Annotated in this window: 221 protein-coding genes, 3 tRNA genes, 5 pseudogenes, 2 riboswitches and 2 other annotated features (2 of these 233 only partly in view); of the genes and pseudogenes, 47 read left to right on the plus strand and 182 right to left on the minus strand. The window is 37.9% G+C overall.

The annotated features are described in order from the left end of the window. A protein-coding gene (gene trhO / locus ACFX4N_RS02410) for an oxygen-dependent tRNA uridine(34) hydroxylase TrhO (protein WP_055990891.1) crosses the window boundary here: on the minus strand, positions 1 to 797 show its 5' portion. Its footprint begins 172 nt before the window's first position; the window shows 797 of its 969 coding nt (coding positions 1-797); its start codon is at positions 795 to 797; its stop codon lies beyond the left edge, outside the window. A 334-nt stretch (positions 798 to 1131) separates the two neighbouring features. On the opposite strand from trhO, the gene ACFX4N_RS02415 reads away from it, so the two are divergent. Beyond that, positions 1132 to 1935 (plus strand): alpha/beta fold hydrolase, encoded by an 804-nt coding sequence (locus ACFX4N_RS02415; RefSeq protein WP_301264629.1) that lies wholly within the window; start codon positions 1132 to 1134, stop codon positions 1933 to 1935. 80 nt (positions 1936 to 2015) lie between these two features. Here ACFX4N_RS02415 and ACFX4N_RS02420 read toward each other — a convergent pair whose 3' ends face one another. From ACFX4N_RS02420 to ACFX4N_RS02435, 4 genes are all read right to left on the minus strand, one after another. Then, complete coding sequence (locus ACFX4N_RS02420; protein ID WP_013057110.1) at positions 2016 to 2795, minus strand: MBL fold metallo-hydrolase; 780 nt, start codon at positions 2793 to 2795, stop codon at positions 2016 to 2018. A 184-nt stretch (positions 2796 to 2979) separates the two neighbouring features. After that, positions 2980 to 3315, minus strand: a complete 336-nt coding sequence (locus tag ACFX4N_RS02425; protein ID WP_013057109.1) for an ArsR/SmtB family transcription factor — start codon at positions 3313 to 3315, stop codon at positions 2980 to 2982. Beyond that, positions 3316 to 3744 (minus strand): SRPBCC family protein, encoded by a 429-nt coding sequence (locus ACFX4N_RS02430; RefSeq protein ID WP_097823383.1) that lies wholly within the window; start codon positions 3742 to 3744, stop codon positions 3316 to 3318. It lies immediately after the preceding gene. 188 nt (positions 3745 to 3932) lie between these two features. Further along, positions 3933 to 4952 carry an STAS domain-containing protein gene (locus ACFX4N_RS02435; RefSeq protein WP_055990897.1) on the minus strand — a complete coding sequence of 340 codons (1020 nt, stop codon included), beginning with the start codon at positions 4950 to 4952 and terminating at the stop codon, positions 3933 to 3935. A gap of 294 nt (positions 4953 to 5246) precedes the next feature. Between ACFX4N_RS02435 and ACFX4N_RS02440 the strand changes: the two genes are divergently transcribed. Beyond that, positions 5247 to 5978 (plus strand): GntR family transcriptional regulator, encoded by a 732-nt coding sequence (locus ACFX4N_RS02440; RefSeq protein ID WP_063671622.1) that lies wholly within the window; start codon positions 5247 to 5249, stop codon positions 5976 to 5978. Between the two features lie 41 nt (positions 5979 to 6019). Here ACFX4N_RS02440 and ACFX4N_RS02445 read toward each other — a convergent pair whose 3' ends face one another. The 9 genes and pseudogenes from ACFX4N_RS02445 to ACFX4N_RS02485 all read right to left on the minus strand — a co-directional run bounded on the left by ACFX4N_RS02445 (position 6020) and on the right by ACFX4N_RS02485 (position 16110). Then, entirely contained in the window at positions 6020 to 6862 is an 843-nt protein-coding gene (locus ACFX4N_RS02445; RefSeq protein WP_013057105.1) for a fructoselysine 6-kinase, read from the minus strand. A 15-nt stretch (positions 6863 to 6877) separates the two neighbouring features. Beyond that, positions 6878 to 7762, minus strand: coding sequence for a carbohydrate ABC transporter permease (locus ACFX4N_RS02450; RefSeq protein ID WP_013057104.1), 885 nt, complete (start codon positions 7760 to 7762; stop codon positions 6878 to 6880). After that, positions 7762 to 8643 (minus strand): carbohydrate ABC transporter permease, encoded by an 882-nt coding sequence (locus tag ACFX4N_RS02455; protein WP_013057103.1) that lies wholly within the window; start codon positions 8641 to 8643, stop codon positions 7762 to 7764. The genes ACFX4N_RS02450 and ACFX4N_RS02455 overlap by 1 nt, the downstream gene beginning before the upstream one ends. A gap of 15 nt (positions 8644 to 8658) precedes the next feature. Further along, positions 8659 to 9945, minus strand: coding sequence for an ABC transporter substrate-binding protein (locus ACFX4N_RS02460; RefSeq protein WP_377260799.1), 1287 nt, complete (start codon positions 9943 to 9945; stop codon positions 8659 to 8661). A 116-nt stretch (positions 9946 to 10061) separates the two neighbouring features. After that, positions 10062 to 11048, minus strand: coding sequence for an SIS domain-containing protein (locus ACFX4N_RS02465; protein ID WP_013057101.1), 987 nt, complete (start codon positions 11046 to 11048; stop codon positions 10062 to 10064). A gap of 79 nt (positions 11049 to 11127) precedes the next feature. Next, positions 11128 to 12259, minus strand: a pseudogene (locus tag ACFX4N_RS02470) (ABC transporter ATP-binding protein). Positions 12260 to 12553: 294 nt separating this feature from the next. Continuing rightward, positions 12554 to 12718, minus strand: a complete 165-nt coding sequence (locus ACFX4N_RS02475) for a hypothetical protein (RefSeq protein WP_013057098.1) — start codon at positions 12716 to 12718, stop codon at positions 12554 to 12556. Positions 12719 to 12982: 264 nt separating this feature from the next. Then, positions 12983 to 15652, minus strand: a complete 2670-nt coding sequence (locus ACFX4N_RS02480) for an MMPL family transporter (protein ID WP_377260802.1) — start codon at positions 15650 to 15652, stop codon at positions 12983 to 12985. Then, on the minus strand, positions 15649 to 16110 hold the full coding sequence (locus ACFX4N_RS02485) for a MarR family winged helix-turn-helix transcriptional regulator (protein WP_013057096.1): 462 nt from the start codon (positions 16108 to 16110) through the stop codon (positions 15649 to 15651). The genes ACFX4N_RS02480 and ACFX4N_RS02485 overlap by 4 nt, the downstream gene beginning before the upstream one ends. 256 nt (positions 16111 to 16366) lie before the next feature. Between ACFX4N_RS02485 and ACFX4N_RS02490 the strand changes: the two genes are divergently transcribed. Beyond that, positions 16367 to 17575, plus strand: coding sequence for an MFS transporter (locus ACFX4N_RS02490; RefSeq protein WP_013057095.1), 1209 nt, complete (start codon positions 16367 to 16369; stop codon positions 17573 to 17575). Positions 17576 to 17641: 66 nt separating this feature from the next. On the opposite strand, the gene ACFX4N_RS02495 is transcribed toward ACFX4N_RS02490, so the two are convergent. After that, a complete protein-coding gene (locus tag ACFX4N_RS02495) occupies positions 17642 to 19042 on the minus strand; it encodes an amino acid permease (protein ID WP_140456818.1) in 1401 nt (466 codons plus the stop codon). Between the two features lie 388 nt (positions 19043 to 19430). Between ACFX4N_RS02495 and ACFX4N_RS02500 the strand changes: the two genes are divergently transcribed. Then, entirely contained in the window at positions 19431 to 19634 is a 204-nt protein-coding gene (locus ACFX4N_RS02500) for a hypothetical protein (protein ID WP_229754606.1), read from the plus strand. Positions 19635 to 19806: 172 nt separating this feature from the next. Here the strand turns inward: ACFX4N_RS02500 and thrS are convergent, their stop codons facing one another. The 45 genes from thrS to ACFX4N_RS02725 all read right to left on the minus strand — a co-directional run bounded on the left by thrS (position 19807) and on the right by ACFX4N_RS02725 (position 65901). Further along, the gene (gene thrS, locus ACFX4N_RS02505) at positions 19807 to 21024 is read right to left on the minus strand and encodes a threonine--tRNA ligase (RefSeq protein ID WP_053487274.1); all 1218 of its coding nucleotides are present in this window, start codon (positions 21022 to 21024) and stop codon (positions 19807 to 19809) included. A gap of 53 nt (positions 21025 to 21077) precedes the next feature. Continuing rightward, positions 21078 to 21306, minus strand: a binding site (T-box leader). 39 nt (positions 21307 to 21345) lie between these two features. After that, positions 21346 to 21571: a binding site (T-box leader), on the minus strand. A gap of 403 nt (positions 21572 to 21974) precedes the next feature. Continuing rightward, on the minus strand, positions 21975 to 23717 hold the full coding sequence (locus ACFX4N_RS02510) for a sulfatase family protein (protein ID WP_192100418.1): 1743 nt from the start codon (positions 23715 to 23717) through the stop codon (positions 21975 to 21977). Positions 23718 to 23880: 163 nt separating this feature from the next. Further along, positions 23881 to 24081: a hypothetical protein gene (locus ACFX4N_RS02515; protein WP_192100419.1), complete on the minus strand. Its 201-nt coding sequence runs from the start codon at positions 24079 to 24081 to the stop codon at positions 23881 to 23883. Positions 24082 to 24223: 142 nt separating this feature from the next. Next, complete coding sequence (locus ACFX4N_RS02520; RefSeq protein ID WP_029321830.1) at positions 24224 to 24682, minus strand: cell wall hydrolase; 459 nt, start codon at positions 24680 to 24682, stop codon at positions 24224 to 24226. A 192-nt stretch (positions 24683 to 24874) separates the two neighbouring features. After that, positions 24875 to 26176, minus strand: a complete 1302-nt coding sequence (locus ACFX4N_RS02525; RefSeq protein WP_029321828.1) for a valine--pyruvate transaminase — start codon at positions 26174 to 26176, stop codon at positions 24875 to 24877. 15 nt (positions 26177 to 26191) lie between these two features. Then, a complete protein-coding gene (locus ACFX4N_RS02530) occupies positions 26192 to 27427 on the minus strand; it encodes a DUF6421 family protein (RefSeq protein ID WP_057273194.1) in 1236 nt (411 codons plus the stop codon). 27 nt (positions 27428 to 27454) lie between these two features. Beyond that, positions 27455 to 28393: a DMT family transporter gene (locus ACFX4N_RS02535; RefSeq protein ID WP_013057086.1), complete on the minus strand. Its 939-nt coding sequence runs from the start codon at positions 28391 to 28393 to the stop codon at positions 27455 to 27457. Between the two features lie 32 nt (positions 28394 to 28425). Then, positions 28426 to 28986, minus strand: a complete 561-nt coding sequence (locus tag ACFX4N_RS02540; RefSeq protein WP_028408503.1) for a hypothetical protein — start codon at positions 28984 to 28986, stop codon at positions 28426 to 28428. Positions 28987 to 29001: 15 nt separating this feature from the next. Further along, positions 29002 to 30264: an ATP-grasp domain-containing protein gene (locus tag ACFX4N_RS02545; protein WP_192100420.1), complete on the minus strand. Its 1263-nt coding sequence runs from the start codon at positions 30262 to 30264 to the stop codon at positions 29002 to 29004. Between the two features lie 498 nt (positions 30265 to 30762). Next, positions 30763 to 31968: an MFS transporter gene (locus ACFX4N_RS02550; RefSeq protein WP_192100421.1), complete on the minus strand. Its 1206-nt coding sequence runs from the start codon at positions 31966 to 31968 to the stop codon at positions 30763 to 30765. Positions 31969 to 32148: 180 nt separating this feature from the next. Then, the gene (locus ACFX4N_RS02555) at positions 32149 to 33321 is read right to left on the minus strand and encodes an iron-containing alcohol dehydrogenase (RefSeq protein WP_057273191.1); all 1173 of its coding nucleotides are present in this window, start codon (positions 33319 to 33321) and stop codon (positions 32149 to 32151) included. 190 nt (positions 33322 to 33511) lie between these two features. Continuing rightward, a complete protein-coding gene (locus tag ACFX4N_RS02560; protein ID WP_013057080.1) occupies positions 33512 to 33973 on the minus strand; it encodes a GNAT family N-acetyltransferase in 462 nt (153 codons plus the stop codon). Positions 33974 to 34012: 39 nt separating this feature from the next. Continuing rightward, positions 34013 to 34270, minus strand: a complete 258-nt coding sequence (locus tag ACFX4N_RS02565) for a SunI/YnzG family protein (protein WP_034652033.1) — start codon at positions 34268 to 34270, stop codon at positions 34013 to 34015. A gap of 68 nt (positions 34271 to 34338) precedes the next feature. Next, a complete protein-coding gene (locus tag ACFX4N_RS02570) occupies positions 34339 to 35085 on the minus strand; it encodes an MBL fold metallo-hydrolase (protein ID WP_057273190.1) in 747 nt (248 codons plus the stop codon). 238 nt (positions 35086 to 35323) lie between these two features. Continuing rightward, a complete protein-coding gene (locus ACFX4N_RS02575) occupies positions 35324 to 36805 on the minus strand; it encodes an amino acid permease (RefSeq protein WP_029321808.1) in 1482 nt (493 codons plus the stop codon). Positions 36806 to 36906: 101 nt separating this feature from the next. After that, positions 36907 to 37185, minus strand: coding sequence for a YokU family protein (locus ACFX4N_RS02580; protein ID WP_013057076.1), 279 nt, complete (start codon positions 37183 to 37185; stop codon positions 36907 to 36909). Positions 37186 to 37187: 2 nt separating this feature from the next. After that, positions 37188 to 38597: a lysine 2,3-aminomutase gene (kamA, locus tag ACFX4N_RS02585; RefSeq protein WP_013057075.1), complete on the minus strand. Its 1410-nt coding sequence runs from the start codon at positions 38595 to 38597 to the stop codon at positions 37188 to 37190. A gap of 42 nt (positions 38598 to 38639) precedes the next feature. Beyond that, positions 38640 to 39119 carry a GNAT family N-acetyltransferase gene (locus ACFX4N_RS02590; RefSeq protein ID WP_013057074.1) on the minus strand — a complete coding sequence of 160 codons (480 nt, stop codon included), beginning with the start codon at positions 39117 to 39119 and terminating at the stop codon, positions 38640 to 38642. Then, a complete protein-coding gene (locus ACFX4N_RS02595) occupies positions 39107 to 40627 on the minus strand; it encodes a M81 family metallopeptidase (RefSeq protein ID WP_057273189.1) in 1521 nt (506 codons plus the stop codon). Before ACFX4N_RS02595 ends, ACFX4N_RS02590 begins: the two co-directional genes overlap by 13 nt. Before the next feature lie 29 nt (positions 40628 to 40656). Next, positions 40657 to 42114 carry an aldehyde dehydrogenase family protein gene (locus tag ACFX4N_RS02600; RefSeq protein WP_098546795.1) on the minus strand — a complete coding sequence of 486 codons (1458 nt, stop codon included), beginning with the start codon at positions 42112 to 42114 and terminating at the stop codon, positions 40657 to 40659. A gap of 28 nt (positions 42115 to 42142) precedes the next feature. Beyond that, the gene (locus ACFX4N_RS02605) at positions 42143 to 43438 is read right to left on the minus strand and encodes an aminotransferase class III-fold pyridoxal phosphate-dependent enzyme (protein WP_013057071.1); all 1296 of its coding nucleotides are present in this window, start codon (positions 43436 to 43438) and stop codon (positions 42143 to 42145) included. Then, positions 43422 to 44807 (minus strand): aminotransferase family protein, encoded by a 1386-nt coding sequence (locus ACFX4N_RS02610; protein ID WP_057273187.1) that lies wholly within the window; start codon positions 44805 to 44807, stop codon positions 43422 to 43424. The genes ACFX4N_RS02605 and ACFX4N_RS02610 overlap by 17 nt, the downstream gene beginning before the upstream one ends. Further along, entirely contained in the window at positions 44795 to 45985 is a 1191-nt protein-coding gene (locus tag ACFX4N_RS02615) for a thiolase family protein (protein ID WP_057273186.1), read from the minus strand. Before ACFX4N_RS02615 ends, ACFX4N_RS02610 begins: the two co-directional genes overlap by 13 nt. Beyond that, positions 45985 to 46647, minus strand: a complete 663-nt coding sequence (locus ACFX4N_RS02620; protein WP_013057068.1) for a 3-oxoacid CoA-transferase subunit B — start codon at positions 46645 to 46647, stop codon at positions 45985 to 45987. The genes ACFX4N_RS02615 and ACFX4N_RS02620 overlap by 1 nt, the downstream gene beginning before the upstream one ends. A gap of 1 nt (position 46648) precedes the next feature. Beyond that, positions 46649 to 47305, minus strand: coding sequence for a CoA transferase subunit A (locus tag ACFX4N_RS02625; RefSeq protein WP_013057067.1), 657 nt, complete (start codon positions 47303 to 47305; stop codon positions 46649 to 46651). A 182-nt stretch (positions 47306 to 47487) separates the two neighbouring features. Next, positions 47488 to 47817 carry a DUF3870 domain-containing protein gene (locus ACFX4N_RS02630; RefSeq protein WP_013057066.1) on the minus strand — a complete coding sequence of 110 codons (330 nt, stop codon included), beginning with the start codon at positions 47815 to 47817 and terminating at the stop codon, positions 47488 to 47490. A gap of 214 nt (positions 47818 to 48031) precedes the next feature. Next, positions 48032 to 48280, minus strand: coding sequence for a ferredoxin (locus ACFX4N_RS02635; RefSeq protein WP_013057065.1), 249 nt, complete (start codon positions 48278 to 48280; stop codon positions 48032 to 48034). Between the two features lie 37 nt (positions 48281 to 48317). Then, a complete protein-coding gene (pdxS, locus tag ACFX4N_RS02640) occupies positions 48318 to 49202 on the minus strand; it encodes a pyridoxal 5'-phosphate synthase lyase subunit PdxS (RefSeq protein WP_029321789.1) in 885 nt (294 codons plus the stop codon). A gap of 193 nt (positions 49203 to 49395) precedes the next feature. Further along, a complete protein-coding gene (locus tag ACFX4N_RS02645; RefSeq protein WP_029321787.1) occupies positions 49396 to 50379 on the minus strand; it encodes a quinone oxidoreductase family protein in 984 nt (327 codons plus the stop codon). A 14-nt stretch (positions 50380 to 50393) separates the two neighbouring features. After that, on the minus strand, positions 50394 to 51167 hold the full coding sequence (locus ACFX4N_RS02650; RefSeq protein WP_029321785.1) for an enoyl-CoA hydratase/isomerase family protein: 774 nt from the start codon (positions 51165 to 51167) through the stop codon (positions 50394 to 50396). A gap of 29 nt (positions 51168 to 51196) precedes the next feature. Continuing rightward, entirely contained in the window at positions 51197 to 51958 is a 762-nt protein-coding gene (locus ACFX4N_RS02655) for an SDR family NAD(P)-dependent oxidoreductase (RefSeq protein ID WP_029321783.1), read from the minus strand. Positions 51959 to 51969: 11 nt separating this feature from the next. Then, a complete protein-coding gene (locus ACFX4N_RS02660) occupies positions 51970 to 53748 on the minus strand; it encodes an acyl-CoA dehydrogenase family protein (protein WP_013057060.1) in 1779 nt (592 codons plus the stop codon). Continuing rightward, positions 53736 to 54479 (minus strand): 2-phosphosulfolactate phosphatase, encoded by a 744-nt coding sequence (locus tag ACFX4N_RS02665; RefSeq protein ID WP_057273184.1) that lies wholly within the window; start codon positions 54477 to 54479, stop codon positions 53736 to 53738. Before ACFX4N_RS02665 ends, ACFX4N_RS02660 begins: the two co-directional genes overlap by 13 nt. Further along, positions 54476 to 55534 (minus strand): phosphotransferase family protein, encoded by a 1059-nt coding sequence (locus ACFX4N_RS02670; protein ID WP_057273183.1) that lies wholly within the window; start codon positions 55532 to 55534, stop codon positions 54476 to 54478. Before ACFX4N_RS02670 ends, ACFX4N_RS02665 begins: the two co-directional genes overlap by 4 nt. Before the next feature lie 25 nt (positions 55535 to 55559). Beyond that, positions 55560 to 55961, minus strand: a complete 402-nt coding sequence (locus ACFX4N_RS02675) for an acyl-CoA thioesterase (RefSeq protein WP_057273182.1) — start codon at positions 55959 to 55961, stop codon at positions 55560 to 55562. 14 nt (positions 55962 to 55975) lie between these two features. Then, on the minus strand, positions 55976 to 56758 hold the full coding sequence (locus ACFX4N_RS02680; RefSeq protein ID WP_013057056.1) for an enoyl-CoA hydratase: 783 nt from the start codon (positions 56756 to 56758) through the stop codon (positions 55976 to 55978). Continuing rightward, complete coding sequence (locus ACFX4N_RS02685) at positions 56758 to 57639, minus strand: 3-hydroxyacyl-CoA dehydrogenase family protein (protein WP_029321774.1); 882 nt, start codon at positions 57637 to 57639, stop codon at positions 56758 to 56760. The genes ACFX4N_RS02680 and ACFX4N_RS02685 overlap by 1 nt, the downstream gene beginning before the upstream one ends. Positions 57640 to 57719: 80 nt before the next feature. Continuing rightward, positions 57720 to 58286, minus strand: a complete 567-nt coding sequence (locus ACFX4N_RS02690; protein ID WP_013057054.1) for a TetR/AcrR family transcriptional regulator — start codon at positions 58284 to 58286, stop codon at positions 57720 to 57722. A 90-nt stretch (positions 58287 to 58376) separates the two neighbouring features. Beyond that, positions 58377 to 59993 (minus strand): long-chain-fatty-acid--CoA ligase, encoded by a 1617-nt coding sequence (locus ACFX4N_RS02695; protein ID WP_029321772.1) that lies wholly within the window; start codon positions 59991 to 59993, stop codon positions 58377 to 58379. A gap of 19 nt (positions 59994 to 60012) precedes the next feature. Next, positions 60013 to 60786 (minus strand): SDR family oxidoreductase, encoded by a 774-nt coding sequence (locus tag ACFX4N_RS02700; protein ID WP_013057052.1) that lies wholly within the window; start codon positions 60784 to 60786, stop codon positions 60013 to 60015. Further along, complete coding sequence (locus ACFX4N_RS02705) at positions 60764 to 62008, minus strand: acyl-CoA dehydrogenase family protein (RefSeq protein ID WP_192100422.1); 1245 nt, start codon at positions 62006 to 62008, stop codon at positions 60764 to 60766. The genes ACFX4N_RS02700 and ACFX4N_RS02705 overlap by 23 nt, the downstream gene beginning before the upstream one ends. A gap of 151 nt (positions 62009 to 62159) precedes the next feature. Further along, positions 62160 to 62423 carry a DUF1292 domain-containing protein gene (locus ACFX4N_RS02710; protein ID WP_013057050.1) on the minus strand — a complete coding sequence of 88 codons (264 nt, stop codon included), beginning with the start codon at positions 62421 to 62423 and terminating at the stop codon, positions 62160 to 62162. An 86-nt stretch (positions 62424 to 62509) separates the two neighbouring features. Then, positions 62510 to 64234, minus strand: a complete 1725-nt coding sequence (locus ACFX4N_RS02715; RefSeq protein ID WP_057273180.1) for a PAS domain-containing sensor histidine kinase — start codon at positions 64232 to 64234, stop codon at positions 62510 to 62512. 160 nt (positions 64235 to 64394) lie between these two features. Next, entirely contained in the window at positions 64395 to 64709 is a 315-nt protein-coding gene (locus ACFX4N_RS02720) for a YckD family protein (RefSeq protein ID WP_013057048.1), read from the minus strand. Positions 64710 to 64782: 73 nt separating this feature from the next. Further along, positions 64783 to 65901: an NAD(P)/FAD-dependent oxidoreductase gene (locus tag ACFX4N_RS02725; RefSeq protein ID WP_057273179.1), complete on the minus strand. Its 1119-nt coding sequence runs from the start codon at positions 65899 to 65901 to the stop codon at positions 64783 to 64785. Between the two features lie 336 nt (positions 65902 to 66237). On the opposite strand from ACFX4N_RS02725, the gene ACFX4N_RS02730 reads away from it, so the two are divergent. The 6 genes from ACFX4N_RS02730 to ACFX4N_RS02755 all read left to right on the plus strand — a co-directional run bounded on the left by ACFX4N_RS02730 (position 66238) and on the right by ACFX4N_RS02755 (position 71430). Beyond that, positions 66238 to 66750 carry a CBO0543 family protein gene (locus tag ACFX4N_RS02730; protein ID WP_057273178.1) on the plus strand — a complete coding sequence of 171 codons (513 nt, stop codon included), beginning with the start codon at positions 66238 to 66240 and terminating at the stop codon, positions 66748 to 66750. A 66-nt stretch (positions 66751 to 66816) separates the two neighbouring features. Next, positions 66817 to 66999, plus strand: a riboswitch (Lysine riboswitch). 138 nt (positions 67000 to 67137) lie between these two features. Beyond that, a complete protein-coding gene (lysA, locus tag ACFX4N_RS02735) occupies positions 67138 to 68466 on the plus strand; it encodes a diaminopimelate decarboxylase (protein ID WP_057273177.1) in 1329 nt (442 codons plus the stop codon). A 52-nt stretch (positions 68467 to 68518) separates the two neighbouring features. Next, complete coding sequence (locus ACFX4N_RS02740; protein WP_013057044.1) at positions 68519 to 69781, plus strand: dicarboxylate/amino acid:cation symporter; 1263 nt, start codon at positions 68519 to 68521, stop codon at positions 69779 to 69781. Positions 69782 to 69919: 138 nt separating this feature from the next. After that, positions 69920 to 70054 (plus strand): hypothetical protein, encoded by a 135-nt coding sequence (locus tag ACFX4N_RS02745; RefSeq protein ID WP_013057043.1) that lies wholly within the window; start codon positions 69920 to 69922, stop codon positions 70052 to 70054. 160 nt (positions 70055 to 70214) lie between these two features. Continuing rightward, positions 70215 to 70397: a hypothetical protein gene (locus ACFX4N_RS02750; protein ID WP_240530761.1), complete on the plus strand. Its 183-nt coding sequence runs from the start codon at positions 70215 to 70217 to the stop codon at positions 70395 to 70397. A gap of 121 nt (positions 70398 to 70518) precedes the next feature. After that, positions 70519 to 71430, plus strand: coding sequence for a LysR family transcriptional regulator (locus tag ACFX4N_RS02755; protein ID WP_041816562.1), 912 nt, complete (start codon positions 70519 to 70521; stop codon positions 71428 to 71430). 186 nt (positions 71431 to 71616) lie between these two features. On the opposite strand, the gene ACFX4N_RS02760 is transcribed toward ACFX4N_RS02755, so the two are convergent. The 8 genes from ACFX4N_RS02760 to ACFX4N_RS02795 form a co-directional block, all read right to left on the minus strand. Further along, positions 71617 to 72303, minus strand: a complete 687-nt coding sequence (locus tag ACFX4N_RS02760; RefSeq protein WP_035438961.1) for an O-methyltransferase — start codon at positions 72301 to 72303, stop codon at positions 71617 to 71619. A 179-nt stretch (positions 72304 to 72482) separates the two neighbouring features. Next, positions 72483 to 73202 carry a pentapeptide repeat-containing protein gene (locus tag ACFX4N_RS02765; protein ID WP_057273174.1) on the minus strand — a complete coding sequence of 240 codons (720 nt, stop codon included), beginning with the start codon at positions 73200 to 73202 and terminating at the stop codon, positions 72483 to 72485. An 18-nt stretch (positions 73203 to 73220) separates the two neighbouring features. Continuing rightward, complete coding sequence (locus ACFX4N_RS02770) at positions 73221 to 73550, minus strand: PadR family transcriptional regulator (protein WP_013057038.1); 330 nt, start codon at positions 73548 to 73550, stop codon at positions 73221 to 73223. A 157-nt stretch (positions 73551 to 73707) separates the two neighbouring features. Continuing rightward, positions 73708 to 74286: a GNAT family N-acetyltransferase gene (locus ACFX4N_RS02775; RefSeq protein ID WP_057273173.1), complete on the minus strand. Its 579-nt coding sequence runs from the start codon at positions 74284 to 74286 to the stop codon at positions 73708 to 73710. Between the two features lie 197 nt (positions 74287 to 74483). After that, positions 74484 to 74957: a hypothetical protein gene (locus ACFX4N_RS02780; RefSeq protein ID WP_013057036.1), complete on the minus strand. Its 474-nt coding sequence runs from the start codon at positions 74955 to 74957 to the stop codon at positions 74484 to 74486. Positions 74958 to 75201: 244 nt separating this feature from the next. Next, positions 75202 to 76662, minus strand: coding sequence for an aminoacyl-histidine dipeptidase (locus tag ACFX4N_RS02785; protein WP_057273172.1), 1461 nt, complete (start codon positions 76660 to 76662; stop codon positions 75202 to 75204). 194 nt (positions 76663 to 76856) lie between these two features. Beyond that, positions 76857 to 77633, minus strand: coding sequence for a 3-hydroxybutyrate dehydrogenase (locus ACFX4N_RS02790; protein WP_013057034.1), 777 nt, complete (start codon positions 77631 to 77633; stop codon positions 76857 to 76859). A gap of 19 nt (positions 77634 to 77652) precedes the next feature. After that, positions 77653 to 78933 carry a GntP family permease gene (locus ACFX4N_RS02795; RefSeq protein WP_098546808.1) on the minus strand — a complete coding sequence of 427 codons (1281 nt, stop codon included), beginning with the start codon at positions 78931 to 78933 and terminating at the stop codon, positions 77653 to 77655. 338 nt (positions 78934 to 79271) lie between these two features. Here ACFX4N_RS02795 and ACFX4N_RS02800 point away from each other — a divergent pair, with 338 nt between their 5' ends. Continuing rightward, entirely contained in the window at positions 79272 to 79871 is a 600-nt protein-coding gene (locus ACFX4N_RS02800; protein ID WP_013057032.1) for a DedA family protein, read from the plus strand. Between the two features lie 35 nt (positions 79872 to 79906). Here the strand turns inward: ACFX4N_RS02800 and ACFX4N_RS02805 are convergent. Further along, positions 79907 to 80008: pseudogene (locus tag ACFX4N_RS02805) on the minus strand (hypothetical protein); the annotation flags it as partial. A gap of 124 nt (positions 80009 to 80132) precedes the next feature. Here ACFX4N_RS02805 and ACFX4N_RS02810 point away from each other — a divergent pair. The 3 genes from ACFX4N_RS02810 (at position 80133) to ACFX4N_RS02820 (ending at position 82189) form a co-directional block, all read left to right on the plus strand. Then, entirely contained in the window at positions 80133 to 80903 is a 771-nt protein-coding gene (locus ACFX4N_RS02810) for an SDR family NAD(P)-dependent oxidoreductase (protein WP_013057031.1), read from the plus strand. 172 nt (positions 80904 to 81075) lie between these two features. Then, positions 81076 to 81216 carry a small, acid-soluble spore protein L gene (sspL, locus tag ACFX4N_RS02815; protein WP_013057030.1) on the plus strand — a complete coding sequence of 47 codons (141 nt, stop codon included), beginning with the start codon at positions 81076 to 81078 and terminating at the stop codon, positions 81214 to 81216. Between the two features lie 301 nt (positions 81217 to 81517). Beyond that, positions 81518 to 82189: an NAD(P)H-dependent oxidoreductase gene (locus tag ACFX4N_RS02820; RefSeq protein ID WP_013057029.1), complete on the plus strand. Its 672-nt coding sequence runs from the start codon at positions 81518 to 81520 to the stop codon at positions 82187 to 82189. 31 nt (positions 82190 to 82220) lie between these two features. Here the strand turns inward: ACFX4N_RS02820 and ACFX4N_RS02825 are convergent, their stop codons facing one another. The 14 genes and pseudogenes from ACFX4N_RS02825 to ACFX4N_RS02890 all read right to left on the minus strand — a co-directional run bounded on the left by ACFX4N_RS02825 (position 82221) and on the right by ACFX4N_RS02890 (position 96413). Further along, positions 82221 to 82520, minus strand: a complete 300-nt coding sequence (locus tag ACFX4N_RS02825; protein ID WP_240530760.1) for a 3-isopropylmalate dehydratase — start codon at positions 82518 to 82520, stop codon at positions 82221 to 82223. A 116-nt stretch (positions 82521 to 82636) separates the two neighbouring features. Then, positions 82637 to 82846: a spore germination protein gene (locus ACFX4N_RS02830; protein ID WP_013057027.1), complete on the minus strand. Its 210-nt coding sequence runs from the start codon at positions 82844 to 82846 to the stop codon at positions 82637 to 82639. A 164-nt stretch (positions 82847 to 83010) separates the two neighbouring features. After that, the gene (fsa, locus tag ACFX4N_RS02835; protein WP_013057026.1) at positions 83011 to 83679 is read right to left on the minus strand and encodes a fructose-6-phosphate aldolase; all 669 of its coding nucleotides are present in this window, start codon (positions 83677 to 83679) and stop codon (positions 83011 to 83013) included. 276 nt (positions 83680 to 83955) lie between these two features. Then, positions 83956 to 84696, minus strand: coding sequence for a metallophosphoesterase family protein (locus ACFX4N_RS02840; RefSeq protein WP_192100424.1), 741 nt, complete (start codon positions 84694 to 84696; stop codon positions 83956 to 83958). A gap of 307 nt (positions 84697 to 85003) precedes the next feature. Next, a pseudogene (locus ACFX4N_RS02845) lies at positions 85004 to 86602 on the minus strand (M4 family metallopeptidase); the annotation flags it as partial. Positions 86603 to 87201: 599 nt separating this feature from the next. After that, positions 87202 to 87333, minus strand: coding sequence for a YjcZ family sporulation protein (locus ACFX4N_RS02850; RefSeq protein WP_057273167.1), 132 nt, complete (start codon positions 87331 to 87333; stop codon positions 87202 to 87204). Positions 87334 to 87593: 260 nt separating this feature from the next. After that, a complete protein-coding gene (locus ACFX4N_RS02855; protein ID WP_013057022.1) occupies positions 87594 to 87806 on the minus strand; it encodes a hypothetical protein in 213 nt (70 codons plus the stop codon). 89 nt (positions 87807 to 87895) lie between these two features. Beyond that, positions 87896 to 89983: a PAS domain S-box protein gene (locus tag ACFX4N_RS02860; protein WP_192100425.1), complete on the minus strand. Its 2088-nt coding sequence runs from the start codon at positions 89981 to 89983 to the stop codon at positions 87896 to 87898. Positions 89984 to 90117: 134 nt separating this feature from the next. Next, entirely contained in the window at positions 90118 to 90384 is a 267-nt protein-coding gene (locus ACFX4N_RS02865; protein ID WP_013057021.1) for a hypothetical protein, read from the minus strand. 61 nt (positions 90385 to 90445) lie between these two features. Continuing rightward, on the minus strand, positions 90446 to 91342 hold the full coding sequence (locus ACFX4N_RS02870; RefSeq protein WP_057273165.1) for a GH25 family lysozyme: 897 nt from the start codon (positions 91340 to 91342) through the stop codon (positions 90446 to 90448). Positions 91343 to 91368: 26 nt separating this feature from the next. Then, positions 91369 to 91608 (minus strand): hypothetical protein, encoded by a 240-nt coding sequence (locus tag ACFX4N_RS02875; protein WP_013057019.1) that lies wholly within the window; start codon positions 91606 to 91608, stop codon positions 91369 to 91371. A gap of 173 nt (positions 91609 to 91781) precedes the next feature. Further along, complete coding sequence (gene fumC, locus ACFX4N_RS02880) at positions 91782 to 93161, minus strand: class II fumarate hydratase (RefSeq protein ID WP_029321725.1); 1380 nt, start codon at positions 93159 to 93161, stop codon at positions 91782 to 91784. Positions 93162 to 93384: 223 nt separating this feature from the next. Next, positions 93385 to 95736: an immune inhibitor A domain-containing protein gene (locus ACFX4N_RS02885; protein ID WP_301264341.1), complete on the minus strand. Its 2352-nt coding sequence runs from the start codon at positions 95734 to 95736 to the stop codon at positions 93385 to 93387. A 380-nt stretch (positions 95737 to 96116) separates the two neighbouring features. Beyond that, positions 96117 to 96413 carry a hypothetical protein gene (locus tag ACFX4N_RS02890; protein ID WP_013057017.1) on the minus strand — a complete coding sequence of 99 codons (297 nt, stop codon included), beginning with the start codon at positions 96411 to 96413 and terminating at the stop codon, positions 96117 to 96119. A 233-nt stretch (positions 96414 to 96646) separates the two neighbouring features. On the opposite strand from ACFX4N_RS02890, the gene ACFX4N_RS02895 reads away from it, so the two are divergent. Further along, positions 96647 to 97240, plus strand: a complete 594-nt coding sequence (locus ACFX4N_RS02895) for an exonuclease domain-containing protein (RefSeq protein WP_013057015.1) — start codon at positions 96647 to 96649, stop codon at positions 97238 to 97240. Positions 97241 to 97475: 235 nt separating this feature from the next. Here the strand turns inward: ACFX4N_RS02895 and ACFX4N_RS02900 are convergent, their stop codons facing one another. The 4 genes from ACFX4N_RS02900 to ACFX4N_RS02915 all read right to left on the minus strand — a co-directional run bounded on the left by ACFX4N_RS02900 (position 97476) and on the right by ACFX4N_RS02915 (position 100726). Beyond that, entirely contained in the window at positions 97476 to 97643 is a 168-nt protein-coding gene (locus tag ACFX4N_RS02900; protein ID WP_013057013.1) for a Fur-regulated basic protein FbpA, read from the minus strand. A 226-nt stretch (positions 97644 to 97869) separates the two neighbouring features. Then, the gene (locus ACFX4N_RS02905) at positions 97870 to 99363 is read right to left on the minus strand and encodes a sodium:solute symporter family protein (RefSeq protein WP_029321721.1); all 1494 of its coding nucleotides are present in this window, start codon (positions 99361 to 99363) and stop codon (positions 97870 to 97872) included. After that, complete coding sequence (locus ACFX4N_RS02910) at positions 99363 to 99560, minus strand: DUF3311 domain-containing protein (protein WP_029321718.1); 198 nt, start codon at positions 99558 to 99560, stop codon at positions 99363 to 99365. Before ACFX4N_RS02910 ends, ACFX4N_RS02905 begins: the two co-directional genes overlap by 1 nt. A 311-nt stretch (positions 99561 to 99871) precedes the next feature. After that, positions 99872 to 100726, minus strand: a complete 855-nt coding sequence (locus tag ACFX4N_RS02915) for an STAS domain-containing protein (RefSeq protein WP_029321717.1) — start codon at positions 100724 to 100726, stop codon at positions 99872 to 99874. Between the two features lie 234 nt (positions 100727 to 100960). On the opposite strand from ACFX4N_RS02915, the gene ACFX4N_RS02920 reads away from it, so the two are divergent. Beyond that, entirely contained in the window at positions 100961 to 101467 is a 507-nt protein-coding gene (locus ACFX4N_RS02920) for a PCYCGC motif-containing (lipo)protein (protein ID WP_013083117.1), read from the plus strand. A gap of 148 nt (positions 101468 to 101615) precedes the next feature. Here ACFX4N_RS02920 and ACFX4N_RS02925 read toward each other — a convergent pair whose 3' ends face one another. Both ACFX4N_RS02925 and ACFX4N_RS02930 read right to left on the minus strand, forming a co-directional pair. Continuing rightward, entirely contained in the window at positions 101616 to 102593 is a 978-nt protein-coding gene (locus ACFX4N_RS02925; RefSeq protein ID WP_013057008.1) for a ring-cleaving dioxygenase, read from the minus strand. A 246-nt stretch (positions 102594 to 102839) separates the two neighbouring features. Then, positions 102840 to 103400: a maltose acetyltransferase domain-containing protein gene (locus tag ACFX4N_RS02930; protein WP_064471670.1), complete on the minus strand. Its 561-nt coding sequence runs from the start codon at positions 103398 to 103400 to the stop codon at positions 102840 to 102842. Positions 103401 to 103999: 599 nt separating this feature from the next. On the opposite strand from ACFX4N_RS02930, the gene ACFX4N_RS02935 reads away from it, so the two are divergent. Together ACFX4N_RS02935 and ACFX4N_RS02940 are read left to right on the plus strand one after the other, a co-directional pair. Continuing rightward, positions 104000 to 104422, plus strand: a complete 423-nt coding sequence (locus tag ACFX4N_RS02935) for a type II toxin-antitoxin system VapC family toxin (protein ID WP_057273162.1) — start codon at positions 104000 to 104002, stop codon at positions 104420 to 104422. A 127-nt stretch (positions 104423 to 104549) separates the two neighbouring features. Then, positions 104550 to 104777, plus strand: coding sequence for a hypothetical protein (locus ACFX4N_RS02940; protein WP_078081837.1), 228 nt, complete (start codon positions 104550 to 104552; stop codon positions 104775 to 104777). Positions 104778 to 104791: 14 nt separating this feature from the next. Here the strand turns inward: ACFX4N_RS02940 and ACFX4N_RS02945 are convergent, their stop codons facing one another. The 8 genes from ACFX4N_RS02945 to ACFX4N_RS02980 form a co-directional block, all read right to left on the minus strand. Beyond that, complete coding sequence (locus tag ACFX4N_RS02945; protein WP_029321714.1) at positions 104792 to 105685, minus strand: helix-turn-helix domain-containing protein; 894 nt, start codon at positions 105683 to 105685, stop codon at positions 104792 to 104794. 166 nt (positions 105686 to 105851) lie between these two features. After that, entirely contained in the window at positions 105852 to 106019 is a 168-nt protein-coding gene (locus ACFX4N_RS02950; protein WP_155660336.1) for a hypothetical protein, read from the minus strand. Between the two features lie 487 nt (positions 106020 to 106506). Beyond that, a complete protein-coding gene (locus tag ACFX4N_RS02955; protein ID WP_080518337.1) occupies positions 106507 to 106719 on the minus strand; it encodes an HNH endonuclease in 213 nt (70 codons plus the stop codon). A gap of 273 nt (positions 106720 to 106992) precedes the next feature. Beyond that, positions 106993 to 107379 carry a hypothetical protein gene (locus ACFX4N_RS02960; RefSeq protein WP_057273161.1) on the minus strand — a complete coding sequence of 129 codons (387 nt, stop codon included), beginning with the start codon at positions 107377 to 107379 and terminating at the stop codon, positions 106993 to 106995. 5 nt (positions 107380 to 107384) lie between these two features. Then, a complete protein-coding gene (locus tag ACFX4N_RS02965) occupies positions 107385 to 107630 on the minus strand; it encodes a hypothetical protein (protein ID WP_055991187.1) in 246 nt (81 codons plus the stop codon). A gap of 524 nt (positions 107631 to 108154) precedes the next feature. Further along, entirely contained in the window at positions 108155 to 108337 is a 183-nt protein-coding gene (locus tag ACFX4N_RS02970) for a hypothetical protein (protein WP_041816561.1), read from the minus strand. A 159-nt stretch (positions 108338 to 108496) separates the two neighbouring features. Then, entirely contained in the window at positions 108497 to 108739 is a 243-nt protein-coding gene (locus ACFX4N_RS02975; protein WP_057273160.1) for a hypothetical protein, read from the minus strand. A gap of 80 nt (positions 108740 to 108819) precedes the next feature. Next, positions 108820 to 109008, minus strand: a complete 189-nt coding sequence (locus ACFX4N_RS02980) for a hypothetical protein (protein ID WP_041816559.1) — start codon at positions 109006 to 109008, stop codon at positions 108820 to 108822. 145 nt (positions 109009 to 109153) lie between these two features. On the opposite strand from ACFX4N_RS02980, the gene ACFX4N_RS02985 reads away from it, so the two are divergent. Beyond that, positions 109154 to 109651: a hypothetical protein gene (locus ACFX4N_RS02985; RefSeq protein WP_057273159.1), complete on the plus strand. Its 498-nt coding sequence runs from the start codon at positions 109154 to 109156 to the stop codon at positions 109649 to 109651. A 73-nt stretch (positions 109652 to 109724) separates the two neighbouring features. Here the strand turns inward: ACFX4N_RS02985 and ACFX4N_RS02990 are convergent, their stop codons facing one another. From ACFX4N_RS02990 to ACFX4N_RS03000, 3 genes are all read right to left on the minus strand, one after another. Beyond that, complete coding sequence (locus tag ACFX4N_RS02990) at positions 109725 to 109973, minus strand: hypothetical protein (protein ID WP_029321696.1); 249 nt, start codon at positions 109971 to 109973, stop codon at positions 109725 to 109727. Positions 109974 to 110003: 30 nt separating this feature from the next. After that, positions 110004 to 110825, minus strand: coding sequence for a tyrosine-type recombinase/integrase (locus tag ACFX4N_RS02995; protein WP_192100427.1), 822 nt, complete (start codon positions 110823 to 110825; stop codon positions 110004 to 110006). A gap of 379 nt (positions 110826 to 111204) precedes the next feature. After that, positions 111205 to 112137, minus strand: a complete 933-nt coding sequence (locus ACFX4N_RS03000) for an alpha/beta hydrolase (RefSeq protein WP_013057000.1) — start codon at positions 112135 to 112137, stop codon at positions 111205 to 111207. A 200-nt stretch (positions 112138 to 112337) separates the two neighbouring features. Here ACFX4N_RS03000 and ACFX4N_RS03005 point away from each other — a divergent pair, with 200 nt between their 5' ends. Then, on the plus strand, positions 112338 to 112613 hold the full coding sequence (locus tag ACFX4N_RS03005; protein ID WP_025752355.1) for a hypothetical protein: 276 nt from the start codon (positions 112338 to 112340) through the stop codon (positions 112611 to 112613). Positions 112614 to 112646: 33 nt separating this feature from the next. Here the strand turns inward: ACFX4N_RS03005 and ACFX4N_RS03010 are convergent, their stop codons facing one another. The 3 genes from ACFX4N_RS03010 to ACFX4N_RS03020 form a co-directional block, all read right to left on the minus strand. After that, a complete protein-coding gene (locus ACFX4N_RS03010) occupies positions 112647 to 113495 on the minus strand; it encodes a YihY/virulence factor BrkB family protein (RefSeq protein ID WP_013056998.1) in 849 nt (282 codons plus the stop codon). Positions 113496 to 113684: 189 nt separating this feature from the next. After that, positions 113685 to 113888, minus strand: a complete 204-nt coding sequence (locus ACFX4N_RS03015; protein WP_013056997.1) for an alpha/beta-type small acid-soluble spore protein — start codon at positions 113886 to 113888, stop codon at positions 113685 to 113687. Between the two features lie 127 nt (positions 113889 to 114015). Beyond that, positions 114016 to 114876: a dimethylarginine dimethylaminohydrolase family protein gene (locus ACFX4N_RS03020; protein ID WP_057273158.1), complete on the minus strand. Its 861-nt coding sequence runs from the start codon at positions 114874 to 114876 to the stop codon at positions 114016 to 114018. Positions 114877 to 115082: 206 nt separating this feature from the next. On the opposite strand from ACFX4N_RS03020, the gene ACFX4N_RS03025 reads away from it, so the two are divergent. After that, the gene (locus ACFX4N_RS03025) at positions 115083 to 117254 is read left to right on the plus strand and encodes an MMPL family transporter (RefSeq protein ID WP_377260825.1); all 2172 of its coding nucleotides are present in this window, start codon (positions 115083 to 115085) and stop codon (positions 117252 to 117254) included. Positions 117255 to 117298: 44 nt separating this feature from the next. On the opposite strand, the gene ACFX4N_RS03030 is transcribed toward ACFX4N_RS03025, so the two are convergent. Together ACFX4N_RS03030 and ACFX4N_RS03035 are read right to left on the minus strand one after the other, a co-directional pair. Beyond that, positions 117299 to 117598, minus strand: a complete 300-nt coding sequence (locus ACFX4N_RS03030; protein ID WP_013056994.1) for a YxcD family protein — start codon at positions 117596 to 117598, stop codon at positions 117299 to 117301. Then, on the minus strand, positions 117586 to 118041 hold the full coding sequence (locus ACFX4N_RS03035; RefSeq protein WP_013056993.1) for a hypothetical protein: 456 nt from the start codon (positions 118039 to 118041) through the stop codon (positions 117586 to 117588). The genes ACFX4N_RS03030 and ACFX4N_RS03035 overlap by 13 nt, the downstream gene beginning before the upstream one ends. Positions 118042 to 118446: 405 nt before the next feature. Here ACFX4N_RS03035 and ACFX4N_RS03040 point away from each other — a divergent pair, with 405 nt between their 5' ends. Continuing rightward, positions 118447 to 119052 carry an RraA family protein gene (locus tag ACFX4N_RS03040; RefSeq protein WP_057273156.1) on the plus strand — a complete coding sequence of 202 codons (606 nt, stop codon included), beginning with the start codon at positions 118447 to 118449 and terminating at the stop codon, positions 119050 to 119052. Between the two features lie 22 nt (positions 119053 to 119074). On the opposite strand, the gene ACFX4N_RS03045 is transcribed toward ACFX4N_RS03040, so the two are convergent. The 5 genes from ACFX4N_RS03045 to proC form a co-directional block, all read right to left on the minus strand. After that, a complete protein-coding gene (locus ACFX4N_RS03045; protein ID WP_013056991.1) occupies positions 119075 to 119437 on the minus strand; it encodes a VOC family protein in 363 nt (120 codons plus the stop codon). A gap of 38 nt (positions 119438 to 119475) precedes the next feature. Further along, the gene (locus ACFX4N_RS03050; protein WP_013056990.1) at positions 119476 to 119673 is read right to left on the minus strand and encodes a cold-shock protein; all 198 of its coding nucleotides are present in this window, start codon (positions 119671 to 119673) and stop codon (positions 119476 to 119478) included. A 356-nt stretch (positions 119674 to 120029) separates the two neighbouring features. Beyond that, positions 120030 to 121292 (minus strand): glutamate-5-semialdehyde dehydrogenase, encoded by a 1263-nt coding sequence (locus ACFX4N_RS03055; RefSeq protein WP_057273155.1) that lies wholly within the window; start codon positions 121290 to 121292, stop codon positions 120030 to 120032. 114 nt (positions 121293 to 121406) lie between these two features. Further along, positions 121407 to 122513, minus strand: a complete 1107-nt coding sequence (proB, locus tag ACFX4N_RS03060) for a glutamate 5-kinase (protein ID WP_013056988.1) — start codon at positions 122511 to 122513, stop codon at positions 121407 to 121409. A gap of 87 nt (positions 122514 to 122600) precedes the next feature. Next, on the minus strand, positions 122601 to 123443 hold the full coding sequence (gene proC / locus ACFX4N_RS03065; protein ID WP_013056987.1) for a pyrroline-5-carboxylate reductase: 843 nt from the start codon (positions 123441 to 123443) through the stop codon (positions 122601 to 122603). 452 nt (positions 123444 to 123895) lie between these two features. On the opposite strand from proC, the gene ACFX4N_RS03070 reads away from it, so the two are divergent. Then, on the plus strand, positions 123896 to 127456 hold the full coding sequence (locus ACFX4N_RS03070; protein WP_192100429.1) for a CheR family methyltransferase: 3561 nt from the start codon (positions 123896 to 123898) through the stop codon (positions 127454 to 127456). Here ACFX4N_RS03070 and ACFX4N_RS03075 read toward each other — a convergent pair. The 3 genes from ACFX4N_RS03075 to ACFX4N_RS03085 are packed head-to-tail and all read right to left on the minus strand — an operon-like array spanning position 127453 to position 131305. Further along, on the minus strand, positions 127453 to 128073 hold the full coding sequence (locus ACFX4N_RS03075) for a hypothetical protein (protein WP_057273153.1): 621 nt from the start codon (positions 128071 to 128073) through the stop codon (positions 127453 to 127455). The two genes, ACFX4N_RS03070 and ACFX4N_RS03075, sit on opposite strands and share 4 nt — an antisense overlap. Further along, on the minus strand, positions 128070 to 128777 hold the full coding sequence (locus tag ACFX4N_RS03080) for a cobalamin B12-binding domain-containing protein (protein WP_340643110.1): 708 nt from the start codon (positions 128775 to 128777) through the stop codon (positions 128070 to 128072). Before ACFX4N_RS03080 ends, ACFX4N_RS03075 begins: the two co-directional genes overlap by 4 nt. Further along, entirely contained in the window at positions 128771 to 131305 is a 2535-nt protein-coding gene (locus ACFX4N_RS03085; RefSeq protein ID WP_377260828.1) for an AAA domain-containing protein, read from the minus strand. The genes ACFX4N_RS03080 and ACFX4N_RS03085 overlap by 7 nt, the downstream gene beginning before the upstream one ends. A 301-nt stretch (positions 131306 to 131606) precedes the next feature. Between ACFX4N_RS03085 and ACFX4N_RS03090 the strand changes: the two genes are divergently transcribed. Continuing rightward, entirely contained in the window at positions 131607 to 132620 is a 1014-nt protein-coding gene (locus tag ACFX4N_RS03090; RefSeq protein WP_057273150.1) for a LysM peptidoglycan-binding and 3D domain-containing protein, read from the plus strand. Between the two features lie 20 nt (positions 132621 to 132640). On the opposite strand, the gene ACFX4N_RS03095 is transcribed toward ACFX4N_RS03090, so the two are convergent. The 4 genes from ACFX4N_RS03095 to ACFX4N_RS03110 all read right to left on the minus strand — a co-directional run bounded on the left by ACFX4N_RS03095 (position 132641) and on the right by ACFX4N_RS03110 (position 134814). Continuing rightward, positions 132641 to 133117 carry a GNAT family N-acetyltransferase gene (locus tag ACFX4N_RS03095; protein ID WP_057273149.1) on the minus strand — a complete coding sequence of 159 codons (477 nt, stop codon included), beginning with the start codon at positions 133115 to 133117 and terminating at the stop codon, positions 132641 to 132643. Between the two features lie 2 nt (positions 133118 to 133119). Then, positions 133120 to 133326, minus strand: coding sequence for a zinc ribbon domain-containing protein (locus tag ACFX4N_RS03100; RefSeq protein ID WP_016764047.1), 207 nt, complete (start codon positions 133324 to 133326; stop codon positions 133120 to 133122). A 165-nt stretch (positions 133327 to 133491) separates the two neighbouring features. Next, positions 133492 to 134313: an MBL fold metallo-hydrolase gene (locus ACFX4N_RS03105; protein ID WP_057273147.1), complete on the minus strand. Its 822-nt coding sequence runs from the start codon at positions 134311 to 134313 to the stop codon at positions 133492 to 133494. Between the two features lie 291 nt (positions 134314 to 134604). Then, on the minus strand, positions 134605 to 134814 hold the full coding sequence (locus tag ACFX4N_RS03110; protein ID WP_013056977.1) for a cold-shock protein: 210 nt from the start codon (positions 134812 to 134814) through the stop codon (positions 134605 to 134607). 144 nt (positions 134815 to 134958) lie between these two features. On the opposite strand from ACFX4N_RS03110, the gene ACFX4N_RS03115 reads away from it, so the two are divergent. Continuing rightward, on the plus strand, positions 134959 to 135408 hold the full coding sequence (locus ACFX4N_RS03115; protein WP_013083086.1) for a MarR family winged helix-turn-helix transcriptional regulator: 450 nt from the start codon (positions 134959 to 134961) through the stop codon (positions 135406 to 135408). A 62-nt stretch (positions 135409 to 135470) separates the two neighbouring features. Here the strand turns inward: ACFX4N_RS03115 and ACFX4N_RS03120 are convergent, their stop codons facing one another. After that, on the minus strand, positions 135471 to 135890 hold the full coding sequence (locus ACFX4N_RS03120) for an organic hydroperoxide resistance protein (RefSeq protein WP_013056975.1): 420 nt from the start codon (positions 135888 to 135890) through the stop codon (positions 135471 to 135473). Between the two features lie 156 nt (positions 135891 to 136046). Further along, complete coding sequence (locus tag ACFX4N_RS03125; protein WP_057273146.1) at positions 136047 to 137255, minus strand: DNA polymerase IV; 1209 nt, start codon at positions 137253 to 137255, stop codon at positions 136047 to 136049. A gap of 164 nt (positions 137256 to 137419) precedes the next feature. Between ACFX4N_RS03125 and ACFX4N_RS03130 the strand changes: the two genes are divergently transcribed. Continuing rightward, positions 137420 to 137998 carry a VTT domain-containing protein gene (locus ACFX4N_RS03130; RefSeq protein WP_192100433.1) on the plus strand — a complete coding sequence of 193 codons (579 nt, stop codon included), beginning with the start codon at positions 137420 to 137422 and terminating at the stop codon, positions 137996 to 137998. Positions 137999 to 138045: 47 nt separating this feature from the next. Here ACFX4N_RS03130 and ACFX4N_RS03135 read toward each other — a convergent pair whose 3' ends face one another. From ACFX4N_RS03135 to ACFX4N_RS03150, 4 genes and pseudogenes are all read right to left on the minus strand, one after another. Beyond that, a complete protein-coding gene (locus tag ACFX4N_RS03135) occupies positions 138046 to 138525 on the minus strand; it encodes an RNA polymerase sigma factor (protein ID WP_028413409.1) in 480 nt (159 codons plus the stop codon). A 16-nt stretch (positions 138526 to 138541) separates the two neighbouring features. Then, entirely contained in the window at positions 138542 to 140551 is a 2010-nt protein-coding gene (locus ACFX4N_RS03140) for a DUF6449 domain-containing protein (protein ID WP_377260832.1), read from the minus strand. Continuing rightward, positions 140526 to 141424, minus strand: a pseudogene (locus tag ACFX4N_RS03145) (ABC transporter ATP-binding protein). The gene ACFX4N_RS03140 and the pseudogene ACFX4N_RS03145 overlap by 26 nt, the downstream one beginning before the upstream one ends. Next, positions 141417 to 141806, minus strand: coding sequence for a GntR family transcriptional regulator (locus ACFX4N_RS03150; protein WP_013056969.1), 390 nt, complete (start codon positions 141804 to 141806; stop codon positions 141417 to 141419). The pseudogene ACFX4N_RS03145 and the gene ACFX4N_RS03150 overlap by 8 nt, the downstream one beginning before the upstream one ends. Before the next feature lie 344 nt (positions 141807 to 142150). Between ACFX4N_RS03150 and ACFX4N_RS03155 the strand changes: the two genes are divergently transcribed. Then, positions 142151 to 143023, plus strand: coding sequence for a selenium metabolism-associated LysR family transcriptional regulator (locus ACFX4N_RS03155; RefSeq protein WP_013083080.1), 873 nt, complete (start codon positions 142151 to 142153; stop codon positions 143021 to 143023). Positions 143024 to 143092: 69 nt separating this feature from the next. Here ACFX4N_RS03155 and ACFX4N_RS03160 read toward each other — a convergent pair whose 3' ends face one another. The 3 genes from ACFX4N_RS03160 to ACFX4N_RS03170 all read right to left on the minus strand — a co-directional run bounded on the left by ACFX4N_RS03160 (position 143093) and on the right by ACFX4N_RS03170 (position 147114). Beyond that, the gene (locus ACFX4N_RS03160; protein WP_098546827.1) at positions 143093 to 144292 is read right to left on the minus strand and encodes an MFS transporter; all 1200 of its coding nucleotides are present in this window, start codon (positions 144290 to 144292) and stop codon (positions 143093 to 143095) included. Positions 144293 to 144524: 232 nt separating this feature from the next. Continuing rightward, a complete protein-coding gene (locus ACFX4N_RS03165) occupies positions 144525 to 144902 on the minus strand; it encodes a PH domain-containing protein (RefSeq protein WP_013056966.1) in 378 nt (125 codons plus the stop codon). Positions 144903 to 144966: 64 nt separating this feature from the next. Next, positions 144967 to 147114 (minus strand): YhgE/Pip domain-containing protein, encoded by a 2148-nt coding sequence (locus tag ACFX4N_RS03170; RefSeq protein WP_057273142.1) that lies wholly within the window; start codon positions 147112 to 147114, stop codon positions 144967 to 144969. A 110-nt stretch (positions 147115 to 147224) separates the two neighbouring features. On the opposite strand from ACFX4N_RS03170, the gene ACFX4N_RS03175 reads away from it, so the two are divergent. After that, complete coding sequence (locus ACFX4N_RS03175) at positions 147225 to 148400, plus strand: alanyl-tRNA editing protein (RefSeq protein WP_377260835.1); 1176 nt, start codon at positions 147225 to 147227, stop codon at positions 148398 to 148400. A 41-nt stretch (positions 148401 to 148441) separates the two neighbouring features. On the opposite strand, the gene ACFX4N_RS03180 is transcribed toward ACFX4N_RS03175, so the two are convergent. From ACFX4N_RS03180 to recQ, 7 genes are all read right to left on the minus strand, one after another. After that, positions 148442 to 149362: a 1,4-dihydroxy-2-naphthoate polyprenyltransferase gene (locus tag ACFX4N_RS03180; protein WP_029321653.1), complete on the minus strand. Its 921-nt coding sequence runs from the start codon at positions 149360 to 149362 to the stop codon at positions 148442 to 148444. Between the two features lie 625 nt (positions 149363 to 149987). Then, positions 149988 to 152597 (minus strand): helicase-related protein, encoded by a 2610-nt coding sequence (locus ACFX4N_RS03185; protein WP_013056962.1) that lies wholly within the window; start codon positions 152595 to 152597, stop codon positions 149988 to 149990. Between the two features lie 208 nt (positions 152598 to 152805). Continuing rightward, the gene (locus ACFX4N_RS03190) at positions 152806 to 154167 is read right to left on the minus strand and encodes a purine-cytosine permease family protein (RefSeq protein ID WP_057273139.1); all 1362 of its coding nucleotides are present in this window, start codon (positions 154165 to 154167) and stop codon (positions 152806 to 152808) included. A 20-nt stretch (positions 154168 to 154187) separates the two neighbouring features. Next, a complete protein-coding gene (locus ACFX4N_RS03195; protein ID WP_098314912.1) occupies positions 154188 to 155636 on the minus strand; it encodes an aldehyde dehydrogenase family protein in 1449 nt (482 codons plus the stop codon). Positions 155637 to 155718: 82 nt separating this feature from the next. Beyond that, complete coding sequence (gene speB / locus ACFX4N_RS03200) at positions 155719 to 156702, minus strand: agmatinase (protein WP_192100436.1); 984 nt, start codon at positions 156700 to 156702, stop codon at positions 155719 to 155721. Positions 156703 to 156919: 217 nt separating this feature from the next. After that, the gene (locus ACFX4N_RS03205) at positions 156920 to 158296 is read right to left on the minus strand and encodes a sigma-54 interaction domain-containing protein (RefSeq protein ID WP_029321644.1); all 1377 of its coding nucleotides are present in this window, start codon (positions 158294 to 158296) and stop codon (positions 156920 to 156922) included. Between the two features lie 115 nt (positions 158297 to 158411). Next, a complete protein-coding gene (gene recQ / locus ACFX4N_RS03210) occupies positions 158412 to 160547 on the minus strand; it encodes a DNA helicase RecQ (protein ID WP_013056957.1) in 2136 nt (711 codons plus the stop codon). Between the two features lie 281 nt (positions 160548 to 160828). On the opposite strand from recQ, the gene ACFX4N_RS03215 reads away from it, so the two are divergent. The 6 genes from ACFX4N_RS03215 to ACFX4N_RS03240 all read left to right on the plus strand — a co-directional run bounded on the left by ACFX4N_RS03215 (position 160829) and on the right by ACFX4N_RS03240 (position 163469). Then, the gene (locus tag ACFX4N_RS03215) at positions 160829 to 161248 is read left to right on the plus strand and encodes a hypothetical protein (protein ID WP_013056956.1); all 420 of its coding nucleotides are present in this window, start codon (positions 160829 to 160831) and stop codon (positions 161246 to 161248) included. Positions 161249 to 161579: 331 nt separating this feature from the next. Next, on the plus strand, positions 161580 to 161906 hold the full coding sequence (locus ACFX4N_RS03220; protein WP_013056955.1) for a YflT domain-containing protein: 327 nt from the start codon (positions 161580 to 161582) through the stop codon (positions 161904 to 161906). Between the two features lie 118 nt (positions 161907 to 162024). Beyond that, on the plus strand, positions 162025 to 162282 hold the full coding sequence (locus ACFX4N_RS03225) for a hypothetical protein (RefSeq protein ID WP_029321637.1): 258 nt from the start codon (positions 162025 to 162027) through the stop codon (positions 162280 to 162282). A 276-nt stretch (positions 162283 to 162558) separates the two neighbouring features. Then, positions 162559 to 162894, plus strand: a complete 336-nt coding sequence (locus ACFX4N_RS03230) for a hypothetical protein (RefSeq protein WP_235567298.1) — start codon at positions 162559 to 162561, stop codon at positions 162892 to 162894. 1 nt (position 162895) lies between these two features. Continuing rightward, positions 162896 to 163108: a DUF3231 family protein gene (locus ACFX4N_RS03235; RefSeq protein ID WP_235567353.1), complete on the plus strand. Its 213-nt coding sequence runs from the start codon at positions 162896 to 162898 to the stop codon at positions 163106 to 163108. Between the two features lie 67 nt (positions 163109 to 163175). Then, positions 163176 to 163469 (plus strand): hypothetical protein, encoded by a 294-nt coding sequence (locus ACFX4N_RS03240; RefSeq protein WP_013056952.1) that lies wholly within the window; start codon positions 163176 to 163178, stop codon positions 163467 to 163469. A gap of 25 nt (positions 163470 to 163494) precedes the next feature. On the opposite strand, the gene ACFX4N_RS03245 is transcribed toward ACFX4N_RS03240, so the two are convergent. Continuing rightward, positions 163495 to 165672: an FUSC family protein gene (locus ACFX4N_RS03245; RefSeq protein WP_192100437.1), complete on the minus strand. Its 2178-nt coding sequence runs from the start codon at positions 165670 to 165672 to the stop codon at positions 163495 to 163497. Positions 165673 to 165860: 188 nt separating this feature from the next. Next, complete coding sequence (locus ACFX4N_RS03250; protein ID WP_192100438.1) at positions 165861 to 166676, minus strand: hypothetical protein; 816 nt, start codon at positions 166674 to 166676, stop codon at positions 165861 to 165863. Positions 166677 to 166854: 178 nt separating this feature from the next. Here ACFX4N_RS03250 and ACFX4N_RS03255 point away from each other — a divergent pair, with 178 nt between their 5' ends. Further along, on the plus strand, positions 166855 to 167793 hold the full coding sequence (locus tag ACFX4N_RS03255; protein WP_057273134.1) for a VanW family protein: 939 nt from the start codon (positions 166855 to 166857) through the stop codon (positions 167791 to 167793). Positions 167794 to 167832: 39 nt separating this feature from the next. Here ACFX4N_RS03255 and ACFX4N_RS03260 read toward each other — a convergent pair whose 3' ends face one another. The 13 genes from ACFX4N_RS03260 to ACFX4N_RS03320 form a co-directional block, all read right to left on the minus strand. Beyond that, positions 167833 to 169398, minus strand: a complete 1566-nt coding sequence (locus tag ACFX4N_RS03260) for a BCCT family transporter (protein ID WP_057273133.1) — start codon at positions 169396 to 169398, stop codon at positions 167833 to 167835. A 61-nt stretch (positions 169399 to 169459) separates the two neighbouring features. Then, entirely contained in the window at positions 169460 to 170659 is a 1200-nt protein-coding gene (locus tag ACFX4N_RS03265) for an iron-containing alcohol dehydrogenase (protein ID WP_328142795.1), read from the minus strand. Positions 170660 to 170688: 29 nt separating this feature from the next. Beyond that, the gene (locus tag ACFX4N_RS03270; protein ID WP_057273131.1) at positions 170689 to 171855 is read right to left on the minus strand and encodes a Zn-dependent alcohol dehydrogenase; all 1167 of its coding nucleotides are present in this window, start codon (positions 171853 to 171855) and stop codon (positions 170689 to 170691) included. A gap of 24 nt (positions 171856 to 171879) precedes the next feature. Continuing rightward, positions 171880 to 173406, minus strand: a complete 1527-nt coding sequence (locus ACFX4N_RS03275) for an aldehyde dehydrogenase family protein (RefSeq protein ID WP_192100440.1) — start codon at positions 173404 to 173406, stop codon at positions 171880 to 171882. Further along, positions 173390 to 174718 (minus strand): lyase family protein, encoded by a 1329-nt coding sequence (locus tag ACFX4N_RS03280; protein ID WP_192100441.1) that lies wholly within the window; start codon positions 174716 to 174718, stop codon positions 173390 to 173392. The genes ACFX4N_RS03275 and ACFX4N_RS03280 overlap by 17 nt, the downstream gene beginning before the upstream one ends. A 23-nt stretch (positions 174719 to 174741) precedes the next feature. Further along, positions 174742 to 176175, minus strand: coding sequence for an aldehyde dehydrogenase (gene aldA / locus ACFX4N_RS03285; protein ID WP_235567296.1), 1434 nt, complete (start codon positions 176173 to 176175; stop codon positions 174742 to 174744). 23 nt (positions 176176 to 176198) lie between these two features. Further along, the gene (locus tag ACFX4N_RS03290) at positions 176199 to 177344 is read right to left on the minus strand and encodes a mandelate racemase/muconate lactonizing enzyme family protein (RefSeq protein ID WP_192100442.1); all 1146 of its coding nucleotides are present in this window, start codon (positions 177342 to 177344) and stop codon (positions 176199 to 176201) included. Between the two features lie 209 nt (positions 177345 to 177553). After that, positions 177554 to 178489, minus strand: coding sequence for an ABC transporter substrate-binding protein (locus tag ACFX4N_RS03295; protein ID WP_057273128.1), 936 nt, complete (start codon positions 178487 to 178489; stop codon positions 177554 to 177556). A gap of 18 nt (positions 178490 to 178507) precedes the next feature. Beyond that, positions 178508 to 179854 carry a sigma-54-dependent transcriptional regulator gene (locus tag ACFX4N_RS03300; RefSeq protein WP_192100443.1) on the minus strand — a complete coding sequence of 449 codons (1347 nt, stop codon included), beginning with the start codon at positions 179852 to 179854 and terminating at the stop codon, positions 178508 to 178510. Between the two features lie 5 nt (positions 179855 to 179859). After that, positions 179860 to 181986 (minus strand): sensor histidine kinase, encoded by a 2127-nt coding sequence (locus ACFX4N_RS03305; RefSeq protein WP_192100444.1) that lies wholly within the window; start codon positions 181984 to 181986, stop codon positions 179860 to 179862. Positions 181987 to 182197: 211 nt separating this feature from the next. Then, positions 182198 to 182320: a YjcZ family sporulation protein gene (locus ACFX4N_RS03310; protein ID WP_013056948.1), complete on the minus strand. Its 123-nt coding sequence runs from the start codon at positions 182318 to 182320 to the stop codon at positions 182198 to 182200. A 188-nt stretch (positions 182321 to 182508) separates the two neighbouring features. Next, positions 182509 to 183021, minus strand: coding sequence for a GNAT family N-acetyltransferase (locus ACFX4N_RS03315; RefSeq protein ID WP_013056947.1), 513 nt, complete (start codon positions 183019 to 183021; stop codon positions 182509 to 182511). Between the two features lie 82 nt (positions 183022 to 183103). Continuing rightward, positions 183104 to 183328: a YczF family membrane protein gene (locus ACFX4N_RS03320; RefSeq protein ID WP_029321624.1), complete on the minus strand. Its 225-nt coding sequence runs from the start codon at positions 183326 to 183328 to the stop codon at positions 183104 to 183106. A 146-nt stretch (positions 183329 to 183474) separates the two neighbouring features. Here ACFX4N_RS03320 and ACFX4N_RS03325 point away from each other — a divergent pair, with 146 nt between their 5' ends. Genes ACFX4N_RS03325 through ACFX4N_RS03335 form a run of 3 tightly spaced genes read left to right on the plus strand, consistent with a single transcriptional unit; the run spans position 183475 to position 187434 of the window. Then, positions 183475 to 185097, plus strand: a complete 1623-nt coding sequence (locus ACFX4N_RS03325; protein WP_063671512.1) for a spore germination protein — start codon at positions 183475 to 183477, stop codon at positions 185095 to 185097. Further along, positions 185087 to 186310 (plus strand): Ger(x)C family spore germination protein, encoded by a 1224-nt coding sequence (locus ACFX4N_RS03330; RefSeq protein WP_192100445.1) that lies wholly within the window; start codon positions 185087 to 185089, stop codon positions 186308 to 186310. The genes ACFX4N_RS03325 and ACFX4N_RS03330 overlap by 11 nt, the downstream gene beginning before the upstream one ends. Positions 186311 to 186330: 20 nt before the next feature. Continuing rightward, the gene (locus tag ACFX4N_RS03335; protein ID WP_192100446.1) at positions 186331 to 187434 is read left to right on the plus strand and encodes a GerAB/ArcD/ProY family transporter; all 1104 of its coding nucleotides are present in this window, start codon (positions 186331 to 186333) and stop codon (positions 187432 to 187434) included. A 177-nt stretch (positions 187435 to 187611) separates the two neighbouring features. Here the strand turns inward: ACFX4N_RS03335 and ACFX4N_RS03340 are convergent, their stop codons facing one another. From ACFX4N_RS03340 to ACFX4N_RS03365, 6 genes are all read right to left on the minus strand, one after another. After that, positions 187612 to 189012, minus strand: coding sequence for a Na+/H+ antiporter NhaC family protein (locus ACFX4N_RS03340; RefSeq protein WP_043982340.1), 1401 nt, complete (start codon positions 189010 to 189012; stop codon positions 187612 to 187614). A 215-nt stretch (positions 189013 to 189227) separates the two neighbouring features. After that, positions 189228 to 189299 (minus strand) — tRNA-Gly (locus ACFX4N_RS03345). A gap of 19 nt (positions 189300 to 189318) precedes the next feature. Then, a tRNA-Leu gene (locus tag ACFX4N_RS03350) sits at positions 189319 to 189400 on the minus strand. Between the two features lie 26 nt (positions 189401 to 189426). Further along, positions 189427 to 189500: transfer RNA gene (locus ACFX4N_RS03355), tRNA-Trp, on the minus strand. Positions 189501 to 189721: 221 nt separating this feature from the next. Beyond that, positions 189722 to 191116, minus strand: a complete 1395-nt coding sequence (locus tag ACFX4N_RS03360) for a phospholipase D-like domain-containing protein (RefSeq protein WP_013056941.1) — start codon at positions 191114 to 191116, stop codon at positions 189722 to 189724. Positions 191117 to 191422: 306 nt separating this feature from the next. After that, the gene (locus ACFX4N_RS03365; RefSeq protein WP_013056940.1) at positions 191423 to 191692 is read right to left on the minus strand and encodes a hypothetical protein; all 270 of its coding nucleotides are present in this window, start codon (positions 191690 to 191692) and stop codon (positions 191423 to 191425) included. A gap of 504 nt (positions 191693 to 192196) precedes the next feature. Here ACFX4N_RS03365 and ACFX4N_RS03370 point away from each other — a divergent pair. The 3 genes from ACFX4N_RS03370 (at position 192197) to ACFX4N_RS03380 (ending at position 194793) form a co-directional block, all read left to right on the plus strand. After that, complete coding sequence (locus tag ACFX4N_RS03370; RefSeq protein ID WP_340643109.1) at positions 192197 to 193315, plus strand: GerAB/ArcD/ProY family transporter; 1119 nt, start codon at positions 192197 to 192199, stop codon at positions 193313 to 193315. A 96-nt stretch (positions 193316 to 193411) separates the two neighbouring features. Continuing rightward, the gene (locus ACFX4N_RS03375; protein WP_013056938.1) at positions 193412 to 193645 is read left to right on the plus strand and encodes a hypothetical protein; all 234 of its coding nucleotides are present in this window, start codon (positions 193412 to 193414) and stop codon (positions 193643 to 193645) included. 26 nt (positions 193646 to 193671) lie between these two features. Next, positions 193672 to 194793, plus strand: a complete 1122-nt coding sequence (locus ACFX4N_RS03380) for a GerAB/ArcD/ProY family transporter (protein ID WP_013056937.1) — start codon at positions 193672 to 193674, stop codon at positions 194791 to 194793. Positions 194794 to 194818: 25 nt separating this feature from the next. Here ACFX4N_RS03380 and ACFX4N_RS03385 read toward each other — a convergent pair whose 3' ends face one another. The 9 genes and pseudogenes from ACFX4N_RS03385 to ACFX4N_RS03430 all read right to left on the minus strand — a co-directional run bounded on the left by ACFX4N_RS03385 (position 194819) and on the right by ACFX4N_RS03430 (position 204314). Beyond that, positions 194819 to 196153: an FAD-dependent oxidoreductase gene (locus ACFX4N_RS03385; protein ID WP_013056936.1), complete on the minus strand. Its 1335-nt coding sequence runs from the start codon at positions 196151 to 196153 to the stop codon at positions 194819 to 194821. A 241-nt stretch (positions 196154 to 196394) separates the two neighbouring features. Next, positions 196395 to 196827 (minus strand): annotated as a pseudogene (locus tag ACFX4N_RS31100) (YrvL family regulatory protein). 83 nt (positions 196828 to 196910) lie between these two features. Beyond that, positions 196911 to 198992, minus strand: coding sequence for a DNA topoisomerase III (locus ACFX4N_RS03400; protein WP_013056933.1), 2082 nt, complete (start codon positions 198990 to 198992; stop codon positions 196911 to 196913). Between the two features lie 127 nt (positions 198993 to 199119). Continuing rightward, entirely contained in the window at positions 199120 to 200775 is a 1656-nt protein-coding gene (locus tag ACFX4N_RS03405; protein ID WP_098548557.1) for a DUF2339 domain-containing protein, read from the minus strand. A 173-nt stretch (positions 200776 to 200948) separates the two neighbouring features. Further along, a complete protein-coding gene (locus ACFX4N_RS03410) occupies positions 200949 to 201185 on the minus strand; it encodes a hypothetical protein (protein ID WP_013056931.1) in 237 nt (78 codons plus the stop codon). Between the two features lie 99 nt (positions 201186 to 201284). Further along, positions 201285 to 201728, minus strand: a complete 444-nt coding sequence (locus ACFX4N_RS03415; protein ID WP_029321599.1) for a hypothetical protein — start codon at positions 201726 to 201728, stop codon at positions 201285 to 201287. 153 nt (positions 201729 to 201881) lie between these two features. Next, positions 201882 to 202910, minus strand: coding sequence for a spore photoproduct lyase (gene splB, locus ACFX4N_RS03420; protein ID WP_025752275.1), 1029 nt, complete (start codon positions 202908 to 202910; stop codon positions 201882 to 201884). Between the two features lie 111 nt (positions 202911 to 203021). Next, complete coding sequence (locus ACFX4N_RS03425) at positions 203022 to 203270, minus strand: transcriptional regulator SplA domain-containing protein (protein ID WP_016764006.1); 249 nt, start codon at positions 203268 to 203270, stop codon at positions 203022 to 203024. 84 nt (positions 203271 to 203354) lie between these two features. Beyond that, positions 203355 to 204314, minus strand: coding sequence for a LacI family DNA-binding transcriptional regulator (locus ACFX4N_RS03430; protein ID WP_013056927.1), 960 nt, complete (start codon positions 204312 to 204314; stop codon positions 203355 to 203357). A 124-nt stretch (positions 204315 to 204438) separates the two neighbouring features. Between ACFX4N_RS03430 and ACFX4N_RS03435 the strand changes: the two genes are divergently transcribed. Then, positions 204439 to 204567, plus strand: a complete 129-nt coding sequence (locus ACFX4N_RS03435; protein WP_255256027.1) for a hypothetical protein — start codon at positions 204439 to 204441, stop codon at positions 204565 to 204567. A gap of 39 nt (positions 204568 to 204606) precedes the next feature. On the opposite strand, the gene ACFX4N_RS03440 is transcribed toward ACFX4N_RS03435, so the two are convergent. The 3 genes from ACFX4N_RS03440 to ACFX4N_RS03450 form a co-directional block, all read right to left on the minus strand. Then, complete coding sequence (locus ACFX4N_RS03440; RefSeq protein WP_013056925.1) at positions 204607 to 205917, minus strand: Na+/H+ antiporter NhaC family protein; 1311 nt, start codon at positions 205915 to 205917, stop codon at positions 204607 to 204609. Positions 205918 to 206003: 86 nt separating this feature from the next. Next, a riboswitch (SAM riboswitch) is annotated at positions 206004 to 206110 on the minus strand. Positions 206111 to 206211: 101 nt separating this feature from the next. Next, positions 206212 to 206979 (minus strand): ABC transporter permease, encoded by a 768-nt coding sequence (locus ACFX4N_RS03445; protein WP_057273117.1) that lies wholly within the window; start codon positions 206977 to 206979, stop codon positions 206212 to 206214. Next, positions 206972 to 207883: an ABC transporter ATP-binding protein gene (locus ACFX4N_RS03450; RefSeq protein ID WP_013056923.1), complete on the minus strand. Its 912-nt coding sequence runs from the start codon at positions 207881 to 207883 to the stop codon at positions 206972 to 206974. Before ACFX4N_RS03450 ends, ACFX4N_RS03445 begins: the two co-directional genes overlap by 8 nt. A 170-nt stretch (positions 207884 to 208053) precedes the next feature. On the opposite strand from ACFX4N_RS03450, the gene ACFX4N_RS03455 reads away from it, so the two are divergent. After that, a complete protein-coding gene (locus ACFX4N_RS03455) occupies positions 208054 to 208494 on the plus strand; it encodes a YtoQ family protein (RefSeq protein ID WP_025752263.1) in 441 nt (146 codons plus the stop codon). A gap of 153 nt (positions 208495 to 208647) precedes the next feature. Here the strand turns inward: ACFX4N_RS03455 and ACFX4N_RS03460 are convergent, their stop codons facing one another. Genes ACFX4N_RS03460 through ACFX4N_RS03470 form a run of 3 tightly spaced genes read right to left on the minus strand, consistent with a single transcriptional unit; the run spans position 208648 to position 212551 of the window. Continuing rightward, positions 208648 to 209859, minus strand: a complete 1212-nt coding sequence (locus ACFX4N_RS03460; RefSeq protein ID WP_057273116.1) for a Ger(x)C family spore germination protein — start codon at positions 209857 to 209859, stop codon at positions 208648 to 208650. After that, a complete protein-coding gene (locus tag ACFX4N_RS03465) occupies positions 209843 to 210970 on the minus strand; it encodes a spore germination protein (RefSeq protein WP_082611718.1) in 1128 nt (375 codons plus the stop codon). The genes ACFX4N_RS03460 and ACFX4N_RS03465 overlap by 17 nt, the downstream gene beginning before the upstream one ends. 3 nt (positions 210971 to 210973) lie before the next feature. Then, positions 210974 to 212551, minus strand: a complete 1578-nt coding sequence (locus tag ACFX4N_RS03470) for a spore germination protein (RefSeq protein ID WP_057273115.1) — start codon at positions 212549 to 212551, stop codon at positions 210974 to 210976. 491 nt (positions 212552 to 213042) lie between these two features. Between ACFX4N_RS03470 and ACFX4N_RS03475 the strand changes: the two genes are divergently transcribed. After that, on the plus strand, positions 213043 to 214662 hold the full coding sequence (locus ACFX4N_RS03475; RefSeq protein ID WP_013056918.1) for an ABC-F family ATP-binding cassette domain-containing protein: 1620 nt from the start codon (positions 213043 to 213045) through the stop codon (positions 214660 to 214662). A gap of 35 nt (positions 214663 to 214697) precedes the next feature. Here the strand turns inward: ACFX4N_RS03475 and ACFX4N_RS03480 are convergent, their stop codons facing one another. From ACFX4N_RS03480 to ACFX4N_RS03500, 5 genes are all read right to left on the minus strand, one after another. Then, positions 214698 to 215582, minus strand: a complete 885-nt coding sequence (locus ACFX4N_RS03480) for a DMT family transporter (RefSeq protein ID WP_057273114.1) — start codon at positions 215580 to 215582, stop codon at positions 214698 to 214700. A 64-nt stretch (positions 215583 to 215646) separates the two neighbouring features. Continuing rightward, entirely contained in the window at positions 215647 to 216363 is a 717-nt protein-coding gene (locus ACFX4N_RS03485) for a helix-turn-helix transcriptional regulator (RefSeq protein ID WP_013056916.1), read from the minus strand. Between the two features lie 27 nt (positions 216364 to 216390). Next, positions 216391 to 217023, minus strand: a complete 633-nt coding sequence (locus tag ACFX4N_RS03490; RefSeq protein WP_377260849.1) for an alpha/beta family hydrolase — start codon at positions 217021 to 217023, stop codon at positions 216391 to 216393. A gap of 60 nt (positions 217024 to 217083) precedes the next feature. After that, positions 217084 to 218094, minus strand: a complete 1011-nt coding sequence (locus ACFX4N_RS03495) for an LLM class flavin-dependent oxidoreductase (protein WP_029321579.1) — start codon at positions 218092 to 218094, stop codon at positions 217084 to 217086. Between the two features lie 130 nt (positions 218095 to 218224). Next, entirely contained in the window at positions 218225 to 219442 is a 1218-nt protein-coding gene (locus ACFX4N_RS03500; RefSeq protein WP_192100449.1) for an MFS transporter, read from the minus strand. Between the two features lie 141 nt (positions 219443 to 219583). On the opposite strand from ACFX4N_RS03500, the gene ACFX4N_RS03505 reads away from it, so the two are divergent. Further along, positions 219584 to 219865, plus strand: a complete 282-nt coding sequence (locus tag ACFX4N_RS03505) for an acylphosphatase (protein ID WP_013083031.1) — start codon at positions 219584 to 219586, stop codon at positions 219863 to 219865. 83 nt (positions 219866 to 219948) lie between these two features. Then, a complete protein-coding gene (locus ACFX4N_RS03510) occupies positions 219949 to 220725 on the plus strand; it encodes a 3-hydroxybutyrate dehydrogenase (protein ID WP_057273111.1) in 777 nt (258 codons plus the stop codon). Between the two features lie 39 nt (positions 220726 to 220764). Here the strand turns inward: ACFX4N_RS03510 and ACFX4N_RS03515 are convergent, their stop codons facing one another. The 8 genes from ACFX4N_RS03515 to ACFX4N_RS03550 all read right to left on the minus strand — a co-directional run bounded on the left by ACFX4N_RS03515 (position 220765) and on the right by ACFX4N_RS03550 (position 229593). Further along, positions 220765 to 223176, minus strand: coding sequence for a S8 family serine peptidase (locus ACFX4N_RS03515; protein WP_377260852.1), 2412 nt, complete (start codon positions 223174 to 223176; stop codon positions 220765 to 220767). A 740-nt stretch (positions 223177 to 223916) separates the two neighbouring features. After that, positions 223917 to 224354 (minus strand): S1 domain-containing RNA-binding protein, encoded by a 438-nt coding sequence (locus ACFX4N_RS03520; RefSeq protein WP_013056909.1) that lies wholly within the window; start codon positions 224352 to 224354, stop codon positions 223917 to 223919. A 181-nt stretch (positions 224355 to 224535) separates the two neighbouring features. Continuing rightward, positions 224536 to 225357 (minus strand): ammonia-dependent NAD(+) synthetase, encoded by an 822-nt coding sequence (gene nadE, locus ACFX4N_RS03525; RefSeq protein WP_013083029.1) that lies wholly within the window; start codon positions 225355 to 225357, stop codon positions 224536 to 224538. Between the two features lie 34 nt (positions 225358 to 225391). Continuing rightward, a complete protein-coding gene (nadD, locus tag ACFX4N_RS03530; RefSeq protein ID WP_029321572.1) occupies positions 225392 to 226072 on the minus strand; it encodes a nicotinate (nicotinamide) nucleotide adenylyltransferase in 681 nt (226 codons plus the stop codon). 15 nt (positions 226073 to 226087) lie between these two features. Beyond that, positions 226088 to 227557 (minus strand): nicotinate phosphoribosyltransferase, encoded by a 1470-nt coding sequence (locus tag ACFX4N_RS03535; RefSeq protein ID WP_041816550.1) that lies wholly within the window; start codon positions 227555 to 227557, stop codon positions 226088 to 226090. Positions 227558 to 227580: 23 nt separating this feature from the next. Then, entirely contained in the window at positions 227581 to 228129 is a 549-nt protein-coding gene (locus ACFX4N_RS03540; protein WP_013056905.1) for a cysteine hydrolase family protein, read from the minus strand. 71 nt (positions 228130 to 228200) lie between these two features. Next, a complete protein-coding gene (locus ACFX4N_RS03545) occupies positions 228201 to 228977 on the minus strand; it encodes an NUDIX domain-containing protein (RefSeq protein WP_013056904.1) in 777 nt (258 codons plus the stop codon). 220 nt (positions 228978 to 229197) lie between these two features. Next, positions 229198 to 229593, minus strand: coding sequence for a CDI toxin immunity protein (locus ACFX4N_RS03550; protein ID WP_013056903.1), 396 nt, complete (start codon positions 229591 to 229593; stop codon positions 229198 to 229200). A 331-nt stretch (positions 229594 to 229924) separates the two neighbouring features. Between ACFX4N_RS03550 and ACFX4N_RS03555 the strand changes: the two genes are divergently transcribed. Beyond that, positions 229925 to 230686, plus strand: partial view of an FAD-dependent monooxygenase gene (locus ACFX4N_RS03555; protein ID WP_063671486.1) — the 5' portion only. It continues 327 nt past the right edge of the window; 762 of the gene's 1089 nt are visible here — the first part of the coding sequence; the start codon lies at positions 229925 to 229927; its stop codon lies beyond the right edge, outside the window.

The following is a 230686-nucleotide window of genomic DNA, read 5'->3' on the forward strand; positions in this document are numbered from 1 at the left end:
TCTGGGTTTGCGCAGTTAACATAGCGTTCACAAGGCTCGCCGGTAAAGTGGTCTTTTCCGACAATCACATGCTCTTTTTGGTTAACTGGTACGCTGATGCGCTCATCAAATACATAGCACTGACCGTCCCATAGTTCACCTTGTACTTCAGGATCTTTTCCGTATGTTACAATACCTCCGTGAAGCTGGCTTACATCTTCGAAACCTTCTTCAAGAAGCCATCCAGAGAATTTTTCACAGCGAATACCGCCTGTGCAGTACGTTAAGATTTTTTTATCTTCAAACTGATCTTTGTTGTCGCGAATCCATTCAGGAAGCTCACGGAAGTTTCGAATATCCGGACGAACAGCTCCTCGGAAGTGACCTAAATCGTATTCATAATCGTTTCTTGCATCAATTACGACCGTATTCTCATCTTGCATCGCTTCATAAAATTCTTTTGGGCTTAAGTAATTACCCGTTACGCGAAGAGGATTCACATCTTCTTCTAATCGAAGAGTTACTAATTCTTTGCGGTGACGCACGTGCATTTTTTTGAACGCATGTTCATCTGCTTCGTCTATTTTAAATACAATACCTTCAAAACGAGGATCATTTTTCATCGTTTCCATGTATTTATCTGTTTGTTCAACTGTTCCTGATACCGTTCCATTGATCCCTTCAGCCGCAATTAAAATGCGTCCTTTTAATTCAAGCTCTTTACAAAATGCCAAGTGCTGAGCTGTGAACTCTTCAGGATTTTCAATTGGTGTGTACAAATAATATAGTAGTACTTGATATGGTTTTCTTTCAGTCATGTTGCTTCTTCCACCTATCTGTTTATATTTGCAAGATATAATGCATGTAGGTCGGTTATTGTGAACCGAATTGATGGTAACAATTCATTACTTAAAGGTACATTACGACAAAAACAACATCCTTTTTATAAGGATGCTTCTATCTAAAAAGCATTACAGTGAATGATTGTTTCAAAAACATACAGTATTTAAGCCTGTAATAGTATAACATATCAAAGCGTTCACTTCTAGGATTTATTCTTCAATAAAAATTTTATTGACTCGATACGTTCTACATGAATTTTCCCGCGCATACATGATGAGATATAAATCTTTGAGGTGGGGGGCGAAAATGATGCCTTTTTATACATTAAAAGACGGTGCAACTTTGTACTATGAACAACAAGGGGAAGGAACACCTATTATTTTCATTCACGGAGTTTGGATGAGCAGTCGTTTTTTTCATAACCAGCTTTCTTTTTTTTCAAAACAGTATCTAACTATTCTTTTGGATTTAAGAGGACATGGAAATTCAAGTCATACTCCATATGGCCATACAATTTCCACTTATGCTCGTGATGTGCATGAGTTTATAACCACTCATCAATTAAAAGACGTCATATTAGTAGGCTGGTCGATGGGTGCTTTTGTTGTGTGGGAATATTTGAAACAATTTGGTGAAGAAAATGTAAAAGGGAATATTATTGTAGATGAAATGGCTTCAGACTTTAAATGGCCAGACTTTCCGATCGGTGCATTTGATTTACCTGCGCTTATTTCGCTTATGCAGGGTATTCAGCTTGATCGATCAAGTACATTAAAAAATTTTATTCCGCTTATGTTTAAGGATGAATTAACTGAAGAAGATAAACATTGGATTATGAAAGAAGTAACGAAAATGCCTGAGTCAATAGCCAGTGCTATTTTGTTTGATCAATCCATTGTGGACTATCGAGATTTTCTCCCGTTTATTACAATCCCTACCTTACTGTGCTTTGGAAAAGAAGAAAAACTCATTCCGGTAGCAGCTGGAAGACATATTCAAAAGCTGGTTTCAGGTTCTGTACTTGAAGTTTTTGAGAACAGCTGCCACTGCCCTTTTCTCGAAGAAAGCGATCGGTTTAACAAAGTTGTGATCGACTTTATCGAACATATCTAATTTACAAGCTTAAAGAAGCAGCGCTTTACCTCCGCTGCTTCTTTAAATGAAACCTTTTATGCATTTATGTATTACTATACTTAGGGTAATAAAATCTCGCGTCCGTCATAGGCAAAGCTTACGTTTTCATCTGAGAGCATCTCGGCGTGCTTTCGGATATCGATATCATGTGATAAATGAGTAAACACCATGTTTTTTGCCTGTAGCTTCGCTTTGATCTCCATTGCCTCTGTCACGTCATATACGGATCTTTTTTCTTTTTGAAGATATTCTTTCCAGAAAGATGTACCAAATATCAGTAAATCTAAGTGGTAAAAGGGCTGCCACTGTTCTTTTGTCACATTAAAAGAATCGGATACATACGCCCAGCGTTCGCCTTGTTTTTGATGAACCACAATGCCGTAGGAATGACCGTTAAATCCGTGATTTACTTTATGAAACGTAATGGTTGTTTCTCTACTATCCCATTTTAACGTTCCTTTAAAGGTAAGCCCTTTTCTTTTTGCGAGATAAGGAAATCTTTCGGTTAACTCGCTGATGACTTCAGGCGCTCCTACGACTTCTGTATTTACATTATTCCAATAGCATAAATCAGCTAAATCTCCTAAACCAGCCACATGGTCATTGTGAGGATGAGTAATAAAAACAGTAGAAGGGATTTTTTTGTTATTGTATAAATGAAATTGATGTTTAAAATCAGGTGATACGTCAATCAAAAACACGTTACCGTCCATTGTAAACTGTGCACTAGGCCTTGTGCGCTGATTTAATTGATCTTTTTGTGTACATACTTTACAGTCACATAATAATCGAGGCACTCCTTGAGCATCGCTCGTCCCGTAAAATAAAAGCTTGTTCATTGCTCTGTTTCCCCCTTTTTTTCTTCTAAAGGTCTATCTTTTTATTTCAAGAAATGTCCTATGTTGTTCTGCATCTTTCTTTTATTTGTCCTTCTAGAATAAAACCAGCTTTTATGTAAAACAGCCAGTCTTTTTAACGACTGGCTTTGCTATATTCCCTATAAAAAACGTTTTTATGCTTTTTCTATTGATTTCCTTCTTCATCTCTTTCAACAATATGCTGAAGAATAGATAATTTGTTCGTCCAAAATTGCTCGTAGTAAGAAAGCCAATCTTGTACTTCTTTTAAAGGCTCTGGCTGAAGATAATACACTTTTTCTCTGCCTTTTTTCTGTCCATGGACTAAGTCTGCTTCTGAAAGTATATGAAGATGCTTGACAATAGCGGTACGGCTTATTGAAAAATGAGACGTTATTTCTGAAATAGGCAATTCTTTTTCAGAAAGCAGCTCAAGTACTTTTCTTCGAGTAGGATCAGCAATGGCTTGAAAGATATCATGCTTGGGAGCTGATGAAGTCATTTAGTTTTCAACAACCTTTCGAAGTTTTTCATTTACGAGACTAATCCACCCGTAGCTCATTCTATCTCGTACTACTGAACTCTTTTCGTTTGCTTTTTCAAGAAGTGTTTCAGCTTCTTTCCACCCGCTATGAATAAGCGTAAATTCAGTTTGATTACCCATTTCTTTTAAGGTAAACGAAACGACCCATCCATCCGTATCCCAAGAGAAAGAAAGATAGTTTGGTGCATCTATTTCTAACACTTTACACGGAGATGGTCCAAAAGGCGATTGCAAATGAAATTCATATCCTACCTGAGGCTGAAAATCATTAGGCATGAACCATTGTTGGAGCCCTTCTGCGGTTGCTACTTTATCCCAAACTTTTTGAATCGGCGCGTTAAATATTATCGTCTGTTTTACATCTTCTACTACACTTTTATCATTCATCGTTATCTTCATTCTCCTTTTTAAAAAATAACACCAAAAAGTTTTATATAAAAATAATATAACACCTTTTGGTTTCATGTCAATTCCTCTTTTGAAAAATAAAATCCTTCAATACATTTCCGTTCTTTGATAAAGAGATTTGTTATGATGCTGAATGAGTGCATTTTGTTATATTTCAAATATATCTTTTAAACGATGCTTCGTCCGCTTTGTGCCAATGCATAATGAATGCCGTGCTGCAATGTTTGAAAACAATCATATTTTGATAAATCAATATGGGTCTCTGATATAACTAACCCTAAGTCAGCAGAAATTCCTACTAAAATTGTTTTCGTACCAATCAGGGACGCTGCTGCACCTAATTTTTCAATAAGACTTGCCGTATATTCAGTAAGTTCTTTATCCAATCCGGTTAAATCCAGCACAAGATAATTAGCCTGATGTTTTGGGAGGTTATTTAATGTATTGACAATCAAATCTTCCGTTCGATCCTCGTCGTATTTGCCAATCAAAGGAACGACGACTATGCCTTCCAAAACCGGAATAATAGGAGAAGAAAGCTTTTTAATAAGATCTTTTAACTCTGCTGTTTTTTCTGCTACAACGTTTTGCAAATGTTCTATTTTCTGCGCTTCTTTTCTTCTGGCTAATTGATGAATATTTTGAGTGATATCAATGTTGGAAGGGAAGTATTCTACTGTGGTGCATTCATGCCCTTCTATTTGATGTTGAATCACCTTGTACCAAATATTTGTTCCGAATAGTCCTGTAAAAATCCCTGCATAATGGGCCGGAAGAAAATTTCCTCCCTTTGTTTTCTTTTGCGCAACGTTAATTTTATGTTCCCAACTGTCTTTTAATTCAGCAGATAGAGTTTTACTTTCAGGATTTAAATATTTGATAGTGGTTTTTCCCCATCCAGCCGAAGCATATGTATCTGTAATTAACTCAGCCGCTTCAAAAACCGTTACGCCTTTCATATTTTGAAAGTACTCTCCTACTACTAATCCCTGTCGGAAACCAGTGGTTTCCAGTACTACAGAAGCTGCCTCTTCTCCAGATATTTCTTCGATTGTGTCAAACAATGTTTTCATCGCAGAAGAAATCCAAAAAAGGATTGCATCTTCTCCTTCAAAGCTAAATTGTCCTTTTTCTAAATCCCAAGCAAAACTAAGACCACCTATATCAATATTCTTTTTTTCACCCATGGCGGAATCTCCTTTTTATAAAGTTCTTACCTTCTTTATATTTTATCTTATGTTGAAGAAGCTGGTAATAAAAATTGTTGCATATTTTCTATTGCTTGTCTAACCATTACCCATGTTTTCAATTAATAGAAAAGAAAGGTAAATGCTATAGAACTTTGAATTCGCCAACCTTTCTTTCTTTTGTATCAAACATACATGATAAAAAGGAATAAAAGCAAATTGTAATATAACATCACATTACGTTATAATATAATTATATTCAAAAGAAAGTATTTAGAAAAGAGGAGGAAAAAGATGAAGCTAAATACTCATAGCTCTACGCCTTTATATATGCAGTTAAAACAGGCTATTACAGAAGATATTAATAAAGGAGTTTATACTCCGGGTGAAAAACTTCCAATTGAAACAGATTTGTGCGATATATACGGAGTAAGTCGGATTACGGTAAGAAAAGCCGTATTAGATTTAGTAGAAGAAGGCCTTCTAATACGTCAGCAAGGAAAAGGAACCTTTGTTCAATATCCAAAAGCTAAAAGAGAGCTGTTTGCTGTTAATGGGCATACAGAGTATATGTCGGAATTAGGGAAAGTACCGCAGACTAAAATTTTGTCTTTTGGTATAAAAACTGTAAAAGCTCATGTGGCAAAGATGTTATCAATCCCTCCCGAAAGTGAAGTCCTTGAACTGCAGCGCATCCTGTATTATGACGACCAGCCTCTTACCTTAGAAATTTCTCACTACTCCTTAGAATTGTTACCACACTTAGATCAGCACGTCCATAATTCAGTTTCAATGTACGATACTATAAAAAATAAGTACAATATTGCTCCGGTTCATAATAAAAAATTATTGAACATGGTATTTGCAAACGTGGATGAAGCAAAACATTTAGAATGTGAAGTCGGAGAGCCGCTGTTTAAAGTGGAAAAAGTGGCGTATGATGCACAAAAAAGACCGATTCATTCATCTTTTCTACACTACCCTGCGAATCGCGTTACGTTCACTATAGACAGTTCTAATTCTTAATAAAATAGCGCCTTGCTTTAAAAGCAAAGGCGCTATTTTATTCATTTTAAAACCATCGCACAGTCTGCATTATATTCTTTTCCATATCCAAATGCTCCGTAATTCTGACAGGTTTGTGATGCCACCAATGATCCATTATGGAGGGCTTTGGCTATGTTTTTTTCTGGTAGGTAAGAAGAAAGAAAACCAGCTATAAAAGAATCTCCAGCCCCAAGCGTATCCACTACATTTGTAGGAATTATAGGCTGTTTAAATAATTGGTTTTCGACTGATAATAAAGCTCCCTCTTCTCCTCTTGTCACGCATACGACACTGGTTCCTAACAAGTGTACTCGCTTTATTAAATTCATACACTCTTCTTCTGGCAGGCTGCTTCCTGAGAAAAATGCATAGCTGATATATGGACATACTTGCTGTAAATATTCCTCATCGTATCTCGTAGAAAAATCAAAGGAAATATCAACGACTTTATGTAACAGTGGAAGGTCAGATTCTAAATGACTAAAAATGCTCGTATGAAGAAGATCGTGCTGACGAATATAGGTTAAATCCGATTCATTCAGCATTAGTTTTAATCTAGATTGAACGCCCCCTTTATTTGATCCTACAAAAATCCGATCACCTTGTTCATCAAGTGTTACAACCGCCATTCCATTCTCTCCTACAGCTCTTCTTACTCTGCTAATATCCATCTTTTCTTGCTGCAGAGTATTGACTACATGCTCTGCCGATTCGTCATTCCCCACGATTCCCATATAGGAAGACTGATGATTGCTCAATCTATTATAAAATACGGCCACATTTAGTGCGTTGCCGCCTGGATAGATCTTCCCTTGGTCTTTATAGTAATCTACTACATTATCCCCTACTCCAATTAGTTTCATCTGCTTATCCTCCTATTATTTAACACTCCCGTTAGCAATGCCACGGATAAAATATTTTTGCATAAATAAAAACAACATAACAATCGGTGCTGCTGAAATGGTCAGTCCAGCTAGTAATACCCCCCAATCTGTTTGCAAAGCGTCTCTAAATTGCATTAATCCTGCTGGGATTGTACGCAAACTGTCGTCGTCGATAAAGATAATGGCAAACATAAATTCATTCCATGTGTAGTAAGCTGTCAAAATTGTCGTTGTTAATAAAATGGGCGTGCTCATTGGAATGAAAATCCGAAATAAAATCCCAAAGCTTGTACATCCATCTAACCGAGCTGCTTCCTCCAGTTCTTTTGGAATCGAAAGAAAATAAGCTCGAATTAGCAAGATGGTTAAAGGAATTCGATAAGCAACATAAGGCAGAATCAGTGCTAAGTGTGTATTATAGATTCCAAGTTTTTGAATAATGCTATACAAAGGAATTAAACTTACCTGAGGAGAAAGCATAAGCCCTCCGAGACATATAATAAGGACAAAAGCTTTTCCTTGAAACTCAAAGCGTGATAGCCCATAAGCTCCTAACGCACTGACCAGGACCGTCAAAAAACAAGACGCGCCCGTGACGATCACACTGTTTAAAAAGTAAGAAGATATTCCGCTTTTCCACGCTGTCACATAATTTTCAATTAGCCAAGTATGGGGCATAGACCAGCTGTGAGTAAAGATTTCATCCGTGCTTTTAAAAGAACTTATAATCATCCAAAGCAAGGGATACGCAATGACGATAAAATAGATGATCAATCCGACATATACTATCGTTACACCTGTGTACCTCTTCTTTTTTCTTTCTTTAGTGGCTGTATTGACAACATTAGGTAAGGTGACATTTGTTTTAGGCATCTGCATCAAGCGTCTTCCTTTCCTGTTTTAAATGCTTTCATTTGAACAAGAGAAATCAACAGCGTAATAATTAAAATGACAGTAGCAATTGAGGAAGCGTAGCCCATCATATCTTTCGAAAAGGCTGCTTTGTATAAATACGTACTTAGGACTTCAGATGATGTACCCGGTCCGCCTCCAGTTAAAATATAAGGTTCATTAAATACTGTAAAAGCACCAGTGAGCGTTAAAATAACAGCAACAAATGTCATTTCTTTTGTTTGCGGTACAGTAATATGAAAGAACATTTTAAATTTATTAGCGCCGTCTATTTCAGCTGCTTCATACAATTCAGGTGAGATTTTTTGTATCGCTACAATATACAGCATGGCGATATAGCCGATAGACTGCCACTGAGATACAGCAATAACTGCATAAATAGCTGTATTACTGTCTCCTAGCCAAGGTTTTGCCAATGAGTCTAATCCGATCATTTTAAGCACTTGATTTAGAAGCCCTACTTCAGGGTTGTAAAAAAAAGTAAACAACAAGGCGATAACGGTCATCGAGACGACTACTGGTAAAAAATAAACCGTTCGAAAAAAAGGAGAAAACTTTCGAATAAGTTTATCTTCTAAAACGGCAGCCACAATTAGACCGCCTCCCACTTGAAAAATAATTGAAATGACCGCATAAAGAATATTATTTTTGAGTGCCTGATAAAAAACAGGGTCTTTAAATAAGTGCACATAATTATCTATTCCTACAAAAACTTTGTCTGGTGAAAATGTGCTCCACTCATAAAGACTATCCCAAATATTCTGAAAAATAGGGATATACACAAGTAGTAAAAAAGCAAAAGCAGGAAAAAGATATAAATAAGGGGTTAGCTTATTGCGTTTTAACATCGCTTTTTCACTTCCTTACTTTTTAGATTCAGCACGAACACTCGCTGCAGCTTTTTGCACATCTTTCATTACTTCTTTAGGGGTTTTATCACCATTTAGCATAAGCTGAGACCCTGTTAAATAAGCATCTGCAATTCGAGCATCGATTGCCATATCAAACCATGGAGCCATCTCTTTGGCTTGTAAAATATTATCTACTGCTTCTAATTGCTCCGGTGTTGAATTACTGCTGTTAGCTGTATCATTTACTGCACTGTATTTCCCTACTTCTTTTACTAGCTTTTCACCCATTTGTTTTGATGTTAAAAATTCAAGAAATTCCATCGCTTCTTTTGGATGCTTTGTTTTAGAAGAAATCATAAACCCTTCAGGTGATCCTGTTAAATTAGTAGCATTTCCTTTTCCATCCTCTACTTTAGGAAAATTAAACATGCCAATCTTAAATTTCGTTGGACCGAAAAGCTTAATTTCAGCGGTTTCAGCATAAAACATAGCTGCTTTTCCATTTGAAAATTGTTGTCTTGCATATTCATGATCAATCGAATTTGTATTTTTATTAAAGTAAGGAACTAATTCTTCTAATTTTTCTAGAGCTTTTACATAGCCTTTATCCGTGAATGTCCCAGTTTTTGAATTATAGTCTTTTGAAAGAACGTCAGGCTTTATCATGCGCTGATTTAAGGTTCCTACGTAGTGAGAAATGGTCCATGTATCCTGGCTTCCAAATTCTAAAGCTGTATAATGCTTCTTTTTTAACACGCTTAAAACATTTAGTAGCTCGTTCCAGTTTGTAGGCGCTTTTAATCCTAATTTATCGAAGATATCTTTGTTGTAAAAAAACATTTTCCCATCCATTGTGACAGGAACACCGTAAATTTTCTTATTAACGGTATATGGTTTAATTTGAGATTGAACAAGCTTGGAAGACCACGCTGAATCCTTCTTATAATAAGAGGTTAAATCTAAGGCTTTGTTTCCTCTGACAAATTGTCTAGCAAACTCATCGCTCCAAGAAAAGTACACATCAGGAGGGGTATTAGTGCCTGTCATAACTTTAATTTTGTCTTTATATGAATCGTTTAAGACCGCTTCTGTTTTAATATCAATATCAGGGTGCTGTTTTTCAAATTCTTTTACAACTTCTTCAAAGTAGCTTTTTTCAGGTTCTTTTGGCCATCTGTGAAAGAATGTTAATGTTGTCTTTCCTGTGTCTGAGTCTGAAGACGTTTGTTTTCCAGCACACCCCCCGAGCATTAAAGAACAACTTAAAAGTGAGGCTAAGATTAAATTTGTCTTTTTCATATAGAAACCCCCTTATTGTAAGTGCTTTCATATATAAGTTATACTATAATGTTTTATAACATTATAGTATAACTCGTAAGGAAAATATACAGATTTCTATCTTTATTAGGAGATTATTAATATTCTACTTTCCACATGTAGCGTCTTTTACTTAAAGGATGATTGCGTGCTTCAGCTAATTCTTCGGCATACTGACGCAGTACACGGTTTAATACAAGAGGAGCAATATACCCTTGCACATCTTTATCAATTCCTTCGAAGTCATATGCTTTTGCATCTAGAACAGTTAATTTCTTTCCATATCGTTTAGAGAATGATAAGGCGCGTTCTTCTAAAGGTCTCGTTTCGTCTAGTCCAGCTAAGATGATAAACGGTACGTTTTCATCAATAATTTCGAATGGACCGTGGAAATACTCTCCAGCGTGAATAGCGTGAGAATGAATCCACTGCATTTCCATCAAGATACAGATGCTGAATGAATATGCTGCTCCATAGTTCGAACCGCTGGCCATTGTATAAATAACCGGTTCAGACTTATGTGATTCAGCAAATTTTCTTGCGTTGCTCGCTTCGTATTCTAGAGCTTTTTCATAAACAGACTGTAGATTTTCTAAGCTAGTAACTAACTTTGCAAACTTATCATTTTTTTCTGCTACGTATAAGAGACCAAATACAAGCTGATATAAAACGCCTAAGTTTGTTTCAAAAGCATCGATATCATTGCCCCATTCATACTTAATAAAAATATCTGCGCTGTGTGCTAAAGGTGAAGTAGGTTCATTTGTTAAGGCTACAGCATAAGCGCCTTTGCTTTTAGCGAACTTAGCTGCTTCTGTAGTCTCAGGAGTTGTTCCTGACATGGAACATAAAATAACTAAGGAGTCTTTTCCTAGCTGCTGCGGATTGCGGTGGATAAATTCGTTCGAGCTATACAAATCGGATGTAATATGTTGAGCTTCTCGATCTAGTACATACTTAGCTGGATACATGATCGCAGAAGATCCTCCACATGCGACGAAAAACACATTACGAATTTGCTTGCTTTTTAATTCGTTTAATACGGCTTGCACATCAGTTTTTACATTCACTACTGTTTTGCTCATTTTCCCCACTCCTTAAATAAAATATGATATACAACATTATGTAATGTTATATGTTGTTATATTAAACTGCAATCGTTAACTAGTCAATACATTTATCAGAATATTTAACTTTTTTATTTACATTTGTAGAAATGCGCTCTTCTGTTTCTCCATCAAAGAAATGCACGTAGGTTAAATTCAACGAAAAAGCGCCTTTGTCCCCTGCTTCAAACTCACATAAAAGAGGCACTCGAGCGACAAACGTTTGCTTTTCTAAACTAGCATATAAAATTGTTTCAGCACCTAGTACCTCTATCATATCTAGTGTCGTAGTGAAGCAAAACTCATTGTTCAACTCTCTCTTACTATCCTCTTTATGATATACAATGTGTTCAGGACGCGCACCCATTATGACCTTGAGAATGTAAAGCGTGTATTAGAAAATCAGGAAGCTGTATTTTAGTTTTTCCCATTATAAAATAAGTGCCTTGGAGATACCCTCGAAAAAAATTCATTGCGGGCGATCCAATAAAACTGCCTACAAATACATTCCTAGGATGGCTGTAAATATCTTGAGGAGTTCCGATCTGTTGAATAATCCCGTCTTTCATAACAACTAGGCGAGTAGCCATTGTCATAGCTTCCACTTGATCATGCGTCACATAGATTGTTGTTGTTTGCAGCCTTTGATGCAGTTTAATAATCTCAGCACGCATCTGTACTCGCAGCTTCGCATCCAAATTAGATAATGGTTCATCCATTAAGAAAACTTTTGCTTCCCGAACAATAGCACGACCTAAAGCAACTCGCTGACGCTGCCCTCCTGACAAAGCTTTTGGTTTTCTCTCTAAATATGTCTCTAGTCCTAGCATTTTAGCGGCTTCATTTACACGTCTATCAATTTCATCTCTCTTTATTTTTTTTAACTTCAAACCAAATGCCATATTCTCTCGAACTGTCATATGAGGGTAAAGAGCATAGTTTTGAAAAACCATAGCGATATTACGATCTTTTGGAGCTACTTCGTTCATATGCTTTCCATCAACGTAAAAATTACCTTTTGAAATTGTTTCTAGACCAGCGATCATTCGCAGCGTAGTAGATTTACCACAGCCTGAAGGTCCAACAAATACAATGAACTCTTTATCTTTAATCTGAAGGTTAAAATCATTTACTGCGATATTCTTTTTATCATATATTTTATATACTTTATCTAAATGTAACGTTGCCATCTAGCATCAGCTCCTCATATTTAATATTCGAAATACAGTATTGCAAGCTACGAGTCTCTTTTTCCTTCATCCTTTCCTCCTTTTTATTTAAATTGCTAACTTGAGACATTAAAGTAACTTAATAACTATACTAATCGAATCTAGTTAGACAGAAAATAAATATGTAAAGGTTGCTAACACAAAACATACAAGCAACCGTTCACCTTCAAAAAAATAAAAACCTTCTCTAAAATAAGAAGGTTTCAGATCATAATCTGCATAGAGACTGCCTTTGCCTTACTTCTGAAGATTTTATTACATATCTTCTTTGCCTTGACAGCTCGGACACTCATAAACATGTACAAAATAAAGTCCAATATGGTGGAATCGTTTCCCTAAGCAATCTGGACATGTTCCTGCTTCGCGCATTTGTTCTCGTCGTTTGTCTCGCTGATTAGCGAAGAAATTTACAAATTTCATAAAAGAACCTCCCTCATGTTTTTGACTATAGGTTTTCCTGATGAGAGGTCTTTTATTCGACTAGGTGTATTTATAAAAGCACCTGCTTGATTGTGCTTTTAAACTATACTCACGCTTTCCAATAATACAAAAAGGATAGATAGAGCATTCTTATGACGCTCATCTATCCTTCATTTTTATCCTATATAATGTTTAACGCTATACAGGCGTTTATCACTATTTCCTAACAAGTATCTGATTTTTGATACAGCTAGCATATACAAGTTATTCTTCTACTTTGTATTTTTCTTTTTTCCGAATAAACGGCCACCAGTTTCCTTCTCCAAGCGTTACGACAATCGCTGGCATAAGAAGCGGAAGAATGACAAGGCCATAAAGTAAAAGACCAATAATAACAACCGTTGCTACATGAACAAGTGTTAATACACCCGATGGCATCATAGCCCCAAACGTTCCGGCTAAGATAATAGCAGCAGTGATAATAACCGACCCCATCTTACTCATAGACGTAACCATCCCTACTGCTACGCCGCTTTTTACTTCTTCGTTAAAACGGTCTAACAAGAAAATAGAATAGTCAATTCCAAGGGCAACTAAAATAACAAAACTAAAGAATGGCACGGCCCAGCTGATTCCGTCATTCCCCATTATATCCACGAATAGAAGCTCTGAGATTCCCATTGCTGTATAATACGTAAGCAGCAGTGAAGCAATCATGTATACAGGCATTATCATTGAACGGAATAAAATGGTCAGCACAATAAACAATCCAATCATCATAATAACCATTGTGCGTGAAAGATCCGTTGTAGATAAATCTTTTAAATCCGCATTTGAGCTCGATACCCCTCCGTACACAATTTCTGTATGCTCAAACAGCGTATCAACGACTTCGCTTGCCACCGCTTTTTCAATATTTTTTACGGTTGAAATGGCTTCTTCAGAATATGGATTTTGATCGAGCACTACACTGAGCTTAACTCCTTTTCCATCTGCAAAAGAATAGTTATCGATGGATTGTTTAAACCCTTTATCTTTCATCACTTCTGCTGGAAGATAAATACCCGTATCTCTAACTGTTGAGCTGTCACTCATGTTATCAAGCATATCTGTTGCTTTTGTTAAGCCATCTGAGATCTTCGTCAGTCCGTCATTCGCACTTTTAACTCCTTTTGCTAACTGATTGATACTGTCTGATAGCGTTCCAACTTGACCTTGCTGAGCTGAAAGATTCTCATTTGCTTGTTGGAGACCGGTTTGAATGGCAGTAAGCTGTTTACTGATTGCAACAAGCTGCGGGACCGCTTGCTGCACATTTCCTGTTGTAGAGAGCTGTGTGCTGACAAGCTGCAGCTGTTGATTAATTTGAGCTAATCCGTCTGCAGCAGGTGCAAGCGACCCGCCAGATTTCTCTTTAGAAGCAGAACCCGTTTGGTCAGCTATTTGATTTAGCCCTTTTTCAACATCACTTAATCCTTTTTGTACATCTCCGATTCCTTTAACAGCATCTTTGATTCCGTCTGATACAGAGCCTAGCTGTGAATTAACATATAAATCATCAATCTTTTCTCCGGTAGGCTGTGTGATAGTCATAACAGAATCCACGTGATCCACTTTTTCAATTGCTTTGCTGATATTTCCTAAATAAGGAATAACATCCGCCTTTGTTAACTCTTTATCTCCTTTAATAATAACATTGACAGGAAACGCTTTTCCTTCTCCCAGTGCATCACTGATAGCATTTAGTCCTTTTATAGATTTATAATCACTGCTTATTTCAGCAGTAGAGTCAAACGATACTTTTGAGTCGTACGTTACAATAAAAGGCACGGTAATAATGGCTGTAATGACTACAAACACGAACGGTCGCGCCACTGCCTTTTTTCCTAAAAAGCCCCACAGCTTATTATCGCTATGAGAAGCCACTTTTTTAGACGGCCAAAATAATTTTTCTCCAAGTGTAACCATAAAAAGTGGAAGCAGAGTAAATAAAATGACTAGCAGTACACCTACGCCCACTGCTACCCCGACAGCGGACTGGAAAATGGCAAATTTGGCAAATCCGATGGCTGCAAAACCAATAAATACGGCAATTCCGCTGATAAATAGCGTTCTTCCTGCTGTCCGATAAGCCGTGATCGTGGCTTCTACTTTATCATGTCCGTTTGCCAATTCTTCACGGAAACGATTAAGTAAAAGAATGCAGTAATCCGTACCAATTCCAAACAAAATAGCTACTAAGAACGTTTGCGTGAACGTTGAAATTGGAAAATCGACATTTTTAACTAAAATCCCTAGTAACGATTGACTGATTAAGTATGTGATTCCCACAATTAAAATAGGAATAAACGGCGTCACTACTGAACGGAAAACGAGTAAAAGCAAACCTAAAATCAAAAAGATAGTAATAAACTCGGTTTTCTTTAACCCTTCTTCTGAACTGTGTGCAAAATCCTGATTAATAAGAGATGCGCCTGTTACATATGCCGTAATGTCTTTTGGCACGTTATCATAAATCTGATTCGCTATTTTTTCAACTTTTTCATCCGATCCACTGACAGTAACCGGAACTAAAACGGTTTTTTTGTCTTTAGACATTAATTGATTACGAACATCTTGATCATCTGTTAAAGGCGTTGTGACATCTTTTACACCTTTAATTTTCTCTGTCTTATCAATGATTTTCTGTATTTGTTTCTCACTATCTTTATCTAATGCGTTATCTAACTTGATAACCATGCTGATGGTATTACTGTCTTCTCCGGCATTTTTTAGAATTTGGCTGGCTCTAGATGAAACGGCATCGTCGGGAAGCTGAGACTGTCCTTTTTCACTTGCGAGCTTTGTTAAATTTGGTGCCGTTAGCATCAATATAACTGTTAAAGCTAAAATGAAGGCCGCAATCACCCATTTAAATTTCACAATAAATTTCATTCTTTGCTTTCCCCTTTTGTAGTTAACTTTTCTTTTGCCATTGTAAGAATTTCAATAAATGTATCTATTTTTTCTTCTTCTACATCATCAAACAAATTCTCAATGATACTAAAACACGCGGCATTTCCGTCATTTATTACCTTTTCGCCTTCAGCCGTAATCTTAATAAGCTTAGAACGTTTATCGCTCTCTAGTTCATTAGCGTCCCACTCCACAAGCCCTTTTTCGAGCAGTTTTTTGATTCGATTCGAAATGGCACTTTTATGAACACCTTGCAAGACTGCAAGACTGCCAGGTGAAGACGGACCTTTAATCATTAAACTATTTAACAAATCAAACTGCTGCCTAGAGACATGTTCAAAGAGGTTATGGCTGATCTCTCTATGAATTACTTCTGTTCCTACAAACAGCACTTCTTCAAAAAGTTCTACAGCTTGATATAATTTGCTTTTTGTCACTGTTTTCTCTCCTTTATTCATTTAGTTTATAGGTATAAACTATTCAACTTTAAAAATAGTTTATAGGACTAAACTTTATTCTGTCAATAAATTTATGTCCGACTGTCTTCATATATGATAAAGATAAATAGAAATCCCAAAAGATACCGCTTACATCATCTTTTTTGGTTGTCAAAGCTCCATCACTTAAGTATTATTAGTAATTGACTTCTTTTCAAGGAGATATAAATTTTATACACAGAAAGGGTGATCACACATGAATACAATGCATGCTAATGAGCAGGTCAGTAAGAAAGATTCCTTTCCAATTGCTCTCATCTCGTTGACTCTTGGAGCTTTTGCTATTGGAATGACGGAATTTGTTATTATGGGGATACTGCCTAACGTTGCGGAAGACCTTCATGTTAGCATTTCGACTGCTGGCCAGCTAATTACAAGCTATGCTTTAGGAGTAGCAATCGGCGCGCCAATTTTAACCATTTTTACTCATCGACTTCCTCAAAAGCTTCTGCTTTGTTTACTTATGCTTTTATTTATTCTCGGAAATGCAATTGCTATTATTGCACCCAGCTATGGAATTTTAATGGGAGCTCGTTTAGTTACGGCATTATGTCACGGTACTTTCTTTGGAGTAGGCGCTGTTATTGCTTCACGTCTCGTACAACCTCATAAACGTGCAAGTGCTGTCGCAACGATGATGGCAGGTTTAACCATTGCAAATATCATCGGGGTTCCTGTGGGAACATTTATTGGGCAACACTTAGGCTGGAGAGCTTCATTCGGGGCTATTACGATCATGGGGATTATTGCATTTATTGGTATTATTCTATTTATTCCAAAGCTTGGTCAAGACAAATTAACGGGTCTAAAACAGCAGTTTGCTGCTTTTACTCAACCAAAACTTCTTGTGATGCTTCTTTTAAGCGCAATAGGATGCGGCAGTTTATTTACTGTTTTTACGTACATTACACCGCTTCTTGAAGATGTTACAGGAGTAAGTGAACATAGCGTTACGTGGATACTTGTATTATATGGATGCGGCGTTACGCTCGGAAATGTTGTTGGAGGCAAGCTTGCAGACTGGAAGTTAATGCCTTCGGTTGTAGGTATATTTGCTTTTCTTTGTATTGTGCTGACTATTTTTACGTTTACCGTTAAAAGCCCAACAGCAGCAATTATCACGCTTTTTTTCTGGGGAGCAGCAGCATTTGCTGTAATGCCTGGTATTCAAGTGAAAATTATGAACTTAGCACAGGAAGCACCTGCTTTAGCTTCTACTTCGAATCACTCGTTTGCTAACTTAGGAAATGCTTTTGGCGCCTTTTTCGGGGGCGTGATTATTAACCATATGGGACTTACTTCACTTCCTTGGGTCGGCGCCATTTTTGTAGGAACGGCTTTTGTTATCAGCACTTGTCTTTTTATTGTGGAAACACGCAAAAAACATAGTGAACAATCGTCCTAATTCTCTAACAACCGAACAAAAAATAAAAAAAGAGCCTTTCTTTGCTGAAAGGCTCTTTTTTTACTTTTAACTCACTTTTTTCATTTCTTTACTTGTTAATCGACTGTGTTTACGAGAATAACCGACATATACAAATATACCAAGCACAATCCATATGCTAAAATACAGCCATGTTGTTTTAGGAAGATTAATCATTAAAAATAAACAAGATAATACAGATAAAATTGGTAAAACAGGTACAAACGGCATTGTAAATCCACGTTTTAAAGTTGGGTGCGTTTTACGTAAGATGATAATGCTGACGCCCACCATGCCGAAAGTTAAAAGAGCTCCGATATTTGCTAAATTCGCAAGTTCTTTTAGATCAATAAACCCTGAAATTAACGCTCCGATAATCCCTACTAGCCAAGTAGAAAGAGTCGGAACTCCTGTTTTCTCATTTGTTTTAGCAAATGCTTTTGGCAGCAAGCCGTCGCGGCTCATGGAGAATAAAATGCGTGTTGCTGCATAAATGTAGGCGAAAATAACAGCCATGATTCCAATGACAGCTCCTGCAGCAATAACTCCTGCCACTGCATTTTGTCCTACTGAATGGAGAACATAGGCCATTGCTTCTGGGACATTCAGTTCTTTGTACGAAACAACTCCGGTCATAACAAGGCATACTGCTACATAAATAATCGTGCAGATCACAAGTGAACTAATAATTCCAATGGGCAAATTGCGCTGCGGATTCTTTACTTCTTCTGCTGATGTAGATAAGGCATCAAAACCTAAGAAAGCAAAAAATACGGCCGCGCCCCCTGTCACAACACCTTCAATTCCATAAGGCATAAAAGGAGTCCAATTAGACGGTTTTACATAAAAAGCTCCTACAATAATAAAGAGAAGGATAATAAATAATTTAACCAGCACCATAAAGTTATTCACTTTTTTACTTTCTTTTGTTCCTCTTGAAAGCAGCCATGTAATAAGAAGTGTAATACAAATAGCAGGAAGGTTCACTAGACCTCCATTTGCAGGGATCGTAATCAATTCTTTTGGCAGTGAAAAACCGAAGCCTTCTAAAAAGTTGTTAAAATAAGAAGACCATCCATTTGCTACTGCTGACATTGTTAACAAATAGACAGAAAGCAACGTCCAGCCCATTAAGTGTGCTACCACTTCGCCGATGGTTGCATATGTATAGGTGTAAACACTCCCAGATACAGGTATAGTTGAAGCAAATTCCGCATAGCACAGCGCTGCAAAACCGCATACAATAGAAGCCAATATAAAAGAAAAAATAACGGCTGGTCCAGCATCGTTAGCAGCTACTAAGCCTGTTAATACTAAAACCCCTGTTCCTATTACGGCTCCAATACCAAGAAGAGTCAAATCGAATGCTCCTAATGTTTTGACTAGAGATTTGTTTTGACTTTGTTCTAATAATTGCTCGATTGACTTCTTTTTAAATAGTTTTCCCATTGCACTCTCTCCTCTCTGTTGCCACTCATCCCTTAAAAAAACTTGAAAATGACGTTTTCCCTATTTGGCTGCGCGTTTTTACTTCAGATACAGAAGTAATTATATAGAAATAATTACTAACTTGTCTATTAGTATACTAATATCATTATATATATTTCAAGAGTTTTTGTAAGCGATTTCTTAATATTGCTCTATTTTGGATTTATAAACTAAATAAAGAGATTATCATTGTGCTTATGTATAATAAGTTTGAATAAAAATAATATTCTAAAAAATTATTTTATGTGTTTTTAGATAACTTTTTTACTAACTATCTTCAGATATAAATTCCTGACCTAGAGATTATTTACAGAACAATGAATGTTTTATCTTACCGGGTGTTATAATGATGAAAACTGAAGTGTATGAAGGGCGGAGAGAGATGCTTAACTTACTTATTGGCTGTATTTTACTAGCATTAGGAGTGTACTTTATGTTTAAATTTCTTTTTTACTCTCCTTCTAAAAAAAAGCGAGATCAGCAGAACATGAACAAACCATCAGATGAGGCTTCAGCTTCATCCCGTACAAACGATTCGAATGGAATAAGATAAATTTTTTTATAAAATACCGGCGTTTGTCTAAGGCAAAAGTTATACTGCTGATATATATTATCTTATACCCTTCTAGTTCAATATTCCCTTCATTTTGGTGTAAGACAAGATGAAGGGAATCACTATCCGACTTAAAAAAATCGGATTTTTCTATTTAGTAAGGTAAATAGCTTCAATAAACTCTGTTTGAATTCTTTTCTTTATTCAAGTGTACAGCTGCCTCTTCCACACTTACTGTTCCTATATTTTTCTTCCCGTGCTTTCGCATAGCAAGCGATTCATTTTCCACTTCTTTATCTCCTATCACGGCCATATAAGGAACTTTCTGCATTTCTGCTTCTCGAATTTTCAGCCCTATTTTTTCAATGCGATCGTCTACTTCAACACGATACCCTTTTAACTCCAGCTCGTGTTTCACTTTATATGCATATTCCACATGCGGCGGTGCAATAGGCAATAGTTTGAGTTGAACAGGAGCTAACCAAAGAGGAAATTGACCTTCGTAATGTTCAATCAAGATGGCCATAAATCGTTCAACGGAACCGTATATAGCGCGGTGAATCATTACGGGACGATGAGGTTTATTGTCTTCTCCAATATACATACAGTCAAACTTCTCTGGCATTAAGAAATCAAGCTGAACTGTTCCGCACTGCCAGCTGCGACCTAAGGAATCTAAAATATGAAAATCGATTTTCGGCCCATAAAAAGCTCCGTCTCCTTCATTCACCTGATAGTCTAAGCCTTTTTCACTTAACACAGATTGAAGCGACTTTTCTGCTTGGTTCCATGTTTCAATATTTCCCATGAATTTTTCAGGTCGTGTGGATAGCTCCACTTTGTAATCGAAGCCAAAATGTGAGTAAAAGTCATGGATAAACGCTAGAATGCGGCTAATCTCAGCTTCGATCTGACTGAGTTCTACGAATAAATGAGCGTCGTCCTGTGTGAATGAACGGACTCTTAGCAATCCGTTTAAAGACCCAGAAAGCTCGTGACGGTGAACTAATCCAAGCTCTGCGTATCGAATCGGAAGTTCTCGGTAGCTTCTTCGCTTGCTGCTAAACAATAAAATGGCTCCCGGACAATTCATCGGTTTAATCGCATAGTTTTGTTCGTCAACATTTGAAAAATACATATTCTCATGATAGTGCTCCCAGTGCCCTGATTGTTCCCACAGCTCCTGTTTCATCATGATGGGTGTTTTTATCTCTTGATAGCCTGCTTTATAATGCTTTTGTTTCCAGTAGTTCTCTAACTCGTTTCGAATAATCATTCCGTTAGGTAAGAAAAATGGCATACCAGGAGCTTCTTCTATTGACATAAACAGCTCCAGTTCTTGACCTAATTTTTGATGATTTCGCTTTTCTGCTTCCATTTGTTTTGACATGTTCATTCCTCCAATATGTTTTTATTTAACAAAAAAACCGCACTCATCCCTAGTAAAGGGACGAATGCGGCCGTGGTACCACCCTAATTCCGTAAAATACCCATACGTATTTTACGCTTAAAAAGATAACGGTTTTACCGGTTGCGGTTTCAGTGTATACACATTCCCCGCCGCAGCTCCAAGGTGGTAAATTCATTTCGTTTTCTAAGGGTTCTCAGCCAGTGACCCTACTCTCTGTAAAGAAAATTCAAAAATGATTCATGTCCTTTTCATTGCTTGTATATTCTTTTTTTCTACATAAAAAACCGCACTCATCCCTAGTGAAGGGACGAATGCGGCCGTGGTACCACCCTAATTCCGTAAAATACCCATACGTATTTTACGCTTAAAAAGATAACGGTTTTACCGATTGCAGTTTCAGTTATGCACGTTCCCTGCAATAGCTCTAAGGTGGTAAATTAGATGATTTCTTAAGGGCTCTCAGCCAGTGGCCCTATTCTCTGCGAAGAAAACAGCATCTAATTCGTGTCCTTTTCATTGCCAAATACTGTTTATTAGTTGTTAAAAGCGATTATAATGTATAAATTTAACAGAAGTCAAGAAGTAATTTTTTATTTTTCAATGGTATAGAATTACTTTATGCTTAAATTTTTGAAAAGTTACTTAAGAATACACGGACTGAAAAAGTTTTTTATTATACTATTAACGACTACATTTCATACTTATTTTCACCTTTATTTTCATAACAATAAAGGCGAAAAAGAAAGATACTATAAGTCCTTATTTGTTTTATCTAAGCGGTATTAACGAAGTGAAACCCAATACTATCCCAAATCAGAACAAATAACATAGCACAAGCATTATCAGGTTTTTTATTTATATACTAAAATATTAAATACATCTTTTTCTGCTCACCCAAATAGTTGACTTCAATCCGTAGAAACTATTTTTTATCTATCTTTAGAGGGAAGCTCATCATTCATGCTTCCACTTTGCGGAAAAATCCGTTTTTTCCTGATTTGTTCTTTAAGAATAACATCAAGCTGCCGCTGAACTTTCCTTGTTTCATTTGTCGAAAAATACGGGTGAGCCAGATTTACTGTTTCTAACGGATCCTTGGTCAAATTGTACATTTCAATTTGATCGGGAACACGTGTTGTTTTAAGGGTAGTAAAACTTACAGGGTAACCTTCATATTGCTCCCGGTGATTGACTTTATCTTTTTCTTCAGCTGCTGACCAAAATTGCGGATTATCATGATAGCGAGCGTATTTCCAAATTTCCTTTCCTGCCGCTGACGAAAACTCGACAATGACCGCTTGAATGTGATTAGGCTGAACAACTGACGGGTAGCTTTCTCCTAAAAAATTTGTTTGGTGAAGTCCTTTTGTCGGGTCATCATCCGTCATGAAGAAAATCGGTGTTTGCACTTGCTCAAGAGACGATTCTCCTCGAAGTATACCTGACAGGTCTCGCCCAACAAATGGATGTACTTCCGTATGACTTTTTTGTAATTGCTTTTGAACAGCGGAAGCATCGATATTAGCTAAACTAAGTATTGTCGGGATCAAGTCAACGTGACTAGTCATCAGGTCTGTACGTTGATAATTGGGAAATAAACATTTGTTGTGAATGAGAAGCGGAACGTGAATAGATTCTTCATACATGTTGTACCATTTTTGATGTAGTCCCCCGTGAGCTCCAAGCAAATCACCATGATCAGAGGTAAAAATAATAATTGTATTTTCATAGAACGAAGATTGTTCGATGGTCCGAAGAACTTTTAAAATTTGTTTATCAACATTTTTTTGCAGCTGATAATACAAGCGCCGGTAGAAGCTAGAATTTGGCGTCGGCTGCAGCGCTTTTGGATAGATGTATTTATAGCTGCTTTGAGCGCTAGGCTTTGTTTGCAAAGATTCTCTAATGGTAGGTGGCGGATCGATGTTCGGAATCGTCTCATCAATAGAAAACTGAAACATAGGAAGGTGTTTGGTAATCGCTCCAAACAGCGCAATGTCATGCGGGTTCACAAACGAAGCTACCATGAGCCAAGGCTGCGCAGTCGCTTGATGTTCTAATCGTTGAATAAGCTCTATGATTTCCTCTGCATATATTTCGTCTCGTCCGCTCACTCCAACGGCCGCGGATGAACCAGAATTGTGCGGGTTTCTCCCTTCCGGTTCTGGACCAATCCACCCTGAAAACCCAAACTTTTCAAGCTTATTAGCCTGTTGATAGAGGCACTCTTTCTCTAGATCCGGTATTCCTGTTTGCATCTGGTAGCTAGAAAAAACGTTATGTGTTCCTGGAATTAAGATGTTCTCATCAGAAATGTGCCATTTTCCTTTATAAAAGGTTTGATACCCAGCCTGCTTAAAATAATCTCCCATCGTCGGGACGGTATTAGGCTGCAGCCAAAACATATCAGGATCTTGTGACTTCTTTGCGATACCTTGCGTTTGCGTAACTCCGTGCAAGGAAGGATACTGCCCTGTAAACAATGTAGCTCGACTTGGTGAACAGGCTGTAGAACCGACGTAGTGACGGGTAAATTCCATTCCATGCTGTTTTAAAAATTCATGTGCTTTTAAATGTTTTTTTCGCCACTTTTTTAGTTCTTTACTTTCATATAAGGGTGGAAATCGCTCCTCGTCCACGAAAATTAACAAAAAATTAGGCTGCTTCTGCATGTTTACTCCTCCGCGTGTTTATCAAATTTTCTGTATTGATAAACTATGTAAAAAGCACTTTTTTTAGAAGAACGGAGTACGATTCATGTCTTTTTATGCCCAAACAAAAAAGACTCAGAGGATTTCTCTAAGTCTTTCATAGCTCATTTCAATACGATATTCCTTATTTTTTGTATGCTTTTAGCTGCTGATTTCGTTTATAGGTACCAATGATACTAGGTATACCTACAATTATGCTTATCATAAAACTCCACATCATATAGCGCCAATCCCCTGTAAAAAGCGCTACTCCCATAGAAAAAACGAGCTGACCAGCAAGAACTAACCATGAAGCTATCCAAGCAAACATCATATTCTCTTTCACGTTATCACCTCATATTTTTAAGTATGAATGACTTCTTATATTTTACCATAAAATTCTAATTTTAAAGGTTGTTCTACTGTTTATTTTATGTACATAACTAAAAAAGCTAATAGCAGCGCGCAGCTAGCCATTAGCTTTTTCATCATTTTGCAAATACATGATGTCCTATTTTAATTGTTTCTTGTTTTTGGCGCAGCCATTGATCTCCCGTTTTATCAGGATTAAAGAAGAATAATGAACCTTTTCCTTGACCTTGGAAGTTAATTGCTTCTTCTACAGCTTTTTTTGAATCTGTGTCTGCAGGTTTATTAATTTGACCGTTGCTGACCGGACTATACTGACCTTTTTGATAAATAACGCCTTTTACAGTGTCCGGGAATTTGCTGCTGTCGACTCTGTTTAATACAACTGTCGCCACGGCTACTTTGCCTGCATAAGGCTCTCCTTTGGCTTCAGCTGATACAAGACGAGCTAATAATTCTTTATCATTTTTATTTACCTGAATGTGCTGTTCATGAGCGGGCGCTGCAGCAAATGCTGAGTAACCTGCACCAAAACTTGGGATAAGCATTGCTATAGCAATCACTAGTTTCTTTATCATAAAAATAAAAAGCCTCCTTGCTATTTCTTGACGTGGTTCATATGCTAGCAGAAATATAGGAGTCTTTCATTACAAAAAATTATCCAGTTCCAAAAGAAATTGGATGTTATTGTCTTCTTCAAACAATCTTTAGCTTATAAAACTGGACCTTTTATGATTACGTATTAGTTGCACTTCTAAATCTTAAAGAAATTATATTTTTTCTGTTTGAAATATAAAGTTTGAACTGTATATTTCCTTAACTACTGAAGAAAGAATATCAATTCCTTTCTTTAACTCCTCATCTGCAGCAGTAAGACTTATGCGAATGCACTCCCGGTTGTGAGAAGAAGATTGGCTACCGTGAAAGAATGACCCGCCTGGCACTACAATCAAGTTTTCTGCTTTTAATTTATTGTATAGATCGGTATCACTGAAAGGCAAACCTTCTAACCAAAGCCAACCAAATAACGAACCTTCCGCTTTGTGCAAATACCAAGGAATATCATCCGGCATACGTATAGTTAAAAGATTTTTTAAATAGTCATGTTTTTGTTTATAATGAGTTCTTATATGGTTAGCTGAAATTCCGGCTAACTGCCCGCTTTTTAAGGTGCTAACCACCATTCGCTGACCTAACCTAGAAGAGTGAATCAAAATATTTGATTGAAATGCTTCCATTACTTTTATGAAGTCACTTTTTCCTATAGCAATTCCTATTCTCTCCCCAGGCAATCCGACTTTAGAAAGACTCATGCAGTGAATGATATTATCATGTATGATTGGATCCATTTCAATAAAATTAATAGCAGGAAAAGGCGGTGCGTAAGCTGAATCAATTAGCAATGGAATGTGATAGTCCTTGCACACTTGGGATATAAGCTGTACGGATTCTTCAGAAAGAATGTTGCCGCTTGGGTTATTAGGTCTTGATAATACAACAGCTCCGACGTCTGGGTCCTGAGCTATTTTATCTTTAAATGCTTGTTTGTTAAATTCATAACGAAACGTATGATGATCAAGCTTTGAGAGGATAGGAGGAATTCCTTCTATTACACCTTCCTCAAGCGCGACTCCACTATACCCAGCGTAATCTGGCAGCATAGGTATTAATGCTTTTTTTACTCTTCCTTCTTTACTTGTACCGCAAAACGAATTTAAAGCTAAAAAAAAGAGATTTTGACTTCCCGAAGTGATCAAGACTTGTTCTCTGTCCAGTTTAATATGATAATTCGTAAAGAAATATTCTCTTATGCAATCAATTAATTCATGCGTACCGTAACTAGAACCATATTGGCTAATCAAATTTTTTAATTGTTTGTCGTTCACAATATCCTTTAAAGCTTCTTCCCACATTTCATAAACTTGAGGGAGAATGGCGGGGTTGCCAGCACTTAAATTCACATATTGATTAAGATTGGAATTGAGCACTTCTTGGATATCATGCATAATAGCGCGAACGCCTACTTTATTAGTCATTTTGTTTCCTATTTTACTTAAATGCAAAGCAGTCACTAGTGCACCTTCTCCTTAAAGATTATGGTCATCGAATAGTAAGTATGGAACTTCAATCTTTTTATTTTGCTGATTAATAAAGTAATTGTCCGGGATAATAAATTTATCATCGTTCTCACTAGGTAATAAGTATTTTCGAACATAATGTTCAGCATCTTCTTTATAGTCAAGGTCACTTTGAATCGTTTCAAGTTCTTCAATTTCTTTTACTAAAAGATCCAGTTCTTTTAAGCATATGTCTAAATCTAAATAAGCATGGTCTCCTTTTCGGGATATTGAACGCCCATTTGCAACTAACCAGCTAAAAAGAAAAAATCCTGTTCCAGAATCAAAGTTTCGGGGTGCATTATGCTGACTAGGGTATCTTAAAAGTCGTTCAAAGAGAACAAATTCCGTTATCTCCTCCCAAAAAGGATATTTTCTTTTATGAAGAGTCAGCACCGTCTGGCAATCTACTTTAACTTCTTCTAGTATGCCTGCAAAAAAATTCATTTTCGCCTGTATATGTTGGTCAAAAGGTTTATTTCCGCAGTGATGGTAATAATCATGCAGATATCCCCAAATCACCCTTGCCTGATAAGTGTCTTCTCTATTCATAGTATGAGATTTAAAGTTAAAATCAGGAAAGATAGAATACGCTCTTTTTAATGTATCCTGATTGTATATGCTGTGAAATTTATTAAAGAAAAATATCGCGAAGTTTTGACTTGTTACCTTTTCTTTTGTTTTTACATTCTCAGGGAAAAATACAATACACTTCCCTTCCATAAATCCTTGAGTACCAGCTAACAGCTTTAAAGATTCACATCCATTTTTAGGATGAGGAAGGTCTGCTTCAATGGATTTCATGATTTCAGGTTCATCACGAACGGCGATAAAGGCTTCTAAATAAAACCCTCTTTTTGTAGGGCCATTAGGCGTTACAATCGGTCCTAAAAAGAACGTCGCCTCCCCGTTTGCAGGCGGGCTATAAGCAATTAACGTTTGATCAAAATAAGGAGCTTGATCGAGTCCTCTTTCAATCCAATCACATACGTCATTTTTTAATGCATTCCACACTACAGGTAAATTTAAAGAGTTATATATTGTTTCAGTTTCAGCAACTACTTTTAATAAGAGTTCTCTAGCTTTTTCGTAATTTCTTTTGACCTCTCCATTTGGGCCCTGATATTTTCTTATCTCATATAGAGCAGGTACTATTTTATCGTTTAATAACTCCACTAAACTTTGGGTATGATTTTTTGTTAACATGATTAAAACCCTCCTTTTTTAGAACAGCTACTTAGCAGAAATATTTTTAGATGATGTAAGAGTAGAGTTATTTGTGTTTTTCTCTACTTGCTTTTTCAAGTTAATAAATATAACCCCTGCTATTACAAATGCTGTACCTATATAGACCTGTTTGTTTAATGTTTCACCTAAAAAGACAAACCCTACATATAAGGCGATAACCGGTGAAATAAATAAATGCGCCGTTGCTTTTGATATATGCCATTTTTTTAATAAATAAATATTAATAGAAAACCCCAAGACCGACCCTATAATGGCCAAATATAATAATGAGATAAGACTAATACCAGAGAAAGTGCGGTTTCCATTTTCTACAAACAAACTAACAATCAGTAAACAAGCGCCTCCACTTAGCATCGAAAAAGAATTAAAGGTCATAATAGGCAAGGATTTTATGCGAGATTGAACTTGAACAGTTATAAAAGCAGAACCTAGCATAGCCATTAAAATGACAATCATGGCTACTATTTGAATCACATTCCCCTGTATAAACAGCTGATTTCCAAATACAACGCTCATACCAATTAAGCACATGACTACACCTATCTTTTGTCCTTTTGTAGCTGGTGTTCCTTTAAATAAGCGATTAAATAAAAGGGCAAACACTGAAATGCTGGCAGCTAAAACGGAAACAAGCCCGCTTGGCAAATAGACGGATGCCCAATAAACAGAACCAAACGGTAGAGCAAAGTACAAAATTCCGTTTAATGCTGAAATAATTACTACTTCTTTTGAAATGGCCATTTTTTTTGTGAGTAAGAGGTAGAGGGCAATTATTAAACTAGCAATTAAAAACCTCATACCTGCTGACCATAGAGGCAAGCTATCCTTTAATCCAGTCTTTTGAAAAGCCCATGTCGTTCCCCCGATGACGGCTAATAGACAAAACAAAAGATGTACATGAATACGGGTTAATTTAGAAATCACTGTTTCACCTTATTTCTTTTTTAAAGTTAAGCCTATTTTCTTCCGTGGAGCGTAAAACACATCGGCACTTCTCCAAAATCTTTTACAACTGTTAACCCCTGCTCGTTAGCGGCTTTACTCGTTGTAATACATGCGTCTACCTTTCCTTCTAAGCAATCAATCGCCGCTTGAGCATTACTATTTACTAACTGAACATTAGGACTGATGGAATGAGCTAAATCAACAGGGGCAGGATGTGAAGCAATTAACAGGTTATTGTTTGTTATCACCTCTTCTTTTGAGGCAAGCACCATGTTATACGTTGGCATAATAAAGCTATCTACTAGCTCTAAACTAGTTAAGTTTTTGAACACAATATCATGTAAGTAAGGATATACCGCGCAGCCTAGAAGAGCAGAACTCTCTGTTTCTTTCACATGAACTAAAGCTTCTTCCAACGTTTGATGTAAAAAGACCTGACCTTGTATGCTTTGGCGTTCGAACCATAGATAGCCTGCTTTTTCACAATTTGTTCCTTCAGGCCCTAAGGTATGGATAATGCTAATTTTTTGAAGCTGCTTATTTTTCTTACTAGACGACTCTGCAACTATCATAGCCTTTGATACCCCCTATGCGTTTACTTTATTTTTATAAACGATTTTTACTTTGTTATCTAAATAGCTGTAATACTGCTCACAGTCGGAATAAGAGTCATGAGTGGTTAAAATAAATCCAGGGTAACCTGAAAAGTGCGGATATGGTAAAATGTCTGTCCCTTTAGTTATAAATTGAATAACCCTTTTTACTTCAGTATCTCTACGCACGTCTTCTAAGCCTCGAATTTCTTTAAAAATCCCATAGCCTTGCACAGGGATAATGTAGTTGCCCACCACTTTCTTTCGTTTTCTTTCATTTTTTAATACAGGAGGTTTTAATCCTAATACATAGTAAAAAACTAGCTCCATATAGTTAATACCTGTACTTTCCTTTACGATATAATGAGAAATCCCAGATCCTCCAATGCGCGCTCCTATTTCAATTACATAAGGTTTTCCCGCTGGATCCAGGCGTAATTCAATATGAGCCGGGCCATCCTCAATCCCTAAAGCATTTGCTGCTCTAGCTGCTTCTCGTGCAATAGATTGCCAAACGTTTTCTTCTAGCTGAGCTGGAGCTATATAAACACCTTCTTCAAAGAAAGGTCCTTTGGAATTTCCTTTATAACCTATAGAAAGTACATAAACTTCCCCTTCTACAGAGAACGTTTCAATAGCAAACTCTGGCCCGTCTATAAATTGTTCAATTACCATGCCCGTTTTATTTTTTGTGAATTTACTTAGGTCTTCTTCATTTACGCGTCTCACTTTTTCTATGCTGTCAATCAGTTCTTTTTTATTATTCGCTCGTGATACACCTTGACTGGAAAATCCGTTAGAAGGTTTTACTACGACAGGATAAGGCAGTGAAAGATTCTTTAATTCCTCCGTATTTTCAACCTCTTTAAAATACGGAGTGTTAAGATCATTATCTTTCAAAACCTCTCTCATCTTCTGTTTGTTGCGACAGTTACTAATCACAAACGGTGATAAACCAGGTAAGTTTAATTCTTCTGTCAGCTGAGATACAAACTCTAATGCAGGCTCATATAATGTCATAATGCCGTCAAAAGGATTTTTGTGATGCTCTGCTTTAATAATCTCAAGAGCTTTGTCTGGGGTGTGAAATAAATCGATGGGTATGAAATTTTGTGCGTTTTTAAGATGCTTAGGTTCTACTTCTTCCTGGTTATAAAAAAACGTCACTTTAATTCCGAGAGCTTCTGCTTCTTCAAAAATAAACGGTAAATATGTATTTTGTAACACAACTGCTAGATGCTTATTTTGTAACGGCATTTACTTCCCCCCTACTTTTAAACAGCTCTTCACTGTTCGATGACTAAATTCTAATGACCGCTTCATATATTTGTCAATTTAATTTTATATAACATTAGGAATATATAGAATATTTGATATATTAGTAAAAAGTTAAGAAAAGAATGGGTTATAGGGTTAATACTAAAGCGAAATTAAAAGCAGGAATTTTGCTATTTGATTATAAAGATATTGTTAGAAAAAATTTAATGAGAATTTTTATAAAATAGATATTAACCATTTATAAAGTTACATCTTTTTCAGCCATCTCATTTAGTATTCTTTTTAATGCAATGTCGGGGTTTAATGCGGGATCCTTTATATTCACTTCTTTCATATTGCGCTACTTTTTCATAGATATATCCATTTTTCACTTTCTTGTTTGAATTTATGTGAACCCTTTTTGTTTCCTATAACGAAAGAGAAAATAAAAAGAAAAAGAAGTGAACTTATGATTCACTTCTTTTTTTGACGTAACATTTATTTCATAGGCTGCAAATGATTATTAGCTTTTTGTTTTGCATCACGCTGAACGAAAAAAATGATGCAAAGCGCCAGAAGATATAAACATGCAAAAGCTGTTATGTACCAAAGTGCTGAGGTAATTCCGCTTGCGTCCATAGTAAAGCCAATAAGCGCAGGAAAAATAGCTCCTCCAAGCCCTGAAAAACCAGTAATTAAACTTGTTACAATACGAGCAGATCCGGTAAATGTATGATTAGCATATACCATCGTAATCGAATAGATACCTGACATTGCAAGCCCTAAAAACCCTAATAAAATATAGCCTGCGACAGCTTCTTTTAATACGATAAACAGCACTAAACTCACAATTGTTCCTCCAATGCTTCCAAAAAGATAGCGTTCGTATGTAACGATTCGAATAATCCATCCAGTAGCCACTCGTCCTATTAGCATAGCCACCCAAAAAACGCTTATGCTTAAAGTAGCCTGTGACGGAATTACATCTAGATACGTGATAAAAATAGACGAAAGAAAATTATTCATACTGCTTTCTACTCCGGCGTACATAAAAATCATCACACTAAAAAGAGCAAGTATTTTCCATCTTTGATTTTTAGCAAGCACAGGCGCAGGTTCTGAGTTGGCGTCTGAAGAATCGCTTTCTGAAGTTAAAACAGTCTCTTTTTTAAAAGGAATCATTTTGCAGACCACAACCATTAGTAAAGCTAGTACACTCGTTATAAAAAATGAAAACCTCCAGCTGTTCTGTGAAATCAATAAGCTAGCTACTAACGGCATCAACAGCGCACCTAGACCAAATGATACTTCTAAATAACTCATAACAATAGCTCTTCTACCGATAAATACTTCCATCATTAAAGTAGCTACAACTACTTCCAATGCGGCTACACCAATACCGTTTAAAAAATTGAATGCAATAATCCACTCAAATGGAGGCAATAAAAGCATACCCATTTGTGATAGCGCTATCATTAGTGCGGCAATTGTAAGTAAATTCATTTCTCTGAAGCGTCCTAATAGAAAAGAAGATAGCGGAACTCCTATCAAAAATCCTAAAGAACCTAATAATACAAGCTGTCCGCCAACTGTATAGGACACATGATAATGTGTTAACAATTGCGGTAAGACGGACCCTACGGCTGTAATGACTAATCCGCCCAGCAAATAAAGCGCATATGAAGCTAGCGCAAACCTTTTCATCTCCCCACTCCCTTAAATTCTCTAAAACTTTCTTTCTGTACTTAATTATAAAGCTTTTCCTTTAGTTGTTAACTGAAATTTGAGAAAAAAACCATTCTTCCTGCTCTACTTAATTTCCAGTCATTTATAAGATAAACCAAAAAGAAGAAGACAGATGTCTCCTTCTTTTTGGTTTTCACTTTACAGTGACGCTTTTAAAATAGCTAAAATATCATCTTTATTTAGTTTTTTAAAGTTACCGAAACCTCCGTACTCCATTTCACGAGCAGCAATTCCAGCAATTTCGTCTAGTCGCTCTTCGCCGATATCGTAATCTGCTAAGCGAGAAGGTGCACCAAGACTGGACCAAAAAGCGCTTAACTTATCGATTCCTTCTAACGCAATTTCTTTGTCGCTTTTACCTGCAGTTTCAATATCGAACATACTTGTCATTACACGCTTCATACGAGTTACATCTTGATCTACAACGTGTCGCATCCAATTTGGGAATAGGATTGCTAAACCGCCTGCGTGAGGAATGTCATATACAGCTGACACTGCGTGTTCAATAGTATGTGAAGCCCAATCTCCAAAGTAGCCCATTTGAAGTGTTCCGTTTAGCGCGATTGTTCCGGAATATAAAATCGTTTCGCGGTGCTCGTAGCTTTGCAGATCTTCTAGTAATTTCGGTGCTGTTTCAATTACTGTTTGTAATACGGAATAGCACATACGATCTTGTAAAGGCGTGTTTTTCACGTTATGGAAATATTGTTCAAATACATGGCTCATCATGTCTACCATGCCGTAGATAGTTTGATCTCTAGGAACAGACATCGTGTTCACAGGATCTAATATAGAAAATACAGGATGCGTAACAGAGCTGCCCCAAACGTATTTTTCATTTGTTTCCCAATTCGTAATAACAGAATCAGGATTCATTTCAGAACCTGTTGCTGCCAATGTTAATACCGTTCCAAACGGCAGTGCTTTTGTAGCCGTTACTTTTTTGTTAATAATATCCCAGACGTCTCCTTCATACTCAGCTCCGGCAGCGATTGCTTTTGTGCAGTCAATAACGCTTCCTCCGCCGACTGCTAACATGAAGTCAATGTTTTCATTTCGGCAAATCTCAATTCCTTTTCGTACCGTAGATAGTCTAGGATTTGGCTCTACGCCCGCTAACTCATGTATATTTACGTTTAACTCTTTTAACAGCGTAAGAACTTGATCGTATAAACCGTTTTTCTTAATGCTTCCTCCGCCGTATACAAGCAAAATATTTTTTCCGTATTTCGGGAGTTCTTCTGATAATACTTGAAGCTGATCTTTTCCGAAGATTAATTTTGTGGGATTATGATAAATGAAATTTTCCATACTATCTGTATACCTCCTAGTTGAATATAAAGTAAGTTGTCGCATTACGCGAACAAGAATGTAAGTATAAATGTAAAACAAAAATTTTTCAAGAGTTAAGTTCTCAAATCGCGTACTTTATTTTATTGAGTAATTAAAATGAAGAAAATGGCTTCTTAGATATAAAAAAGAGAGCAAGTAAATGCTCTTTTTAAAGTTCTTTATAAGCCATTTTTCTATACGTAACAAATCCTTCTTTTTCGTAAAAGCTTTCGGCAATCGTATTATCATTCCAATAATCTAACTCAATTGTATTTATGTCGTTTGTACGAGCAATGCTATAAATTTCTTTCATCAAACTTGAACCAAACCCTTTGTTTTTATAGGATTCTGCGATGTTTATTTGATGCACGTAAATTGACTCGTAAGCTTTTTTAAACACTGTTTCTGAATACTGCTTTATTTCCAGCCAAGCGAACCCTACATGCTGACCTTCGTCTTCTCCTAAAAGAAAGATAAATCTATCGTCTTTCATCACTTTCTTAAAAAATTCATGTACCTGATGAAAATCATATGTTTGAAAATGCTGCGGGTATAATTCTACATGCAGTTGATGAACAGACTGATTAAGCTTGGCAATTTTACCAGCATCGAAAGTACGGCTAATCTTCAATTTTTTCTCTCCTATATATCTCGTATTTAGTAATGGTCGTTATGAATTTATTTCGTTTAATATAGCCGGTGCGTTTGAGGTAAATAACAGATAGTTTTTATTGGTCGTTTTTATAAAAATGCGGTCAGTCGTTCCGTACGGAGGGCCAATTCGAATGGCGTTTGCTTCTTTACCTCCGTACGTGTCATCTTCCGTTACTTCAAGAATGTCTTCTAACGGAATCGTAAAGTGTGAAAGCTGCCATTTTATAATGAGATTATCATTTATTTTTCGGACACTGATAGTTGGTGTAAACATTTTATACATCCCCTTTGGTTTTTATTTTCCCTTACTTGTTCTAGCAAAAAAAACAAGTTCATTTCCCCTTAACTTTCTCCCTGTGCAATGTGTTCTTTTATCCTTAAAATCGCTTCTTTCGGACAGCCTTGAAAATACCCTCCATGATAACAAATAACATGCTCAATGTCGTAGTGTAAGAATTTTTCCAGTGAGTGAACTGCTTGGTCCATATTTAAGGTCGTTTGTTTAACAGGTCCCATTAGTTGTCCATTTGCAAATACTAAAGCATCTCCAGCAACCAGTGTTTTTGATTTTCTTAAATAAAAACTTACATGCCCAGGTGTGTGTCCAGGGGTAAAAATCGGTTCAATGCCTTCACAGTATGGGAGCATTTGACTCCCTTTTAATACTATATCTACGTCAACTTTTGGAGGATTTTTATACAAATATTTTATTTCATCAGGTATAGCTGCTAGCTCTTCGTTACTCATTCGACTCGCATTCGTTTTAATAAGCGGAAGTTTCCCTTCAATATACGGCTTATCAAATTCATGAGCATATACGATGATATTTTCATTTGATTTTTTTCGTATATCAGTCGCACATCCTATATGATCTAGATCTTGATGTGTTAAAAGAATTACTTTTAGCTGTTCAATAGATATATTCAATTCACCCAAGGCCTCTTTCAGTTGATCGGTTTGCCCAGGCATTCCTGTATCAATTAGAATAGCTTCATCGTTATTCCAAACTAATGTAGGATTTAATATTATATCTTGGTCAAAAGCTCTGGCAGTCAACTGTAGCATTTCAACACCTGCAGAAATTCTCATTGCAAACCCCTTTTCTTATTAAAGTACAAAGATTTTCAGCCTCCATAATCGCTTAGCATGCAGTGGTATTCTTGAATTTTATCAATAAACAAAATAAAAACCAGACTGGAAAAAAATCACTTTTTATGCTATGATATCTATAAAATAAAGCTTACTATGATAGATTTTTATAAATGAAAAGGTGAACCTTGTTGTCCAAGGTTCACCTTTTTTACTTATCGTTAGCCGTATAGCTTTTTTATTTCTTATCGTCTCTTTGGATACACTCATGCAAAGGTACAACCTTGGTTTTCTTTGCTATTTTATATCCCCACCACGTCGCTAAAAAGAGAGGCAGACCGATGTATGAGACCGTCAAGCCGTACCAATCAATTTTGTCAGAAAGTACCGCTTGATAATTCTGACCTAGAATAACGATGAGGCACATTCCAAATGCAAGAACAGGACCTAGAGGAAACCATTTTGCTTTATACGCCAGTTCATTTATATCCTGTCCTGAAGCAACATATGCTTTTCGGAAACGATAGTGGCTGATGGCAATACCGATCCACGCAATAAATCCGCTCATGCCTGAAGCGTTTAAAAGCCACATATACATTTGATCGCCAAAAATTGATGTTAAAAAGGCAAGACCGCCAATGATAGTGGTTAAAACAAGCGCGTTTACTGGAATTCCTCGGCGATTAATTTTTCGAAGCGCTTTAGGCGCTTGCCCTTCATTTGCCATTGACCACAACATTCGCGTAGAAGCATATAAGCCAGAAGTTCCGGCTGATAAAACCGAGGTAAGAATAACAGCATTCATCACTGAAGCAGCTGCAGCAATTCCTGCCTTTTCAAAAACAAGCGTAAATGGACTAACAGCAATGTTATCCACATCTCCTCCTAGAAGAGATGGACTTGTGTAAGGAATGATGAGCCCGATTACAGCAATGGCTGCAATATAAAATAGAAGAATGCGCCAAAAGACTTGGCGAATGGCTTTTGGTATATTTTTTTGAGGGTTTTCACTTTCCCCCGCCGCAATGCCGACTAGCTCTGTACCTTGAAAAGAAAATCCCGCGATAAAGAAAATGCTTAGTACGGACAGAAATCCGCCGTTGACCGGCGCTTCTTCTAATGTAAAATTTTTAAAGCCAATATATTCACCGCCAAAAATGCCAAAGATCGTCAGAAGTCCCACTCCGATAAACACAATGATGGTTACTACTTTTACGAGAGCAAACCAATATTCAGATTCTCCATAGCTTTTTACAGATAGGAAATTAAGTAAAAAAATTAAGCCTAAAAACAAAGCGCTCCAGATAATACTTGGCACATCAGGGAACCAAAACTTCATGATAATAGCAGAAGCAGCTATTTCTACAGCGAGCGTAACAGCCCAGTTAAACCAGTAGTTCCAGCCGAGCGCAAAGCCGAGAGCTGGGTCTACATAATGACTGGCGTACGTTGAAAAAGAACCTGAGACCGGCATAAACGTGGCCATTTCTCCAAGACTAGTCATGAGAAAGTAAACCATAATTCCAATGGCCCCGTAAGCAATCAGCGCTCCTCCAGGTCCAGCAGTTTGGATGGATGATCCGGTAGCTAGAAATAAGCCAGTTCCTATTGACCCTCCAATGGCAATCATGGTCATATGGCGTGCTTTTAAATGGCGTTTTATATGCTTATCGTCCTGCTTTTTTTCTTCTTCATTACGATTTATATCGACCGCTTCCATACTTATCCCACCTTTATAAATGAACTATGCGCACATGTTTAACGTAAAGCGTATAAGAATATCCATCTCCTATAAAAAGTAGGAGATGGACTCTTCATTGCTTACTTTGAAAAATCAAAGTAGTTTCGTTTTAATAGACGAGGCAGGCTCATAAGCTGTTCGTACGTTACACTTTTTTCTAAGGCAGAGGTGTTGATTAAAAACAGTTGATCTTCAATGTGTCCTACCGTTTCATCTGTTTGATACGTAATTCCGCATTCTGAACATGTAATGGAAGGCGTCTCTTTAATTTCTATGGCTTTTGTGCCGTCAGGAAGCTCCCAATAAACCGTTGCATCCGTCTCTTTCGCTTCATAGGATTCGCACCATTGACATTTCAATATTATTCCTCCTTCGCTCCCGCCGTTTCGTATTTTTTCATTTGCGTTTCAAATTTTTTCTCTTTTAATTGATCGCGCTTTTCACGCTTGTCTTTCAAAGAGCTATGCTCTGGATTTTGGTCATACGTTTTCCGGCGGTCAAGACGGTTTAGACCTTCCGGCGTTAAGTTGAACTTTGTATCATCAATAATCGAAAGAACACCGTTGCTTTCAAATTTTTCAAACACTTCAGGATATACTTTTTTATAAAATTCTTCTGCGCTACCACTTTGGTAATTTTGCGGCTCCGGATAAGATGTAATAACACCTTCAAAGTTTCGAAGCACTACTTTATTGGAGCTTTGAGAAATAATGTAGTTTGGCTGCAGCGGAATTTTACCGCCTCCTCCAGGAGCATCCACGATAAACGTAGGAACTGCATAGCCGGACGTATGGCCGCGAAGTCCTTCCATAATTTCTAGCCCTTTACTGATCGGCGCACGGAAATGGCCGATTCCTTCTGATAAATCACATTGATAAATGTAATAAGGACGCACGCGAATTTTTACTAAATCATGCATAAGCTGCTTCATGATTGGCACGCTGTCGTTAATTCCGGCTAAAATAACCGCTTGGTTTCCAACTGGAACCCCTGCGTTCGCAAGCATTTCACAAGCACGCTTTGATTCTTCTGTAATTTCAATTGATGTGTTAAAGTGCGTATTTAGCCAAACCGGATGATATTTTTTTAAGATATTGCACAGGTTTTCTGTAATGCGCTGCGGGAACACCACCGGTGCTCTTGTACCGATACGAATAATTTCTACGTGCGGAATATCGCGCAAATTTTTCAAAATATATTCTAAAATATTGTCATTGATTAATAGGCCGTCTCCTCCGGAAATTAACACATCACGGATTTGAGGGTTGGCTGCAATGTAATTAATAGCTGTATCCAGCTGTTTTTTCGGAACCCCCATGCCAATTTGCCCTGAAAAACGTCTTCTTGTACAGTAGCGGCAGTACATAGAGCATTGATTTGTAACTAAAAACAGCACGCGGTCGGGATAACGGTGTGTTAACCCAGGAACCGGTGAATCTTCATCTTCATGAAGCGGATCTTCTAAATCATACCTTGTTTTATGCAGTTCTTCTGAAATAGGAACGGACTGCATTCTGATTGGACATTTCGGATCGTTCTCATCCATTAACCATGCGTAGTAAGGAGTGATATTTAACGGAATCGTTTTGGTTGCAATTTTAACACCTTCTTCTTCTTGAGGTGTTAAATTTATCACTTTCTTTAAATCTTCCAATGTTTTAATCGTGTTTGTCAGCTGCCATACCCAATCGTTCCACTGCTCGTCCGTTACATCTTTCCAAAGCTCGATTTCTTTCCAGTGTCTGCTTGCTTTATATAACGTATTGTTCATTTTATATTCCCTCCAAAGTTTATTTTTTGAATAGATGTTCTACTAAGAAATTGACCGCACCATATAATAGCGATCTTCTCCTTCGCCAAACTCTCCTGCTCGCGTTTCTTTAATGGTAAAGTCCATTTTTTTATACAGCTTCACAGCCCCTTCATTTTTTACATTCACAGTCAAACAAACGCTTTCGAAATTATCTTTTTTTAGAATCGAAAATATTTCTTCTAAAAACAGCTGTCCAATTCCGCTTCCTTGTTTATCAGATCGGACGTAGAAACCAAAGATATAAGCTTTTGTGATATCTTTGTAATCTCGAAGCAGCTCACAAATGGCAATCGGCCTTGCGTCATTTTCCTGGAAATATTGAATAAGCTTGCCGTAGCGGGCTAAAGGTACAAGCGTCTGTTCATCAACGGCTCCCATGCCCGGAAACGCATCTTTTTCAAGTTCAATCATCATCTTTTGCTGCTCCGGATTTAACGATTCCGGCACTTCGATATAGTACTGCTCTTTTAATGCATCCATTTTTCTTTCCTCCTTTTTTCACTTTCATATTTGACATCTTGCAGCGGCCAGATTGGATTTGGAATGTGCTGATAATTAAAGGTCGTTAAGCGATTTGATGCTACGCCTGGTGCATCCACATAGATGATAGCTCCTACAAGCGGCTCAAAAGCGGCTCTGAAATGATTTTTAGCTTTTAAACCGATGATTTTTTTCGTCGCTGGCTCAATGCCGATATGGCGAAAAAGTTCAGGATCGTTTGCTGATACCGGCCTTCCAATCAGCAAAATATCCAATTCTCCTACTCGAATATGAGCTGCACCTTTTACATTTACTTTCAAATGCTGATTAAACGGTCCCGAATTGTAAAACTCACCTTCTGATAAACCAATGACCTTTGCTTCAACTTCAACGGGCTTTCCAAACTCAGGAGAAACTTTTCCTCCTAAGGAAAGAGAGACGTAATTCCCAACTCCTGCTTGCACGCATTGTTCAATAGATTCAGGGTCATAAAGACCTCCAAACAGTGTCCCCGGCATATTTAGCTTCAGCATGTATTCCAAAAGTTCTGTGGTATCGCCGCTTCCGCAGCTTAAAGGATTGTCCGCTATATCAGCGAGCACAATTGGCTGTTCGCTTGATAGTTTTAACGCTGTTTGCAGACCTTCTTCAACGGTAGGCAAATCCACGATAAACTCTTCTTTTATACTCCAAAACTGAGAAGCTAGTTTCTTTGCTACTTTTTCTGCTGTTTCAGGATTCAAAGCTGTTACGAGCACGCTTGCTCCGGCAATTGGAATATCAGAATACGGAAAGCCCCCAAAAATGGAAACATTGTATACGTCTGCTTCTTGCTCGGCTTGCTTAGCAAGATCAATCATTTTTTTCATCGGCCCTTCTGCGGTTCGCATATTAATCGACGGCAAAAGCATAGGCAATTTTTTTAAAGATGCATAATAGATAGCGCTTTCTTTTACTTGTGTTAAAAGCGCTCGCGCAGCGTTCACTCCTTGTTCGTACATATCAACATGAGGATATGTTTTAAAACCAAAATGAAGCGGCGTGTACGTAAGCATATCTTCACTGATATTTGCGTGCATATCGAGCGTAGTAGCAATGGGAACGTTGCTTCCTATACAGCTTCTTATCTGACTTAACAAATGAGCTTCAGGATCGAAAAGATGCTCTACTACCATTGCGCCGTGCAAAGCGATTAACAAACCATCTAGCGGCCCCGCATGAGTAAGTGAGTGCAACATTTGCTTTTCAATTATGTGATAAGCTTCAGAAGATACGATCCCAGACGGAACTGCAGCTGCACAAACAAGGGGAACGATTTCTACCTGCTTCTCTTGCTTTAATACATCTAAAAATCCCCCTACTTCTGTTTTGGTTCCTGAGTATGCTTTATATATTTCCGTTCCAACAAAATAGCCTTCTTGTACAAACTGTTCTATTTCTGTTTTTAATGGACTAAAGCTGTGAGATTCATGATAAAAAAAGGCAATTCCAATGCGATGTGAAGACATGTGCTCCTCCTTTTCGCTAAGGTGCGAGATTAATAGTTGGTGTAGACAGACTTCCATTCTGTCATCACATCAAACGCATGATGAGAAACTTCTCTGTGGCCGTTGCCAGACATTTTCATTCCTCCGAATGCTACCCCCATTTCAGCATTAGATGTTCCGTTATTGATATAGACTAATCCGCTAACAGCGTCTTTTGCCGCTCGGCTGGCATAGTGCAAGCTGCTTGTATAAATAGAAGTGGAGAGCCCGTACATCGTTCCATTATTGACGCTCATTGCTTCTTCATAGCCATTTACTGCAATAAAAGCAAGCACGGGGCCAAAAATCTCTTCTTGAGCAATTGTGTGGTTAGAATGAACGTTATCAATGATAGTAGGCATATAATAACAAGTTCCTAACTCTGATAAAGCACGACCTCCAAACGCAATATTCCCGCCTTCTTCTACCGCTTTTTGTACGTAATCTTCTACTAAACGGCATTGCTGTTCATTAACAAGCGGTCCTATCACAACTCCTTGTTCAAGGCCATTCCCAACCTTCATTTCTTTTGTAAGAGCTATTACTTTTTTCAAAAGCTCTTCTTTTACTGAACGCTCCACGATGACTCTGCTAGCTGCTGTACAGCGCTGCCCCGTTGTCGTAAATGCTGATTTAATAATTCCTTCTGCTGCTTTATCCAAATCGGCATCCTTTAATACAATAACAGCGTTTTTTCCTCCTAGCTCTAAAGAAATTCGTTTTAAGGTTTTGCTGCTCATTTCTGCTAACTGCTGACCAACTTCCGTAGAACCTGTAAATGAGATAATTTTCACTTCAGAGTGCGTAGCAAGCTTTTGTCCAACGATTCTGCCCGATCCTGTAAGCAAGTTAATTGTTCCCTTTGGAAGCCCCGCAGCGTGCAATACTTCCATAAAAATCTTCGCTGAGAGCGCCACTTCTGAAGCCGGCTTCCAGACAACGGTATTGCCAGCGATTAAAGCGGCAAACATTTTATAAGAAGCGAGAGAAACAGGAAAGTTCCACGGTGTAATACATGCCACAACTCCAAGCGGTTCGCGAACCATTTTTATATCTCGGTCAGGAAAGCCAGCGGGCACTATTTCGCCAAACAAACGTCTTCCTTCTCCCGCCATATATTGAGCTGTTGCAATGACGACACCAACTTCGCCTATGGATTCTGTCAGCGGTTTTCCCATCTCTTTTGTCATCACTTGAGCTAGCTCTTCTTTTCTGTCTTCAAAAAGCTCAGCTGCTTTTGTTAAAAATGCTGCACGTTCAGGAATAGATGTATTTTTCCAGTGGCTGTAGGCTGTACTAGCCGCTTTTACCGCATCATCGACTTGACTAGCCGTAGCGGCTGCGCACGTTCCGACGAGCTCTTGTGTTGCAGGGTTTATACTTTCAAAATAGGTTTGCTCCTCTTCACTTATCCACTCGCCGTTAATATATAAATTTCCTTGTAACAGTTCGGTTTTAGTCTGACTCATATTGTTACCCTCCTTTTCATTTAAAAAGCTAGTTAATTGAAACTGCTTCTGTGATGACTTCTTCTAGTAAAGACAGCCCTTGATCCAGCACGTCTTTATCAATATTTAGTGGCAGCATTAAACGAATGGTTTGCCCTTTAACTCCGCAGTTCATAATAAGCAGTCTTTTTTCCAGCGCTTTTGATTTAATAACAGGGACATAAGCAGCTGCTGTTTCAACATGAAATTCAATACCAATCATCATACCAATTCCTCTAACCTCTTTAATAGCCGGTAAATGTCCGATAGAATGCTGAAGGCGTTTAACAATATCAGCGCCTACTTTTTCACTGCGCTCTACAAGCTTTTCTTCTTCAATGATTGAAATATTAGCTAAAGCAGCTGCACACGATACTGGATTTCCTCCAAAAGTAGAACCATGTCCAGCTGTTGGCCATTTCTCATGCAGTTCTCGGCTTGCTACAATGGCTCCTAGTGGCATGCCACCCGAAAGAGCTTTTGCTAAAACTAAAATATCTGGTGTGACTCCAGCATGTTCTGCCGCAAACATTTTCCCAGTGCGCCCAAATCCCGTTTGCACTTCATCAAAAACAAGCAGAATGCCATAATCATTGGCTATGTCTCTCAGTGCGCGTAAAAAGCTAGAAGGAGCAGGGTAATAGCCTCCTTCGCCCATGACTGGCTCAATCACAATCGCTGCTACGCGTGAAGGATCCACTCGCAGTTCAAACAGCTTTTGCAGTTGATTTAAGCAATATGCTTCCGCATCTTCCTCGTCAATATTAGGAAGCTGACTTGGATAGGGATAAGGAGCATGATACACTTCTCCTAAAATCGGTTCATAGTAGCTGCGGTATTTTGAGCTTGAAGCCGTAATAGCTGTAGCTCCTAGTGTACGGCCGTGAAAAGAACCTTCAAAAGCAATGATCGCTGGTCTGCCAGTGGCCGCTTTTGCTAATTTGAGCGCACCATCAATGGCTTCTGCGCCTGAGTTTGAAAAAAACACCGTGTCTAAGTTTCCAGGCGTAATTTGCGCAAGTTTTTCTGCCAAATTCACTGCTGTTTCGTAATAGCCGTAGTTTAAGCCTAGGTGAAGCAGCTGATCTGCTTGTTTTTTAATCGCTTCTACCATCTTTTCATGCGTATGACCCACTGCATTGACAGCTACTCCTGATACAAAATCAATATATTCCTTGCCATCAGCTGTCCAAAATTTCGCACCGTGCGCTTTTTCAATAACAAGCTCTGTTACTCTTGTCATCACCGGTGATAAATGTTTTTTTCCTTTGATTTGAAGCTCTTCTGTTTTATTTTGCACTTTCATATGGCTCATCCTTTCTTATGTGCTGATGAAAAATAGAAAACGCATGATCTAGCAATCTCACTATTTCATCAACTTCTGATTTCGCTATATTTAAAGGAGGACTGATAATGATATGCTCTCCTTTATGTCCATCTATAGATCCGGATCCTGGATAAAAGACGCCTCCAAGCTCCATACAAATTTCATTGAGCTTTTCGCTGGCTGCTTCACGTGGCTCGAAAAATATCTGTTGATTGGCGTCTTTCATTAGTTCTAATCCAATTAAAAGTCCGCGGCCGCGAATATCTGAAATATAAGGATGCTTGCGCTGCAGCGCTACTAAACATTCCATTAAATACGCGCCTTGAGTTTCAACGTTTTGAAGGATATTCATTTCTTCATACATATCCAAAGCAGCAAGACCTGCCGCTATTGAAACAGGATGTCCACTGTACGTATAGCCATGAAGAAATTTCCCGCTGCTATTTTCTAACAGGCCTTGAATCAGACGGTCATGGACAATCATTCCTCCTAAAGGAGCGTACCCAGCTGAAACTCCTTTACCAAATGTTAGGATATCCGGTTCGATTCCGAATTGTTCCACTGCAAAATTAGTTCCGGTTCTCCCAAAGCCTGTCATCACTTCATCAACAATCAAAAGAATGTCATAGCGGCTGCAGAGTTCACGCACTTTTTTAAAATAGTCAAGCGGAGGTACAACAGCTCCTTGCTGACTTCCTACGATGGGCTCTGCGATTAAAGCTGAAATATTTTCTGGACCAAGCTCTAAAATAGTGCGTTCAATATCGGTGATGCAGCTCCAGTTTTGATTTGCCACGCAGTCTTCTTGATTGCGATTATACGGACAGCGATGACAATACGGAGAATAGACGTGCGCAAAATGTAAAAGATTAGGTGTATAAGGATATCGTCTTTTTACATCTCCTCCAGCTGATAGTGCACCTATCGTATTTCCGTGATAGGACTGCCACCTTCCGATTACGATGTGTTTTTGCATCTTTCCGGCATCTCTGTGATATTGCCTTGCTAATTTTAATGCACTTTCATTTGCTTCTGATCCTCCTGATGTAAAATAGACTTTGTTTAAATGAAGTGGCGCCATGTTACCAATTTTTTCTGCAAGTTTATGCAAAACATTCGTTTCAAAACGTAATGTATGAACAAAAGCCGCTTTTTTTGCCTGCTCAGCCATCGCCTCGGCTATTTGTGTAATGCCGTGCCCTAAATTTGCCGCCACGGCCCCAGAGCATCCGTCTAAATACTTTTTTCCTTGTTCATCTATTAAGTAGCTTCCTTCACCGTGTGTAATCATTGGATACTTTTTTGTTAAATCTCTATGAAACACATAGTCTCTTTTTATTTCGTCCATCTTTCCACCACCATCGCCATTCCTAATCCTCCTGCAACGCAAATAGTTGCGAGACCGTATCGTCTTTTTTGCTTTTGGAGTTCATGGCACAGAGTTGTTATGATTCTTGCCCCGGAGCAGCCTAAAGGATGGCCAAGCGCAATTGCTCCTCCGTTTACATTCACTTGTTCTGATGTGATATTCCATTCTCTTAAGCAAGCAATACTTTGGGCGGCAAATGCTTCGTTTAATTCAATCAAGTCCATATCACCTAAGCGTAAACCGACTTTATTTAAAGCAATTTGCGAAGCAGAAACGGGGCCAATTCCCATTTCCTTTGGAGAAACGCCCGCTGCGGCAAACGACACAATCTTAGCCATAGGTGTTAATCCGAGGTGCTCAGCTTTTTCTTCCGACATCATCAGCAGCATCGAAGCGCCATCGTTTCTACCGGATGAATTGCCAGCTGTCACCGTTCCATTCCTTTGAAAAACGGGCTTAAGCGTACCAAGCTTTTCTTTGCTAGTAAGACGAGGAAATTCATCTGTTGCAAAATGCCCCATTCCTTTTTTTCCTTCTTTTACAGGCACGGGGATAATTTCTTCTTCAAACAAATCAAGTTCTATAGCCCGCCTAGCTTTTTCCTGACTATAAAGAGCAAACTCATCTTGTTCCGCGCGGCTAATACTATACTTTTCAGCGAGCCACTCGGCCGTCTGTCCCATCGTAAAAGTTCCGTATAACGTTTCAGGCTGTGATTTTGGCTGACTTTCTGTATTAGAGTCATAGAGTGTTAAATCACCAACGTGAAAACCGAAACGAGTGCCTACCGTATAGTGCGGTGCTTGAGACATGCTTTCCACTCCTCCGGCTAATACCACTTCGGCTTGACCTGATAAAATGGACATAGCTCCATTCATTACAGCCTGCATGCCTGAGCCGCACTGGCGGTGCACCGTATAAGCTGGAATACGTTCAGAGAATTGAGCTTTCAGCCCGGCTACTCTTGCTATATTAGGAGCATGAGCGCTTTGTTTCGTTTGTCCGACAATAATTTCATCAACAATCTCTGACGTATATCCGGCTGAAGACAAATTGTTTTTCATTACGAGAGAGACTAGTTCTTCCGGAAGCGTATCTGCAAGCGAACCGCCAAACTTTCCAATAGGCGTTCGAAATGCATTTACAATCACTGCCATTATGCCGTCACCTCATTGTTTTTATTAAATAATTTAGAAACGCGAAAAGAAGCCTGTGTTTTTTGTTGTACTGTCTCTAAAGAAACACCGGGAGCTGTTTCAAGAAGTTCAAGACCAAGGTCCGTTACGGAAAAGACAGCTAATTCCGTAATAATCATATCGACTCGTCGCTCTGAAGTAAGTGGATAAGTTAACTCCTCAACTAGCTTTGACTCTCCTTGGCTATTCGTATGAAGAGTCGTCACGATCACTTTTTTTGAGCCTTCTAATAAATCCATTGCTCCTCCTACGCCAAGAACACTTTTCCCAGGAACAGCCCAGTTCGCAATTCGGCCTGCTTCATCTACTTGAAGCACTCCAAGAATGGATACATTCACATGGCCTCCGCGTATCATAGCAAAAGAATCAGCGCTGTTAAAAAATGAGGCACCTCCCAAAACTGTGACGGGCAGCTTTCCAGCATTCACAAGTTCTGGATCTACATAGGCTTCTTCAGGAGTAGGTCCAACGCCGAGAATCCCGTTTTCTGAATGTAAAAACACGTGAACATCGGGTGAGATATAATTAGCAACTAAAGTAGGAATGCCGATTCCTAAGTTCACTACATCTCCGTGACAAAGCTCTTTTGCAGCACGCGCAGCAATATATTGTTTGACGTTCATCTTAATTTTCTCCTTTCACTACGATATAAGTAACGTATAAATGAGGAGTTACAATTTCTTCAGGAGAAATCTGTCCAACTTCAACAACTTCTTCTACTTCTGCAATCACGATATCAGCGGCTGTTGCCATCATTGGATTAAAGTTTCTTGCTGATTTGCTGTAAATAAGATTTCCCAGTCGATCTGCTTTTTTAGCTTTTATAAGAGCTACATCTGCGTGCAGCGATTCTTGCAAAACATATTTCTTTCCTTTTAATACTCGTTCTTCTTTTCCTTCCGCCAGCTGGGTCCCTACGCTCACAGGCGTATAAAATCCTCCGATGCCTGCTCCTCCTGCTCTAATTGCCTCGGACATTGTTCCTTGCGGGATGAGCTCCACTTGAAGTTCTTGTTGTTGATAAGCGTGTACAACTTCAGGGTTGGAAGTAAAATAAGACCCTATGGCTTTTTTTACTTGTTTTTTTTGAACCAATACACCTAATCCTTTTCCAGGTTCACCGAGGTTATTACTAATAATCTCTAAATCTTTAAGGTTTGATTTGGCAATCGCTTCAATCAGACTAAGCGGGCTTCCAACAAGACCAAATCCACCTACCATAATGCGTGCGCCATCTGTTATTTTTTCTATTGCTTCTTCGCGCGTGATGATTTTGTTCATTTTGTTTCCTCCTTTTCTTTTTATATTTCACAGCGCTTTACACGAAAAAAAACCAAGCAGGACACAATGACTCCCCAAAGAAAAAGGGATGTCCCCCACTCTTTGTAAAGTGTGTGTGTGTCTGCTTGGTTTTAATAAGACCATGAAAAGAGGTTGTCTTCTCACTTTATTCTAACCAAACGCTATGTAATTTTTTGATTCACATTATCCCAGTAACGTTGGATTGCAGCCTGAAGCGCTACGATAATCGCCTGTTGAGATGGAGCAAAATAATAATTTTGAATACGTTCAATAAGAGGTTCAATTCCATCTGCAAGGCAGTAACCAATAAGCAGCTTCCGGAAAAAATTTTGCGTCAGCTCCGTAATAAACGTAAACTCAGCATTTACAATTTTATGCTCTGTCAGATCCACTTCTAGTACAATTCCCGCATGCTTATACATTTCATACATGGAAGTTCCCTGTGGAGCTTTTGCATATCCTGTCACAATGACTGTATTCAGTATTTGCATGCCCCTTAATCTCCTTTTAAAAACTATTTGATTACTCTGCACTTTTACAATAATAATTCTGAAAGGTCAAATGAGACTAACTCATATGCTTTTAGTTATGTAAGTGCTTTCATTTTTAAGAAGATATGTTCTTACACAACTAACATTTCGCCTTTTCTAGACAAAATCCTTCTTTTCTTTTAAAAAAACTTTCTATTTTTTTATTTATTCCGGTTTATTGAAATTTATTCGAGTCTCCATCAAACTTTTCATCCGCTATACGGATGGACTCTGTTGGACAGCCTTCAAACGCATCTATTAAATCGTCTTCCAGCTCTTGGGGCACTTCAACCGTGCCTTGATTATCATCAAGTATAACGAACGCAATTCCTTCATCATCATAATCATAAATATCAGGTGCCGCAGCTCCGCATGCACCGCACGCAATACACGTTTCTTTATCGACTATCGTATATTTCCCCATGGTCATTCTCCTAACTAAGTTTAAAAGTTATTACTCATTACCAGCCGCGTTCTTGCATACGATTTTCTGGTAATAATGATGAAATTTCAATTCCTTTCATTGCACTTCCTAATCCTTTTGACAAGTTTGCAATAAGTTCATAGTCTTGATAATGCGTTGTTGCTTCCACGATTGCTCGCGCAAATTTTTCAGGGTTGTCTGATTTGAAGATTCCTGATCCAACGAACACACCGTCTGCTCCTAGCTGCATCATTAACGCTGCGTCTGCGGGTGTTGCTACGCCGCCTGCTGCAAAGTTTACAACCGGTAAACGGCCTTCACGTTTAATTTGCAGTAATAGCTCATAAGGCGCACCTAATAGTTTAGCTTCTGTCATTAACTCGTCTTCATCCATGCCTACAACTTTACGTACTTGAGCGTTTACTTGGCGCATATGACGCACTGCTTCGACGATGTTTCCTGTTCCTGGTTCGCCTTTTGTACGCAGCATCGAAGCACCTTCACCAATTCGTCTTGCTGCTTCCCCTAAATCACGGCATCCGCATACAAATGGAACCGTAAATGTACTTTTGTTAAGGTGATATTCCTCATCAGCTGGAGTGAGTACTTCACTTTCGTCAATGTAGTCTACACCCATTGCTTCTAGCACGCGTGCTTCAACAATATGGCCAATACGAGCTTTCGCCATAACTGGAATGGATACAGCGTTCATCACTTCTTCCACAATTGTTGGATCTGCCATACGAGATACGCCGCCTGCTGCACGAATATCGGCCGGAACGCGCTCTAACGCCATAACGGCAACAGCGCCTGCTGCCTCTGCAATTTTTGCCTGTTCTGCATTAATGACGTCCATGATAACGCCGCCTTTTTGCATTTCTGCCATTCCCCGCTTCACGCGGTCCGTTCCATTTCTCACCATATTCAATTCCTCCTTTATATGTTCAAACACTTATTATGCAACTTCCATGCCAGTGTTAAAATATAGAAGAAATTAGTAAAAAACATTGATTTTTATGCCAAATTATTAAGCGGTTTTTAAAAAATTGGCAGGTGAAAGCCAATTTTTTAAACCAAAACAGCTCCCATCCCTATTAGAGACGGAAGCTGTTTTGTTAAGGAACTAACACTAATTTTCCGGTCGTTTTTCTTCCTTGAAGCAGACGATGTACATCTGCCGCTTCATCAAGTGAAAATGTGCCGCCCAGCATTAATTTTAGCTGACCGGAATTTACGTAGTTTAATAGCTCATGCAGGCTTTGCTGATAAAGCGCTGGTTTTGCCATCATTTGAGGTAAGAAAAAGCCTAGAACCGATTGATTTTTTTCCATCAGGCGGGCAGGGTTAAATTTTACAGGTTTTCCGCTAGCCATTCCGTAAAAAACGAGGCGCCCAAATGGTGCAAGACATTGAAGAGATTCATAGAATATATGCCCTCCTACCATTTCTAAAATAATATCGGCTCCTTTTCCTTCCGTTACTTCTAAAATTTGTTTTTCCCAGCCTGTTTCTGTATAGTTAATCGTTTCGTCAGCTCCGAGATTTTTTGCAAGCTCAAGCTTTTCTTTGGAGCTCGCTGTAGCAATAACTTTTCCAGCTCCAAACATTTTGGCAAGCTGAACAGCTAAGGTTCCAACACCGCCTGCTGCCGCATGAACAATGACGGTTTCTCCTTTTTCAAGGCGACCCATTGTTTTTAAAATATGATAAGCCGTGAGTCCTTGAAGAGGCAAAGCAACCGCTTGTGTTAAATCCACATTCTCCGGCAACGGAATAAGGCCTCTTGAATCTGCCAGCGTGTACTCAGCGTATCCTGTTGCTCGATTAGACCCTAGCAGCGTCACGACTTTTGTACCTACTTGTATCCCTTTTACATCCTCGCCTACTTCAACCACTTCGCCCGCTACTTCAGAACCTGGGATAAAAGGCAGCGGTGTTTCGACTACGTATGCTCCTTCACGCCGCGCAGCGTCGGCGTAATTAACGCCGATTGCCGCAACTTTAATGAGCACATCTTTCTTTTTTGGTACAGGGCGTGCAATATCGATAACTTGAAGAACATCAGGTCCCCCGTACTGCGTAAATTGAATGGCTTTCATCTTATATCCCCCTCTTATTTCCCTTGAAATAGTGGCTTTCTTTTTTCTTTAAACGCAGATATTCCTTCTTGATGATCTCTTGTTTCTACCATAAGAACTTGCGTTAGCCTTTCTTGTTCAAGGACTTGTTCTAACGTTAAATGAAAGGAATCGTTGACAATTTTTTTCATTTTCCCATACGCTTTCGTTGGTCCTTGTGATAAGCGACTTGCAAAGGATGTGACCTCATCTTTCAGCTGATTTAACGATACTACACGGTTTAAAAAACCAGCTTTGTAAGCCGTGTCGGCATCCATAGGCTCTCCTAAAAATAATAGTTCCTTCGCTCTATGGGGACCAACGACCTTTGTAAGAAAGTAAAGGCCTCCTCCGTCTGAAATCAATCCAACTTGAGAAAAGCTTAATACGAACCGACTTTCTTCTGACGCAATGATAAAGTCAGAAGCAAGAGCTAAATTAAAAGCCGCTCCTGCTGCAAATCCATGAACTGCTGAAATAATTGGCTTCTCTAGATTTTGCATCGCTAAAATACATTCATTTAAACGGCCGATATGTTCATAAACATCAGATCCGGATGCTTGACCCATCGTTTTCACATCGCCTCCGGCAGAAAACGAGCGCCCTGCTCCATTTAATATAACTACTTTAATAGACTCATCGCTTTGTGCCTGTTTTATTTCAGCTGTTAACTTTTCAATCATTTCTTCACTGAATGCATTTAAACGCTCCGGCCGATTTAACGTTAAAGATAAAATAGTCCCCTGCTTTTCTACTACTAAATCACTCATAATTTCAATTCCCTCCTCTTTAATTTGCATTAAACGATAAGCCACCCGCCATCTACTAATAAATCACTTCCCGTCATATAAGATGCCTCTTCAGACGCTGCAAAAGCAATAACATTTGCAATTTCATCTGGTTTACCTACACGTTTTAAAGCCGTATTTTTTTCGATTGCCTTAGTGAAGCGCTCATTTTCAAGTCCAGGCTGCGTTAAAGGTGTTTCTACGAATCCAGGAGACACAGAGTTTACTCTGACTCCGTGGGGTGCTAACTCAAACGCCATTGCTTTTGTAAAGTTAATTAGACCAGCTTTAGCAGCGCTGTAGTGAGGAATTTGTGCCCCAGCTTTATGTCCTGAAAGAGAAGCGATGTTAACAATAGATCGATTTCCTCCTATTTCTTCAGTTAAAAAAGGAATCAAATGTTTTGTGACAAGAAATACGCTTGTTAAATTGACGTCCTGCACGTGTTTCCACTGTTCAAGCGTTGTTTCTTTGATTGTTGAATTAACTGATCCGCCTGCGTTATTAATTAATAAATGAATTTGTCCGTACTTTTCTTTTATAAACTCAGCCAGCTCTTTGACGTCTTCTTCTTTCGTTACATCAGCTGAGAAAATATCCGTGCATTTTCGTTCACACCGTGTGTCAATAGCCGATGCAGCCTGTACTAGTTTTTCTTTAGTTCGCCCGACAAGAATGACGCGAGCTCCTTCTTTCGCCATTCTCTGAGCAGTCGCTTCTCCAATGCCGCTTCCAGCTCCTGTAATAACAGCTATTTGCCCTTCAAAACGCATAATATCCCTCCTTATACAACATATCGCCCGCTTTCGATAAATTCACGGGCGATGTCTCGATTGCGCGTGAACTCTCCTTCACTTTGCAAATCATTCATCCATTTTCCAAGAATTGTGCGGTACTGTCGGTGTTTTTCACCCGTTAACATTCCGTTTATTAATTGTCGAGCCTGCTTTTCAATTTCAAAGAGTGTTTCACTAACAACCGTTGCTGTCAGCTTGCTTTTTAACTTTTCTTTTTCTTCTCCATTTTTGTTCACGGCTTTTTCCGCGCGCAGCACAGATGACTCTATGGCAAATAGTCCAACAGCAATTTCTGCGAGCTTCATCAGCGTTTCTTGTTCTTGTGCTAGATTGGCGTTAAACGTTTGGAATGCTGTTCCTAACAAAGCAAGAAATAAATGTCTTGTGGTAATAACCGCCTGCTTTTCTCTTGCTAGAAGTTCATTTGAAGATATTTCCCACTGACCGCTCATCAATTCACTAACAGCATGTTCTACTTGTTTGCTCAGCTCTATTTCTCCTTTGTCTGCTTTTTTTAGAAGCTGAGTTGGAAGCAAAAGGCGATTGATTTCATTTGTACCTTCAAAAATACGATTGATGCGTGAGTCACGATATACTTGTTCTATTTTATATTCTTGAATAAACCCTGCGCCGCCATGAAGCTGCAGCGCTTCATCGGCAATTAAATCAAGCGTTTCCGATCCGTACACTTTACAAACTGAACATTCCATTGCAAATTCAGCCAGCTGTTTAGCTACTAACTTATGATTTTCACTTTCATATAAGCCACCAAGTGCCTCTTCTAGTAAACCAGCTGTACGGTACTGAATAGATTCAGATGCAAAAATACGAGCCGCCATTTTTGCTATTTTTTCTTTTGAAGCATTAAATTCCGCAATAGCTGTTTTAAACTGCTTGCGTTCTTTTGTATAAGCTAAAGCAAGTTCAAACGCATATTTCGCTGCGCCCATACATGCAGAACCTAAGTTAAAACGTCCGAGGTTTAAGACGTTCAACGCAATCAAGTGACCTTTTCCTACTTGTCCAAGTACGTTCTCTACGGGTACTAAGCAATCTTCATAAATAACTGGACGAGTAGACGACCCTTTAATTCCCATTTTCTTTTCTTCTGGCCCGAGAGAGAGTCCTTCAAAACCTTTTTCTACAATAAAAGCGGTAAAATGTTCACCGTCTACTTTTGCATACGTGATGAACGTATCTGAAAAGGCAGCATTGGTAATGTACTGCTTCGTTCCATTTAATACATAATGTGTTTTTTCAGGATTTAATACGGCTTTTGTTTGGGCTGCAAGAGCATCAGAACCTGCTTCTGGCTCTGTCAAACAGTAGGCGCCAATATATTCGCCGCTTGCCAATTTAGGCAAGTATTTTTCTTTTTGCTCCTTGGTGCCAAAATACGTAATAGGAAGTGTCGCAATGCATGTATGATTAGAATGAGCGACTCCATATCCGCTTGTCCGGCCAATGATTTCACCGACGAGTCCTTTGCTTACTTTATCAAGACCTAGTCCTCCATATGTTTCTGGAATACTGTGAGCAAGAAGTCCAAGCTCGCCTGCTTTATGCATCAATTCTACTACTTTATTAAAATCCTGCTGCTCAATGTCATTATGGTAAGGGTCTACTTCTTTTTCAATAAACTGCTTTGCTGTCTGAGCAATCATACGGTGCTCATCCGTTAAGTCTTCGGGTGTATAAACGTGATGCGTAGATGTTTTTTTCAGTAAAAATGATCCGCCTTTTGCTTCGGTTTTCATTTCAGACATATCGTTTCCTCCCCGTTTACTAGCTTTTTTTTCACTACCTTAGGAACTACGGAATAGACGTTTTTCCGGCTTACAAAGCCAATTTCGTCTAGAAAGCCATACTGCGTGAGCATTTCCCCTACGGCTGAGCGCTTTAATATTTCAACAGGTGAATGCTCATAAGCCTCATATAAAAGCAGTGCGGCTTTTGCAGCATCCGTTAAATGAAATGTTTTTAGTTGCAGCAAACAGCTTATGAAGTACCCCGCTCCATATAAATCTTCTAGACAGAAGCGATCGGATGAACCTGAACAAACCAATAAAACAGTTTCATCTTGACTTGGTTGACAAACAGCACTCGCAACCGCTTCTCCGTTTAACAGTGAAGCTGCATATACATGTTTCGCTTTCTCGGCGTTATGGATGGCTACCGTTCCATTAGTGGTAGACAAAATAACTGCTTTATTTTGAACATGCTCCTTTAACGTGCTGGGGTTTGGATCAAAAAAGCCTTCAATCGTTTTCCCTCTATATTCGCCTACAAGCGCAATTTCATCAGGCTTATACGTTTCTGCTTTTTTACGCGCTTCTTCTTCATTTTTTACTGGAATAACTTCTATTGCTCCTTGCTGTAAAGCAGCCGCAATTGTTGATGTAGCTAATAAGACATCAAATATAACAACCGTTTTTCCTTCTAGCTTTTTGGCAAGAAGCTCTTCTTTTTTGAGTATTACGTGAACTTTTCCTTTCATATATGTCCTCGTTCTGTGTGCAGAGCATGAATAATTAGTGTTTTTACATAATCTCCAAATTGTGAAAACCGTTTATCATTTGTTTGGCCTTTTTTATAACGGTAATAAATTTGCTGACAAATGACAGCAAGTTTGAAGTACGCAAATTTTAGGTAAAAGTCAATGTGTGAAACATCCCGTCCGCTTTTTTTAGCGTATGCTTCTACAAAATCTCGACGGGAATAAAAGCTTTTTTGCACAGTAACAGGTGGATTTCCAAGTCCTCTTTTCAAAAGTTCAGGATCGCTGTCTTCCATCCAGTAGCTCAGCGCCACTCCCAAATCAGCAAGCGGGTCTCCAACGGTTGTCATTTCCCAGTCAAATAATCCTACAATTTTATTTCCATCCGGTGAAAATAACGTATTGTTAAGCTTATAATCATAGTGAATAATGGTCGAATGCTGTGTAGTGGGGATGTGTGTGGTCAACCATTTTTTTAGGGCTTCTACTTCCGGTATGTCACTTGTTTTTGATTTTTCATAACGATGAATCCAGCCGTGTACCTGACGTTCTAAAAATCCTTCGGGCTTGCTGATTTTTTCAAGAAGCGTGCCTTTGTAAGGAACATCATGAAGTTGAGCAAGGACATCCACCATTTGTTCTGAGATACAACGGCAAAGTTCGTTAGTTCCTTTCACGTCTTCTGGAAACGCTGTGTCGATGAGAACACCGTGCTTTCTCTCCATTAAAAAAAAGGATTTCCCGACCACCGTCTCATCTTCACAAAACACATACGGCCTAGGAGCGAGAGGGAAAGACTTCGATAAAACAGATAAAATCTTGTATTCTCTTTGCATGTCATGCGCTTTTGGCGCAACTGGCCCAAAGGGAGGGCGTCTCAACACCGCCTCCCACTCTCCGACTGAAAGAGCGTAGGTTAAATTGGACGCACCTGATCCAAATTGCTTGATTAAAAGAGGCTCTGTAGGTAAATCAGGAACCGAAACACGGAGAAACTGATGCAGTTTTTCCGTGTTTAATTCCTCTCCTTTTCGTACAGGAATGATTTGTGACATTCTTTTACCACCTGCTTTTTTATAGTTAAACAGCTACTTTATAATTCATCAAAAACTGCTTAATGTCCGCTGGAATAGAAACGCTTTTTTGTGCATCAAAATCAAAGTACACGATGACAGCTTCTCCTTTAGCAATCAGCGTTCCCGTCTTGCTGTCGGTAATTTCATGTCCAATTGTAAAGCTTTTATTGCCGACATTAGATACAAAGGTTTTAATCATTAGCACTTGATTAAAATAACCTTGCGCAACAAAATCACATTTAGTAGACGCTAAAATATACTCCCACTTTTCTGTATGCATGGATGCTCCCATTTCTTCAAAAAAAGCAATCCGGGCCTCTTCTAAATAAATGAAATAGCTCGTATTGTTAATGTGACCGAGTGCGTCTGTTTCGCAAAAGCGCACTTTGACCTGTGTTTCATACATGATCTTCTCCTCCTTTACTTATGTGAAAAAACAGCGGGACGCTTTTCAATAAATGCTGATACTCCTTCTTTAATATCTTCTGTTTGAAAGACTTCTTCAAACAGCTCTGCCTCAAGTTCAAGACCTTCAGATAATGTACGATTTATTCCTTCGTTTACCGCTGTCTTAATTCGAGAAAGTGACGGAAGAGAGTGACGGTTAAATTTCTTAGCCAGCTCTTTTGCTTTTTCGAGCCCTTTTCCTTTAGGCGTGACATGATTGACAAAGCCTGCATGAAGCGCTTCTTCTGCAGAAACAGGACTGCCGGCAAACATCCACTCTTTAGCTTTAGAAACGCCGATTACGCGTGGAAGACGCTGAGTTCCGCCGCCTCCAGGAAACAATCCGAGCTTCACTTCCGGAAGACCGATTTGAGCATGTTCTTCGGCAATGCGTATATCAGCGGTTAGTGAAAGTTCGCATCCTCCTCCAAACGTTAAACCGTTTAACACGACAATTGTTGGTTTTTCAATGTTTTCAAGTTTTTGCAAAACACGATGGGTTTTCATAAACTCTTCTTTAATGCCGCTTTGCCCCATTAACTGAGGAAACTCTTTAATATCAGCTCCAGCCATAAACGCCCGCTCGCCCGCTCCTGTTAAAATGATTGTAATTACATCCGGATCTTTACTAAGCTCTTCATACGTTTCTTCAAGCTGCTGCACAACAGTCTGGCTCATTACATTTAAAGGCGGGTTATCAATGGTTACAATTGCCGTTTTCTCCTCTTTTTCAACACGTACAAATTTTTTCATCATTACTTCACTCCTTGTGTGTGGTATGTGTAAAAACCTTTTCCTGTTTTGCGTCCAAGCTCGCCTTTTTGAACTTTTTCTTCAATGCACGCAGCTGGCTTGTCCTCTGGATCCCCCGTTTCGCTATAGCGCTGCTGCATCACAAAATATCCGACGTCAATTCCCGAGAGATCCATCAATTCAAAAGGACCGATCGGGTGATTGAGCGCTTTTTTGCAAATCGTATCAATGTCTTCAAAATTTGCGTATCCATTTTCGTAAAGAAAAACGGCTTCTTTTTGCAACGCCCCTAAAATTCGATTGGCAATAAAACCTGAGATTTCTTTTTTCAGAAGGACTGCTGTACGATTAATTTGCTTGCAAACTTCCATTGTCGTTTGAGCTGTTTTTTCACTTGTCTTTTCACTCATCACAACTTCTACGCAGTCCATTACAAGGGGAGGAAAAAAGAAATGCATGTTAACGATTTGCTCTGGACGGTTTGTTGCACTTGCAATAAGCGAGTTAACAATTGTTGAACTATTCGATGCTAAAATGGCGTGACTTGGTGCGTACTCATCTATTTCTTTAAAGACACTTTGTTTTACATCTAACTTTTCTACCACAGCTTCAATTACAAAATCAGCATTTGAAACCGCTTCCTTTAATGTGTTTGTAAAAGACAATCTTCGAAATGCGGCTTCTTTAGCCTCAGAAGAGATTTTTCCTTTATGAACCCACTTGCCTATAATCGCTTCCAGCTTATTTTTTGCATCAATGAGTGATTGTTCATTCATATCTTGAATAATTGTTTCATATCCTCCAAGTGCACAAAGCATACCGATTTGATGTCCCATTTGTCCTGCTCCAATAACAGCAATACGCTGTATGTCTTTACTATTCATGTTATAGCCTCCTTTTAATATAAAAGGAGAGAAAGAGCTTATACTTTCCCGCCTTTTACGAGCACTGTCTAGCCTATCAGCTACTGTGACTGAATACCTTTCACCAGCATCTTATAAAAAATAGCCGCAACTTCTCGATCTGATTTTTCTCCATCCGGCTGAAACCAAAAATAGCTCCAATTTGTCATTCCTAATATGCCTAGCGTCACGATATCTGAAGGCAAATCTGAACGGAACTGCCCTGCTTCTATTCCTTTTTCAATAATTTCTTGTACGTTTTCTTTAAAACGATCGCGCTTTGGAATGATTTGTTCTAAGTGTTCTTCACTCAAATGACGCATCTCTCTAAAAAACACTTTAGCTCGAAGACCTTCTTTCTCAATATCATGAACAAGTTTAAAAATAATGCTGTGAAGCTTTTCTGGATAAGATGTTGTCTTATCTGCAAGAATCGTCTCTTGGTTTTCTATTAATCTTTCAATATATTGAAGGTGAATATCCATTAAAAGCTCTTGTTTGCTTTTAAAATAATAATAAAACGTTCCTTTTGTGACGTTTAATTCATTTACAATATCTTGAATAGACGTTTCTTTGAAACCTTTTTGAGCAAAAAGCTGAATGCTTCGTTCCATCATCAAATCTTTCATCGTCAAACCCTCTCTGTCTTTTCTCATTTTCACAAATTATACCATGGCTTAGAGGGAGCTTTTGAAAAAGTTTGTTTATGTTCAGCTTATTTACATCGTTTCTTTCACCACTTCTTCTCGTAGTGCCCGTCGTAAAATTTTCCCTACATTGGTCTTAGGAAGCTCAGCGCGAAACTCAAAGATTCGCGGAATTTTGTAAGCGGCAAGGTGATGTCGACAATAAGAAGTAAGCTCTTCTTCGGAAAGAGATTTCCCTTCTTTCACTACCAAAATCGCTTTAATTGTTTCTCCTCTGTAAGGGTGCGGCACACCAATTACAACGGCTTCTTTAATGTGGCTGTGTTCATATAAAACTTCTTCAATATCTCGAGGATACACATTAAAACCACTCGCAATAATCATATCTTTTTTGCGATCAACAATGGATAAATACCCGTCTTCATCTATCTGTCCAATGTCTCCTGTGTACAGCCAGCCGTTTCTAAGCGCGTGAGCCGTCTCTTCAGGTTGATTCCAATAGCCCTTCATAACTTGAGGGCCTTTAATCACTATTTCTCCAAGCTCTTCTCTTGGCAGTTCTTTTGTTCCGGTAGCCACGTCTACAATTTTATAAGCAGTTTGCGGAACGCCAAGTCCGACTGTACCTGGCTTTCTCTCACAAAACGGCAGGTTACAATGCGTGACAGGGGATGCTTCTGATAAGCCGTACCCTTCTAACACTTTAGCACCCGTTTTTCGTTCGAACTCTTTCATCAGCTCAATAGGCATCGGCGCACTGCCGCTGTTGCAGATGCGAATACTTTCGATGTTGTATTCTTCTGCCCGCGGATGATTTGTAATAGCAACATACATAGTTGGCACGCCAGGAAAAATACTAGGCTGCTCTTTTTTTATTGTATTTAGTACTTCTTCCAAATCAAAACGCGGCAATAGCAATATTTCATTTCCGCAAAGAATCGATAAATGCATACAGGAAGTCATGCCAAATACGTGAAACAATGGAATAACGGTTAAGCATTTTTCTTTTCCTAATTCAATATCATGCTTAAATATTTCGTATGATTGAACTGCGTTTGTGTAAATGTTTGTATGTGTAAGCATCGCACCTTTAGATGGTCCGGTCGTTCCTCCCGTATACTGAAGAACAGCGATATCGTGTCCTGGATGGATGACCGGCTGATTAAATTCATGCTTGATGGTTAAAAAATCTAGGAAGGAAAGGTCTGGTGATGTAGGAACAAAAGGTTTTTGCAAGCTGACAGTTATCGCTTCTTCTATATCAACGCGGTTTCTTATCTCTTGAAGTCTCGTATAAAAATCATCGAGCAGAATTATTTTTTTTGCCCCGGAATCGTTTAAAATATGCTCTAGCTCTTGTTCGACAAGCATAGGGTTGACCTGAGTCACAATGCCGCCCGCTGCTACAATGCCGAAATAGCTTATTATATATTGCGGACAGTTTGGCAGCATAATTGCTACACGATCTCCTTTTTTAATCCCTTTTTTCTGTAGTGCTCCTGCAAATACGCGAACTGAGTGATACAGCTCCTGGTACGTTAACGTATGCTGATACATGCGCGTTGCCGTGTGAGCAGGATAACGTTCGGCTGTTTCTTTCAGCATATCAAATAGTGAAATATCTTCGATGTGAATGTCATGAGTGTAGGCTTCTGGATAAGGTGTAAACCATTTTTTAACGTCTTCCATCAAGTTACTCCTTTCTTATTCACATAGCATGAACTCCACCGTCTACTGTCAGAATATCTCCCGTAATATAATTAGACGCCGCAGAAGCAAGAAAAACAGCCGCTCCTTTTAAATCAGCTTCGGAGCCAAAGCGTTTTAAAGGGGTTTGACTCAGAAAATAATCTTTGCCTTGTTCCATAATCGCACCTGACATTTTAGTAGGGAAAAATCCCGGCGCAATCGCATTAACTTGAATATTATGCTGTCCCCATTTGACAGCTAAATCTTTCGTAAACGTAATGACCGCTCCTTTACTCGTGTTGTACCCGATTGTATCCATGTACTGAGGATCTGTTCCTCCAAGACCGGCAATTGAAGCAATATTAATAATCTTGCCAGCTTTTTGTTTAATCATTTCTTTTCCAGCTTCTTGGGACATTAAAAACGTTCCTGTAACATTAATATTCATCACTTTTTGCCATGCTTCAAGAGGCATTTCTTCAACTGGAGCACCCCACGTAGCTCCGCTGTTATTAATTAAAATATCAATACGTCCAAATTTTTCAATCGTTTGATGCACGACATTTTTAATATCTTCAGGCTGACTGATGTCGCATGCTAAAGCGAGGGTTTTTACGCCTGTAGTGGCCAATCGATCGGCCACTTGCTGACATGCTTCTTTTTTTCTCGAACATAGAACAATATTTGCCCCTGCCTCTGCAAGCCCTTCTGCCATTTGTTCTCCTAATCCTCTACCTCCGCCGGTAATAATAGCTGTTTTCCCAGTTAAATCAAACAAATCCTTTATGTGCATATGTTGCCTCCTTTTCTTGATAGGATTTTAATTCAAGTCTTGCAAGCTGAGCTTTGTGCACTTCGTCTGGACCATCAGCGAGGCGAAGAGTGCGGGCATTTGCCCAAAGTGCCGCAAGCGGCGTGTCTTCTGAAACACCTGCTGCTCCAAATGCTTGAATAGCACGATCAATGACTTTTAAAGCCATAGCAGGAGCCATTACTTTAATCATAGCAATTTCTTTCCGCGCTTTTTTATTTCCAACTGTGTCCATCATATAAGCAGCTTTTAATGTTAATAAGCGAGCTTGCTCAATTTCAATACGCGATTCTGCCACCCATTCTTGAATAACCCCTTGCTGGGAAAGCAACTTATTAAAAGTAGAACGATTTTGAATACGCTTACATAATTCTTCAAGCGCTCTTTCCGCTGCTCCTATTAGCCGCATGCAGTGATGAATACGTCCAGGCCCCAATCTGCCTTGAGCGATAGCAAATCCTTTGCCTTCGCCTAAAAGCATATTAGACGCTGGCACACGCACATTGTCATAATGAATTTCAGCATGTCCATGAGGAGCGTGATCGTATCCAAAGACTGGCAGCATTCGTTCAATTTTAACTCCTGGAGTATTTAATGGAACTAGAATCATAGACTGCTGTTCATATTTAGATGCGGTAAAATCGCTTTTTCCCATGACAATAGCAATTTTGCAGCGAGGATCTCCCGCACCTGAAGACCACCACTTTCTTCCATTTATTACATATTCATCGCCTTTTCTTACAATACTGCACTGAATGTTTGTGGCATCAGAAGAACCTACATCTGGTTCTGTCATAGAAAAGCAGGAGCGAATGTCTCCATTTAACAGCGGCTTTAGCCATTTTTCTTTCTGTTCGGACGTTCCGTATCGAACCAGTACTTCCATATTGCCGGTGTCAGGAGCTCCGCAATTAAAAGCTTCTGGTCCAATAATAGAACGGCCCATAATTTCGCAAAGGGGGGCATATTCGACATTTGTTAGACCCGCTCCGTATTCGCTTTCTGGCAAAAATAAGTTCCATAATCCAGCTTGCTTTGCTTTTTCTTTTAACTCTTCCATGATCGGAGGAACAGCTGACCATCTAGATGGCTGTTCATTCAGCTGTTGTTCGTATAGCCGTTCATTTGGGTAAATATGCCCTTCCATAAAAGAGGTCAATTCTTTTTGCAGCTTCACTACTTTGTCAGAGTAAGAAAAATACACGGTAGTCCCTCGCTTTCATTTACTTACTAACCGGTTGGTATGTTACATATTCATCATAAATGAAGGGAAATAATTCAGCAAGACATTTTTAGAAAAATTCTAAATATTATATTATTTAAAAATAAAAAAAGAGAGGTTTTAACCTCTCTTTTTACGCGGATGTCATTTCCTCAAATACGGCTGATACCTTTTCAAACTCATCGTCATCTTCAATTGAAGACCATTCACCATCATCTTCAATTTTCAAAAAGAAAACATCAATTTCTTCTTCTGTTTCAATTAAAACTTCTTCCACAAACGCAACAGCAATATAATCGTGCCCTTCAATCGTCATTTTTCCAAGCACTTCAATATCTTGCTCTTGATCATTTTCATCTAAAATTGTAAAAATCTCTCCCGTTTCAATGCGTTCCATCTTATTCCCTCCTATTTTAATCTCATTATTCGTTCACTAACATGTATTCCCCTTTAGAAAAGGTTTCATGCTTATAAAAGTAGAATCTACTTTTTAAAAGGCAAAAGAATGTCTACGGTAGTTCCTTTTCCAAGTTCACTTACAAAGTTAATTTCTCCTCTATGTTCTCGAATGATCTTATAACACACCATCAGTCCAAGCCCCGTTCCTTTCTCTTTGGTACTATAAAAAGGTTTTCCTAAATGCTGCATTCTTTCCTGCGTGATGCCTGGCCCCTCGTCCCTAAACCGGACAACAAGGTTCTCCTGATTAAATCTTTTTAGTTGAATCGTTACGGTTCCTCCACTTGGCATAGATTCGACTGCATTTTTAAATATATTGCTAAACACCTGTTTCAACTGATTTTCTTCGCATAATACGAGAGGAAGATGAAGATCAATTTCTTTTTTTACGTGAATTTTCTCCGTAATCCCCTGCACCTCAGCTAGCTTTAAAGTATTCTCTAAAATATCTTGGACATGTTTGTCCCTGTAGGTTTTCGCCTGAGGCTTTGCAAGACTCAAGAACTCATCAGTAATCAATTCAATTCTATCTAACTCATGATTTATCATTTCTACATAGTAAGGCTGACCGCTCGTTTCTTTTAATAACTGCATAAATCCTTTTACCGCCGTCAGAGGGTTTCGAATTTCGTGAGCTATACCAGCCGCTAACTGTCCTACTAAGGAAAGCTGAGCGGATTCACGCAGCAATTTTTCAGTTTTTTTACGTTCTGTAATATCACGAAACAAAACTTGAATGGCCTGCTTTCCCATATAGGGAATAGGAAAAGCAATGGTTTCGGCATCAATCGTATGACCGTCTTTATGAATAAACTTCTCTTCCTGTAGGTCTACAGATTTATTTTCTGTTTTCATTCGATAAATTCGCTGTTTTACCACATCATAGTAATCAGGGTGAACAAACTGATAAACACACGCTCCTAATACGTCTTGAGGACTTTTGTATCCTAGCGCTTTGGCTCCTGCAGGGTTGATGTAATCAATTTTCCCTTCACTATGAACGATAATCGCTTCCGGCGATAACTCAATCAAGCTTCGGTAGCGTTCTTCGCTTTCTTTTAAAGCCGTTTCAGCCTGCTTTCGTGATGTTATATCTCGATAGACAAAAGCAATGCATAGCGGCCAATCATTCATATTTTCAACGCGGAATAGTGTGACGCTTACATTAATTAAATGACCGTCTTTATGCTGTCTGACCGTCTCAAATTCCGTTTTCGATTCCCCTGATTGAATGGTCTTATGAAGTTCGCACACTGGCTCCTTTAAAAACGAAGGTATAATTGGAAGAGGCTTTTGATAAATTTCTTCAAACGTCCAGCCAAATGTATTCTCAAACGCAGGGTTCACTTGAAGCGTTTTACCTTCTAAGTCAACGACAGCAACAGCATCTGCGTTATGATAAATAAAAGGCTGAATCTGTTCTTTCTTCTCCTGATAACTAGTTATATTCACGCAATGCCCCATAATTTCAGGCTTTTCTGTGTAAGATAAAGGGGTTAAGTTTACTACATAGCGTTTATCATTTATTTGAAGCTCGTACATAAGCTTTTTCTTTTTGTTTAGTGCTTCGAAAAAATGCTCATACGAGACCCATTCTTCTAGAGGTATTTTTTGCTCATGAACGCTTTCACCTTGATACATACTGTAAACAAGATGGTCATCTTTTTGTTTGTAAGCAAATATGATTCCTAGCGCCTCAGCTGAATGATTTTCTGCATGTAATCGGACTATTTTTTTATTTTCGTTCATCGTTCGTATTTACCTACCCCTCACTAGCATCTTTCCTACTCGTTCTCATTCTCTTAATTTTACATGAGGATTTTAGAATTTACTAGATAAAGAAGCGGATATTTTCCATTCACTCACATAAAAAAACGCCTGTAAAGGCGCTTTTTTATGTGAATATGAATTACTTTGAATGATGCATTTTATGACAGTGTCGCTTCGGAACAAAACCATTTTTCTCCATATGCTGATAGCGATTTTCCATATGTGAAGAAATGTTTTGACTCTCCGTTTTGCTTAGCACACCGTACTCCACATATTTTGAAAGTATTTCTTTCTTTTTTGCTAGCATTTCTTTGTACAGCACGGACAATTCCTGCTTTTGCTGAGACGTCAGCTGCACGTCTTTTGTTTCTGGCTGAGGATTGTTTTCTGCTAATACAGGCGTCGCGCTCATAAATAAAAAAGCTGCTGCTGCACTTATCATAATCTTTCGCAAACAATCTACTTCCTTTCATCATATAGTAGTTATAGTTTACGAACTTCTATTTGTTTTCATTCATTCTGTTTGCTTAAGACTCGATAGCTCCTCCTACATCATAGTCGCTAAGATCAATTTCCATTTCCATTTCAAGTGCTAATTTAGCAAGCTCTGAACCAAGATAAGGACCCGACGTTAAGCCTGAAGCTCCGAGACCATTCGCTACTAGTATTCCTTCGTAAGCCGGAAGAGTTCCAATGACTGGCAAGAAGCCTGGAGTAAATGGTCGAAACCCTACCCTTGTTTCTAAGACTGTGCTTTCTGTTAAGCCGGGAGCAATTGATAAGGCCTTTGAAAAAATCTCATGAAGCCCCCCAGCAGTTACTCTCAAGTCATAACCCGTGTCGTTTTCATGTGTTGCTCCAATGACAATTTGACCTTGTTCAAATGAAAGAATATATTGGTCGCTTGGAGGCATCACAACGGGCCAGTCTTTTGTATCTACATCAGGGAGATGCAAGTGGACAATTTGCGCTTTTTGAAAGCTTGCTAAAAATTTCACTCCAAGAGGCTCTAGTAATTGATTTGCCCACGCTCCTGCTGTTACGATTGTTGTACTTGCTAGAAGGGTTTGTCCATTTACGGAAACGCCCGTTACTTGATTATTTTCATAAAGTAGTTCTGCGTTTCCTTCTATTATTTTTGCACCGTTTTTCTTCGCTGCATTCACAAGTGCGTTTCGAAGAGCTCTTCCGTTAACGCGAGCGGCTCCACTAATATGAACTGAACTGTATTCTTCCGAAAGAACCGGAAACAAAGCCTGTGTTTCTTTAGCGGATAAACGTGTAATCTCGCCTATTTCGGGAGCTTCTTCCCGACGCTTATATGCTCTTTCTTCCATTTTTTTAAGCTTTTGCTCATCAGTATGTACGCTAATTGCTCCTACTCGCTTATATCCCGTATCCGTTTCTCCATCTTCTTCTAATTGCTGAATTAATGTTTGATAGTACTTGGCGCCGCCTTTTGCTAAGCGGTACCATGCTTTATTTCGACGCTGCGAAAGCCATGGACAAACAATTCCTGCTGCTGCATCAGTAGCTTGACCCGCATCCTTGCGATCTATCAATGTCACATCTGCTCCTGCTTTTGCTAAATGATATGCTGTAGAAGCTCCAAGTATCCCAGCTCCAACTACGATGTATGTTTTCATACCAAAACACCCTTTTCTTTCTTCTAGTATTCTTATGCTATTATGTACGCAATTTTAGCATAGCAAAAAAAGAAGTCACATACTAGGTGAAGCTATTTTGAGCTTATTTTTGAGTCTTGCTGACTTTGACATATAGCTCCTTTCATTGTAAACAAAAGCGCAATAAGTTCTTTTACGGAGATTATGGTGAGATGAAGCAAACCACAAGTAGTGATCGCGCATATTTAACACTGCGTTTACAGCTTTTTTATTATAGTTTCTGAATAAAAAAATGAAAGAATAAAACCACTATAATATGTAAATAAAAAGAAATAACCATTATTTTAAGGAGAGCGTATGCAATCTTCATTTGTATTATTTTTCATCATTCTTGGTTTACTATTTGGCAAGTGGCGGAGATATCAAGAATACTATCCTACTTTGTTGTTTTGGATCACGGGGAATTTGCTTTATGAAGTGCTGCTGTTTCATCACCGCGTATGGGTATTTCACCCTGTTGGTATTGATCACCTTTTTCTACCCGATCACCTAATGGTTTCCCTTGGAATAACCTTAATTATTTATCCGTTTGTTATACCGGTTTTTTTAGGAAGGCTGCCGTTGCATGTAAGCGGCCGGCTGTGGTGGATTCTTTTGTGGGCGCTTTTATTTACTGTGATTGAGTTCATTGCTTATGTTAATCACAGTATCACTCATAATTATGGATGGTCGCTGCTGTGTTCTTTTCTCTTCAATGTTGTCACGTTCTCACTTTTAATCATTCATCAGAAGACAGCACTGGCTGCTTGGATTCTATCTGGAAGCTTTATAGCTTTTTTATTTATTTTTTTTGATATTCCTATGCCTTAACTTTTCATTGACTAGACAGAGGAAAAGGAAATATAATAGGAGTTACATTTAAATATAATTTTCCTCTCTGAGAATAGAGGTGCATGAAATCAAGAGTCACTTATTAGAGACTAATGGAGTCTGTGAAGATAAGTAAAAGGGATTTCGTGCCGAAGTATATAGACATCCATTGTGTTCATATACTGGTTCAGTATTGAATAAATGCTGAGCTGTCACAAACCATTTGGTTTGTGGAGAGCTATTGAAGAGATGTTGATGCCTAGAATGTAATAATACTTTATTATTATGAAACCAAGACGCGTGAACATCACTTCACGGGTCTTTTTTGTGTTTTTCTACTGATCATCAAAGTTATAGTTGAATGTTTTAAATGGAGGGATATGGATTATGTACTTACATGGAACGAGTAAAATTAACAGCAGCAATCATTTAGAAATTGGGCAGTGCGATACGGTCGAACTGAAAAAACAATACGGCACTCCCCTATACATCTACGATCAAGAATTAATTGAGACGAAATGCAAGGCCTTCCATTCAGCCTTCCAAAGAAGTGGATTTTCATATCAAATCGCCTATGCAGGGAAAGCCTTTCTTTGTATGGAAATGGCTAATCTTTTAACGAAGCTTGATATGTCATTAGATGTGGTCTCAGGAGGCGAATTATTTACAGCTCTTGAAGCGGGATATCCAGCTGAACGCATTCATTTTCACGGAAATAACAAAACGATTGAAGAAATTGAAATGGCTCTTGATGCGAATATCGGCTGCTTTGTTGTGGATAACTTCACCGAACTTGAAGTTTTGCATGCCTTAGCAGCTGAGCGCAAACAGAAAGCATCTATTCTTCTCCGTGTTACTCCAGGGATTGAAGCCCATACACACGAATATATTATGACCGGACAAGAAGACTCAAAGTTTGGATTTGGTCTTTCCAATGACCAAGCCATGAAAGCGGTAAGTTCTGCATTAGAAAAGCCTTATTATAATCTTTTAGGCATTCATTGTCATATTGGTTCGCAAATTTTTGAAGTAGATGGTTTTTCTCGCGCCATTGATATTTTAACTGATTTCTTATTCAATATTCGTGATAAAATGGACTTTGAAGTAAAAGTTTTAAACGTAGGTGGTGGTTTTGGTATTCGTTATACCGAAAGCGATTCTCCTCTTCCAGTTGAGTATTATGTAAATGCACTGACAGAAAAGCTAAGCCGTACGTTAACGGAACAAAATTATACCCTTCCGGAAGTCTGGATTGAGCCTGGAAGAAGCATCGTAGGAGAAGCGGGTACAACGCTTTATACAATTGGCTCAACGAAAGAGATTCCAGGTGTACGCAAATACGTGGGAATTGACGGGGGTATGACCGATAATATTCGTCCTGCTTTGTATGATGCAAAGCATGAAGCTGTCTTGGCTAATAGAGTGACGGATAAAAAAGATGAAACGGTATCGATTGCGGGGAAATGCTGTGAATCAGGAGATATGCTTATTTGGGATATCGATTTACCGCGCGTTAATCAAGGAGATTTATTAGCAGTTTCCTCTACAGGTGCCTACAACTATTCAATGGCTAGCAATTACAACCGCATTCCGCGCCCTGCTGTTGTATTTGTAAAAAATGGAGAAGCTCGTCTTGCTGTGGAGCGAGAAACATACGAAGATTTGGTGCGAAAAGATGTAAAGCCAGTCGTTACTACGTATGCAATGAGCAAATGATAGCTGTTCTTGCGTAGTAAAGAAGCTATTGTTGTTTGGAGGAAATATAACTATGGTTTTAAGTGTATTTAAAACGTACAGATCATCGCTTATTCTGCTTCTCGCTATTTTAATTGGCGGGATAGCAGGATATGCTATCGGGCCCGATGTAGCAGTCGTAAAGCCCTTTGGTGATTTGTTTCTTAATTTAATGTTCATGATTATCGTTCCCCTTGTCTTTTTTAGTGTGGCTTCGGCAATTGCAAACATGAACGAAATGAAACGTCTCGGTAAAATTATGCTAGGTATCGCCGTTGTGTTTATCGCTACTGCTGCTGTTTCAGCTGTTCTAGGCTTTTTAGGCGCGTCACTTTACAATCCGCTGCACAACGTAGATACTTCTGCGATTAAAGAATTAATGGGTGACAGTGAAAATACAGCTGAAAAAATGACGCTTTTAACTCAGCTTGTTAGTACCTTTACTGTACCTGATTTTGTTCAGTTATTTTCGAAAGAGCATATTTTACAATTAATTGTCTTTGCCGTCATTTTCGGTATTGCTACCACGATGGCCGGTGAAAAAGGACAGCCTATGGCGAAATTCCTGACTTCGGGTCAAGAAGTATCGATGAAGGTTGTTAAAATTGTGATGTACTATGCTCCAATTGGTTTAGGGTGCTATTTTGCTACTGTAGTAGGAGAACTAGGACCAAAGATCTTACAAGGGTACGCTAGAGCATTTATTCTTTATTTATTAATTGCAATCGTTTACTATTTCGGCTTCTTTACGCTATACGCATGGATTGCTGGCGGTAAAGCAGGAATTAAACTGTTCTGGAAAAATGCAGCTGCTCCTTCTATCACCGCTATTGCTACCTGTTCTTCTGCTGCATCTATTCCAGTCAATTTAGATGCAACAAAGAAAATGGGTGTGCCACTTGATATTGCTGAAACGGTGATTCCATTAGGAGCAAACACGCATAAAGATGGTTCTGTTATTGGCGGTATTCTAAAAATTGTTTTCTTATTCAGTTTGTTTGGAAAAGATATGACGTCTGCTACGAGCATTTTGAGTATTTTAGGCGTAGCCTTTTTAGTTGGAGCTGTAATGGGAGCAATCCCTGGAGGCGGTATGATTGGCGAAATGTTAATTATTACGATTTATGGATTTTCGCCAGAAGTTCTGCCCATTATTGCGGTCATTTCCACGATTATTGACGCCCCTGCTACCCTGTTAAATAGTACAGGAAATACAGTAACAGCAATGCTGGTTACAAGGTTTACAGAAGGAAAAGACTGGATTAACAAAATTATCACCACCGATAAAGTCGCCTAGTAAAAAATCAAAGGGAACAGTCTTAGTGACTCTCCCTTTGATTTTTTCGTGTGCAGTAATATCGATAGAGGTGTATAAAGTCTGTAAATACGCACATTCTATAGGTATGTTTCATAACCAGACTGGAGGTGTCGTCTAATGAGTAACGCTGCAGGAGGTTCAAAGAAGAATCAACCGAATGATGCAAATCACGTAAGTGCAGAAACAAAAGCTCATCAAAAACGTCTCACTGAACAAAACAAACAAGAGCATCAGGCTGAAGAGCGAAAATAAAATTACGTCAAAGAACGCAGGGCCTGTGCCAAACGTTCTTTGACGTAATTTTATTTTTAGAGAGAGCTTCATACCGTCACTCGTTATAGGTCTATCGTACAACCTCCTTTCGAACTTTTACATATTCTATTAGTAGGTTTGTAAAAGGAGGAATGGTATGATGTTTTCCTGGCTAGAGATTACAACCGCAGCATTTGGACTTTCAGTTGTTTTAATCAGTTTTGCATTTTTGCCCGAACGCACATGCAAAAATCTTTATATCCCCCATCAGCTAATAGCAAAATCTATGTTTCTCTATAAAAAAATTATTCGTTTTATAAATCAATTTCGACAGAAACTTTAGTTCATTTCCTTTCCCTGTTTTTATTCATTGGATATAATCAGCACATTTACAGTAAATAATTTAATGGTTAAAATAAAGAGTAAAGAAAAAGGATAAGCAGTTTGCAGAAATGGAGTTTCACATGGAAATCAGAGACTTAGAATACTTTATAGAGGTAGCGAATCATAAAAATTTTACAAAGGCAGCGCTGCAAGTTCATTTGTCACAAACGGCTTTAAGTAAAGCCGTCAAAAAAGTAGAAAATGAACTAGGATTTGAGCTTCTTGATCGTTCAACAAGAGAATTAAAGCTAACCGATGCAGGAGAAGTCGTGTATCATCAGGCAACTAAAGCTCTGTCGGTGTTAAAAGACATGCCTCACTTGTTGGGAGATTTAGTGAACTTGCAAACAGGGCAAATCAAGATGGGAGTCCCTCCGCTCATCGGGACCTTGTTTTTCCCGAAGATTGCAAAAGCATTTAATGAACAATACCCTAAAGTATCTCTAGAGCTTATTGAATTTGGAGCAAAAAAAATTGAAGCACTTGTGGAAGAGGCTGGTGTAGATATGGGGATTGTTATGCTTCCTCTCACAAGCGTTCATGATGAACATTTTCACGTATACCCGTTCGTTAAGGAGAGATTCCTTTTATACGCGCATAAAAACCATCCTTTAGCGAAACGTTCTTCCGTCTGGATGAAAGAATTGGAGCATGAAAAATTCATTATGTTCAGTGAAGAATTTACGCTGCACGACCGGTTAATTCAAGATGCTTTAAAATCAGGCTTTGTGCCTTCTATAGCGTATAAAAGTTCTCAATGGGATTTAATTATTGAATTAACAGCGGCAGAACTAGGTATTGCTATTTTACCCGAATCGCTTTATGCCAAAGTGAAAGATCCCAATATTACTACCGTACCTATTGCAGATCCTGAAATGATGTGGGAACTTGGAATTATTCTGTTAAAAGAACGCTACAGTTCATTCGCTGTACGAGAATTGATTAATTTTTTAACCGAAAAACAAATGACAGATAAATTGGGGCCCATTTAAAAAGAGTCTGGAACAAAAGTATGTTAGTTGAAGGACCATCCGAACGAGTTTGGTTGAGAATCCAACTCGTTCGGATTTTTTTAGGGTGATGATGAACGTAGGTTTCATGTATGTATTTGATTCTAGCTGTTGATTGGATGGGTTTAGTTATGTCTCCGTCTCTTTTTAGGTGTAATACAAATTTTATCATTCAACAATCCCTACAATGAATCCATCATAGCCTTTGCTTCCAACGGTTTGTATAGCCGTGGCGCTGATTCGTTTTTCTTGAGCCAGAGCATTCATAAATTGACGAATTCCCTTTACATTTTCATCTTCACTTTCTGAGTTCACCACATGCCCTTGACGAACAACATTATCACAAATAATCAGACTTCCTCTTTTCGATAATTCTAGAGCCCACTTTAAGTAATTTGGGTTATTCGGCTTGTCAGCATCAATAAAGATAAGATCAAACGGATCTGTTCCCCTATCTTTTAATACAGCTAATGTATCAAGCCCGGGGCCGACAATGACTTCTACTAAGTGGCTTACTCCCGCTCTTTTTAAATTAGCTCTTGCTACTTCTGCATGATGAGCGCTTAATTCGAGCGTAATCAGCTGCCCGTCTTTCGGAAGAGCTCTGGCTAGCCAAATCGTGCTGTACCCTCCAAGAGTACCAATTTCCAAAATGCGTTTAGCTCCTTTTAATGAAGCTAACAAATGCAGAAACTTTCCTTGACTAGGCGATACGTCGATGGCAGGTAATTCAGCTTCTTGATTTGCCTTCAATACCTCATCAAGAATAGGGTCAGGTTGTATAAGCTTATCATTCATATAAAGATCCACTTCATTCCAAATTTCATATATAGACATTTCCATACTCCTCCACATAAGTGATAAAAGCTTTATTATTTCAAAGATACGAATATGTTCTTCTCATATTCAGCTTGTTGCCGTAATCGTTCGTATTATGAATGTGTTCTAGCTCTCTCATAAACTATCCTGCTCGCTCTTAAAAAGAATTGTTATATGTCCATAAAAAAAGACCTTCAGAGAGGTCTTTTTTATCTTTAAATAATCGTAACTTTACTAAGATCTATCTTGGCACTTTTTAAAAAGTTATATGTCAATTTATCCATTTTTGCACTTTCAAAATCGGATTTCTTTAAATCTGATCCTCGAAACTGTACATTTAGCAAAGTTGCGTTGCGAAATGAGGCTTTTTTTAATGATGTTCCTTCAAAGATTGTTCCGTTAAATGTTTCTTCGTCAAATACAACGTCTGTTAAATTACATTGCTTAAAGTACGTGTTGTCATAGATACAGCCTTTAAAACTAGCCTGTTTAAAATTTGCCCATTTAAATTGTACGCCTGTCAAATTAACCTGATGAAATATTGCTTTCGTTAAATTGCTGCTTTTAAACATGCTGTCTGTAAGATCTGCGTAGCTAAAATCAGATTCATTCAAATTACTTGCATTAAATTTCCCTTTATACACCGATACAGAACGAAAATCAGATTTTGTAAGCTCGGTCTTTGAAAAATCCATAGGGACGGTTTGCTTTAATTCCTTTGTTTCTACATTTATTGATTGAATCAGTTCTGTGATATCACCGATAGAATTGATTGTCATATAATAAGCCTGTTCTTCATTATGCCCGTCTTTTTTGTAATCTATAAATTTTTCCTGCAAGTTCTGTGATAGTTCTTCTTCTAGATCTTGAACATTTTTTACATCCTGATAAGGAGCCAAAATGTTATGCACATGATTTTTTATTTTTTCGTTCATTTATAACATCATCCTTTCTTACAACAATAAATCAATAATTTTTTTCGCTTGCTCCCAGTTTTCTTTGTTTTGTTTATATACGCTTTTTCCTTGTTCTGTAATTTTATAGTATTTTCTGCGACCGCCTTGTACAGCATCTCCCCAGTAAGAAAGAATATGACCGTCTTTTTCCAGGCGCTTCAAGCTTGAATACATTGTGGCTTCTTTTAATTCATACTGCTCTTTAGAGTAGGTATAAATAAGCTTACTAATTTCATAACCATACTTATCTCCGCTGAGAAGTAATTTCAAAATCATTGTATCTGTATGTCCCCGAAGTAAATCTGAAGACATTTTTGCATATACCAAAGTATCACCTCTTTATGTATAATTTAAATCATATTACTATGACAGTCAAGGTATTATATTCAATAAAATACACTAATTTATAATTGAACATATGTAAACAGCTTAACCAGTAGAAAATAGCCGGTAGAAACGTACCGGCTATTTTCTAGGAGAGACCTTATTCTTCGTTATAACTGAGCTTAAATACTATCGGCGTACTTTCTGCTGATATTTTCCAAACCATGTGATGATACCCCTTGCTCCAGTAATCTTTTATTAAATAATCAGGGATTCCAAATATGTTTTTCCACACTTCCTGAGCATTTTTGTATCCGCTGTCCAAACAAATTTTTTTAATTTCTTTGCTTTGAAGCGTAAGCAGCATAGTATGTAAAAGCAGTGTCCCTACACCTTTTCTTTGGTACTTTGGATGAACAAAAACTGTGCCGATTTCAATCCATCCTTGCAGCTCTCCTTTTGTACACGCCGTAATTAATTCACTAGCAGGACCATATTCGATACATCCAATAATCTTATTGGTGCACTTATCTATTCCAAGCCAAAAGAATCGATGTTTTCCACCGCTATCGAGGTCACTTTTTAAATATTGTTCTTTACTTTCAATTTCTATTTGTATATCGTTCACCATGTCAGATAGACCCTCTTTATGAAAGGTATCTGTGATTACTTCATTAAAAAGCTCGTGGAGTTCTGCGCTGTCTTCTGTTTTTGGTCTTCTTATTTCAATATGATGCAATGTTCATTCCTCCTTGTTATTTTGTTATTTCGTTATTTCACGTCAGAATATGAAGCTTTACCATTATTATTTGTTATTTATCAATCTATGTTGATAATCCTTTTCTCTTTCTACTGTTTTTCCAATAAAAAAGCACGAGAAACTTTGAGTTCTCGTACTTTTTTATAATATGGATTCTACTTTTCTATTGGGAAATGTTAATACTGATTCACAAAGCTCTGGATTTTACATACGAATTCAGAAAGATTCTCCTTTATCTCTTTATCCTCTGTTTTCTCTACTTGCTCCTGTATGGCATCAATCATTAAACGTGCTCTTTTAGGATCTATAGAGGCCGGCTGGCTGCTGTTGTTTGATAGACTTTTCAAAATTTGATTAGTCATTTTGTTTTTATCATGAATATAAAATAATATTTGAGGAACTTGATTAATTAACAAATTTACGTATCTGCGAAACTCCTCTATCTCATATAATTCTCTTGAATTACCTTTAAAGCCATCAACGGAAAGCATAAGACTCTGGTAGCCTTTATCACTGCGTTGATTAAGTGTTTTAATCACTTTCAAAAACCGATCGAACTTTAGATAACGTATTTCGTCTTTCCTTAATTCTAAAAATTCAATTTCTCCTTTTTCCAAAAAGGGATCTTTGATAAGACTATTATCATTCATATACATTCTCTCCCTACTAATTTATTAGTTGCAGAGCTTGTTTTGAATTCATTTGTCTATCGTTTTAGTAATTGTTTACCTCTTTTAGGCCCGTTTTAAAACCTTTATTTGTAAAACGCTTACATAAATGTTCTCATTTGCCTGACGTGTTGACGGAATTCTGATTATTATCCGATAAATGACGAATGAAAAAGAGCTCCTTTACAGAAGCTCTTTTTCAAAAATTATAGGGATGCTGATAACTTTATATCTTATTTGCTTCTTTTAATACTGCTAATAAGTATTCCCATGTCTTAATAGTAGACGGAATGCTCAGGTGTTCATCAGGTGTATGAACGTCGTACATATCGGGACCGAGCGAAATGGCGTCTAATCCAGGGATTTTGTCCAGGAAAATACCGCATTCAATTCCAGCATGGATGGCGATGATCTCCGCCTCTTCCCCATACTTTTCTTTGTAAACCTTTTTACATAATTCACGAATTTTTGAATCTCCATTGTACGCCCATTCAGGGTAATTACCTTTTGTTTCAACTCTTCCTCCGACTACTTGAGCAAGTATGTGCACTTGACTTACTATTTTTTCTTTTAAGCTTTTTACTGAGCTGCGGATTTCATTTTGAAAAACAATCTCAGACTCTGTCGTCGTAATCACACCTAAGTTGGTAGAAGATTCTACTAATTCTTCGATATTCATACTCATGCTTTGAACGCCGTTTGGTGTTAGCATAATGGCTTGTACAATTCGTTCTGTCGTTTCTTTTGTAAAACATTTCTCAACGGAAGAAGATTTGTTTATTTTCACATATACGCTCGGATCAGCCGCTTGTAATTCATTTTTTACTATTTCGTTCCACTCACGAATCTTATTTTCTAGCTTTCCTACCTCAGAAGGCTCAACTGATAGAATTGCTTCTGATTCACGGGGAATCGCATTTGATTTTAATCCTCCACTAATGCTGCTTAAAGAATAGGGAAGTTCTTGTTGTAAATCATATAAAACTCTCCCTAGCAGTTTATTAGCATTTCCTCTTTCTTTATCAATTTCCATTCCAGAATGTCCGCCGCGCAATCCACCGATGCTTAAGCTATATGTTTCTGAGTTATCGGAAGACGATTCCCAGTCTACGGGAATACGAAGCACGCCTTTTACCCCGCCTGCGCTGCTGACAAGCAGCTTTCCATCTTCTTCTGTATCAAGGTTAATAAAGATTTTCCCTTCAAAATGAGCTGGATTTACAGCAATGGCTCCGCCCATAGTTGTTTCTTCCTCAGTAGTAATGACTACTTCAAGAGAAGGGTGAGCTATATCATGAGCATCTAGTAAAGCCAGTGCATATGCAACGGCAATCCCGTTGTCAGCTCCTAGCGTAGTACCATTTGCATAAAGCATATCTTCCACAATTCGCAGTTGAAGCGGATCTTTTTCGAAATCATGCACAGTTCCTTTATTTAACTCGCATACCATGTCCATATGTCCTTGCAAAATGATGGCTGGAGCATGTTCATACCCTTTAGTTGCCGGCTTTTTAATAATTACATTTAAAGCCTCGTCTTGTATAACTTCAAGGCTTCTTTCTTTTGCAAAAGAAACTAAATAGTCACTAATTTTCTTTTCATTTCCAGATTCTCTAGGAATAGCTGAAATTTCGTTAAAAAAATAAAAAACCGGATGTTTAATTAATTCATTTACTGTTTGCACCATATGTATCATCCTTTCTAATCTGTAGGCTTTTTTATCATACTATTTATCTTTACAGGAGAAATAGTATAAGGCTTCTTTTATGTATCGCCTAGTTATATTTTAACGTTGATTAACTCGATAGAATAGATATAACATAAAAAAGCATAAAGGAGCTCATTAGACTCCTTTATGCTTTTAATGACTTATTCTATTTTTTATTGAGCTGTATATCCGCCGTCCATTACTACCGCTTGACCAGTTACACCTTTTGCTTTATCACTCGCTAAGAAAATAGCATAGTCAGCAATTTCGCTCACGTCTAGTAATCTTTTTTGAGGGACTAAAGGATAAATAACTTCTTCAAGCACGCTCTCTAATGGTACATTTCTTGTTTTAGCTAAACCATCTAACTGACCTCTCACTAGTGGTGTATCCACATAGCCAGGACAAAGTGCATTCACCGTAATACCGTGTGCTGCGCCTTCAAGAGCAGCTACTTTTGTTAGCCCAATTACACCGTGTTTAGCACTGTTATAAGCTGCTTTGCCCGCAAAACCGATTAAACCGTTGATAGAAGAAACGTTAATAATACGTCCGAACCCTTGTTTTTTCATAATCGGAAACGCGTGCTTAATCGCCATAAATGGAGCTGTTAGCATAATTTTGATCATTAACTCATATTTTTCAGTTGGAAACTCTTCGATTGGAGAAACATGCTGCAAGCCAGCGTTATTAATGAACGTATGAACCGCTCCGAAATGCGCGTTTGCTGTTTCAATTAAATGTTTGATTTCTTCTTCTTTTGTTACATCGGCTTTGACACCAAGCGCTTCAAATCCAGCTTCACGAAGATTTTGTGCTGCAGCTTCTACAGCAGCTTGATCAATGTCGGATAACACAATTTTTCCGCCGTTTTCTGCGAATCGTTTACCTATTTCAAACCCAATTCCTCTTGCTGCTCCTGTGATTACAATTACTTGATTTTCAACCATGTGTATTCTCCTCCTGTTTTTAAATAATACCGGCTGCCGCTAATGCGACTCCTGCAAATAAAGCGATTGTTGGAATGATAAATGCAACAACAAATACGTCTTTATAGGTTTCTTTATGCCGAAGACCAGTTACGGCTAACAGCGTTAACAACGCACCGTTATGCGGTAAAATAGATGCACCTGACGCAACGCTTGCAATACGGTGCAGAGCGTCAGCACTTAAATTCGTCGTTTGAGACAAGTGATACCACGTATCTCCTAATGCTTGAAGCGCAATACCCATACCGCCGGATGCTGAACCCGTGATCATCGCTAGCACTTGAACACTTAACGCTTCTGAAACGAGCGGATTACTCGAAACATTTAGCAACACATGCGTGACATCTTTAAAATCTGGAACTGCTGTAATAACCGAGCCAAAACCTACTGCTGCACTCGTATTAATAACAGCCATCACGGATCCTTTTGCTCCTTCATTTATAGAAGAAATAAACTTCTTATAATGTTTAAAATTAATAAGTAAAATAGAAAAAATACCAATTAATAACGAAACGATAGGCTCCCATTTTAAAACGTTTAATGCCACGACAACGACAATCAGCGGTAAAATAGCTAATATTACATTCATCGAGTCCTGCTCTTCACTCGCTGCGACTGATGATTCATTAGGCTCGGTAAACCCTTGATTTTTAGCTTTTAGTTTTTTATCGCGATAAGCTAACCATAAATATCCTCCCACCGCCATAATAAGACCTGAGACCATTCCAATAATCGAACCGGACATTGCATTGGTTTTAAATGTAGCAGTCGGGATCAGATTTTGAATTTGAGGCGTACCTGGAATCGCTGTCATTGTAAACGTAAATGCTCCGAGTGCAATGGTTGCTGGCAGTAAATTTCGCGATACGTTAGCTTCTCGAAATAGCGCGATTGCTAAAGGATAAATCGCAAAGACAACAACGAATAGACTCACTCCGCCGTATGTCAAAATAGCTGAAGCAATCAGCACCCCTAAAATGGCTCTTTTACTTCCAAATAATTTAGCAATACGCTGCGCCAACGATTTAGCTGCGCCTGTATCTTCCATTAGCTTTCCAAAGACGGCTCCTAATAAAAAGATGGGGAACCATTTTGCAGCGAAATCTACAAACCCTTCCATATACACATCTGTATAAGTAGGCAGTACTTTTAAACCGCTAAAATAAGCAACGAACGTAGCTACAACAGGCGCCACCCAGATAATAGACCATCCTAGATAAGCAAAAAACATCAACAATAACAATCCTACAATAATAACCACACGGTAACCTCCTTTCCTTTTTAATACATATACATAATGGATTATTTCACAACACCACAAGTTTACACCCGTTAGTTTTATAAGTAAAATGAATAAAAGGAATCAAAACCATGAATAAAAGTCGTAGTTTATTTAAAAATCCACACTCGATTATTTTCCCCCTATAATTTTACTCTGAGTAGAAGCTATAAAATACATTTCCTTCTTTTTTCCTTGTACACGCTAAGTTTTTTTCTTTCACATCCCGCTTTCTTCCTGTATTTTCTTTTCTTTTATAAGTTTTTCCGAACATATAGATGGGTATTTGAATGTTATGACACAGAAAAAGAGGCGATCTTATGCTACATTTCATAACAGACTTACTGAAACAATTTGGAATTTGGGGACTTTTAAGCGGACTGGCCATTGAGGCTTCCTCCCTGCCGTTTCCTGGTTCTCTTCTCACCCTTACCTACGGATACTTATTAAACATGCACATAGTGAAATTATTATTAATCGCTTTTGCAGGAAGCGCCGTTTATACAGCTTTTAGCTTTATACCTTATGGGATAGGCTATAAATTAGAGGATAAGGTAAAGAAAAAATTATCAAAGAAGAAAAAAGCATTTGAGAAATCACAAAAATGGTTTAAAAAATGCGGATTATGGAGTATTGCGATTGCTCGTCCTTTGGGGCTCGGCAACTACATTTCCTACCTTTCAGGGCTATCTAAAGTGAAACCTATGCCGTTTGCTCTGCTCACATTTCTTGGTATCTTTCCTTTAAATATTGCCATGCTTTGGTTAGGACAAATCGGAAACTTTAAGTCCATTCAATCTTTTATCTCAGATGCACAAACCTATATTTTAATTGCAGCGGTAGTGGCCGTATGCGGATTTTTAATTTATAAGTTCTATTTTAAAAAAAGCAGCTGCAGCGAACAGTCTAGTTCAATGTAAGAGTATAAAAAAAGACCCCTTGGGGTCTTTTTTTATCAAATAGAAATAACACCTAAAATTAATGCAGCTATTGTCATCACTGCCGTAGTTCCTAGCGCCCACTTAATTAAAAAGCGTTGCAAATCACTGAAGTTTAGCACCCAACTTCAAATGTTTACAAACAGACTTCTAAAGGGGAAAATAAATCGAATAAACGCTTGACTTAAAGTATACTTTAACAATTATAATCAATTCGAAAACATCGAAAATGGAGGAATCAACATGAAATATACAGTAATCACTGGCGCAAGTTCAGGAATTGGATATGAAACAGCTTTAGCTTTTGCAGCACGTGGAAAAAATCTTATATTGGCTGCACGTAGAGAGGACAAGCTAGAAGAGTTAAAAAGAAAAATTGAAGAACTGAACCAAGATGTAAATGTTATTGTCCAGTCGGTTGATTTATCCGTGGCAGAAAATGCTCATACGTTTTATGAGTCACTCAAAGAGTATGAATTAGAAACTTGGATTAACAATGCTGGATTCGGAAACTTTGCTTCTGTCGGTGAACAAAAATTAACTAAAATTGAAACAATGCTTCATTTAAATATCGAAGCCTTAACCATTCTTTCTTCTCTATTTGTAAGAGATTATGAAAACGTTGCAGGTACCCAGCTTATTAATGTCTCTTCTGGAGGCGGCTACACCATTGTTGCTGATGCAGTCACTTATTGCGCAACAAAATTCTACGTAAGTGCATTTACAGAAGGTCTTTCTCAAGAATTAAAAGGGAGAGGAGCAAAAATGCAGGCTAAAGTTCTAGCTCCGGCGGCTACTGAAACAGAATTTGCACAGCGTTCGATGGATATGAGTGATTTTGAATACGAAGGACGAGTACCTAAGTTTCATACGTCAAAAGAAATGGCTGCTTTTATGCTGGATCTTTATGATAGCAATAAAACGGTAGGACTTGTAGATGGAGTGACTTACAAATTTCAATTAAAAGATCCTATCTATCCATACGCAGACAGAGCGACAAGCTCAGATTCTTAAACAAAAAACACCCTTCCAAGGGTGTTTTTTTATGGCCGTTTAAATGAGTAACTATCTTGTTTATGTAATGAAGATGCTTAAAGATAATCTTTTCCTATTTATCTTTCCACGCTTTACTTCTTGATTTTTGTTTCACTTTTTTGCACATACTAACCGAACGGAGGTGACGAAAATGGGTACAAAAAAATCTGCTAACCGCGGTCAAGTAGCTCCTGGTGTTAACCCTCAAGGACACGGAAAAGATGTTGAATTTTCAACAGAACCGAAAAGTGAACTTGAAAACAAAGCGAAAAAATCAAATACCAAAATTTAATTAAAAAGGAGAAGAGTACTCTTCTCCTTTTTCTCCCTCTTAACTATTTTTTCAAAAACAAACTCCCCAGATCGTTTCCTCCTTTCTGCTTCTTATAAAATTGGATCAACAGTATAAAAAAGTATACTATACAACAAAAATGTGCGTACTTGTTAGAATGATTTATATAATTTATGATAAATCTGCAAACGGATTTTATGACAAATTGTATGTTAACTGGCTGTTAATTGTAAGCTATACAGGGTATAGATTACTCTGAACAGTTCATGACTAAATATTTTTACAGAAAGGTTGTTTACACATGAACAATACAGATAAAAAACAAGAAATTTTAGACGCATTTAACTTTCGTCATGCTACAAAAGAGTTTGATCCAACGAAGAAAATTTCCGATGAAGATTTCCAATTCATTTTAGAAACAGGGCGCTTATCTCCAAGCTCAGTAGGTTATGAGCCGTGGAAGTTTTTAGTCGTTGAAAATAAAGATTTAAAAGAAAAATTAAAAGCTGTTTCTTGGGGAGCACAAGGTCAAATTCCTACAGCAAGTCATTTTGTTATTATTCTTTCTCGCACAGACGCAAGATATGACTCTGAATATGTATTGGATCTTCAGAAAAACGTAAAAGAAATGCCCGATGATGTATTAGAGACATTAATGCCTCGTTATAAAGATTTCCAAGAAAATGATTTTCACTTGTTCGAAAGCAAGCGAGCGCTGTTTGATTGGGCTAGCAAACAATCTTATATTGCACTAGCTAATATGATGACATCAGCTGCTCAAATTGGTATTGATTCTTGTCCGATTGAAGGATTTAACTATGACCAAGTACATGAAATTCTAAAAGAAGAAGGATTACTAGAAGACGGTAAGTTTGATATTTCCGTTATGGTTGCGTTCGGCTACCGAATTCATGAACCTAAACGTGGAAAAACGAGAAGAAGTATGGATCAAGTTGTACAGTGGATAAAATAGTAACAAAAAAAAAGAAGGGCTGACAGCAATGTCACCCCTTCTTTTTTATATCTTTATATGCTGCTATAAAGGCAGCAGGATCGGTGTGTATGGTATAAGCGAACATCCCTTGATTTGTATGTAAGTATAAAAAGCCGCTTTCTTTTGAAACGCATTTGTAAGAGATGTCAAATATGCTGTTAATGTGAAAGCAATCATTCTCTGTTTGAATATTATCAGTATATAAGCACATGTCTTTTGAATGCTGAATCGTCACCTTTTGTGTTCGTTTTATTTTTCTTTCAACGTATGTATAAGGAATAATAGAAATAATGCTCATAGCACCGCTCAAACCCCTCCCTCATGAATGTTTTTCTTTTAAAAGCCAAAACAACTTGTTAACAAAACTCTATCACTTACCAAAAAACAATTCCAGAAATACTCTTTCTGGAATTGTTTTCAAGATTGTTACTCTTTATTTTCTTCACCTTTACAAAAGTCGATATTACTGTTTGTCATAGAGGCAATAGCAGGAGAGCCGTTTCCAAACGAAAAACAAGCTCCTACCGATTTTGTATTTGCCGTGTGACTATTTTGTACAACACAGCCTACGCTTACATTCGAATTGTCTTTTAACCCGTTAGTCACGATATTCTCAATGTTAATAATACAGCCCATTTTAACACCTCTTTCGTTTCTATTAACGTATGTCATCTCTGCATATATGTATAGGATGTTCGCCTATTAATGATAAGTTGTTTGCTGCAAAATAGAAAAAAAGAATCTTCGTATACCCTTTAAGCAGAGAAGACACTAAAATGATGTCTTCTCCTTAAGTGAATTTAACTTTTTACAGCTTTTTCCCAGTCTGATGCAAATTTTTCAATTCCTTGTTCTGTTAACGGGTGTTTTACTAATTGTTCAATTACGGCATACGGAATTGTAGCAATATGAGCCCCAGCAAGAGCTACTCGCGTGACGTGATCTGGGTGTCTGACTGACGCTGCTATAATTTGTGAGTCAATGTGCTGAATTCGAAATAGCTCTGCAATTCGAGATACCAGATAAACACCGTCTTCTGAAATATCGTCTAAGCGTCCTAAAAATGGCGATACGTATGTGGCACCGGCACGCGCTGCTAGAAGCGCTTGATTCACTGTAAAAATTAACGTTACGTTTGTTTTTACGCCTTTTTTAGCTAGATAACGGGTTGCTTCCAATCCAGCAATGGTCATAGGAAGTTTAATCGTTATATTTTTGTCTCCTCCATTAATTTTTATAAGCTCTTCTGCTTGAGCAATCATGTCATCTGCTGTTACTGTGTCGGGCGTGACTTCTGCTGAAACGGATTCTACTTCCGGGACGGTTTTTAAAATTTCTTCGATGCGATCTTCAAACTTTACGCCTTCTTTAGCTACTAGGGAAGGGTTTGTGGTAACACCTGATAATACCCCAATTTTATAAGCTTTTTTAATATCTTCCAGGTTAGCTGTATCAATAAAAAATTTCATCATGTATTCCTCCACTCGTTATGTTAAAAACAGCTTTTCAGGGGCGTTTTTGCATGATTTTATGTTCAAATGGAATTGCCCTCTTCATATTGTCTTCATAAAATAAAATTTATTTCCTTTCAAATGCTGTATGTTTTTCTCCAAGTTTTCCCTCCCTTAAATTCATCGGAATAACTTTTATTTGCATGTATCATACTAATGATGTTGAAAAACCCCTCATATACCCCACTAAAAAACCTTCAGCATTTATGCTGAAGGTTGAGATACATTCTATTCTTAATTTTTTAGTCCTCTATAGCGAGCTGTTTTTAATTCTTGAACGTAGGGTTCAAAATCCGGCATCTCTACAGATCTCGCCAATTCTATTGCTTTTTCAATATCGTATGGAATACGCACAAATTGAATAGAAAATGCTGAAGGGCTTTCGTCTTGATCGTTTCCTTCTAAGATAAGATAGGAAGCTTGCGGTAAATCAAGCGGGTTTCCTACACTTCCTACATTACATAGCGTTTTCCCTTTAATATGTTGAATAAATGCATTATGTACATCTCCGTAACAGATAACATCCGGCTCTCTTGATCCTTTTATATTTTCCGTATATTCCGTATTAGCAAATAGACTAAGGCGCTTTTCAAGTGAATCCCAGGGTTGAATTCGATCATAAAGACTTCTAGGTGAAGCGTGAAACATTCTAATTAATTTTCCGCTCATCATAAACTCAACGGAAAAAGGAAGTTCCTTTAAGTATGCCTCTTGGGTTGAACTTAACTTCTTTTGATGCCATTTTAACGCTTCAAATTCCACAGGCTTTGTAATAAAGTCATCCCAGTTTCCCATTACTGTTACTTCGCACTTTTCTTTTATGATATCAATCGTTTTACTTGAATCCGGTCCTTTTCCTACTAAATCACCTAGACAAATGATGCGATGGATATCTCGTTGTTGTATGTCAGCTAAAACTGCTTCTAATGCAGGAAGATTTCCGTGGATATCTGAAATAACAGCAATTTTGTCCATTGATTCCTCCACTCCTTTTTCATATGTATGTATTCAATTCTTTTCTTTATTATAACATTTTATAATAAGACCGTTTACTAAAACGGGTCCTCTTCATTTAACAAACAATGGTATAATCCGAACGGACATAAAAGGGAGGAATAAGAAGTGGATTTTTATAGATCAAGAAGAAATCTGTCTTCCTTATTTATTAACATAAAATAAAGGAGTACTGTAATATATTTATACGAGTACTCCTTTATTGGTAGTAAGGTAATATAGGAAGTCGTAAGATACCTCATTTATCTTGCGACTTTTGGTTTATAACTTATTGAACACCAACTGCGTCAAATGACTTGCCTACTGAAATTACTTCTTGAGAGCCTGAACCGTATAAATCAGCAGCAGCTTGTACTAAACCTGCACGCGCTTGGCTAAACGTTGTAGACTGAGTGAAGTATAGCGTATTGGCACGGTAATAAATTTTTCCTAGCTTATCGCCGCCGATGCCTGTTACAGTAACCCCGTAATGCGTTCCTCCGTTAGCTAGCAAGTAGGCAGCTTTGTTGATAATACCGCTGTTTGTATGAACTCCGCCGTTGTCACTAGAACCTGTATAGCGCTTTGAATAATGATCCGGATCTCCATATTTTGCTGGGTTGCTCATTGAACGAAGGGCATCACCGCTTGTTCCAGGCGTATAAATATCTTCTCCAATTTCCCAATCTGGATTGCGGTTGTCATAGTATTCTACCAATGTTCCGAAAATATCGGAAATTGCTTCGTTTAATGCACCTGATTCATATTGATAGATTAAATTAGAACTTCTTTCTGTGACCGCATGCGTCAATTCATGTCCGATAACGTCTAATCCTCCTGATAACGGAACAAAAGTATATCCATCTCCATCTCCATATACCATTTGAGAGCCATTCCAAAACGCATTATTGTAGCCGCTGCTATAATGAACAGTCGATTTTAGCGGAGCTCCTGCATTGTCATAGGAGTTGCGGTTAAATTTGTTTTTATAATAATCATATGTCACACCTGCATAATAGTGAGCATCTACTGCAGCTGCATCGCGGGTTGCATTGTACGTATTATCGGTATCTGCCCATAGAGTACCCGGAAGAGATGTACGATTTTTTGCATCGTACGTATAGATTGTGGCGCCTCTTGTATTATCTTGTAAGTAGTAAGTAGAACTAGATAACGTTGTCTTTAAGGATTTAGTATCTCCAAGCACTCCTTTACCTGAGCCAATAGCATTTGTGCCTGTTACAGGTTTCGCTGCCGGCTTTGCCGCTTGCTTCACGTCGGCTTTTGGACCAGCTACGGAATCAATCGTATTGTACTTATCTAGCACTTTACCGTTAATAGCATCAACAAAGTAATAATAGTTGCCTGGTTCAGGGCTTAAGAAATTTAAATTTACTACATAAGCATACGTTGTGTCTGAACCATTTTGATAAACATACAGTTCAGATGAAGGGGATTTTTCATACGTCGGTTTAAAGCCTAAATCTTTTTCAGCTGCTTGAATCGCCTTTTTGCTGTCAACTTGCTTCTGTCCTTTTAGCTTTTCCTTTTTATCTAAATCAGGAGCTACTGTACCTGATACAACTTTTAAGGTTCCATCTTTCGCTACGTGTGCTAATTGAGTAGATCCCCATACAGGAATATTATTGTATACCTGCTGCAAGCGTACAACGGTTGCTTGTTCAACGGGATCTTTCACTACTTCTGTTACTTTAAACGAGTTTTGGGCATTTTCGTTTCCTAATTTATATTTGTCTTTATTTTTATTCATATAGTGAAATACGACGTCTTGAGCTTTCTGTGATGATGGGCCTGAGAGCTTCCCAGAAATAAACTCAGGAGATTTAATTTCTTTGTTGTACTTTTCAGTTGAAAGTACATTATTTGGCGCGGCACTGCTCGTATGTGCAAAAGCAAATGATGAAGAAAGAATACCAACTGATAATAATACCTTTAAAGCCTGTTTTTTCTTTTTCATAGTTTTTTTCTCCCTATCCCTAGTAAATTTAATTACCGCAATTTTTCTGTTAATTGTGATAATTAGCAACATTATAGCAACTAAAAATTACTACGTCTATATATTATTTCAATATTCCTATTATTATGAAAATTAAAAATAAATCTTTACAATAAGTCTTTTTTACCTATTTAAACTATATGAAAATCATTTATGTTGATTTTCATACAAGTGAAATAATTCTTCTGGGCAGGTGATAAAAACTAGTAGCCTAGTTAGTGCTATTGGCTCTTACTATCAACTCTCTGAAGCATTTTACAAAAATTACTTATAAGGAAAATTATAAATTCTAGCTCATTTTTAAGACTTAAATCTACTGTTCCTATTCATTTTTTATTTTTTTAATCTATTAATTAAATTTTTTATATGTTTTTTATGTATGTTCACGACATTATTTCATTATAGTACTAAGATTTTACCCATATAAAAAAGCACGAATCTACTAAATTCTTTGCAGATTCGTGCTTTTTTTATTTGAAACATGTACAACCAACGATAACTAATAAAACAAATAGTACAACGATTAATGCAAAACCGCCACCGTAATTACCGTAGCCGCCGTAGCCATAACCACCGCCGTAACCCCAGTTACAAAATCCCATTTGACTTCACCTCCGTAGCCTGTTTACTCTATAGCATATGTACAGGCTAGGAAAAATGCTAGCCCATTTATCGCCCTTTTATTACGATAAAAAAGAGATTGAGACATAACGAAATTACTCCAATCAACCGCCAGAAACAACCAGCTAAATTAAACCCATGTTCACCATAAAAATAAAAAAATCCGAACGATGAATCGTTCGGATCTTCCTTCAACTAAAATACTTTTGTCCCAGCCTCTTTTAAGATAACAAATATTAACTTATTTACTTTTAGAAGCTTGTTCTTTAAAGCGAAGTATGTAATACGGAACAATACAGATAACCGCCAAAATGAGAGCCGTTAAACTGACTATGCGGGGATTATTAAGCCCAAAAGAATAGTCTCCAAAAGATGCTCCAATCGCAATAATAGCAAAAATAATATACAGAATACGAAATATGTTAATCCACTTTTTCTGTTTAATCGTAACCACTCCTTTGCTTATTTTACTTCAACATAGAATATTATAACTTTACTAAACAACTTGTTGCAAAATTTCTTCTTCCTTTAACTGATTACCTTTTAATCTAACGGTAAACAAATTTCCACACTCGTCCCTTTGTTTACTTCACTTTCAATACTAAGAGTTCCTTTATGCTGTTGGATCATATTAAAGCAGATCATTAATCCTAACCCGATTCCGTCTTCTTTAATACTGTAAAATGGTTCACCTAAATGTTTGATGCGTTCTTTTGAAATTCCTACACCTTCATCAATAATTTGAATATGAATATGATTGTTGTCCTTTTTTCTCAGCTCAACTTTAATTTCTCCTCCGGAAGGCATTGCTTCAATCGCATTCTTAAGAATGTTTATAAACACCTGTTTCATTTGATTGCTTTCACAATATACAAAAGGCATTTCTCCATATGAGTTAAGTTCAATAAAGATGTTTTTCATGGTTGCTTGAGGCTGCAGCAATAAAATCACTTGTTGAATTAACAGCTGCAAATCAATCGACTGAAATGTTACGGCCTGTGGTTTTGCCACAGACATGAATTCATCTGTAATCATTTCAATACGCTCAATTTCAGAGGATATAATGTTCATATAGGTTAACTCTTCTTTACTCGCTTTTTCAGTTAATAACTGCATAAACCCTTTGATGGCCGTTAAAGGATTTCTAATTTCATGAGCAATAGCTGTAGCAAGCTGCCCGACCGCTGCTAATTTCTCAGATTTCTGCAGCAGCTCTTCTGTTTTTAAGTACTCTGTCCTGTCTCTTGAAACAATAAGAAGCACTTTTTTGTTTTCTATATTGAACAACTTCCCACTATATTCTAGTTTTTTTATTTCGCCAGACTTAAATGTAAACTGTGATTGCAGCGTAAAAGAAAGATTTCCGTTACGAATTTCTTCGACTGTTTTTTGAACGATGTCAGAATCTCTAGGTATAATACCGTGACAAGGCATGGATAAAAGCTCTTCTCTCGTATATCCAAAGCGTTTACATCCAGCTTCGTTTACTTCAACAAAACGGGCAGGGAAATGATCCGAACCTATTTCAAGTAAATAAATCGCGTCGTTTGCATATTCAAATAACGTGCGGTACTTTAACTCACTTTCCTTAAGCTTACGATGCAGCAAATCAAGCTCTTGTTTAGCTTTTTTAGCTTCAGATATATCCACACATACTCCAGACAAACCTACCAACTCATCTTTCCCATTAAAAATTGGAGAAATGGTGATGCGAAGGTCTACCAAACTTCCATCTTTACGAGCTCTGACAACTTCTACTCGATTGATTGCCTCTTTTTCAGCAACAGTCTTTTTTATATTCTCATGTACATCCTTACTAAAAGCTCCTGCTATATCGTAATATTTTTTCCCAATGACTTCATGGGATTTCCATCCATATACTTTTTCATAGGCCTCATTAACTCGCAAGATTTGCCCTTCTAAATCAGTTATAATAACCGCATCCATGTGATGATTAATAAAAGACTCCAACTGTTCTTTCGTATATTCTGGTTCTTTTTTCATTATTCTGACAAAAAAAGAATCTTCTTCATCCTTACATGAATCTGATCCAGCATAAGCAGCTTCTTCTGCTACAGCGTAAAATTTACGATAAAATTCTATCGTCGCTACGGCTACTCCCAGTCCGAGAATTCCGAACACTAAATATTCTATTTCGCTATAAAACGGCGACTGAATAGGTGTATTCCAGAAGTAATTTGTCAGTAAGACATGAACGATAAAATGAAGAAAGAAACAAAGAAGAGATTGTTTTAATAAAGAAAACTGCTTTTTATATCGAATAAGAGGAAGGGAAAACAAAAAGGTAAAAATTAAAATTAAGATAGTCAGTAACCAATGACTTTCTAAATAGATACTGCACACAGCCATAGTGATACCTGCAACTGCACCGGCTCTATAACCAAAGTATAGAACGGTCAAAATAAGAGGAAGAAAACGTAAATCATATGTAATCTGTTGATACGTAACGCTATACACCATAAGAATAGCAGAAACAATACTTGCATAAATACCACTCATCCATTTGTATTTATGGGCTAGACGCTGTAACAAAAATATTCGTATCGCAATCATAATACTGACAAAAAACGAAAAAATACATAAGTTAACAAAAAATCCGCTACTAACCACTCCTTCTATTCCTCCTTTACTTGTAAATATGCGTAAAATAATTCCCTTATATAGAGAGTGTAACATGAATAAGCGCTGCTATTTATAAAATTAATAAAAAAACTAGTCTCGCCCGAGGCAAGACTAGTTTTTTATTATCTATGTTGGTCTTGATACATAGGTCCTTCTGAAATCATATTGCTTTCAGAAACGTACGTAGGATCTGAATGAGCATCTTTATTCAAGGTAGCATTTACCTGCTGTTTTTTAGATAAACTTGAAAGTTTTACTTTGGCACTTCGAACAAGTCCTTTTACTTTTCGTCGTTTCGCAGCATCGCTTAATATATAAGACGTAATGCCGACTCCTACCGTTGATAATGTAATACCTGATATCAATGCTTTTTGTTTTCGTTTTCTCATAATAGCTCCTTCCTTGTACCTTTTTGAATCTTACAGTGACTTTTCCCTATCAGGTAATCTCTTAAACCAGATTATTCAGATTATTCACTTCTTTAACAAGACGCGGCAGTGTGTCCGCTCCTGCTATCCCATCTAAAAAAAGGCCATACCGATTCTGGAATTTTTTCACTGCAGCGATTAATTCATCTCCATAGAAACCGTCTGCTCCAAACTTCGGAAGAGAAAAACCTAGCGCAAGTAAGTTTTGCTGAATTTGTTTGACTCCTAACCCTCTATCACCTTTGGAATACACAAAGGGTCCTTTTGTATTATTCGTCATAGAGAGATTTGTTGTGACTTCTTTAAAAAATGAGTAGTCCATTTCATTTATATCCACATTTGTAGAAATTCCTTTTACTCTGCCAGAATCCGTATACTGAAACATTGCCCATCGCTGCCACTGACTTAGCTTACCAGGGTGCTGCATACCGCCTTGTCTGTTGGCTGCACTATATCTTGCTACCCACAAAGGATACTTACTTATTTCGTTTGTAAAAAAAGTTTTAGCAAAATGATAGTTCGTATATACGATAGGCTTAATCCCTGTTGTTTTGTGAACATGCCCGAGCCAGCTTACGGCAAAGCGAGAAACAAATTCTTTGGATTTTTTCTTATCTTCTTCTAGATCCAAACATGGCGGAAGGTCTAGTTTCATTTGTCCAAGCTGAGCAATAAAAAAAGCAGCTTCTTTCTCCGGGCTATTTGTACAGTGAGCATAATGATAAAACCCTACTCTCAAGCCCGCATTTTTAGCACCTATATAATTTTCATAGGATCTAGGGTCTACAAAAGTTCCACCTTCTGTTAACTTTATATACACCCCTTTTACTGAGGTGTTTTTTATTTCTTTCCAATTAATGATTCCTTGATGATGAGAAACGTCGAGAATAATAGGATTATTTGAATGTCGCCTTTGCATAGTTTTCACCTCTTTTGCTAGCTTCCTTATGTATACGACGAATCTCTCAAAACCCCTGTTTTTTCCGGATCCTGATATTCTTTTATAACGATGTGTAAAACGTTGCTCATTTGAATCGCTAAATAAGCTTCGTGCTTTTTGTCATAATAACGATACCATCCTTGTGTATGAATAATAGATTCCTCAAGCTCTTTTACATTTTCTGATTCAACCAATGTACTGATTGATTTTTCATTTCCAAAATAAAACTTCACTTCGTACGTCACTTGAATCCCTCCTTTATAAAAATGTAAATACCCTAATCGTATGTATTTGAATCTAGTACAAGGTAGTGTAAAATTTCTTTTAATCCGCAGTTTCTTTTTGTGTGTTTATTTAGAACAATGTTTATTTTATTAAAATAAGAAACCAAGCATTCTGAGCTGCTTGGTTTCTTGTTTTATTTTGATGGATGAATCATATTAGCAGGATTTACCCATTGCTCAAATTGTTCTTCAGTCAGAAGGCCTGTTTTGACCGCTGCTTCTTTTAATGTCGTTCCTTCTTTATGAGCCAGCTTGGCGATTTTAGCCGCATTTTCATAACCTATGTGCGGATTTAACGCTGTTACAAGCATAAGAGAATTTTCTAGATTATGCTGAATCTTTTCTTTGTTGGGTTCAATTCCTACTGCGCATTTATCGTTAAAAGCCTGCATGGAATCTGTCAGCAATCTGACTGATTGTAAAAAATTATAAATAATAACTGGCTTAAATACATTTAATTCAAAGTTTCCTTGACTAGCCGCAATGCCAATCGTCACGTCATTCCCAAGCACTTGTGCAGAAACCATTGTTAGAGCTTCACTTTGAGTTGGATTTACTTTTCCAGGCATAATAGAACTTCCTGGTTCGTTAGCAGGAATCGTAATTTCGCCTAGTCCGCTCCGAGGACCGCTTGCCAGCCAGCGTACGTCATTGGCGATTTTCATTAAGTCAGCTGCTAAGGCTTTGAGTGCACCGTGGGCATAAACCACTTGATCGTGACTTGTTAATGCATGAAATTTATTAGGTGCTGAGATAAATGTTTTTCCAAGCGTGCTGCTGATTTCTTTCGCTACTTCATCGCCGAAGTCGGGATGTGCATTTATCCCCGTCCCAACAGCTGTACCGCCAATAGCTAGCTCCTTCATATACTCTACGCTTTGTTTAATCATTTCTTCATTCTTTTCGAGCATATGATGCCATCCGCTAATTTCTTGTCCTAGTGTTAGCGGTGTAGCATCTTGTAAATGGGTTCTGCCTATTTTAATAATATCTTTAAACTGCTCTTGCTTCGCAGCGAACGTTTCTTTTAATGTTTTTAGAGCAGGCAATAATTGATCTTCGACTTCTAGTACAGCTGCAATATGAAGAGCTGTAGGAAAAGTATCGTTAGAGCTTTGTGACATATTGACATCATCATTTGGATGAAGCGTTTCGTCGCCATTTATTAGCTGGTTTCCCCGGTGGGAAATCACTTCATTTACATTCATGTTTGATTGCGTTCCGCTTCCTGTCTGCCATACCACTAAAGGAAAATGTTCATTCCATTTCCCTTCAATAATTTCGTTAGCAGCTTGTACGATGGCTTCCGATTTCCCTGCTGATAGTTTGCCTAGTTTATGATTACTAATAGCTGCACTTTTCTTCAAAACCGCAAAAGCACGTATTACTTCAATCGGCATTTTTTCAATCCCTATTGGAAAATTTTCTTTACTTCTTTGCGTTTGCGCTCCCCATAGTTTATCTTCTGCCACTTTGATTTCTCCAATTGAATCTCTTTCGATACGATAGCTCATAGTTAGAACTCCTTTTCAATATTTTCTTTACCTATTAGTATTGATTATATGGATGAATTTCATGACATAATAACAATTATTCACTGTTGAAAATTCCCTTTATTTTATTTTTTAAACGGTATTAAATACTTTGATTATTTAGCTCATAGTTTATTTTGATTTCCTAACATAAAAAAAGATCCGAAGAATACGCTCTTCAGATCTTTTTTGAATACGTCTAATTTTACTTATGAATCCATACAGCACCGGCTGAATTGTCTTTTGCTTCACCAATTACGTCTAATTTTAATCCGTTTTGAGGAAGCAAGCGGCCTGCATCTTTAATTCTTTCATCTAAATACGATTTTTTGTCGTTGAAGCTTGTAACTCCATTTGATCCTTTAGATGAAATAGTTCCCCACGTTTTATGGGAATATGACCAAGCAGGTGATTTATCAAATGAGAACGCCGCGTCTGCAATTTGATATCGGCTTGAATTTGCTGTCGTGCTAATCCCATTCACATTAAAGTAAAGAACTTTATGAGCATGGGAATCAACCACGCCAAGGAATCCTTCACCTGGATGTTGTCCTACCCAGTTATCAAGGTAGCTTTCATCTGCGTACCAAAGCAGCATGCCTGTATTATATTTTGCACCTCGCGCGAATTGAAGTGCTTTATCGCTGCCTGCATAGTTTCTCCACTCAAGGTAATAATAGTTGTCTTTATAGCTGATGCCGTTTGTCTTTTCAAATCCATCTAACGTTACTTTTGGCGCTCCTTCAGCATCGTCCGTAAATACCGTTTTTCCATCTACTACTAAACTGGCATTATCAAGTGCAAATCCTTGAAGAGCAAGTCCTCCGTCTGTTACGTATTCAAATTGAAGCTTGATTTTTTTACCTTTAAACTGCGTCAAGTCATAGCTTTTATCTTCCCAGTTTCCGCCGGAAGTTTCTGCGGAACCGTCTGCGTTATTCGCTTTATCACCAATTGTATCTAACAGAACTTTTGAACCGTCAGGAAGAATCGCATTTACATATAAATAATCGTATTCTGCCTCTACTTCATAGAACGCTTTATAATTGAACGTCGCTGTTTTGGCCGTTGTTAAATCAAACTCTGGCGTCGTCATTGTCGTATGCAGATCATCTCCGCGTTTACTGTAGTAGTAGTTGCTTCCAAACTCAGGCTTAATCCCTTGAACAGCTTTTTTAGGTAAATTAATCTTCACAATACCCGGTCGTTTAGATTTTGTTACGCTTTGATCAACCACGCTCACAGAGCCCGATTTTGTAATGTTTTTGCTGTCGATTTGTTGAATATTTGCCCAGTTTCCACCCATATTTGCTTGGAAAAACTCTTTATTTTGCGGGGAGAAACTTGTCGGTTCTGTTCCAGCTACTTCACCAGCCCAGCTCCCTCCGCTCATAATTGACCAAACGCCTACCGGCTCACCTTGACCCGTATACTGTGTATCATACTCATCCGGCAAACCTAAATCATGGCCAAATTCATGAGCAAAAACGCCAACTGCTCCGTCTTCTGGTTCAATTGTATAATCATAAGCAGCCATGTTTGTTCCAGGAACTTTATACACTTGTCCCAAAGTAGAGCGATGAGACCAAATAGCATCGTTTCCTAGTTTACCTCCACCTGCTTCTTGCCCAGTTCCAGCATGAATGACCATTAAGTGGTCCACTATGCCGTCAGGCTCATTGCGGTTGCCGTCTCCATCGATATCATATTGATCGAACTGATCATAATCTGAAAGGTTAATGCCGCTTTTTGCTGCAGCAGCAAGCGCTTCTTTTACAAGATTACGAGGCCCTTTAGATCCAGGCGCATTATCGTTTCCTCCCGCTGGGTTGTCTGCTCCGTATTCTTTTGCGTTTCCAGGTACAGTTAACCAGTCAGAAACCGTTCCATCTACTGTGTAACTACCTCCAGACTGTTCTTCATAATATTGTTTAAACGTTTTAATTTTCTTTCCGTTAAATAGCGTAAAATCTTTCTTTCCAAACATTAATTGCTGATAATGATTTCGGTTAAAATCTTTTGCATACATGTAACCAGGTTCTTGAACGACATTGTTATGCTTAAAGTCTGCGTATTCGACTAAAAGAACAAGAACTTTATCTTTTCTCACTTGTCCTTTATAGTTTGCCTGAGCTGCAGGTTTAACGTTTACCCCGTTCCCCGAATTGTTTCCTTGAGACTTAATGTTAGCAAATTCGCCTCGTTGAAACTTTTCTTTTTGTTTTGTTTGCATTTCTTTCGCTTTCAAATCAATTTTGCTAGCTTTATGTCCCTTCATGCTCTCTTTATGTGCATCTTTTTTGTTTATGTAAGAAGTAACGGCTTTCTTCACTTCTTGCGGTGTTGCACTTTGAGAAATAACTCCTTGGTTTTTCAGTGCGTTAGCCAATCTTTCTTCCGGTACTGTATTCATATCAATTGGTGAACTCGGAAGTTCATCCGATTGTGCGGTTTTAGCTGAAGCAGTACTTCCATTCATAAGTACTGGCCCCACTCCGCTTAATGTAACAGTTGTGGCAAGAAAAGATGTCCCCAAAATCTTTTTCCAGCTTTTCAAGTAAACCCCTCCATTTTAGAATTTTCAAACTATTAGCAAGATTTATTTTATATTCTAAAACTAGGAAGGTCAACTACATTTTACTATATTATTAAAATTTTTTAATTCTAGTAGATAATGTAAAATAGTTTTATAGTATGTAACTAATTTTCTTTGCCTGACAATTAAAACGTCTGATAAAACCTTCTTACATATGCAAATTCTATGCCAAATCGATAACAGAAACTAAAAATATATGAAGCGTATTTTTTTAGGGAATTAGAACCATCTTTTCCGTATTACTATTATATAAAAACAAAAAATTCCCCATTATGGATACAGAAAGATAAAAAATCACTTCTCAATAGACGAGAAGTGATAATTTCTGTATGCAAGTAAATTTAAGAATGTTCTTTTTGACGCTGCAGCAAGATATGATAGAGCGACATGCTCCAAATAGACATGTTACGCGCTGCGATTTCATAAGGTTTTTCATCAATTTTAAACAAGAAATCCCCTTCATAACTCACGGATTTCCCTTGCTTTTCTAGCTCTTGTTTAACAGCTTCAATCCATTCTACTGCATTCGTATAATGTTTGTTCAAACGAACTTTAATAGTTTGATTCCTGTAATGAATAAAAGATGTAATTCCCCAAAAAATTAAGACAAGAAAAAGTACCATATACAGCAATTGCATGATAACGATCCCCTTCTTCCTTCATTTCATTATTTTCAATGAAGACTTAATTTAGATGAGTAAATATTACTATTCTCCTTTGCTATCGTCATCTCCTTTTAAAAAATAAATTCCTTTTCCACATAGGCGTATAAAATAAATCCATGTACGTGCTACCTCATCTTTTTTACTAACGTTTTCTGTTGAAAAATGATAAGCTAATAGAATGATAAATAGAAAGGGAGGGCGACGAGTTGTCAACTGAACAAGTGAAATTAGCAGCCGTTTTAGATGTTGAAACAACGGGATTAAGTGCGCAAACATGCGATATTATCGAACTAGCTATTGCTGTTGTTTCTTATGATTCTTCTACCGGAGAAATAATCGACATTGTAGAAGAATATGAAGAATTTAATATGCCTTCAACTCCCATTTTCCCGTATATTACAAACTTAACGGGAATTACAAATGAGATGGTCAAAAATAAAACATTAGACGATAAAAAAGTGGAATCGCTGTTAACTAGCGTTTCGGCTATCATCGCTCATAATGCTTCTTTCGATCGCAGTTTTCTTTTAAAACGGTATCCATCTTTATTCAACCAAAAATGGCACTGCTCTATGCGTGCTGTCAAATGGAAAGAGTACGGCTTTCCTAATAAAAAACTAACAACGCTTCTTGATCATCATAATATCGAGAGAGAGCACGCTCACAGAGCTATGGATGACGTGAAAGGAACCATTGACTTGCTAAGACAGCAAAATCCTAGCGGAGAGCCCTATTTTTCTGAAGTATTAAAAAAAGCAATGAGCAAACCTAAAAAAACAGCGGCCTCCACTCGTTTTTAACTCAACAAAAAAAGCGCAGAAGCTGCGCTTTTTTTGTTTTTATTCGCATATTTCTTAAGTGTTGAGTTATATGTTTGAGGAGTATGATTGGAAACAGCTAGGCTGTAAACGCACAGGAAGAAAAAGAAAAGTGCCTGCTTTCAAGCAAAAAAGCCGCGGAGGAACAAACTGAACAGCTGGTGTTTACACACATATACGAAATCAGCTGAATTTCTAATAATCTGGAAGATTTTAATTATACTTCTCTTATTTTTTGGTTTTGAAGATCGTGATGCGTTTGTTCTAGTTCACTTAAATTCAATTCGTACAAATGTCTCCCGTCTTCTGCTTTAAAGTAACCCGATTCAATAATTTGATTCATTAAAAGATCTTTCTTTTGCTCAAATGCTTTTTCAGATGTCATGTTATCATCTCCTTTTTTAAGTAAATATCTTTCATAGAAAAGACGTACACCGCTTGTGGCATACGTCTTGTTGCTTTTCACACTCGTTACCTATGTTTAAAAACAACGCAATCGTTACATTTTATCGAGAAGGCTGCTTATATCTTGCAGCCATATTGAACATTTTGGTGATGCACTACTTTTATACCCTTCATGATGTTCTTAAAACGCAATTGGAAAAAGATTTTCACAAAATTTGTTTTCCATCTACTGCCCCGCTTTCAAAATGCGGCTGTGCGGCGATTTTTTTCGTTGCTAAACTGACCACCATTAATACAACTAAATTAATAAATAAAGAAATAACGCCGACATTTGTATCTTTAATGATTTGTGGCAACGCAGGAAACAACGTGCCAAGCGTTGTTTCAGTAATCGTTATATACATCACAGACGCAATGCCGGCAACAATACCTGCACACGCCCCGTATTTAGTCACGATATTGTTTTTCATTAAACTAAAAATAAAAGCAGGAAACAGCTGCGTCACAATGCTGTAGCCCATTAGTAAAAGCGTTACAATCGTATTCCCTCCATGAAGTGTAAAATAGACTGAAACAAGCGCAATGACCGGTACGAAGCATTTAGCCAGTATCGAAATTTGTTTGCCCGTCGCTGAGGGAACAAGAACGCCATAAACGTTTTTAGATAGTGACGTAGAAGCTGCCATCAAAAGCATCGATCCAGGCACAAGTGCTGTTAATAAACCAGCAGCGCCAATAAAGCCGACAATCCACGGGTCAAATGTTTGAATGGAAAGACGAAGCAGTGACAAGTCCGCTTCTGCGCCTTGTAGTCCAGGTACCTGCATAAGAGCAGTAAACCCTACAAAAAAGACAAAAAGCAGCATTAGCGTATAAATAGGACTTATAATAGAATTCTTTCGAAATACATTCTCGTTTTCAGCTGAATACGTTGCATTAAACGTATGCGGCCACATGTAAAATCCTAATACGGTCAGCATGACTGTAGAAATAAACCACGAAATACTTAGACCTGTCTTGGGAAGAGTAAGAAACGTTGGATTTGCTTGATGCACAGCCTCAAACATTGGCTGTAAGCCTCCGTAGTAATGAAACGGCATATATATTCCTAAAAATAAGACGACAATAAAAATCATAATATCTTTAACAATAGCCGTCCACGCGGAACCATGTATGCCTGATATCATTAAGTAAACCGTTAGTGATATGGCTCCAATCCAAATGGCTGCGGTTGAAGAGATAGAGCCATAAGAAGCTTCAGATACAATAATACCTAAGCCTTTGAATTGTAAAATAATATAAGGAACAATTGCCAGCACCCCTGCGCATGAAACAACGATGCCTAGAAACGGGCTTTTGTATTTTGAAACAAAAAAATCCGGCTGAGACATGAGCTTATGTTTCTTCGCATATCGCCATATTTGCGGGCCGATCCAATACCCTAACACGTACGCTAAAGAAATATAGGCTAAAATATAAAACGCCGGTCCTCCTTTTCCATATGCCCAAGCGCTTCCTCCTAGAAACGTAAAAGTAGTATAGATTTCACCCGCCATCAAAAAGAAGACAAAAACAGTTCCAAAACCTCTGCCGCCTACGCTCCACTGTTCTAAATCCATTTTTTTGCCCCGCGTAGCTCGAATTCCAAGATAAATAGCTAAAAGTAAAAAACCAAAAATAATAATCAGAGCGGTATTCATTATTTATCTCCTCCTTTAACAGCAGGATCGAGCTTGTACACAATACCCATAATAAAAGACGTAAGGATTACCCACATAACAATCCAAAAGAGAAAAAAGGGCATCCCTAAAATAAACGGCTTCACTTTGTTAACAAAAGGCAATAAACCTAATATTCCTACAAACGGAAGCAGGCAAAGAAGATAAATTATTTTCATAGAACTCCTCCTTAATCAAACGGCTTAACAGTACTTATCTAAGGCTTTAACCATCTCATTATGTACTTCTCTTATTCTTCTCTTTACACCTCCATTCTTAAGCTAAACGAGACGTTTGGCATAGAAAACCGTCGTTTATTTGCTTCTTAGTATCTTCCATTTGTCCCCATGTGGAAAGAAGTTTGTAAGGCATGCTTACAAGATTTTGAATGCAGCAGAATATTATTTCATATACAGAATATAGACAAACAAAAAGAAACGGAACTGAGAGTAAAGGTCTCAGTTCCGTTTCGATCTAGCATTTCTATACTTTATTCTTCTTCTTTTTTCTTTACACCAAGCGAAGAGAGAGCTTGTTTTAAATGCCCAAACGTTTCAATTTTATTAAAACTAATTCCTACATTAACAGCTGTCTGAGCCATGTCAGGACTGACTCCTGACATAATCGCATGGATGCCTAGCAGCTGCAAAATGTTAATCAAATCAAAAAATTTGTGAGCGACATACGTATCTACATAATTTACACCCGATAAGTCAATGACTAGATGCCTTATATGTTTTTCTGCACACCTTTTTGGAACAACCTCGATAATAGAATCACCTTTGATTTCATCAATAAGCCCTACCAAAGGCAAGACCGCGATGTGATCTACAATTGGAATGACAGGAAAACTCGTTTCGTCGATTAGCTCTTGCTGAAGACTTATTTTTTGCCTTGTGATTTTATAATACTGTTCGGAGAATTCATTAATGAGTTTATCAAATGTTGTATGATAAACTTCGCTCCAAGACAGTATATCTTCTTTTGTAATAGATGAATGTATCAGACTATATGTTTTGACATACGTCCAAATAATTTTTCTTGTTTTGCTTAGCGCTTCTACTACCTCGTAAATCGGCGTATCAAATTTAATTCTGCTGTTTACTACTTCCGTCGTCCATTTCACCATACGTTGTTTAAAAATCTCTTGATCGTCAAGAAAGCCGCTCGCAATTGTTTCGATCGTATAAAGATGCTGCTCGCGCAGCTTTTTCTCAACTGAAGCGTCTGCGTCCTTTGAGTAAATCGATCCTTTAATATTACTTCTTTGGCGCAGCCATTCTTCACTGATAGAGGCTGAATTCTCTAAAATATATTCAAAAAGACGTTGATTTTGTTCACTCACTACTGTTTAACCTCCGTTCACTTTCTCCTTCTGTCCAATTACTTACAAAACGTACCTTATGATAAATTCATGCTTCATATTTTTTCCTCGTCCATCTCTATCATACACGATAACTGCTTTGCATACTTATAGAGAATTAGATATAAACAAGCAGGTATTTGATTATCTACATAGATAAACTGCCGTGTATGATGCAACTATCATTTATTTTCACATGAAAGGATGTTAATTGTATTGAAAAAATCAATTATTTTGTTGGGGATTCTCGCTACAAGTATTGGATTATCCGCTTGTTCAAACAATACAACAACTTCTTCTGCCACAAACTCTTCTGCACATTCAGGTCATGAACATCATAAAGCTGCAGTTGCTGACATTCGCGAAGAGACTCCAGGAGCAGATGTTTTACCACAGTTTTTGAAGAACCAGCCTAAAGATATGAAACTAGTTTATCTATCCGTTGCTAAAAATCGTGAACTACTTGAAAAAATCCCTTGCTACTGCGGATGTGGCATGGAAGCGAATCACAAAAATAGCTATGACTGCTTTATTTTTAAAAACAAAAGAAACGGAGCAGTTGTCTGGGATGATCATGGAACAAAATGCGGATTGTGTATAGAAATTGCAGCTAAAGCTATGCTCGACTATAACCGAGGCAAATCAATAAAAGATATTCGCAAAGACATCGATGAAAAATATAAAGAAGGCTATGCACAACCCACTCCCACTCCTTCCCTGTAGAACATTGGCAGTTTTTAAGTAAACATTCGCGACAGGTATATATAAAAGTAGAAAATATCAAAAGCACGTTTTTTTAGCGTTTTGAAAGCTGATTCATCTTTGAAACAGCAAAAAACACTCAAATAACTATTTGAGTGTTTTTTGTATACTATTCTTTCACAAACTCTTTTGTACTTCTTACTGTATCAATCGGACGCACGAGCTTCTCAATTTCTGCACGTTTTGGCTCTAAAAACGGAGGCAGTGATAATTTTTCTCCGAGCGTTTCGTAAGGTTCATCTCCCATAAATCCTGGTCCATCTGTCGCAAATTCAAATAAAATTTGCGGAGCCACTCTTGCATACAACGATTCAAAGAAGTGACGATTCACATAACCAGAAGTATGGAAACCGAAGCTTGGCATTCGGTTAATCCACTCTTCAAGAGCCTGTCGATTTTCTACGCGAAAAGCAACGTGATGAACCGTTCCAAAACCTTGCTGAGCCTGCGGAAGTTTTTCATTGTGTTCTACTACTACTTGCGCCCCGTTTCCTCCTTCTCCTACTTCAAATAGGTGAAGATCTCCTTCTTGAGCAATCTCTTTAAATAAAAGGACTTTTTCCATCATTTCTTTAAAGTAATTAAACTCGGCAATACGAATAAAGATAGGACCGAGTCCCGTAATAGCGTATTGAAGAGGAACAGGGCCTTTTTGCCAAGGAGTGCCTGATTCAACTCCTTGATTTCCTTCATCGGAAATTAACTGATACTGCTGATCATCAAAATCAACAAACGAAAGCGTCTTTTTCCCAAATAGCTCTTGAATCCCCGTATGCTTTACTTCTAAGCGATCAAAGCGCTTTACCCAATAGTCTAAAGCCTCATCATTTGGAACGCGGAAAGATGTTTTTGAAATTTCATTTGTTCCGTGAAAACCTTTTGGAATACCTGGAAAATCAAAAAAAGTCATGTCCGTTCCAGCGCTTCCTTTATCATCTGCAAAAAACAAATGATACGTTTGAATATCATCTTGATTGACCGTTTTTTTAACTAAGCGCATGCCTAACACATATGTGAAAAATTCATAATTCTTTTCTGCACTGCTTGTAATAGCCGTTACGTGGTGTATTCCTTTTAAGTGGTTCATTCTACATTCCTCCGGATAAATCGTCTAGTTTATTATTCATCATTTATCTTTAATTTAAATATCTTTAATTAAAGATAATATACCATGATTAATTTTCCTTTGTCAATAAAGTATGGATGATCTCGGAAGGAAATATGTATATTTTTACATTTAACCAAAACATTATAAATGAGGACGAGCCAAATCGGCAATAAAACATCGTATAAACAAAGAGCTTTTACAATTCAAAAGCTCTTTGTTTATTCTTTAATTTTCAATATGCTTGATTATAACTGCAGGATTGCCTCCGACTACCACGTTATCAGGAACATTTTTTGTCACAACGGCACCCGAAGCAATTACCGCATTGTTGCCTATTTTCACTCCAGGATTAATAACGGCTCTTCCCCCAATCCAGACGTTATTTCCTATTTCTACGCGTTTTCCAAACTCAGCTCCTGAAATTCTTTCAAGAGCATGCAAAGGATGAGTTGCTGTATAGATATGTACACCTGGTGCAAGAAAACAATTATCTCCTATTCTTATTTCACATACATCTAAAAGTACGCAATCAAAGTTAGCATAAAAATTTTCTCCAACATGAATGTTAGAACCGTAGTCACAGCGGAAAGTAGGCTCTATGCAAAGAGAATTTCCCGTAGACCCAAACAGTTCTTTTAATAAGTTTGTACGTCTTTCTTCTTCCCTTTCTGTTGTTTGGTTATAAAGCCTTGTTAATCTTCGAGCGTTTTCACGTTCTTTTATTAATTGCAGATCAGCGGAAAGATATAATTCTCCATCCAGCATTTTTTGTTTTTCTGTTTTCATTTTGCATCCCCTTTTTTGTAGTTCCTTCTCTAACCTATACTGATTTATTCTCTTACACGATATCATGTTTTTAAACCTTTGTCCGGTATTCGCTGAGATTATCACCCACCAGGCAAACATTAGTTAATTTAATAACTCCCGGAAGCTAATTTTTTAATCTTTTTATGTAAAAGGAATAGTAAGAGAAACCTTCATCACATATACTATATAAATTTATATAAAAGGCAGGGATATCATGAAAGCACAGCGCTTGGTAGATGACCAAAAAGGAACATACAGCAAGGAGGTTCAGAAGCACTTTAAACTAAAAATAAATGGAAAAATTTACACACAACCCTCACCATAATCACCTTCCTCCCGCCCTATACAAAAGAAAAATCTTAAATACAAACCTCAAAATAAAGTTCTACGCACGTACGATAAAAAAGATAAAACATTAAATGATACACAAGAAAAGCTCATAAAATCTGCAAAAACTAGATTAACTAAATATGAAAAGCTTCTATTAAGCAATCAGCTTTCAGAATCTGCGGCTCTTTACTCACCTTTTGGGTTAGAAGAGCTGGTACGAATGGCTAGTAGAGAGGAGTGAACGATTTGTGTTGGGTGAAAAAGTAATCATTGATACAAACATTTGGGCTTCACATGCGCTTAATTATCCAGAAGTTGTGGAATATATTAATGAACTTATTTCAAATAATGCGGAATTTTTAATGCCTACCGTTGTACAAATGGAACTTCTGTCGCATTGGGAAGTAGAAACAAATCCTCAAGTCAAAGCAGTAAAAAATCATCCGGATGCGATGATTGCCGCATCTGCTTTTATACATAATGCGAAACTGATTTCCAACAATAATAAAGATTTTGCTGGGATTACATTTAATTTCAGCTATCGAGGTCAACCATTATCTTATGTAAATCCTATTAAAGACACGATTGCTTACGCTTCTTTTATTAAAAGCTTTGAACTTCTCAACCTTCCCGATGCTGATAACTTACAAGAAAACGAGAAGGAAAGCTAATTTGTTTTTATTTTCAAAATACTCTTTGTCTCCCGCCTTTTTCAAATTAAAAGTTTGATGGGTACATACTCCAATTCTTTTTATGTTGAATACAGTAAAAAGCATAAAAATTTAGGCGGTGAAAAGAGTGAATTATCAATATTACCCAGAACAAGCTTTAGAAGAGTACCAATATGGCTATGATTATTATTCGAATCCCCATGAAACTGACGAAAGATTCCCTTATGGTTATTATCCATACCCTCGCCCACGTCCATTTTATCCTTACCCTTATCCTCGTCCTATTTATTACCATCCCCCTTACTTTTACCCTCGTCCTCGTCCGTTTTACCCACACCCAGTGTATTGGAGATAAAAAAAGAAGAGCGATCAGCTCTTCTTTTTTGTTTCTTGATATTTAGACATCTCTTCTTTAATAATGGTCACAAACGCTTCATTTTGCTCAATTTCAAAAACAGTAATAGCTTTTTCTAAGTAAGCTATTCCTTCTTTAAGCTCACCAAGCTGACAGAGTGCTTCTCCAATTTGATAGTGCAGTTCTCCTAATAAATAAAGCGTCTCATGCTGAATACAAAGCTCTAGTCCTGCTTGTGCATATTTAACCGACTTTTCATAACGTTCCATTTGCAAAAGCGCACGCGATAATCCGTATAAAATTCGAATTTTGACTAAAGGATCTTTTAACTTAGGAAGCAAAGCAATATGCTGCAATCCTTCCATAAACGTACTGAACGCTTTTTTTAAATGACCTTCTTCTTCATAAATAATGGCAATACTATTTAAAATAGCAATCTCTTTTTCTGAATAAAACTGTTCGCTCGTACGCGTGAACGCAATGGCTTTTTCCAATTTACGAAGCGCTTGTTCAAATTTATTTCCAATATAATAATCACATATGGCTTCGTGCCATAGGAAAAATTGTGCGTGAAAAGGATCTTGAAACATAGGATTATCTTTTTCTTTGTTCACCATATGTAACACGGTTTCATAATCGCGTTTTCGTATATAATGCCTAATGGTCGATTTAATTTCTTTTGAATAATCGTTGGGCGTTAGCTCTCCTGCTTCAAAGAAATAATTCATCGGAACCCCTAAGCGTTTCGATAAATGATAGAGAACTTCACTGCTTGCATGAATTTCACCTTGTTCAAATCGATGTAGCTCTTCTTCTGTACAAATTCCTTTTGATAACTCGACAGTTGTCATTTCCGCAATCTTTCGCAGATCTTGAATCAGCTGACCTACTTGTTTTTTATCATTCAAAAAATCACCTTACTTAAAACGTATAAACCCCGTTAAAACAACGTTCCGTTATAATATTGTAAGCCTATTGTACATTTAGATAGTTTTTTTATCAATAGAAATAAGAAAAAAATTCCAATAAAAATTCTTCTAATTATATTAACGTCACACCTAACCCACTTAACCTTTATAAAATATCACCTTGAATTGATAAATTAATTCGACTAACTAATTTTTCTAAGTCCTTGATTAATTCATTAGGGGTGCAAGTATTATTCATTACGTTATTACATATCTTTAGAAGCTCAAGTTTAACTTCTATGTTAATTTCCTTTGATTTCAATTGCTCTTCCACAACAAACAGCCCCTTAATAAGTACATATTATCATAAAAAAGGATTTTTTTGTTATTATTTCATTTGTTTTTGCTTCAAATTTCTTTCCCTAACTTAAAATAAATTTCTTTTCACCTATATTATTTTTATGTATACTGAAAAAGAACTATACATCCAGAAGGAGGAAATTTAATTACATTCTTTACCGTAGATGCACTTTTAGAAAATAACTCTCACGTACTACAATATTATCAAACTGCTAGTCGACTATGGGACGAAATTTGGAATGATCCTCAAAGTGAGACCTCTGAAGGTTTATCTCGTATTTTATCTAACCGACAGCTTACTTTTGAAGAACGGTGTGGCGGAAGACCACTAGGTCAAGAAGTTATGGTTTAGGTAGGGTTTGGTCAGTTGTACAGTCCGTACAATGGTTATACAGATGATAGTAGAGCTAAAGCTCATTTATTAAAAGAAGCTTTTAGACTCAACTATTGTAGTTTTGAAGTTAAAAGTTTAGCAGATGATGCTTCCAGTTCTTATGATGATGTGCTTTACATACTGATTGTAGATTGTCTATTGATAAACGTTTACTCCAATCCTCTTTCACTTCTATAAGGTGATGGACTATTTCAACAGGAGTAAGCCTGCCTTCTTCAAGACAGACCTCGCATAAAGGGTTTAACCTCTTCTTCCTATTGCGTAATTTAATCCATGAAATACTAGAATAAAAGGCTTGTTCTTTCTTATCTACTCGCTGTTCTTTATACTCTCGATGAGCATCTTCCCTACACTTATCACAATATGTATCATAAGTTAATTCTCTACATTCATTCCTCCGTGTTACATATCTTAGGACTCTTGCGAGGCACGCTGTGTTTTAACCACCCTTCCTGTTCCTTTTATTATTTAGCACATATTTCAAGTTATGTAATTTAGACATAATAAAAAGCCACCCAATTTGAGCAGCTTAAACTTATAAAAATATTAACTTTTATTTCAGCTCTAAAAGTAAATAACTTAGCGCCCTATCTAATGCTTCAGATATAGTTTCAACCTCTTCAATCAACTCTGCGCCAGATTTCAAATGATAAGATAAACCCGTATCAAAAATTTTAATTCCACCAGCAACCTGATAGTTAGATTTTAAAACTTTCCTCAAGCTCAATACAGATCCTTGGATTTTAAAAGAAACTAAACAGTCTGGAAATGAAATTTCATTTTCCTCTTTATTAAAATTGACTTTAGGCTGTTGATTATCATTTAGCTTTACATTTAACATCTCAATGAAAGAATCAATAATATCTTGAATCAGTACCAGTTCGAAATGTTTTCCTGAAATTTTAGAAACATAAGCATTAATCCAATTTTTATCGACCATATCTATTACCACCTTTTGTCTATTCTATTCGACAAAAAGTTATTTATTCTTACCTTATTATTATTTTTTTCTTCTGTAACCATAAACTGCACCACATTATTTAAATTGATATGCACTAGCTCTTTTTCATTCGAAACAAATTTTTCATGTTTTGTTATATGACTAATGACTTCTTTCTTTGATGTGGCTTCAAATTTTAATTCCTTTGTCCTGCCGTTTATAAATTCAAAAACAACTTTAAATTTAAGCATATGTGTATCACCTCTTCACCTACTAGTTCGACAAAGAATGACAAATCATCTGTTTTTAATAAAAAAGGACACTGATGAATCAGTATCCTTATGCTTATTACTTCAATAATAACTCCTGAAACTGAAAGGTATGGCAGGTCCCGAAATAGGCGACTGTCCTCCACCCCCAAGTTTTGGAGCCTTAGCAGGATACCCCAATGGATAATTCCCCCACCAACTGTCAACCTCACCACTAGAATTCAGTACATATCCAGTAGGACGTCCAAAGGAAGGCATAAAATAGGGGTAGAAAGTATAGTTAAAAGGCGTATAGAAATTAGAATAAAACATTTAATCACCTACTTTGTTTCAATTTGTAAAAAAGCCTTCATTAAAATATGAAAGCTTTTCTTTTATTGTGAATCATCGTTTTCAACAACTTTTTATTACTCGAACAAAATAAAAAGCCACTCTAATTTTTAGAGCGACTTAACGTTAAGTATTAAAATGTTGAATGCGTAAGCTCATTGTAAAAAACAACAACTTTAATTGTTTTTTCCTTTCTGAGTAAGCTTGTTTTGAATGCGTAAAAGCAATCCAATTATTACCCCAGCAAATATAGTTAAAGCAATATATGGAGTCCAATCTCCATTAAATAAGGCTTCCATTACTACGAATATTACTACACAAACTATTACACTTGCTAGAATGTACAATAGGTTCTTCATTACACCACTCCTATATAACAATAAAATTCTAATGAGCTATAACAATAGTCATAGCTCATTGACTAACTAATTAATAGTAAAATAAAATCATTGGGGGTGTCATCTCTTTTTTAGAAAGATTTCCTCCCACACTAATGCTACTTATCTATACAAGTAGTCTTACTGTATTTTTTCTCTTTTCTCAATTTTCATTATAAAATTAGCTAATTCAATATCAATAAAGGTTCGATTTAGAGCTGGTATGTCCCAAAATTGTTGATGGTAATCTGGTATATATACACTCCCGTCATATTGTGCTTTAATAACCCGTCGGAAATTCTCGCCTAGGCATTGCACAATGTAGGACTTTATGCCGTTTTCTACTATAACATTTAGCACTTTAAAATCTAATTGAATTCTCATTTTCTAATCACCAACTTTCTGCCTATAATTTCGACAAAAAGTGTAATAACCCTTCTCGCTATATGACTATGAGAATATTTTTATTCCACGCACTTGAAAGCAATTTGATAAGCTTCATACTTGGTTAATCCTTGTAAACTCATTAAGTACTCAGCCAACATTATTCTTTGATTATGAGTTAAAGGTTCATCATCTTCTTCATTGATACGTAAGAACTCTTCGTCACTAATTTCTCCATCTAATATTTTTTGGTAAAGTTCATCGGTCATTATTTAATAGTCACCCTTTCTAAATTTGAACATACTAAAAAGCACCTGAATTGAAACGATGCTTCCCTGATTTTATTAACTGTATCTATGATGTTCTAATTTAACAACATTATTAATATTATTTATGTAATTGACCTTAAAGGAGATGATATCAGTGATTGAATATACAGGCTGGAAATTTTATGATGACTATACAGAAATTTATGGTAGAAACTATTTAACTCATCATGTTGGCTCAATGCTGGTGCCGGTTTCAAGAATAAAAGGCTTGACTCATGACAACGTTTTGTCTGAAGAAAAGTTAAGTCGTCTTCTTAAATCAACAGAAACTCACGGATATGTAACAACTGGTTCCTCTCACATGGATATTAACCTAACATTATTTCCTAATGGTGAGTTTTGCGTTGGTAATGGAGGTAATCATAGACCATACTTAGCAAAAAAACTAGGTATAACTATTATTAGAGCAATTGTAGATGTATGTATCCCACTTGACCTTTTAACAGATGAACAAATTCTACATTTTGAGTCCCTAGATCCTTATGATTTACCTAATAACCCAGAATTAAAAGATGTAGCATATGCCCTAGAACTAATGCCTAGCCAACAACTTGCTAAACAAACTATTATTCATATTCGCTGAGCACCAAAACAGGTGATTTTTGTTGTTAAACAAAATAAAAAGCCACTCTAATTGAGTGACTCTTTACTTGTTATCATTTGTCTTTTACTTCAGTAGGCACATAATCTAAAAGTATTGATATTATCATATTGAAATGCCATGGAGTAAGGTTATCTCCATTATTATCTTTTAATTCGTTAGTTAATTTCTCTAAGGTTTCAGTCCACATCGGAGAATTATTCCTTTGCTTAGCCTCTTCTGCTAAGTGTTCTACAACATTTAGTGCTTTGTAATACTCATTATCCTTAGCACTGATATAATAATCCTTTTGTTCATAGGGCATTATCCTACACAACCCTTTCGTAATTTTTAATTATCTATGGGCATACCTAGGAAAATCGTTTAAAACTATGTAATCTCCACACCCATTGCAATCAATTCTTAATTCTTCCACTGTATCTTCTACTTCATCAATGTCATCAACATTATGATCATAATCCAAGCAAATCTCTCTTATCTGAAATTTACTAGCTAAATCATCCATACTAGAATGTTGTCCTATAGTTTTTGGAGTTAATTCTACTAATCTAAATTTCTTCGATTTTGTATTTTGAAAAGTTACTGACCGCTTATCGAAATCAACGTCTCGTTTCTTCAAATATAAAGTTTCATCTACCCTTCCTAATGTGTCTAGCAATGTATGTAAAAGCACATATGATCTAAATTGAGCATAATAACTCTTATTAAAGGCATTAAAAATTCGCTTTATTTCATCTACCGTCAATGTTTCAACCTTATGTTTTTGGAACTTTACATTACGAATTTCATTAAAGACAATTTCTTTCAGCACTTCTTCACGTTTCAAAATATTAAAAGCAGCACGTGCTTTTTGAAGGTAGTTATTTACACTAGATGGCTTCACCCCCTTATTTGCAACTTGCTTAAATTTACTACTTGTATCAGATTTTTCGTGAAGCAACCAATTAATAAAATCCCTAGCGTCATTTAAAGTGATATCATCTACTCTTGTATCTTTTTCAAAGAATGCAATTAAATCATTAAAAACGAGATTATATTGATTTAAAGTGGATTGAGCCATACCTTCTAAAGTTTTAATTTTAATAATTTTCTCTTTAGCTTCTTCAAGATTTATTTGAGCTACTTTTGCTCCCTTTCTTATTCGCTTTGCACACAAAAAGGCAACCCCCTTTGAATAATGGAAGTTGCCTTAACAGTTTAGGTAGTTTTTTTATTATGGACAAGTTTCAGTCTTAGTGACTATTTACTTACCCTCTAAAAACCCTATTATATCAACGTTTATCAAGTATTTTTTGAAAAGGAATCAGCTGACCTACTTGTTTTTTATCATTCGAAAAATCACCTTATTTAATGTAAATAAATGTTTTTACCCTACTTTTCTACTATACTCCAAACAAAATGACTTTAAAAGAGATAATGGGCTATTTTTTGAAACTATTGTCAATCTTTTCTCCCTATTAATAAAGAAAAACAGCACATCCATGTGCTGCTTCTCCCAAGTTCATATAATTTATGACACTATATATCTTTGCTCCTTAAATAGAGTCAAATACTTGACGCAGTTGAGCTGCGCTTTTATTGATCGCCTGCTGAGCGAGTGGGACAAATTCATGAAACCCTAAAAACCCGTGAATCATTGTTTCATAATTTTCATAGGTGACGGGGACACCGTGATTTTTTAATGCGTCCGCGTAGTCTTTTCCGCTATCTCTTAAAGGATCATACTGTGCTGTAATAATGGTAGCGCTTGGTAGACTCGATAAATCTTCTAGTAATACCGGAGCGTTATAAGGATGCTGTTCTTCTTCTTTATTATTTAAGTACTGAAGGCGAAACCAATCCATGAGATCTTTTGAAAGGAAATATCCTTCCGCATTTTCTTTCATAGAAGCAGGGTGCTGATTTTTAAATCCTAAAGACGGATAAATAAGCAGCTGATGAACAATGGATGGACCTTGTCTTTCTTTTGCTAAAATGCTCACAACCGCAGCAAGGTTGCCACCGGCACTGTCCCCACCGACGGCAATTTTATTTGAATCGATATTTAACTGAGACGCATGAGCTGAAATCCAATCCAAGGCTTCATAGGCATCGTTTACTGCAGCGGGAAATTTATCTTCAGGAGCAAGACGATAATCAACAGACACCACAATACAGTTTGCTCCATTTGCATACGACCTGCATATAGAGTCATGAGTATCCAGGCTTCCTAATACCCAGCCTCCTCCGTGATAATAAACAAGAGCGGGAAATGGCCCTGTTCCTTCAGGTTCATACACTCGTATAGTGAGCGTACGTTCATTTAATTCAATGTCTTTATTATATACTTTTTTAACTGCTTCTTTGGAAGGAGTTAAAGACATCTTTTCCATTTCTCTCAGCTGCGGGGGTGTAACGTCCTCTAAAGAAGGACGGGGCATTTCATTATATTGATTTAGAAATATTTGAATATGCGGATCTAACGGCATTCTTCTTCTCTCTCCTTTCAAGGTAACTCTATATGTAATGATGAATGAAATTTCAGAAAAAATCCAATATATTGTCTTCTCGGCAGGCTTTTGTTTGTTTTAATTAAAAATGGGTATAACAATTAAATAAAGAGGATGATATTCGTATATATTTTATTCTCACCTATATAAATATAAATACGTACAAAGGAGGCACACTGATGATTATTGTTTATATAAGCTTAGCTGTTGTTTTGGCATCACTTGCGTATCTTATTTACGCAGGCGTATCATTTAATAAAAAAATCAAGCCAACTGTGAACTCTGTAAATGCTACTTCTCAACACCTTCAAAACGAAACTGATCATATCAAAGAAAAAACAAATCATTTAAAAGTAACACAAGCAGCTATTAAAACCGATGTACAGTACAAAAAAGATTCGGTCAAATATACAGCCAACTCATTTAAACAGCTTGTTAATAGCTTTAAACGTTGAAAAAGGAAACCTCTATAAAGGTTTCCTTTTTTATTACATCGCCTGAGACGTATCTTTAGGAGGTGCAGCCGTTTTGTTTCGGTGATAAATAGCGTTAATCTCTCCTCCAATAACGAGAATTAACCCCGTTAAAAATAGCCAAAGCATCAGAACAATCACGCCTCCTAAGCTTCCATAAGTAGCAGAATAATTGCCAAAGTTGCTTACGTAAAATGAGAACCCTAAAGATGTTAGCTGCCATAGCAGCGTAGCAGCGAGTGCTCCGGGCCATACATGAGCAAAAGGAAATGTTTTGTTTGGCGCTAATCTGTATAATACGGATAAAACAAGTACCATAATGCCGACACCAACAATCCAGCGCAGAATATTTAAAACCACTGTTGTACCTGAAGGGAGAGAAAACCATTCGCTTATCCAATTTAACAAAACTCCTCCGAACACTGGTAAAAGAAGCGATACAACAATTGTTACAATTAATCCAATTGTTAAAAGAATGGACAGACCTCTTACTTTAATAAACGAGCGCTGTTCTTTCACGTCGTAGGCTTGGTTCATTGCACGGATAAAGGCGTTCATACCGTTTGAAGCGGACCAAATGGTTCCTAAAATCCCTACAGTCAGTAACCCGCCGTTTGGTTGGCTTACAAATTGAGCTACGTTATCTTTAAAGATTGCAGCCGTTTCTCCCGGCATAACGCTTTGAAGAAGATCGATTGCCTCTTCCGGTTTAATAGATAGATACGGAACAATCGATATCAGTAAAATAAGCATAGGGAATAATGATAGCATATAATAATAGGCTTGCTCAGCCGCTAGTCCCGTTGCTTGGTCTTCTTGAATTTCTTTACCAAGACTTTTTCCAAATGATAATAGCTTTTTCATGATAAACCTCTACTTTCTCTTTTTTTGTTCTTTTCCCATTTTATGCACTTTTCAACCTTGAAAGTGGAGAATTTCAAGCAAAATCTCCACTCAAACGACCAAGAGAAAGTAGAATGATGTTTTCTACACAAAAAAAGTTCCAGCTCAAAAGAGCCAGAACTTTTCATCAAAGTGTTTATGTAGAGCAGACTAGCGAATGTGTCCTTGTGCACCGCTTAATTGCTGTTGCGCCATTGCAACAAGATGCTTCGTCATTTCTCCACCAACAGAACCATTTGCGCGAGCCGTTTGTTCCGCGCCAAGCTGAACGTTAAGTCTCCCCGCAATTTCCGTTTTTAATTGATCAAGAAGCTGTTCAGCACCTTGAACTAAAATAGGATTACGATTTGCCATGTTTATCACTCCTTTCCTTCAACAGCTTATATAGGTTAATGTTCCTTTCACTTGAAATTTTATACAACATCCCTCAAAAAAAAGATCCCTGGCTATCGCCGAGATCTTTTTTTCTTTTTAAGCTTTTTTACACTCGTTCCAGAGGCATTGTGCAGCAGCGGAAAGAACCGCCGGACTTAATAATTTCAGATATATCAACTTCAATTACTTCATAGCCTCGTTTCCTTAACTCTTCATTCACTTCTGTATTCATTGGCAGGCTGATCACCTGCTGATTACCGATTGATAATACATTGGTTCCCATCGTAAACTGCTCTTCTTTTGTTACTTCAATTAAGTCATATTTCATGCGAAGTAAATTTAATTCTTTCTCATGTAAAGCTGGTGAAAATACGAGCGCTTCTGTAGGTGATAAAATATTTAACACACAATCAAGATGAAGGTAAGATCGGTCAATAGGAATCGGAACAACCTCATACGTTGGAAGCAGCTCTTGGATATGCTCCACACCTTCTCTACTTGTACGGTCGCTGAGCGCAATAAAAATAGCTTGTCCATCAATCAGCACATCTCCACCTTCAATGGGATGGTCCGGTACCTGATGGAAAGGAATACCTTGCTGCTGCAGCCACTCTGCTAGCACTTGTTCTTCTCCACTTCGAATTTCGCTGCCCATTTTCGTGACAATAATGGTATCTCCGAGCGTATAGCCAATATCCCGCGTAAATACTTGTTCTGGAAATGGCTCTTGTGCAGATAGCCCGATGACTTCCACTCCTTCTTTTTGAAGACATTCGACAAATTGACGGTGTTGCTTTGAAGCCAAGCTCTCATCAATATTTTCGTCCGCATAGTGCTTTTGTGTTTCATTAATAATTTCTTCAATTTTCATATATGTAGGTGGGCAAACAATCACACGCTTTAATGTATCATACTCATTTTTACACCCATAACTATTCGTCATTTTAGCTGGCTGTTTCATTTGCATCTTTTTAAATCCCCCTTCGTGCATTTATGTACAGTGTTCCCTAAATCTCCTGAAACATAAACACGATTTTGCTGAGGAAAAACCCCTGCTTCTCTGTATAAAAACTTTTTCAGGCAAGAAAAACAAAAAAACACAATACTTCTTCTAATTACAATAACTGTTAGTATAAAATAGTCTAGTAACTGTACAAAAAATTGGAGGTTAATATGAATAAAGTAGCGAACGCATTATATGCGAGCAGGAAAATTTTATTAATACTATGGATCATCCTAATTGTCGGATTTGGCTTTTATGCGGCTACGCTTCCTTCTGTGCTGGGAGGAAACGGATTTGAAATGAAAGGAATGTATAAAGATACCGAGCAGCTTTTAGTTGATAAATTTGATGTTAGTGAAGCTCAGGTTATCGTTTTGTTTTTAAAAAAAGACGGAGTTTCTGACTTGAAATTCCAGCAAACGATCGCTCAGTATATGCAAAAGGCAAATGACAAATCAGACGCGTCGAAAGTTGACATACCAACGGCTTCTAACAAGATGATAAAAGGAAGCACAGCGTATGGAATTATCCACTTTAATCACGATGATGGAACGATGGATAAACGAGTGGAAAAGATCAGAACTCTTTCGGCTGAAGAAAAAGAAGTTAGTGTAAAATTAACCGGTGGTCCTATTATTGAAAAAGATATGAATACAGCAAGCCAAGCTGATTTAGCAAAAGCGGAAGCCATTGGCATTCCTGTTGCTTTAGTTGTGCTTCTTCTAGCTTTTGGCGGCGTGGTAGCCGCTGCAATTCCTCTTATTATAGGAATTGTAACCGTTGTTACTACCATGGGCGTTGTCTATTTCTTTCATCCGTACACAGAGCTGTCCATCTTTATTTTAAATGTGATTCCAATGATTGGATTAGCTCTTAGTATTGACTTTGCCCTTTTATTTATTAATCGCTTTAAAGAAGAAATTCAAACAAAATCGGTAGAACAAGCAATCAAAATTACCATTCAAACAGCGGGACGCTCGGTCATCTTCTCAGGATTATGCGTATTTATTGGATTAGCGGGAATGCTGTTTATTCAAGTGGATATTTTCCAAAACGTCGCTCTTGGAGGAATGGCTGTTGTTTTTATTGCTGTGTTTTCAGCTCTTACGCTTCTTCCTTCCATACTGGCTATATTAGGTACACGCATTAATCGTTTACGCATCTTAAAAGTCAGTGAACAAGGCGGTCAGTCTAGGTGGCGTTCATTCGCTACATTTGTCATGAAAAAGCCTGTAACTATGGCGATTGTTTCTCTTATCATTTTGTTAGTAGCACTTATTCCCGTTCGAGACATGCATCTAGAGATACCGTCTTCAGAAGCGCTCCCAACAAAATACGAGTCCCGTCAAGCTTTTGACACATATAACGATACGTTTATAAATAAAAACACGGCAGACGTTTATTTTGTGCTAGAAGCTAAGCAAGATATGCTGAATGAAAAGCCTTTAACAAATGCCTTTACTTTTATAAAACAATTAAAAGAAGATTCGTTAGTTAAGCAAGTCGATTCTATTTCTACCGCTTTAAACGTAAAATCGAGTGATCAGCTTCAAGCTATGCTGGAAAACCCGCAGATAAGTGCGCAGACAAAGCCAGCTGTAGATTCGTTCATTAACGGACATTATATGCTCATAAAAGCTACGCTAGATACAGACCAAAATTCAGATCAAGCAAAAGATTTTGTTCGAAAATGGAAAGACAAACGTTCACCTTTCACCGTTCATATTGGCGGCTATCCAAAATTTGAACAAGAAATATTCGATGAAATTTATGAAAAAGCTCCCTATGGTTTGGCTCTTGTTTTATTTTCAACGTATGTCATTTTAATGATTGCTTTTCGTTCCGTACTCATTCCTTTAAAGGCTATCATTATGAATATTTTAAGCTTAACAGCTACGTTTGGTTTACTTGTATGGCTATTTCAAAATGGACATTTAGGTCTTACCGAATCTAATATTGCTTTAGTACTGCCAGTCTTTGTTTTCGGCCTTGTATTTGGGCTTAGCATGGACTACGAAGTCTTTTTAATTTCGCGCATTCACGAAGTGTACCATCAAACCCGCGATAATAATGTGGCAACCGTAGAAGGCTTAGCTTCCACTAGTAAAATCATTACGAGCGCTGCTTTAATCATGATTGTGATTACAGGAGCCTTTGCTTTTACAGACGTAACTCCTGTTAAACAAATGGGTGTAGGAATTGCTTTAGCTATATTTATCGATGCAACGATTGTCAGAATGCTTCTTGTCCCTTCTCTTATGAAATTGCTTGGAGATGCCAACTGGTGGTTTTTCACTAAAAAACGCGATAAGTCCAGTTCCAACGAACAGTTAAAATCCTAATAAAAAGCCCGCTCACTTGAGCGGGCTTTTTATTGAAGATTTCTTTATCGACTTAATTTAGCAAAAGCGATAATACCTTCTTCGTCGTCTAATTCCAGTTCTAGTCCTGCTGCGTATGGGTCTACGTTCATTTCCGTATCCAGCCAAAAGCGCAGCGCTTCAATAATGTTCAAAGTAATATGAACCTGCTTACGATCATGTACGTATGACTCTGCTGAAAAACCGTAGTCATCATCATACATTAGCTCAATCTCTACTTCTTGAGGCTGAACTTGTTTTTTTTCCGCGATATACAAACACATCGCATTGATAATATCTTGTTCAGAAATTTTTATTGTCTCCAAGATTTCACTTCCTCATTTTTACGCTTGTTGCTACGTACGCTTTGGAATAACTTTACTACAAGAAGAATTAAAGCTACAATCACAAGCATGTTTACCATAAAGCCTAAAATTGGGCCTAATGGTCCTAAGCTAGATAGTAAGCTTCCGAATAATAAGCCCGCAATTCCTCCCATTAAAAGACCTTTCATTAAGCCGCCACGCTTTGAGCTAGCCGCTGTACTCTTAGATGATGAATTTTTAGACGTATTGTTTTGCTTAACTGAATTACTGTTATTGTTTTTAAATAAGCTTGATTGGTTATTGCTTCCGCTGTCAAAAGAGCGCTTTCCTGATTTATACCCTTTTGCGCTTGCTACGTTTGAACCGTCATGAATAAGTGATCCACCGACTGGTGAAAACACAACCGCTAATGCAATAAATGCGGCCAATAATTTTTTTACCATTGTTTTCCCTCCACTAAATGACTAACGTCACATATGTTTTTTCATATATGATTTCCATATATGTTCCTACGTTTCATCATACCAAAAGGTTTCACTTTTTTATATAAAAATGCATCAAGCTCCATCAAATGTTCATAGGATTAAACGTTTGCATGTATTTTGCTACCTTCGCCTTTATTACTAATTAAAGGATATAGGTGCTTATATGACGAATACCATACGAGAAACAGCGCCTCAAAGATATAATAAAATTCATTAAAAATTGGCTTTGGAAGCTTCTAACGCTGTACATTTGCAGTTAATTGATGGTCAATGCTTCACGTTATCTACTTGCCCTTTCATAAATAAGAGCTTTCTCTTATATGAATATGTATAGATAGACTAAAGTTAAAAAGGAGAGATACGATGTTGAATGAACAGCTCCCATTATCAACAGCAAATTTATCAGATGCAATGGAAGGTGCAAACCACTTAGACTTTTCTATTAAGCCATTGCAGCGTCATTACAAACTATTTGGGCCGGCTCTTACCGTAGATACGCCTGCTGGTAATAATTACTCAGTGCTTGAAGCGATTCGACTAGCGGAGCCCGGAAGCGTGCTCGTCATTGATGGAAAAAGCTACTGTAACCGTGCCTTAGCAGGAGATTTCGTAGTAGCCATGGCGAAGCTTGTTGGAATAAGCGGTATTGTACTAGATGGTGTTATACGAGATCAGGAAGACATTGAAAAGCTTAATTTCCCTGTATTTTGTAAGGGCTCTACGATCGCAGCAAGCAGCAAAAAAGAAAAAGGAAAGGTAAACGAGATCATTTCCTGCGGGGGCGTGAAGATCCGTCCTGGGGATTTTATTGCAGGTGACGACGGTGGAGTCATTGTCATTCCAAAGGAGGAAGTCGAAGAAGTATTAGCAAAAGCACAGGAAAAGTGGCAAAAAGATAAAGACAGAGAAAATGAAGTATTAGTTAGCAAAGAAACGGTATATACGTATTTAGATAACGCCTTAAAATAAAAGACCTCCGCTTGGAGGTCTTTTATTTGTCATATTGTAAAAATTCTAATCGATTTCCGAACGGGTCGTGGACAAAAAAACGCTCTCTCCCTGCAATAGGCTCTTCTTCAGAAAGAACGCAGCCCGAATGTGCCAACTTACGTCTAAGCGTCTTGATATCTTCCACGACAAAAGCTGGATGCGCTTTTTTAGCAGGTATGTAGTCATCTTGAATACTGATATGCACTTCTTGAGTTCCACATTGAAACCATATGCCGCCTCTGTGCCTTAAATTTTCCGGCTTAAGAACAGTTTTCATTCCTAAAAGATTTTCATAAAAATTTCTTGCTTCTTGCTCGCATCCTTCTGGACCAAGAAGCTGAACATGATCAATTCCTAGAAACATCCACAAACCCCTTTCAAAAAACGTCTTCCTAAAAGTTATTAATCAATGACTCTAGGATTATGAATAACCTGCAGTTCTTTTACAGCTTGCTTCATTTCGCTTTTGCAAATTGGACAAGTTGGCTGATCTCCGCTTTTAAAGTTATCTCGAACCCAGCAATTACACGTATCTGATGTACATTCCCAAACTTTTGTTTCTTCAATAACAGCCGGCTCTAAATTTTTACGATTATACATACACATCGTCTCCTTTAAACAGTACTTTTTAAGTGGATAATAAATGAAGATTAACTTAGCGTGTAAATGTGGTAAATGGTGCAAGATAAAGTGATACTATACATCCGTAAATCAATCTTTGAGGAATACATACGGCGTCTTGAAAGACTAAAATAAAAATGAAGTTATAACAAAGCAGATAGCAGTTGCTTTTCTTAAAACAACGGGATAGTCTGAAAAGAACAAAAATGAAGATCACAAAAATTATATATTTTACTATTATAACAGAGTTTATATTTTTTTACAAATCAGCTTCCATTTACTTATTTTGCTTTTCATAAAAAAAAGCGAGCACATGATTAGGCTCGCTTTTTTTCTTATCGAGTTTGTCCGTTTCCACTCATAATATATTTAATTGTCGTAAGCGCAGGAAGTCCCATTGGACCGCGTGCATGAAGCTTTTGAGTTGAGATCCCAATTTCAGCTCCAAATCCTAAAGCTCCTCCGTCAGTAAAACGCGTAGATGCATTATGATACAGTGCGGCTGCATCCACTAAAGACATGAAGCGTGAAACGGCTTGTTCATCTTCTGAAATGATGGCTTCAGAGTGTTTTGTTCCATATGTTTCGATATGGTCAATCGCTTCATCCACACTCTCTACTACTTTCATTGCGATTGCTAAGCGCAAATACTCTTCAGCCCAGTCTTTTTCAGCCGCTGGTTTTGCTCCAGGAATTTCACCTACTGTCGCTTTGTCACCATATACTTCAATATTATGATCATTGAATGCTTGAATCAATTCTTCTTTATGAGAATCGAGCCAGTTCTTGTGTACAAGAACCGTTTCTGCTGCGTTACACACCGCTGGTCGATCTGTTTTTGCATTAATCAAAATCGGAATGGCCTTCTTAACGTCAGCTTGTTCATCGATATAAATATGGCAGTTTCCGACTCCCGTTTCTAACACGGGAACCGTTGCGTTATTGACCACCGCTTGAATCAATGAAGCCCCTCCGCGCGGAATTAGCACGTCAATATGCTCTTTCATTGTAAATAATTCTTGCGTAGCCGCACGATCTGTACTTGAAATAAACTGTACCGCTTCTTTAGGAATTGGCGTTTCATCAAGAGCTTTATGAATAATGTCCACGATAGCTTGGTTAGATGAAATAGCTGAAGAGCCGCCTTTTAACACAATGGCATTTCCAGATTTCAACGCTAGCCCTGTTGCATCTACCGTGACGTTTGGACGTGCTTCATAAATCATTCCGATAACGCCAAGAGGCACGCGTACTTGCTTTACATCTAGACCGTTATCCAATGTCCAGCTTAATAAGATATCTCCTGTTGGATCGTCTAGCTCAGCAACTTCACGAAGGCCGTTAGCAAATTCTTTTACACGTTCCGCTGAAAGAGCAAGGCGATCCATCAGCGCTTCGTCAAACCCTTTTTCTTTACCGTTTTTTAAGTCTACTTCATTTGCTTTTAAAATATACTCCGTGTTGTTTTCAAGTGTAGAGGCAATCGTTAACAGCGCATCATTTTTTTGTTCTGTTGTTAGTAAACTTAATTTCTTAGCTGCTTTTTTTGCTGAAATAGCTTGTTCTTCTACTGAATACTTTTCATTTGTTTGTAACACCAAATCACTCCTGGATTCGTTTTAGTTTTGTTTGATTTTAAAGTGTGAGGCATAAGAGGTAAATGCAATCATGCAAAGAAAAGGAAGGGCTCCTTTTCTTTACAGCATGTTTGCTTACAAACCGACCGGTACTGGAATTTCTAAGTGACACACTAGACCTTCGCTGTCTACAATCGGTTGATCAATTGGCTCATTCAGTGCAAGTTCATCAGATGAATAATTTGTCACGCCAAGAGCCAGCTCATTTTCGTCTTTATCTAGAATACGTACAACTGCTCGTTCACTAAAGTGGCCTTTAATATATTTAACATGCTCGCGAAGTAAAGGCTCTTTATCTTCAATAATTGCACGTTTCGCGGCATCTTCGACTACTATTTCCCCTTCAGGACCAGAGTTAAACGCAATCCACTGCTTTTTCTGATTAAGGTTCGCAGAATCATCTTCAGATTCAAAATACGTTCCTGTTGCATCTCCGTCAACCGCTTGTGTTAAGATGTTTGGCACGCCGGCTCTTCCTAAAAATGCTGGAATTCCTGACGCCATAGCGATTTTGAACGCGTCAATTTTCGAGCGCATACCGCCTGTTCCAACTGAACTTCCTGAATCTCCTGCAGATTCTTCGATTTCTTGCGTGATTTCCCCTACGTGAGGAACTAATTTTGCATTTGGATCCTGGCGAGGGTCCGCGCTGTATAAGCCATCGATATCCGATAAAATAATAAGCAGGTCGGAATCCACTAGTCCAGCAACTTTAGCTGAAAGTGTATCATTATCGCCAAATTTTAATCGATTGATGGTTACCGTGTCGTTTTCATTGACAATTGGCACAATGCCGCGTTCTAACAGCACGTTAATTGTATTTCGTGCATTGTTGTAACGATTTTCGTCTGAAAAATCGTCTCTTGTAATTAAGATTTGAGAAGCAACGTATCCATGTGATAGAAACAGTTCTGAATAAGCTTCCATTAACAGTCCTTGACCGATTGAGGCAGCTGCTTGTTTTTCAGGTAAAGAGCTAGGTCGCTCTAAGCAGCCAAGCTTGCGGTACCCTGCAGCTACAGCTCCTGATGAAACCAACAGCACTTCATGACCGCTATCTTTTAAGTCTACGACTTGATCCACAAGGCGCTCGAGCTTCCGTCTGCTGATTTCGCCGTGTGAACTTGTTAATGAACTACTTCCAATTTTAATTACAACCCGCTTCTTATTGTCGGGACTCATCAAATCACTCCTAGTGTGTTCTGTATGTTTTCTTGTTTATGATTATTTTTTTGTGGTGAGGAATTCACGAAGAAGATAAGTGACGAATTAATTAGTACTTGCCACTTTTTGTAGTTGAGCACTCATTTCTTTTGAACGCTTTGATGCTCCTTTGACTGCTTGCATCATTGCTTCTCCGCCGCCGTGTTTAGCTAAGGCGTCTAAACCAGCTGCTGTTGTACCGTTTGGAGACGTCACATTTTCACGAAGCTCCGTCGGCGTTTCATCTCTTTCCATCATCATTCTTGCTGCACCGTAAATGGTTTGGGCGCCAATTTCACGTGCTAGCTCAGGATCGAGACCTTCTTCTTTAGCTGCTTTTTCGATATGCTCCATAAGGAAATAAAAATAAGCGGGTCCACTTCCGGCAATTCCTGTGAAAATGTCCATTTGTGGCTCATCAATCACGTATACTTTTCCGATTGCAGAAAGCAGCTCTTTTGCTGTTAGCACAGCATCCATTGCAGCATATTGACCTGGAGATATAGCCGTTGCTGATTGCTGAATCATACTTGATGTATTCGGCATCACTCGAATGACCTGCTGTTCATCATGCAATAACTCTTCCATGTAAGAAGACGAAATCCCTGCAAGAACAGATAGGACAAGCTGGTCTTTGTTGATTTGAGGCTTTAATTCGTTTAATGCCTCTTCAGCGCCTTTTGGCTTCATCGCTAGAATAAAAACATCGATGTCATCTGTTTTCAGCTCGCTGCGCTTTACTGCTGTGATACCATATCTATTTTCAAGTTCATGCAGTCGCGCATCATTGCTTCGATTTGTTACGATAATATTTTCAGCAGGTAATTTCTTTGCATTGACCATACCGGAAATCATCGCTTCAGCCATTGATCCAGCACCTAAAAAAGCAACTTTTTGTTTTTGATCCATCAAATCTCCCCTGTCATTTGTTCGTATTTTTGTTCTCGTTTCTTTCAACGGTTCCTATAGTAACATGCTGAAAAAGAGTGTCAAGTTGGATTTAACCGTTTTTTTCCTCCTTGAGCGTATAACCTTATGCATATGTAAGCGTAAACAAAACTTTTTTAAATATTTTTTCCTGCAAAAAAAAAACGATTTTTTTTATAAAAATACGTTTATATAAAGAAAATCGGGGCATACTGTATAGTTTGGACTCTTAAATTTTTTTGCAAAAAATAGAGGAATTTTGAAAACGTTATTTGAACAATATAATAGGTTTGCTAAAATGAACCTATGTACCAGCATCTTGGTTTTTTTAAAAAAATTTACTTTTGATGTAAACCACGCTGTGCTGTCGACATTAAAATAAACAAAACGACATACAATCTAGGAAGTGTCTAAACATTATTGGAGGTTCTATTATGAAGAACAACTCGTTTTCTACAGTTCCATCGTCTTCAGAAGGAATAGAGAAACAGGATTTACACGTTGTGGGAATTGGCGCTTCTGCCGGAGGGTTAGAAGCTATTGAGCAGTTTTTCGCTAATATGCCTTCACCAAATGGAATGGCGTTTATTATTGTGCAGCACCTTTCCTCTAAATATAAAAGTTTTATGCCAGAACTTTTAGCAAAAAAAACAGGAATGAATATCAAACTGACACAAGACGGGATGACTTTACAAGAAGACACAATTTATTTAAATCCTCCCCATCATTATGTGACCGTTGTTGATCATACTCTTCGCCTTCGTCCTTATGAAGAAAATGATCAGGTAAAGTATCCGATTGACGCCTTTTTTCATTCTCTGGCTGCTGCAAAAAAACACCGGTGCACAGCCATTATTTTATCCGGAAAAGGAAATGATGGAACAGGAGGAGCAAAAACGATACGAGAGTATGGCGGAACTGTACTTGTACAAGATGAAAGCACAGCAAAGTACAGAGATATGCCCCTAAGCGCTATTGATGCACACCTTGCTGATTATATTCTTTCTCCTGCTGATATGCCTGACCTTGTGCAAACGCATGTCAGCCAAACTGAATTTACATATAATGAAGAAACGCTGCAATACATTTATTCATTAATAAAGAAGAAAACAGGCATCGACTTCTCTATGTACAAAAAAAACACGGTGCTGCGACGACTTGAAAAGAGAATGGCTTTACTCGATCCGCCCTCTCAAACGATGGAAGAATACCGGGACTATTTATGTAAAGAAGCCGAAGAAATCGTCGAACTGCAGCGAGACTTGCTGATTGGAGTGACACAATTTCTTAGAGATAAAGAAGCATTCTCTATTATTGAAGAACAAGTCATCCCTCAATTAGTTGAAAGAAAGATTCATAGTCAAGAAGATGAAATCCGCATCTGGGTAGCAGGTTGTTCTACTGGTCAAGAAGCATATACATTAGCTATTTTGCTTCATGACTATTTATCAACAATCAACCGTTATTTCGATGTCCGAATCTTTGCTACGGACATCGATCGTCATGCAATCAAAAGAGCTAGTCAAGGTATTTATGAAGAAGCGGAAGTTCATTCCTTCTCAGCAGCTCAGATTAATGAATATTTTGAGCAAACAAAACACGGGAGTTATCAAGTTAAAAAAACAATCCGCAAAATGATTGTTTTTGCCCCCCATAATATAGGAAAAGACTCGCCTTTTGTAAACGTTGATTTAATTAGCTGTCGAAATATGATGATTTACTTCCAAGCTGAACTGCAGCAGCGCATTCTGTCTCTTTTTCATTTTTCTTTGACAGAAGAAGGCGTACTTTTTTTAGGCCCTAGCGAAACAACGGGAAACTTGTCTGATTTGTTCCGCCCTATCAACAGTAAGTGGAAAATATTTAAGCGTTCCGGACAGCCCAGCCGACAAATTACGGGAGCTTTTAATCTTTCAAAATCCAACTTGCATGAAGGTGATTTTTCTAGCGTGCCGCTGCCAAGTCAACTTTATAAGCCTCTTCCTTCGCTTAAATTAGATGAGATGTATCAGTCAATGATTGATCACTTTATGAGCCCTTGTCTCGTATTAAATGAATACAACGAAGTGATATTTTGTTCAAAAGAAGCGACTCAGCTTATTAACGTTCCTGTAGGGAAAATTAATTATACAATTTTCAAAATGGTTCCTGTTCACGTCTCTTTAGCCATTGGAGCAGCTATTAAACGCGTAAAAGAGCAAGGTATGAGCGTATGCTGTCAGCACATTGAGTTTGTCATAAACAACGTGCAGCGCCGCTTTAATATTACGATATCTGCTCTTCCAACAAATCACTCTCTTTACTTACTTATGTTTGATGAACAGACAGATAGTGCCATTATTGATAAGGGAGAGCCCATGTTTCTTAATCAAACAAGCTCTATTAGTGAGCTTGTAGTAGATTTAGAGCAAGAGCTTCATTATACGCAGCAGCATTTGCAAACGACGATTGAAGAGCTAGAAACAGCAAATGAGGAGCTAAAGTCCACGAACGAAGAACTGATTGCTTCCAACGAAGAGCTGCAGTCGACAAATGAAGAATTGCAGTCTGTTAATGAAGAGTTAATTAGTGTTAACAACCAGTACGAGCGAAAGATTGAAGAATTAACGGACTTAAACAACGATATCGATAATTTATTAATCAGCACAACTATTGCTACCATCTTTTTAGACGAGCAGCTGAATATTAAATTATTTACGCCGGAAACGAAAACAGTGATCAACGTTCTTCATCAAGATATCGGAAGACCTTTCTTTCATATTTCGCATAACTTTAGATATGACCATCTAATCGAGGACGCAATGCACGTTTTAAGAACAAATAACACCCTTCAAAAAGAAATTCAAAGCTACGATAACCAATGGTACAGCATGAAAATGATGCCTTATCGTACAAATGAGAATTTAATTAACGGTGTAGTTATTACGTTTATTAATATTACAGAAATTAAACGGTCAAATGAAGAATTGGCTATTACATCATTTGCAGTTGCTCACAGTCCTACGGGCATTTTTATTACCGATCATCAAGGTAAAATTAAGTACATTAATCAAAAGTTCATGGAACAAAAGCATGCGCCGCAGGAAGTATTTGGTTTACACCTTTATGACTTATATACAAAAAAGCTGGGGGTTAAAAGATTCCCTAAGATTTGGAATGAAGTATACAGAGGAGAAAAATGGAACGGAGAAATTTCCTACGTTCAAGAAGGCGGAGAAACCGTTTGGGAACAGTTAGCCTTAATGCCTGTTAAAAATGATCAGGATGAAATCATCCATTACATTGGGTTAAGCGAAGACATTTCACAGCGCAAACAGTCGGAAATGATGCTCAAAAATTCAGAGATGCTGTCAGCACTTGGACAGCTGGCTGCTGGCATTGCCCATGAAATACGAAACCCTCTTACATCATTAAAGGGCTTTTTACAGCTTATGATGCAAGAAGAAACGCATAAAAAAGAATATATGGATGTCATGATGTCCGAGTTTAACCGCTTAGAACTGATCATTAGCGAACTGCTCATTCTAGCCAAACCCGAAGTCGTAAAATATGAAAATAAACAGATAAATTTAATTCTTCAAGACGTATGTACGCTGCTGCATACACAGGCCATTCTTAAAAACATTACTATTTCAACAGATTTTGAAGAAAAATTACCTGTTGTTCATTGTATTGAAAAAGATATGAAACAAGTATTTATCAACATGGTGAAAAATTCTATTGAAGCGATGGATGACCCCGGGTCTATTCTGGTGGTATCTAAATTTGATCCAGATACAAATCAAGTAGTCGTCCAAGTGATAGATAAAGGAAAAGGCATGCCGAAAGATCGATTAACACGAATTAGCGAGCCTTTCTATACAACAAAGGAAAAAGGAACAGGATTAGGATTGATGGTGAGTCACAAAATCATTAGTAATCATAAAGGAAGCATTTCGTATGATAGTGAAGAAGGAAAAGGAACAACGGTAGAAATCCGATTGCCACTTTCTTAATGTACTTTGTTCTTCTGCCTTAAACATTCAAGCTCCTGATTAATTACATCTTGGATGTCAAACAAATGTGTAGAGACCAATTCAATATATTCTCCTTTTCCTGCTTCAATTACGTCGGAGCGGATAATACTTAGGAGGTCTTGAATGGTTAGCACATTTGTTTTCATTTCTCGAAAATGACGCTGAAGATCAACTAGCTGCATTTTTTTCGCCGTTTCTACATCTGTTTCCCTGACTGAAAAATCTTGGTTCACTTGTGATGAGTCTTGCATAAGCATAGAGCGAAACTGTTGAAGAGTTGATTGAACACTCGTCATATGCTCATGAATAGGATAGCAGAAAACAGCGTGCAGCGAATGATAGGCTTCAGGCTTAAAATGAAAATCAAAAAGAGCAACCGGGTTAGAAAACGTGCGCATATTTACTTCGATTTGCACTTCTTCCTTTCCCTGGAGTGCTCTTTTTACTTTTTCTTGGCTGTCTTCATCAACTAGATCTAAAAATTTCTGAACAGGCGGGAAATTTTTCGTGACGCTTGGTGTAAATTCAATTATTTCGTTGTCTTTATTGAGTAAAAACATTGGAACCGGAATGTGTTGAATCGGCAAACTGATCATATTTCTTCCCCCATTGCTAACATTTTATCTTGCGTCGAACTTTCTTTATTGTTGATTAGAAGCCAGTCTTTAAAAGCTTGAATATGATTAATGAATATGGTTCTTGAAGATCCTGAAGCCGACAAATCGTGCTTGTTGAGAAGCCTGCTGCCCACTAATACAAGAGGACTTTGCGGCATGTTTTCAATCTCAGCAATGTATTTTTGTAAATCAGGCAGCAAATGCACTTGTGAGACAGATAAGCACACTACATCAGGGTCCCATCTTTCAATGCTTTTTAGAGCAAACGGCAGCGGCAAGTTTGCTCCTAAATTTTTAACTTCCCATCCCTGTTCTTTCATAAGTCCTGCAATCATTTTAATACCTAAGTAATGCTCTTCTCCTTCAATGCAAAAAAGAAGTGCTCGATGGCGCTGAAGCAATTGATGCTGTGATAGCTGAAAGCGAGTTAACACATAGTCACAGGTTGCAGTAGCCAGATGCTCGTCCGCGACTGAAATTTTATTTTCTTGCCACCTTTTCCCTATCTCGTACATTGCTTCTGTCAGAAACGTGTATACGTCAGTTGAAGAATGGCCTTCTTCTATATATATAGCAATGAGCAGCCAGCTTTTTTGAACGTTTCCTTCTAGCAAACAATCAGCTAAAGCCGCTATATTACGAGAATAAACGATAAGATCACGCCCTTTTCCTAAAGTTACAATAAATCTCTAGGCAAAACTTCCTTTTTGCACGATGGACAACATGCGTAGACGCCTTTATTTTCATCATACTCTACGTTCATTGGCTGCTTGCATGCTTTACATACAGCATGTACGTAGTTTAAATATTTTTCCACTAATAAACGTGTTGCCCCACTTGTTTTCCCGCAATAATAGCAAATAAACCTTACTTTTCCTTTTTTTGTTATCTCTACTTCTCGCATATGCTGACAAGATTCACAGCGATCCCAGCTGCGAAGGTAATTGTTCAAAGAATATTGTGGTTTATTTGTTTCTATATACATTTTCGTTTCTTGATTTCTTGTTTTATCTTCGGTAAAGTCAATTGACCGAATAAGCTGTTTAGCGCCTAGCTTTGATTCAATTCTAGCTGCCATAAATGCTTCATTCTTTCCGCCATAAGGCATATTGATCCATATAGTGGATTCATCGATGATAAGCAGTGACATCGGAACAGCAGATGAAATGACATGAGCACCGTCAATTCGAACTTCTGTTGGTTCACGAGTAAGAACGGTCACTTCACCTTTAAACGAATTTAACACATCCCGTATTTCTTGAGGAACAAGGGAAGCATAAGGAATACACAACAAAATCTGCTGCCGAGCTTGATATAAGTCTTTTTTTAACTGATTGCTGTTCGATGGATGGTACCAAATCAATTTAGGATGCTGAATGACTTCTTTTAAAAACTGCTGAGGTTGGTATACTTTTTGATTTTCGTTAAAGTGGTTGACCAACTTCCATAACGCTCGCTCCTTTGGTACACGCTGCTGGGCAAACGACTCGTCTGAAAGCATAATAAATTTTCCTTTTGAACGCGTCACCGCCACATTTACCAATCGATCGCTATTTTCATTTGTTAAAAGTAACCCTGGTTTTGACTGCGGCTTTGTATCGACCGTATCAAAAATCATGATATCTCGTTCCGCGCCTTGAAGTTTGTGTACGGTTGCTGCAATTATACCGCTAGCTGGTTCAATATCTTGAAGAAATGCGTTGATCAATTTAGCTTGGGACTTATAAGGAGTTACATAGCCAAGAGTAGCTGAAGAAGCTTTGCGTGCCCTCAGCATCAAACTTACCGCCAAAACAGCCGTTATCACATTGTAACGTGAGCCGGAAGCGACATCTCGCATAGCGGAAGAATGCAAATGACCAATGTTAAGCATAAACGCTGCTTCATGAGCAAACGGCCGGCTGCCTGCTACCACTTCTCGACTTGTTGTGACAGATGGATGATCTGCTACTCGATTGCTGTAAATATAGCGATTTGTAAAAGCTGAGATATCTTTATGCATTCTTCTTTGCTTCGTCAGCATAAAAAGATGCGGGTGTATCTCACCGCTTTCTACTTGCTCTACAAGACCCGTCTGCTCAAATAAATCTCGCTGCAGCCACTTCTTCACTTCAGCATGAGAAGATTGAGATACCGGGGGAAGCTGTTTAAAATCGCCGCATACGACAATTCGTTTTCCTAACGTAGCTGCAAAAGCAATTTGCGGTGCATATGCCATGCTAATTTCATCTACCACAACCATATCAAATTCACTTTGATAAAGTAATCGGTCAATAGCCGCTTTTGATAAAGTAGTACCTACAATATACGCTTGATCAAAAACATTTTTCTCCGCTTCAATCCACTTGTTACGAAGGGCGTTTAGCTTTTTGTTAACTTGCTGAAGCTGGTGAGCTCTATTGGGATACCTGCTTAAGGAAACTCGTTCTTCTTGTAGATCACGCATCTCCTGAGCTAAATCCGGATCATCTTCTCCAATGACTTCTTCTACTTTTATATTTTCTAAGCCGCTGCTTTTTGTTGCTCCGTATCGAATGAGTTTTCCTTTTTTCCAAGCTTCTTTCTTTTTTAACTGACGCGCAGTTTCTTGCAGCAAACCGTCCACCGCTGCATTACTGTGAGATAATAAAAGGATCCGCTTTGATTTCCGGTAATAGCTTGCCGCGATTTTGGATAGCGTATATGTTTTTCCAGTTCCAGGAGGACCCCAAATATACGTAGTACGGTTATAACGCGCTCGCAGCAACACTTCATGAAGAGCGTTCTTAGACATATACTCCTTATGACGAACAGGACTATCACCTCTCATAAGACGTTTGATTCTTACTATTTTTTGCTTGTAATCTTTTGCTTCCGTGAGTCTATCAATGAGAGCCTGCAATAATTCCCATGGTTCGTTATATATATCGAGTTCGTCTACTTCTTGTCCAATAAATGCATCTATTTTAAGGTACAAATCAAATCCTTCTGTTCCGATAACTTCTCCTTTACTTTCTTTATGCTGGTGGACAAGGCGTACCTGAGCTCCATCAAAAAGGTATAAATCGGCTGTGCGTTCAAACCGGTAAAGATACGCATCCTCCTGCTGCCCTAAGTACTCTCCTTTTCCTACCGTATACTTTTCTCCGCCGTGTTTCTTCATATAATTAATCTCAATTGAAAGTGCGCGCACCCATGCTTTTAAATATGAAGAGATAGAGCGTTTTTCCATAGATGTCTAACTCCCTTTTTATCCGTTCATTTCTAACTTGTCTATTCTATCATGTCATTTGAATATAGCATAGCTTCTTTCCTTTTCATTTTTATAAAAGTAGAATACCTTTTTTACTATTCTATCTCTATAGACGTATTAAGACTTTTTTCATCATAATCGTAAAAAAACCGCGTTTTTTCTATATCTTTAGACGTATTGTTACAAACTTGTAATATAAAACCCACCATTTTGTCATGATTTTGTTACATATTGCTGATAGAATAAGAGACAACTATTGGAAATAAAGGAGAAATATTAGATGAAAAAACACATTTTTACATTAGGGGCCACAGCTTTAGTATCAATTGGAATTACAGACGCAGCATCTGCTGACACAGACACGCATAAAGTAAAAGCTGGAGAAACGTTATTCAGCATCTCACAGCAGCATAATGTAACAGTTGAAGACTTAAAAAAGTGGAACGGTCTTTCTTCCACATTAATTTATGCAAACCAAACATTACAAATTGGATCTACATCTACTGACTCTCCATCTAGTTCAACTCCAACTACGACATCTTCAAATCATACATATACAGTAAAATCAGGCGACACGCTTTATCGTATCGCTAAAAACAACGGTACTTCTGTACAGCAGCTAAAAGAGTGGAATAACTTATCTAGTCATTTAATTTATGTGAATCAAGTACTAAAAATAAGCGGAACAGGAACTGTTTCATCATCACCTTCAGCACCTGTACAAGAAAAAACAAACGAAACGCAAGCATCCCCGGCTCCCAGCAACAGTAAAAGTTACAAAGTTCAGCCTGGAGATACAATGTGGAGCGTAGCACAGCGCCACGGCATTTCAATTTCTCAATTAAAACAATGGAATAACTTATCGTCTAATACGATTTACATTAATCAAGTGCTACAAGTAGGCGGACAAGCTGCAGCTCAGGCGAAACCATCAACACCGTCAACTTCAGCACCGTCAACTTCAACGCCGGCACCTGCTCCAGCGCAAGAAAGCAAGTCGGTTTCAAAAGAGATTACGGTTGAAGCAACAGCTTATACTGCTTACTGTGCGGGCTGCAGTGGAATCACTGCTACAGGCATCGACCTAAGGTCAAATCCTAATCGAAAAGTAATTGCAGTGGATCCTCGCGTGATTCCATTAGGTTCTCGCGTATACGTAGAAGGTTACGGAGAAGCAATTGCTGGAGATACTGGTGGTGCCATTAAAGGTACTCGCGTTGATTTATTTATGGCATCTCAAAGCTCAGCTTTAAATTGGGGACGCAAAACGGTAAAACTTCAAATTTTAGATTAATCACTAAAAGCAGAAGCGTGTTAGTCGCTTCTGCTTTTTAATTTTTTTTCAAACATAATCATATCGATAGCTTGCAAGCCATTCTCGTAAATGGGTGGAACGTACTGCAAAAAGAAATTCTTTTTGACACAACTTTGATAAAAGCCTGCCTTTTTATAAAATGCTATGTTTTCAAGGCTGGAGTCCGCTGTTCCTACAATCATTTTAGAATATTGGTTACGTTCATACAGTACTTCTAACTTTTTAATGACTTTGCTGCCGATTCCTTTTCCTCTGTATGCTTCTTTTAAACCAATATTCTTTACTTCTACTGCCGATTCCTCTTCATCGGTGAGGCACTGCACAACTCCTATCTCCTTCTTTTCATACACAATGGTAAATAAGGAACCTTCATTTATATACGACTTCACTACTTTTTCGTCTTCATCCCCTATTAATAGCAGGTTTAAATAGGAAGCGCGCCGGTCTTTATCAATTTCAATAAGGTCGATACTCATTTTCATCCTCCAAAAAATAAGTCAATAATATTGCTGCCTCTTGAAGATGATTTATTATATAGCTCTGAATACCCGCAGCTCGTGCAATATACCACCGTAAATTGATTGTGCTGAACGTCTAAGTATCTAGACAGCCCCGTTCCCGTTGTAGCAATTTCTTTTGTTTTTGCTTCTGTATGTCCGCATTTTACACAACCGTTTTTCCCCATTGTCATACTCCTTTATAAATAAAATAATTTCTTATTTATATAAACGGACAGAAAAGGAAAAAGTTTCATTTAATTGATAAATAAAGGAAAGTAAGAAACCGCATCTCCAACAGAAGATGCGGTTTCTTACTTTTAATATCGACGGGATGACTGTACACTCGATTTCTATAACAGCAATTCTCTTTTCATAATTTCAACGTTTTTCTGATGACATTGTGCCGTGAAATCAGATGGAAATGCCAATTTGTCGTTTAGCTTATCAAGCGCTTCTTTATTGTTTTCTTTCACTGCAGCTTGCAGTTCGTCTAAATAAAAGCTGGCCATCTCCACTCGTCTTTGAATTTCAGCTCGGTGATGTGTCGTTTTCCCGTGCCCAGGAACTAGCGTTAGATTTTGGTGCTTAGCTAAAATGTGTCGCGCAGTGGCAAGCGTGTCGCGGTAATCATTTACACTTTCATATATGTAAGGATATTCAAAATCCGATAAATAATCCCCTGCGATCCATATCGAATCATCGACAATCATAAATAGGCCATCGTTTGTATGACCTTTTGCAAAATAACAGGTAATGGATGTTTCACCTAAAGTAATATGCTGTTCATTTTCGGTTACAACAATATCTAACTCTGGGAATATAATATCATGAGATCTTTTTATATAATAGTCATGATCAAACTGCTTAATCATTTGAACTTTTTCTTCTTTGTCCGGATGATGTTCTAAAAATTTGCTGCCGATAAAGGTAGCATTTAATTCTAAGAAAGCGCCATATCCAATGACGTGATCAAAATCTCCATGAGTAAAAAATACATACAGGTTGCGATGATTTAAGATCTCTTGAACATGCTGTTTAATTTCATTAATTTCGTGAGGAAGCCATGTTGGATCAACAACAATGACACAGTCTTTTGTTTCAATCACTGCAGATGTTGTTTGAAATAGCGCGCTTTCAAAAACCGTCATTTGCTCCGTTTTATATTGAATCATGAGAACAGCTCCTTATTTTTTCTATCACCTTTATTATAGCGGAAATAGGAAGATAAGGGCGCGTATGACGGTTTATAAAACGAAACTATGCAAGATGTGATAAAATGCGGAACCAGCCAAACAATGAAATCCAAATAGGAATACTAAATAAGGTTCCCCATAATAAACCTTTCAAAAAGTTCCCTTGATTCATTCTGATATTCCTCACCTTCATAGGATGTTGGTTCTTAGTCTAGCGCAGCTTAATGAAATTTTAGTGAAAAATAAAAAAAGAAGCAGTTGCTTCTTTTTTTATTTATTATAAAATTGATGATCGTACTTAATTTTCGGCAGCTCGCGTACTTCCTGCGACATTTCTGTTCCGCACATCGGACAGTTATAATCAACCGTAACAAAATCTTCTCTCATCCACCCATTACATGATTCAGATTGACACGCATATACAGTCGTATCCATCATTTGATCTACTTCTTCTTCTACGGCTTTTTTTGCAAAATACATGTGCACAGCTCCCTTTTTTTCTTAGTATATGTAAAATTCCCATTTTTTATTTACAGCTTGATCACTTTTTCATCCGGCGTTATTGGACACCACTATTTAATTGTGTATAATTAAATAAAAAGTAATAGACTGGAGGCAACATGAATGGAACAACTTTATAAGCAGCTGCAGCTAGAAAATCAACTTTGTTTCTCAATTTACGCCACGTCTCGGGAGATTACAAAGGTGTACAAGCCGCTGCTCGATAAATTAGGAGTAACCTATCCTCAGTATTTAGCCCTTCTTGTTTTATGGGAACACGAAACACTCAGCGTGAAAAAAATGGGCGAACTTCTGTATTTGGATTCAGGCACCCTTACCCCTATGCTAAAAAGAATGCAGGATCAAGAATTAGTGATTCGTCAGCGCTCTCATGAAGATGAACGCGTTGTTTTTATTAGTTTAACCGAAAAAGGAAAAAAATTACGTGATAAAGCTTGTCATATTCCAGAAGAAGTTTTTAGCATGACAAATAAGTCACAGGGAGAATTAGAAAAGCTGAAAGAAACGCTGCAGGAGTTATTGCAATCACTGCATACGTACAATCAAAAATAGACCATATAAAATTGCACATAAAAAAACGCCTGGATTTAAGAAAAATCCAGGCGTTTTTTTATTTACTCAGCCGTTGTATTTAACGTTACGTTAACATTTCCACGCGTTGCTTTAGAATACGGGCAGAATTGATGTGCATCTTCTACTAGCTTCTCAGCTACTTCTTGTGAAACGCCTTTAATATGAGCGTTTAACACCACTCCAATTTTAAAGCCATCATCAGTGTGGTCTTTTAGTAGACTTACCTCTGCAGTAATAGACGAATCAATGTCTTTTTTTTGTTTCTTAGCAATTAAATTTAAAGCACCGTCAAAACAAGCAGAATATCCTGCTGCAAACAGCTGCTCGGGATTTGTTCCTTCTTCTTTGTTATTTGGAGAAGGATTTACAAGGGTTAAATCAATAATACCATCATCTGATTTAACTCGACCATCTCGGCCTCCTACCGCTGTTGCTTTAGATGTAAATAGTACGTCTGACATAAGATCACCTCATAGATTATTTTATGTAATTTCATTGCAGACAATCAAAAAAGTCGCAATCAAATTCATTTTGTAATCACTTTGATTACCGTGATAGTAATGTACTTCCCCTTCTATAATGAGTGTAAACCTATTATTTTATACAAAAAAAGAGAGTTACCTCTCTTTTTTTCCTCTTTGTTTTTTTAAACCGCTTTGAATAATGTTATCTCCATATTTTTCACGCAAACTTTCGACCGCTTTGTATAAAGGCTCTTTTTTTGCTTGCTCTCCATATGTAAACAAATCTAACTGTTCTTCTTCCTGAACATGGTGGCTCACTTGAAGAGCAGCTACGCCTAATAAACGAATCGGTTCTCCGTTCCAATGCTTTTGAAATAATACCGCACTGTAATGAAAAAGATCATTTGGCTCGCTAATTGCTTTTGAAATAGTTTGGCTTCGAGTAATGGTTTTAAAATCACTGTATCGTATCGTTAGTTGAATCGTTTTGCTTACAACTTTTTTCGCTTTCATACGAGAGCTTACAGAATGCGATAGTTTATTTAAAATAGGGAGAACTTCATGTTCATCTACTGCATTTTGAGATAGCGTCGTAGAGTTTCCAATAGATTTAAACTGTGTTTGGCGATCAGGGTTCACCTGTCGATCATCTTGGCCCCATGCTCGTTCTTTCATAACTTCTCCTTTTATTCCGAGAGTTTGTTTAAGAAGACCGGGAGCGGCTTTTGCTAGATCACCGATGGTCACGATCTTAATCGCATTTAGCTTCTCAGCTGTTTTTTTACCGATTCCGTGCATTTCCTCTACGGCTTTTGGCCAAAGAACTGTTTGGACATCTCTTTTTCGAAGGATGGTAATCCCTAAAGGTTTTTGCATATCACTTGCCGTTTTGGCTAAAAATTTATTCGGCGCGATTCCAATTGACACAGGAATTTGCAGCGTCTGTATTAAATGCTGCTGAATGGACTTTGCTATGTCAAGAGGAGAGCCTAATTCAGCACAGTTTGTAATATCCAAATAGCCTTCATCAATTGAAGCGGGCTCTAAAAGAGGTGAAATGGTTACCAAATAATCAAACATGTTTTTGGACATTTGGCGATATAATGGAAAATTAGGTTTTATAACAACCAGCTCGGGGCATTTTCTTTTCGCTTCCCAAAGAGGCATAGGCGCATATACTCCGCGTTTACGAGCAATATAGTTACAGGTTACAACAATTCCTCTTCGTTCCTTTGGATTGCCAGCAATAGCAAGAGGCTTATCTTTGAGCGTATGATCATGTGCGGTTTCAACAGATGCATAAAAAGCATTGGCATCAATATGAAGAATAACTTTGCCGTTTTTAGGGTACATCATTTTCATACTATCACCTCTTTCTGTATAATTAATCCCCGAAAGAAGAACGTACATTCTTATTTATTATAACTCTTTTTTCCTAAATTGTGCGCACCTATACTTTATTTTTATTTTGAGCGAACACTGTGTGTCACTCTCTCGTATTCTAATGAAGAAAGGAGGAAGAAAACGTGATTGATCAGCTTATCGGAGCCATTAACCAATTAGGCTACGGATATTTCTTTTTTATCATTTTAGTCGGAGCCAACCTTACTCCTATTCCTGACCCAGTATATATTATGCTTGCAGGCAGCCAGGCTACGTCTCCATCCGTTCAGTATATTCCAGCTTTTATACTTACCTACAGCGGCATGATGATTAGCTTGTATCTTAAGTTTTTGATAGCCAGTCTTTTTTCAGCTCAGGCGCTTGCGCTATTAAAACGCCCGCGATGGGAAAAGAATGTCATGAAAGTTGAGCGAACGATTCAAGAATATGGATCTCACGCTATCATCGCAAGCTACTTTTTACCAGGAATGCGACATGTGATGCCTTTTTTTCTCGGGGCAAGCGGAATGAAGCATTGTCATTACATTAAAGTCTCATTTTCTTTTGGTTTCATTTGGACGCTGACTTTATTTATTTTCGGTTCCTTTTTTAATACGACATCTTCTTATACTGATGTGATTGAGATCACTTTAGCTTTTTGTGCGATCAGTTTGATTATCTATGCTGTCCAAAGAAGAAAAATACGAAAAAAACAGCAGTAGTTTGTGTAAAAAGTGCTTTTTCACAAACTGCTGCTGTTTCATTTATATTAAATGACTTCATTATATCCCTTTACAAAGTATTTGCGCGCGCGGTAAAGAGCTGATTTTAACGTAGTCATCTGCATATTTAATAACTCGGCAATTTCTTCATATTTAAACCCTAATCCGTATTTTAATAGAAGCAAATTGCGATACTTAGGATTCAATTGATTTAAAATCGCCTGACATTCAGCCGCTTCTTCATTTCTGAGCACCTGCTGAATAGGCGTATACATAACGGGTTCTTCTTTGTAAGAAGACGTATAGCGGTCTTTCACTATTTTACGCCTTCCTAAATCACACCGTTTATTTAATGCGACGCGAAACATCCAAGCTTTTATTTTTTCAGGATCGACCATTTCTTGTTTTTCTAAATATTTTAATGCTACTTCTTGCGTAATATCTTCGGCGTCTTGTCTATTCACACCATTTTTTAATAAATAAGCCAGCACCTGATTTAAATAATCTTGCAATTCCTCGCCGCACATAATAAGTTCTCCCTTGTTATTTTAGTTTTTCTTTTAGTTCGATTGGCAGTTCATTTTCATTCAACATATAAATCTGAGGAGTATCTACTTGATCTTTGTAATAAAAAGCAACAAGATAATCTCCTGTATCTCGTAAGTTCGCATGTTGAAGAAGTGTTTCTACCTGCTGATTGTTTTTTACTTTAATTGCTTTCTCATCCTTCGTTAGAGATGTAAAATCTTCTTGAAGACGATAGTCGTTTTTTAGATGAGAAGAATTTTTAAAGACTTCGGTTTTTTCTATGTCCTTTGGCATAAGGCGAGCACGTTCATATAAATGCTCTTTCTTCAGCCATGCTTCTACTTCGCTATAAGACTTATCCCAAGATGCAGTTTGTACGTACTGTCCTTTTCCATCCATAAACTCAATTGAAGCCCAGCTTTCTTTTGTGCTGTACATTTCATCAAACGTTTCGTTCATCATCGACTGTTTGACTACGTGTATAAGTTCTTGTACTTTATCTGGATTTGTAATATTGATTGAATTTGACTTTCCTGAAACAGAAAAACTCACGCTTTTAATTTTATTCGTGTTTTTTGTTCGTAAAAGCGGATGGAAATTTTCTTTGTATTCTTTTGTTTCTGCAATTTCTTTATAAAAAGCTTTATAGTCTGAAAATGGAATAAAGTATTCTCGGACCATTTGTTTTCCATTTTTTAATTTATAAGCAAATACAGCCATTTTCCCGTTTCTGCTTTCTATTTCACTTTGTTTATCAGGATCCAGCTTCTTATCTTTAGATGCTGTAATTTGTTTTTGCAGCTGACGAACACTCTGAATCGTTTCTTTACTTGTATAATAATATGGAGCTTCATAATAGCCATTCATTCCATTTGCATAGTTTTCAGGTTTATCAGTCAATGGATGTATATCTTCATCGAAATATACACTTTCAATCTCCGAAGCTGCTGGCACTTTAGTAGAATAGCCGAACACATCTAGATGAATGATAAAGCCAACGATAGCTGCAGCTATAACAAAGCCTAGATACCCTTTCCATTTCGTAAAGATACGCCACGTTTTATTTAAAATGATTTGAGCAACTGTATAGCCTATTAATGAACCAATAATATAGCCCACGATCATCCATGAAAATTCACCTTTCATGCTAATAAAGTAAAATCCGCCTAACATGAGTGAACAAGCGGTTACTCCGTATACGAATACCGGTTTTAACCAGCTAACTGAAATGGTTTGCGTAGCAGCTTCTACTTTTCTTTTTTGGTAGGTGATTAAAGCAATGATGTAAAATAAGACAATGAGTCCAATATAAACAAATGCACTAGTAGAAAAGCTTTTATGAGCTACCACTTGCGCTACGTGTGAAAACGGAACAAGGCTGTCAACATTTTTGTTCACGTAATAGTCATACGCATAGCCGTACCAGTAAAACTTTACATTGGATATAGCTAAATAAGAGATTCCGCCGGGTAGAAGAAATAGAACATATAAAAAGATTCCTTGGAGGACAGACATTCCGGTGAACATTCCCGCTAAAACAGTTCCGGTCAGTACAAATAAGTTAATTAAAATACTGTAACCGACCCAGCTTAGAACATCTCTTGTTGTATAAACATCCTCAACGGTTAAAACTCCTTTAACGGCAAAAGTAACGACTCCCGTAATTAAAATAGGAACAACTAAAACCAACGCGCCCAGAAGCATATTTTGATGAAACAGCGTAGAACGCTTAATTGGTAAACTATGAATATAGTCAGCCGCAATCTTCGTTTGTATATATCTAAATAGGAAAATACCAAGTAACACTGGTACAACAAACATAAACACAAATTCCAGCCCATCCAATACGTTAAATAACGTATCTGGTTTCTCTATATAAGGCTCTACCTTTCCTGTGAAAGTGAAAATTAGTTGTAAAGGCAAAGCGAACAGCAGTACTAACAAGTAGACAAGCCCAATCCATCCCACGTTTCTCATGGATTGAATCCACATGCCGCGGTTAAACGATGATGTTTTCGATTGCATAACCCACATCCCCCATTTCATAAATAAATATTTCTTCCAGCGTAAGTGGCAAGATGTCAAAAATTAAAGGCTTATACGATCGAACTTTGTTGACTAAATGATTTTCTTTTCCTCGAACAATACAAAGCAAGACGCTTCCTCGTTTTTCTTGATATAAAATGTCTAGCGTGTCATAAAGCGCTAGCGGCACATCTCCTTCAAATGCAACTTGAATTTTGTGCACGTCTGATTTTAAATCATCCAGCTCTTTTTCAATTAATAATTGACCGTGATGCAAAATGCCTACATGATCACAAAGATCTTCCACTTCTCGCAAGTTATGTGATGAAATTAAGATCGTCATTTCCCGTTCTGCCACATCTTGAACAAGAAGGTTTTTAATTTTTTGACGCATTACCGCATCTAACCCATCGAGCGGCTCATCTAAGATAAGTACATCAGGCATAGCAGACAGCGCTAACCAAAAACCTACTTGACGCTGCATTCCCTTGGACATTCTGTGTACCTTTTTATGTAATTGAATTGGGAAAGCTTCTTTTAATTTTTGAAACCGCTCTTCGTTCCAAGTTGATAGACACTTCTATAAAAAGACGCTAATTGCTTAATCGTTGTTTGAGGGAAAAAATAAAGAGAATCTGGCATAAAAATAAGACGTTCTTTTAAGCCAACGTTTTCAAATACTTCCTCGCCGTCTATTGCGATTTTCCCGTGATCCTGCTTGTAAATACCTGCAATGATTTTTAATAGCGTTGTTTTCCCTGCCCCGTTGGAGCCAAGGAGTCCGTAAATAGATCCTTTTTTTATAGAAAGCGTGACGTCTCTTAGAGCTTCCATTTCTTCAAACTCTTTTTTTATCGCCTTCAGTTCAATCACTATCGCTTCCTCCTTTTACTGCTTTTTCAGCCTGTGAAATAAGTGATAGAATTTCATCTTTATCCATCCCTAAATACATAGCTTCTGCCAACAGCCTTACTAATTCTTCTTTCATCTTTTTCACCTTCTCGTTATTTAGTGTATCAACTTGAGGCGTTACAAAACTTCCTTTGCCTGGAACTGAATAAATATAATTCTGATGTTCTAGTTCCCGATACGCTTTTTGAATTGTATTTGGATTAATCGTTAATTCTTTTGCTAACAGCCGAACAGACGGAAGCTTTTGATCGGCCTTAAAGACTTCATGAATAATAAGCTCTTTCAATTTATCTACTAATTGCTCGTATATCGGCTTGCGACTACGAATATCTAAATCAAACATAGTCTGCCTCCCTTCATCTATCCAAAATCATTATGTGTGTACTAGGTGTATTAACTGTATTACTCATCGTATTACAGTTAATATTATAGTATGTTTTTTGGAAAAAACAAGTACTTTTTTTACTTTTGTTACAAACAGATGACAAAAAAGTGTTTAATAGCTTTATAGATGAAATAGAAATACCTGTAAACAAATTGCGTGTGCTGCCTTCGTTATAAGCTAAAATACTCCTTTAAGTCAGCACCTCGTTTTGTTTTTCTTAACCAAGTGCCTCTAGTTATTACAATAGTAATGTTTTATAATGTTTATAATTAATTTTTTTAATATAAAAGGAGCCATACTCTATGTACTATGATGCGTTAAAGACGTTTGTTTCTGTTGTAGAAGAGCAAAGCTTTACAAAAGCTGCGGAAAAGTTAATGATTTCACAGCCGAGCGTAAGCGTACACATCAAAAATCTTGAAAAAGAATTTCAAACTTCCCTGTTCCTGCGTTCACCTAAAATGTTAAAAATCACACCCAGCGGCGAAATTTTATACGATCGTGCTAAACAAATGATTCAGATATATGAGCATACGAAACGAGATATTTATGAACATCATCACCGTGTCAAAGGAATGCTAACGATTGGCGCCAGTTTCACGATTGGCGAATATATTCTCCCTTCATTTTTAGCAAAGCTTCGTGAACAATATCCTGATATTGATGTAGAAGTGACTATCGGTAATACAAAGGAAATCGCTCAGCTTGTTCGTCATTTCAAAGTAGACGTAGGGCTTATTGAAGGACACACGGAAGAATCCGACTTACATATTCAGTCCTTTATGGACGATGAACTTGCTATCGTTGCGTCAGTGGATCACCCTTTAGCTCAGCTTAAAAAAGTAGAAATTGATGATTTACAAAATCAGCGGTGGGTAGCGCGTGAAAAAGGCTCTGGAACAAGAGAATATTTAGATCACGTTCTAATGTCCAACGGTTTAAAAATGAAAAGCATGCTAACGATCAGCAGCAATCAAGGAATTAAAGAAGCCATTGTTCACGATTTAGGAATGTCTGTGCTGTCGCTTTGCGCTATTAAAGAAGATGTAGAACAAAAGCACCTATCGATTCTCAACGTTAACACCGCTCCTTTTAAGCGCCGTTTCTCTTATATCTATCCTGCTAACAGTGCTCATAAAAAAGTAGCCGAGCTTTTTATTCAGCTTTTAAACTAAAAAAAGACTTTCCACGCTGAGTGGAAAGTCTTTTTAAATCAATAGCCATACATGTCTTTACATTCTTTTTTAGTGAACATGCGTCTGCTGAGCCGGCATTTTTGACAAACGAACAGCTAGGAAAAAGGCTGTTGTAAGAAACACACCAATTAAAGCAATAACACCTTTCCAGCCGTACGCACTCCAGCATAATCCAGCCACTGTCCCGCCAACACTTGATCCTGCATAGTAAAAAAACAAATACAAAGACGAAGCCTGAGCCTTGTCATGAGTGGCTCTTCTTCCCACCCAGCTGCTTGCGATGGAATGACTTCCGAAAAAGCCAAAAGTCAGCAGCAATAGCCCGGTAATTTTTATCCATAAAACTGGATGCAGCGTAACGATGGAACCTATAAGCGTAACAGCAATTGTACATAACAGCACTTTTTTCCGGCCGTATCGATCCGCCAGCGTCCCCATCCAGACCGAGCTGAATACTCCCACAAAAAAAATAACAAAAATAAAACTTACAAGCGTATGATTCCAAGAATACGGAGGAGCGGATAAAGCGTATCCAATATAATTGTATAAAGCTACGTTACTCCCAAGCAGCGCAAAACCAATAGCAAAAAGACAAAGCATCCCTTTATCTTGAAGATGACTGCGAAGAGAGCCGGTAAGCTGACGAAGTTCAAAAGATCGTGAAGTGAAGTTTTGTGAATCTGGCAAGTTCATAAAAAAAACAAAGGTGGCTAATAAACTAATTGCGCTTACAACATCAAGAGCTACGGACCAGTTGAAATATTCCGTGAGCACCCCTGTCATAAGCCTTCCCGCCACGCCTCCAAAGGCGTTGCCGCTTATATAAATCCCCATCGTTTTTCCTAAACTCCCTGGTTCAATTTCTTCTCCTAAGTAAGCCATGGCCACGGAAGGCAGCCCTGCTAAAACGATTCCTTGAATGACGCGAAAGACTAACAGCGTTTCAAAGGTAGAGCTAAATGCTGTCATGATGCATAGCAATGACGCAAAAATTAACGATAGACCCATCAGTTTCTTTCGTCCCCACACTTCTGATAAAGAACCTAAAAAAAGCATACTAACCGCTAGCGTAATGGTTGTTAACGAAAGAGACAAGCTGGCAAACGCCGGGGATATCCCGAATTCTCTAGAAAATTCGGGTAAAATGGCCTGTGTACAATATAAAATCGAAAATGTGTTGAAGCCTGCTGCAAAAAGCGCAACATTTGTTTTGCGAAAAGCTGATGTTCCAATTACGGTATAACTCACAGTTGGTCACTTCCTTTTTTCTCTAAAAAAAGCATATCACGGTTTTTTTATTCTGTATAATTCATTATGTAAATCGTTTTCATGCATTTCAGTAATGAGTGAAGTGAACAAATATGGAAAGACAACAGCCTGCTTATTTTCAAACAGCTGCATACGAGAATGAAGATAGTATCCTCTCTCGTTTTACACAAACATTAAAAAAGTTGAGCCAGTTTTTCATGGCTCAACTTTTTTAATCTAACACATAAGATGCTAATACTTTTTGCACGTCGTAAATGTTTTTATCTTTACGAAATTCTTTTGAAATCGGTGCACTAGAACCCGATACCCAAATATTTAATTCCGCATCTAAATCAAATGTTCCAGCCGTTTCTACGCTAAAATGGGTAATCGTCTTATAAGGAATGGAATGATAATCTGTTTTCTTTCCCGTCACTCCTTGCTTATCAACGATAATTAAGCGTTTCGTCGTAAACACCATTAAATCGCGAATGACTTTATACGCTTGTTCCACTCGCTCGTTGGCAATTAAGATATTTTGTAAGTCTTTTTCAGTTCCTCTTATATCTGCTTCTGATGCATTTCCTAATAGTCCATCTAATATACCCATGCTGATCACTCCTTTATATCTACACTACCGCATTTTGTTCTGTCTGGAAACCCAAAACGTTTTTTTAATGAATTAATTTACTTTCACGCGCTTTTTTTGTTAATTTTGCACTCGTTTTACTAAGAGGCTTATGAAGAAAAATGCCAACGAGCAGCACGCCTAGCCAAATGCAAAGAAGCACCGTAACGTCTTTTCTGACAATATCCGCTAACATGCCTCCTACAACTTCTCTCATCATGCTTATTGCATACGTAAATGGTAAAAATGGATTGATCGCTTGAAAAAAAGCAGGCACGACTTGAATCGGAAATGTACCGCCTGCAGCGGAAAGCTGAAGCACAAGTAAAACAATCGCCATTGCTTTTCCTGCATTGCCAAATATCGCAACAAGCGTATATACAATCGTCATAAATACGAAGCTGCACAGCAAGCCTAAAAAGATAAAAGGTACTTTATCTACGACATACGTTTTGATTAAAAATAAATCCCCTAGCGTCACAATAAAAGCTTGCACGAGAGCAATAGACAAAAACGTTAAAAGTCTTCCGAGATAGACCTCATAGCTTTTGAATCGCTCTTCATCCGCTACTTCTACGCTTAAAATCGAAACTAACAGCAAAGCTCCGACCCACAAGCAAAGCGTTGTATAAAACGGCGACATAGCTGAGCCGTAGTTCGGAATCGGGTAAAGTCTTTCTTCTTTTAAAAGAACCGGCTTAGCAAAAAAGTCACTTTCTTTTTGCACATCATTCTTTAGCAAATTAATAATATCTTCAATATTTTCTTTTTGCTGAAATTCTCGTATTTTATCCGCTATATTGTGCACGTTTTGTTCAATTCGCGGAAAGTCTTTTGCTATTTTCCCAAGCTCCTGTTGTCCAAGCAAAATGCCACTGGCTGTTTTAGACAGGACGTTAGAAACATCCGGCATGCTTTTATTGGCTTCATCAAGCAGTGAGTTTGCGCTTGCCGTTTTATCCTTTCCTTCTTTGATTGCTTGTTCAACAGCAGGCACAATCGTAGAAGAATATGAGTTCGTTAACGCATTTAATCTAGAAACAGCTTGATCGGTGCGAGAGCTGAACCTATCAAGTACGCTTTGATTTGGAACATCCCCATTCTTTGTTTGTTGCTGCAGACTGTTTACATCCGAAAGCTGCTGCTGTAAAAGCGTATTTACATCTTTTACGTCATTAATAACAGGTGAAAGAACTTTTTGTTGAGATAACGCATTTAAATCTGTAAGAAGTGTAAGAATCTCTCCTGTGTCAGCAATTTGTTTTGTTAACTGCCCTTTTAGCTGTTCCGCTGCTGCGCTGACTTCAGCCGGTTTTATATCTTTTTCCATCAGCTGATTCTTCAATTCTTGAACCCGGAGAGCTCGTTGCTGAACCCGATGCAGCGTTTCGTTGATCGTTGGCTCAGCGTTTTTTAAAACTTCATCGCTTTTAGTTAAAAAAGTGTTTAGCTGCTGAGTCATCTGTGCGCCGTCAGCTGTTAATCTCTCTACTTCAGGAAGAGCAGCCTGGGCTTTTGATACAATAGCTCCAGCTTTTTGAGTGGTGTCATTCGCTTCATTAATTACTTTTTTGATTTCAGGAAGACGATTTTCAAGTTCAAAAATCCGTTGTTCAACTTGTTGAATGGTCGGCAAATCCCGCTGCAGTGTAATACCTAGTTCGTTAAACACTGAAAAAATGGCTCCATTCGCTGTTTTGACGAATTTTTCACTGATCTGTTGTGTTAAGCTGCTGGCCCCTTTGCTTGTAATTTTAGGCGCCACTGCGTTTATTTTTTCGTTCACTTTGTAAATAATGACCGGTTTTTCCAAACGATCTTGAAGAACGGTACCAAGCTTTTGTGAAAAATCTTTTGGAATAACAATACTTGCATAATAGTCACCGTGCTTTACTCCGTGATCAGCTTTTTCTTTGGAGACAAACGTCCATCCAAGCGTTTTATTTTTTTTTAACGTTGCAATAATATCTTTTCCCACATTTACGTGCTGCCCTCTTATCGTAGAACCTTCATCTTCGCTCGTTACTGCAATGGCAATACCTTCAGTCCGCCCGTATGGGTCCCAAGATGCTTTTATATTAAACCATGCGTAAAAAGACGGCAGAATCATAAGCGTCAGCACAATGATAATCATCGCCCAATTGGTGAAAATTCTTTGTAAATCCCGCGTATAAATATAAACAGTATTTTTCATATGTCCCACCCAGTTTTATTGTTACAAGTTAGCTTATCCATGTTCGAAGAAACATATTTCTGATACTATAGAAAAAGTTAGATATGGTTTTATTAGAAAGGATGATGAACATGACAGAAAGACTTTATTATAGCAACCCCTACATAAAAACGTGGGAAACTGAAGTGATAGAGACGCGCTCTCTTTCAAATGGCTACGCATTAACGTTAAAACAAACCGCTTTTTATCCAGAAGGCGGCGGACAGCCGTCTGACTACGGTAATATTGCCGGAATCGACGTGAAAGATGTGTATGAAGAAAATGGAGAAGTATATCATATCGTCAATACGCTCCCTGCACAAACGAACGTCACATGTGAAATTAACTGGCATCGCCGCTTTGATCACATGCAGCAGCATAGCGGACAACACTTACTTTCGGCTCTATTAATCGATACATATGATATTCACACCGTTAGCTTTCATTTAGGTAACGAAGCAGTCTCTATCGATCTGAATGTACCTCAATTATCTCATGAGCAGTTATTACACATTGAAAAAGTTGTAAATGACGCTATTTACAGCAACCGTCACATTAAAACGTACGAAGTGAAGAAAGAAGAGTTACATACTCTTGCGCTTCGCAAAGTGCCCGATCTAGAAGACGAAGTGGTACGCATCGTGGAAATTGAAGGCATTGATGTTTCTGCCTGCTGCGGTACTCATGTAAACCAAATTGGAGAGCTTTGCCTTATTAAACTTACGAAAACAGAAAAGCAGCGCGGCAATACACGCCTCTTTTTTAAATGCGGTATGCGTGCATTAGCTGATTATCAGCAGTCTCAAGAAATCGTAGCAGAACTTAGCAATAAATTCAGCACAAGCCGTGAATTAGTTGTAGAACGCATTAAAAAATTGGAGACTGAACAAAAAGAGCTGCAAAAACAACTAGAAGAATTAAAAAATGAAAATGCAGCTTATTTAGCAAGTGAATTAGAAAGCAAAAAAGAAGGTTCATTTCTGTACCATCACTTTGAAAACCGCACACTAAAAGATGTGCAAGCCTTGACAAAGCAGCTTCTTCAAACACCTGATACGACGCTTCTTTTTTCTTTTTCAAGTGATCAAAAAGTTTTGCTGGCTCACAGCGGCAGTGGGGTCAAATGCGGAGAACTTTATAAAGAGCTGCTTCCACTTTACCATGGAAAAGGCGGCGGCGGACCAAAACAAGCCCAAGCCAGCTTTTCATCTTCTGAAAATATGAACGCATTTATTAGCGCAGTAAAAGAAAAAATAACTGAAGCATAACAAAAAGCCTGTCTTTAAAAAGACAGGCTTTTTCCACTTAATCAGCTTACTAAATAGCCAATTAATAAGCCAATTGATAAAGTAAATCCAAAAAACGTATTTGTTTGCGCGGTTGCTTTCATCGCAATAAGCTCTCCACGTACAAATGCTTGTACGGCTTGAATTGGCTTAGGTGCACTAAGAAACACTAAGAAAATCCAAGGGCTAATATCGAAGAATACCACTAATGCAACGGTCCAAATATACGCAATGCCAAACAAAGCAGCTAAAAATCTAATCGCATTTTTAGAACCTAATAAAATTGCTAGCGTACGTCGTCCTCCTTTTGTATCTTCTTCTATATCACGAATGTTGTTAGACAAATTAATCGCACCTACTAAAATCGCAATCGGAAGTGATACAAAGATGCTTTCAGACGTTACGGTATTAGTTTGAATAAAAAATGAAATCAATACGAACATGGCGCCCATGCAAAGACCTGAAAATAATTCTCCAAACGGCGTATACGCAATCGGAAGCGGTCCGCCCGTATACAAATAACCAATCGCCATACCTACTAATCCAACTAAAGCAAGCCACCAGCTGCTGTTTGCACATATATATACACCTAAAATAAGAGCAATTCCATAAGAAATCAGTGCTAAATTTAATACCGTTTTCGGTTTCATGCCGTGTCTGACGATGGCTCCTCCGATACCTACAGAGTCTTCTGTGTCTAAGCCGCGTTTAAAATCATAGTACTCGTTAAATAAGTTCGTCGCAATTTGAATCCACAAACATGAAAAAAGCATCGCAAGAAACATCCAAACGTTCACATGGCCATAAAACATGGCTAGAACTGTTCCAATTAAAACCGGTACAAACGATGCTGTTAGCGTATGAGGACGGGTTAATTGCCACAAAATCTTCCCTTTACTGTACTGCTCGGCTGCAGCTTTGTTTTCTTTGTTATGACTTGTCATCATCCTCTTCCCTTCTATTACGAACCGTATCTCTATTTAAAAGTGCTGCTTTTAACATAACGAATGATAGCAAACTTACTCTAATACAATACACGTCCGCCCAACAAAAAAATCACGGAACTCTTTAAAATATCAGTTCCACTCTATATGATAATAATTTATTGCTCTTTTTACAAGATGACCGCTTATACATTTCCGATTTTTTTCTACAAAAATCTGCTTTGACGCAGAAATTCATAGGAAAAAGATAAAAAGCCTATCCGAAAAATAAGGTTGAGACATAAAGAAATGAATCCAATCTAAAGACGAGTAAATGGGATGCATGAGCTGAACCGCTTGTTACACCGCAGTTGATTTCCATGCAAGGCTTCGCTTTCCGCGGGCGGCCGCTGAGCCTCCTCGCCACTTATGCTTTTCCCGCACGAGCCTTAGCCTTGCCCTCCAATCAACTGCTAGAAGAAACGAAACAGATGAAACCTACGTTCACCATAATAAAAAAACGAATCACTAATCAAACATGTTGATCAATGGTTCGTTTTTCACTTCGGCTAAAATACTTTTGTCCCAGCCTCTTCCTTCAACTAACATACGTTTATACAAGCCTCTTTTTTATCACTACATCTTATTAATTAAAATCGTCGTCTCCATACCTTCTGCGGAATCTTTTATGAAAACACGAATCGCATATCGCATGATCATGATTCCAAGGAAGGTCTTTAGAACACGCACTGCATGTTCTTTTAAATTTTTTCATATCTTTTCTTAATACGTTATGGATTTTATCTGTAAGCTCTTCTCGGACACGTTCCCAGTAAATAGCTTCTGGCCTTCTGTCCATTCGATATAGAAATAAAAGATGCAGGCCAATTGCTTTATAAGACAGCTCTAATTTTTCCAGTGAACCTTCTATCATCCGTGGTTCAGGTAACTCTTCTCTGTTAACAATCGCATTCATGCTGGCAACCCACTGCTTTTTCAAGGAGCTTTCTTTTGCTGAAAACGGCAGCTGCAAGTAGCCGTATAAATCAACAATGGGCATTTTCGCCTCAATCAGCGTGTCTTTCACTTCCTCATAAAGCTCACGTTCTTGTGCCAGGTTTGATTTTTGTGTACCTTTTGGATTTTTAAATTTAGCCCACATGTCAAAAAACGTTCCGAGGTCATGATGATATTCTTTAAATCTTCTTAGCATATCTGAAGTAGGCGCAATTGAAAATTTACTGATTTGCTCGTCTGTTGAAAATAACAGTTCTCTCATTTGCTTTGCATCTTTAGCGAATGCAACTTCTCCTACATTATAGAGACCCTTCCTTCCAGCACGACCTGCAATCTGCTTTAACTCTTGAGAAGTCAACAATCTCCTCTTTTGTCCGTCAAACTTCATGTTTTCTAAAAGGACAATTCGTCTAATTGGAAGATTTAACCCCATTCCAATTGCATCTGTAGACACAATGACATTTGTTTCTCTATTAATGAACTGCTCAATTTGTTTTCTTCTCGTTTCAGGCGGCATACTTCCATAAATCACGCTAACTTTGTGACCATCTTTTTCTAGCTTAGCCGCTGTCTGGAGCACTTTCTTACGCGAGAAAACAATTAAAGCATCTGCGGGTTTTACTTGTTCAATTTTGAACCTTCGAAGATCTACTTTTAAAGGTATATCTCTTTCGTACTCATGAATTTCTGAGATCACACCGTCTAACATCTCTTCTAACATACTTCGAATGCTTAAACTCCCGATAACATGAACTTGTTTGGCGTTAGCTCGAGTGATGGCTTTATACCATGAAAACCCTCGGTCTCTGTCTTGAATCATTTGTGCTTCATCAATTACGGTTACATCGCCATGTTCTAATTCACTAAACATCTCTACGGTACCGGCCATATGCTGAGCATCTTCAACAATCTTTTCTTCTTCACCTGTTTTTAACGAACAAGGGACTCTGTCTTTGTTCAGCTTTTCAAAAACTTCTAAAGCTAACAGGCGAAGCGGCGCTAAGTAACTACCCGAAGCAGCTTTTTTTAATGATTTTAATGCCGTATACGTTTTTCCTGTGTTTGTATCACCGAGATGAAGGATGTATTCCGTTTCTTTTCTTGGGTCCATTTCGTATTCTGCACCAAAAATATAATTTAACTGTCGCTGTTCTTCTTCGATAAGCTTTTTCTTTTCCTCACGTTCACGTTCTTGTTGTAATCGTCTTTCTTCCAGTTGCTGTTGATATCTCTCTTGATGCTCTTCAATCGTCAAGTTGTGATCTGAAATTTCTAGTACATCAGAAAGCTTTTCTTCTACAAGCATTTTTTTATATTCATAGACCAAATCCGATAAATCACTTCTAAGTGCTTTTATAATATCCATTCGTGTTACCGAAGCATTTGTATAAGATTTATATTCTTCTTTAAATGAAGCAGGAAGGTCATCCATAATCATAGTTGGAATAATTTCATAAATCTTATCGGTGATAAATACCTCGTATACATCTTCATACGTTTCAAACAAGATAATCGTTGAATATCTGTCTAATTCTGAGCTTACGCCGCCGGTGAGCTCTTGAAAAAAGTCATTAACCGTTTCATAATCATGACGTGTTAAATCGCCGTTTGCTATTAATTCATCTTCAAGCTCAGTATGCGGCGCATAGTTTTCAATATACTTTGAGTTTGTTTTAATGTCTTTTGACAGCTGATGGGAAAGCTGTTCTCTTATATGTAGGTAATACAGCCCTTTGTTTACTTCCAAAATAGGAGCTGCTTCTAAGTTTAACTGTAATTGATATCTAGCTTTTCGATCATTAATACTTTGCTGTCGTTCCTTCTCTTTTCTTTCTTCTTCTTTTTCGGCAAATTCAGCTCTTGCTTCTCCGTATAGAGATAGCCACTCCGCTTTATTGCCCTTTCCGTATTGCTCTTCTAGCCAAGAAAAAGCATTAAACTCTATACCTTTTCTCGTTTCTTTAGCAAATAACTTATCTATAGCTTGAGGTTTATACCCTTTCACCTCGAAGCCTTTCTCTGTTAAATATGACTTTCTGCTTTTTTTAGATACAGAAGAAACAACTGCTTTTCTCCACGTAGTCCCCCAGGCCTTTTTAATAAAAGAGTGCCTGTCTGTTAAATAAGTCTCAAAATCCGGACATTCGTCTTGTTCACCTATTACGTTTTTTATATCCTGTAGTAATGTATGTTTAGTTTTTTCAATGGCACTGCTTTGAATAGTCTCTAATTCGAGCATAAAATTCTCCTTTGGAAAGTTTTCCTACATTTATTATAGGAAAGACCCCTGACAGAATCAAATACATGTTATTACTTTATTTTTAGCTAGATCAAGAACCTCTCTTCTTCCTGCTTTTGCTTATTTCTTAGCTATTTTTAACACAAAAAGCTCCTTTAAATAGGAGCTTTTTGATTATTTTTGATAATTCAGTCTATTTAAAATTATATTAAGCATTTCTGTCGATTCCCTTTGAGTAGGGGATTGAGAGCTGCGAAAGTTTGGTTAACAATACATGCAAAACACCTGTAAATAAAAAAGCTAAGATTGTTGCGCCTGTGGCTAGCGGGTGAACGTACGTAAAATAGTAGGCAAATACAGCCCCCACTATGTAAGATACATACACACGAAGGTTAAAGCCTTTTGTATACCAGTATAGTTTATTTTCTTTTTCTAAAATAGCTGAAACGTCATAGTGTTTTCGGCAAATGATATAATAATCAACAAGAACAATCGCAATAATAGGAATAAATAATACGCCGATCATAAGCAAAAAGCTTTGAAAATTTGTCATTAACCACTCTTTTAATAAAGAACCTAGAACTGTGACAACTCCCATGGTTAGTGCCGGTATCCAGAACCTCTGCTTTGGAAAAATAGATAAATAAGACATTGTCGCGCTATACAATACCATTACGTTGGTTGACAGCACCGATAAAAAAATTACGATGGCAGCTACTAACCCTAACAGCGGGCTATATGCACCAATTAAATTTACCGGGTCATACGTTTGCGTCATATTTCCGAGAATTGAAAAGCCAGAAACCGTTGCCCCTAACCCCATCGCAATTAGAGTTGCGACGTTATACCCTAAATAAGTTCCCGCAATGCCCGTTTTTTCAGATTTACAGTTTCGGTTATAATCGCAAACAATGGGAATCCACGTAAAAGCTGTAGCTACTACAATATCAAAAGCTAACATTCCTGTAATACCAGGATTTTCGCTTGCTTTCATTTGAATTAATTTTGCTGCATCAAATTCGATAAACAAATAGCTAAACACAACGGTTGCTAAAATGACCATAAGCGTAGCTACTAATTTTTCCGTTGCTTCAATGCCTTTATGTCCGTATATAGAAATAGCTACTACCAACACTTGAGTAAGAATTGTAAATAGATTGATATTGCTGTAACCTGTCAAAAAGGTAACAGCATGATTTAAACTTAGCCCTGCCATGTAGGCTTGAATCCAGGCCCAGCCGATTAATGTAATAAGATTAACAGCAGCAGGAAGCATAGCTCCTCTTTGCCCAAAAGCTGGTCTCATCAAAACCATGGTTGGAAGACCGGTTCGAGTTCCGATATTCCCCATCAACACGAGCGGTATGGCACCAACTAAAGAGCCAAGCACAATAATAAATAATGCCTTTAAAAAGGTCATATCGGGTACAAACAGCATTCCGGTAAAAACGGTCGTTACTACCACATTGGCTCCTATCCACATGGAAAATGTAGAGAAGAAGCCCATACTTCTTTTATTCGTTGCAATCGGCTGCACATCATCATGGGCGAGACCACTTTTTGTTGTCATTCCTTTTCCACCTTTCACTTTTATTGATACCAATTGGCTCGAGCTAGCTTGGAATTTGTATTCACATGTTTTGTTTCAGTAAAAGCAGCTAATCCTGATGGACCTAACTCCCGCCCAATGCCGCTTTCTTTAAAACCGCCCCACGCCGTTTCAATATGAGGCGTATGGTAGCCGTTGATCCAAATCGTTCCCGCTTGAAGATGTTCAGCAACTCGCTCTGCTTTCATTAAATCATTCGTTAAAATTCCTGCAGCTAAACCAAATCTCGTGCCGTTGGCAAGTACTATGGCTTCTTCTTCACTTGAAAAAGATTGAACGGTAATGACGGGACCGAATATTTCTTCTTGTACGACTTTCATATGCTGCTCCACATCGACGAGCACAGCCGGCTTTATATAGTTTCCACCTTCGCAGTCAATTAACGTTCCTCCTGTTAATAAATTCGCGCCTTCTTCTTGACCTAACTTGATAAAATCCTGTATTTTGTTCAGATGCTCCGTGCTAATAACCGGACCCATCTCCGTTTCTTCTCTTAAGGGGTTACCAATTTTTATAGCAGCAACAGCCTCCATAAGAGCAGAAAGAAACGGCTTATAAATAGATTCATGTACGAGTATACGAGATGAAGCTACACACACTTGTCCTTGGTTAAAAAATGAGCCAAACATTGTCCAGTCTACTGCAATATCAATTTCACTGTCTTCAAAAATAAGAAGCGGAGATTTCCCTCCCAGTTCAAGCGAAACTCTTTTCATCTCTTTTGCGCACTGCTGATAAATACGTTTGCCTGTTTCTGATCCTCCTGTAAAAGAGACTTTGGCTACGTCTTTGTGTTCAACCAGTGCACTTCCCACTTCACCGTCTCCTGTAAGTAAATTAAACACGCCTTCTGGTATACCAGCTTTTTCACATAATGAAGCTAACTTTAAAAAAGAAAGTGGCGTTAATTCTGACGGCTTAAACACCACCGTGTTTCCAGCTGCTAATGCAGGAGCCAGTTTCCACATGCCAAGCAGCAAAGGGAAATTCCAAGGAACGATTAGCGCGCATACGCCAATAGGTTCTTGAATGATTTTACTGTTTGTATCGTCGAACATGTCTTTTGTCCACGGCTGATTTTCTTCTATTAAATTTGCGTAATATCTTAAACAATTAATCGTATCTTCAATATCTAACTGCGCTTCTTTTATCGGTTTGCCTGTATTTAATGTTTCTGTTTCAGCGAATATACTCGCTTCATTTTCTAATAAATTTGCTAGTTTCGTAAGCACCTCTACACGCAGTGACTTATTTTTCTTCCATTCACTCTGTTCAAAAGCCTGTTTCGCTTTACCTACCGCTTCCTCTACTTGTTGAAGCGAGGAATCAAACACTTCCGCTATGATCTTATTGGTCGCTGGATTGAATATTTCTCTTTTACATGGTTTTGCTCGCTTTTTATCTACTGTTACATTTACTTGCCCGTTCATAGTCCAACACTCCCTATAGAGAACTCTTATATAAAAGTGGGAAGATAATAGTACCTTCCCACTTTTACCATCTTCTTTATATTCAGTCGCGCGCTTTCATTAACAGCGCTTCTTCTTCTTTTGTTTTTTTTCTTAACGCGATAAGCGTGATAAATTCATAAACAATATTAGCGGCCGCTGCTGCTGTAATTTGTCCATGGTCATAAGCTGGCAGTACTTCTACTAAATCAAACCCGACAAAATCAATATTTGTTAACCCACGAACGAATTGAAGCGCATCGTCAATACTTGCACCCGATACTTCAGGCGTTCCTGTTCCCGGCGCGTAAACTGGATCTAAAAAGTCAATGTCAAACGATAAAAATACGGGTCCTTCTCCTACACGCTCATGAATAATATCTAGCATTCTTTCAACGCCCAGTTTTTTATATTCATTTGTCGTATACAGAGCTAGACCTAAGTTCTTTGCATCTTCTAAATCTTCAATTCCGTACAGACCGCCTCGCATACCGATTTGAATCGATCGCGATACGTCTATTAACCCTTCTTCAATTGCTCGTCTAAATACCGTACCGTGATTGTATTTTTGTTCAAAATAACTATCCCACGTATCAGAATGAGCATCAAACTGTAAAAGCGCTACCGGCCCGTGCTTTTTCGCGATGGCACGAAGTTCGCCGAGCGTCATCGAATGATCACCGCCTAGTGAAATAGGAATAATTCCTTCATTCACAACCGGCGTTAACCCTTCTTCAATTTTTTTATATGTTTCTAAAATATATCCCGGAACAACTGACAAATCGCCGTAGTCAACGCCTGAAATGTAATCAAAAATATTAATCTTTTGTTCTGGGTTATACGGGCGAAGCAAAATGGAGAAATCTCGAATAGCTTCCGGTCCAAAACGTGCTCCTGTTCGAAAAGATTGACCTGAATCAAACGGAATACCCGTGACAATAAAATCCATTTCCGAATTTACTTGTTCTACATACGGAAGTCTCATAAATGTTCGAGGTCCGCAAAAACGCGGAGATTCAAATGAATTTTTCGGCTGATATTTTTGCATGATTTATTCCTCCTAATGGGTTTCATTCATTAGCGCCGTGTCAACATGTTAGATACTGACGCTTTTTATTTAGATACTTTTTATTAATGCAAAATGCATGCCAATTTTTATCGTCTTATTTCGTGCAATTATGGACGATTTTTAATTCATAATAGAATCAAAACAAAAAAACTGATTCAGTACGGAATCAGTTAATTCATTTTGAATTAAATTTTCTTTATTTAATATTGTACTTTCGTAAACGTCTTACAACCGTAGGCTGACTAATTCCTAATGCATTTGCCATTTCATACGTTGTTTGACACTGTCGATAAGCACGAATCAGCCAGTTTTTCTCCACTTCTGCAAGCGCTTGCTGAAGGGTCATTCCCTGAGAGGTTAACGTATCAAGAGTCTCCCATTCTTCTTTATCACTTTTGATCTTTTCTGTATAAAACGGCAGGTCTTTAGGCGAGATGCTGTTTTCATCCGTTGTTAACACAAGGCGTTCAATTGTATTTTCTAGCTCGCGCACATTTCCGGGCCACGGATGTTCAACCAATATATCTAATGCTTCTGCATGAAAAAATTTCTTCATTTTATATTTTTCATTTTGTTTATGTAACACATGATAAAGCAGTGCCGCGATGTCTTCTTTTCGCTCGCGAAGCGGAGGAATAGTAATCGGAATAACGTGTAACCGATAAAATAAATCTTCGCGAAATGTTCCTTTTTTGACCATTTCCTCAAGCGGCTGATTTGTTGCTACAATCAGCCTGAAGTTTACGTATTTGGCTCGTTCACTTCCAATTTTGGTGACTGTTTTTTCTTGCAGCACTTTTAACAGCTTCACTTGCATATCAAGAGGCAGCTCTCCTATTTCATCTAAAAAAAGCGTGCCGTTATGAGCTAATTCAACCTTTCCTATTTTCCCTTTTGTACTTGCACCTGTAAAAGATCCTGCTTCGTATCCAAACATTTCAGATTCAAACAAACTAGCTGGAATGGCTCCGCAGTTGATTTCAATAAACGGCTCTTCTTTTCGTTCACTTCCATAATGTAAAGCACGCGCAAAAGCCGTTTTACCAACACCCGATTCACCTAGCAACACAACCGTTGCATCGCTGTCTGCCACGCGATTAATAATTGACCATACCTTTTTCATCGCTTGACTTCGTATGACCATCTCATTTGACTGCTGTTCCCGAAGCTCTTCCATTTCTAGCTGATATGTTTTCATTTTCACTTCGAGCTGCTGATAATCTTCTTTTAAGCGCTGAAGCTCTGTTAAATCATGTGAAAAGCTAATTACTCTTTTCATACACTGATATTCATCATACACGGGAATACCGGTTGCCATTACAACTTTACCCGTTTCTGTTTTTTGCATCAGCTGTACTTCTTTCTTTTTCTTTAACACTTCAATCGTAACGGAAGGTGAAAATATCCCGCGGTCTTGCAATTCGTATACTGTTTGTCCGACCAACTCTGGCACGTCATACCCGTATATATCACGGCAGTTTTGACTCGCTCGTAAAATACACCCTTTTTCATCAGTGATAACGATATTGTCGTTAGAAGCATGCAAAATAGCTTCAAGCTCTCGTTCAATCATCTCAGTGCAGTACTCCTTTTTATTTAATCTGATTTTTCAAATATTTATATCTTCTATTTTATCAGTAAACTCCCTTATTCAACATAAAAAAGCTCCTTAAATAGGAGCTTTTTGTTTAAGACAGCTGCTTCATTTTTTGTTTAAACAGCGCTACTTTAATCATAAAATAGGTAATGTTTTCAGGTAATTCTTCTTTGATTGGTTTTAACTTTTCATCGCCTACTGAGAAAGCAGCTTCTAAAATAAGCTGTTCGTCCTCCTCTGAAAGAAAAGGTGACCAGTCAATTTCTTTTTCTTCTTCTGCGCATTTAAACAAATGATTTTCAATGGTAATGCGGCTCAATTCACGTTCTGCAGCAATTTCATCTAACGATTTTCCTTGCTGAAATAGCTCATACGTCATTAAGTGAGAGCCTTCTTTTGATGAAGCTCTTGCTTTTTTCGGAGCAGGGGAAGATACTTCTCGCTTTCGATCTGGATGTTTCTCACAAAACTGTTTGATTTCAGTCGTGAATCGTTCTCCGTATCGCTCTTGTTTTTGTTCTCCGACTCCTTTTACAGTGGCGAACTGTTCAAGAGTTACCGGAAGTTTTGCGCACATATCATGAAGAGTATCGTCTGAGAAAATAACAAAAGGAGGCACGCCCGCTTCGTCTGCCAGCTGCTTTCGAACGGAACGCAAATGAGCAAACAGCTCGTCGTCTTGGACAATTTGCTTCACTTCCATTTGTTCTTTTCTCATCACTTTTTCCGTGCCGAGAAGCACACCTTTTCCTTTCGCTGCTACTGATAAAGTAGGAAATGATCCTTGTCCTACTAAAATAAACTGCTCTGAAATCAAATACTCAATAAAATCGCTCACTTCTTTAGCCGACCGGTCGCTCATGACGCCGTACGTTTTCAGCTTGTCAAAACCAAAATCAACTACTTTTTTATTTCGTGAACCCGTTAATACTTGAGCAATCATCATTTTACCGAAACGTTCGCCCATACGAATCATACAAGATAATACTTTTTGCGTATCGACCGTTACGTCTATTTCCACACGATCATCCGTACAGTTGCTGCAGCGGCCGCACTCATGCGCTTCACTTTCTCCAAAATAATGAAGAATATACGCTTGCAAGCAGCCTTCTGTATGACAGTAGTTCACCATATTTTGCAGCTTTTCAAGATCTTGAATCTGCTTTTTAGGATTTGACGTTGACTGTTCAATCAAAAAGCGCTGCACGCGAATATCTTGAGGAGAATAAAGGACGATACACTCACTTGGAAGTCCGTCACGACCAGCACGTCCTGCTTCTTGATAATAGCTTTCCATATTTTTCGGAAGCTGATAGTGAAGAACAAAGCGAATATTTGATTTGTCAATCCCCATTCCGAAGGCAGAGGTAGCCACCATCACCTGCACATCATCTTGCAGAAAGCGGTTCTGCTCTTCGTCACGGCTGTTCCCATTCATACCAGCATGGTATTTTGATACATTAACTCCTGACTTTTGTAATCTAGCATGAAGCTCTTCAACATCTTTACGCGTAGCGGCATAAATGATTCCTGCTTCTTGGTCATTTTTACGGATATACTGCTCGATATAGCTGATTCGATCCTGGCCTTTTACCACAGCGAACGATAAATTTTCACGTTCAAATCCCGTCATCACCGTGTACTCTTCATTAATATGAAGAGCTCGACAAATATCTTCACGCACTTGAGGCGTCGCCGTAGCCGTCAGCCCCATCACAATCGGAGCGTTAGACAGCTTGCTGATCAGTTCGTTGATGCGTAAGTAACTCGGTCTAAAATCATGACCCCACTGTGAAATACAGTGCGCTTCATCTACCGCTACAAGCGGGATAGGAAGCATTTGAAGCTGCTCTAAAAACTGCGGAGACTCCAGTCGTTCCGGCGCTACATAAAGCAACTTATATTCGCCAAGTGCGACTTCTTCTAAGCGCTGCTGTACCTCCGTGTGAGTCAGCGAGCTGTTAATATACGTGGCCGGAATACCAGCTGCATTCAGCGTGTCCACTTGGTCTTTCATCAAGGAAATCAACGGAGAAATCACCAGTGTTGTACCTTCTAATAATAATGAAGGAATTTGATAACAAAGTGATTTCCCTCCTCCTGTTGGCATAATACAAGCGGTATTGTGCCCTTCTAAAACATAACGAATCGACTCTTCCTGTCCTTTTCGAAACGAATCATAGCCAAAATAGGACTGTAAATGTGTTAAAGCTTGTTCAAACTGCAAAATAGCGTCCTCCTTTAAAATAAGTAGAAATAGTAGTTGAGGGATCTATCGGAAGGAATTAAAACGTAGGGTTTTATTTTACCAAATCTTAAAAGAAGTTGCACAGAATTCGTTGATTTAAGGTTATAGCAAAAATGATAAGCGAAAAGCCCTCAATTTATAACTCTCTTTCCTATTACAAACAGTTTACAAACAGTCTTTTTATGTATGTCAGGACTCCTTTCCTAAAAATCTTTCCCCATTCCATTCTTTTTTCCTGTATACTTAAGAATAGGAAAGAGGTGCTTATCACGAGACATCCTGTAGAAACGATTTATTATTTAGAAAATCCACAGCGTAATATTTCAACATATGCTTCCACAACTCAGTTAACGGTTGAGTCTGTTGTGAAAGATGTGTTTGGTGTTGCTTGCGTAGCAGATATTAAAATTATGCTCCAATATAATAAAGAATTCCGCAAAAGTATTAGTCAATTACACAATGCAATGGACGATGATCTTACGTTAGAAATGGTTTTTCGAGTTGCTTCAAAAGAAGATTTGCTTCGATTTAAAAAAAGTTTACTTGAAAGTAGTTTAGATGACGCAGAAACGTCAATAGACTGTCCATTCAGCGCAACCATTCAATTACAAGATGGTCGATATACATGGAACGAGTCTACTTCTGTTTATGAAAAACAAAAAGAACGTCTTTCATCTTAAATTTCTCATGTATGCAAAAAGCCTGGATCTTAGCTGTTTAAGATCCAGGCTTTTTGCAGTTTGTACTGTACCTTAAAAGGTCAAAAAAAAACGATGCAGGAAAAAGGCTAACTAAAGCTTCTTCCCGCTTATCCTTCACCAGATTCTCCTTAAAAATAAAAGCGTTTTTCCTTGTTCTTCTATATTAGGCTTTTTAACTCAATTTCATGAAATAGGTTTTATCTCTTCCAATAACGTGTATACACAAAACAAGGAGATAAGTTACTTAAGCTTCTCTTCATTACTCAACGTATTCAAGAAAGTTGTCTATCATACAAGGAGGTTTTTTGAAATGGTAAATGTAAAAGTAGTTGAAAATGGCGTACAGGCAAAAGATACAATTGAACAATTTTTGCGTGAAGGATTTACAAAAGACGAAGTTTATTTACTTGCACACCATCAAGATCGCTCCGAGGATTTAACAGCTGCAACAAATACAAACAACATCGGTCTTTCTGAACAAGGTGTTTTTGATGCGATTGCGAATGTATTTCGTTCTCGAGGAGACGAGCTTCGTGCCAAGATGCGTTCATTAGGATTATCACAGCCGGAAGCTGAACGCTATGAAGAAGAATTAGATCACGGTAAAGTCATCGTCGTTGCATCAAAAGTTGCTTAATCTAAAAGCCCTACAGCAGGGCTTTTTTATTTTTGTCTTCCTCCCTTTTACCCTTTCATTAAAGGAGTCATTCATACATATGATTATGAAGATAAGAGCTACTGTGAGGAGTGATATATTGATTATAGGAATTGAGTACACAAAACGCGTGAAAAATGGATTAGTCGTTAAAAATATTCCTTACAAGATACACGATAAACCCTGTGATGAAGGCTGCTGTAAAAACGATAAAACGATAGGCGTCAGAGACAAATTAAGGGTTAATTGGCTGTTGAATGTTTTTATGCCTAGCAAAAATATAACGGTATTTGATTATAAATATTGGTCAGAGGAATTAACTTCTTTATGGAGAGAGCATCGGAGAAAAACGATATAACACATCTGATAAAAAAATCTCCTTAATGAGCAAGGAGATTTTTTTCTATTTACTTCATGTTCTAGCCCTAACATATTTAGTACGCATTGCCGCAATTTTTATACCTTTAGATGTGGTGACAGTAAATGTACTGTCATCATTATAAATGGCTGCGTGAGATGCTTTTTCTTCCACTCATCATAATCAATTTTATATGTAACATTTCTTAGCTGTGTTTATCCTTTTCTGCTGAAGGTAATAATGGAGATGGATAAACTATATAAAGGGTGAAAAGTTATGATTAACGTCATTGAGACACTACTTGATTATATAAAGAACTCTTCTACAGATGATTCGCCCCCTCCCCCACATATTGGTGAGGCTATGGGATGTTGGTTATATTTCACTGCTTTAGCGGAAGAAGTACCTGCCTTAGAAACCTGTCTTAATACAACAACCAACAGTGAACTGCTTAAGCTTATTCAAGACTCAAAAAACCTGGCTGAATCTCAGATTGATACCCTAAAGAAATTAATGGTTAAAGAAGGAATCCTGCTTCCTGAAATACCGGCTACCAAGCCCAAATCCGACCCTAACAGCAATTCCATTAGGAGCAAAAGCAACGGATTCTGAAATCGCTAACTTAATATCTGTAAAAGTTGCCTCTAATATCGTCATGTGCAGCACAAATATGGGACAGTCTATTAGAACCGATATTGGATTGATGTGGCTAAAATTCCACACTGAAAAGGTCATATTAGGATCAAAAGTGAAAAGTCTGATGCAGCAAAAAGGCTGGCTTAAAATTCCACCTTATTATTATTCACCTGGAGCACCTCATAACTAACTGAAGTGTTTTAAGGTAAGCAGCATAGATAACCTTACATCTAACACATTTAACGAGGTGCTTGAATATGGATTTCCCTACAATTCATACAAATTTTTGGGACGCAGTCATTGGCGTTCCTATCGTATTAATCGTGACGCAGCTGATCAAATGGCTTTTCCATCCTAAAAAGCAATATGTTCCGACTATCGCTTTAGCTGTTGGCGTGCTTTTTTCAGTATTTATCAGTCATCCTCATCATATTATTGCCGGATTGTTTATGGGATATTTTTATGGATACGCTGCAATTGGCAGCTATGCCGGTCTTAAAACAACGTGGAGAACGATTAGAAAAGATACGTCTCCTTATTCATCAGACTAAAAACCAGCGAAATATTCGCTGGTTTTTAGTCTTCACTACTTATTTCTTCTGCCCCTAGCTCTTTGGCTAAGTGAACAACCGATTGATTGATTTTCCATACGTAATAAATGTTATGCAGCAGCTGAAGATGCTGTAAATTTCTTGATTGAACGGACGTATCAAAATAATCTAAAGATTGTTCAATCTTTTGTCTTACATCTTCAAGCGTGTATACATACGTTCCTCTTTCTCCTCGTAACGCTTTTTCAAGCTGAGTGAAGTTGCTTGCTACTTTCTCTTCCACTTCCTTTACTACGCCATGAAATTCTGCTTCCTTATAAAAAGCCCCGTTTCTAGTAGAAGAAGCTACCAAATGCTTGGCGTAATAATTAATGGCGGTAAAGACGGTCAAAAATTGCTGAAGACGTGAACGGCCAACGAAACCTTTGATAATAGGATCTGAATCGACATGAAGCTGTTTTAGCTTTTTTTCTAATTCCATTCCTTTATCAGCTAAATTGGCAAACGCATACTGCTTCGTAAAACGATGCAAATAAGTGTGAACAAATTCTTTTAAAGCCGCTACGTATTCTACTGAGGTGTCGGTTATTTTATCTCTTGTTCTTTTAGGAAATACAAGAGCAGATACGGCTAAACCAATTCCAACTCCTACAACTGTATCTAATACGCGAGCTAGTAATAAACTCTCTGAAATCCCCCCAAGAAGCATGTCATACATAAAGGCGAGCATCATCGTAATCCAAAAGCTCATAAACGAATACGTAATAGGAAAGAAATAAAAAGCCATAAACACACAGATAAAAAGCAGCGTTATTTCAAGTATCCCGGGTGAGACAAAGCTTGCGACAACAAAGCCAACAGCTGCTCCTAAAAGCGTTCCTACGCTTCGCTGCACGGCTTTTACAAACGTACTTCCTATCGTTTCTGTACCAAGAAGCACTAGATAGCCTGCTAACAGCGCCCAATATTGATGCGATGGAGATAAAAAAGAGCCAAATATTAATGTGGCAACAGCAGTGATGACCGCTTGAATAGACTTTTTCGTAGATGGTTTTAATCCTTTTTCTTCATCATTGTCCTCTTCGCCTTCTTTTTCTTCCGCTTCTTTTTGAGGCTGTTTTTCTTGTTTCACAATTGCTTGCTGCAGCTCATAGGCTTCATCAATCACGTGATTTGATATCGTTTCGATACGGCGGATTAAGTAAAGCCAGTCTTTATACCTTTTATCTTGAGGTTCGAGTTCACTTAATTTTTGGCGCAGCTCTTGCAGATGCTGAGCTGCATCCGTTAAGGAATGAGTAGGATTTTCATTTAATACTTCTGCTTCGCGAATCGATTCCACTAGCTTTAACAGCAGCTGCTGAATGTCAAAATGATTAAATGCTTTTAATTCACTGAGCTTTCGAATCGCCGGGGAATATGTCTGAAGCAGCATAACTGTATCAAATACATAAAGGCGCATCTGTTCAGCTGTTACGCCAGGCCATATGTCGTGGGGATCTGTATTTCCAAGCTCTTCTGATGCTACACGGGCATACTCTACTAGTTTTTTAATATTGCGGTTATATTGTTTGATTTGAGCCGGTTCAATTTGTTTCTTTTGAATTAACTCAATAATTAAATCAAGCACCAAATTCACTTGAATATGAAATGATTTCATTGAAGACCTCAGCACGTTGGCAGGCCGGTCTTTAAAGATAACAAAATTATAGATAAATGCACAGCAGGCTCCTACTACAACGCCAGCTAACAGCCACGGCAGCTGAGAAAATGTGACGTGTAAAATAGAAGCAAAATAAAACGACATAAATGCTACCATCGACAGGGAAAAATAGCGAATACCAAATTTCTGTAAATAAAAAGACAAAAACACCAACAGAACAAGAAAAATATTTTCTGCTTGTCCATATCGTGATAAAAACGAGCCAATTCCGAGAGAAACGGCGCTGGAAAGTGCTACTAAGCCTGTTGTCACTTTTTTTGCTTTTGTTGTTTCATCATTCACGACCAATATACCCATCAGGCCGATTACACCTGCTAAAATAGCAGCGGTAATTTGTGAGCTTCCCGCTGCTTTTAATACGATCAGCATAATAACGACCGCTGTAATGACGCTGATCGTAGCTTTAGAAGCTGTTTTGAGCCTTTTTCGTCCAGGGTCTGCAGCAACTAAGCGGCTAAACCAATATAAAAAAATAAACACCCTCTCCTTTCGTGCTGTAGAGTTCTTTGTAGAAAGAGTAATATTATTACTTATACCCTTTTTTATTCTTTTCTATCGTATGTAAGCACGTTTTTACACTATAACATTGCGAAGGACTAAAGAGCTAAACAAATGCTTAAAAACACATCTGTTTTCTGTCAGATGTGTTTTTAAGCATTAATCAGTACTTACAATGTAAGTGAAGAAATTTCCCACCCGTTTGTTAACGGGTTTCTTTTTAAAGTAAAAACCATCGTGGTCTTTTGAGCCCCTTTATCTTCGTAATAAATAAGGCAATCTACGGCGATTTTCTCTTTTGTTCTATACTTTTTTGCATGAAATAAGTCCGTTTTATAATAAATAGTGGAGATACTATGCAGTTTTGTCCATAGCTTATGCTCTTGCTTCACGCGCAAAACCGGCTGCATTAAGGCATCGTCATCTTGCTTTAATCCTGTTAAAAACATATTTACGACTTCTGCCGGCTCAGCTTTTAATGCATATTCATCAAGCTTTCCTCCTGCTTTTAATACCATTAACTGATGACCTGGATCCACATTTTGAGACTTGTGAGTCGTACTTCCTGCAAAATGAATGCAAAAATGACCGGGGAACCCATTGTCAAGCGCACCGGCTCCGTGAGGCATTCCGTTCATGGAAGCTGCAAGCATTTGACCTTTAAACGGAATGAGAACAGCTCTTCGGTTCCAGCTCCATTTCCCATTATATAAGTGCTTCATTATTTTCGTATCTTGGCGTGTAAGCGGCTGAACATCTGCATGGTGTGAGCCTGCTCTTCGCTGCACATAAAAGTAAAAACCAGTTTCTACATCGATCACTTTAAATTTTTCCCCCTTTGGCAGTAAGCTTTCTACACGTTTCCACTTTAATACTTTTCCTGTGTCACTTACGGGAAAGTACGTAAGGTTTTCTTCTGCTTTCATCTTTTGGGGATGCACAAAAAAACTAATAAGCATAAAGACTAAAATCATTAATTTTGTCATTGTCTACCCTCATTACCTTGTAGTTTCTCTATGTAATATGCGAAAGTACACATACAATTATAAATAGAAATTTTTACACGCTAAGCTCATGGAAAATAATACAAAAAAGAGCTTGTGAATCTTATACATTAAACGGTTCATTTTATTCATACTAACAGGTGAAAGCGAGGTATATGATATGAATTTCACTTGGATGGTTGGACTTTTAATGCTCATTCAACCTCTTTCTACACAAGACCACCTATCTATTACTCATGACGGTAACCCAATTGAACGGATTGAACGGGACAAAGTGGCCGTGCCTCTTCTTCCTGTACCTATGGTTGATCATGATCGATACAATCTTCTTCTAAAAGAATTGGATAAAAAAACATATAGAGAGCCCATAAATGCCCGCATTGATAAAAGCGGACAAATTGTTCCTGAGCAAGCGGGTGTCAAACTATATCATAAAGATTTTGCGAAGAAATTTTATACTTATTTTTTTAACGGCGGTACGTCAACATTAGAAATCCCGACGCTTCCTGTTCCGCCTCGCGTGGATAAGGAGCTGCTTGCAACGATTCGAATTAAGCAAATCGGTCATTATCATACGTTATTTAACCCTCATAATAAAAATCGTTCTCACAATATTTCCCTTGCGGCTGAATCACTAGACAGCAGCGTCATATTTCCTGGGGAAGTTTTCTCGTTTAATCAAACCGTCGGAAAAAGAACGGCAGCCAAAGGGTATATGCGTGCGCCAATCATTGTAAAAGGAGAGTATTCTGAAGGAGTTGGAGGAGGAATTTGCCAAGTTTCTTCTACCTTATTTAACGCCGTCGATAACGCTGGCGTAACAATTACGCAGCGTTACTCACATAGCCGCAGTGTTTCCTACGTACCTCCTGGGCGAGATGCTACCGTGAGCTGGTATGGACCTGACTTTCATTTTAAAAATACGTATAGTGATCCTTTGTTGATTCGAGCGCAGGTGCACGGCGGAGTCGTAAGCGTAGCCGTTTATTCTACCGATGCGATTGAATACAAGCCTCGCCGCGTACCTTGGGCTTCTAATGACCCATTGTTGAAAGAAAAAAAAGCTGAATCACATGTTCATAATGAACCCGCTGATTAAAACATAAAAAAGCAAGGAGTAAGCTCTCCTTGCTTTTATTTATACGGCTTTTGTTTCATCAGCTTCTTGATTATTAACCTTTCTATCTATATCCGATGTCCGATCATATTTTGCAGGATTTTTAGCAATTTTAAACAATGCATACAAGATACCTAGTCCTAAAAGCAGTGCAGGAACACCGCCCAAGTTCGAAAGCATTTTAATACCATCAATCTTTGCAAAACTAATCATGGACCAAGAAATAAAACTAACGGTTATCCCCCACACTACTTTAATCCATAGTTTAGGCTCTGGACTTTCAGGAGAAATACCCGCTGAACTGATGCCGCCCATTGCCGCAGTATTAGCATCTGCTCCGGAAACAAAGGATAAAAATACAATAAATAAGTAAAATGGAATAATAATTTTTGCAAACGGTAGTGCTTCAAAAACCGCGTAGAGAACTGCTTCCGTTCCGTTGCTATCCATTATCTTCGAAAGTGTTCCTCCGTTCATTTGCATATGAATAGAAGTACCTCCAAAGATAGTCATCCAGATTCCTCCGAATATAGCAGGCAAAACAAAATTCACTAAAATAACCTTTTTAACGGTGTATCCGTACGCAATTCTTCCTAAAAATAAAGCGGTAATAGCTGCCCAAGAGAACCAGTTTGCCCAATAAAATGTAGTCCATCCTTGGGGCCATGTATCTCCTGAGGCTCCCCCTGTAAACAAACTTTTTTCAAAAAAGTGAGTTAAATAGTTACCAAATGATTCTGTACCTAAGTTCAGTACATAAGAAGTAGGACCTGCAATAAATAAAAAGATGGCAATTGCGTAAAAGGCTTTCACGTTAATACTTGATAAAATACGAATGCCTTTTGTTAACCCGCTCGAAGCTGAGGCAATAAAAATAGCTGTCGCTACAATCGTAATAATCCCCCATACTAAAGGCGTACTTTTAATACCAAATAAACTATTCATTCCTCCAGCTAAACTTAACGTGCTCGTTCCCATTGAAGCGGCCATCCCTAAAGCTAGAGTATATAAACAAACTGCATCCAGAATTTGTCCGCCTTTTCCATTTAGCTTACTGCCTAACACAGGAGCCAAAGTGGAAGCTAAACTATACGGCTTTCTCATATTGTAGTAGGTAAACGCAAAAACAATAATAGGAACACAGTAAATAGCATAAGGCGTAATTGTCCAGTGAAGATACATAGTAGACATTGCAAAAATAGCTGCTTGAGGGCTGTTTGGTTCAATCCCAAGTGAAGTTGGAGGAGCCGAGACATGATAAACCGGCTCTACAATCCCCCAAAACGTTAACCCTGAAGCAATTGTTGTAGTAAGAGTAATAGCAAACCAATTTTTAAAATTCAAAAGCGGCTTTGCTTGTGGGCCCCCGATTTTCACATTTCCTAACGGTGAAAAATATACCGCTACACACGCAATCACCATAAGAAGACCGCTTACGCTAAATACCCATCCTAGATTAGCAATAACCCAATTATTTGCTTGTGTCGTAAGGTTAATGAACGCCTCTCTGTTTGTAAGACTTAATATTACTGCACCGAGTAATAATAGAAATGGCGGCCAAAATACGATATGCCGGATACTCTTCACGATTTTTCCTCCTATCTTTAATTGTCTAACTTAGCTGCGTTTGCTTATTTCCTAACTTCCGTCACTGCTTAACGCTACTTCTTTGATTAGTAACACAAAGAATTGTATTTGCAAACTGCTGTAAATCATCTTCACTGGCAAAACGGGCATTATTTACTCTCATCGGTTCATTTTCAACTGAAAGCATAATGTCCACAAAGTCAGAGACGTTCATAGACGGTTCATGCCCCTCTCCAACCGCAAGGTTTAATCCACTTACAGATACCAGACGCTTAAATTCTTCTGCACCTGCATAAGCAAGCTCCTCCTTCGTAGAAAATGATTTTTTTACTCCCAAAGCTCTTGCTACCTCTGCATACAGTTCCACTGCACCTTCAATATTCCAGTCGTACACAGCGTGCAAGGCAATTGAAACCGCGCGGCCATGATGAATTTTCCCAACTGTTCCCAGAGCATGTCCTATGCAGTGTGCAAGCCCCGTTCCTCCTTGTTCGATTGCCATTCCTGCAAGCGTTGCTGCTATTGCTAGTTTTCCTCTTGCCTCTAAATTTTCAGGCTGCTGCAGAGTCGTTTCTAGGTTTTGGCTTACTAATGAAATCGCTTGAAGGCTCAGCGCTTGAATAAAAGGATTCGTACGCTTGCCTGTGCATGCTTCAATTGCATGCACAAGCGCATCTAACGTAGTGGCAGCTGTCAAGAAATCCGGCAGTTTCACGGTAAATCGTGGTTCTAATATGGCTAGTTCCGGAGCCATATCTTGATCCCATGCCCATACTTTGACTTGATTATGAGTAGAGAAGACAACCGTGCTTGTGACTTCCGCCCCTGTGCCTGAAGTAGTTGGAAGCATAATGGTTTTCACTTTCTTTTTCGCAAAAGAATTGGCCATTAAAGCATAATGCATCGTTTCATACTGATCACCTGCAACTAGCGCAGCCATTTTAGCCACGTCCATAGCTGAACCGCCTCCAAGACCAATGACGCACTTTATCTGCTGTTCACGAATAAGCTGTGCAGCAGCATCAATAGAAGCGGCCGTAGGATCACTTTTCACATCATGAAAAACAAACGTCTCTACACCTTCATTTTGAAGCGCTTTCAATACAATGTCTGCTAAACCAACTTTGATTACCCCTGGGTCCGTCACTAACACGGCTCTTTTTTCACCGCTCACTGCTTCAACATCTTTTCCAATTTGCAAAACCCGGTCTAGTCCATATGCTATGCTTGTTTTTGTGGTAAATTCAAATACCGAATTCATTGTTTTTCCCCTCTCTTAGCTCATTTATATTATGAAACAATGTCAAATTCATCTCCGTTTTCTAACGAGTCTTGGGATGCAATTGATGGAAATTCAATTACTGACCGGCCTACGTTTACACAATTACAATCATGAAATGATTGAAAAGCTTCGTTAATATCGTCAAGCTGCATGCGTCCAAGAATCAGTTCGTCTAACATAAATTTTCCGTCTAAATAAAGCTGAGCAATTTTAGGAAAATCACGAAACGGCTGCGTGTCTCCGTAAAAGCTTCCTTTTAACACTTTGCCGACACGATGAAAGCCTCCGCCTGGTAAATTAATAGACATGGATTGGTTAAAAGCTCCTACCACAACTACCGTTCCTCCTTTTCTCGTTCCTTTCCAAGCAGTTTCAGTAGCTTTTGTATGACCGGAGCAGTCAATCGCAAAATGGACGCCATGTCCTTCTGTTAAAGCTTTTAAAGCTTCGCTTGCTTCTTCTGAAGCGACATTTATCGTATGAGTAGCCCCGAATGTTTTAGCAAGTTCCAAATTAGCTGGTTTGACATCGCATGCAATAATTTTGCTTGCTCCCGCAATCCGAGCCCCTTGAATAGCATTAACTCCTACACCTCCGATGCCAAAGACGGCTACGGTCGATCCCGGCGTAACTTTTGCGGCGTTCACAGCTGCTCCGTATCCAGTCGCTACACCGCAGCCAATTAAAGAGGCTTGAGCCATCGGCATCTCATCCGGAAGTTTAATGCAAGACATTTCCGGCACTACCGCGTATTCAGCAAAAGTGGAAAGCAGCGAGTTATGAAAAACCAGCTCTCCATCTTTACTTAATCGAGAGGTACCGTCTAACAGCGTTCCGTTAAACATCGGACCAAAAGCCGAATCACACAGATGTACGGCTCCTGTCACACAAAACTCACACGTGCCGCAGTAAGGAACCCAGCTAAGCGCTACTTTATCTCCTACTTTTACCGTTTTCACATTCAAACCGACTGCCGTTACAATACCTGCACCTTCGTGACCTAAAATAGTAGGCGTTGGTGTTGAAGGGTCTTCTAAAGCATTTAAATCACTGTGGCACACGCCCGTTGCTTCTATTTTCACAAGCACTTCATTGGCTTTTGGTGCTGCTAAATCCACCGCTAAAATTTCAAGAGGCGCATTAACGCCCGTCATGACCGCTGCTTTCATCTTCATCATGCTTTCCTCCAGCTTTTTAATTTAATAAGCCATCCATATTGCTTTTATTTTTGTGTAAGATTGAAGAGAATGAATCGCATATTCTTTCCCCCATCCGCTTTGTTTCCATCCTCCAAATGGGCTAGCAAAATCATAGCAGCCGTATTTATTGATAAAAACCATGCCTGCTTCTAGCTTTTTGGCTACACGATTGGCTCTTGACACATCTTTTGTCCAGAGTCCAGCTGCTAAACCATAAATCGTATCATTCGCAATTTGCACCGCTTCATCTTCTGTATCAAACGGAATTACACACAGTACAGGACCAAAAATTTCTTCTTGTGCAATGGTCATTTTATTATCAACATCTGCAAAAATAGTAGGACGGATAAAATACCCGTGCTTATTATCTCCACTCATATCGCGCTCTCCGCCTGCTGCTAGCGTAGCTCCTTCACGTATACCGCTCTCGATATAGTGTAAGATTGACTGCATATGAGATTCAGAGACTTGGGCGCCTTGATCTGAATCAGGATCAAAAGGACTGCCGCACTTGTAGCTATTTGCATAATCTATTAACTTATCAACTACCTGCTCGTAAATGTCACGCTGTACTAACAAGCGAGTAGGCGCTGAGCATTTTTCTCCTTTATGTGTAAACAAGCCGTAAAAAGAACGTTCAATCGCAGCATCCAAATCGGGTGCATCGCTAAAGATGATATTTGGTGATTTCCCTCCAAGCTCAAGGGTCACAGGCTTTAAATTAGAGTCCGCAGAATCATGAACCAACTGTTTGCCTACTCCTGTGCTTCCGGTAAAAGATACTTTATCAACTCCCATATGACGGCTGATATGAGAACCGATCGATCCTTTTCCTAAAATTAAATTTAAGACACCTAGCGGTAAGATGTTTGCTTCATCGATAATTTCCACTAAACGAATCGCAGAAAAAGATGTGGTGCTAGACGGCTTTAAAATAACGGTGTTGCCCATCGCTAGAGCCGGCGCTAGTTTCCATGCGGCCATGTCGATTGGAAAGTTAAATGGTACAATTTGACCGCATACGCCGATCGGATCGCGCGTTGTATAACTCACAAAATCTCCTTCCACCGGATTGTTTTCACCATAATATTTATCCGTCCAGCCAGCGTAATACTCAAATAAATCCGATGCTTCTTGTACATCATCATTGTACGATTCTGTATAAAGCTTGCCGTTATCAAGAGACTCCAATGTTGCGAGTTCTGCTTGATGTTTTTTAATTAAGCTGCTTATTTCTCTTAAAATTCGCGCGCGTTCTTTTCTTGTAACGCTTGGCCAAGGACCGTGGTCAAACGCGTGTCTAGCTGAAGCTACTGCTTCATCGATATCTTGTTTTGCTGCACTTTGAATTTGGCCATTAATTTCTCCGTTTGCAGGGTTAATAGAATCGATTAGTTCGCCGCTTGAACTCTCTTTCCAATTGCCGTTGATATAGAGTTTTTTAGGCTCTTTCAGCCACTCTTTCGCCCACAACAATGCAGGTTGTTCCATTCCTTTAAATAAGGTTTTTTCATTTAGTTTTGTCATATTCACGTTCCCTCCATTTTTTGAATCCTTCATAGCCTGTCTTTTTTAAACTATCTGCAACACGGCTGTAGCCATGTTTTTCTTTCATTTCCACAACAAGCGGAATAAACGATTGAGAAAGCTGGTGACAGCGCTCTGAATTGGCTGATAAATCTTGCACACAAAAAGTCGCAAAATTCCTTACAGCTCTTGTTAAAAACTGAATGCTATCTAAAATATTAATTCCAGCAGCTCCTTCAAATACATTTAAATTCAATTCTCCATGTTCAAGGGCAGCTTGAACGGTTCTGTCATATCCTAACACTTGAAAACAGCATTGAATCAACGTTTCAGGTACGACGGGATTGACTTTGCCCGGGAAAAATGAGGAACCTGCTTGAATAGACGGCAACTGAATTTCGCCAAAGCCAGCTTCTGGTCCGGAAGACAGCAGTCTTAAATCTTTAGCAAACTTTATAAAAGATGTAGCCAGCTGTTTTAATTCGTTCGAAACATTAGCAAGATCATCAATATTTTGTGCCGCATCAAATAAATTGGGGCGGTGGTAAAGCTGCATGCCAGATAGGCGAGCCAACTGCTGAACGACTTTACTTCGGTATATCTCTGATGCTCCTATCCCAGAACCAATAACCGTACCTCCAAGATTAACAGCGTGCAGGTCTTCTACAGCTCTTTTTAAATAGTGCGTACGCCGTGAAAGAACCGCTTCATATCCGCTGAATATATCACTAAGCGAAATACTCATCGCATCTTGCAAGCAAGTCCTTGCGATTGTCACCACAGGCTGGAACTCTTCAATCTTTTTTTGAAGAATAGAATGAAGATGCTCCATTTCTTTTTCTAAATAATGATAGCTTTTAATAATCGCAATTCGGATAGCGGTATGACACACATCAGAAGTTGATTGAGATGCATTTACATGTTCAATAGGATGAATGGGAAGATGAGGTGGGCACTGCTGGTTTATCCAGCCTGCTATTACTTCATTCACATTCATATTCGTCCCGATACCGCCTCCGCCGTGCAGCACATCAATCAAAAAATGATGTTGATAAGCGGTGCTTTGCAATTGGTCACATGCATTTGATATGGAGTCTCCTATTTCTTTTGGAATTACTCCAGCTTCTACGTTTGTTAAGGCAGCTGCTTTTTTTACGGTTAACAGTGCATGCACGTAGTCCGGATATTCATGCAATCTTTTATTAGAAAATGATAAATTCTCAATTGTCCTGGCCGTGTGAATGCCATACAAAACCTCTGCTGGGAGCTCAACTTTTCCAAAACTATCTTCTTCCACACGCGTTTTCCCCACCTGTGCTCACCTGCTTTTTAAAATTAAAATTTCATATAAACTGTTTTTACCTGTAAAAATTCTTCAAATCCATGCTTGCCATCGTCTCCGCCGATTCCCGATTGCTTCCAGCCGGAGTGATAGCCTTGATATGCTTCGCCCTGCTGGCGGTTGACGTATACTTCACCGCATTCTAGCTGCGTAGTTAGCTCCATCACATAGCGATAGCTGGATGTATATACATTAGCGGTTAATCCATATTCAGAATCGTTCGCTAGATTAATTGCTTCTTCAAGTGATTCAAACGAAATAATGGGAAGAACGGGTCCAAACACTTCTTTTTGCACGATATTCATTTGTTGCGTACACTGATCTAATAGCGTTGGCGGATAAAAGCTTCCTCCTAATTCCTCTAGCAAATATCCTCCGCATAATACAGCGGCTCCTTCTTCTACGGCCTCAAGTACCATTCGATGAACGCGGTTCGCTTCAGATTTGTTAATGAGACAGCTCATTTCTGCATCTGGATTAGCCAAACCATCTTTTACTTCTACATTTTGAAACGCTTTCAATAGTTTAGTAGTAAACGCTTCTTTTACACTTTTATGAACGTACACACGCTCAGTGTTATTGCAGACTTGACCGGAGTTAGCTAACCTGCCTCCCTTGATTGCTTCGACCGCTAAATCAATATCCGCATCTTCCATTACAATAGCAGGTGCTTTTCCGCCTAATTCAAGTGATGTACGAATCATATGACGAGAACATTTTTCCATAATACCTTTTCCTACTTTAGTACTTCCCGTAAATGTCACCATGTTTACATCAGGAGATGAGGTTAACGTTTCTCCCACAATGTCATCCATACCTGTCACAATATTAATAACACCTTTTGGAAAGCCGGATTGATGAATGCACTCCGCTAATGCTAAAGCAGATAAAGAAGATTTTACGCTCGGCTTGACCACAACCGTATTACCTGCGACAAGCGCCGGTACGATTTTTCTCATCAGCACATAAATCGGAAAATTCCAAGGTACAATTACCACGACTACGCCAAGAGGCTCTTTATAAGAAATAATCTTCTCCTTTACGTTATCGCTGTCTACTACGTGACCTTCAATGCGTCTTGCCCACTGAGTTTGGTATTGGCCAAGCTCTGCTCCGTAAAACACCTCTGATTTCGCTGCATTTAAAGGTTTTCCCATTTCCTGTGTAATAGCTGTTCCGATGTGTTCAATATGTTCTTCTGTTTTCATGTTCGTTAAAAATTTTTTAATTTGTTCAGCTCGGTCATATGAAGGACGAAGCTTCCACTCTTTAAAAGCTTGTTTAGCGCAATAAACAGCGTGCTCTGTTTCTTCTATACTGCAGGAAGAGACTTGGGCTACGACTTCACCCGTTCCTGGGTACGTGATATTCATTTGATTGCTGCCTTGAACAAATTCTCCATTTATATAAGCACTATATTTCTTCACTTTGTGTTCACCCTTTATAACAGTTAAATAGAAACTGTATTTTTTTCACCTACGTAGAAATGATTAATTTCGTACTGTTTTAAAGCTTCTTCATCAAGATCGATGCCTAAACCCGGCTTTTCTGGCGCTACTAAATAACCATCTTTGTCGATCATAAGCGGGTTTTGCTGAATATAATCTCTCCGTTCGTTAGACCATGCTGGAGGATCATAAGGAAATTCCAAATATGGACAGTGACTGACCGCCGCTGCTAGGTGTAAATTTGCCAGTAAACCAATGCCGTTTGTCCATGTATGCGGGCTGAACCAAGCGCCGCTTCCTTGAACAAGATCCGCAACTTTTTTCGTTTGCGTAATTCCTCCTGATAATGCTACATCCGGCTGATAAACGTCTAATCCATTTATTTTGTTTAACTCTCTAAAGTCATGCATATGACGGTTCATCTCTCCCCCTGCGATTCGAATACCTACTCGATCTCGAAGTTTTGCCATCAGTTCAAACTGATGAGAAGGCAGAGGTTCTTCAAGCCAAAACACTTTCAGTTCTTCAAGTTCTTTAGCTACTTGATAGGCCATTTTTAAGTCCCACGTCCGTTCAACGTCCCACGGCATTTTCCATCCTTGATTTGCGTCAACCATAATCTCTAGCTTGTCACCAACGGCTTTTCTGACCGCTTCCACTACTTGAATATCGTCTTTTACATCTTTGTGATGAAAACGAATTTTCATAGCCTTGAAACCTTGCTCTACAAATCGAATCGCACGCTCCGCACGTTCTTCAGGAGTCACGATTTCTCCCGTTGAAGCATAAGCGAGAAGCTTGTTAGATCGGGCTCCAAGCAATTTATAGACGGGCTGTTTTGTTGCTTTACCCATCAAATCCCATAGAGCTAAATCAAGCGGCCAGCATCTGCCATAGTGAAAATCTATATTTTGAATCACTTGTGCATGTCGTTCAATGGCAAAAGGATCTTGACCGATAAACAAATGTTCATGTCCTTCAAGCCCCATCATTAAATCTCCTGATCCGACTCCCGTTATTCCTTCATCCGTATGTACATAGACAACGGTAGAAGCAAACTTTTTGCGGGGCTCAGGGTCCCAAGCTGCTTTAAAAGGCGGATTTAAAGGCAGTAAATAATGTTTGATCTCTATTCCCGTAATTTTCATTGAATACTAATCTCCTTACGTTTCAGCATTTTTACTTTCACTTATATCTATTGCAAGATGCGTGCCAAGTTCAAATGGCTGATGTAATCGCTACTTAATAGAAAACAAAAAATAAATTGTAGAAAATTCACACAATTTACTGTAGAAATTTTCTACACTCTACAATAAAAAAAGCTGCACAATGTGCAGCTTTTAATGTTTTGTATCTATCAAGGAGTAAGCAAGTGATTTTCTAGTAAAAATTTATAGGCAACATCTGATACGTCTTTGTGTAAAATATCAACTTGATAATTCAGCTCTACCATCTTTCTATTCGTTAGTTTACTTGATAGTTCATTTAAAGTGGAAACGACAGACGGATAACGGCTTGCTAACGATTGTTTTACTACCGGAGCCGCATAATAAGGCGGAAAAAGAGATTGATCTTCCTTTAGTAACACAAGGCCGTATGCTTGAATTCGACTATCAGATATCATTCCAATCCCTACGTCTACTCTGCCTTCTTTCACTGCTAAAGGAATAATTTCTGAATCGATTCCAATGATTTCAGTTGAAACGGACTTTAACTCATAGTTATTAGCTAATTGCGACAAGCCGTCTTTTCTTTTTAGAAATTCATTGTTTGTAGCTATTTTCACTTTTTTATTTTGCTTTTTTATGTAGGAAATCAAGTCAGAAACAGAGTTTAAATGATGATCCTTTGCAAAAGATCGGTTAACTAAAACTCCCCAGCTGCTGTTAAAATGGCTAGGATGCAGCCACGTTAAGTGTTTTTTCTCATCCGTTTCTTTCACCAGCTGATACAACTTTTTTTCATTATAGACCGGCTCTTGGTTTTGATGCACAATTCTTGCCGTACTCGTATATTCCCAGTACATATCAACATAGCCCGCCAAGCTTGCTTTTCGAATAGAATTGCTGTCTAAAAAGCGTCTTTCATTCACAGTAGCTCCTTGTTCTTTTAATAGAAGCGCGGTCATTTTCATTAGTAGATATTGCTCGGTCATGGATTTCGACCCAACTGTAATACTAACAGAATCGAGAGGCTTCTTTTCTTCTCTAAGAGGGGTAGTACTGGGCTGCTGACATGCTCCCAGGACTGTAAAACACAGTACTAGTAAGCCGAATATTTTACGATAGGTCATTTCTTTCATATCCTTTTTCTAAAATTTAAGACCCATTTTTTTCATTTTATAAATTAACGTATGACGAGCAATTCCTAGTTTTTGAGCTGCTTTCGTTTGATTGCCTTTCATTTCTTCAAGAGCGTTTTTAATCATTTCTTCTTCTACTTCACCTAATGCATGTGATAAATTTGTTTGTTTTGCTTTTATCGGCTGATTCTTATATGAATGAGACCCTTGCTTATTAAAAAGATACGTTAAATCGGAGAGCTCAATTGTTCCATGCCGTTTTAAAATATGAACTCTTTCAATCGCGTTTAACAGCTCACGAATATTTCCCGGCCAATCATAAGAAATTAGCTGTTGAAGTGCCGCGTTTGAAACAGCAAGCGTCTTATTGTATTTTGTATTTAACTTTATAATGTGATGATGAATGAGCGGTTCAATGTCTTCTTTTCGGTGCCTTAGAGGAGGAATGGTGACCTCCATTAAATTTAATCGATAGTATAAATCTTCCCGAAATTTCTTTTGTTCTACTAATTGTTGAAGCGGTTTATTTGTAGCTGAAATAATTCGGACGTCCAAGGATTCATACTCGTTGCTTCCGAGCTGCATTACTTTTTTTTCCTCGATCACATGCAATAGCTTTGCCTGCATGCTTAACGAAATTTCTCCAATTTCGTCTAAGAAGATGGTACCGCCATCCGCAGCAGAAAACTTACCTTTTTGAGAAGAAGCAGCCCCTGTAAAAGCTCCTTTTCTGTAGCCAAACAGCTCACTTTCAAGAAGGGCTTCCGGTATGGCTGCGCAGTTGATAGCGACAAAAGGATTATTTTTTCGATGACTCTGCTCGTGTATCCATTTAGCCATCGCGGTTTTACCTACTCCGCTTTCACCTAGAATTAAAATGCTGGCGTCTGTATCTTTTACGTACTCCACCATTTCAACTAACTTGTTCATTGCTGGGCTTTTTGAAATAAAGTCTTTGTCTTTATCTTTTTCCATCACCGCATCCGATTGCTTGCCCGTACATAGCGAAGCAATAATATTTTTTAGTTCTTCAAGTTCAATAGGCTTATTCAAATAATCAGCAGCCCCTATTTTCATAGATTGCACAGCGCTCTCAACATTCCCGTATGCAGTAAGCATGATTACTTTTGATTGCGTTACCTCTTTTAACTTCTTTAATACATCGATCCCCGTCATATCCGGAAGCATATAATCTAGTATCACGACATCTATATCCAGCGTTTTAGCCATTTGGATTCCTTTTTCTCCGGTATATGCCGCGTGCGTATGAAAACCAGATTTCTGAAGCTTTTTGGCTACCAGCTTACAAAGGTTCTGTTCATCATCAATCATTAACACACTGCACTTATTCTCCATGTTTTTTAGCCTCCTTTTGTATTTTTCTGTTTGGGAAAACGGCATGTAATGGTTGTCCCTTTGCCTTCTATACTTTCAATAAATAATTCTCCTCCATGTTCTTTTACAATATCTCTTGCAATCGTTAACCCTAGTCCTGAACCTGTTTCTTTCGTGGAGTAAAAGGGATTAAACAGCCACTCTAAGTCCTGCTTGTTAATGCCTGAACCAGTATCTTCTATATAAACAACCACATATTCTTCGTTCTTATTCATAGTTTGAATGGAAGCGATAATATACCCGCCCTCATCCATTGCTTCCATTGCGTTTAAGACAATGTTTAAAAATACTTGAATCAATTGATCATAGACCCCTGCAATCAAACATTTTTCTTCAAAGTCTTTTACAATGCTAATGTTTGCTTCATTACACTTTAAACGCAGTAAATGAAACACTTCTTCTAACACTTGTACAAGTGACACTTCTTTCTTTTCCTTTTGACTCATGTTTGCAAAATTAAGAAAATTATTTGTGATCTCTTTGAGACGGTTTACAACGATGAATACGTCCGCAGCAAGCTCTTTTACTTCTTCTGAGCAGGCGCTTTCTTCCGCTTCATCTAGCAAAAGTTCAGCTGATCCCGATAAAATGGCTAGAGGATTCTTTATTTCGTGGGCAATTCCTGCCGTAATTTGTCCAATAGACGCTAGCTTATCACTTTGCTGCAGCCTTAGCTGTAACTGCTTTATTTCGGTAATATCTTGCATAACCGCGATAATCCCCATCACTTCACTTGTGTCGGTATAAAAAGTAGATGTCGTAACTTTAACAATTCTTTTTCTGCCGTCTGAATCGAGAATATAGCTTTCTATCTCTTCCATGTCTTTCCCAGATGCCAATGTGTGAAGCAAAATAAAATCTACGCTTTCAGATTTTATTGGTAAATCTTCTAAGTTAACACCAATCATGTCCTGACGCTGAAAAGCAACCATTCTTTCAAACTGCTGATTCACGTATGTAATTTTACTCTTCGGGTCAATTGTAATAATTCCATAAGGAATTCCCTCTAATACATCGTGAAGGTATCTCTCACTTTGCTCAAGCATTTTTTGTTTTTCGTAATTGCTGTTTCCCATTTCAATAATTGTACGTGTCAATATACTCAACTCATCATCCCTTGCCGGCGCTTCTTTATTTAATGGCACGAACGTTTGAGAATTCCGGTACGTTTTTGCATAGCTTGTAAGCTTTACAATTGGCTGTAAAATATTTTTGATGCCTAACCATATAAAAAATAAAGCAAGCAGCAATATACTAATAAAACTAACGCGCAGTAAAAGAGATAATTTATGTAAAGGTGAAAAGGCTACGTTAGTCGGTACACCGTAAACCAAGTTCCAGCCTTCTTGGTTCGTTTGATAAGCTGCTAAACTCTCTTGTCCATTATGATTTATTTGAGTATAGCCAGAAACGTTTGGTATTTTGTCTACTGAAAACTTCTTGTTAAGCTGCTTATCGCTTGTAGATGCGATGACATTTCCTTTGCGATCCGTTAAAAAACCGAAGTGTCCTCGTGACAGGCTGACGCTTTTTAACACCTCTGATAAATAATCCCGGCTTAGTTCTGCAACAATAATTCCTTTAAATTCTTTATCATTAGTAAGAACGGGTACAGAAATGGTTACTACTTTTTGATGACGATAATTTTGAATAAGATCCGATAAAGCGTACGTATGTGTCCAATACACCTGGGTAAAATTAGGGTGATGATACATTAAATTGTTTTGACTTGAAGCAAAAGGTGTTTCAAACTTTACGCGTTTTTGTTCATTGATATAGTAAATGGAATGAATAACTGAACTTTGTGAATTTGCTTGTTTAGCTCGGTTATACATTCTATTTATGTTAAGATCTGACTCTAGCCCCTCTCCTGCAATAAGCTGCAGCTGCGAAGCTACATGCTCAATTTCTGAATTCAGCCTTTTAGCTATAATATCTTTACTTGCAATGTTTTGAACCTTTACATCTTCTTTAATAATTTTGCTTGCATAGCCCGTAATGATGTAATAAATGATGATGCCCGGTACAATTAAAATAACCGTAAATAAAAGAAGATATTTAGTTGTAATACTTTTTGAAATAGGAAAGTTCACCTTATGCCCTCTCTTTTTTGTTTGCTATCCCATAAATGTAAGCGTTATTATCCGTATTAAAAGTATAGCAGATATCACTCGTGATAGGGTCTTTTAATTGTTCAACCGTTCATCATAGCTGCTAATGAGTAAGTAATTTTCTTAGAAACTAACGGGCTTTTAAAACACAAAAAAGCCTAAAGAAATTTCTTTAGGCTATTCAGTGATATAATTAGCAGCCGTAGCCGCCACCGTAACCACCGCTATAACAACTACATCCGATAATTACTAATAGAATAAATAATACAACTAATAAAGCGAAACCAGAACCAAATCCACATCCAGCATTAGACATACAAGCACTCCCTTTCAACGTAATTTTCTGTTGCTAAAACAAAGAAGGTTCAAACATGGGGTGTTTCTCATGGATAGGTTATTGTATGTCTGCCTAGACGTTTTGGTTTGCTGTTCTGCTCATTTTTTTAAAATTGGGCTTGTTTTCGTCTTTATAACTCGGAAAATGCAATTCCGTAAAAGTAAAGCTCATTTCCACTCTTCCTTTAAAATCGCGTAATAATATTCATCCCACCATCCTTTTTCAGTTGGAATACATTTTTTAAAATACCCTTCTCTTCTCATCCCGATCTTCTCCATAACACGATAAGAAGACGTATTCTCAGGTTGACAAGTAGCAATAATCCGATGCAGTTTCATTGTGTTAAAGCCATAGTCCACTATTGCTTTTGCCGCTTCTGAAGCATATCCTTTCTGATGATAGAGAGAATTAAATACCCAGCCAATTTCATAAGTATGGTTGCCAAAATAGTTAAAAAAGACGATATGACCAATTAGAATTTTTTTGTTTTTTAATACAACTGGAAAATTTTTAACATTTTCTTTCATATTTTCATTTAAAAATTTCTTCGCATCAGTCTTACTAAAAACACCTTCTGGTATATACTTCATGACATTAGCATCAGATGTATATGCGTAGACATCTTGCCAATCTTCATATTTAAATTTGCGTATTAGTAATCTTTTAGTCTCAATGTTCATGTGGTTCTCCCCTATCTCAAAGCTATCTTTCTATACGCTTGTTTCGATAGTGAAGATATAAAAACCTCTTTGCACCAAGTTACTATTGCTTTTGTTGACGCTTCTTTAAAACAAGATAAAGTGACTCTGCGAAAAAGAAAAACAAAAGAGAAAAAAGGACAAATAATTCGGCCACTTCCATTACACGAAACGGGCTTAAAGCATTGTATAGTGCCTGCAGTACGTTTGTTCCTTGAAAAAGATCAATTCCTACAGAAAGAGCGATCACAGATCCAAATAGCAGCAGGCTAACTCCAATAATTTTCATCATTTTCTCTCCTCACCTAATCATTACTTACCTCATAGGGTCGTCATTTTTATTTACCGTCATGCAAAAGATATTTTGTTAAAAATTACATAATTATACGGTTTTTGGTCAAATTAATAAAAACTATAGTAAGGGTGCTTTCATTTATGCCTTCGTTCTTTAAAAATCAAAAATCTAAAAATAAACTCCAACCTCAGGCAGATCAAACAAACAACGAACAAACAGTGTCTTCTCTTAAGAATCTGCTGTCTGAAAACCTTACCCTCATTAAAGAGAAAACTGGAAACAGCTCAGATATTGTGATTCGTCATTTTAAAATAGGCGTCAATAACAGCTTGGCTGCTGCTATCGTCTACATAGAAGGGATTGTAGATAATCAGGCTATTCAAGATTACTTACTGCAGTCTCTTATGAAAGATAATCAAAAAAACGACCTAAACGATCAAAATGCATTAGAGTTAATTTCCGAAGACATCGTAACAATGGGTAACGTATCGTTTGCAGACAACTGGAATGATTTACTTTCTTCTTTAATGTCAGGTGACAGCCTTCTTATTGTCGACGGCATAAACCGCGTACTCAGCGTGAGTACACAAGGCGGTGAAAAGCGTGCCATTGCAGAATCTACTACCCAAATGGTAGTGCGAGGACCAAAAGGTGCCTTCACTGAGTCTATTGGCACAAACTTAGCTATGGTGCGCCGAATTATTAAAACACCCGACTTATGGCTAGAGTCGATGAAGATTGGCCGGGTAACTAAAACGGATGTCACTCTTATGTATATTCATGGCATCGCAAACGATAAAGTTGTAAAAGAAATTCGAAAGCGATTAAAAAACATTGATATTGATAGTATTTTGGAATCAGGTTATGTTGAGCAGCTAATTGAAGATCAAACGGTCACTCCTTTTCCAACTATTTATAATACAGAAAGACCCGATGTGGTGGCGGGTAACCTTTTGGAAGGAAGAATTGCTATTTTTGTGGATGGAACTCCTTTTGTACTTATCGCTCCAGCGTTGTTCATTCAATTTTTCCAATCGGCTGAAGATTACTACGCACGCTTTGATATTGCGACGTCCATTCGTCTTTTGCGGGTGTTTATGTTTATGATTTCACTTATCGCTCCTGCTACGTATGTGGCGGTTACGACATTTCATCAAGAGATGGTACCCACAACGCTTATTGTAGCTCTTGCGGCACAGCGAGAATCCGTTCCATTTCCCGCGTTCGTGGAAGCTTTTTTTATGGAAGTCACCTTTGAAATTTTGCGTGAAGCAGGGATTCGTTTACCAAAAGCTATCGGCTCTGCTGTATCGATCGTTGGAGCTCTTGTTATTGGGCAAGCAGCGGTCCAAGCAGGGATCGTCTCACCAGCTATGGTTATTATTGTATCGATTACAGCCATTGCTAGCTTTGCCACACCGTCTTTCGATATGGCTATTTCAGCGCGTTTAATTCGTTTTTTATTTATATTAGGAGCGGCTACATTCGGTTTCTATGGCATTATCCTTATTCTTTTAATGGGGGTTGGACACCTGTGCAGCTTACGTTCATTTGGTGTTCCTTACATGACGCCATTAGCACCCTTTATTCCTGTAAGCAATGAAGATACATTGCTTCGGTTACCTTGGTGGACGATGAGAAGAAGACCTAAATTAATTAGTGATAACAAAGTTCGTCAAAGCAAACATCAAAAGCCTGAGCCTCCTTCTTCAAGAGGCATGATTAATCAGGAAATGGAAGAAGATGATCAAAATGAAACGTAAAAGTTTATTTTTACTGGTAATGACCATAATGATGGTATTGCTTACTAGCTGCTGGAGTAAAAAAGAGTTAACGGACCTTGCATTTGTATCGGCAATGGGCATTGATAAAACGAAAGACGGGCGGTATGAGCTTACCTTTCAAATTATTAACCCGGGAAATGTAGCTGGCTTACAAGGGGGCGGCGGTACTCAAAGTCCGCCTGTTACGATCTATTCCGCTTCCGGTGATAATTTAGTTGAAGCAAGCAGACGCGCTTCAGCTAGAATTTCCCGAAGACTTTATTATGCCCATACCAACTTAGTCGTGATCGGAGAAAAACTAGCGCGTGAAGAAGGAATTAACATTCTTATTGATTCTATTGATCGCGATCCTGAGTTTCGAATTACGACTTCCTTAGTAATCGCAAACCAATCAAGTGCTGCTGATTTGGTAAAAGCACTAACGCCTGTCGATAAAATTCCAGCAAACAAAATTATGAAAACGCTGGAGTTCACTCAAAGAAAATGGGGAGAAAACCTAAAGGTTTCCTTTCAAGAAGTGATGAGATCTCTCGAATCTCCCGGAGGAGAAGCGCTAGTATCGGGTTTTCGTTTAGTTGGAAATCCTCAACAAGCAGAAAAATTAGATAATCTCCAGCAAAGCGCACCAGAAGCTACCCTTCGTGCTTCTGGCATTGCTGTTTTTAAAAATGGAAAGTTAATCGACTGGTTGTACAATAGTCCAGCCAGAGGCAGTGTTTGGATCCTTGATAAAATACAAGGAACCGATATTAATGTAGATTGGAAAGGAAAAAAAGAAGCGCTTGCCTATCAAACAGTTCGTCAAAAAACGAATGTATCTGTAAAAGTGATAAAAGGAAAACCTTATGCGTCCGTTCATACTCGTGTAGAAGGCGATCTTGGAGAAGTGGAGGTCCCTGTTGATACACGTCAACCTGCTGTAATCAAAAAAATGGAAAAAGCTGCAGGTAAAGAAATAAAAAAAGAATTACAAACGGCTATTAAACAAGCTCAGACAGACAAAGTTGATATCTTTGGATTTGGAGAAGCGCTGGAACGCACGCGCCCCAATCAGTGGGAAAAACTCAAATCAGAATGGGATGACGTTTACTTTCCAAAATTAGATGTAGACGTTACGGTAGAAGCTTATATTCGCCGAACAGGTCTGCGCAATAAATCATTTCTTTCTAGCGTAAAAGAAAAACAACACTAAGACAAGGAGGTACTGGGTATATGGAAAAAGCAAAAATTAGCGCCACTCAATTATTTATTCTCATGGTTTTATTTGAACTGGGAAGCGCTCTATTAGTCCCTCTTGCAATGGGAGCGAAACAAGATGCGTGGCTAGCTATTTTAATTGGAATGCTGTGCAGCTTTTTTTTCTTCTTAATCTATCATAAACTCTATTCCTACTATCCGGACCTCCTGCCTACAGAGTATATGCAGAAAATTTTAGGTAAGGTACTAGGAACACTTCTTGCCTTCATATATATTGTGTATTTTTTATACGATGCATCGCGAGTTCTAAGAGATTTCGGAGAGATGCTTCTTACTTTTGCTTATCCGGATACGCCTTTATTTATTGCCAATGCTTTATTGATGCTGGTCATTATCTATATAACCCGAAAAGGAATTGAAGCAATAGCGAGGTCAGGAGAGCTTCTGTTTATTTTTATGTATTTTCTGGCTATTGCAGGCTTCATCTTAATTATTAGCTCAGGATTAATTGATTTTAAGAACTTACAGCCGGTATTAAAAGAAGGAATACTTCCTGTTGCCAAAGTTGCTTTAACCGAAACGCTGTATTTCCCTTTCACAGAAGCTATTGTATTTACCATGCTTCTGCCTTATTTAAGCAACCCTAAAAAAGCAAATGTCACCATGCTATGCGCAACGGGATTAAGCGGAATTAATCTAATTATTACGATGATCATTAACATTAGCGTGCTTGGAGTTGATTTGACGACAAGATCACAGTTCCCTCTTCTGAGTACTGTCCAAACAATCCAAGTAGCTGATTTTTTAGAGCGTCTAGATGTATTTTTCATGTTCGCTATGGTTATTGGGATTTATTTTAAAGTTAGCATCTTGTTTTATGCTTCTATAATAAGTACAGCTACTTTATTTAAAATTAAATCTCCTTCACGTCTGGCATATCCTTTAGGCATCATTGTGTTGTTTTTGTCGATTACGATCGCTAGTAATTTTCAAGAGCATCTTTATGAAGGATTGCACGTAGCAAGATTTCTTTTACATATGCCACTTTTTGCTGTCGTACCTATACTGCTTCTGCTTATCGCATTTTTTAAGAATAGGAAGCGGCAGCAGAGACAATAACAATAAATTTGCAGTTAGTGAGGTGATTTTCGTGTATATATGGTTTTATGATCATTTTGTTAATACCATCTTATTTCCGCTTACTTGTATCATACTAGTGTGCCTATCATTAGGACTGTATGCATACGTTAAGCTGAAAAAACTAAAAAATTGATACTAGATGGCTATTTCTCTCATTCAAAACAAGAAAGATACAACGAGATAAAAAGCAACTGTTATTCCTGCTGCAATTAAAGCTGGCTTTAATTTATACTTGGCATATTCAATAACAGATAAATCTAATATTTTGGCGATGGTATTCGTATCGTCGCTTAAAGGTGAAGAAAACGCTCCAAATGAACCGCTCGCAAATACCGCACCGATAATCAACGGTAAAGAAAGGTCTGCAGAACTTGCAAGCGATACGCCAAGCGGCATTAAAATCCCCCACGTCCCCCAAGCAGACCCGATAAAGTAAGAAATAGCAGCTCCAAACACAAACATAAAAGGAGTGACAAACATTTGAGGAATCCACTTAGAATGTGCCGTCACGAAATTCGAAAAACCCAAGTCTTCTGTAACAGCGGATAATCCCCATACTACCGATAACAACAGAATAACGGACATTAAGTCATTGCCTCCTGTGATAAAACCATTAAGCAAATTCTGTAATGTAAAGCGCTGAAATAAGAAAAAAATGAGGGTAATTAACGTAGTCATAATCAAAGCTACTACCATCGCTTCTAGTACGTCTGCTTTAATAAATGCTTCAAAAAAGGTGTGACTTTTATGATGTCCACTCCACCATGTTAAAAGTAAGGTGAGTGAGATCACAACAAGTAAAGGCACTAAGAGATTCCAAGGCTTAGAAGGCAAATCCTTCGATACGCAAGGATGACAATCATGCCAATCTTTTTCGTCTTCTTCCTCAAGCTTCATAGGAGCCGTAGATGTTGAATGATGAAAAAAGCTTAAATAAATCCCTACTAAAATAATTACAATCGAAAAGAAATTATAAGGAATACTTTGAATGAACAAAGAATAAGCGTCTTGTTTTATGCCTTGATGATCAATCGCCATTTGAATGATTGATACCATATATCCTACAAATGCCGTTGCCACAGGAATTAAGACGATAACAGGAGTAGCAGTTGTTTCAATAACAAACCCTAGCTCTGCTGTCGTCATTTTCACTTTTTTCAGCAGCGCTCTCATGATGGGCGCGATCGTAACAAAACGAAATGTCGGAGCACTGAATGTCCCAATGGTTGAAACATAGGTTAAAATAAGGGCTTTTTTTCTTGTATCAATTCTTTCTGCAGCAGTTTCCACAAACCCCTTAACTCCTCCAGCCATCTTAATCATTCCGATAAGCCCTGAAAACGCGTATAAAAAGACGACGATTTCTATATTACTTTTATTTCTAAGAGCTTGTACAACGTAGTGAAGTAGCTTTTCAACACCTCCAATAATCGAATGATCAATCAAATAAGCGCCTACTAATAAGCCCAAAAACAACCCTGGCAGCACTTGTTTGGTGAAAATAGCTATTGGAATAACAATTAAAAACGGTATAATGGAAAACCAACTAGATTCCATAGGACTCTCCCCTATCTTAAAAACCATATTAGATGTCTTCACGTATCGTTCATTAGCTTTTAATGTAACCCCAATATTATGTGTATATTCACGAAAACAACACGTATAAGCAGTACTGCTTTAATAAAATATTTCTGATTAAAAACAGCATAATAAAACTCTTTATTTCTACAACAAAAAAAGCAGTTTGCACATGCAAACTGCTTTTGAAAAGAAGCGGAAGACGAGGTTCGAACTCGCGACCCCCACCTTGGCAAGGTGGTGTTCTACCACTGAACTACTTCCGCGCATATATGAAAGTAAAGATGCGGGTGAAGGGACTTGAACCCCCACGTCATAAGACACTAGATCCTAAGTCTAGCGCGTCTGCCAATTCCGCCACACCCGCGTGTGAACTAAAAGATAACTCCAAAATGGCAGGGGCAGTAGGAATCGAACCCACACTGACGGTTTTGGAGACCGTAGTTCTACCTTTAAACTATGCCCCTAGAAATGATTTCTTCAAAAGAACCTCGTTTATTAACGACGCTATATCATAATAAAACATATATGGAATTTCGTCAATAGGTCTTTTGATAAATCATAACTAGTACTAGCAGTTTCAAAAAAACTGTGAGGCATATCACAGCTTTTTACACATTCCCTTCACCAGCTGCAGTCTTCTTTAATCTCCGCTATTTGTTTTTAGAGACTCTACTGTAACTCAGTACTATACAAAATGTCTCCAAAATCGCGTAAAGACCGAAAGAATATGTAGAAGTGCAGATTTTACAGGAGGCGCGTTTTTTTGAGAATCCGTATTAAAATCCACAGGTTCTCCCTCATTTCCCACAAGCATACTGTGAGAAATTTTAGTTTCAATAGCTCCTGTTAACTCGGCTGCAAATTCTTTACTATCTATCATAACCATGGATTCAGTATTTAAAAATGCAGAGCGGGAATCTAAGTTAAAAGAACCAACTGCACTTAAACGCTGATCATAAACAACAGATTTCCCGTGAATTGAATAGGGCTTTTGATATTCATAAAGCTTTGAACCAGCTTTTATGACGTGATTCTTCACTCCCAAATATGCAGAAAAAGCCATAGCATTTGGAGTGGATGTAATAGAATTAGTTAAAATAATTCTTTGTACTTTGGGTTTTACCCGCTTATCTATATACCGTTCCATCTCTTTTGTTGGTACGATATAAGGGCTTTGAACAACAATGGATTTTTCAGCTTGTTGGGAAAGCTTAATAAATGTTTTCCATATAAAAGGGCTTTTATTAATTCTTTGAATAGGATTTGTAATAAAAGAAACCTTTCTTGTAGGCATCGTTGATTCTCTCCATACAATGTAAGGATGGACAAAAGGTTCGTTTGCTTTTTTGGCCTCTTCGTATTGATCTATTAACAATTTTTTTCCTGAAAGACCACGAAATTGTTTAGTCTTCTTGAGCTTTTGAAAAGCTTTGCGTGTATACGGATGAGTCCATAATTTCTCTACATACTTCTCCATTGAGAGAATGACACTATGACTTTCTTGCTTTGTGTTATAAATGAGCACATCACGGTCATAGACAAAATTTTTATCTGGTTGACTGGCCAAGTATTTATCTCCAATATTTCGTCCTCCAATAATACCTAATTGGCCATCGACTACTATTATTTTATCGTGAAGACGATTATGCCAGGTCCAAGGTTTAAAAATAGTGAAGGGCTCATAGTACTTTAATTCTATATTATTGTGGAAAGCTAGAGCATAAAGAACATTTTTTCTCTTGCCTTTTAATCCATGAGAGATCCCGTCTAATAGCACTCGAATACGTATACCTCGATCCGCAGCTTCGAATAAAGCGCCCATAAGTAAATCCGAAGAACGACCTTTACCGATGGAAAAGTAAGCAATATCAATTGTATGCCTCGCTTCTTGAATCATCTGCATCCGAACAAGCCCTGAAAAATAACCGTTTTCCAAAAGCATAACCCGGTCTGTGGATTCTTCCTTTCCGTAAAAATTCTCAGTATTCATTACTTTTAAGTCTTTCCCCTTGTGCAAAGGGACATAAAACAGTACCACTGCAGTTACGAATACATATATGAAGTACAATACGACAATCATTATTAGTATATTTATTAGCATGTTCCTGTCACAATCCCTTTCCATTCTTATCGTTCTGTTTTTATTAGGATTCTTACTTTTTTAACTTCTATACCTTTTAAAATAAGAATGGAATGATGGATTATTTGCTACACCACTGTTGATTTCCGTGCAAGTCTTCGCCTTTCCCCCAAACAATAGCCAGAAGCAATTATATACACGAAACCTACGTTCACACTACCAATAAAAAAAGCAGAAGTTCATTATCTTCTGCTTTTACAATTTATACCCTATTGTGAACCTGTTCTAAGTAAAACAGCGGCTCTTTTATTGATTAAGGTTGTTCTCCATATCTTTTATATCTTGCTGAAACTCTGTTAAACGCTGACGCTGTGTTTCAGAAGCATTTTCAAGCGCATTCTCAATTTGCTGAGAGGCTTCATTCACTTCACCTATCGCTTGCTTCGCTTCATGGCCGTACGATGCATCATTTTTAGCTTCATTTGCCTGTTCATATGCATCTACTGCTTCTTTATGCCCCTGCTGTGCTGCTTGAAACGATTGTTGTTTATCTTTATTGTATGGGAATTTTTTCATCATAGTGCTCCTTTCCATTTGTTCACTCTTTAGTGTGGCATTTTTCTACATATTCATACGACGCTTCAATAGGTTAAAGCTAAGTGTATATTCCTCATAACAAACCCCTCAATCATATAAGAGCCCTAGAAAATATCTTCTATCTCCTGCAATACTTTCTATATTTTACAGAAATGTATAATGACTTTCTTTAGCGGACATCATACGAATAGCTTATCTGAACGAAAAAATGTATTGGGGTTGACTGCATGCACTTGTTTCTTTCCTTTTTGATCATTTGTGCAGGGATTATATGGATGGAAATAAAAAGATTACCTCAACACTCTCATAAAAAGGAACGGAACATTTTTATTGTGTTCATGACAATCAGTATCATAATCGCTCTTGCAAAAATCTTTCGGCTGCCTCTACCGAACCCTTCTGATTGGGTAGAAGTAATGTTTCAACCTTTAAGTCACTTATTATTCCGTTGGATCACTTAATTAGTGTATATGGCAAAAGGATGTGCTCATTTTGCTTAATGAAATCAATATTTCAGCTGCGCAGTTTCGCAAATTAGTAACTTTGTATAGCATCGGAAGCACAATTATTGTTGTACCTGCCGCTATTACAGCTGATGCTCATCAAGATGCCTGGATTGCCGCACTCTTCGGTGTTGCATTAGGAATTGGCTTAGTTTTGCTTTTTACCTCACTAGGAAAAATGTTTCCAACGCTTACGCTGATGGAAATGAACGAAAAAATTTTTGGCAAACTATTTGGAAAGATTGTTTCTGCTGTTTTTGTGTTATCCAATTTATTTATCAGCAGTCAAGTTCTTTACTATGTAGGGAATTTTCTCACTACACAAATTCTTCCCTACACCCCGCTTACAGCCATCCACATTGCATTTATGGTTGTGGTCATCGTAGGAGTACGCCTAGGAATAGAGGTTATTGCACGAAGTGCCGAGATTTTATTCCCTTGGTTTGTCGGATTATTCGGGCTTCTCATTTTGTCTATGATCCCTCAAATTAAAATAGAGCATCTTCAGCCTGTGTTCGAAATCCATCCAAAAGCTTTTATTCGTGCTGTTTTAACGTTTTTAAGCATGAGTTCTTTGACTTATACGATTCTGCTTATGATTTTCCCTTCCCATACACCAGACACGAAAAAGGCAACTCAATCCTTTTATATAGGTAATATAGCCGGTGGACTAGTGATGGTTACGTTAATCTTACTCGGAATTTTAGTACTTGGTCCTTATTACTCCCAAATCACCATGTTTCCAAGCTATGAATTAGGAAGAAGAATTGATGTAGGAAACTTTCTTCAAGGAATTGAAGTAGTCATTGCTATTTTGTGGTTTATTACTCTCTTTTTTAAGCTTTGCATTTACTTTTACGCTATTCTTTTGGGGTTTGCCAATGTATTTCATATAAAGGATTACAAGCTGTTTTCTTTTCCAGTCGCACTCATCATGATTACCCTTTCCCTTATTGTGTATCCAAGCGTTTCTTATCAAAAGGATTGGGATACAAAAACGTGGATTCCCTACAGCTTACTTGTAGGCATCTTATATCCACTTTTCCTTTTAATTGCAGGGTTTATTCAAAACAAAAAGCGGCGTTCTAGCAATGGATAGAAACTCAAAAACCTTTAATAAAGAATGCACCTTCAGTATAAGTAATTATTTTTCAGGAAAATATAACACTAATTATTCATGTATAGGAGCTAGTGTATGCTAGGGGTATTGGGTTTACTTATTGTTTGCACGCTCGTCATTTGGTTTGAAGTACCTAAACTACGGCATAAAAAAGCGAAGAAAGAACTATGGCTATTCTATACAGTTCTTGCAATCGGAATGGTGGTAAGCATCTGTAAAGCACTTGGTTTAAATGTTCCAAATCCTTCTGATTTATCAGCTGCTATCTTCAAGCCAATCAGCATATTTTTATTTCATTTATTATCTTAATACGTTAAGACGAGGAAGTGAATACAGTGAAACCTGTAGTTAAAATTTCAACGATTCAATTTCGCATGCTCGTTATGCTTTATACAATTGGAAGCACAATTGTTATTGCTCCAGCAGCTATGACTGTAGATTCCAAACAAACCGCTTGGATTCCAGCTATCCTTGGAGTAGTATGCGGATTTGTATTAGTAAAAGTATATATAGCTCTCGGACTGTTATTTAAAGATAAAAATCTGATAGAAATCAATGAAGCAGTGTTTGGAAAATATCTAGGAAAAGGTGTATCTTGTTTATTTGTCACGTCTACTGTCATAACATGCAGCCGCATTGTATACTACGTGGGGAGTTTTTTAAATACTCATATTATGATGGAAACTCCGCTGATTGCTATTCACATTATTTTTATGCTTGTGGTTGTGTTCGGAGCAAGACTCGGACTAGAAACCATCGCACGCTGCTGTGAAATATTTTTCCCTTGGTTTATTGGCCTTCTCGGAATTTTCATCTTCTCACTGACTCCTCAAATGAAAGTCCAAAACCTTATGCCTTTATTAGATATTCACTTAAAGCCGCTGACTCATTCGGTTTTCATCTTTCTTAGCATCACTTATTTTACTTTTGCTCCTCTAATGATGGTATTTCCTCTTCATTTAAGAAAACCTGAAAAAGGTGCTAAAGCTTTAATGAGCGGAAGTCTGTTAGGTGGATTTATTATGGTAGCGATCATTCTCTTTTGTATAATGGTTATTGGCTCTTATCATTCTTCAACTACCATGTTTCCTGTATACGAAATGGCTAAGCGAATTGAGCTGGGGAATTTTTTGCAAGGAATTGAAGTAATTATTGCTATTATATGGTTTCTTACTCTTTTCTTTAAAGTTTCTCTTTATTTTCATGCTTCTATCGCTGGGCTTTGCCACATTTTTAACGTTAACGAAACTCGATTTCTAACGTTACCGATGGGGTTAATCGTTACAACTTTTTCTATTATCGTTTATCCAACTATTATCTATCAAAAAACATGGTTAGCCGAAACGTGGATTCCCTATAGTTTTTTCGTAGGGGCTTTTTATCCTTTTATTCTTCTTATTATAGGCTGGATCCGCTTTAGACCTGCTAAAATAAAAAAGATAATAAAATCTACATAAAAAAAGCAGGTAGTCACCTGCTTTTTTATGCTTGAAGCGCTTGAAGTCCTGCTTGGTTTAAGAAATGCCAAGGCTTATTAAAGTGCGGTTGAAAGAAAAAGTCCATAAAGCCAAGCTCATCGATGGTCATTTCCTGCTGTACACATACAGACAATGTATTGATTGCTTGAGTAGCATCAATTTTAGAAATAACCTGTGCGCCTACAATTCGTCTTGTTTCTTCTTCAAATACTACTTTCAACGTAATATTTTCGTACGTTGGCATGAATTCAGGTCGGTTATTCTCTGATATTGTGATACTTTTCACATTCATATCAAAAAGAGAAGCTGCTGTTTCAGTTATGCCGGTAGATGCAACATTGTAATCATAAATATGCAGACCTGACGTTCCTTGTGTTCCCATATACTTAATCGTTGACTTAACAAGGTTTTGAGCTACTAATGTTCCCATTCTAACTGCATTTGTAGCAAGCGGAATATAGGCATGTTTCTTAATCGGATTATAGTAAATGGCACAGCTATCTCCGGCAGCAAATATATCTTTTTTGCTTGTTTGCATATATTCATCAACCACAATTGCGCCGTTTGGAAGCATGTCTACTTGTCCTTTTACTAAGTCTGTATTTGGACGGAAGCCAACACACAGAATAACAAGATCCGCTTCGTATTCGCCTTCAGTTGTCACTACTTTTTCAACAGATCCCTCACTGCCTACAAATTTAGTAACCGCTTGGTTTAATGCTAATTTAACTCCTCGATTTTCAAACTCAGTTTCCATTAGATTCGTAAATTCTGGATCAAGATATTTATTTAAAATGCGATCAGCACTATCAATAAACGTGACTTCTTTTCCATACACTTCGAATGCTTCTACTAATTCTGCACCAATATAGCCTGCACCAATTACGGCTATTTTCTTCGCTTGCTTCGCTTTTTCAATAATGTGATTAGCATGCTGATAGTTTTTACAAAGCACAACATTATTTAAATCGATGCCTTCAAGGTTTGGAATGATCGGCCATGATCCAGTTGTCATCACTAATTTATCAAATGTATCTTCAAATTCTTCGTTGGTTTCTAAATTTCGTACAGCTATTTTTTTACCATCTGTATCAATATTCGTAACTTCATGTTTCATTTTCATATTTACACCCATCTCTTGCAATTCAGACGGTGAAGAGTAAAATAAGCCATTTGCATCTTTTACGACCCCGCCTACATAGAGCGCAATTCCACAAGACAAAAATGAAACATTATCATTTCGCTCATAAACTGTAATTTTAGCTTCTGGATAAAGTTCTGCCATATTTTTTACTGCTGCCGTTCCTGCATGTGTACACCCTACTACTGCAATTTTCATAGATGATATCCCCCTTAGGATTATAGAAAATATGATATTGTGAATTTATTCACATATATTGTGAAGTGTTTCACATATCTTTTACAATTCTTATTATACAAACATGTTTGTCCTTTTTCAAGAGGTATGTGAAAAAAATCACATACTTTTTAAAAAAAATATGTTACAGGGTTCTTTAAATAGCTTTGAAGCTTGATATGATGCGCTTTTCTTGCTGATGCGCTGTTGATGAAAAACTTCATCAGCTTGTTTTTTTACGTAGAAACTTACTATCCAATGCACTCTCCATCCAAAAAAATAAGACGGATAAAAGAATCATCGCTAAAATAGATAAACGAATTCCGCTCACAAGCAAGTCTGCTATATAAACTGATAGAAAAGTAAAAAATATATCTACAGAAGCTGCAAATGTTACAAATAGTACTCTATTCAGTCTGGCATTCTTCATTAAAAAAATGAGTGTCTTTGAAAAAAGCTATAAAGCCAAATACAAAAATAAAAAATAGAAATAAATATATGGCCCAGTAGGACTCATATTCCACTCCCATTACTTTAAGGAAGCCTATAAAACCAAAAAAATAGCTTCCCATTAGTATCGCTAAAATGATTAGTACCATCGCTCCTACTATAAAGAACGCGATTAAACGATCCATTCCCCTGCTTTTTCTTTTCATTGTTCCACTCCACCTTACTTACTCATCACTTAATCCATATTATACGAAAAAAGTGCGATACCGTGGTATCGCACTTTTCTACATTATTTATCTTTTTTATCTTGAAGGGCTTGTTTTAAAGCATCACCCAAGCTTGAACCAAATGCTCCGTCATCATTATATTTGTTAAGAAGCTTTCGTTCTTCTCGTTTTGAAATCTTTTTCTTTTTGTCCTCAGCTTTCTCCACTACTTGACATGAACGGCATTGGAAATACGTGCCCGCTTTTCCTGAATGAATTTCCATTCGCTTGTGACACTGCGGACAGCGTCGATTCGATAGTTTAGGGTCTTTTGCGCGTCTATAGCTGCACTCAAGGCTTGAACAAACGAGCACTCTTCCTTGCTTTGTTTTCTTTTCTTTCAAGAAAGAACCGCATTCCGGACATTTAGAGCCCGTTAAATTATGAGGTTTGTACGTTTGATTACTCGTTTTTACTTGCTTAACTAGCTTTTCTGTTTGTTCGCGAATATTTGTTAAGAACTCTTTTGCATTTCCTTTTCCTTTAGCAATTGCTTCTAAGTCACGTTCCCACTTAGCCGTAAGCTCAGGCGACTTTAACTCATCTGCTACTAGGTCAATCAGCTGCTTTCCTTTTTTGGTTGCGTGCAGACGATTGTTTTGGCGATCAATGGACTCATTTTGCAGAAGTTTTTCAATAATATCTGCACGTGTTGCCGGAGTACCTAAATTATGTTTTTCCATTTGTCCAAGAAGATCCGCTTCTGTATAGCGCTGCGGCGGCTCTGTAAATGCACTTTTCATCGTTACATCTTGAATGAGCAGCTTGCTGCCTTCTTCCATATCAGGCAGCTTCACCGTTGCTTCTGAGTCTCCACCAGAAACTTTTTTGAAGCCTGCATTCACGACTTGCTTTCCGCTTGCTACTAACTGTTCCCCATTTACTTCAAGCTCTGCTTTAACCACTTCATACTCATATGCAGGATAAAATAATGAAATAAATCGCTTTGCAATTAAGTCATACAGCTTTCGTTCATCAGCTGATAAGTCCTGTAGAAACACGGGCTGATCCGTTACGATAATAGCATGGTGATCACTTACTTTTTCGTTATTAACCACTCGCTTTGGCAACTGTGCATTTCTTAAAATTGAACGAACCTCTTCTTTATATACAGCAGAGATGCTTTCCAAACGCTCTTTCATAGTAGAAACCATATCTGTTGTTAAATAACGGGAATCTGTACGTGGATATGTGACTAACTTATGCTGTTCATATAACTTTTGAAGTACATTCAATGTCTTCTTAGCAGAGAAGTTAAAGCGTTTGTTAGCATCCCGCTGCAGCTCGTTTAAGTCATAAGGAAGCGGCTGCGCTTCTTTATGCATTTTGCGCTTAATTGTTTTTACAACTGCCTCACCTGATAATTTTGAGTGCAGCTCTTTTGCGCGTTTTTCATCAAAAATGCGCTTTTCATTGCCCTTTTGCCAAGCCGCTTCAAAAGATGAAAACTGAGCTGTAAGCGTCCAATATTCACTAGGTTTGAATGTGTTAATTACTTGTTCACGCTCAATTATCATCGCAAGCGTCGGAGTTTGTACCCTTCCTGCCGACAATGGTTCTTCGTATTTAGTCGTTAACGCTCTCGTCACGTTTAAACCGATAAGCCAATCAGCTTCTGAACGGCAAACGGCTGAATCATACAAGCGATTAAACTCTGTTCCTGGTTTTAACTGTTTAAACCCGTCACGAATTGCTTTATCCGTTTGAGACGAAATCCAAAGGCGTTTAAACGGCTTGTTCCAGCGTACCTTTTCCATAATCCAGCGTGCTACAAGTTCTCCTTCACGCCCTGCATCAGTCGCAATAATTAACTCTCCAATATCCTTTCTTTTTGCTAGATCGGATACTGTGCGAAACTGAGAACTCACTTTACGAATTACTTTTAATTTCATTTTCTCAGGCATGATTGGCAGATCTTCTAATCGCCACGTTTTATATTGGTTATCATAATCCTCTGGTGTTTGTAATTCAACTAAATGACCGAGTGCCCATGTTACGACATACTTTGGTCCTTCAATATACCCTTTTTTTGTTTGGGTGCTGCCAAGTACGCGCGCAAGATCACGTGCTACACTTGGCTTTTCTGCTAATACAAGTGATTTCATTTTATGTATACCTCCAATTCACTTGTTCCATTATACATGATTGTATACTTTTTGTACGACTTCAAGATTAAGTTTACATAATAATATTATAATAAATAAAGCTGAAGAATTTCTCTTCAGCTTCTAGCTACTTCTTTTTATAAAATAGTCGCGAGATAATTAAACCGATAGCTCCTAAGACGATAAATAACAAGGCCCGTATAGCCATTGGGATAAAAGGTAAATCGTATAAAACAAGTTTAAAAAGTGTTAAGAACAAAATGCCCACACCGATATACGTTGCTGTTTTAAACGTTTTAAGTGATCCTATTACAAATGCTGCAATGGACAGCCCTAACCAAACGGCCGTCATAATAAGCGTTTGCGGATTAGCGGAAAGATGATTGGTGCCAGCGGCCGTAACTTCCGTAGCAAAAATTAAAGAAAGAATAGAAAAAACAATACTTCCTCCAATTTTGAACGTATCGTGCTCATCCTGTTCTGTTTTTTGAATGCTGATCCATATAAATACTAGAATAGAAGCTAACACAACAAGCCAATTTAATGTCGGAAGAGACAGCACTTGTTCGATTGGTGTAACTAAGATATACGTTGCACTCAGTATATAAATTGTATAAGAAAATAGTTGATGAAGTAGATTTTTATACGTCATGGCGATATAGTAAACAGCAAGTCCTTGAATCACATATAAAATGACTCCTTCTCTTAAATCGACGAGCTGATGAATAAAAAACGCTACTGCAACAATTAAATAGGTAATAAAAAATTCAAATTTCTCTTTAGAACTTCTTACTGCGTAAACACCTACTGCGTAAATAATAACTAGCGCAAGCAGCACCATTGTGGTCGTGCCATCGTCAAAAACGGCGAGCAGCCAGCCGTACGTAACTGCTAAACTCGATAGAAGGGTAAACGCATATACTTGGAGTACGGACTGTGATAGAAAAAAACTAGAAATTAAGCATAAATGCTGAATAAGAATCGCCATACCTAATAACTCTTTTACACCATTATCACCAACAAACGAGTAATAAATGAGTAGCGTAAGATTTAATAGTACCGCGGAAAGAACATATAAAATTGAATATTTTTGTTTGATTGCCACATATAAAAAGGCAATATACAGAAGCGTTTCATAGCCAATGAAAACGAGCGCATTAGGCGAATTACTTTCAATAAGAAAAGGAACTAGTACGCCTCCAACCGCGCTAATAATACCTAATGCCTGTGAACGATAAAAGACTGTCGCGATAATCCCTAGGATAATCCAGCTCGCATTTAGTATAAAAGCAAGCGTTGGTCCCGCTAAATGATACAGGCTATGCATCGCAAACGTCGTTAACATGAGAATAGGAATAGCTCCTCCTACAAGTACTCGCCCGAGCACCAACCTGCCCTTTTTAATTTGGAAACGACCTGTCACAGCAAAACCTATTGAAACAACGAAACCGAGAACAACTTTTGCTTTTTCATTCATTAACCCATAGTCAGAGGCTGCTTTAAATCCCCATAATACGCCAATAATAAATACAAAAATAAAAATTCTCGGCAGCCATGTTTGAAAAAGGACTTTTTCCCAATCAACAGGTTCTTCTATTGCCTGTGAGCTTTTAGCTGCTGTTTGAGCAGGACGTTTAGTGGTCTCCTCGCGCTGCTTGGGAGGAGCGTGAACTGTTTTTGATCTTGGAGAATTTGTTTTATATACGAGCGACTTTAGCCTAGCTACGTCTTCTTCTAAACTGCTTATTTTTCGTTCAAGTTCTTCTATTCTTTCTTTTTCCATATTTCCTCACCCTTTCTCTTTAAAGTATTTGTGATGTTTATATGTATATCTTACAGCGCTTAACTATTATACTATTAAAAGGAATATCTCTTAGAAACATTCTATTTTTAGCAAAAAAAAATACAGCGCCCTTTTCAAAAGAAAAGTTCGTTGTATAGGATGTGCTGCATTTTTTATGTCACTTTCTCGCTGTATGTACTATGAAATCCCGCTTCGATGTGGGCTACTTGAAAGCTATGGTGACCAATTAAATATTTAACAATATCCACACGGTCAATTTTACCGGGCTTATTGTTCATTGCTTCTCGCACCATAGATTGAAATGTTTCTTTGCAAAACTTCTTTTCATGAAGCAGAATCGTTTCACAATACTCTTCATGGTCTCCCTCTGAAATACGATAATAATGCATTTCTTTCACCCCTTTTTAATGTTATACCTATTACATACCCCAAATATTGCTATTTTAACAAATTAATTTTATTATTCTTTATTTTTCCATATATATGGTTTATAGGGCAACGTTTCGAAACTCGTCGTTATAAATGCTAATTTGAAGCCGCTGAGAAAAACGTTCTTGTTCGATATATGTTTCAGGCATTAATCCAACAGGATATACCTTAGGGTTTTCGCCACTGCCTAATATGTATACATACATCTTTCCTTCGCTTGTATATCGAACCTTCGTCGAAATACCCCCTTGCCCTTGAAGAGGCGCATAAACAGCTCTTACATTATCTCTTATTTCTTGTACAAACCCATGTAGTTCAATATCAGAATCATAATAATGGTTTGCTTCATACAAGCCGTAAATACGAGACTTATCGATATCACATAATATGTTCCAAAATTCAGATAAATTTTCTTGGAACAACACTTGAATAAAATTTCGTGCAGCTTCTTGCTGTTCGTTTGTTAATTCTTTTGTTAGCGCAAACTCTTCATTTTTTAACATCTCAGTCACCTCCCTTTTGTATGTAATACGACAAGAGATAAAAATAACCTCTTTTTTTCAACTTATTAGCAAGCAATTTATTTTTTTACATTAAAAATTGAAAAGTTATTTTGACTAAGGCGTCAGAATAACTTTTCAATTACTGTAGAATTATTACGTAAAATATTCGATTTTTGCATTCGGAAAATACTGATCAATGTAATATTCCAACGTCTCTCTTAATTCTTGTTCTTCATCTTTTGCGTATACATATTTTCCAATTCCGTAACGCCCCCATTTGTAGCGGCGCTCCTCTTCATTCATCTCAAGCTTTGTTTTCGGATAATTTTTCTCGATTACCCGCTTGGCCGGCTTGGTAAAGCGATGCTGAATCATTTCAAACGTAATATCATCTCTTGACTCCTCAGGTATAGAGGCGTCAAGCTTTTCAAACAACTGACGGTATCCCTCTTGCCAACCTTCATGAATGTAAATAGGCGCCACAATAAAGCCAAGTGGATATCCGGCTTTTGCAACTTTATTAGCAGCTTCAATCCGGTAATCAAGAGGAGATGTACCAGGTTCAAAGTTTTTTATAACATAATCTGCATTTATGCTAAAGCGGAAGCGCGTGCGACCATTATGTTTAGCATCCAATAAATGATCCACGTGATGAAATTTAGTCACAAAGCGCAGTTGACCTAGTTCACTTTCCCCAAAATATTCAATCGCGCGCTTTAATGAATGTGTCAAATGGTCAATTCCTACGATATCAGATGTACAAGCCGCTTCAAATCGCGTTATTTGAGGGGCTCTCTCCTGCATATATTGCTCTGCTTGACCTAATATTTCTTCAACATTCACGTACGTGCGAATATATGGTTTGCTTCCCATTGTTGTCTGCAAATAACAATAGTGACAGTGCCCCATACACCCTGTTGCAAACGGTATTGCATATTCAGCTGACGGTTTAGATGTATCAAATTTCAATGTTTTACGCACGCCAACTACTAAAGTCGACTTGGCATTGCGGTATTTTTGCAAATCATTTTTTCCCGGTATATTACGCACTTGATTATGAGAAGTTGTTTGACGAATCTCAATTCCCATCTTCTCAAATTTTTCTTTTAATTGAACACCAAGCGGGTACTCCATTGCCCCTGGCTCAATATATACTAATTGAGGTACAAAAGGTTTTATCATCATGTACACTTCCTTTTTTCTAATACTAATAGCGTTTGAAAAATAAAACGACTCTATCCTTGGTAATTATTTTTCAAACAAAAAAGACTCTCCGTTTAAGAGAGCCTTGCGTCAGTCATATTGTTCATAATCAAATATCTTATTATACATTTTTTCAGCTTCTTCATATGTTGAATACACGGCATCATCTTCAGCTAACAAATGATAAGACTCATGTAAAAACAGCGCCTTTTCACCTTTGTTTTCAGGATGTTCAACAATTTCAGCTTGATTAATATTCGCAACGTTTGCCGTATGAGGATTTCGGTAAATAACAAATACTTGATCTCCCACTTGATATTCTTTTTTCTCCACGATCATCATCCTTTTCTTTTTTCTTTACTCGTATGATGTCCGCTTTTGCTCATTTTATCCGGTAAAAACCCTCATAGCATCATCAAGAATTCATACGCTTTTACGCTCAATAAACCGAAAAGGGAGCTCAATTTTCTGAGGAACCTTGCTTCCCACTAATGTAAAAAGCGTTTCGCCCATTTCCTTAAGAGGAAGTTCTATCGTTGTTATTTGTAAATAAGAAGAAAGCGGATGATTATCAAAACCAATGATAGCTAACTCACCAGGAACTGAAATACCCGCTTGTTCGCACTGAGCTTTTATTCCAATAGCTACTTGATCGTTTGTTACTAAAAGCGCCTGAGGCCGATTTTTCATCTGCACTAGTTTTTCCACCACTTTTTCACCATCTGTCACGTTCAAACAGCCTTGAAAAACCCATTCCGGATGATAAGGCTGATTTATTCTTTCTACATATTCTTTGTATGCTTGTTGCCGCTGCAGGCTATTTGTACCCGTCATTCTTCCAATACAGTAGCCAATATCCGTATATCCTTTTTCTTTTAAATACATAAGCGCCTGCTTAAAAGCTGCATAATGATCAACGTATACGGAGCGAATAGAACGATTCTGTACGTTTTCGCACACGGCTATCGGCCCGTGCTGCTGATAATATTCAATCGTGCTCCAGCTGCTTGCTCTAGAACAAATAATCACTCCATCAACTTGCTTTGTTTTCAGCATATGAAGCGCTTCTTCTTCTTTTTTCACATCATAGTTCGTCTGACAAATGACAAGCTGATACTGCTTTTCTAACGCTTTAGATGCCACTCCTTCTAAAAGCAGACTAAAATACGGATGATTAATAAAAGGTAAGACGACGGCAATCATATTTGTTTTCCCTTTTGATAAGTGAACGGCATTAATGTTTTGTTCATAATTAAGTTCGTGAATAACCTGCTCTACCAGCCGGCGTTTCTCTTCTTTTACATACGGATGATGATTTAGCACCCGGGATACAGTCGAAACAGATACACCCGCTTTTTTTGCGATATCTCGGATATTTGTCATGTTTTCACCTTTTTCTCTTGCGCTGAAACGCGTTTCATACTTTATTCTCATTATAAAGTGAAACAGCAAGAAGCTAAACCCGTTACCATCGTGTTTTTATTCATTTACGTAAGGAGGTCATTTCATGGGTATTTTATTATTTATTTTATTATGCGGAATTGAAATTGGAGGAGCGGCTTATGCACTTAAACAAAATGAGACGCTTTGGAAGGAGTTAGATGAAGAAAAGCCGACTGATTTTTTCAAACAGTAAAAAACCCTTAAAAAGAACATTCTTTTTAAGGGTTTCATATTACGCAGCTTCTTTAGATGACTTAGACTTTTTATTTAAACGAGGAAATCCAATTACAATCGCAATGATTCCGCAAACCGCTGTTAACATTGGATAGAATGTAAATGGAATAATCTCAATCGGTGAAACTTTAGCAAATCCTGCTGCGAGAAGCATTTGTGCGCCGTAAGGGATAAGCCCTTGAACGCTGCATGAAAACAAGTCCAGCAGACTGGCTGATTTACGATTATCAATTGAATACTTATCAGAGATTTCTTTTGCTAACGGACCTGCTGTAATAATTGAAATCGTGTTATTAGCCGTCGCTAAATTAGTTAAACTTACCAATCCGGCGATGCTGAATTCTCCGCCTTTTTTTGTTTGAATGCGTCGTGTTAATAAATTCAATAAGAACTGAATACCGCCATTATAGCGAATAAGCTCAACCATTCCGCCAATTAACAGAGATAAAATAATTAACTCTGACATTCCGCCAATACCTTCTGTCACAGTTTTAGCAAGAGAAGAAAGCGTGTAGCTTCCGTCAGCTAATCCAATCACGCCGGCTAGCACAATTCCTCCGGTTAAAATGCTTAATACGTTTGCACCAAATACTGCAGCAATGAGTACGCCGATATAAGGCAAGATTTTAAACCAGCTGAAATCTTTAATTTCTACTGATGACGTGTTTCCTAGCGTCATTACAAGCAATAGAATCACTGTAACAATCGCTGCAGGAAGTACGATAAAAAAGTTTACTTTCAATTTATCTGTCATATTTGTTTTTTGCGTACGAACTGCCGCAATCGTTGTATCAGAGACAACAGATAAATTATCACCAAACATTGCACCGCCAATCACACCGGCTATTGCCAATGTAACAGAAACATGCGCTTGCTCACTGATTCCTACAGCGATAGGTCCCAGCGCAGCAATTGTTCCCATTGATGTTCCCATCGAAATTGAAATGAATGCGCCAATAACAAAGATTCCTGCTACGACTAAGCTTTGCGGAAGCACAGAAAGCGCTAAGTTTACCGTTGAATCCACAGCTCCCATGCCTTTAGCGACTTCAGAAAAAGCACCTGCTAAAATAAAAATAAGCACCATAATAATGATATCAGGATGTCCTGCTCCTTTAGCAAAACGCTCCACTTTTACATTAAGTGAATCTTTGCGGTTCATAGCCAGCGCCACAATGGCTGCAATGATAATGGCTACTAATACAGGCAGCTTATAAAAGTCTCCCGTTATAATTCCTGATCCGACAAACAGGACTAAAAAGACGCCCAGCGGTAACAGCGCCCAGCCGTTTCCTTTTTGTTGTTCCATTCTTAACACCTCTTGTTTACGTAATAAAAAAAGACCTCTTCTTATTGATAAGAAGAGGTCTCTTATTTTGTATCATAAGATTACCCTTCTCATCTTCCAAACGAAACATCGTCTGCTGGATTTGGCACCGCACTGCGTACAGCCAGTTGCCGAGACATCATAGGGCCAGTCCCTCCGTCTCTCTTGATAAGAAGTTTATAGTTGTTTTAAAAATAGTCTTTCACTACTGTAATCTCTTTTTATTTAATTGTCAAATGCTATTTCAGAAAAATATATAGTGCGAAAATTCTCACATCAATTAGCTACGTCTCGTTTTAAAAACGCTGCCCAAGCTACGCCCATAAAGAAGACAAAATGCGCGACTAAGACGAAGATTGAAAATGGAATCGTCATGCCGTCAAACAGCGGTTTCATTCCGTCCATATACTGCACAAAGTTCGTGTTGGCAAATAATAAAAATTTCCCCCACCATAAGCCTAACTCTGATACTAGTCCTGTTACAGCTTTCGCGCCGATACTTACGACAATAGCTAGACTTGAAGCAAGCGCGCTGTTTCTAAATAAAGACGACAGCATGAATGCGAACGTCATCATCATAAACGTTTCCATATACGCACTGTCATACGTAAGCGTAATGTTTTTAAGCAGCTGCGCATCTCCTTCTAGACTGGTAAATCCAAAGAACAAGGCTCCCCATACAAACGAAAAAAGCAAATAGCTCAGTAAATAATACAAGCTAATTAAAATGAGGGTTAGGTACTTGGATGCTAAAATCGTTGAACGTCTAGCAGGGCGAATTAAAAGAAGCTTAATGGTACCTGCCTCAAACTCTTTTGCAACCATTGACCCTCCAACAGCAAGAGCAAAAAATTGAACAAGAATGAGCATACCTGAACTAAATGACAGGAAGTTCAAAATGTTGTCTTCCGTTCCCGCACTGTTTGCTACTTTCTTCATTAAAAGAGCCATACAAAGAGTTAAAATACCGATTGTAATAAACGTGACTTTTGTACTTCTTTTATGAAACCATTTCATATGTTCATTTTGAATTAACTTAAGCATGGTGCTCTCCTTCCGTAACGGACATAAACGAATCTTCAAGCGTCTCATACACAGGAGTGATTCGGTAGACTAAAATATCGCTGTCCACTAATTTTCTATTCACAGCTGGAATTTGTTCTTTTACAATCGCCACGTCGATACTATGTGATCTCATCGTTACTTCAAATTCTTGTGATAAAAGATCCGCTGCTTTTTGCGCATCAGACACTTCAAATTCTACGTACATTCCTTGATCTTGACGATTTGGAGATAGATCTTGAATGGCTTTTAACTCACCGTCTTGAATAATGCCAACGCGGTCACATAGTGCTTCTACTTCTTTTAATAAGTGGCTCGCGATTAAGATTGAAATTCCTTCTTCCCTGCAAAGCGTTTGTAAATATGTACGAAATTCTCTCATTCCCGCTGGGTCTAGACCATTTGTTGGTTCGTCTAATAAAAGCAATGCAGGCTTATGTAAAATAGCTTGAGCCACTCCTAAACGCTGTCTCATCCCAAGAGAATACGTCTTCACTTTTGCATGAATGCTGTTTTCAAGCTTTACTAAAGCAATCACTTCATCCAAGCGTTCTGATGTGATCCCTTCATGCATATTCGCAAAGTGTTTTAAATTTTGATAGCCCGTCAGATAATCATAAAACTCAGGGTTTTCAATAATCGCTCCAATTGATTTCATAGCTGATGTAAACTGTTCTTTTAAAGGAAAGCCGTTAACGGTAATCGTGCCCTCTGTTTCTTTAATGAGTCCTACGACGGTACGAATTAGCGTTGTCTTTCCAGAACCATTTGGACCAAGCAATCCGAAAATCTCACCGCGCTCAACCGATAAGGATACATCATGCAAAATGGTTTTCTTCCCAATTACTTTACTGACATGATCTACTTGTAGCACTGTTTCTGTCATCATGTACATCCTTTCTTTAATTAGCAATACGCCTTCTATTGTTTCTCTTTTTTAACTATTTGTCTACTATAACCTTATTTTTGGAAAAGTAGCCCATTCAAATCATTCGTATTATCCGCTTACATTTGATAAAATAAAACAAACTTTAGTTAGAGGAGGACTTCTACATAATGAACTTAACCGTATACCTTGCCGGGCAAATTCACGATAATTGGCGAGACGAAATTAAAAACCAAGCAGAACAATTAAACCTTCCCCTTACCTTTGTCGGTCCCATGACAGACCATGACCGCTCCGACAACATTGGAGAAGAAATTTTAGGAAAACAGCCTAACGCTGTCTTAAAAGATGAAGCTGCTTCTCAAATTAATAATTTACGTACGCAGGTACTCCTAAAAAAATCTGATGTGGTTATTGCTTTATTTGGCGAAAAATACAAGCAATGGAACAGCGCAATGGATGCGGCGACAGCCATTGCATTAGATAAACCGCTAATTTTGGTTCGCCCTGAAAAACTGCATCACCCGCTTAAAGAACTGTCAAACAAAGCCCAGGTTGTAGTCGAAACGCCAGAACAGGCTCTTCAAGCATTAGCTTATATTTTTGAATAGCAAATAAGAGCTGTCGGTTCTGGACAGCTCTTATTTTTCATTTATCCCTCAAGCTCATTACTAGGGGAAATATTTTTTTAGCAAGCTCTAAGGCTATTCCTTTTAGCTTCTTTCATTTTCAACATCAAAACAAGCAAAATTGTACTTAGCTACTCATTTTTTTGATCCTGACGTTCCATAATCTTTAATCATTAATTTTACATCATAGTTAATTGGAACTTCACTAAATGTTTGATCCCAATTGTCTTTAACCCTCATCCATACTCTGGGCCTCTTAATTCTCAATTGGTTTCCGAACCCGGCCACATCGACTTTATATTCTTTTTGCATTTTTTCTACCGTGTTTCTTACGAGGTGTTTCACTTTTTTTTCTGAGTTTTTTTGCACCTTCTGTAAAAATTGATTTTTCAAAGGATTTCCTGAGACCACCCAATTTTCAGATAGCCTCCCCTCGGATTCAATATGCACATTGAAGGAGATGCTATTTCCTTTAACATGAGGTTCAATATGACTTTTCATGGATTCTATTTCGTATACAATCAGCTGACCGGTCTTTTTATCAAAGCTTTTCACTAGCCCGCCTTTCCCTTTTCCTGTGATCCAAGTCAGACCATCTAGTTCTTCTTCATTCAAAAAACCGATCATTTTGTTTGTTTTCCCTTTAATTATGGCAGCACCAGCAAATTTGATTTCCCCATTTGCCGATAATACATTTTGCAATAGAAAACTAGTCCCTGATTCAATATTGCTCTCTAATTTAATGAGCGAAGTGGGAGGTAAAATTCTTGTTGTTCGATAGGCATTTTCCACCATTCCAGCCAAACGAAATGCCGGGATCTCTCCTGCTGTCTTCGATTCTAGCCCGTCGCTAGCTCTCCCTTTACTAATAAGTACAAGACAACTTGGTCTAATCTCATTATCACGAAGAAACTCATTCACTAATTTTCCTAAGCTATACGTTCTTGCAAGAGCCTCGCCAATAATAATTACTTTTAGATGTTGGCTGGCAATCGAAGTCTCTCTTCTCAATGATAATTCACGGGTCATTTGATGAATAGAATCTCCCGTTTCAGCCATATTCACGTAAGCCTTCTGCTGAGATCCTCCTTGGACAGTTGTTGAACTTGCCACTTGCGGAGTGATCAGTTGGTAGGTTGACGTAATCAAGTTCCTTTTGGGATACTCTTCTTGTTCATCAAATTCTTTTTCAGCCATGGACTTGTTAGCTTTATCAAGAGCCATACCTACTCCTAAACTTCGTTCTTCAATTTCATGACTGCTCCAACAGCCCGCCAGAGGAAAGAGCAAAAAAACAGAAAGCAAAACCGATAAGAAGAACCGTACGTGATTAGAGGCTTGTCTCATACTTTTTCCCCTTTATTTTTGAAATGATAAGAAGCAGTACCGGTAAAAAGCCAAATAAAATCAGGGCAGCACTGCCAACCATATCTCCTAATTTAAATACATCATTGATATTTCTAGGAATCATGGAAATGAGATAAATAACCGGAAGCACACCATACATAAATGGATGGATATTTTTTTTAAAAAGCTGAGACAGTCCTAATGAAGCAGCGTAATGGTTAACATTAAAAGAAGTAAACATTTGCATAATCCATACCACCAGCAACAAGGAATCAAAGCGTTCAAAGATTAACCCAGTTAATTCATAACTTCTTATCAAATCAAGCGTAGGCCACGTTCTCGTAACCACTCCATCCACTGAGAACGCTCCGATAACCATCACGACGGTAATAACATAAAGAAGCAAAGGAATCGCAGTACCAACTAGTACAGCTTTTACTGCTTTGTTTGGTTCTTTCATAAATGCCAATATTAAAAGCATGAATTCAGGCCCAGTAAACGCAAGAGCTGTTGTCCTTATCCCTTTTAACACCGGCGTAATACCTGAACCTAGTACCGGGCGCAGATTATCCACTTCAAATATTTTGATACTCATAAAGGCAACAAGTAAAAAAAGAATAACCGTAATAGGTAATATAATTTCAAATATACGGGCAATTGGATTTATTCCCCCTCTTATCAGATAGAGACTTGCCCACATAAATGGCATGATTATAGCCCATTTGGGAGTTCCCTCCAACAACAGATATCCAGTTACCTCTGCCAATGAACGAGCATGAAACCCACCCAGCGCCAAAAAATAACCTATCATGAGGAAACTAAATAACTTGCCTATCCATTTCCCTACAATTTCTTGGCTGTATTGATAAAAGGTTTTTTCAGGGAAGCGTTGACTTAATTTCACCATGATTACCCCTGCTATCATGGTGATTATCCCCCCTAAAATAACAGTTAGCCAAACATCTGGTGTTTTCACTTTTTCCGCAGCTGCCCGGGGCAAGGTAAGAATCCCTGTTCCAAGGATAAAGTTGGTAATAATAATAGTTGTTTGAGGCGTCGTAATACGATTTTTTGAATTTATCATTTCTAACGGCCCATTTCCTTTCATCATAAGCTACCCTTTTCGCAGAGGATCTTTGGTGTGCATCATCTTTGGACGTCGTTTCATCATCATCAGAGGCATACGGACTACCAAGTCTTTCCATTCACTTAAACGATAAGGAACAGCTGGACTCATATAAGGTACGCCGAAACTTTTTAGTTTCACTAAATGGCTCATCATAAAAAGGAAAAATAAGATGACGCCATATAATCCAAGTATGGCAGCACAAAGCATGGCTACAAAACGAAGAATACGCAATGTGATTCCTACACTATATTGCGGAATAGAAAACGATGAAATGGCAGTTAACGCCACTACAATCACCAAAATAGGGCTAACGATTCCTGCCTGCACCGCAGCTTCTCCAATGATTAACCCACCGACAATGCCCATTGCTGGACCAATTGGTTTCGGCAACCGGAGTCCGGCTTCTCTCAAAATTTCGATCGATAGTTCCATAAATAAGGCTTCGATAAGGGCGGGAAACGGAACACCAGATCTTGATCCTATAATAGAAATAGCTAACTTAGTCGGAATTAATCCTGGATGAAATGAAATAAACGCAATATACAAAGCCGGTGTAAAAAGGGAAAGAACCACTGCAATATAACGAAGAAAACGAATGAATGTACCGGGAATCCACCTTTCATAATAATCTTCCGGCGACTGTAACATCATGCTAAACGTAACGGGAGCAATCAAAGCAAAAGGCGTCCCGTCTAATAAAATGGCTACTCTCCCTTCCATCAAAGCAGCAATTACACGATCGGGACGCTCCGTATTCTGTACCTGAGGAAAGGGACTAAGGTAATTATCTTCAATGAGTTGTTCAACATATCCAGACTCCGGTACATTATCAAGGTCAATTTTTTTAATTCGTTTTTCTACTTCTTCAACTAGTTCTGGATCAACAATTTCCTTTATGTAAGCAACAATTAAATCTTTTTTGGAACGCTTTCCTACTTGAAATTTCACCAGCGACAAATTTTCAATATCTCCGCTTCCTCTTAATAAAGAAGTATTATCACTTAAAGATTCAGTGAAGCCTACTCTTGGCCCTCTCACTAATGCTTCTGATACGGGCTCTTCAATCGTCCTTGTTTTTAATTTGCTTGTACCAAGAATTAAGGCAAGTGATAACCCGTCAATCAAAAGAGCCGTAGATCCTGTTAAGACTTTTGATATTACTTCTTTAATAGAATGGACCTCTTCTACATCACTAATTGATAATACTTGGCTTTTAATAAACTGTTTTGAAAGGCTTCCCTTTACGTAAAGCTGATCCTGTTGATATTCTTTTGAAAAATCAGCCATCAATGATGACAAAATATGTTTTTCAATAAGATCTTTATCTGAGAGCCCCTCTACAAAAATAATAGCTGCCTGAATGCCGGTGCGTCCTATAATAAACTCACGAAAATGAACGTCGGAATTATGACCAATTTCATTTTTAATTACTTCTAGAGTTAAAGCTAAATGATCCGTAACATGATTAGGTGAATCTTGATGTATAGATTCCTGTTTGTTTTCCTTCTCGTTCGCATGGTTACCTATTTTTTTCACTGCCGATTTCCATTTTTTCACTTCCATCACTCTTCCTCTGAATTACGAATCCCGCTTAATAATTTGTAGATTATATATGGGATGAAAAAAACCAGAACTGCTTGTATAAAAACTGGCCCTTCTGGAAGATAGGAAACAACTAATTTCCACATGATAATCACCCTATTTATGTCTATGTCAAACCAATTTTAGAAATAAGCACCCGTAAAATATCAGTGTTTACTTTATAAAAATTCTTTTATTTACCAGGTAGTATTATTCTTCTTTTTGTTTCTTATACAAAGGAATACAACATCCATCTTAAAAATGAAAAAGAGCTGATTACTGAAGGATTATACATGCTGGTTTGCCGCTCAATGTTTTGGTGAATGCTAGAATAATCAAAAAATCCCTTAAATGGTTGACGCGTGCTTAAAGTGTCGGTTACACTTTATGTTTGAAATATTGTATTCATATCGCTCTTATCTCAAAAGAATGGTATAATTTTATAGATATTGAATTTGGAGGACTGCTCATACATGATTACAGTTAGTAATGTAAGTTTACGATTTGGCGACCGAAAGTTATTTGAAGATGTGAATATTAAATTCACACCTGGTAACTGTTATGGATTAATCGGCGCAAACGGTGCTGGAAAATCAACGTTTTTAAAAATTTTATCTGGTGAAATTGAATCTCAAACTGGTGATGTACATATGGGCCCTGGCGAACGCCTTGCTGTCTTAAAACAGAACCACTTCGAATATGAAGATCAAGAAGTTATGAAAACCGTTATTATGGGGCACGCTCGCCTTTATGAAGTAATGCAAGAAAAAGATGCTATTTATATGAAAGCAGACTTCACAGATGAAGACGGAATGAAAGCAGCTGAGCTTGAAGGTGAATTTGCTGAATTAAACGGTTGGGAAGCAGAATCAGAAGCAGCTATTCTTTTAAAAGGATTAGGTATTTCTGAAGATCTTCACGCAAAAAAAATGGCTGAACTAACGGGTAGTGAAAAAGTAAAAGTGCTTCTTGCACAAGCTTTATTCGGAAAACCTGATGTATTACTTTTAGATGAGCCTACGAATAACTTGGATATTCAAGCAATTCAATGGTTAGAAGAGTTCTTAATTAACTTTGAAAACACAGTCATTGTTGTATCTCATGACCGTCACTTCTTAAACAAAGTATGTACGCACATTGCTGACCTTGACTTCAGTAAAATCCAAGTCTACGTTGGTAACTATGATTTCTGGTATGAATCAAGTCAATTAGCACAAAAAATGGCGTCAGATGCGAACAAGAAAAAAGAAGAAAAAATTAAAGAGCTTCAAGCCTTTATCGCTCGCTTTAGCGCAAATGCATCGAAATCAAAACAAGCAACGTCTCGTAAAAAATTGCTTGATAAAATTTCATTAGATGACATCCGCCCTTCTTCTCGTCGCTATCCGTACGTGAACTTCACGCCGGAACGTGAGATTGGAAATGACGTACTTCGCGTGGAAGGTCTTACAAAAACAATTGACGGCGTAAAAGTGCTTGATAACGTAAGCTTTATTATGAATAAAGATGACAAAATCGCTCTTGTAGGCCGCAACGAACTTGCAAATTCAACATTAATGAAGATTTTAATGGGTGAAATGGAAGCAGACAGCGGTACCTACAAATGGGGTGTGACAACGTCTCAAGCCTTTTTCCCAAAAGACAACTCCGAGTACTTTGAAAACGGAGATTTAAACTTAGTAGACTGGCTGCGTCAGTATTCACCTAATGACCAAAGCGAAAGCTTCTTACGCGGTTTCTTAGGCAGAATGCTATTCTCTGGTGAAGAAGTGTTGAAAAAAGCCAACGTTCTTTCCGGAGGAGAAAAAGTTCGCTGTATGCTTTCTAAAATGATGCTAAGCGGTTCAAACGTTCTTTTACTAGACGATCCTACGAATCACCTTGACTTAGAATCAATCACAGCACTAAACAATGGACTTATCAGCTACAAAGGTTCAATGATTTTCACATCTCATGACCATCAGTTCGTTGAAACGATTGCGAATCGTGTAATTGAAATTACGCCAAACGGAGTAGTTGACAAGCAAATGACATACGATGAGTATTTAGAAGACAGCAACCTACAAAAACAAGTAGCAGGCATGTACGCTTAATAAAAAAACCCCTTTCTTTAAAGAAAGGGGTTTTTTTATATATGCACCTCCTGATTTAGCGATGACTTCGGAGAATACGTTAAAAACGCTAAGCTAACAAACACTAGTGCTGCTCCGCATATGTTCACCAAAGTCAGGGATTCCCCCAACAAAAATACGCCCAGTAAAAAAGCGGTAACGGGCTCTGCTAACGATAACGTCACCGCGGTAGACGCATGCACCGACTTAAGCGCTGTAGAAAATAATACATAAGCAAGAGCAGTCGTAAGTATTCCTAAGTGAAGAGCAATGCCTATTCCATTTAAAGAAACTAGCCAGCTCATATCATACATAAACCAGCATGGGATTAGTAGAACAGCTGCTGTTGTGAACACAAGAGAAGCGCCTACTTGCGGATCAACATACTGAACAATTTTTTTATTAACAGTCGTATAGCAAGCAAAAGACGCCCCTGCTCCTATCGCCATACCTAAACCTATCACGTCGATTTGACTATCTTTTTTTAACAACAAGCAGCAGCACCCTAGAATACCCGTAAACGTGGCAAGCAGCCATTTTTTTGTAGGTTTCTTGCTGTACACTATGTAATCTAACACTCCTGACAAAAGCGGCGCACTCCCAATTGCAACCATTGTTCCTACTGCAACACCCGTTTTGATAACAGCTGAAAAAAACAGCGGCTGATAAGCGGCCATACTTGCTGCAGCAACCGTAAGAGGCAGAATAGGAAGGTGTCTTACGTCCACTTTCTTTTTTTGAATAAGACAAGCTGCAAGAAGCGACAGTCCCCCTACAGCTAATCGCACGGCTCCAATCGCCACAGAATGCGCTTCAGCAGATGCTAAAGCTTGGGCAGTCCCTGTTGTTCCCCATAGTACAGCTGCACATAATATAAGTATTTTTGATAATGAAGTTTTCATATTTCCATCTCCTTTCTTTTATCATAGCTAAAAGAAAGAAAAAAGTTTTTCCGCTTTTATGATATTATTTGTCTGTTTTTAAGATACTTCGATATTGCGTGGGTGAGACTCCTTCTTGTTTTGCAAACCATTTAGTGAATGAAGACAAGCTGTGATAGCCGACTTCATGCGCAATATACGTTACCGAATAGCTGCTCTCTTTTAACAATTCTTTTGCTTTATTTAAACGTATACGCGCTACATAGCTTTGAGGCGAATAGCCCGTTTTTTGTTTAAACCAAGCGGAAAAATAAACGGGATGATAATTTTCCAGCTTGGCAAGACTTTCTATGTTTAGCTCTTGATTAAAGTTAGCATGAAGATAATCAATGGATTTAAACGTTTGTTTCTTTGGCAAATAATGCTGAACGTAACGGACTAAATCTTCAAGCGCCCCCCTGTCAGTACTTTTTTGAAGCCCATCAAGTAAAAGGTAGCGAATTGCTTTCCACGTTGAATCCCATTGAATAAAAGCGGCTTGTTGAGAAAGATGCGCACTTTCTGTAAATTTCAACGGAATATCAACAACTAAACATTCATTTGTATTTTTAGCTTGATACGTATGAAGCTGACGAGGCGGAATGTAAAAGCATCCTTCTTGCAGCGTTAAGTGCTGCTCACTTGCTTGAATATCAAGAGCACCTGCTAGCGGAAACAAAAGCTGACTGTAGTTATGATCATGAGTATGAGGTGAATAGCTGTAGGCTCTTTTTTCGCAAATAATTTCACGTAGCGTATCCATTTTGTACTCCTTTCCTTATTTCCTATCTCATAGAAGCTGTTCTATGTCATTCAAAACGGTTTCCAGCGCCTTTAACGATTCCGTGGGAGTATACAAAACGTCCAATGAATGATCGGCATTTTCAATCACTTGAATATTCATTGTGTTTGTTTTTAATTGATAAACTTCTTCAGTATAATAGTGATCACGAGTTCCTATTACAAGAAGACCTTTATGAGTGCATTCTAGTAAACTTTCAAACAGTTCTGTTCTTGTTAAAAGCGGGGTCAGTAAAAGCATCACTGCATCTTTGTAGACTTCATCTTTCATAATTCGCTGAATCAGCGGAATTGTGCCAATCGATTTTCCTGCAAATATGATATTTTTATAGTCATTGTGAGATAAAACGTCTTGCAGCACGAGATCAATGTCTTTCATCATAACGTCTGCAATCTCATCTGTAGACTTTGTCATGAGATCTTTTGGATATGTATAGTGAATATGAACAACGTCAATTCCGTGTTTTAGCATCAGCATTGTTACATAATACAATAGCGGCTTTTCATATGTATAACCCAAGCCTGAAAACATAAAGCAAATTTGACTAGACCCTTCCGTTTTAATATGTGTATAGGTAATCCTATGAGTTTGGTTGCTTACGCTTTTCTGATTTACGTGCATGTCAATCCTCCTTTTTAAATATTCTAACATTTAATCCCGTAAAAAAACCCCATCTTTTTCTTAAAAAAATGAGGGTTGAGGAAATAGCTCTGCAAGCAATTCATAGGACTTCTTTTTCGCTTCATAATCATGGATATTTGTAATAATTAAAAATTCGTCGTTATCGTATTTTTTCTGCAGCTGAGTTAATCCTTGTTTTACTTCAACTGGATTTCCTACGATCATACGAGGACGATTGGTGCTTATTTTTTTTAGCTCTTCTTCTGAATAAGAACGATTGTGCACTTCTTCTATCGATGAAATTGTTGTATCTCCGCCTTTGGCTACTTTCAATAGCCAATCATCTAGCGTTTTGGCATGCTGCTCGGCTTCTTCTGTTGTTTCTGCACATACAACAAATACGCATACGTTGGTTTTAGGCTTTGATTGATACGAAGAAGGGATAAATTCTTGTTTATAATGACGAATGGCTTCTTGTCCTCCAACTGAATAAATAAAGTGTCCAAATGTAAAAGAGATGCCTAGCTCAGCAGCCGACCTTGCTCCTCTTTTATTAATGCCAAGATGCCACAGTTCCGGCTTTGTTTCACTTAACGGATAAGCCGTCACGCCGTAATACGGATGATCTGACGGCAAATTATGCTCAAGGTGTCCTTTTAACGCTTGAATTTGCCGCGGGAATTCATTGAGGCTTTTACGGACTCCATCTGTCAGCGCAAGCCGAGTCAGCGCATCTCCTCCCGGTGACCGTCCAAGACCTAAATCAATTCGATTAGGAAACAGATTTTCAAGCAGCTGAGCATCTTCTGCTACTTTATACGGACTGTATTGAGGAAGAAGGACTCCTCCAGACCCAATTCGGATTCGGCTCGTGTGAGAAGCTAAGTGCGTCATTAAAAGTGTCGGAGATGAGCCTGCAAGACCGTTAGTATTATGATGTTCCGCTACCCAAAAGCGGTGGTAGCCTAACTCTTCCGTTAATTTAGCCAGCTCTACCGTACGTTTCAACGCTTCCTTTGGTGTTGATCCGCTTGAAACAGGAGACTGATCCAATACGCTTAGCTTAATCATAGGTGATTCTTCCTTTCGATTTTCAATTTCTATTGTCTCTATTGTAGGAGAAAAATATGAATTCGTCTTGAAATTTGCTTCACGCTCATAGAAAAAGCAAACGCTAAGGCGCGTTTGCTTTTTCTTTTTCTTATTTTGCTTCGTGTATTTCTTTCACACGCTTATCGCTCGGTAACAGCCATGTTAACAGCCCTAGAATTGGAAGATAGCTGCAAAACAGCATAATAAACTGAAGGCTGAAGACATCAGCTAATTTACCGAATACAACAGCTCCCAAAGCTCCCATTCCAAAAGCAAGCCCTACAACTAAGCCGGAAACCAAGCCAATTTTCCCTGGCATCAGCTCCTGAGCATAGACGACCGTGACGCTGAAACTTGACTGAAGAATAAAGCCGATTAGTACTAAAAGAGGTGCTGCCACTCCTAGAGAAACGTGAGGCAGTAATAAAGTAAAAGGGACTGACCCTAACATAGAAAACAATAAAATATTTCGCTTTCCGAAACGATCGGCAAGCGGACCTCCAAAGAATGTTCCAAATACCCCTGCAATCATAAATAAAAAGACGTAAAGCTGAGCGCTTTTGATAGGCAAATTGAATTTTTCAATGATATAAAACTGAAAGAAATTAAGGATACCTGCTCCGTACCATGAACGTGCAAAAACAAGAAAAATTAAAAGTCCAATCGCAAAAATAATTTGTTTGTTCATCGTAAATGAAACATCTGACTGCTTTTTCTTCAAGCGTTGACGAGTAGCTAACTCCGATTTGTACCATTTAGAGACGCTATACAAAACCACTACGCCGATACCTGCAATTAACGTAAACCAAATCGTTCCAAACTGACCAAGTCCGATAAAGATAAATGCCGTAAATAGCGGAGCCATCGACTGTCCTGTATTTCCGCCAACTTGATAAATAGACTGCGCCAGCCCCCGTTTTCCTCCTGCTGCCATATACGCTACGCGAGAACCTTCCGGATGAAAAATAGCTGAGCCAAATCCTACAAATAAGACAGATATAATCACAAAATAAAAATTTGGCGCTAAAGCGAGTCCAACCATACCAATCATGCTTAAACACATTGCAATTGGCAATAAAAATGGCAAGGGACGCTTATCGGCAAATACGCCGAATACCGGCTGCATAATCGATGACGTCATGTTTAAAGCAAAGGCAATCCAGCCGATTTGCGTGTAGTTTAAATTCATCGATTTTTCAAGGACAGGAAAAAGTGCCGGTATAACGGACTGCATACAATCATTTAGGAAATGTCCTAAACTAATAGCAAATAAAATACGATAAATCGTTGCCGACTGCGCTTGCTGCGTTCGTGCTGCTGCTTGCATTCATAACCCTTCTTTCTTAATTTAATCTACATTATAATTGTTAAAGTCTTACAATGTCTTTTTCTATTATACAGTGAAAGTTAAGATTGTAGTTGTTTTCTTTTTTATAAAAAAGGGAAAATTGCCTGTGAGGTGAGAACAGTGAAAAAACATGTGCATATGATCGTAGACGGACGCGTTCAAGGGGTTGGGTTCCGTCACTATACGCAGCTAAAAGCAATGGAATGCTCTATTAACGGATGGGTACGAAATCGAGACGATCAAAAAGTGGAAATTGATGCTGAAGGTGAAGAAAGTAATATCCAAAAATTTATTGAAGAAATTAAAAAAGGCCCCTCGCCGTTCGCTTCTGTTAGCAATGTGGAAGTAAAGGTAGTAAACACCCCTTCCCACACCCATTCTTTTCGCGTAAAGTACAGTTAAAAAACTCGCTAAATCAAGATATTTTTTGATAAAATGGAAAAGTAAGCGATTTTATATCATCTACATATAAGGGGGAAAAAACGATGGTTGAAAACAAAATTGTGTTAATTACAGGTGCAGCTCAAGGTATTGGTTATCAAATTGGTGAGCGCTTCGCTGAAGACGGAGCGACTGTTGTCTTAACTGACTTGAATGAAGATGGAGTTAAGAAAGCAGCAGACAAATTGAAGACAAAAGGCTACGAAGCATTAGGCATTAAAGCAGATGTGACAAATGAAAGTGATATTGAACAAATGATTGCTCAAACGGTTGAAACATATGGCCGCCTTGATGTATTGATTAACAATGCCGGCATGCAATTTGTTTCCCCGCTCGAAGAATTTCCTACTGAAAAATTTGAACTTTTAACGAAAATTATGCTTGTTGCACCTTTTGTTGCGATTAAGCATGCGTTTCCTATTATGAAAAAGCAAAAATTCGGCCGCATTTTGAACATGTCCTCCATTAACGGATTGATTGGTTTCTCAGGAAAAGCGGCATACAACAGCGCTAAGCACGGCGTGATTGGCTTAACGAAAGTGGCTGCTCTTGAAGGTGCGGAGCACGGCATTACGGTAAATGCGATTTGCCCTGGTTATGTTGATACACCGCTTGTTCAAAATCAATTAAAAGATTTGGCACGTACGCGAAATGTAGCGCTTGAAAAAGTACTAGAAGAAGTCATTTATCCTCTTGTTCCTCAAAAACGTTTGCTTGCTGTCGATGAAATTGCAGATTATGCAATGTTTTTAGCAAGTGATTTAGCAAAAGGCGTAACCGGCCAAGCTGCTGTGATCGATGGTGGATATACGGCTCAATAAGAAAAGAGTGTCAGTTAGAGACTGGCACTCTTTTTTTATTTATTTAATTTCGAATTCTCCTAAAGAACCTGTCGTCTGACCTGCTTTTACTGCTTCTGCGTATAAATAATATGTTCCCGCTGGAAGAGCTTCACCATTAATCTTTCCGTCCCACGTTGCGCTAGAGAATCCTTTTTCTACATTCGTATACGAACTTAACAATTCCCCTTTTTCTAACGTTGCATCGTAAATGTAATAGCTAAGCTTCTCTGCTCCTCCTGGTAAATAACTGCCGTATTCAAATGATCCATTTCCAAGTACATCTACATACGCAGAAGTAACGCGCGGGTAATCCGGCTCTTTTACAAATAAGATGGTTGGAACATCGTACGTTTCTTTATTGTTACTTACGGTAATTGTCCCTTCGTAATAGCCAGGAGATAATTTCCCTGCATCTACTTTTACATTCAGGTTTACTTTTTGCGTTTTTCCTACATTAACAACTAAATCGTTTGTTGATTTAACGTCAATTGCCTGATGGCTTTTCTTAAATTTTACTTTGACCGAGTATTTTTGACTGTGATTTGATAGATTTTTAATCTTAAAGCTTTGTTTTTCTACTTGTTTCCCTTTATCTTTATAAAAGACACCGTACGAGTGACTTCCTGGTGTAATAAGCGTTTTTGCTTTAATTGCATCTACTACGCGCATGCTTCCTGCACCTTGCGTATTATGAGGATAAACCAGCCCGTTGCGGTCACGAAGCAATTCCGTTGTATTCATTAAAGATGCTTTTACGTCTTCTACTTTATAATTTGGATGCGCCTGTAAAATTAACGCTGCTGCTCCTGCTACGTGCGGCGCGGCCATACTTGTTCCTTGTTTTGACCCATATCCATGAGGGTTGCTTGGATCATTTGTTGGCACTGTGCTGATAATATCTACTCCAGGTGCTGAAATGTCTGGCTTAATCATCCACGTATCCACAACCGGTCCGCGAGATGAAAAATCAGCCATTGTTTCATCAACTGTCTGATCAAATGTTGCAGTAAAAGAGCCCGTGACGGATCCTTTTGCTAAAGAAGCTACCAAAGCTTGTCCATCGGCTTTTGATAGGCGAATACTTGGCAGAGATGTACCTGGAATATCAGGAATTGTCCCTTCTACGTTGTTGTAAATCACCGTTGCAACAGCACCGGCTTTTTTCGCATTATCAACTTTATCTACAAACGCAATGTCGCCGCGAGAAATAACCGCTACTTTTCCTTTTACATCCTTTCCTTCAAAGTCTTCTGGTTTACCGAGTCCGACAGGTACAAATTCATACTTTTTACCGCTTGCATCTAGTAATGCCTTGTCATTTGGAAAGCCCATTACTTCAGCTGAAGCATAGCTTGCGTTATCTACAGTTAATGTCGTTTTATACAAATTGTAAGGAAGCTGAGTTGCACCAACTGAAATAGCTTCACGAGACGTCCCTGGAGAGCCTACTGTCCAGTTAGCTGGTCCACTGTTTCCATTTGATGTAACAGCTACTACTCCTTCTTCCATTGCCCAATCTAACGCAATACTCGTTGCCAAGTCAGGATTATTAATTGTGTCTCCAAGCGACAGGTTCATTACATCCGCTCCGTCTTCTACCGCACGTTCAATACCGGCGATCACGTCTTCCGTTGTACCCGTTCCTCCTGGGCCTAATACACGATAAGCAAGTAAATGGGCATCAGGAGCTACCCCTTTAATTTTCCCGTCCGCTGCAATTGTTCCTGCTACGTGGGTTCCGTGCGTTGTTGCTTCTCCTTTTGGATCTCCAGCCGGCGTTTCTTGAGGATCTTTGTCATCATCTACAAAATCCCATCCTTTATATTTCTCAAACGCTGACTTTAAATCCGGGTGGTCGTAATCAACGCCTGTATCGATAACGGCTACGGTCATATTTTTACCTGTATATCCTGACTTCCACGCTTGATCTGCTCCCACATAGTAAATGCTTTTATCCATTTCAGAACCGTATTCTTCGGCGCTCACTTCTTTCGATTTCACTTCTGCTGTATGATATTCAACGCTTGGATAAATAGCTTTTACTCCAGGTAAACTTGCTACTTTTTCAAGGTCATTAGCCGGAAGTTCCGCTGAAAACCCGGAAAACACTTGGTCATATTCACGTTTTACTTTTGAAGTTTTAGAAGCTTTTGAAAGCTCTTTTTTCACTTCGTCACGCGCTTTTTTAATCTTTCCTTTACTTTGCGCTACTCCTTTTTTCTTTGCTTCCGCTACAGACTCTTCATTTAACTCCACAATAACTTTTACTTTTTTAGCCGACTTTAAGTTATAGTCTCCTTGAATTTTAACTAAAGACGGTTCAAGCGCTGGTTTTGAATTTCCGTTAGCGGCTGCTCCCATTGCAAAAGAAGATAAAGCAACCGAAAATGCTACTGTACTCAATACAGCCCGAATTGATACTTTTTTCATCGTTTTCCCCTCTCCATTTCTCTCTATAATTCATGCAACTATGTATGTCTTCATCCCCAGAACATACGCATCTTTTACTTAGCTTGCGAGCTAAAAATTAGAATAGTATGGAAGTTCTATATATTACTATAAAATCCTTGAGTCTATGGAATCATTTTATATATCCCTAAAAATTAAGCACTAATGCTCAAAAAATGAAGAATTTTGTCTATTTCTCGTCTTTCCGTAACTTTTTTATTCCTAAAATTATGAAGAGATTAGATGAATATACAAGAATACTGACGAATTTCTGTTAATTTAGCTATTTTTATCAGGGACTCATCTCTACTTTCCCTTCGTTTACTTATAAGGTTTTTTTATTATTTTAAGAAAATTGTTCTTATAAGCGCTTTTTATTTTATAACTTATTATTTAGAACATAGTTTAATTTAATATAAAATATCGCACTTAATTAAATGAAATTTTAAAAAATTACGAATAATAAAGGGAGGTCTTGCAGATACTAACGTCAACGCTCGCACAAAGGGAGGCATGATTATGATAGATTTAAATTTCATCCTACTCATCCTTGATCTTCTCTCATCTCTTGTCACTATTGGCATCTACTTTACAACCAAGTAAGTACCTAACCTTCTCTTTACTCTTCTAGCGCATGTACTTAAGCTATTACAAAAAAGAAGCAAGCCAATTTTTACTGGCTTGCTTCAGCTATATAATAAAGTAGTTAAAGTGGAAGGGATTTATCCGCGTCTTCCGCCTCTGCCACCTCGTTTTGATTCAGTGCTGCGTTTTAGTGTAGATAAATTATCTTCACTATCCTTTAAGAAACGCGCCATTTTTTGTTCGAAGTTTTCCTTTGGTTGGAAGTTGCTTTTAGAACGATTATCATTATTTCTTGCCTGACGTGGCGGGCGTTGTGAATAAGAAGATGAGGGTCTTTCAGGTTTATCTATCGCTTTTTTAATCGATAATCCAATTTTTCCGTCTTTCTCATTAACGACTTTCACTTCAATTTCTTGACCAACTTTAAGATGGTCATTAATGTCTTTTACATAGCTGTCAGCTACCTCACTAATATGTACAAGCCCAGTTTGACCTCCAGGTAATTCTACAAATGCTCCAAAATTAGTAATACCTGTTACTTTACCTTGTACCTTGCTACCTACTTCAACTGCCATAAAAAATGTTCCTCCTCAATAATATTAAAAGCACTTCATTATACCAAAGTGCGTAAGAATAACAAAGTGTGTATGAGAAAACAATTCGTTAATTTACACTTTTTCCGCCACTTTTTTGTTTTATGAAAGAAATCAGTCAAAATAATGCCCATATTAGATATACCTAATATGGGCATTTCTCTCATTTCCACCATTCATCAAACATGCTAGCCGGTAACTGACGCTTATGTTCAGTAATACGATAGCGCTGTTCAATTTTTTCAGCGGCTTCTTGTGATACTTCTTTTCCTTCCAAATAATCGTCTAGTTCATCATAAGAAATTCCTAGTTCCGTTTCATCAGATTGACCAGGACTATTATCTAACAAGTCAGCTGTTGGTACTTTTTCGTACAATCGTTTATCTGCACCTAATTCTTTTAGCAATGCTTTTCCTTGACGTTTTGTTAATCCCGTTAGAGGCAGCACGTCTGCTCCGCCATCCCCGTATTTCGTAAAAAAGCCTGTTACTGCTTCTGCTGCATGATCGGTTCCGATAACTAAAAGGCCGTTTTCTCCCCCGATTGCATACTGTACAATCATACGTGTACGTGCTTTGACATTTCCTTTATGAAAATCAGACAGCGCTATATCTGTCGCGCCTGTAAACGAACTTTCAAATGCTTCCACCGTGTTTTTAATATTAAACGTATATGTTTCATTAGGTTTAATAAATTCTAGTGACGCCTTCGCATCTGCTTCATCATGCTGCGTGCCATGAGGCAAGCGAACGGCTACAAATTTTGCTTCATATTCTTCTTTTCGCAATTCGTCTACAGCAATCTGTGCTAATCGCCCAGCTAAGCTAGAGTCCTGCCCCCCGCTTATACCTAATACAAAGCCTTTTGCATTTGCTGACTTTAGGTAGCTTTTCAGAAAATCAACGCGGGCACGAATTTCTTGTGCTGGATCAATTTCAGATTTCACATGTAGCTCTTTTCTTATTTTTTCTTGCATGTCTGACATGATACATGCTCTCCTTCCATTATATGTAGATTTCTTACTGATACAGTCCATGTTTTTTACTATAAAAATAACAGAGATCAGGCATTAAATATCTTGGTTCTCCGCCCCGGGCAAATTCTTGACGAATATAAGTAGAACTGATTTCCATCGCCAGCCCTTTATCAAGAAGCTGAAACCGGCCGTCGTCATAATTTCGAAGCAATGGAGAATGACTAATAGCTTTCAACATGTCTATTCCCTCTCTTGCCATGATGATAAACTGGTTTTTACTAATAAGTTCATCTGCTTTCTTCCACTTGCCTTCACCAATATCTTGCAGTAAGTCGGCTCCCATAATAAAAAATAAATCAGCGTGTGGAAGCAATTTTTTAAAGTGCTCCATAGTGTAGTATGTGTAATGATAGCCGGGCAATACGTCTAGCTCATACGTATCGAGCAAAAATTTTGGGTTATCTTTAATCGCTAAGCTAACCATATTTACACGGTGCTCATCCGACGTCTGGAGCTTTTTATCTGTTCGTTTGTGCGATGAAGGCAAAAAGATAATAGCATCTAACTTCTTTCGATGCGCAACCGTTGATGCCGTCCAAAGATGAACATTGGTAACCGGATCAAAAGAAGAACCATAAATACCAATTTTCGCTCCTTTTTCTAAAAGCTTATCTATTTTTTTATCAGGGTTTAGCTGTTGAAAATAAGCAAGCGTATCTGACATGTCTCCAGCTCCCTACTATTTTTTATTTAGGGCTTCCGCTACTTTTTGTTTTACGTACGCAATTTGACGCGTTTTATTTTCCCAACATTTCTCGCTTAAATCTACTGGATATTCTTCAGGATTGCGCGTACGCTTATATTCATCCCAAAGCAGCTCTAAATTATCTTTTACGTACTGCTGAATTTCCTGAAGTTCTTCTGTTTCATACACAAGCTTTCCGTTTACAAAGATATCATGATGGAGTTCTTTTGCCTCAAAATTTGTAACGAATTTACTGATAAACGTATGAACAGGATGGAACATTTTTAAACGTTCTTCGCTTTGAGGATCTTCGTCTTCCATCGTGATATAATCCCCTTCAGATTTTCCATTCAAATTATTAATAATACGATATACGCGCTTCAACCCTGGTGTACTCACTTTTTCAGGATTGGCGCTAATTTTAATCGTATCCATCATCTCGCCATTTTCTCCTTCAATAGAGACGAGTTTATATACTGCTCCAAGCGCCGGCTGATCATATGCAGTAATGAGCTTAGTGCCAATTCCCCACATGTCTATTCGTGCCCCTTGCGACTTTAAATGCATAATCGTATCTTCATCTAAATCGTTGGAAGCAACAATTTTTGTGTCTGTAAACCCTGCTTCATCTAACATTTGACGAGCTTTTTTAGACAAATATGTTAAATCGCCGCTGTCTAAGCGAATCGCTGTAAAATTAATTTTATCGCCTAATTCTTTTGCTACTTTAATGGCGTTGGGAACTCCTGATTTTAACGTATCGTACGTATCAACTAGAAACACGCAGTTTTTATGGCGACGAGCATATTTATGAAATGCAATATATTCGTCTTTATAAGCCTGCACCATGGCATGAGCATGCGTTCCTGCAACTGGAATTCCAAATTTCTTTCCTGCTCGCACGTTAGAAGTAGCACCAAATCCGCCAATATAGGCTGCTCTTGTTCCCCAAATAGCAGCGTCCATTTCTTGAGCGCGGCGTGTTCCAAATTCCATTGCCACTTGATCTCCCACTACATGTTTGATTCGAGCTGCTTTCGTCGCAATCAGCGTTTGGTAATTCACAATATTCAAAATAGCTGTTTCTACGAGCTGAGCTTCAATTAATGGTGCTTCTACACGTAATATTGGTTCATTATGAAACACAAGCTCACCTTCACGCATACATCGAATCGTTCCAGTAAACGTAAGATCTTTTAAGTAAGCTAAATAATCTTCTTTAAAACCTAATTCTTCGTGCAAGTAGGTTAAATCTGATTCGCTAAATTTAAATGCTTTAATATATTCAATAATTCTTTCTAATCCAGCAAAAACAGCATAGCCATTTCCAAAAGGAAGTTTGCGGAAGAAAACTTCAAAAACAGCTCTCTTTTGATGAATATTATCTTCCCAGTACGTTTCTCCCATATTAATTTGATATAAATCGGTGTGTAGCATTACGCTGTCATCTGTAAACATATTCATTGATTTCCTCCACTTTTATGTCCTTAAATAATTTCTGCTCCGAGGCAAGATTTAAAATGTTCAAGCGCCCACTCATGACCTTTTTGATTAAAGCTTGCTACGGCTTTTTCATAAATATAAATAGCAAATCCTTTATTATAGGCATCTACTGCTGTATGAAGTACACAAATATCCGTGCATACACCTGCTAAGTAGACATCGGTAATTTGTCTTTCTCTCAGTTTAATCTCCAGATCCGTTCCAGCAAATGCGCTGTATCTCGTCTTATTCATCCATTCTACATTTGCCTTTGATTGATACACATTATATAAATCATTTAACTTTCCGTATAGCTCTCTTCCTGCAGAACCTTCAACATTATGAGGCGGAAACAGCGCTGATTCTGGATGCAAGGAATCATTTTCTTTATGAAAATCAATGGCGAACACGACATACTCGTTTTGCTCAATAAATTGACGCGTAATATCGCTTATGGATGTTTCAATGTGTCTCCCTGGTTCTCCGCATGTCAAAGCTCCGTTTTCAGCTACAAAATCATTTGTATAATCGATGTTAATCAGTGCTTTTTTCATTATGTTTCCCCCTCATACGTGAAAATTAACAGTTAACATATTGTTAATTATTTGAATTGAAAGTTTTTCTTTTAGTAGCGTGCTGTATAGATTGGCTTCATCACATTCATTTCAACAAACCGGTAGAGCTTTGTTGGTTTTTTAGACGTTCTCGTCGTTGTTTTTCCATCTACTTCTTCAATAAATGGCAGCATTCTTATTTTTCGTGCAAAGGCCTGATCACTTTTAATCGCTGCATCATCCGTTACGGTAAGCAGCACAGCCTGCAGCTCAGAGTATGTAAACTGAGAAGGCAGAAACTTCTGGGCAATGGTCGTTTGCAATAAATCTTTCTTAATTTCCTTGATTGCATCTCGAATGATGATTTCATGATCAAATGCTAAAGGCAATGAAAAGATTTCATCTATTTTAAATAATTCAACTCGAGCAGCATCATCATTCGCTTTTCGCTTTATTAGACTATCTTCTGGGACGATTGCATAATGTGCGTTTGTAATGACCCATCCTCTATCGTCCCTGCCAGGCTCATCATAGACACCATAGTGTTTTAAATGAATATCTTTTACGCCCGTTTCTTCTTCGAGCTCTCTTTTAGCCGCTTCAAAAGCTGATTCATCAGGATGGACAAATCCGCCAGGAAGCGCCCACTTTCCTGCTTCGCTGTTCTTTTCTCCTTCTGCATTCACCATTGCTCGTTGGATAAGCATTAATTTCAAACTCATTTTAGGTGGTTTGTATGGTTCTTTTTCTTCCGTCACAATCGTAAATACAGCAATATCTGACGTATAGCCATAGGGTTTAGGGTATTCTTTTTTCGTTTGATTCGTCACTGCTTTATTGTTCGACATTCATCATTTCTCCTGATCGCTCTTTTTACAATTAACAATATGATTAATGTTAATTATATTTGTTTTATGGAAAATGTCAATACTTTTCCTACTAATTATAAAGAGAAGGTAATTTATGTTGTAAATAACGTTATGTTTCGTATTTTTTAGATTTATATGCATAAAAAGCTGAGTGAAGAGGTTCTAATTCGCCTCCTCCCTCAGCTTTTTTTCCTTTTAATTAACGTGCTGCTAAACCAATCATCATTTTACCGTCTTTAAAATACTCAATTACATAGTCAACAGACGGACAGTAAATAAATGCTTCTTCTGTAAGATCAGCTGTTTGTTGAAAAAATAGTAAAGCCTGAGCTAAATCGACGCTTACAGCTTTAGTTGCTCGTTTCCAAAATAAAACAACCTGATGTTCTTTTATATTCATCTCTTGAAGCCATTTTTTGATTTCTTCAATATGCCGGGTGGACTTTTTAATTAATACTTTTCTCCAATTAATTTGCATGATTGTTAAAAAAGGAAAGGTGTTTGAAAGTTTTTCGAAGTAAATGCTTGTCTGCCTTTTTGTTAGCAAATCTGCACTGTTACCCAATGTTTGAATATAATGTTCTACTTTTGTCATAATCATCCTCCAGTCGAAATTGGAGTTTGCTAGAATTTTCAGAAACGATCTCTACTCTTCTTGCTAAAAATCCTGCAGCTTTCCAACCGTGCTTTTTCTCAACAATTTTGAAATTTCACCTTTTTATACAAATTATTCAAAATAATTTGTGTATTTTAGTTTATCATAAAACTTAATCTTTGACTTTGATTATGTAGAACCTTATTTGTGTTTTGTCCAAAGAGCGAATTTCATAGAAGAAAAGCTATAAAAAAGTTGACATTAACATTTATAAAAGTTAATATACTTACTAAAAGTAACTTAATTGCATATAACAAACAAGGTGAAGAAAATGAACTATCAAACAGATGTGTGTATAATAGGAGCCGGACCAGGCGGTGCTCTACTGGCCTATCTACTGGCTAAACAAAATATATCAACTATACTGATAGAGAGATCTGATGAGCTTGGAAAAGAATTTCGAGGCGAACATTTAAATGAAGATGGAGAAATGATTCTTAAGAAACATCATATATTTGAAGAAATTGAAAGCTTAGGCCTCCTTCGAATGTCTAGGGTCGAATACTGGAAGGATGGACATGTATTCAAAACGATAGAATCTGAACTTGGACATGCAGGAATTCATGTTCCACAGCAGCATCTCCTTCAGTCTATAAATAACCAAGCAAGCATCCATCTCTCCTACAAGCTTATGCTGGGCACAAAAGTAACGGAGCTAATGCAGAATGAAAAAGGACAATATACTGGAATAAAAGCTCAGCAAAAAGGCCGGGGTGAAATAATAGTTGAAAGTAAAATCATTATTGGAGCAGATGGTCGATATTCAACTGTTCGCAAACTTGCGCACATAAAAAACAATATCCACAATCATGGATACGATTTGCTTTGGGCGAAAATTCCTGCACCTGCCAATTGGGAGCCTTCTATTAAATTTTCACTTGTGAAGCAGCAGCAGGTGGCGCTTTTTTCTCAAGCAAAAGGCTTTGTTCAAATCGGATGGAATATTGAAAAAGGCAGCTATCCTGCTCTTCGAAAGCAATCGTTTAGACCGTTTATTCAGCGTTTAATAGACGCTTTCCCTAGCTTAAACCTT

Origin of the sequence: Priestia sp. YIM B13551, from assembly GCF_042787905.1 — a bacterium.
GTDB lineage: Bacteria > Bacillota > Bacilli > Bacillales > Bacillaceae_H > Priestia.

What these genes read in the sequence shown, in the direction of transcription:
- ACFX4N_RS02415 (WP_301264629.1), top strand. Translation starts at nt 1,132, where the DNA reads ATGCCTTTTTATACATTAAAAGACGGTGCAACTTTGTACTATGAACAA.
- ACFX4N_RS02420 (WP_013057110.1), bottom strand. Translation starts at nt 2,795, where the DNA reads ATGAACAAGCTTTTATTTTACGGGACGAGCGATGCTCAAGGAGTGCCT.
- ACFX4N_RS02425 (WP_013057109.1), bottom strand. Translation starts at nt 3,315, where the DNA reads ATGACTTCATCAGCTCCCAAGCATGATATCTTTCAAGCCATTGCTGAT.
- ACFX4N_RS02430 (WP_097823383.1), bottom strand. Translation starts at nt 3,744, where the DNA reads ATGAATGATAAAAGTGTAGTAGAAGATGTAAAACAGACGATAATATTT.
- ACFX4N_RS02435 (WP_055990897.1), bottom strand. Translation starts at nt 4,952, where the DNA reads ATGGGTGAAAAAAAGAATATTGATATAGGTGGTCTTAGTTTTGCTTGG.
- ACFX4N_RS02440 (WP_063671622.1), top strand. Translation starts at nt 5,247, where the DNA reads ATGAAGCTAAATACTCATAGCTCTACGCCTTTATATATGCAGTTAAAA.
- ACFX4N_RS02445 (WP_013057105.1), bottom strand. Translation starts at nt 6,862, where the DNA reads ATGAAACTAATTGGAGTAGGGGATAATGTAGTAGATTACTATAAAGAC.
- ACFX4N_RS02450 (WP_013057104.1), bottom strand. Translation starts at nt 7,762, where the DNA reads ATGCAGATGCCTAAAACAAATGTCACCTTACCTAATGTTGTCAATACA.
- ACFX4N_RS02455 (WP_013057103.1), bottom strand. Translation starts at nt 8,643, where the DNA reads ATGTTAAAACGCAATAAGCTAACCCCTTATTTATATCTTTTTCCTGCT.
- ACFX4N_RS02460 (WP_377260799.1), bottom strand. Translation starts at nt 9,945, where the DNA reads ATGAAAAAGACAAATTTAATCTTAGCCTCACTTTTAAGTTGTTCTTTA.
- ACFX4N_RS02465 (WP_013057101.1), bottom strand. Translation starts at nt 11,048, where the DNA reads ATGAGCAAAACAGTAGTGAATGTAAAAACTGATGTGCAAGCCGTATTA.
- ACFX4N_RS02475 (WP_013057098.1), bottom strand. Translation starts at nt 12,718, where the DNA reads ATGAAATTTGTAAATTTCTTCGCTAATCAGCGAGACAAACGACGAGAA.
- ACFX4N_RS02480 (WP_377260802.1), bottom strand. Translation starts at nt 15,652, where the DNA reads ATGAAATTTATTGTGAAATTTAAATGGGTGATTGCGGCCTTCATTTTA.
- ACFX4N_RS02490 (WP_013057095.1), top strand. Translation starts at nt 16,367, where the DNA reads ATGAATACAATGCATGCTAATGAGCAGGTCAGTAAGAAAGATTCCTTT.
- ACFX4N_RS02495 (WP_140456818.1), bottom strand. Translation starts at nt 19,042, where the DNA reads ATGGGAAAACTATTTAAAAAGAAGTCAATCGAGCAATTATTAGAACAA.
- ACFX4N_RS02500 (WP_229754606.1), top strand. Translation starts at nt 19,431, where the DNA reads ATGAAAACTGAAGTGTATGAAGGGCGGAGAGAGATGCTTAACTTACTT.
- thrS (WP_053487274.1), bottom strand. Translation starts at nt 21,024, where the DNA reads ATGTCAAAACAAATGGAAGCAGAAAAGCGAAATCATCAAAAATTAGGT.
- ACFX4N_RS02510 (WP_192100418.1), bottom strand. Translation starts at nt 23,717, where the DNA reads ATGCAGAAGCAGCCTAATTTTTTGTTAATTTTCGTGGACGAGGAGCGA.
- ACFX4N_RS02520 (WP_029321830.1), bottom strand. Translation starts at nt 24,682, where the DNA reads ATGATAAAGAAACTAGTGATTGCTATAGCAATGCTTATCCCAAGTTTT.
- ACFX4N_RS02530 (WP_057273194.1), bottom strand. Translation starts at nt 27,427, where the DNA reads ATGTTAACAAAAAATCATACCCAAAGTTTAGTGGAGTTATTAAACGAT.
- ACFX4N_RS02540 (WP_028408503.1), bottom strand. Translation starts at nt 28,986, where the DNA reads ATGATAGTTGCAGAGTCGTCTAGTAAGAAAAATAAGCAGCTTCAAAAA.
- ACFX4N_RS02545 (WP_192100420.1), bottom strand. Translation starts at nt 30,264, where the DNA reads ATGCCGTTACAAAATAAGCATCTAGCAGTTGTGTTACAAAATACATAT.
- ACFX4N_RS02550 (WP_192100421.1), bottom strand. Translation starts at nt 31,968, where the DNA reads ATGAAAAGGTTTGCGCTAGCTTCATATGCGCTTTATTTGCTGGGCGGA.
- ACFX4N_RS02555 (WP_057273191.1), bottom strand. Translation starts at nt 33,321, where the DNA reads ATGGAAAATTTCATTTATCATAATCCCACAAAATTAATCTTCGGAAAA.
- ACFX4N_RS02565 (WP_034652033.1), bottom strand. Translation starts at nt 34,270, where the DNA reads ATGTTTACACCAACTATCAGTGTCCGAAAAATAAATGATAATCTCATT.
- ACFX4N_RS02570 (WP_057273190.1), bottom strand. Translation starts at nt 35,085, where the DNA reads ATGAGAATTTCTGCAGGTGTTGAAATGCTACAGTTGACTGCCAGAGCT.
- ACFX4N_RS02575 (WP_029321808.1), bottom strand. Translation starts at nt 36,805, where the DNA reads ATGGAAGCGGTCGATATAAATCGTAATGAAGAAGAAAAAAAGCAGGAC.
- kamA (WP_013057075.1), bottom strand. Translation starts at nt 38,597, where the DNA reads ATGAACAATACGTTATATAAAGCAAGCAGACACTGGAAAGAAATCGAG.
- ACFX4N_RS02590 (WP_013057074.1), bottom strand. Translation starts at nt 39,119, where the DNA reads ATGGATGCATTAAAAGAGCAGTACTATATCGAAGTGCCGGAATCGTTA.
- ACFX4N_RS02595 (WP_057273189.1), bottom strand. Translation starts at nt 40,627, where the DNA reads ATGTCTTCACATCGCATTGGAATTGCCTTTTTTTATCATGAATCTCAC.
- ACFX4N_RS02600 (WP_098546795.1), bottom strand. Translation starts at nt 42,114, where the DNA reads ATGAGTCAGACTAAAACCGAACTGTTACAAGGAAATTTATATATTAAC.
- ACFX4N_RS02605 (WP_013057071.1), bottom strand. Translation starts at nt 43,438, where the DNA reads ATGAAAGTGCAAAATAAAACAGAAGAGCTTCAAATCAAAGGAAAAAAA.
- ACFX4N_RS02610 (WP_057273187.1), bottom strand. Translation starts at nt 44,807, where the DNA reads ATGGACGAAATAAAAAGAGACTATGTGTTTCATAGAGATTTAACAAAA.
- ACFX4N_RS02615 (WP_057273186.1), bottom strand. Translation starts at nt 45,985, where the DNA reads ATGGCAGTGATTGTAAATGCATTTCGAACGCCTATTGGAAAGTTTGGC.
- ACFX4N_RS02620 (WP_013057068.1), bottom strand. Translation starts at nt 46,647, where the DNA reads ATGAACGTCAAACAATATATTGCTGCGCGTGCTGCAAAAGAGCTTTGT.
- ACFX4N_RS02625 (WP_013057067.1), bottom strand. Translation starts at nt 47,305, where the DNA reads ATGAACAAAATCATCACGCGCGAAGAAGCAATAGAAAAAATAACAGAT.
- ACFX4N_RS02630 (WP_013057066.1), bottom strand. Translation starts at nt 47,817, where the DNA reads ATGCAAATACTGAATACAGTCATTGTGACAGGATATGCAAAAGCTCCA.
- ACFX4N_RS02635 (WP_013057065.1), bottom strand. Translation starts at nt 48,280, where the DNA reads ATGGGGAAATATACGATAGTCGATAAAGAAACGTGTATTGCGTGCGGT.
- pdxS (WP_029321789.1), bottom strand. Translation starts at nt 49,202, where the DNA reads ATGGTGAGAAATGGAACGGACCGCGTGAAGCGGGGAATGGCAGAAATG.
- ACFX4N_RS02645 (WP_029321787.1), bottom strand. Translation starts at nt 50,379, where the DNA reads ATGAAAGCCATTCAATTTACGCAGTACGGGGGACCTGATGTTCTTCAA.
- ACFX4N_RS02650 (WP_029321785.1), bottom strand. Translation starts at nt 51,167, where the DNA reads ATGAGTGATTTAGTAGTAGAAAAGCAGGGGACTATTTTATCTTTAACG.
- ACFX4N_RS02655 (WP_029321783.1), bottom strand. Translation starts at nt 51,958, where the DNA reads ATGCGTTTTGAAGGGCAAATAGCTGTTATTACAGGAGCTGGAAGCGGC.
- ACFX4N_RS02660 (WP_013057060.1), bottom strand. Translation starts at nt 53,748, where the DNA reads ATGTCTGAAATGAAAACCGAAGCAAAAGGCGGATCATTTTTACTGAAA.
- ACFX4N_RS02665 (WP_057273184.1), bottom strand. Translation starts at nt 54,479, where the DNA reads ATGAAAGGAAAAGTTCACGTAATACTCAAAAAAGAAGAGCTTCTTGCC.
- ACFX4N_RS02670 (WP_057273183.1), bottom strand. Translation starts at nt 55,534, where the DNA reads ATGTCACAAATCATTCCTGTACGAAAAGGAGAGGAATTAAACACGGAA.
- ACFX4N_RS02675 (WP_057273182.1), bottom strand. Translation starts at nt 55,961, where the DNA reads ATGTATGAAACACAGGTCAAAGTGCGCTTTTGCGAAACAGACGCACTC.
- ACFX4N_RS02680 (WP_013057056.1), bottom strand. Translation starts at nt 56,758, where the DNA reads ATGATGAAAAAATTTGTACGTGTTGAAAAAGAGGAGAAAACGGCAATT.
- ACFX4N_RS02685 (WP_029321774.1), bottom strand. Translation starts at nt 57,639, where the DNA reads ATGAATAGTAAAGACATACAGCGTATTGCTGTTATTGGAGCAGGACAA.
- ACFX4N_RS02690 (WP_013057054.1), bottom strand. Translation starts at nt 58,286, where the DNA reads ATGAAAGATTTGATGATGGAACGAAGCATTCAGCTTTTTGCTCAAAAA.
- ACFX4N_RS02695 (WP_029321772.1), bottom strand. Translation starts at nt 59,993, where the DNA reads ATGGAAGACGTTAAAAAATGGTTTACACCTTATCCAGAAGCCTACACT.
- ACFX4N_RS02700 (WP_013057052.1), bottom strand. Translation starts at nt 60,786, where the DNA reads ATGCACATAAAGGATTTGTTTGATTTAACTGGGAAAACAGCTATTATT.
- ACFX4N_RS02710 (WP_013057050.1), bottom strand. Translation starts at nt 62,423, where the DNA reads ATGGAACGCATTGAAACGGGAGAGATTTTTACAATTTTAGATGAAAAT.
- ACFX4N_RS02715 (WP_057273180.1), bottom strand. Translation starts at nt 64,234, where the DNA reads ATGAACGAAAATAAAAAAATAGTCCGATTACATGCAGAAAATCATTCA.
- ACFX4N_RS02725 (WP_057273179.1), bottom strand. Translation starts at nt 65,901, where the DNA reads ATGAAAACATACATCGTAGTTGGAGCTGGGATACTTGGAGCTTCTACA.
- ACFX4N_RS02730 (WP_057273178.1), top strand. Translation starts at nt 66,238, where the DNA reads ATGCAATCTTCATTTGTATTATTTTTCATCATTCTTGGTTTACTATTT.
- lysA (WP_057273177.1), top strand. Translation starts at nt 67,138, where the DNA reads ATGTACTTACATGGAACGAGTAAAATTAACAGCAGCAATCATTTAGAA.
- ACFX4N_RS02740 (WP_013057044.1), top strand. Translation starts at nt 68,519, where the DNA reads ATGGTTTTAAGTGTATTTAAAACGTACAGATCATCGCTTATTCTGCTT.
- ACFX4N_RS02745 (WP_013057043.1), top strand. Translation starts at nt 69,920, where the DNA reads ATGAGTAACGCTGCAGGAGGTTCAAAGAAGAATCAACCGAATGATGCA.
- ACFX4N_RS02750 (WP_240530761.1), top strand. Translation starts at nt 70,215, where the DNA reads ATGTTTTCCTGGCTAGAGATTACAACCGCAGCATTTGGACTTTCAGTT.
- ACFX4N_RS02755 (WP_041816562.1), top strand. Translation starts at nt 70,519, where the DNA reads ATGGAAATCAGAGACTTAGAATACTTTATAGAGGTAGCGAATCATAAA.
- ACFX4N_RS02760 (WP_035438961.1), bottom strand. Translation starts at nt 72,303, where the DNA reads ATGTGGAGGAGTATGGAAATGTCTATATATGAAATTTGGAATGAAGTG.
- ACFX4N_RS02765 (WP_057273174.1), bottom strand. Translation starts at nt 73,202, where the DNA reads ATGAACGAAAAAATAAAAAATCATGTGCATAACATTTTGGCTCCTTAT.
- ACFX4N_RS02780 (WP_013057036.1), bottom strand. Translation starts at nt 74,957, where the DNA reads ATGAATGATAATAGTCTTATCAAAGATCCCTTTTTGGAAAAAGGAGAA.
- ACFX4N_RS02785 (WP_057273172.1), bottom strand. Translation starts at nt 76,662, where the DNA reads ATGGTGCAAACAGTAAATGAATTAATTAAACATCCGGTTTTTTATTTT.
- ACFX4N_RS02790 (WP_013057034.1), bottom strand. Translation starts at nt 77,633, where the DNA reads ATGGTTGAAAATCAAGTAATTGTAATCACAGGAGCAGCAAGAGGAATT.
- ACFX4N_RS02800 (WP_013057032.1), top strand. Translation starts at nt 79,272, where the DNA reads ATGCTACATTTCATAACAGACTTACTGAAACAATTTGGAATTTGGGGA.
- ACFX4N_RS02810 (WP_013057031.1), top strand. Translation starts at nt 80,133, where the DNA reads ATGAAATATACAGTAATCACTGGCGCAAGTTCAGGAATTGGATATGAA.
- sspL (WP_013057030.1), top strand. Translation starts at nt 81,076, where the DNA reads ATGGGTACAAAAAAATCTGCTAACCGCGGTCAAGTAGCTCCTGGTGTT.
- ACFX4N_RS02820 (WP_013057029.1), top strand. Translation starts at nt 81,518, where the DNA reads ATGAACAATACAGATAAAAAACAAGAAATTTTAGACGCATTTAACTTT.
- ACFX4N_RS02830 (WP_013057027.1), bottom strand. Translation starts at nt 82,846, where the DNA reads ATGGGCTGTATTATTAACATTGAGAATATCGTGACTAACGGGTTAAAA.
- fsa (WP_013057026.1), bottom strand. Translation starts at nt 83,679, where the DNA reads ATGAAATTTTTTATTGATACAGCTAACCTGGAAGATATTAAAAAAGCT.
- ACFX4N_RS02840 (WP_192100424.1), bottom strand. Translation starts at nt 84,696, where the DNA reads ATGGACAAAATTGCTGTTATTTCAGATATCCACGGAAATCTTCCTGCA.
- ACFX4N_RS02850 (WP_057273167.1), bottom strand. Translation starts at nt 87,333, where the DNA reads ATGGGATTTTGTAACTGGGGTTACGGCGGTGGTTATGGCTACGGCGGC.
- ACFX4N_RS02865 (WP_013057021.1), bottom strand. Translation starts at nt 90,384, where the DNA reads ATGAGAAAACGAAAACAAAAAGCATTGATATCAGGTATTACATTATCA.
- ACFX4N_RS02870 (WP_057273165.1), bottom strand. Translation starts at nt 91,342, where the DNA reads ATGCAAAGGCGACATTCAAATAATCCTATTATTCTCGACGTTTCTCAT.
- fumC (WP_029321725.1), bottom strand. Translation starts at nt 93,161, where the DNA reads ATGAGCTATCGTATCGAAAGAGATTCAATTGGAGAAATCAAAGTGGCA.
- ACFX4N_RS02890 (WP_013057017.1), bottom strand. Translation starts at nt 96,413, where the DNA reads ATGCAATTGCTGTATATGGTACTTTTTCTTGTCTTAATTTTTTGGGGA.
- ACFX4N_RS02900 (WP_013057013.1), bottom strand. Translation starts at nt 97,643, where the DNA reads ATGACATCTGAAAAAGCATTTGAGCAAAAGAAAGATCTTTTAATGAAT.
- ACFX4N_RS02905 (WP_029321721.1), bottom strand. Translation starts at nt 99,363, where the DNA reads ATGAATACCGCTCTGATTATTATTTTTGGTTTTTTACTTTTAGCTATT.
- ACFX4N_RS02910 (WP_029321718.1), bottom strand. Translation starts at nt 99,560, where the DNA reads ATGAAAATAATTTATCTTCTTTGCCTGCTTCCGTTTGTAGGAATATTA.
- ACFX4N_RS02925 (WP_013057008.1), bottom strand. Translation starts at nt 102,593, where the DNA reads ATGAACCACTTAAAAGGAATACACCACGTAACGGCTATTACAAGCAGT.
- ACFX4N_RS02930 (WP_064471670.1), bottom strand. Translation starts at nt 103,400, where the DNA reads ATGAAAACAGAAAAACAAAAAATGCTGGATGGAGAATTATATCTTTCC.
- ACFX4N_RS02960 (WP_057273161.1), bottom strand. Translation starts at nt 107,379, where the DNA reads ATGGTCGATAAAAATTGGATTAATGCTTATGTTTCTAAAATTTCAGGA.
- ACFX4N_RS02965 (WP_055991187.1), bottom strand. Translation starts at nt 107,630, where the DNA reads ATGCTTAAATTTAAAGTTGTTTTTGAATTTATAAACGGCAGGACAAAG.
- ACFX4N_RS02970 (WP_041816561.1), bottom strand. Translation starts at nt 108,337, where the DNA reads ATGAAGAACCTATTGTACATTCTAGCAAGTGTAATAGTTTGTGTAGTA.
- ACFX4N_RS02975 (WP_057273160.1), bottom strand. Translation starts at nt 108,739, where the DNA reads ATGAGAATTCAATTAGATTTTAAAGTGCTAAATGTTATAGTAGAAAAC.
- ACFX4N_RS02980 (WP_041816559.1), bottom strand. Translation starts at nt 109,008, where the DNA reads ATGACCGATGAACTTTACCAAAAAATATTAGATGGAGAAATTAGTGAC.
- ACFX4N_RS02985 (WP_057273159.1), top strand. Translation starts at nt 109,154, where the DNA reads ATGATATCAGTGATTGAATATACAGGCTGGAAATTTTATGATGACTAT.
- ACFX4N_RS02990 (WP_029321696.1), bottom strand. Translation starts at nt 109,973, where the DNA reads ATGCCCTATGAACAAAAGGATTATTATATCAGTGCTAAGGATAATGAG.
- ACFX4N_RS03000 (WP_013057000.1), bottom strand. Translation starts at nt 112,137, where the DNA reads ATGCCGTTAGATCCGCATATTCAAATATTTCTAAATCAATATAATGAA.
- ACFX4N_RS03005 (WP_025752355.1), top strand. Translation starts at nt 112,338, where the DNA reads ATGATTATTGTTTATATAAGCTTAGCTGTTGTTTTGGCATCACTTGCG.
- ACFX4N_RS03010 (WP_013056998.1), bottom strand. Translation starts at nt 113,495, where the DNA reads ATGAAAAAGCTATTATCATTTGGAAAAAGTCTTGGTAAAGAAATTCAA.
- ACFX4N_RS03015 (WP_013056997.1), bottom strand. Translation starts at nt 113,888, where the DNA reads ATGGCAAATCGTAATCCTATTTTAGTTCAAGGTGCTGAACAGCTTCTT.
- ACFX4N_RS03020 (WP_057273158.1), bottom strand. Translation starts at nt 114,876, where the DNA reads ATGCAAATGAAACAGCCAGCTAAAATGACGAATAGTTATGGGTGTAAA.
- ACFX4N_RS03025 (WP_377260825.1), top strand. Translation starts at nt 115,083, where the DNA reads ATGAATAAAGTAGCGAACGCATTATATGCGAGCAGGAAAATTTTATTA.
- ACFX4N_RS03035 (WP_013056993.1), bottom strand. Translation starts at nt 118,041, where the DNA reads ATGGTAAAAAAATTATTGGCCGCATTTATTGCATTAGCGGTTGTGTTT.
- ACFX4N_RS03040 (WP_057273156.1), top strand. Translation starts at nt 118,447, where the DNA reads ATGTTGAATGAACAGCTCCCATTATCAACAGCAAATTTATCAGATGCA.
- ACFX4N_RS03045 (WP_013056991.1), bottom strand. Translation starts at nt 119,437, where the DNA reads ATGTTTCTAGGAATTGATCATGTTCAGCTTCTTGGTCCAGAAGGATGC.
- ACFX4N_RS03050 (WP_013056990.1), bottom strand. Translation starts at nt 119,673, where the DNA reads ATGTATAATCGTAAAAATTTAGAGCCGGCTGTTATTGAAGAAACAAAA.
- proB (WP_013056988.1), bottom strand. Translation starts at nt 122,513, where the DNA reads ATGAGTCCCGACAATAAGAAGCGGGTTGTAATTAAAATTGGAAGTAGT.
- proC (WP_013056987.1), bottom strand. Translation starts at nt 123,443, where the DNA reads ATGGATCAAAAACAAAAAGTTGCTTTTTTAGGTGCTGGATCAATGGCT.
- ACFX4N_RS03070 (WP_192100429.1), top strand. Translation starts at nt 123,896, where the DNA reads ATGAAGAACAACTCGTTTTCTACAGTTCCATCGTCTTCAGAAGGAATA.
- ACFX4N_RS03075 (WP_057273153.1), bottom strand. Translation starts at nt 128,073, where the DNA reads ATGATCAGTTTGCCGATTCAACACATTCCGGTTCCAATGTTTTTACTC.
- ACFX4N_RS03085 (WP_377260828.1), bottom strand. Translation starts at nt 131,305, where the DNA reads ATGGAAAAACGCTCTATCTCTTCATATTTAAAAGCATGGGTGCGCGCA.
- ACFX4N_RS03090 (WP_057273150.1), top strand. Translation starts at nt 131,607, where the DNA reads ATGAAAAAACACATTTTTACATTAGGGGCCACAGCTTTAGTATCAATT.
- ACFX4N_RS03095 (WP_057273149.1), bottom strand. Translation starts at nt 133,117, where the DNA reads ATGAGTATCGACCTTATTGAAATTGATAAAGACCGGCGCGCTTCCTAT.
- ACFX4N_RS03100 (WP_016764047.1), bottom strand. Translation starts at nt 133,326, where the DNA reads ATGGGGAAAAACGGTTGTGTAAAATGCGGACATACAGAAGCAAAAACA.
- ACFX4N_RS03105 (WP_057273147.1), bottom strand. Translation starts at nt 134,313, where the DNA reads ATGATTCAATATAAAACGGAGCAAATGACGGTTTTTGAAAGCGCGCTA.
- ACFX4N_RS03110 (WP_013056977.1), bottom strand. Translation starts at nt 134,814, where the DNA reads ATGTATTTTGCAAAAAAAGCCGTAGAAGAAGAAGTAGATCAAATGATG.
- ACFX4N_RS03115 (WP_013083086.1), top strand. Translation starts at nt 134,959, where the DNA reads ATGGAACAACTTTATAAGCAGCTGCAGCTAGAAAATCAACTTTGTTTC.
- ACFX4N_RS03120 (WP_013056975.1), bottom strand. Translation starts at nt 135,890, where the DNA reads ATGTCAGACGTACTATTTACATCTAAAGCAACAGCGGTAGGAGGCCGA.
- ACFX4N_RS03125 (WP_057273146.1), bottom strand. Translation starts at nt 137,255, where the DNA reads ATGAAAATGATGTACCCTAAAAACGGCAAAGTTATTCTTCATATTGAT.
- ACFX4N_RS03135 (WP_028413409.1), bottom strand. Translation starts at nt 138,525, where the DNA reads ATGTGCGGCGAGGAATTGCAAGATTATTTAAATCAGGTGCTGGCTTAT.
- ACFX4N_RS03140 (WP_377260832.1), bottom strand. Translation starts at nt 140,551, where the DNA reads ATGCAATCGAAAACATCATCGTTTAACCGCGGCATGTGGATTCAATCC.
- ACFX4N_RS03150 (WP_013056969.1), bottom strand. Translation starts at nt 141,806, where the DNA reads ATGTTTGATTTAGATATTCGTAGTCGCAAGCCGATATACGAGCAATTA.
- ACFX4N_RS03155 (WP_013083080.1), top strand. Translation starts at nt 142,151, where the DNA reads ATGTACTATGATGCGTTAAAGACGTTTGTTTCTGTTGTAGAAGAGCAA.
- ACFX4N_RS03165 (WP_013056966.1), bottom strand. Translation starts at nt 144,902, where the DNA reads ATGGGTATATTAGATGGACTATTAGGAAATGCATCAGAAGCAGATATA.
- ACFX4N_RS03170 (WP_057273142.1), bottom strand. Translation starts at nt 147,114, where the DNA reads ATGAAAAATACTGTTTATATTTATACGCGGGATTTACAAAGAATTTTC.
- ACFX4N_RS03175 (WP_377260835.1), top strand. Translation starts at nt 147,225, where the DNA reads ATGACAGAAAGACTTTATTATAGCAACCCCTACATAAAAACGTGGGAA.
- ACFX4N_RS03180 (WP_029321653.1), bottom strand. Translation starts at nt 149,362, where the DNA reads ATGACAAGTCATAACAAAGAAAACAAAGCTGCAGCCGAGCAGTACAGT.
- ACFX4N_RS03185 (WP_013056962.1), bottom strand. Translation starts at nt 152,597, where the DNA reads ATGCTCGAATTAGAGACTATTCAAAGCAGTGCCATTGAAAAAACTAAA.
- ACFX4N_RS03190 (WP_057273139.1), bottom strand. Translation starts at nt 154,167, where the DNA reads ATGACAACAAAAAGTGGTCTCGCCCATGATGATGTGCAGCCGATTGCA.
- ACFX4N_RS03195 (WP_098314912.1), bottom strand. Translation starts at nt 155,636, where the DNA reads ATGAACGGGCAAGTAAATGTAACAGTAGATAAAAAGCGAGCAAAACCA.
- speB (WP_192100436.1), bottom strand. Translation starts at nt 156,702, where the DNA reads ATGCAAAAATATCAGCCGAAAAATTCATTTGAATCTCCGCGTTTTTGC.
- ACFX4N_RS03205 (WP_029321644.1), bottom strand. Translation starts at nt 158,296, where the DNA reads ATGATTGAACGAGAGCTTGAAGCTATTTTGCATGCTTCTAACGACAAT.
- ACFX4N_RS03220 (WP_013056955.1), top strand. Translation starts at nt 161,580, where the DNA reads ATGGTAAATGTAAAAGTAGTTGAAAATGGCGTACAGGCAAAAGATACA.
- ACFX4N_RS03230 (WP_235567298.1), top strand. Translation starts at nt 162,559, where the DNA reads ATGATTAACGTCATTGAGACACTACTTGATTATATAAAGAACTCTTCT.
- ACFX4N_RS03240 (WP_013056952.1), top strand. Translation starts at nt 163,176, where the DNA reads ATGGATTTCCCTACAATTCATACAAATTTTTGGGACGCAGTCATTGGC.
- ACFX4N_RS03250 (WP_192100438.1), bottom strand. Translation starts at nt 166,676, where the DNA reads ATGACAAAATTAATGATTTTAGTCTTTATGCTTATTAGTTTTTTTGTG.
- ACFX4N_RS03255 (WP_057273134.1), top strand. Translation starts at nt 166,855, where the DNA reads ATGAATTTCACTTGGATGGTTGGACTTTTAATGCTCATTCAACCTCTT.
- ACFX4N_RS03265 (WP_328142795.1), bottom strand. Translation starts at nt 170,659, where the DNA reads ATGAATTCGGTATTTGAATTTACCACAAAAACAAGCATAGCATATGGA.
- ACFX4N_RS03270 (WP_057273131.1), bottom strand. Translation starts at nt 171,855, where the DNA reads ATGAAGATGAAAGCAGCGGTCATGACGGGCGTTAATGCGCCTCTTGAA.
- ACFX4N_RS03275 (WP_192100440.1), bottom strand. Translation starts at nt 173,406, where the DNA reads ATGACAAAACTAAATGAAAAAACCTTATTTAAAGGAATGGAACAACCT.
- ACFX4N_RS03290 (WP_192100442.1), bottom strand. Translation starts at nt 177,344, where the DNA reads ATGAAAATTACGGGAATAGAGATCAAACATTATTTACTGCCTTTAAAT.
- ACFX4N_RS03295 (WP_057273128.1), bottom strand. Translation starts at nt 178,489, where the DNA reads ATGACCTATCGTAAAATATTCGGCTTACTAGTACTGTGTTTTACAGTC.
- ACFX4N_RS03300 (WP_192100443.1), bottom strand. Translation starts at nt 179,854, where the DNA reads ATGGAGAATAAGTGCAGTGTGTTAATGATTGATGATGAACAGAACCTT.
- ACFX4N_RS03310 (WP_013056948.1), bottom strand. Translation starts at nt 182,320, where the DNA reads ATGTCTAATGCTGGATGTGGATTTGGTTCTGGTTTCGCTTTATTAGTT.
- ACFX4N_RS03315 (WP_013056947.1), bottom strand. Translation starts at nt 183,021, where the DNA reads ATGAACATTGAGACTAAAAGATTACTAATACGCAAATTTAAATATGAA.
- ACFX4N_RS03320 (WP_029321624.1), bottom strand. Translation starts at nt 183,328, where the DNA reads ATGAAAATTATTGGAGTTAGCCTGCTGCTATTTGGATCTGTGATCGCT.
- ACFX4N_RS03325 (WP_063671512.1), top strand. Translation starts at nt 183,475, where the DNA reads ATGCCTTCGTTCTTTAAAAATCAAAAATCTAAAAATAAACTCCAACCT.
- ACFX4N_RS03330 (WP_192100445.1), top strand. Translation starts at nt 185,087, where the DNA reads ATGAAACGTAAAAGTTTATTTTTACTGGTAATGACCATAATGATGGTA.
- ACFX4N_RS03335 (WP_192100446.1), top strand. Translation starts at nt 186,331, where the DNA reads ATGGAAAAAGCAAAAATTAGCGCCACTCAATTATTTATTCTCATGGTT.
- ACFX4N_RS03340 (WP_043982340.1), bottom strand. Translation starts at nt 189,012, where the DNA reads ATGGAATCTAGTTGGTTTTCCATTATACCGTTTTTAATTGTTATTCCA.
- ACFX4N_RS03360 (WP_013056941.1), bottom strand. Translation starts at nt 191,116, where the DNA reads ATGATTGTCGTATTGTACTTCATATATGTATTCGTAACTGCAGTGGTA.
- ACFX4N_RS03365 (WP_013056940.1), bottom strand. Translation starts at nt 191,692, where the DNA reads ATGAAAAAATTCCCATACAATAAAGATAAACAACAATCGTTTCAAGCA.
- ACFX4N_RS03375 (WP_013056938.1), top strand. Translation starts at nt 193,412, where the DNA reads ATGCTAGGGGTATTGGGTTTACTTATTGTTTGCACGCTCGTCATTTGG.
- ACFX4N_RS03385 (WP_013056936.1), bottom strand. Translation starts at nt 196,153, where the DNA reads ATGAAAATTGCAGTAGTAGGGTGTACACATGCAGGAACGGCAGCAGTA.
- ACFX4N_RS03400 (WP_013056933.1), bottom strand. Translation starts at nt 198,992, where the DNA reads ATGAAATCACTTGTATTAGCAGAAAAGCCAAGTGTAGCACGTGATCTT.
- ACFX4N_RS03405 (WP_098548557.1), bottom strand. Translation starts at nt 200,775, where the DNA reads ATGGAAAAAGAAAGAATAGAAGAACTTGAACGAAAAATAAGCAGTTTA.
- ACFX4N_RS03410 (WP_013056931.1), bottom strand. Translation starts at nt 201,185, where the DNA reads ATGCATTATTATCGTATTTCAGAGGGAGACCATGAAGAGTATTGTGAA.
- ACFX4N_RS03415 (WP_029321599.1), bottom strand. Translation starts at nt 201,728, where the DNA reads ATGTTAAAAAATGAAGAGTTTGCGCTAACAAAAGAATTAACAAACGAA.
- splB (WP_025752275.1), bottom strand. Translation starts at nt 202,910, where the DNA reads ATGATAAAACCTTTTGTACCTCAATTAGTATATATTGAGCCAGGGGCA.
- ACFX4N_RS03425 (WP_016764006.1), bottom strand. Translation starts at nt 203,270, where the DNA reads ATGATCGTGGAGAAAAAAGAATATCAAGTGGGAGATCAAGTATTTGTT.
- ACFX4N_RS03430 (WP_013056927.1), bottom strand. Translation starts at nt 204,314, where the DNA reads ATGACAAATATCCGAGATATCGCAAAAAAAGCGGGTGTATCTGTTTCG.
- ACFX4N_RS03435 (WP_255256027.1), top strand. Translation starts at nt 204,439, where the DNA reads ATGGGTATTTTATTATTTATTTTATTATGCGGAATTGAAATTGGAGGA.
- ACFX4N_RS03440 (WP_013056925.1), bottom strand. Translation starts at nt 205,917, where the DNA reads ATGGAACAACAAAAAGGAAACGGCTGGGCGCTGTTACCGCTGGGCGTC.
- ACFX4N_RS03445 (WP_057273117.1), bottom strand. Translation starts at nt 206,979, where the DNA reads ATGCTTAAGTTAATTCAAAATGAACATATGAAATGGTTTCATAAAAGA.
- ACFX4N_RS03450 (WP_013056923.1), bottom strand. Translation starts at nt 207,883, where the DNA reads ATGACAGAAACAGTGCTACAAGTAGATCATGTCAGTAAAGTAATTGGG.
- ACFX4N_RS03455 (WP_025752263.1), top strand. Translation starts at nt 208,054, where the DNA reads ATGAACTTAACCGTATACCTTGCCGGGCAAATTCACGATAATTGGCGA.
- ACFX4N_RS03460 (WP_057273116.1), bottom strand. Translation starts at nt 209,859, where the DNA reads ATGAGACAAGCCTCTAATCACGTACGGTTCTTCTTATCGGTTTTGCTT.
- ACFX4N_RS03465 (WP_082611718.1), bottom strand. Translation starts at nt 210,970, where the DNA reads ATGATGAAAGGAAATGGGCCGTTAGAAATGATAAATTCAAAAAATCGT.
- ACFX4N_RS03470 (WP_057273115.1), bottom strand. Translation starts at nt 212,551, where the DNA reads ATGGAAGTGAAAAAATGGAAATCGGCAGTGAAAAAAATAGGTAACCAT.
- ACFX4N_RS03475 (WP_013056918.1), top strand. Translation starts at nt 213,043, where the DNA reads ATGATTACAGTTAGTAATGTAAGTTTACGATTTGGCGACCGAAAGTTA.
- ACFX4N_RS03480 (WP_057273114.1), bottom strand. Translation starts at nt 215,582, where the DNA reads ATGAAAACTTCATTATCAAAAATACTTATATTATGTGCAGCTGTACTA.
- ACFX4N_RS03485 (WP_013056916.1), bottom strand. Translation starts at nt 216,363, where the DNA reads ATGGATACGCTACGTGAAATTATTTGCGAAAAAAGAGCCTACAGCTAT.
- ACFX4N_RS03490 (WP_377260849.1), bottom strand. Translation starts at nt 217,023, where the DNA reads ATGCACGTAAATCAGAAAAGCGTAAGCAACCAAACTCATAGGATTACC.
- ACFX4N_RS03495 (WP_029321579.1), bottom strand. Translation starts at nt 218,094, where the DNA reads ATGATTAAGCTAAGCGTATTGGATCAGTCTCCTGTTTCAAGCGGATCA.
- ACFX4N_RS03500 (WP_192100449.1), bottom strand. Translation starts at nt 219,442, where the DNA reads ATGCAAGCAGCAGCACGAACGCAGCAAGCGCAGTCGGCAACGATTTAT.
- ACFX4N_RS03510 (WP_057273111.1), top strand. Translation starts at nt 219,949, where the DNA reads ATGGTTGAAAACAAAATTGTGTTAATTACAGGTGCAGCTCAAGGTATT.
- ACFX4N_RS03515 (WP_377260852.1), bottom strand. Translation starts at nt 223,176, where the DNA reads ATGAAAAAAGTATCAATTCGGGCTGTATTGAGTACAGTAGCATTTTCG.
- ACFX4N_RS03520 (WP_013056909.1), bottom strand. Translation starts at nt 224,354, where the DNA reads ATGGCAGTTGAAGTAGGTAGCAAGGTACAAGGTAAAGTAACAGGTATT.
- nadE (WP_013083029.1), bottom strand. Translation starts at nt 225,357, where the DNA reads ATGTCAGACATGCAAGAAAAAATAAGAAAAGAGCTACATGTGAAATCT.
- nadD (WP_029321572.1), bottom strand. Translation starts at nt 226,072, where the DNA reads ATGTCAGATACGCTTGCTTATTTTCAACAGCTAAACCCTGATAAAAAA.
- ACFX4N_RS03535 (WP_041816550.1), bottom strand. Translation starts at nt 227,557, where the DNA reads ATGAATATGTTTACAGATGACAGCGTAATGCTACACACCGATTTATAT.
- ACFX4N_RS03540 (WP_013056905.1), bottom strand. Translation starts at nt 228,129, where the DNA reads ATGAAAAAAGCACTGATTAACATCGATTATACAAATGATTTTGTAGCT.
- ACFX4N_RS03545 (WP_013056904.1), bottom strand. Translation starts at nt 228,977, where the DNA reads ATGTCGAACAATAAAGCAGTGACGAATCAAACGAAAAAAGAATACCCT.
- ACFX4N_RS03550 (WP_013056903.1), bottom strand. Translation starts at nt 229,593, where the DNA reads ATGACAAAAGTAGAACATTATATTCAAACATTGGGTAACAGTGCAGAT.